The sequence below is a fragment of the Acetobacterium sp. K1/6 genome, assembly GCF_034438075.1.
GTDB classification, from domain to species: Bacteria; Bacillota; Clostridia; order Eubacteriales; family Eubacteriaceae; genus Acetobacterium; species Acetobacterium carbinolicum.
The window spans coordinates 1-230,686 of record NZ_JAXQGA010000001.1 but is presented as its reverse complement, the minus strand read 5'-3'; the positions used below and the strand labels follow the sequence as shown (position 1 = coordinate 230,686).

212 protein-coding genes, 1 other RNA gene and 1 pseudogene (1 of these 214 cut by a window edge) are annotated in these 230,686 nt (G+C 41.7%); 169 read left to right on the top strand and 45 right to left on the bottom strand.

The genetic code is table 11. The features are described from left to right. From U2P91_RS01070 to U2P91_RS01050, 5 genes are all read left to right on the top strand, one after another. Positions 1–273, top strand: the 3' portion of a protein-coding gene (locus U2P91_RS01070; protein ID WP_111887323.1) for a cupin domain-containing protein. 51 nt of this gene lie to the left of the window's left edge; only the last 273 of its 324 coding nucleotides appear in the window; its start codon lies off the left edge, out of view; the stop codon is at positions 271–273. A 189-nt stretch (positions 274–462) separates the two neighbouring features. Next, positions 463–993: a GNAT family N-acetyltransferase gene (locus tag U2P91_RS01065; RefSeq protein WP_322518800.1), complete on the top strand. Its 531-nt coding sequence runs from the start codon at positions 463–465 to the stop codon at positions 991–993. Between the two features lie 35 nt (positions 994–1,028). Continuing rightward, positions 1,029–1,622 carry a hypothetical protein gene (locus tag U2P91_RS01060; protein ID WP_322518799.1) on the top strand — a complete coding sequence of 198 codons (594 nt, stop codon included), beginning with the start codon at positions 1,029–1,031 and terminating at the stop codon, positions 1,620–1,622. Positions 1,623–1,784: 162 nt separating this feature from the next. Next, positions 1,785–3,341 (top strand): ABC-F family ATP-binding cassette domain-containing protein, encoded by a 1,557-nt coding sequence (locus tag U2P91_RS01055; RefSeq protein ID WP_111887321.1) that lies wholly within the window; start codon positions 1,785–1,787, stop codon positions 3,339–3,341. Between the two features lie 22 nt (positions 3,342–3,363). Then, positions 3,364–4,170 (top strand): MBL fold metallo-hydrolase, encoded by an 807-nt coding sequence (locus U2P91_RS01050; protein ID WP_322518798.1) that lies wholly within the window; start codon positions 3,364–3,366, stop codon positions 4,168–4,170. Positions 4,171–4,191: 21 nt separating this feature from the next. On the opposite strand, the gene U2P91_RS01045 is transcribed toward U2P91_RS01050, so the two are convergent. Beyond that, on the bottom strand, positions 4,192–4,563 hold the full coding sequence (locus U2P91_RS01045; protein ID WP_322518797.1) for a hypothetical protein: 372 nt from the start codon (positions 4,561–4,563) through the stop codon (positions 4,192–4,194). Positions 4,564–4,774: 211 nt separating this feature from the next. Between U2P91_RS01045 and U2P91_RS01040 the strand changes: the two genes are divergently transcribed. From U2P91_RS01040 to U2P91_RS01025, 4 genes are all read left to right on the top strand, one after another. Next, entirely contained in the window at positions 4,775–6,724 is a 1,950-nt protein-coding gene (locus U2P91_RS01040) for an FAD-dependent oxidoreductase (RefSeq protein WP_322518796.1), read from the top strand. A 315-nt stretch (positions 6,725–7,039) separates the two neighbouring features. Next, on the top strand, positions 7,040–8,326 hold the full coding sequence (locus U2P91_RS01035; RefSeq protein WP_322518795.1) for an LPXTG cell wall anchor domain-containing protein: 1,287 nt from the start codon (positions 7,040–7,042) through the stop codon (positions 8,324–8,326). Positions 8,327–8,438: 112 nt separating this feature from the next. Continuing rightward, the gene (locus U2P91_RS01030; protein WP_322518794.1) at positions 8,439–9,077 is read left to right on the top strand and encodes an MBL fold metallo-hydrolase; all 639 of its coding nucleotides are present in this window, start codon (positions 8,439–8,441) and stop codon (positions 9,075–9,077) included. 195 nt (positions 9,078–9,272) lie between these two features. Then, positions 9,273–10,019, top strand: a complete 747-nt coding sequence (locus U2P91_RS01025) for a thymidylate synthase (protein WP_322518793.1) — start codon at positions 9,273–9,275, stop codon at positions 10,017–10,019. 141 nt (positions 10,020–10,160) lie between these two features. On the opposite strand, the gene U2P91_RS01020 is transcribed toward U2P91_RS01025, so the two are convergent. Continuing rightward, entirely contained in the window at positions 10,161–10,760 is a 600-nt protein-coding gene (locus tag U2P91_RS01020) for a TetR/AcrR family transcriptional regulator (protein WP_322518792.1), read from the bottom strand. A gap of 161 nt (positions 10,761–10,921) precedes the next feature. Here U2P91_RS01020 and U2P91_RS01015 point away from each other — a divergent pair, with 161 nt between their 5' ends. The 4 genes from U2P91_RS01015 (at position 10,922) to U2P91_RS01000 (ending at position 13,237) form a co-directional block, all read left to right on the top strand. Continuing rightward, complete coding sequence (locus U2P91_RS01015) at positions 10,922–11,653, top strand: ABC transporter ATP-binding protein (protein WP_111887314.1); 732 nt, start codon at positions 10,922–10,924, stop codon at positions 11,651–11,653. After that, the gene (locus U2P91_RS01010; RefSeq protein WP_322518791.1) at positions 11,647–11,910 is read left to right on the top strand and encodes a hypothetical protein; all 264 of its coding nucleotides are present in this window, start codon (positions 11,647–11,649) and stop codon (positions 11,908–11,910) included. Before U2P91_RS01015 ends, U2P91_RS01010 begins: the two co-directional genes overlap by 7 nt. 21 nt (positions 11,911–11,931) lie before the next feature. Beyond that, positions 11,932–12,657: an ABC transporter permease gene (locus tag U2P91_RS01005; RefSeq protein ID WP_322518939.1), complete on the top strand. Its 726-nt coding sequence runs from the start codon at positions 11,932–11,934 to the stop codon at positions 12,655–12,657. 322 nt (positions 12,658–12,979) lie between these two features. Beyond that, the gene (locus U2P91_RS01000; protein WP_111887312.1) at positions 12,980–13,237 is read left to right on the top strand and encodes a hypothetical protein; all 258 of its coding nucleotides are present in this window, start codon (positions 12,980–12,982) and stop codon (positions 13,235–13,237) included. A 120-nt stretch (positions 13,238–13,357) separates the two neighbouring features. On the opposite strand, the gene U2P91_RS00995 is transcribed toward U2P91_RS01000, so the two are convergent. Beyond that, entirely contained in the window at positions 13,358–15,205 is a 1,848-nt protein-coding gene (locus U2P91_RS00995) for a glycerophosphodiester phosphodiesterase (RefSeq protein ID WP_322518790.1), read from the bottom strand. Between the two features lie 194 nt (positions 15,206–15,399). Between U2P91_RS00995 and U2P91_RS00990 the strand changes: the two genes are divergently transcribed. The 3 genes from U2P91_RS00990 to U2P91_RS00980 all read left to right on the top strand — a co-directional run bounded on the left by U2P91_RS00990 (position 15,400) and on the right by U2P91_RS00980 (position 16,783). Then, positions 15,400–15,549, top strand: coding sequence for a hypothetical protein (locus tag U2P91_RS00990; protein ID WP_322518789.1), 150 nt, complete (start codon positions 15,400–15,402; stop codon positions 15,547–15,549). A 123-nt stretch (positions 15,550–15,672) separates the two neighbouring features. Then, a complete protein-coding gene (locus U2P91_RS00985) occupies positions 15,673–16,317 on the top strand; it encodes a TetR/AcrR family transcriptional regulator (RefSeq protein WP_111887310.1) in 645 nt (214 codons plus the stop codon). Beyond that, positions 16,310–16,783, top strand: coding sequence for an FMN-binding protein (locus tag U2P91_RS00980; RefSeq protein ID WP_322518788.1), 474 nt, complete (start codon positions 16,310–16,312; stop codon positions 16,781–16,783). The genes U2P91_RS00985 and U2P91_RS00980 overlap by 8 nt, the downstream gene beginning before the upstream one ends. Here U2P91_RS00980 and U2P91_RS00975 read toward each other — a convergent pair. The 3 genes from U2P91_RS00975 to ablA form a co-directional block, all read right to left on the bottom strand. Further along, positions 16,770–17,759 carry a 2-hydroxyacid dehydrogenase gene (locus tag U2P91_RS00975; protein ID WP_111887307.1) on the bottom strand — a complete coding sequence of 330 codons (990 nt, stop codon included), beginning with the start codon at positions 17,757–17,759 and terminating at the stop codon, positions 16,770–16,772. The two genes, U2P91_RS00980 and U2P91_RS00975, sit on opposite strands and share 14 nt — an antisense overlap. Positions 17,760–17,860: 101 nt before the next feature. Then, complete coding sequence (gene ablB, locus U2P91_RS00970; protein ID WP_322518787.1) at positions 17,861–18,706, bottom strand: putative beta-lysine N-acetyltransferase; 846 nt, start codon at positions 18,704–18,706, stop codon at positions 17,861–17,863. Then, on the bottom strand, positions 18,706–20,034 hold the full coding sequence (ablA, locus tag U2P91_RS00965) for a lysine 2,3-aminomutase (protein ID WP_322518786.1): 1,329 nt from the start codon (positions 20,032–20,034) through the stop codon (positions 18,706–18,708). Before ablA ends, ablB begins: the two co-directional genes overlap by 1 nt. 689 nt (positions 20,035–20,723) lie before the next feature. Here ablA and U2P91_RS00960 point away from each other — a divergent pair. After that, positions 20,724–21,359, top strand: a complete 636-nt coding sequence (locus U2P91_RS00960; RefSeq protein ID WP_322518785.1) for a DUF2179 domain-containing protein — start codon at positions 20,724–20,726, stop codon at positions 21,357–21,359. A gap of 203 nt (positions 21,360–21,562) precedes the next feature. Here U2P91_RS00960 and U2P91_RS00955 read toward each other — a convergent pair whose 3' ends face one another. After that, positions 21,563–21,820, bottom strand: coding sequence for a hypothetical protein (locus tag U2P91_RS00955; RefSeq protein ID WP_322518784.1), 258 nt, complete (start codon positions 21,818–21,820; stop codon positions 21,563–21,565). Between the two features lie 521 nt (positions 21,821–22,341). Here U2P91_RS00955 and U2P91_RS00950 point away from each other — a divergent pair. After that, positions 22,342–25,419: a methyl-accepting chemotaxis protein gene (locus tag U2P91_RS00950; RefSeq protein WP_322518783.1), complete on the top strand. Its 3,078-nt coding sequence runs from the start codon at positions 22,342–22,344 to the stop codon at positions 25,417–25,419. Positions 25,420–25,546: 127 nt separating this feature from the next. Here U2P91_RS00950 and U2P91_RS00945 read toward each other — a convergent pair whose 3' ends face one another. Beyond that, positions 25,547–26,485 carry a CHAP domain-containing protein gene (locus U2P91_RS00945; RefSeq protein ID WP_322518782.1) on the bottom strand — a complete coding sequence of 313 codons (939 nt, stop codon included), beginning with the start codon at positions 26,483–26,485 and terminating at the stop codon, positions 25,547–25,549. Positions 26,486–27,147: 662 nt separating this feature from the next. On the opposite strand from U2P91_RS00945, the gene rsmA reads away from it, so the two are divergent. Genes rsmA through U2P91_RS00930 form a run of 3 tightly spaced genes read left to right on the top strand, consistent with a single transcriptional unit; the run spans position 27,148 to position 29,885 of the window. Further along, the gene (rsmA, locus tag U2P91_RS00940; protein WP_322518781.1) at positions 27,148–28,020 is read left to right on the top strand and encodes a 16S rRNA (adenine(1518)-N(6)/adenine(1519)-N(6))-dimethyltransferase RsmA; all 873 of its coding nucleotides are present in this window, start codon (positions 27,148–27,150) and stop codon (positions 28,018–28,020) included. 39 nt (positions 28,021–28,059) lie between these two features. Beyond that, on the top strand, positions 28,060–29,088 hold the full coding sequence (locus U2P91_RS00935) for an ABC transporter ATP-binding protein (RefSeq protein ID WP_322518780.1): 1,029 nt from the start codon (positions 28,060–28,062) through the stop codon (positions 29,086–29,088). Continuing rightward, positions 29,085–29,885 (top strand): hypothetical protein, encoded by an 801-nt coding sequence (locus U2P91_RS00930; RefSeq protein ID WP_322518779.1) that lies wholly within the window; start codon positions 29,085–29,087, stop codon positions 29,883–29,885. Before U2P91_RS00935 ends, U2P91_RS00930 begins: the two co-directional genes overlap by 4 nt. Positions 29,886–30,014: 129 nt before the next feature. Here U2P91_RS00930 and U2P91_RS00925 read toward each other — a convergent pair whose 3' ends face one another. Further along, positions 30,015–30,908 (bottom strand): fumarylacetoacetate hydrolase family protein, encoded by an 894-nt coding sequence (locus U2P91_RS00925; protein WP_322518778.1) that lies wholly within the window; start codon positions 30,906–30,908, stop codon positions 30,015–30,017. Positions 30,909–31,226: 318 nt separating this feature from the next. On the opposite strand from U2P91_RS00925, the gene pyrB reads away from it, so the two are divergent. Genes pyrB through U2P91_RS00885 form a run of 8 tightly spaced genes read left to right on the top strand, consistent with a single transcriptional unit; the run spans position 31,227 to position 37,344 of the window. Then, entirely contained in the window at positions 31,227–32,153 is a 927-nt protein-coding gene (gene pyrB / locus U2P91_RS00920; protein WP_322518777.1) for an aspartate carbamoyltransferase, read from the top strand. Continuing rightward, positions 32,150–32,584, top strand: a complete 435-nt coding sequence (locus tag U2P91_RS00915) for an aspartate carbamoyltransferase regulatory subunit (RefSeq protein ID WP_322518776.1) — start codon at positions 32,150–32,152, stop codon at positions 32,582–32,584. The genes pyrB and U2P91_RS00915 overlap by 4 nt, the downstream gene beginning before the upstream one ends. 13 nt (positions 32,585–32,597) lie before the next feature. Next, positions 32,598–33,773 (top strand): dihydroorotase, encoded by a 1,176-nt coding sequence (locus U2P91_RS00910; RefSeq protein WP_322518775.1) that lies wholly within the window; start codon positions 32,598–32,600, stop codon positions 33,771–33,773. Beyond that, positions 33,745–34,605, top strand: a complete 861-nt coding sequence (gene pyrF / locus U2P91_RS00905) for an orotidine-5'-phosphate decarboxylase (protein WP_322518774.1) — start codon at positions 33,745–33,747, stop codon at positions 34,603–34,605. The genes U2P91_RS00910 and pyrF overlap by 29 nt, the downstream gene beginning before the upstream one ends. Beyond that, a complete protein-coding gene (locus tag U2P91_RS00900; RefSeq protein ID WP_322518773.1) occupies positions 34,596–35,297 on the top strand; it encodes a dihydroorotate dehydrogenase electron transfer subunit in 702 nt (233 codons plus the stop codon). Before pyrF ends, U2P91_RS00900 begins: the two co-directional genes overlap by 10 nt. Further along, the gene (locus U2P91_RS00895) at positions 35,290–36,195 is read left to right on the top strand and encodes a dihydroorotate dehydrogenase (protein ID WP_322518772.1); all 906 of its coding nucleotides are present in this window, start codon (positions 35,290–35,292) and stop codon (positions 36,193–36,195) included. The genes U2P91_RS00900 and U2P91_RS00895 overlap by 8 nt, the downstream gene beginning before the upstream one ends. A gap of 26 nt (positions 36,196–36,221) precedes the next feature. After that, positions 36,222–36,797 (top strand): orotate phosphoribosyltransferase, encoded by a 576-nt coding sequence (gene pyrE, locus U2P91_RS00890; RefSeq protein WP_322518771.1) that lies wholly within the window; start codon positions 36,222–36,224, stop codon positions 36,795–36,797. A 25-nt stretch (positions 36,798–36,822) separates the two neighbouring features. After that, positions 36,823–37,344 carry a type 1 glutamine amidotransferase domain-containing protein gene (locus U2P91_RS00885; protein WP_204355473.1) on the top strand — a complete coding sequence of 174 codons (522 nt, stop codon included), beginning with the start codon at positions 36,823–36,825 and terminating at the stop codon, positions 37,342–37,344. A 265-nt stretch (positions 37,345–37,609) separates the two neighbouring features. Here the strand turns inward: U2P91_RS00885 and U2P91_RS00880 are convergent, their stop codons facing one another. Beyond that, positions 37,610–38,728 carry a hypothetical protein gene (locus U2P91_RS00880; protein ID WP_111887288.1) on the bottom strand — a complete coding sequence of 373 codons (1,119 nt, stop codon included), beginning with the start codon at positions 38,726–38,728 and terminating at the stop codon, positions 37,610–37,612. A 97-nt stretch (positions 38,729–38,825) separates the two neighbouring features. Further along, positions 38,826–39,857 (bottom strand): low-specificity L-threonine aldolase, encoded by a 1,032-nt coding sequence (gene ltaE / locus U2P91_RS00875; protein ID WP_322518770.1) that lies wholly within the window; start codon positions 39,855–39,857, stop codon positions 38,826–38,828. A gap of 283 nt (positions 39,858–40,140) precedes the next feature. Here ltaE and U2P91_RS00870 point away from each other — a divergent pair, with 283 nt between their 5' ends. Beyond that, positions 40,141–41,343: an HD-GYP domain-containing protein gene (locus U2P91_RS00870; protein WP_322518769.1), complete on the top strand. Its 1,203-nt coding sequence runs from the start codon at positions 40,141–40,143 to the stop codon at positions 41,341–41,343. A gap of 129 nt (positions 41,344–41,472) precedes the next feature. Here U2P91_RS00870 and U2P91_RS00865 read toward each other — a convergent pair whose 3' ends face one another. Next, positions 41,473–44,565 carry a methyl-accepting chemotaxis protein gene (locus tag U2P91_RS00865; RefSeq protein ID WP_322518768.1) on the bottom strand — a complete coding sequence of 1,031 codons (3,093 nt, stop codon included), beginning with the start codon at positions 44,563–44,565 and terminating at the stop codon, positions 41,473–41,475. Positions 44,566–44,990: 425 nt separating this feature from the next. Here U2P91_RS00865 and U2P91_RS00860 point away from each other — a divergent pair, with 425 nt between their 5' ends. Continuing rightward, positions 44,991–46,754, top strand: a complete 1,764-nt coding sequence (locus U2P91_RS00860; RefSeq protein WP_322518767.1) for a GGDEF domain-containing protein — start codon at positions 44,991–44,993, stop codon at positions 46,752–46,754. 24 nt (positions 46,755–46,778) lie between these two features. Here U2P91_RS00860 and U2P91_RS00855 read toward each other — a convergent pair whose 3' ends face one another. After that, on the bottom strand, positions 46,779–47,345 hold the full coding sequence (locus U2P91_RS00855; protein ID WP_322518766.1) for a diguanylate cyclase domain-containing protein: 567 nt from the start codon (positions 47,343–47,345) through the stop codon (positions 46,779–46,781). A 303-nt stretch (positions 47,346–47,648) separates the two neighbouring features. Between U2P91_RS00855 and U2P91_RS00850 the strand changes: the two genes are divergently transcribed. Next, positions 47,649–48,536, top strand: a complete 888-nt coding sequence (locus U2P91_RS00850) for an EFR1 family ferrodoxin (protein WP_322518765.1) — start codon at positions 47,649–47,651, stop codon at positions 48,534–48,536. A gap of 45 nt (positions 48,537–48,581) precedes the next feature. Here the strand turns inward: U2P91_RS00850 and U2P91_RS00845 are convergent, their stop codons facing one another. Next, a complete protein-coding gene (locus U2P91_RS00845) occupies positions 48,582–49,280 on the bottom strand; it encodes an MBL fold metallo-hydrolase (RefSeq protein WP_322518764.1) in 699 nt (232 codons plus the stop codon). Between the two features lie 229 nt (positions 49,281–49,509). Between U2P91_RS00845 and U2P91_RS00840 the strand changes: the two genes are divergently transcribed. The 17 genes from U2P91_RS00840 to groL all read left to right on the top strand — a co-directional run bounded on the left by U2P91_RS00840 (position 49,510) and on the right by groL (position 70,654). Then, entirely contained in the window at positions 49,510–53,259 is a 3,750-nt protein-coding gene (locus U2P91_RS00840; RefSeq protein ID WP_322518763.1) for a phosphoribosylformylglycinamidine synthase, read from the top strand. 53 nt (positions 53,260–53,312) lie between these two features. Continuing rightward, positions 53,313–53,807, top strand: coding sequence for a 5-(carboxyamino)imidazole ribonucleotide mutase (gene purE, locus U2P91_RS00835; protein ID WP_111887280.1), 495 nt, complete (start codon positions 53,313–53,315; stop codon positions 53,805–53,807). Between the two features lie 50 nt (positions 53,808–53,857). After that, positions 53,858–54,565, top strand: a complete 708-nt coding sequence (gene purC, locus U2P91_RS00830) for a phosphoribosylaminoimidazolesuccinocarboxamide synthase (protein WP_322518762.1) — start codon at positions 53,858–53,860, stop codon at positions 54,563–54,565. 76 nt (positions 54,566–54,641) lie between these two features. Further along, complete coding sequence (gene purF, locus U2P91_RS00825) at positions 54,642–56,030, top strand: amidophosphoribosyltransferase (protein ID WP_322518761.1); 1,389 nt, start codon at positions 54,642–54,644, stop codon at positions 56,028–56,030. Between the two features lie 46 nt (positions 56,031–56,076). Next, positions 56,077–57,123, top strand: a complete 1,047-nt coding sequence (gene purM / locus U2P91_RS00820; protein ID WP_322518760.1) for a phosphoribosylformylglycinamidine cyclo-ligase — start codon at positions 56,077–56,079, stop codon at positions 57,121–57,123. Further along, positions 57,114–57,770 carry a phosphoribosylglycinamide formyltransferase gene (gene purN, locus U2P91_RS00815; RefSeq protein ID WP_322518759.1) on the top strand — a complete coding sequence of 219 codons (657 nt, stop codon included), beginning with the start codon at positions 57,114–57,116 and terminating at the stop codon, positions 57,768–57,770. The genes purM and purN overlap by 10 nt, the downstream gene beginning before the upstream one ends. A 53-nt stretch (positions 57,771–57,823) precedes the next feature. Then, on the top strand, positions 57,824–59,353 hold the full coding sequence (gene purH, locus U2P91_RS00810) for a bifunctional phosphoribosylaminoimidazolecarboxamide formyltransferase/IMP cyclohydrolase (protein ID WP_322518758.1): 1,530 nt from the start codon (positions 57,824–57,826) through the stop codon (positions 59,351–59,353). A gap of 268 nt (positions 59,354–59,621) precedes the next feature. After that, the gene (purD, locus tag U2P91_RS00805; RefSeq protein WP_111887274.1) at positions 59,622–60,878 is read left to right on the top strand and encodes a phosphoribosylamine--glycine ligase; all 1,257 of its coding nucleotides are present in this window, start codon (positions 59,622–59,624) and stop codon (positions 60,876–60,878) included. Between the two features lie 40 nt (positions 60,879–60,918). Further along, positions 60,919–61,806 (top strand): EamA family transporter RarD, encoded by an 888-nt coding sequence (gene rarD, locus U2P91_RS00800; protein WP_322518757.1) that lies wholly within the window; start codon positions 60,919–60,921, stop codon positions 61,804–61,806. Between the two features lie 230 nt (positions 61,807–62,036). Next, complete coding sequence (gene proC, locus U2P91_RS00795; RefSeq protein ID WP_111887272.1) at positions 62,037–62,852, top strand: pyrroline-5-carboxylate reductase; 816 nt, start codon at positions 62,037–62,039, stop codon at positions 62,850–62,852. A gap of 42 nt (positions 62,853–62,894) precedes the next feature. After that, entirely contained in the window at positions 62,895–65,498 is a 2,604-nt protein-coding gene (locus tag U2P91_RS00790) for a glycoside hydrolase family 3 C-terminal domain-containing protein (protein ID WP_322518756.1), read from the top strand. 120 nt (positions 65,499–65,618) lie between these two features. After that, a complete protein-coding gene (gene tsaB, locus U2P91_RS00785; protein WP_322518755.1) occupies positions 65,619–66,305 on the top strand; it encodes a tRNA (adenosine(37)-N6)-threonylcarbamoyltransferase complex dimerization subunit type 1 TsaB in 687 nt (228 codons plus the stop codon). Beyond that, complete coding sequence (gene rimI, locus U2P91_RS00780; protein ID WP_111887269.1) at positions 66,302–66,745, top strand: ribosomal protein S18-alanine N-acetyltransferase; 444 nt, start codon at positions 66,302–66,304, stop codon at positions 66,743–66,745. The genes tsaB and rimI overlap by 4 nt, the downstream gene beginning before the upstream one ends. Further along, positions 66,738–67,442, top strand: a complete 705-nt coding sequence (locus tag U2P91_RS00775; RefSeq protein WP_322518754.1) for a TIGR01906 family membrane protein — start codon at positions 66,738–66,740, stop codon at positions 67,440–67,442. Before rimI ends, U2P91_RS00775 begins: the two co-directional genes overlap by 8 nt. A 17-nt stretch (positions 67,443–67,459) precedes the next feature. Beyond that, positions 67,460–68,470 (top strand): tRNA (adenosine(37)-N6)-threonylcarbamoyltransferase complex transferase subunit TsaD, encoded by a 1,011-nt coding sequence (gene tsaD / locus U2P91_RS00770; RefSeq protein WP_322518753.1) that lies wholly within the window; start codon positions 67,460–67,462, stop codon positions 68,468–68,470. Positions 68,471–68,707: 237 nt separating this feature from the next. Continuing rightward, positions 68,708–68,992 carry a co-chaperone GroES gene (gene groES, locus U2P91_RS00765; protein WP_026394612.1) on the top strand — a complete coding sequence of 95 codons (285 nt, stop codon included), beginning with the start codon at positions 68,708–68,710 and terminating at the stop codon, positions 68,990–68,992. Positions 68,993–69,022: 30 nt separating this feature from the next. After that, positions 69,023–70,654 (top strand): chaperonin GroEL, encoded by a 1,632-nt coding sequence (gene groL, locus U2P91_RS00760; RefSeq protein ID WP_111887266.1) that lies wholly within the window; start codon positions 69,023–69,025, stop codon positions 70,652–70,654. Positions 70,655–70,750: 96 nt separating this feature from the next. Here the strand turns inward: groL and U2P91_RS00755 are convergent, their stop codons facing one another. After that, positions 70,751–70,984, bottom strand: coding sequence for a hypothetical protein (locus tag U2P91_RS00755; protein ID WP_322518752.1), 234 nt, complete (start codon positions 70,982–70,984; stop codon positions 70,751–70,753). 56 nt (positions 70,985–71,040) lie between these two features. After that, the gene (gene abc-f, locus U2P91_RS00750; RefSeq protein ID WP_322518751.1) at positions 71,041–72,969 is read right to left on the bottom strand and encodes a ribosomal protection-like ABC-F family protein; all 1,929 of its coding nucleotides are present in this window, start codon (positions 72,967–72,969) and stop codon (positions 71,041–71,043) included. Between the two features lie 148 nt (positions 72,970–73,117). Between abc-f and U2P91_RS00745 the strand changes: the two genes are divergently transcribed. Next, entirely contained in the window at positions 73,118–73,747 is a 630-nt protein-coding gene (locus U2P91_RS00745; RefSeq protein ID WP_322518750.1) for a redox-sensing transcriptional repressor Rex, read from the top strand. 148 nt (positions 73,748–73,895) lie between these two features. Here U2P91_RS00745 and U2P91_RS00740 read toward each other — a convergent pair whose 3' ends face one another. The 4 genes from U2P91_RS00740 to U2P91_RS00725 all read right to left on the bottom strand — a co-directional run bounded on the left by U2P91_RS00740 (position 73,896) and on the right by U2P91_RS00725 (position 77,879). Beyond that, positions 73,896–74,276 (bottom strand): helix-turn-helix domain-containing protein, encoded by a 381-nt coding sequence (locus tag U2P91_RS00740; RefSeq protein ID WP_111887262.1) that lies wholly within the window; start codon positions 74,274–74,276, stop codon positions 73,896–73,898. A 130-nt stretch (positions 74,277–74,406) separates the two neighbouring features. Further along, on the bottom strand, positions 74,407–75,237 hold the full coding sequence (locus U2P91_RS00735; RefSeq protein ID WP_322518749.1) for an FMN-binding protein: 831 nt from the start codon (positions 75,235–75,237) through the stop codon (positions 74,407–74,409). A gap of 64 nt (positions 75,238–75,301) precedes the next feature. Beyond that, on the bottom strand, positions 75,302–76,924 hold the full coding sequence (locus U2P91_RS00730; RefSeq protein WP_322518748.1) for a putative manganese-dependent inorganic diphosphatase: 1,623 nt from the start codon (positions 76,922–76,924) through the stop codon (positions 75,302–75,304). Between the two features lie 31 nt (positions 76,925–76,955). After that, on the bottom strand, positions 76,956–77,879 hold the full coding sequence (locus U2P91_RS00725) for an alpha/beta hydrolase (protein WP_322518747.1): 924 nt from the start codon (positions 77,877–77,879) through the stop codon (positions 76,956–76,958). 184 nt (positions 77,880–78,063) lie between these two features. On the opposite strand from U2P91_RS00725, the gene U2P91_RS00720 reads away from it, so the two are divergent. After that, a complete protein-coding gene (locus U2P91_RS00720; protein WP_322518746.1) occupies positions 78,064–80,484 on the top strand; it encodes a DNA internalization-related competence protein ComEC/Rec2 in 2,421 nt (806 codons plus the stop codon). Positions 80,485–80,543: 59 nt separating this feature from the next. After that, the gene (gene holA / locus U2P91_RS00715) at positions 80,544–81,560 is read left to right on the top strand and encodes a DNA polymerase III subunit delta (RefSeq protein ID WP_111887257.1); all 1,017 of its coding nucleotides are present in this window, start codon (positions 80,544–80,546) and stop codon (positions 81,558–81,560) included. 181 nt (positions 81,561–81,741) lie between these two features. On the opposite strand, the gene rpsT is transcribed toward holA, so the two are convergent. Then, positions 81,742–82,008 (bottom strand): 30S ribosomal protein S20, encoded by a 267-nt coding sequence (rpsT, locus tag U2P91_RS00710; protein ID WP_111887256.1) that lies wholly within the window; start codon positions 82,006–82,008, stop codon positions 81,742–81,744. A 179-nt stretch (positions 82,009–82,187) separates the two neighbouring features. Between rpsT and lepA the strand changes: the two genes are divergently transcribed. Then, positions 82,188–83,993 (top strand): translation elongation factor 4, encoded by a 1,806-nt coding sequence (gene lepA / locus U2P91_RS00705; protein WP_111887255.1) that lies wholly within the window; start codon positions 82,188–82,190, stop codon positions 83,991–83,993. A gap of 65 nt (positions 83,994–84,058) precedes the next feature. On the opposite strand, the gene lsrF is transcribed toward lepA, so the two are convergent. Genes lsrF through U2P91_RS00680 form a run of 5 tightly spaced genes read right to left on the bottom strand, consistent with a single transcriptional unit; the run spans position 84,059 to position 86,953 of the window. After that, the gene (gene lsrF, locus U2P91_RS00700; protein WP_111887254.1) at positions 84,059–84,937 is read right to left on the bottom strand and encodes a 3-hydroxy-5-phosphonooxypentane-2,4-dione thiolase; all 879 of its coding nucleotides are present in this window, start codon (positions 84,935–84,937) and stop codon (positions 84,059–84,061) included. Between the two features lie 2 nt (positions 84,938–84,939). Continuing rightward, complete coding sequence (locus U2P91_RS00695) at positions 84,940–85,938, bottom strand: dihydroxyacetone kinase subunit DhaK (protein ID WP_322518745.1); 999 nt, start codon at positions 85,936–85,938, stop codon at positions 84,940–84,942. Between the two features lie 41 nt (positions 85,939–85,979). After that, entirely contained in the window at positions 85,980–86,174 is a 195-nt protein-coding gene (locus U2P91_RS00690) for a hypothetical protein (RefSeq protein WP_322518744.1), read from the bottom strand. After that, on the bottom strand, positions 86,146–86,301 hold the full coding sequence (locus U2P91_RS00685) for a hypothetical protein (protein ID WP_322518743.1): 156 nt from the start codon (positions 86,299–86,301) through the stop codon (positions 86,146–86,148). The genes U2P91_RS00690 and U2P91_RS00685 overlap by 29 nt, the downstream gene beginning before the upstream one ends. Before the next feature lie 25 nt (positions 86,302–86,326). After that, on the bottom strand, positions 86,327–86,953 hold the full coding sequence (locus U2P91_RS00680; protein WP_162624424.1) for a dihydroxyacetone kinase subunit L: 627 nt from the start codon (positions 86,951–86,953) through the stop codon (positions 86,327–86,329). A 205-nt stretch (positions 86,954–87,158) separates the two neighbouring features. On the opposite strand from U2P91_RS00680, the gene U2P91_RS00675 reads away from it, so the two are divergent. After that, positions 87,159–88,082 carry a sugar-binding transcriptional regulator gene (locus U2P91_RS00675; protein ID WP_322518742.1) on the top strand — a complete coding sequence of 308 codons (924 nt, stop codon included), beginning with the start codon at positions 87,159–87,161 and terminating at the stop codon, positions 88,080–88,082. A gap of 168 nt (positions 88,083–88,250) precedes the next feature. Continuing rightward, positions 88,251–89,018, top strand: coding sequence for a DeoR/GlpR family DNA-binding transcription regulator (locus U2P91_RS00670; protein WP_111887249.1), 768 nt, complete (start codon positions 88,251–88,253; stop codon positions 89,016–89,018). Positions 89,019–89,122: 104 nt separating this feature from the next. Here U2P91_RS00670 and U2P91_RS00665 read toward each other — a convergent pair whose 3' ends face one another. After that, positions 89,123–90,121: a dihydroxyacetone kinase subunit DhaK gene (locus U2P91_RS00665; RefSeq protein ID WP_111887248.1), complete on the bottom strand. Its 999-nt coding sequence runs from the start codon at positions 90,119–90,121 to the stop codon at positions 89,123–89,125. A 283-nt stretch (positions 90,122–90,404) separates the two neighbouring features. Between U2P91_RS00665 and U2P91_RS00660 the strand changes: the two genes are divergently transcribed. The 3 genes from U2P91_RS00660 to U2P91_RS00650 all read left to right on the top strand — a co-directional run bounded on the left by U2P91_RS00660 (position 90,405) and on the right by U2P91_RS00650 (position 92,991). Beyond that, positions 90,405–91,118 (top strand): LytR/AlgR family response regulator transcription factor, encoded by a 714-nt coding sequence (locus U2P91_RS00660; protein WP_111887247.1) that lies wholly within the window; start codon positions 90,405–90,407, stop codon positions 91,116–91,118. Further along, positions 91,115–91,975 carry a sensor histidine kinase gene (locus tag U2P91_RS00655; protein WP_111887246.1) on the top strand — a complete coding sequence of 287 codons (861 nt, stop codon included), beginning with the start codon at positions 91,115–91,117 and terminating at the stop codon, positions 91,973–91,975. Before U2P91_RS00660 ends, U2P91_RS00655 begins: the two co-directional genes overlap by 4 nt. A gap of 86 nt (positions 91,976–92,061) precedes the next feature. Beyond that, on the top strand, positions 92,062–92,991 hold the full coding sequence (locus U2P91_RS00650) for a sugar-binding domain-containing protein (protein ID WP_322518741.1): 930 nt from the start codon (positions 92,062–92,064) through the stop codon (positions 92,989–92,991). Between the two features lie 138 nt (positions 92,992–93,129). On the opposite strand, the gene U2P91_RS00645 is transcribed toward U2P91_RS00650, so the two are convergent. Together U2P91_RS00645 and U2P91_RS00640 are read right to left on the bottom strand one after the other, a co-directional pair. Beyond that, positions 93,130–95,046 carry a DUF2207 domain-containing protein gene (locus U2P91_RS00645; RefSeq protein WP_322518740.1) on the bottom strand — a complete coding sequence of 639 codons (1,917 nt, stop codon included), beginning with the start codon at positions 95,044–95,046 and terminating at the stop codon, positions 93,130–93,132. 92 nt (positions 95,047–95,138) lie between these two features. Beyond that, positions 95,139–95,696 carry a LemA family protein gene (locus U2P91_RS00640; protein WP_111887243.1) on the bottom strand — a complete coding sequence of 186 codons (558 nt, stop codon included), beginning with the start codon at positions 95,694–95,696 and terminating at the stop codon, positions 95,139–95,141. Positions 95,697–95,942: 246 nt separating this feature from the next. On the opposite strand from U2P91_RS00640, the gene U2P91_RS00635 reads away from it, so the two are divergent. From U2P91_RS00635 to rbr, 3 genes are all read left to right on the top strand, one after another. Next, complete coding sequence (locus U2P91_RS00635) at positions 95,943–96,593, top strand: HAD hydrolase-like protein (protein WP_162624422.1); 651 nt, start codon at positions 95,943–95,945, stop codon at positions 96,591–96,593. 9 nt (positions 96,594–96,602) lie between these two features. Continuing rightward, on the top strand, positions 96,603–98,384 hold the full coding sequence (locus U2P91_RS00630; protein ID WP_111887241.1) for a hypothetical protein: 1,782 nt from the start codon (positions 96,603–96,605) through the stop codon (positions 98,382–98,384). 74 nt (positions 98,385–98,458) lie between these two features. Next, a complete protein-coding gene (gene rbr, locus U2P91_RS00625; RefSeq protein ID WP_322518739.1) occupies positions 98,459–99,055 on the top strand; it encodes a rubrerythrin in 597 nt (198 codons plus the stop codon). Positions 99,056–99,211: 156 nt separating this feature from the next. Here the strand turns inward: rbr and U2P91_RS00620 are convergent, their stop codons facing one another. The 3 genes from U2P91_RS00620 to U2P91_RS00610 form a co-directional block, all read right to left on the bottom strand. Beyond that, positions 99,212–102,172, bottom strand: coding sequence for a type III restriction-modification system endonuclease (locus U2P91_RS00620; protein WP_322518738.1), 2,961 nt, complete (start codon positions 102,170–102,172; stop codon positions 99,212–99,214). Between the two features lie 13 nt (positions 102,173–102,185). Next, entirely contained in the window at positions 102,186–104,237 is a 2,052-nt protein-coding gene (locus U2P91_RS00615) for a site-specific DNA-methyltransferase (protein ID WP_322518737.1), read from the bottom strand. A gap of 121 nt (positions 104,238–104,358) precedes the next feature. Continuing rightward, a complete protein-coding gene (locus tag U2P91_RS00610) occupies positions 104,359–105,453 on the bottom strand; it encodes a hypothetical protein (RefSeq protein WP_322518736.1) in 1,095 nt (364 codons plus the stop codon). A gap of 300 nt (positions 105,454–105,753) precedes the next feature. Between U2P91_RS00610 and U2P91_RS00605 the strand changes: the two genes are divergently transcribed. The 6 genes from U2P91_RS00605 to U2P91_RS00580 all read left to right on the top strand — a co-directional run bounded on the left by U2P91_RS00605 (position 105,754) and on the right by U2P91_RS00580 (position 112,080). After that, positions 105,754–105,930 carry an excisionase family DNA-binding protein gene (locus U2P91_RS00605; RefSeq protein WP_322518735.1) on the top strand — a complete coding sequence of 59 codons (177 nt, stop codon included), beginning with the start codon at positions 105,754–105,756 and terminating at the stop codon, positions 105,928–105,930. 35 nt (positions 105,931–105,965) lie between these two features. After that, positions 105,966–108,254: a phage/plasmid primase, P4 family gene (locus U2P91_RS00600; RefSeq protein WP_322518734.1), complete on the top strand. Its 2,289-nt coding sequence runs from the start codon at positions 105,966–105,968 to the stop codon at positions 108,252–108,254. A gap of 400 nt (positions 108,255–108,654) precedes the next feature. Then, positions 108,655–108,966, top strand: a complete 312-nt coding sequence (locus U2P91_RS00595) for a hypothetical protein (RefSeq protein WP_322518733.1) — start codon at positions 108,655–108,657, stop codon at positions 108,964–108,966. A 13-nt stretch (positions 108,967–108,979) separates the two neighbouring features. Continuing rightward, the gene (locus U2P91_RS00590; protein WP_322518732.1) at positions 108,980–109,930 is read left to right on the top strand and encodes a phage major capsid protein; all 951 of its coding nucleotides are present in this window, start codon (positions 108,980–108,982) and stop codon (positions 109,928–109,930) included. A gap of 240 nt (positions 109,931–110,170) precedes the next feature. Beyond that, positions 110,171–110,332 (top strand): transposon-encoded TnpW family protein, encoded by a 162-nt coding sequence (locus U2P91_RS00585; protein ID WP_322518731.1) that lies wholly within the window; start codon positions 110,171–110,173, stop codon positions 110,330–110,332. A 77-nt stretch (positions 110,333–110,409) separates the two neighbouring features. Continuing rightward, positions 110,410–112,080, top strand: coding sequence for a recombinase family protein (locus U2P91_RS00580; protein WP_322518730.1), 1,671 nt, complete (start codon positions 110,410–110,412; stop codon positions 112,078–112,080). A gap of 102 nt (positions 112,081–112,182) precedes the next feature. Here U2P91_RS00580 and U2P91_RS00575 read toward each other — a convergent pair whose 3' ends face one another. Further along, on the bottom strand, positions 112,183–113,301 hold the full coding sequence (locus U2P91_RS00575) for an Ldh family oxidoreductase (protein ID WP_111887239.1): 1,119 nt from the start codon (positions 113,299–113,301) through the stop codon (positions 112,183–112,185). A gap of 26 nt (positions 113,302–113,327) precedes the next feature. Continuing rightward, a complete protein-coding gene (locus U2P91_RS00570) occupies positions 113,328–114,446 on the bottom strand; it encodes an alanine/ornithine racemase family PLP-dependent enzyme (protein WP_322518729.1) in 1,119 nt (372 codons plus the stop codon). A gap of 238 nt (positions 114,447–114,684) precedes the next feature. Between U2P91_RS00570 and leuS the strand changes: the two genes are divergently transcribed. Next, positions 114,685–117,096 (top strand): leucine--tRNA ligase, encoded by a 2,412-nt coding sequence (gene leuS / locus U2P91_RS00565; protein ID WP_322518728.1) that lies wholly within the window; start codon positions 114,685–114,687, stop codon positions 117,094–117,096. A gap of 7 nt (positions 117,097–117,103) precedes the next feature. Then, entirely contained in the window at positions 117,104–117,562 is a 459-nt protein-coding gene (locus U2P91_RS00560) for a ribonuclease H (protein WP_322518727.1), read from the top strand. Positions 117,563–117,655: 93 nt separating this feature from the next. Here U2P91_RS00560 and U2P91_RS00555 read toward each other — a convergent pair whose 3' ends face one another. The 3 genes from U2P91_RS00555 to U2P91_RS00545 all read right to left on the bottom strand — a co-directional run bounded on the left by U2P91_RS00555 (position 117,656) and on the right by U2P91_RS00545 (position 120,656). After that, on the bottom strand, positions 117,656–118,501 hold the full coding sequence (locus U2P91_RS00555; RefSeq protein WP_162624421.1) for a DegV family protein: 846 nt from the start codon (positions 118,499–118,501) through the stop codon (positions 117,656–117,658). Between the two features lie 141 nt (positions 118,502–118,642). Beyond that, positions 118,643–119,779 (bottom strand): MGDG synthase family glycosyltransferase, encoded by a 1,137-nt coding sequence (locus tag U2P91_RS00550; protein WP_111889680.1) that lies wholly within the window; start codon positions 119,777–119,779, stop codon positions 118,643–118,645. Between the two features lie 94 nt (positions 119,780–119,873). Next, on the bottom strand, positions 119,874–120,656 hold the full coding sequence (locus U2P91_RS00545; RefSeq protein ID WP_111887234.1) for a PP2C family protein-serine/threonine phosphatase: 783 nt from the start codon (positions 120,654–120,656) through the stop codon (positions 119,874–119,876). 140 nt (positions 120,657–120,796) lie between these two features. On the opposite strand from U2P91_RS00545, the gene U2P91_RS00540 reads away from it, so the two are divergent. The 35 genes from U2P91_RS00540 (at position 120,797) to U2P91_RS00370 (ending at position 159,040) form a co-directional block, all read left to right on the top strand. After that, positions 120,797–121,207, top strand: a complete 411-nt coding sequence (locus U2P91_RS00540) for a hypothetical protein (protein WP_322518726.1) — start codon at positions 120,797–120,799, stop codon at positions 121,205–121,207. Between the two features lie 74 nt (positions 121,208–121,281). Beyond that, positions 121,282–122,217 carry a TIGR01212 family radical SAM protein gene (locus U2P91_RS00535; RefSeq protein ID WP_322518725.1) on the top strand — a complete coding sequence of 312 codons (936 nt, stop codon included), beginning with the start codon at positions 121,282–121,284 and terminating at the stop codon, positions 122,215–122,217. A gap of 5 nt (positions 122,218–122,222) precedes the next feature. Further along, positions 122,223–123,026: a GTP pyrophosphokinase gene (locus U2P91_RS00530; RefSeq protein ID WP_111887231.1), complete on the top strand. Its 804-nt coding sequence runs from the start codon at positions 122,223–122,225 to the stop codon at positions 123,024–123,026. Positions 123,027–123,109: 83 nt separating this feature from the next. Then, entirely contained in the window at positions 123,110–123,847 is a 738-nt protein-coding gene (locus U2P91_RS00525) for a YebC/PmpR family DNA-binding transcriptional regulator (RefSeq protein ID WP_111887230.1), read from the top strand. Beyond that, positions 123,840–124,532, top strand: a complete 693-nt coding sequence (locus tag U2P91_RS00520) for a peptidoglycan-binding protein (protein WP_162624420.1) — start codon at positions 123,840–123,842, stop codon at positions 124,530–124,532. Before U2P91_RS00525 ends, U2P91_RS00520 begins: the two co-directional genes overlap by 8 nt. A gap of 135 nt (positions 124,533–124,667) precedes the next feature. Next, positions 124,668–126,161: an NAD(P)H-hydrate dehydratase gene (locus tag U2P91_RS00515; RefSeq protein ID WP_322518724.1), complete on the top strand. Its 1,494-nt coding sequence runs from the start codon at positions 124,668–124,670 to the stop codon at positions 126,159–126,161. 158 nt (positions 126,162–126,319) lie between these two features. After that, on the top strand, positions 126,320–127,513 hold the full coding sequence (locus U2P91_RS00510; RefSeq protein WP_322518723.1) for a cation diffusion facilitator family transporter: 1,194 nt from the start codon (positions 126,320–126,322) through the stop codon (positions 127,511–127,513). Between the two features lie 68 nt (positions 127,514–127,581). After that, positions 127,582–129,000 carry a tRNA (N6-isopentenyl adenosine(37)-C2)-methylthiotransferase MiaB gene (gene miaB / locus U2P91_RS00505; protein ID WP_322518722.1) on the top strand — a complete coding sequence of 473 codons (1,419 nt, stop codon included), beginning with the start codon at positions 127,582–127,584 and terminating at the stop codon, positions 128,998–129,000. Beyond that, complete coding sequence (gene mutS, locus U2P91_RS00500; protein WP_111887224.1) at positions 128,954–131,599, top strand: DNA mismatch repair protein MutS; 2,646 nt, start codon at positions 128,954–128,956, stop codon at positions 131,597–131,599. Before miaB ends, mutS begins: the two co-directional genes overlap by 47 nt. A 16-nt stretch (positions 131,600–131,615) precedes the next feature. Further along, a complete protein-coding gene (rnr, locus tag U2P91_RS00495; RefSeq protein WP_111889679.1) occupies positions 131,616–133,748 on the top strand; it encodes a ribonuclease R in 2,133 nt (710 codons plus the stop codon). 52 nt (positions 133,749–133,800) lie between these two features. After that, positions 133,801–134,259, top strand: coding sequence for an SsrA-binding protein SmpB (gene smpB / locus U2P91_RS00490; RefSeq protein WP_111887223.1), 459 nt, complete (start codon positions 133,801–133,803; stop codon positions 134,257–134,259). Between the two features lie 10 nt (positions 134,260–134,269). Beyond that, positions 134,270–134,668, top strand: a transfer-messenger RNA (tmRNA) gene (gene ssrA, locus U2P91_RS00485). Between the two features lie 471 nt (positions 134,669–135,139). Then, on the top strand, positions 135,140–135,730 hold the full coding sequence (locus tag U2P91_RS00480) for a restriction endonuclease subunit S (protein ID WP_322518938.1): 591 nt from the start codon (positions 135,140–135,142) through the stop codon (positions 135,728–135,730). Next, a complete protein-coding gene (locus U2P91_RS00475; protein ID WP_322518721.1) occupies positions 135,711–138,917 on the top strand; it encodes a type I restriction endonuclease subunit R in 3,207 nt (1,068 codons plus the stop codon). Before U2P91_RS00480 ends, U2P91_RS00475 begins: the two co-directional genes overlap by 20 nt. A 59-nt stretch (positions 138,918–138,976) precedes the next feature. Then, positions 138,977–139,981, top strand: coding sequence for a virulence RhuM family protein (locus tag U2P91_RS00470; protein WP_322518720.1), 1,005 nt, complete (start codon positions 138,977–138,979; stop codon positions 139,979–139,981). Then, complete coding sequence (locus tag U2P91_RS00465; protein ID WP_322518719.1) at positions 139,974–141,194, top strand: restriction endonuclease subunit S; 1,221 nt, start codon at positions 139,974–139,976, stop codon at positions 141,192–141,194. The genes U2P91_RS00470 and U2P91_RS00465 overlap by 8 nt, the downstream gene beginning before the upstream one ends. A 24-nt stretch (positions 141,195–141,218) precedes the next feature. Continuing rightward, positions 141,219–142,820 carry a type I restriction-modification system subunit M gene (locus U2P91_RS00460; protein ID WP_322518718.1) on the top strand — a complete coding sequence of 534 codons (1,602 nt, stop codon included), beginning with the start codon at positions 141,219–141,221 and terminating at the stop codon, positions 142,818–142,820. A gap of 416 nt (positions 142,821–143,236) precedes the next feature. Continuing rightward, positions 143,237–144,232 carry an ABC-three component system protein gene (locus U2P91_RS00455; RefSeq protein ID WP_322518717.1) on the top strand — a complete coding sequence of 332 codons (996 nt, stop codon included), beginning with the start codon at positions 143,237–143,239 and terminating at the stop codon, positions 144,230–144,232. Beyond that, a complete protein-coding gene (locus U2P91_RS00450) occupies positions 144,225–144,674 on the top strand; it encodes an ABC-three component system middle component 2 (RefSeq protein ID WP_322518716.1) in 450 nt (149 codons plus the stop codon). Before U2P91_RS00455 ends, U2P91_RS00450 begins: the two co-directional genes overlap by 8 nt. 2 nt (positions 144,675–144,676) lie before the next feature. Next, complete coding sequence (locus U2P91_RS00445; RefSeq protein ID WP_322518715.1) at positions 144,677–146,473, top strand: AAA family ATPase; 1,797 nt, start codon at positions 144,677–144,679, stop codon at positions 146,471–146,473. Positions 146,474–146,650: 177 nt separating this feature from the next. Further along, positions 146,651–146,791: a hypothetical protein gene (locus U2P91_RS00440; RefSeq protein ID WP_322518714.1), complete on the top strand. Its 141-nt coding sequence runs from the start codon at positions 146,651–146,653 to the stop codon at positions 146,789–146,791. A 293-nt stretch (positions 146,792–147,084) separates the two neighbouring features. Further along, entirely contained in the window at positions 147,085–147,648 is a 564-nt protein-coding gene (locus U2P91_RS00435; protein WP_322518713.1) for a sigma-70 region 4 domain-containing protein, read from the top strand. Between the two features lie 292 nt (positions 147,649–147,940). Then, positions 147,941–148,285, top strand: a complete 345-nt coding sequence (locus U2P91_RS00430; RefSeq protein ID WP_322518712.1) for an rRNA biogenesis protein rrp5 — start codon at positions 147,941–147,943, stop codon at positions 148,283–148,285. Further along, positions 148,278–149,408 carry a DUF2800 domain-containing protein gene (locus U2P91_RS00425; protein ID WP_322518711.1) on the top strand — a complete coding sequence of 377 codons (1,131 nt, stop codon included), beginning with the start codon at positions 148,278–148,280 and terminating at the stop codon, positions 149,406–149,408. The genes U2P91_RS00430 and U2P91_RS00425 overlap by 8 nt, the downstream gene beginning before the upstream one ends. A 5-nt stretch (positions 149,409–149,413) precedes the next feature. Next, entirely contained in the window at positions 149,414–149,965 is a 552-nt protein-coding gene (locus U2P91_RS00420) for a DUF2815 family protein (protein WP_322518710.1), read from the top strand. 76 nt (positions 149,966–150,041) lie between these two features. Further along, positions 150,042–150,221, top strand: coding sequence for a hypothetical protein (locus tag U2P91_RS00415; RefSeq protein ID WP_322518709.1), 180 nt, complete (start codon positions 150,042–150,044; stop codon positions 150,219–150,221). 62 nt (positions 150,222–150,283) lie between these two features. Then, positions 150,284–152,272 carry a DNA polymerase gene (locus U2P91_RS00410; protein ID WP_322518708.1) on the top strand — a complete coding sequence of 663 codons (1,989 nt, stop codon included), beginning with the start codon at positions 150,284–150,286 and terminating at the stop codon, positions 152,270–152,272. A gap of 93 nt (positions 152,273–152,365) precedes the next feature. Beyond that, on the top strand, positions 152,366–153,124 hold the full coding sequence (locus U2P91_RS00405) for a phage antirepressor KilAC domain-containing protein (protein WP_322518707.1): 759 nt from the start codon (positions 152,366–152,368) through the stop codon (positions 153,122–153,124). A gap of 3 nt (positions 153,125–153,127) precedes the next feature. Next, on the top strand, positions 153,128–153,568 hold the full coding sequence (locus U2P91_RS00400; RefSeq protein ID WP_322518706.1) for a DUF4406 domain-containing protein: 441 nt from the start codon (positions 153,128–153,130) through the stop codon (positions 153,566–153,568). After that, entirely contained in the window at positions 153,561–155,816 is a 2,256-nt protein-coding gene (locus U2P91_RS00395; protein WP_322518705.1) for a phage/plasmid primase, P4 family, read from the top strand. Before U2P91_RS00400 ends, U2P91_RS00395 begins: the two co-directional genes overlap by 8 nt. Positions 155,817–155,957: 141 nt before the next feature. Further along, positions 155,958–156,239, top strand: a complete 282-nt coding sequence (locus tag U2P91_RS00390) for a VRR-NUC domain-containing protein (protein ID WP_322518704.1) — start codon at positions 155,958–155,960, stop codon at positions 156,237–156,239. Next, a complete protein-coding gene (locus U2P91_RS00385) occupies positions 156,220–157,566 on the top strand; it encodes a DEAD/DEAH box helicase (protein WP_322518703.1) in 1,347 nt (448 codons plus the stop codon). The genes U2P91_RS00390 and U2P91_RS00385 overlap by 20 nt, the downstream gene beginning before the upstream one ends. Further along, positions 157,563–158,054, top strand: a complete 492-nt coding sequence (locus U2P91_RS00380) for a hypothetical protein (RefSeq protein WP_322518702.1) — start codon at positions 157,563–157,565, stop codon at positions 158,052–158,054. Before U2P91_RS00385 ends, U2P91_RS00380 begins: the two co-directional genes overlap by 4 nt. Before the next feature lie 8 nt (positions 158,055–158,062). Beyond that, a complete protein-coding gene (locus U2P91_RS00375) occupies positions 158,063–158,431 on the top strand; it encodes a type II toxin-antitoxin system PemK/MazF family toxin (protein ID WP_322518701.1) in 369 nt (122 codons plus the stop codon). Between the two features lie 255 nt (positions 158,432–158,686). Then, positions 158,687–159,040: an HNH endonuclease signature motif containing protein gene (locus tag U2P91_RS00370; protein ID WP_322518937.1), complete on the top strand. Its 354-nt coding sequence runs from the start codon at positions 158,687–158,689 to the stop codon at positions 159,038–159,040. A 4-nt stretch (positions 159,041–159,044) separates the two neighbouring features. Here U2P91_RS00370 and U2P91_RS00365 read toward each other — a convergent pair whose 3' ends face one another. Continuing rightward, a complete protein-coding gene (locus U2P91_RS00365) occupies positions 159,045–159,359 on the bottom strand; it encodes a type II toxin-antitoxin system RelE/ParE family toxin (protein WP_322518700.1) in 315 nt (104 codons plus the stop codon). Next, on the bottom strand, positions 159,346–159,618 hold the full coding sequence (locus U2P91_RS00360; protein WP_322518699.1) for a type II toxin-antitoxin system prevent-host-death family antitoxin: 273 nt from the start codon (positions 159,616–159,618) through the stop codon (positions 159,346–159,348). Before U2P91_RS00360 ends, U2P91_RS00365 begins: the two co-directional genes overlap by 14 nt. A gap of 298 nt (positions 159,619–159,916) precedes the next feature. Here U2P91_RS00360 and U2P91_RS00355 point away from each other — a divergent pair, with 298 nt between their 5' ends. From U2P91_RS00355 to U2P91_RS00085, 55 genes and pseudogenes are all read left to right on the top strand, one after another. Continuing rightward, the gene (locus tag U2P91_RS00355) at positions 159,917–160,459 is read left to right on the top strand and encodes a hypothetical protein (protein ID WP_322518698.1); all 543 of its coding nucleotides are present in this window, start codon (positions 159,917–159,919) and stop codon (positions 160,457–160,459) included. A 100-nt stretch (positions 160,460–160,559) separates the two neighbouring features. Continuing rightward, a complete protein-coding gene (locus U2P91_RS00350) occupies positions 160,560–161,102 on the top strand; it encodes a P27 family phage terminase small subunit (protein ID WP_322518697.1) in 543 nt (180 codons plus the stop codon). A 17-nt stretch (positions 161,103–161,119) separates the two neighbouring features. Beyond that, positions 161,120–162,358, top strand: coding sequence for a site-specific DNA-methyltransferase (locus U2P91_RS00345; RefSeq protein ID WP_322518696.1), 1,239 nt, complete (start codon positions 161,120–161,122; stop codon positions 162,356–162,358). A gap of 91 nt (positions 162,359–162,449) precedes the next feature. Continuing rightward, positions 162,450–162,761 (top strand): hypothetical protein, encoded by a 312-nt coding sequence (locus U2P91_RS00340; RefSeq protein WP_322518695.1) that lies wholly within the window; start codon positions 162,450–162,452, stop codon positions 162,759–162,761. Between the two features lie 200 nt (positions 162,762–162,961). Further along, a protein-coding gene (locus U2P91_RS00335; protein WP_296560871.1) for an IS3 family transposase occupies positions 162,962–164,058 on the top strand; the annotation gives its coding sequence in 2 pieces (ribosomal slippage) (positions 162,962–163,196 and positions 163,196–164,058; 1,098 coding nt in all). A gap of 82 nt (positions 164,059–164,140) precedes the next feature. Next, entirely contained in the window at positions 164,141–164,344 is a 204-nt protein-coding gene (locus U2P91_RS00330) for a hypothetical protein (RefSeq protein WP_322518694.1), read from the top strand. Beyond that, on the top strand, positions 164,341–164,580 hold the full coding sequence (locus tag U2P91_RS00325; protein WP_322518693.1) for a DUF4314 domain-containing protein: 240 nt from the start codon (positions 164,341–164,343) through the stop codon (positions 164,578–164,580). Before U2P91_RS00330 ends, U2P91_RS00325 begins: the two co-directional genes overlap by 4 nt. Further along, positions 164,577–165,299 (top strand): virulence protein, encoded by a 723-nt coding sequence (locus U2P91_RS00320; protein ID WP_322518692.1) that lies wholly within the window; start codon positions 164,577–164,579, stop codon positions 165,297–165,299. Before U2P91_RS00325 ends, U2P91_RS00320 begins: the two co-directional genes overlap by 4 nt. Positions 165,300–165,399: 100 nt before the next feature. Next, on the top strand, positions 165,400–166,299 hold the full coding sequence (locus U2P91_RS00315) for an amidoligase family protein (RefSeq protein ID WP_322518691.1): 900 nt from the start codon (positions 165,400–165,402) through the stop codon (positions 166,297–166,299). Positions 166,300–166,336: 37 nt separating this feature from the next. Continuing rightward, a complete protein-coding gene (locus U2P91_RS00310; protein ID WP_322518690.1) occupies positions 166,337–166,786 on the top strand; it encodes a gamma-glutamylcyclotransferase family protein in 450 nt (149 codons plus the stop codon). Between the two features lie 118 nt (positions 166,787–166,904). Further along, a complete protein-coding gene (locus U2P91_RS00305; RefSeq protein WP_322518689.1) occupies positions 166,905–167,876 on the top strand; it encodes an N-acetylmuramoyl-L-alanine amidase in 972 nt (323 codons plus the stop codon). Between the two features lie 35 nt (positions 167,877–167,911). Then, a complete protein-coding gene (locus tag U2P91_RS00300) occupies positions 167,912–170,545 on the top strand; it encodes a terminase TerL endonuclease subunit (protein WP_322518688.1) in 2,634 nt (877 codons plus the stop codon). An 84-nt stretch (positions 170,546–170,629) separates the two neighbouring features. Then, positions 170,630–171,523, top strand: coding sequence for a hypothetical protein (locus U2P91_RS00295; RefSeq protein ID WP_322518687.1), 894 nt, complete (start codon positions 170,630–170,632; stop codon positions 171,521–171,523). A 68-nt stretch (positions 171,524–171,591) separates the two neighbouring features. Next, entirely contained in the window at positions 171,592–172,845 is a 1,254-nt protein-coding gene (locus U2P91_RS00290) for a phage portal protein (protein ID WP_322518686.1), read from the top strand. After that, positions 172,820–173,506 (top strand): head maturation protease, ClpP-related, encoded by a 687-nt coding sequence (locus tag U2P91_RS00285; protein ID WP_070372620.1) that lies wholly within the window; start codon positions 172,820–172,822, stop codon positions 173,504–173,506. The genes U2P91_RS00290 and U2P91_RS00285 overlap by 26 nt, the downstream gene beginning before the upstream one ends. A gap of 15 nt (positions 173,507–173,521) precedes the next feature. Beyond that, the gene (locus U2P91_RS00280) at positions 173,522–174,718 is read left to right on the top strand and encodes a phage major capsid protein (protein ID WP_322518685.1); all 1,197 of its coding nucleotides are present in this window, start codon (positions 173,522–173,524) and stop codon (positions 174,716–174,718) included. An 8-nt stretch (positions 174,719–174,726) separates the two neighbouring features. Beyond that, the gene (locus tag U2P91_RS00275) at positions 174,727–174,939 is read left to right on the top strand and encodes a Head fiber protein (RefSeq protein ID WP_070372618.1); all 213 of its coding nucleotides are present in this window, start codon (positions 174,727–174,729) and stop codon (positions 174,937–174,939) included. 37 nt (positions 174,940–174,976) lie between these two features. Beyond that, a complete protein-coding gene (locus U2P91_RS00270; protein ID WP_070372617.1) occupies positions 174,977–175,288 on the top strand; it encodes a head-tail connector protein in 312 nt (103 codons plus the stop codon). A gap of 2 nt (positions 175,289–175,290) precedes the next feature. Then, positions 175,291–175,623, top strand: coding sequence for a head-tail adaptor protein (locus tag U2P91_RS00265; protein ID WP_322518684.1), 333 nt, complete (start codon positions 175,291–175,293; stop codon positions 175,621–175,623). Next, entirely contained in the window at positions 175,616–176,047 is a 432-nt protein-coding gene (locus tag U2P91_RS00260) for an HK97 gp10 family phage protein (RefSeq protein WP_322518683.1), read from the top strand. The genes U2P91_RS00265 and U2P91_RS00260 overlap by 8 nt, the downstream gene beginning before the upstream one ends. Next, a complete protein-coding gene (locus tag U2P91_RS00255) occupies positions 176,044–176,388 on the top strand; it encodes a hypothetical protein (protein ID WP_322518682.1) in 345 nt (114 codons plus the stop codon). The genes U2P91_RS00260 and U2P91_RS00255 overlap by 4 nt, the downstream gene beginning before the upstream one ends. Beyond that, on the top strand, positions 176,389–176,964 hold the full coding sequence (locus tag U2P91_RS00250; protein WP_070372613.1) for a major tail protein: 576 nt from the start codon (positions 176,389–176,391) through the stop codon (positions 176,962–176,964). After that, a complete protein-coding gene (locus U2P91_RS00245) occupies positions 176,964–177,365 on the top strand; it encodes a hypothetical protein (protein WP_322518936.1) in 402 nt (133 codons plus the stop codon). The genes U2P91_RS00250 and U2P91_RS00245 overlap by 1 nt, the downstream gene beginning before the upstream one ends. 440 nt (positions 177,366–177,805) lie before the next feature. After that, complete coding sequence (locus U2P91_RS00240) at positions 177,806–178,084, top strand: hypothetical protein (protein ID WP_286806629.1); 279 nt, start codon at positions 177,806–177,808, stop codon at positions 178,082–178,084. Between the two features lie 16 nt (positions 178,085–178,100). Then, positions 178,101–178,556, top strand: coding sequence for a hypothetical protein (locus U2P91_RS00235; protein ID WP_286806627.1), 456 nt, complete (start codon positions 178,101–178,103; stop codon positions 178,554–178,556). Between the two features lie 71 nt (positions 178,557–178,627). Continuing rightward, positions 178,628–180,934 carry a phage tail protein gene (locus tag U2P91_RS00230; protein WP_322518681.1) on the top strand — a complete coding sequence of 769 codons (2,307 nt, stop codon included), beginning with the start codon at positions 178,628–178,630 and terminating at the stop codon, positions 180,932–180,934. Then, positions 180,934–181,314 (top strand): hypothetical protein, encoded by a 381-nt coding sequence (locus U2P91_RS00225; protein WP_322518680.1) that lies wholly within the window; start codon positions 180,934–180,936, stop codon positions 181,312–181,314. Before U2P91_RS00230 ends, U2P91_RS00225 begins: the two co-directional genes overlap by 1 nt. 11 nt (positions 181,315–181,325) lie before the next feature. After that, entirely contained in the window at positions 181,326–182,477 is a 1,152-nt protein-coding gene (locus tag U2P91_RS00220) for a phage tail spike protein (protein ID WP_322518679.1), read from the top strand. Between the two features lie 12 nt (positions 182,478–182,489). Then, positions 182,490–183,461 carry a hypothetical protein gene (locus U2P91_RS00215; RefSeq protein ID WP_322518678.1) on the top strand — a complete coding sequence of 324 codons (972 nt, stop codon included), beginning with the start codon at positions 182,490–182,492 and terminating at the stop codon, positions 183,459–183,461. 19 nt (positions 183,462–183,480) lie between these two features. Next, positions 183,481–185,025, top strand: coding sequence for a hypothetical protein (locus tag U2P91_RS00210; RefSeq protein WP_322518677.1), 1,545 nt, complete (start codon positions 183,481–183,483; stop codon positions 185,023–185,025). Further along, positions 185,015–186,343: a hypothetical protein gene (locus U2P91_RS00205; protein WP_322518676.1), complete on the top strand. Its 1,329-nt coding sequence runs from the start codon at positions 185,015–185,017 to the stop codon at positions 186,341–186,343. Before U2P91_RS00210 ends, U2P91_RS00205 begins: the two co-directional genes overlap by 11 nt. 64 nt (positions 186,344–186,407) lie before the next feature. After that, a complete protein-coding gene (locus tag U2P91_RS00200) occupies positions 186,408–186,914 on the top strand; it encodes a phage holin family protein (RefSeq protein WP_322518675.1) in 507 nt (168 codons plus the stop codon). Between the two features lie 67 nt (positions 186,915–186,981). Beyond that, the gene (locus tag U2P91_RS00195) at positions 186,982–187,407 is read left to right on the top strand and encodes an RNA polymerase subunit sigma-70 (RefSeq protein WP_322518674.1); all 426 of its coding nucleotides are present in this window, start codon (positions 186,982–186,984) and stop codon (positions 187,405–187,407) included. Next, entirely contained in the window at positions 187,404–187,559 is a 156-nt protein-coding gene (locus tag U2P91_RS00190) for an SHOCT domain-containing protein (RefSeq protein WP_322518673.1), read from the top strand. The genes U2P91_RS00195 and U2P91_RS00190 overlap by 4 nt, the downstream gene beginning before the upstream one ends. Positions 187,560–187,623: 64 nt before the next feature. Beyond that, positions 187,624–188,931, top strand: coding sequence for a recombinase family protein (locus tag U2P91_RS00185; protein ID WP_322518672.1), 1,308 nt, complete (start codon positions 187,624–187,626; stop codon positions 188,929–188,931). A 56-nt stretch (positions 188,932–188,987) separates the two neighbouring features. Next, complete coding sequence (locus U2P91_RS00180; RefSeq protein WP_416173375.1) at positions 188,988–190,535, top strand: recombinase family protein; 1,548 nt, start codon at positions 188,988–188,990, stop codon at positions 190,533–190,535. Position 190,536: 1 nt separating this feature from the next. Next, the gene (locus tag U2P91_RS00175; protein WP_322518670.1) at positions 190,537–191,733 is read left to right on the top strand and encodes a recombinase family protein; all 1,197 of its coding nucleotides are present in this window, start codon (positions 190,537–190,539) and stop codon (positions 191,731–191,733) included. Further along, on the top strand, positions 191,666–193,162 hold the full coding sequence (locus U2P91_RS00170) for a recombinase family protein (protein WP_322518669.1): 1,497 nt from the start codon (positions 191,666–191,668) through the stop codon (positions 193,160–193,162). Before U2P91_RS00175 ends, U2P91_RS00170 begins: the two co-directional genes overlap by 68 nt. Positions 193,163–193,239: 77 nt before the next feature. After that, the gene (locus U2P91_RS00165) at positions 193,240–193,434 is read left to right on the top strand and encodes a helix-turn-helix domain-containing protein (protein ID WP_303871926.1); all 195 of its coding nucleotides are present in this window, start codon (positions 193,240–193,242) and stop codon (positions 193,432–193,434) included. A 39-nt stretch (positions 193,435–193,473) separates the two neighbouring features. After that, positions 193,474–194,478 carry an ATP-binding protein gene (locus tag U2P91_RS00160; protein ID WP_322518668.1) on the top strand — a complete coding sequence of 335 codons (1,005 nt, stop codon included), beginning with the start codon at positions 193,474–193,476 and terminating at the stop codon, positions 194,476–194,478. A 2-nt stretch (positions 194,479–194,480) separates the two neighbouring features. Next, positions 194,481–197,042 carry a S8 family peptidase gene (locus U2P91_RS00155; protein ID WP_322518667.1) on the top strand — a complete coding sequence of 854 codons (2,562 nt, stop codon included), beginning with the start codon at positions 194,481–194,483 and terminating at the stop codon, positions 197,040–197,042. 208 nt (positions 197,043–197,250) lie between these two features. Further along, positions 197,251–197,676, top strand: a complete 426-nt coding sequence (locus U2P91_RS00150) for an SMI1/KNR4 family protein (protein WP_322518666.1) — start codon at positions 197,251–197,253, stop codon at positions 197,674–197,676. Positions 197,677–197,680: 4 nt separating this feature from the next. Continuing rightward, positions 197,681–198,607, top strand: coding sequence for a teneurin-3 (locus U2P91_RS00145; RefSeq protein ID WP_322518665.1), 927 nt, complete (start codon positions 197,681–197,683; stop codon positions 198,605–198,607). A gap of 347 nt (positions 198,608–198,954) precedes the next feature. Beyond that, a complete protein-coding gene (locus U2P91_RS00140) occupies positions 198,955–200,478 on the top strand; it encodes a DNA methylase (protein ID WP_322518664.1) in 1,524 nt (507 codons plus the stop codon). Beyond that, positions 200,478–200,897, top strand: a complete 420-nt coding sequence (locus U2P91_RS00135) for a hypothetical protein (RefSeq protein ID WP_322518663.1) — start codon at positions 200,478–200,480, stop codon at positions 200,895–200,897. The genes U2P91_RS00140 and U2P91_RS00135 overlap by 1 nt, the downstream gene beginning before the upstream one ends. A 487-nt stretch (positions 200,898–201,384) precedes the next feature. After that, positions 201,385–202,395 (top strand): aminomethyltransferase family protein, encoded by a 1,011-nt coding sequence (locus U2P91_RS00130; protein ID WP_322518662.1) that lies wholly within the window; start codon positions 201,385–201,387, stop codon positions 202,393–202,395. Between the two features lie 209 nt (positions 202,396–202,604). After that, positions 202,605–203,015, top strand: coding sequence for a GlcG/HbpS family heme-binding protein (locus U2P91_RS00125; protein WP_322518661.1), 411 nt, complete (start codon positions 202,605–202,607; stop codon positions 203,013–203,015). Between the two features lie 830 nt (positions 203,016–203,845). Further along, positions 203,846–205,375 (top strand): PucR family transcriptional regulator, encoded by a 1,530-nt coding sequence (locus tag U2P91_RS00120; RefSeq protein ID WP_322518660.1) that lies wholly within the window; start codon positions 203,846–203,848, stop codon positions 205,373–205,375. A 694-nt stretch (positions 205,376–206,069) separates the two neighbouring features. Then, positions 206,070–206,699 (top strand): cobalamin B12-binding domain-containing protein, encoded by a 630-nt coding sequence (locus U2P91_RS00115; protein WP_322518659.1) that lies wholly within the window; start codon positions 206,070–206,072, stop codon positions 206,697–206,699. Positions 206,700–206,860: 161 nt separating this feature from the next. Continuing rightward, positions 206,861–207,736, top strand: a complete 876-nt coding sequence (locus U2P91_RS00110; RefSeq protein ID WP_322518658.1) for a methylenetetrahydrofolate reductase — start codon at positions 206,861–206,863, stop codon at positions 207,734–207,736. Between the two features lie 489 nt (positions 207,737–208,225). Then, positions 208,226–209,071, top strand: coding sequence for a methylenetetrahydrofolate reductase (locus tag U2P91_RS00105; protein WP_322518657.1), 846 nt, complete (start codon positions 208,226–208,228; stop codon positions 209,069–209,071). Between the two features lie 208 nt (positions 209,072–209,279). Continuing rightward, a complete protein-coding gene (locus tag U2P91_RS00100) occupies positions 209,280–210,452 on the top strand; it encodes a hypothetical protein (RefSeq protein WP_322518656.1) in 1,173 nt (390 codons plus the stop codon). After that, positions 210,427–210,780, top strand: coding sequence for a methyl-accepting chemotaxis protein (locus U2P91_RS00095; RefSeq protein ID WP_322518655.1), 354 nt, complete (start codon positions 210,427–210,429; stop codon positions 210,778–210,780). The genes U2P91_RS00100 and U2P91_RS00095 overlap by 26 nt, the downstream gene beginning before the upstream one ends. A gap of 157 nt (positions 210,781–210,937) precedes the next feature. Further along, positions 210,938–211,072 (top strand): hypothetical protein, encoded by a 135-nt coding sequence (locus tag U2P91_RS00090; protein WP_322518654.1) that lies wholly within the window; start codon positions 210,938–210,940, stop codon positions 211,070–211,072. 531 nt (positions 211,073–211,603) lie between these two features. Beyond that, a pseudogene (locus U2P91_RS00085) lies at positions 211,604–212,695 on the top strand (IS256 family transposase). Positions 212,696–212,823: 128 nt separating this feature from the next. On the opposite strand, the gene U2P91_RS00080 reads toward U2P91_RS00085, so the two are convergent. From U2P91_RS00080 to U2P91_RS00070, 3 genes are all read right to left on the bottom strand, one after another. Then, positions 212,824–213,213: a DDE-type integrase/transposase/recombinase gene (locus U2P91_RS00080; protein WP_322518653.1), complete on the bottom strand. Its 390-nt coding sequence runs from the start codon at positions 213,211–213,213 to the stop codon at positions 212,824–212,826. 201 nt (positions 213,214–213,414) lie between these two features. Next, positions 213,415–213,645 (bottom strand): hypothetical protein, encoded by a 231-nt coding sequence (locus U2P91_RS00075; RefSeq protein ID WP_322518652.1) that lies wholly within the window; start codon positions 213,643–213,645, stop codon positions 213,415–213,417. A gap of 96 nt (positions 213,646–213,741) precedes the next feature. Further along, entirely contained in the window at positions 213,742–214,029 is a 288-nt protein-coding gene (locus U2P91_RS00070; protein ID WP_322518651.1) for a hypothetical protein, read from the bottom strand. 104 nt (positions 214,030–214,133) lie between these two features. Here U2P91_RS00070 and U2P91_RS00065 point away from each other — a divergent pair, with 104 nt between their 5' ends. The 5 genes from U2P91_RS00065 to U2P91_RS00045 all read left to right on the top strand — a co-directional run bounded on the left by U2P91_RS00065 (position 214,134) and on the right by U2P91_RS00045 (position 221,563). Continuing rightward, positions 214,134–215,888: a diguanylate cyclase gene (locus U2P91_RS00065; RefSeq protein WP_322518935.1), complete on the top strand. Its 1,755-nt coding sequence runs from the start codon at positions 214,134–214,136 to the stop codon at positions 215,886–215,888. Positions 215,889–216,204: 316 nt separating this feature from the next. Continuing rightward, on the top strand, positions 216,205–217,728 hold the full coding sequence (locus tag U2P91_RS00060; RefSeq protein ID WP_322518650.1) for a DNA methylase: 1,524 nt from the start codon (positions 216,205–216,207) through the stop codon (positions 217,726–217,728). Continuing rightward, positions 217,728–218,147, top strand: coding sequence for a hypothetical protein (locus U2P91_RS00055; RefSeq protein WP_204355470.1), 420 nt, complete (start codon positions 217,728–217,730; stop codon positions 218,145–218,147). The genes U2P91_RS00060 and U2P91_RS00055 overlap by 1 nt, the downstream gene beginning before the upstream one ends. Positions 218,148–218,846: 699 nt before the next feature. Beyond that, positions 218,847–219,650: a MerR family DNA-binding transcriptional regulator gene (locus tag U2P91_RS00050; protein ID WP_111887161.1), complete on the top strand. Its 804-nt coding sequence runs from the start codon at positions 218,847–218,849 to the stop codon at positions 219,648–219,650. A gap of 164 nt (positions 219,651–219,814) precedes the next feature. After that, on the top strand, positions 219,815–221,563 hold the full coding sequence (locus U2P91_RS00045) for an IS1182 family transposase (RefSeq protein ID WP_111887160.1): 1,749 nt from the start codon (positions 219,815–219,817) through the stop codon (positions 221,561–221,563). 184 nt (positions 221,564–221,747) lie between these two features. Here the strand turns inward: U2P91_RS00045 and U2P91_RS00040 are convergent, their stop codons facing one another. Continuing rightward, on the bottom strand, positions 221,748–223,676 hold the full coding sequence (locus tag U2P91_RS00040; protein ID WP_111887159.1) for an FAD-dependent oxidoreductase: 1,929 nt from the start codon (positions 223,674–223,676) through the stop codon (positions 221,748–221,750). A gap of 1,304 nt (positions 223,677–224,980) precedes the next feature. Further along, positions 224,981–225,853, bottom strand: a complete 873-nt coding sequence (locus U2P91_RS00035; RefSeq protein WP_111887156.1) for a DegV family protein — start codon at positions 225,851–225,853, stop codon at positions 224,981–224,983. A gap of 485 nt (positions 225,854–226,338) precedes the next feature. On the opposite strand from U2P91_RS00035, the gene U2P91_RS00030 reads away from it, so the two are divergent. The 5 genes from U2P91_RS00030 to U2P91_RS00010 all read left to right on the top strand — a co-directional run bounded on the left by U2P91_RS00030 (position 226,339) and on the right by U2P91_RS00010 (position 230,161). Continuing rightward, a complete protein-coding gene (locus tag U2P91_RS00030) occupies positions 226,339–226,905 on the top strand; it encodes a TetR/AcrR family transcriptional regulator (RefSeq protein ID WP_111887155.1) in 567 nt (188 codons plus the stop codon). A gap of 271 nt (positions 226,906–227,176) precedes the next feature. After that, on the top strand, positions 227,177–228,523 hold the full coding sequence (locus U2P91_RS00025) for a radical SAM protein (RefSeq protein ID WP_111887154.1): 1,347 nt from the start codon (positions 227,177–227,179) through the stop codon (positions 228,521–228,523). Between the two features lie 175 nt (positions 228,524–228,698). Beyond that, the gene (locus U2P91_RS00020; protein WP_111887153.1) at positions 228,699–229,301 is read left to right on the top strand and encodes a putative ABC transporter permease; all 603 of its coding nucleotides are present in this window, start codon (positions 228,699–228,701) and stop codon (positions 229,299–229,301) included. Between the two features lie 193 nt (positions 229,302–229,494). After that, positions 229,495–229,863, top strand: a complete 369-nt coding sequence (locus U2P91_RS00015) for a phasin family protein (protein ID WP_111887152.1) — start codon at positions 229,495–229,497, stop codon at positions 229,861–229,863. 76 nt (positions 229,864–229,939) lie between these two features. Next, positions 229,940–230,161: a hypothetical protein gene (locus tag U2P91_RS00010; RefSeq protein WP_111887151.1), complete on the top strand. Its 222-nt coding sequence runs from the start codon at positions 229,940–229,942 to the stop codon at positions 230,159–230,161. On the opposite strand, the gene U2P91_RS00005 is transcribed toward U2P91_RS00010, so the two are convergent. After that, on the bottom strand, positions 230,158–230,355 hold the full coding sequence (locus U2P91_RS00005; RefSeq protein WP_162624414.1) for a TetR/AcrR family transcriptional regulator: 198 nt from the start codon (positions 230,353–230,355) through the stop codon (positions 230,158–230,160). The two genes, U2P91_RS00010 and U2P91_RS00005, sit on opposite strands and share 4 nt — an antisense overlap. Positions 230,356–230,686: the final 331 nt, after the last annotated feature.

The window sequence follows — 230,686 nt, the reverse complement described above, 5'->3', positions numbered from 1 at the left end:
AAAGTAATATTTGATGAGAACGTTCATTATCTGCATATGGTATTTAATAAAGAGGAAGGACTTCCTGAGCATTTTTCCAATTCCAACGTCTACATGACTGTGGTCAGAGGAACACTCTCAATTGGACTTGACGATCAGGAGGTTCATGAATACGAAGCAGGAACGCTATTAAAAATACCACTTCAAACCAAAATGAATGTCAAGAATATGCACACCGAAACATTAGAACTAATTGTTGTGAAAGCACCAGCACCAAACAATGCGAAACATTAACTAACGACTCAGAATTAATGATTATCTGCCATATTCATTTTATTATATGTAACAATGAAAATAGTCAAAGTGACATTGGCTTTGGTTGGTTTGTACGATGTTTTTTGAATAACGATGGATTTATGGTATAATATAAATAACGTTAAAACCATGATTAAGGTTAATTTTGACAGTTTGGGGAGGGTGATTATGCTGGGTGTAGCGATTGGGGACAGTGCCAGTTCCCGAAGGATGATGATTAGAGAAGCCACAAAACAGGAACGGGAATTTCTATTTCGCAAGGCATATCAAGTCTGGCATAAAAGCAGAACTCTGGAAGAGTACATCAAGGATAATTCAAAAGAAGATGCCTTTGGAACACGTTTTGTCATCGATCAAGACGGGCAGCTCGTCAGCTCATTGATTGTGTTGAAATTAGAACCGATTATGGGGAAAAAGGTTTACGGTATTGGTTCGGTTCTCACACCAAAACCCCACACTGGCAAAGGCTACGCGACCATTCTTTTAGAAAATCGCATTTCTGAGATCGAAAAAAATGAGGACGCATTTATTTTTCTTTACTCAGATATTGATCCGGATTTTTATCGTCGAATGGGATTTCGATTACTTCCACAAGAACTTCAGAAAAAAGTGCAAAGCCCATGTATGGTCAGGTGCGGGGAGATGTGTTGGGATAAACTGATCAGGGTTTCGATTGATCGGATTCCGGAATATTTTTAGTCATTGTCACACAATACGTCTTCAAGGGAGGAATCATGAGAATAAACAGAAAAACGGCCGGCAAGGGAATTATTGCCTTGAACATTTTCACAATGTTTGTCTTTCTGTTGGTGATACTAAAAATTCTGCCCTATGAATTCATCAGTGGCGGACTACTGGAAAGTTATGATGCGGCCGTTCAAGCAGCCTCCACCAGCATAATTATGTTGATCTATGGGATCCCGGTAATTGCCGCGGCATCCGGGCTGATCCGAGTAAAAGACTATAGAAACTTCTATAAAGGCTGGCTCTTTTTTGCATTGGTGTTAATTGTCGTTCTTATTTTTGAATCTTCGATCACGGGTGTGATTGTGGTGTGTTTCGGCATCCCCCTGATTGCTGTGGCAGCAGGTGCCATTGACGATAAAGAGTTTAACCTGTTTTCGAAAGTTTATCTTTGGTTATCCTTTATGTTTGCCTGTTTAAATACCCTGGGAAATCTGTTGGGGGGCACCTGGTTTGAGAAAATAATTATGGGGTTGGTAACCTTGATGCAGGCAATTCTCTACTTTAATATAGCTACAAGCAAACGAAAAAGAAGACCAAAGAGTAATGATCAAAGGGTCAAAAAGCGGACAAATAAAAAATAAATGGTTTAATAAGAAGCTATGAAACTGACCAGGCAGTCTGGTATAATCATCGGGCATATGGTATACTATAATGCAAGAATCATAGGATAAATAAAACACTTCCTGATCTGCACCACAAATCTGGAAGTGTTTTTAATTGAAAAAATAAGAAATGGAGAATAAATGAGTATTTTAAATGTCGAGAATCTTTCTCACGGTTTTGGTGATCGGGCGATTTTTAATCAGGTATCGTTTCGGTTATTAAAGGGAGAGCATATCGGTTTAATTGGACCAAACGGAGAAGGTAAGTCTACCTTTATGAATATTGTTACCGACAGGCTGATGCCAGATGAGGGCAAGGTGGAATGGGCCAAAAATGTGCGGATCGGTTATCTGGATCAGCATGCGGTTTTGCAATCGGGAATGACCGTCCGGGACGTGCTGACCTCAGCCTTTGATTTTCTACTGGATATTGAGAGCCGGATTGGTTATCTTTATGAAAAAATGGGTGAGGACAGTCCGGAAGAAGTGGAAAAGAGTTTAGAAGAAGTGGGTGACCTTCAGGAATTGCTGGAGTTTCATGACTTTTATCTGGTGGATTCAAAGGTCGAAGAAGTAGGCAATGCCCTGGGTCTCAACGACATTGGTATGGATAAGGACATCACCGAACTCAGCGGCGGCCAGCGTACCAAGGTGTTGTTGGGAAAACTGCTGCTGGAAAAACCGGACATCCTACTGTTGGATGAGCCCACTAACTATCTCGATGAGCAGCATATTGAGTGGTTAAAGCGCTATCTCAATGACTATGAAAATGCCTTTATTCTGATTTCCCATGATCTGCCCTTTGTCAATTCCGTGATTAATCTTATTTATCATATGGATAACCAAAAACTGACTCGTTATGTAGGGGATTATGCTAAGTTCCAGGAAGTGTTAGAAGCAAAGAAGGCTCAGGAACAGGCTGCTTATACTAAACAACAAAATGAAATTGCCGATCTTAAAGACTTTGTGGCCCGAAACAAGGCCCGGGTAGCTACCCGGAATATGGCTATGTCCCGACAAAAAAAACTGGATAAAATGGACATCATTGAGCTGGCATCCGAAAAGCCCAAACCGCGGTTTAATTTTAAGGAAGCCGGTACCACTGGGCGCCGGGTTTTTGAAACTGAAGATCTGATCATCGGTTATGATGAACCCCTGTCCAAACCACTAAATTTAGTCATGGAACGGAAAAAGAAAATCGTTTTAAAAGGTACGAATGGTATTGGAAAAACAACCCTGTTAAAAAGCCTGTTAGGATTGATTCCACCGATCACCGGCACCGTATTACAAGGGGAAAAACTGCAAGTCGGTTATTATGAACAGGAAATGGATCAGGATATCCGAACCAGTTGTATTGACGAGGTATGGAACGAGTTTCCGTCTCTGAATCAGAATGAGGTCCGTTCAGCCCTGGCTCAATGCGGTTTAACGCGTAAACATATTGAAAGTATGGTCAAGGTTTTAAGCGGTGGCGAACAGGCCAAGGTCCGACTATGCAAACTGATCAATCGGGAAACCAACATTCTGGTTCTGGATGAGCCCACTAATCATCTCGATGCCGATGCCAAAGCTGAACTGAAGCGGGCGTTAGAAGCCTATAATGGCGGCATTCTGATGGTCTGCCATGAACCGGAATTCTACGAAAGCTTTGTTAACGAAGTCTGGGATTGCTCCCAATGGACGACCAAGGTTTTTTAAATCATAACAAATGGAGGCTAGAATGCGGCTAAAAGTCATTGTTGATAACAACACCATTATCGACGAATATTACTGGGGTGAGCCCGGGGTGTGCTATTATATTGAGGACGGGGAAGAAGCCTTTCTTTTTGACGTGGGCTACTCGGATCTGTTCATTAAAAATGCCACAGCCATGAATATTGATTTGAATAAGATTAATACCCTTGTACTTTCTCACGGCCACGATGACCATACTCGAGGCTTAAAAAGCCTATTGGATATCAAGAGAAAGCAACCATTTCATATTATCGCCCATCCTGATGCCCTGAATTATAAAGAGTATAACGGTCTGAAAATATCAATCCCATTTACCCGAACAGAACTGGCAGAAAGTTGCCAGCTGAAACTCACTCGGACTCCGGTCAAGGTTACCGAGAACATCACCTTTCTGGGTGAAATTCCTCGGGTGATCGATTTTGAGAAAGCGGAACCGATTGGAAAACAGCAAGTAGATGACGAACTGACCGATGATTATCTATTGGATGATTCCGCTCTGGTCTATCAGGGCGAAGCGGGAATTTTCATTATCACTGGTTGCTCTCACAGCGGTATCTGTAATATTATAGAATACGCCAAAGCTGTCACCGGAGACCACCGAGTTCGCGGAGTTATCGGCGGATTCCATCTATTTGAGGTCAATGGCCGGGTAGTACAGACCATCGATTATTTTAAAAACCATCAAATCGAACAGATCTATCCCTGCCACTGCACCACCTTTGCCGTCAAAGCAGCCATTCACTCGCATATTCCTGTGGGTGAGGTGGGGGTCGGATTGGAGCTTTACTGGTAACGATCCAAGCATGCTGCTGTTTTAATTTAAGAATTTTGAACGGGAAAATGGTGGTTCAAGGTTAAAAACGGTATCGTCATCGGTTGTTTGTGGTCGGTCAGGTCTACAATGATAAAGTTTTCGAATCAGGTCATTATAAACCCATTCCAAATTATCCAGTTCTTCCAGCAGGGTAAGGGTGCTGGTGATAAGCTCGGCGGCCTCGGTATATTCAGGATTTTTTGAAAGCCGTTCATATTCTTTCTTACTGATGACATCAACCACTTGGCTAGTATGAGCTTTGGACTTATTAGCTGCGAAAATTTTTATGCCCTTATCAAAGTTCTCCTGGGTCAAACTATCTAGATCTTTGCAGAGCTTCCTGATTTCTTCAAGCAATTTTTCTGAGATCATAAGGTCCCTCTTTTCATGTTTTTTTTAATGATAACCATCTTTTAAATAAACGTCAAGGATAAAACGTTGTTGTTCTGCAAAATGTTGCATGTTTAAACATGTAAATATTTACATGATTTTATTGACATCACTAAAAGATCATGTTAAGATTTTATCAAATCGACCGCTTAATATTGACGGAACCAATCAAAATTCTAAAGGAGAATTGACGATGCAACGAAAATACCCAAATTTATGTAAACCGATTAAAATTGGTAATGTAACCTTCAGAAACAGAATGTTTGGCGCACCCATGGGAGGCACCGACATTACTGCTGATTGTACCATCGGTCCTAAATCGAAAGCTTTTTATGAACTCAGAGCCAAAGGTGGTGCCGCCTCTGTCACTGTTAGTGAATGTGTAGTTCATCCTGAAACAGAAGGCTCCCATATGTATCACCTTGATCTGCAAACGGTTGATTCACTGGCCAGCTTTACCTATACAGCCGATGCAATCCGTCGTCATGGCGCCATTCCCAGTGTTGAACTCTCTCATTCCGGACAATATGCCGGCACCTATCTAACCGACAAAGATAAAAAAGGTGGCATGGCTCAGTGGGGACCCAGCGCCGGAACCCGTCCTGATGGAAGACCGGTTAAAGAACTGACCCAGGAACTTATTGATGATATTGTCGCCGCTTATGGGCGGGTGGCTGGATTGGCAAAACGGGCAGGATTTGAAATGATCATGGTTCATGGCGGTCACGGCTGGCTACTGAACCAGTTTCTTTCACCATTTTTTAACCACCGAACCGACAAATACGGCGGTCCGCTAGAAAACCGGGCGCGTCTGGCCCTGGAAGTTCTGGACAGTGTTCGTGAAGCTGTGGGACCAGGTTTCCCGATTGAGTTTCGAATGAGTGGCTCTGAATTTTTTGAAGGTGGCTATACCCTTGAAGAGGGTGTTGAAATCGCCAAACTGGTCGAATCCAAGGTCGATCTACTCCATATTACTGCCGGTACTTACCAAAGTGGATTTGGTTTAACGCATCCATCGATGTTTGAACCTCATGGCCGAAATGTCTATTTAGCTGCAGAAATTAAAAAACATGTTTCAGTTCCGGTGGCTACTCTTGGCGGACTGAATGATCCTGCGATGATGGAAGAGATTATTGCTTCCGGGCAAGCTGATATTGTCGAAATGGCTCGGGCACTGTTGGCGGACCCCTTCCTGCCGCGAAAAGTTATGAGCAATCAGGATGCCGATATTGTTAAATGTCTGCGCTGCTTTACCTGTATGGCCGAACGGGCAGTCACATCCACGCGGCGCTGTACCGTTAATCCTTTAATTGGCCGGGAAATGGATGGAACTGAAATTATTCCCACAGCCAACCCGGTAAAAGTATTGGTAGCAGGCGGCGGACCAGCCGGACTGGAAGCGGCGTTAACGGCGGCCAAACGGGGGCATCAGGTTATTCTTTGTGAAAAAGGCGATACCTTAGGTGGAATCTTAAAAGGTGAACAGGCAATACCATTTAAATATGAAATGTACGAGCTGGGTGTTACTCTGGAAAAATTGGCCAGAGATGCCGGTGTAGAGATTCGCTTAAACACACCGGTAACAAAAGAATATGTCGATCAGGAAAACGTTGACGCCCTGATTGTAGCAGTCGGCTCGGAACCGATCGTTCCAGCAATTCCCGGTCTGGACGGCGACAATGTGATTGTCGTCAATGACTACTACAAGAAAAAAGATCAGGTCGGGGATACCGTGGTTGTATTAGGTGGCGGTTTGGCCGGTTGTGAAGCAGCCATCCATTTTGCCCGGGAAGGGAAGACCGTTAACCTCATCGAAATGAGAACGGAATTGGCACCAGACGCAAATCTGCGCCATCGTCCGCTGATGATGAATGAAATCGCAAAATGTGGTATTACCGTCCATACTGAATTAAAAGGATTGCAGGTTACCGATCAGGGGGTTGTCTGTGAAGATGCCAATGGCAAGGAAGTACTGGTTCCAGGAACGACAGTCATCTGTGCTCTGGGACAAAAGCCGCGTCGCAATATTGCCGAAACTTTGGTAGATTGTGCCCCATATGTTATCGAAATTGGGGATTGTGTTAAAGCATCCACCATTACGACTGCCATTTATCAGGGTTACCACGCAGCCCTGGATATCTGATTCGAATTAGAATCGAAAAAATCTGATTAAGCAATTTAAAAAGCCGTACTAAATAAATGAAATATGATAAATAAAACGCGTTCATAATTAACAAAAAACCGCCAGTGGGCGGTTTTTTGCATTTGTTCTGATAACTGGACAGTTGCCATGCAAGAAATATCGAACAATCCATCGACATTTTTCTGTGATTGTGGTATCTTAATCATATGCGATGATGTAAACGAGTAAAAACAGAATGGTACGATACTAAAGATTTTAAAGAATAGCTGCCAATCTCAACAATTCATCAAAATACGGTTTGAAATGGAGAAGAAAATGAAGCGAATATCAAAGTTTTTATCCCTGCTGATGGTTGCGGCGATGTTGTCAATGCTAATTCCGGTCTCAGCTTTTGCCGCTGGAGAAACGGTAAGTGAAAAAGAACCAACCAACGAATTAGGTCTGGCTTTAGTAACAACTGAAGCAGTCGATACAGAGACTGTAGTAACAGAAGAAACAGCAGAAACAGCAGGCAGTACCGAAATTGCCCCGCTGCCAGCGGTCGCAACAGCTCCTGCCGACAATAGTATGGAAGTCGAGGTCGTTTCGGAGCAACCGGTAATAGCAAATCTTGAACCAGAAAAGATAGAAGCCCAGACGGCCACATATTTGTGCTTAACCCAGAATGGCGTGATCATTGATGTCCTGGCCACCAATAGCGGATCCGATTATTCATATGATACAGCTGTCAACGAACTGACATTAAATAATTTTGTAGGAGAAAAGCTGGATGTCAAATCGACAGCAGTTCCTTTTAAACTCGTCCTACTTGGTACCAATGTTATTACAACCGATAATGGTTTTGCCGTCAAAGCGGAAGCTGATATGAATGCTAGCGGGACAGGTACGCTGATTGCGAAGGGACAGGCGACCCCTGATTTAATGGGTGGTGGAATCAATGTTGTTGGAAACCTGGTGATTGACAGCGGAACCTATGATATTGCAGCCGTTGGATATGAAAGTTCCAGCTCCGCCGTTGGAATTTTGGCAGGTAATAATGCTGAGGATATCACACCGGGAAATCTCACCATCAACGGGGGAAACATTGCTGTGACCGCTTATAATAGTGATTATGCCGGTGCTTTTGGTTTGTTTGCTTTTGGCGATCTAATTGTCAATGGCGGAAATATTGATGTTTTTACCGATAGTCCAACCAGTTACAGCCGCGGTATCGGAGCTTATGATGAACTGGTATTCAACGGCGGCTATACGGTCGTCGAATCGATTGCTGATCATGGCGATGCCGGCGCTTTATTCTCTTATAATAAAATTATCATTAACAATGGCATTCTTGATTTATGCACATCGGGAGCCGTCGCTAAGGATCTTGTGGCCGAAGGCAGCATTGATATCAGTCCGATTTATGGGGATGTCGACCGTGATGCGACCTGTTTGTATCTGGAACCGCTTTCGGCGCAAACATTCAAAAAACAGCATGCCAGTTCAGCCAATCCCAAAACTGGGGTGGACACTAGCACATCAGAAGCGGCTGTGGCGGGAGCAGTCCTGATTATGCTGATCGGACTTGCTGTTGCTGTCGGAAAACGAGAGGCGCAGGTCTGAAATTTTGCGAATAGAGGGCTGAATCGATAATTATCGACACTGTGTAGCGGCCGTTCTGGCCGCTTTTCTTTTATGGATCTGACAAAAAAATAACTTTTGGGAGCGTAACAAGATGGAAATTATCGAAAATGTTTATCAGCTTGATTGTGCCAGCCATGGGCATGTATTTTTTATTCGTTCGGATGAAGGGATACTCATTGATACCGGTATGCCGGGGTTGGCAGAGCAAATTCTGGCGGAACTGAAAAGTTTGGATGTAGCGATTCAAAGTATAACGAAAATACTGCTGACCCACCATGATATTGATCATATCGGCAATGCTAAAGCCTTGCAGGAAACAACTCAAGCTGAGGTTTGGGCACCCCAGCAAGATGTGCCCTATATTATGGGCGAAAAAAATCGACCGGGAATCAAACGAATCATGCAAGCAGTTGTGCACCCTCAAAAACCCAGTATTTCTGGCGTCTATCAGGAGAATCAAAGTTTTGGAGCGGTTCGCGTGATTCACGCTCCGGGTCATACTCCAGGACACTCGATTTTTCATTATAAGAATGTATTATTTATTGGCGATTTATTTCAGGAGTCTAAGGGAAAATTAAAACAATTGCCCCAGTTTTATATCTGGAATAAAGAGGAAGCGAACCGATCAATTTCAATCATCAAAGAGCTCCAATACGATTGGATTTGCCCCTCCCATGGAATGCCAATAAAAAGAGGCGTCGTGACGGAAGACTTTCTAAAAAAATTCTAGTTCAGCCGTAAAATATGATCAGCTATTTAAAATTGGAGACATTAAGGGATTTATTTTTGATTTTTACAAAGATGAAATCTACCGAAAGATATGGTATGATCATCAATGAAACAGATAAACGAATATGTATTATTATTTAGAAAGGATCTCGTATTAGCGGTTTGAGAGTTAGAGATCAGCTGATACGATGTGAAAATGATGGTTACTTACATTCACGAAACCGAACTGCATAAGGGCATTGAGGCGGCGATGAAGGCTTTAAACCAGGCTGATGTTGTTATGGGGAAGAATCAGGATCGGGAAGACAGTTTAAAAGAAATTCACCTGCTGATGGATATCGACAGCGTACAGGATATAAAAATTACCATGGCCATGCCAACCGGGCTGGAAACTCTGGTCGACTACGTCCTGGAAATTGTTGAAGGCACCAAGGATTTTGAAAAAGACATGTATGGGTATACCTATTACGATCTGTTTTCCAAAAACATTGATTTTGTTATCAATAAATTAAAAGAAGATCCCGGTACCAGACAGGCAACCCTACATGTGGCCAATCAGGAGGTCGCCAAACTAAATCATCCACCCTGCCTGCAGCTTATTCATTACACTGTTAAAGACGGCAAATTAAATACCGACGTGGTATTTAGAAGCAATGATGGGGTTAAGGCAGTCGCCATGAATGTTTTCGCTCTGATCGAACTGTCAAGAACGATTGCCCGGGAAGTCGGGATTAAAGAACTGGGCTCCTATACCCATCATGCTCTGAGTTTTCATGCCTACAGCCGTGATTGGAAAGCCCTGGAAGGCTATTGCAAATCTTTTGAAGATCGTGATTGCACCATCGATTATGAAGATTATCGGGAAGCCTATGAAGATTATGCGGATGAATGCCGAGAAAAAGCAATCAGCCTAAAAAACGCCCAGGAGAAAAAGAATCATTAATACAGCTTTAAAAATAGAACACTAAAACAGCCTTTAAGTAGTCGTCGACTATTTAAGGGCTGTTTTAGTTCCGGTTGTAGCAACAAAAAAACCGACCCTCAATTTTCAAGAGAATCGGTTTGGCTTGTTAAGTGATTCAATTTAGCCTCGGTATTTTGATAGCTCGCTTTGAACGCCGTTGGTTGTCACGGCCAGCAGCAACTCCAGGAATTGTTCGGTCGGCAGGTCTTTGTCATTGGCATACCACTTTGCAATCATGCTGAGCATCGCGGCACTCTGGTATTCCATTAAATAGCTTACTTCCATCAGTTCCTGAGGGGACAGTTTTTTATATATTGATAGCACTGTCGGGGTGAGCTTTTTCAAGACCTTTTGCCTGAAGTGGGGATCACCGTTTTCACCTAATAAAACCGGGAGATAAGTCTTGTTTTTCTCGAAAAATTCAAGAATTAATTTTAAAATGGCTTCCTTGCGATGATCATGAGAAAGATTACCATAAAAAAGGTTCTTAATAACAATGTTCTTAAAATCCTCCACTGTAATGGTCTGTTCTTCAATTTCTGCCAGAATTTCATAGGCATCTTTAAAATAAACATAAAAAGTTGAGCGATTATAGCCGGCTACGTCACAGATTTCCTTGACGGCGATCTTCTCAATGCTTTTTTTGCAATATAACAGCCAAAATGAATCAATTAAGTTTTGGCGGGTAACTTTGGCGGTGGTTGATAAAGTCGTCTTCATGTCAGTTTTACCTCATTCACGGGATCATTCATTTTGATTATAAACGAAGCTGCTGGGATAAACAAGAAAATCCAACAGCTTGAAAAAGACTGTTGGTTGAATTTAAAAAGGAACAGGGCTAAAATGGGGATAATCATAAAATAAAGAAGAGGGACTTAGAAATGAGAATTGAAATTTTAGAAGTTGATAAATCATTCAAAAAACAGCGTGTTTTAGAACAGATTAGTTTGACGATTGATTCGGGTCGGATCTTCTGTCTGCTGGGGGCATCCGGTTCAGGAAAAACAACCTTGCTGCGAATCATGATGGGTGCCATTCCAACGGATGGCGGAATGGTAACAATCGGCGGTATCGCCGTGCCAAACCGTCAGCTGCTTGCACAGATGGGTTATATGCCGCAGAATGAAGCCCTGTACGAAGAGTTGTCAGCCTGGGAGAATCTGAAGTTTTTTGCCGGTCTGCATCGGCAAAGTCGTAAAACATTTGAAGCAAATGCCGAAGAACTACTCCAGATTGTCGATATGGCAGCGTGTAAAAACAAGTTAGTCCGCGATTGTTCCGGTGGGATGAAAAAACGCATATCGTTGGCGGTAGCGTTAATTCACAAACCAAAGCTGCTGGTGCTGGATGAGCCAACAGTTGGGGTTGATCCGGTGCTGCGGCGCAAAATATGGCTATATCTCAGGCAGCTCCGAAATGAAGGAACAACCATTTTGGTTACCACCCATGTCATGGATGAGGTTACCCAATGTGATGATGCCGCCTTGCTTCGTAATGGTCATATCATTGCCAGGGATACGGTTAAAAATTTAATCGCCCAGACTTCAGACGGAAACATTGAAGAATTATTTTTTATCGACAATCAGTCAGAAGCGGAGGTCACATCGTGTTAAGCATTGTCAAACGGATCATTGGCCAAATGAAAAACGATCAGCGATCATTGGGGTTGCTTTTATTTGCACCGCTGCTGGTTTTAACGCTGTTATTTTTTATCCTCGGTGATTCCAATTATCTGCCGAAGATTGCTGTCTATGATATGAATGAAAAATTTGTCACTGAGCTTGAGAATCATGCCGCTGTCAGTGAAGAAACAGAACAACCCGAGGCCGTAGATTATTTGGAGATTAATGGAATCGATGCGCTGATCTGAAGCGATAGCGAGGGAACCCATATTGAATTACTGGAGAAAAATTCCAAGTCCGCGGCCGCCATAGAAGCCATTACGGATACCAATAAAGCCTTACAACCCGCACAAAACGAGCTGATCATGGATTATGTTTATGAAACATCGGGGGATAATCAACTGGATTCGCTTGCCTATGTTTTTCTGGGTGTGATCTCATTTTTCTTTGTCTTTATTCTTTCCGGGATGTCATTTGTTCGGGAGCGTTTCGGACAGACCTTAGAACGGATGCTGATGACCCCGATCAGCCGGATCGATGTCATCGGGGGTTATACCCTGGGGTATGGTTTACTGGCAGCGATTCAAAGTGTGGTGATTATTTTGTACGCCGTTTATGTACTGCAACTTCAGGTGGAAGGATCGGTCGCCTTATGTACGTTGGTGATGATTTTGATGGCGTTTTCGGCGGTTTCCGTTGGCGCGCTGGTATCCATCTTTGCCAACAATGAATTACAATTGGTTCAGTTTATTCCGGTAATCATCATTCCACAGATCTTTTTTTCCGGACTGATCCCGATTGATACCATTCCCTTTGGGCTGGGAAACCTGTGTTATCTAACGCCAATTTATTATGGCTGCACAGCCCTGGAAATGATTATGATTCAGGGCAAGGGATTTTTAGCGATATGGCCCTGGTTAGTTGGATCGGTCATCTTTATTGGGGTACTGTTTTTAGCGAATGTGACCGCATTAAAGAAATACCGTCGGCTCTAAACTTGTGATTGCGTATCAGACCTGAGTTTGATACGTTAGACTGTCAAAAGATAACCCAGTACCGACAATTGTTACATCATGTTGTACGCATCGGAGCGGACACGACATCGTCTGTCCGACTCCGCGGCGAACAACAGATTAACAATTGGTCGGTACGGTAGTTTAGCACAACCTCGCGTATCAAACCTAAGTTTGATACGCTTTTTTTAAGTGAGAGTTAGATTTAGTTCACAACCATCCTGGTTTTGTGATATTATTCATTTGTAATGTTTTAAAATAGAATATTATATCAGTACAAAATACAGTCAGAAAGAAGAATAATATGTTAAATCAGGAATACATCGATGCACAAACGATTATGAATCAAGCTAAAAAAGATCTGGAAAACATCTTCGACCAGGTAAAACCGCAAACACCAGAAGATCAGGAAGCGCATAACAGCTTATTAAAACTGATTGATCAATTAAAAAGTATGGATGCTTATTACAATCATTTAAAGACAGCTAAAATCGAAGCGTTGTCTTCAAATGAAAAATTATTTATCAATCTCATCAAGAAAAACAAAGAAAACTTAAAATAAGAGCGTCAACAAAAACAGCTTTAGTGCTCCATTTAAAACGACAGTATTTCAGGACAATCGCGGTCGTCACTTACTTGGCACATAAGAGAATTTGGTTGAAGTATTTTTGATCACAAACTATTATGACAGTAGATCTGCAAAAATATAATCATTGATGCGGTCAATCAATTCTCGTGGTTCAAGCATTTGTTCAATGGTCTTCCTGGTTTGGGTCACGTCGTCGGTAATAATGTTGTCAACACCAATTTTCACCATCTTTTCGGTCAATTCCTGAGATTCTACTGTCCAGGCTAAAACTTCTTTCTTCTCTCGATGGATGGCAGCAACGATCTCCGGGGTGATGAAGGATGACTCAATGCTGTAAATATCGACTGGCAGTTTTTGAATGTCCCCAATGGCCAAAGCGGTAATATAAGCCCGTTTCAAATCTGGATTTATGGAGGCGACTTTTTCTAAGGTTGGATAATCCAGGGAGGCAAGGACACACTGGTTAGAAAAATCATTTTGATCGATAATATCAACAGTCGACTCCACCAAACTTGCTTCATGCCCGGTAGGCTTAAGCTCAATGTTTAAACGTATTTCTCCTTTGCAAAGTTTAATCGCTTCATCTAGGGTGGGGATATGTTCATTTTTAAACTGCGGATCAAACCAACTACCGATGTCCAGATCTTTGATATCCACGTAGTTTGATGACCAGATATTCAAATCCTTTCCAGATATGCGCTTAAGATTATTATCGTGAGAGACAACAATTATTCCGTCTTTAGTTTGAGCCACATCAATTTCAGCATAATCAGCGCCTTGATCAATGGCTTTTTGTAAAGCGGCCAGCGTGTTTTCTGGGGCAAGATTAGAACCTCCACGGTGAGCAGTTATTTGTGGACCCGTTAAAAACTGGTCGTTGAAGGCTTCAGAAAAGGTGTTGAAAATTACAATGCTATTTATTGTTGTAAATAAGAAAACCATGATTATACTGATTGTCACAATTGTTTTTCGTTTTACTTTTGCTTTGTATTTATCTTTGACTAGCGATTCAGAATTAACCTTTAAGTGGGTCGATGCTGAATATGTATAGTAAAACTGGGAAACTACCGCCAAATTGATGGATGTGGTGAGCAATTGAAAGATGGTAAACAACCCAGACACCAAAAAACCGAAAGTAGCAATAAAAATGGATAAAGCCAGCGGGTGTTCCAGGATCTGACCTAAGATAAAGAAAGCGATGACTTCAAGAACAAGCACAACAATAACGAGCAATATCACAATCAGGAGATTAAAAAGTATTACAAAGAAAATAGTTTTCCAAAAATGTCCTTTTATTAGAATGCTGCTTTTTTTAATTGCCGGGAAGAAATCACTGTTTTCCAAAGTGAAATAGTGAAATGAAAAAATCCAGATGACTGAGAGCAAAAACAAAAACAACGACAGTACCGTAAAACCGATTGAGTACAATGGACTGGCGGCGATATAACTCATAATAAATTCAGGAATTGATATTTCCGAAATGAAATTAGAAGATAATGAAAACTCAGTTAAAGGAATAATGATAAGAATAAAAATCACGAATGGTAAATTTTTAGCCTTGACTATTTTGAGTGCTCGTTTAGTTCCCTCTATACATAATGGAATCAGTTGAACTTTTCGTCGGAAATGACTTTCATTAAAAAGAATGATTAATGTGGTGAATTCCAGCAGACCAAAAAAAGCGACGAGCAAAGCAAAGCAAATAAAAGTTAGCAGAAAAAGGGGGTTAGTTAAGGCTTGAGTAAAATTTGAACCGCTTAAATATGGAAAACCCAACAGTGTTATGGCTTTATTAAACAAAAAAAATCCACCGGGATAAATGATCATAGTGCCGGCAACGGTATAGATTGCTTCAAAAAAGAGCAGATGCAGTAAATTAAACTGAATAAGCGTGAGTATTTCTTTGGTTCGACTAAAAATACTAGATTCCTTTTTACCCATGATGATCAGTCCTTTCTCGTTAAATAAGTATTTTGCGGAAAAGTGCAATGAACTTTTCATTGTCGGAATTGATTTTAAACTGGAAGAATATCAGGCAGATACATGGAGTCATGCTTTTGTGATTGTATCATGATGAAAACCGTATAACAAGAAACAAAGCAGGGGTCTTCTTGAAAATTTGGCAAGAATAATCAATGGAATCAAAAATTATAAAAAAAAGTGAGGTTAGCATGAAAATTATTGCAATCATGGGAAGTCCCCACAAAGGGAAGGGTTTGGAGATCGTACAGAAGATCGAGGTTGAACTCTCTCGTTTGGCTGAGATCGAAATAGAGATACTATAAAAACTTCATCCCCGGATAATCTGGGGATTTTTTTGGATATTGTTTTTTGTAAACAGCTTGATTAATGATAGACGAGCAGGTATAATTAAACCCGGAGTATAATTAATGAAATGAGGGTTTGATATGGGAAGACGAAAAAAAGAACTAGCTGATTTCCACAGAGACAGCATTATAACAATTGCGGAAACACTCTTTAAAAAAAATGGCGTTGACAATACGACAATGAATGACATCGCAAGGGAAGCCGAATATAGTAAGGCAACCTTATACGTGTATTTTAAAAACAAAGAAGAAATTGTCAATTGCATTATATTTAAAAGCATGAAAATGCTTTATGATCGCATTCAAACTGCAACCCAACCGGGGAATGACCTATTTGCAAGATATTATGTAATTTGCAATGAACTTACCGCCTATTGTGATGACTATCCTTTGTATTTTCAAACCGTACTTCAAGAAATTAATGTGGATGTTAATAATGAAGATACGCCAATGGTGTTTCGAGAAATATTTGAATTGGGCGAGCAAATCAATGAACTGATCGGTACATTTTTTGTGGATGGGATTAAGCAGGGTGTTTTTCGTTCAGATATTAAAATCCCGGAGACCGTGTTTATGTTCTGGGCTAGTCTATCGGGGATCATTCTGATGGCCTGGAAAAAACAGCAATACATTGAACAGGCGATGAATACAACAAAAAAAGATTTCTTGAAATACAGTTTTGATACCTTGCTGAATTCGATTCTGAAGGAGAAACAAAATGTTTAAAATAAAAACGATTGTTTTACCACTAATCATTTCGATTCTGATTATCGGAATCTTTTCTGGTGCCTGTTATCTTAGTGATGTAAACAACTATAAAAAAGCGGTTGCCAGCATTACAATTGCCAACATTGATCTATCGCGAATTCCAGATGGTGTTTATGATGGCTCATATGATGTCGGTTATATATCGGCAAAAGCTGAAGTTGTTGTTGCTAATGGATTAATTAAGACCATCAACCTGATTGAGCATCAGAACGAACGGGGTTCTTCCGCTGAGGTGATTACGGACACCATTGTTAAGGAACAAACGATAGATGTGGATGCTGTTACTGGAGCGACTAATTCAAGTAAAGTGATTAAAAAGCGATTGAGAATGCTCTCCTTCAAAAATAACAAGATGTATCCTGCAACTAAAGCGCTTTTACTTTTTATTATAAAAGATCCTTTTTTAAGGATTATAATCCGTTAACAATATTTATAGGGCATTCACCTTTTGATACCGCCAGAATGTTTGTCCAGACCGTTTTATGCATTTTTTCAAAAGCCGGTTTGGTGGTACCGCCAATATGGGGGCTGAAAAGCAGTTTATAACGACAGCTTTCTGGTAGATTAAGGAGTGGATTATCGGTCATAACCGGTTCCGGGTACAGCGTGTCCAGACCAGCCCCGGCAATCAGTCCGGCTGATAATGCGGCGACCAGATCTTCCTGGACAACCAGCTCTCCGCGGGCAGTATTAATAAGTAGGGATGACGGTTTCATCAGTGACAGCAGTTCAGAATTGATTAGGCCGGTTGTTTCCAGGGTGACCGGTAAATGGAGGCTGATGATATCACACTGCTTGCAAAGGTCTTCCAGAGGCAGATAGCTAAGCCCCAATTTGTGCTCAGCCGCACTTTTTCTAGAACGGTTAAAATAACTGAGCCTCGAACCAAATGACTTCAAACGCTTAGCGGTTTCAAAGGCAATAGAACCCATGCCAACCAGCCCCACATGACAGGAGCCAAGCTCTGGAATACCATCTAGAATAAATGAACCTTTGGCCTGAATCTGCCGACCATCGCGAACCATCTGATCACCTTCCAGGAGTCGTCGCTGGAGGCCTAGCATCAGCAGGATGGTTTGCTCTGCTACCGCACTGGAGTTGGCGGCGGTATTGTTACAAACGTAAATTTTTTTTTCTTTAGCAGCAGCGCTATCAATTTTATTATAACCCACACCTTCGGAATGGATAAGTTTGAGATTGGGCATGCTATCAATCAGGTTTTTGCTGACTTCCCGAATGGCATCCGCAAAAATAAAATCAGCATCACCAGCAGCTTGTAGCACTGCCTGATCAGTATTTAGATCCTCGCCAAAAATTAATTCCCAGTCTTTTGGGATACCGGATAAATCTGAAAATTTGTCCACGCGTTTCGTCGAAGTTAGAATCAGAACCTTTGTCACAGGGATACCTCCATTATGTTAATTACTAGTATTATATAATGACGACGAATTAAGCACAACTAAATTTGCATACAGTTTGCAAAGACATCGGTGCTGCTTAATTATTTAGCTGCGCCGATGTCTTTATACCAGATATTCATGGATTCGATTGATCCTGAAATCTGGGTATTATTATTAAGGGTGCCACCATATTGATAATTTGCTCGGGCAAAGGTTCTATTCATTCCATAAGACGATGCTCTGGCGATGGTATAGAGCAGTCGAAATCCTGCGTTAATCATATGTTTTTCCATTTCATTAAGGAGATGGAGGGCCAGCTTATGACCCCGATACGCTGGTAATACTGCAAAATCGGTCATCTCAGAATTTAAATTGTCCAAATCAGTTTCGCTGGAAGAGACGGCGACTAGATGATTATTGTGAAATACACCAAAGTAGGTAACGTGATCAGACATGGTTTCGAGAAGATAGTCTGCATTAAAAATAGGAAAGGGATAGCTTTTAAAAACTGTGCCATAAATTTGTGCGAGTGTGGGTATATCTGATGGCCCTAATTCTCTAATTTTGAATTCTTCTGGCAGGGCTTGGGTTGCAGCTTCGGCACGCTTTTTTATTGCATCGTCAAGAATTTGTTTGATTTCCATGTCATTAGTTAGGCTTTCTCTTTTAGGACAAAGGTATTTGCTCAATAATTTACATGTTTCCTGACCCCGGTAAAAGCCGGGTATCGCGGCTTCTTCTTTGTAACCATCGGCTTTAAAAACGGGATCTTGGGATTCTGGAATCTTGGCAACTATTTTTGAGTAATTTTTATCATGTGCCAGTTGGTTCATGTGTGTGATGAGCGAGTCGGCCTCGGCAGCATCATATTTCATTAAGTAAATCCGATTGCTGTTTTTTCCGTGCTGAATCAGACTATGACCATAGGGTTCAATGATGTCAGTCATTATATTGCCTCGTCACTTTGATTTCTTTGGTCGCGTTCAAGGTTTTCAGGAACCAGTGTGATGGTTTCTTCATAATCGCAAAGCAATTTGGAAATGCCGATCGGTTTGCGATCACTTTCCTCGTTATTTAGTTTTAATTGGAGCTTGCAATTCGTACAGTTTAAATCACAGGCTGTGTGTTCATAGGTGTCTGGCATCTGATATGTGGTGATGACGCCTTCATAATTTCTTAAGATAACCTTGTTAGTCGACCAGGAAATGAGGTAGTTAGGCATCACCGGGATTTTACCACCGCCACCAGGGGCATCAATAACATAAGTTGGAATGGCGAAGCCACTGGTATGACCTCTTAAACTCTCCATTATTTCAATGCCTTTACCAACATTGGTTCTAAAATGCTCAAGCCCTTCAGATAAATCACATTGATATAAATAGTACGGGCGAACGCGGTTTGCTACTAATTTATGAACCAGTTTTTTCATGATTTGCGGGCAGTCATTGACGTCTTTTAATAACACTGATTGGTTGCCTAAAGGAATTCCCGCACCGGTTAGTTTTTTTAGCGCATTAATTGAGGTTTTGGTAATTTCCCGGGGATGATTGTAGTGAGTGTTGATCCAGAGATTATCATATTTACTGAGGACTTTTATGAGCTTGTCTGTGATCCGATAGGGAAGAACGACCGGCGTTCGTGTGCCAATACGAATTACTTCAACATGGGGAATTGCAGCAACAAGTCCGAGAATATGGTCTAGCTTTTCGTCGGACAAAAGAAATGGATCTCCACCGGAAAGAAGAACGTCCCGTACGGTGGGTGTATTCTTAATATAGTCGATACCCGCAGCAATCATTTCATCAGAAGGAACGGAGTCCACATCGCCAACTTTTCTTTTTCGGGTACAATGACGGCAATACATCGCGCACACATTACTGACGTGAAAAAGGACCCGGTCCGGATATCGATGGGTAATTCCACAGACAGGACTATCCTTGTCCTCATGGAGCGGATCTTCCATATCAATGGATGAGATGATCAATTCGTCAATACTTGGAAAACTCTGTTTGAAAACCGGATCCGTTTCAAAATCATCTTCGTCGATTAATGATAAGTAGTAAGGTGTAATCGCCATTGGAAATTTATCAATGGTTTCATTAATCTCTTTTTTCTTTTCATCAGAAAATTTAATTCCCATAATTTTTTCAAATGTTTCAACTTTTCGAATCGTATTTTTTAGTTGCCAGCGCCAGTCGGTCCATTTATCCATTAAGTAATCGGAAGATTGGCTGGTATTTAGATGTTCCTGTGTTAATTTAATTGCTTCTTGCATGTTTTGTTCCTTTCAGATTATGTATTATAAACTATATTTGGGTGAATGGGGGGTGTGAAATAGAGGCGCATCTTTCTATCGCTATGAATAAAATATAAAAAAATGCACTCTAACTCTGCGTTTACAGAGTTAGAGTGCATAGGTTTCGCTAAAAATAACTCACCTTACACCATTCATAATACCCAATAAATATCAGGCAGAATAGTATAGTATATGACCATGTTGATCCTATACAAGCCCCAGTTCTATCCAGGATGTTTTTCAATGTAAATTTCATTGGATTAATAATCGGCTTACTTATTTCCACATTTACTTAGACACGTAAATAAGCTCACAAATAGAATTACTCAATACATATACTTCACATAATGTTTGTTTGATAATATGTATCATAATAGCAAAGAAAATCAAGTTTGTCAAACAAAATTGACTTTCTTAAGCTTAACAGGTGGAGGGTTTTATCATTTTATTGTTAGTATTTGGTGCGGTTACGACAAAATTTAGTGCCTTAAACATCTGGAATTTTTATATTTTTCTTGAACCCTTCATATTATGATTCACATCTGTTACAATGAAAAGTAATAGCGATGTTAGCAAGAAAAATTCTGGGAGTTTTGTTTGATAAATCGGAGCAATCGAATCTAGACGGAATCAAATGATCCATTCTCGTTCTAAAAAAAGGAGTGGCGATGACGCGATTATTTTTAATTATTTTTATTCAGTTACTTTATGTTCCCATGTTGACACTACGCACCATTTGTATGGTTAAAAATTTGAAGGTGTTAACTGGCATTTTTGGATTCATGGAAGCACTGATTTATATTTTTGGCTTGGCGATTGTATTATCTGGAGATCAAAGTATTTTGGAGATGGTTGTTTATGCCATTGGTTTTGCAGCAGGCTTAACCTTGGGCATTTATATTGAACAAAAATTAGCGATTGGATTCACCAGTATTCAAGTTAATATCGAACAGGAAAACGCCACCTTGATTGAAGTGTTGAGAAAAGAAGGATTTGGTGTTACCGCCTACTATGGTCAAGGAAAATATGGAAAACGCACCAATTTAGATATTCTTACCAAGCGTAAGTGCGAGAAAAGGTTATTGCGGATTATTGATGAATACGAACCGAGAGCATTTATTATGTCTTTTGAACCTAAAATGTTTCGCGGCGGCTATCTAACTGAAATGATGAATATGCGGTTGAAAATGAAGATGCATAAAAAAAGTCGTGAGCAGGAAGAATTAAAGAGTGTGATCGAGAAAACAGTAGAAGAGATAAAAACCGAAACGGAGACGCTTAAAAATGATTGGTTTGAGGATTAGAAAAATACAGTTACAGAAATAAAAAAATAAATGTTTTAGAAAGATTAAGAAAATATAACCGTTTTATCAAAAAAGATAAACACCAATAAAAACAACGATGCGGTCACATCGTTGTTTTTTATTGGGATCGTTTTTAATTTAGATAGATTTGAATTTTATGGCTTTCATCTGGGTATCAAAGTAGAAATCGGCGGCACAAGAAATCATATCTGACCAGTCAAGAAACTTGCTGTTTTGTCGTACCCATGAATCCATTGCGGTAACTGGGATCGACTCAAAATCCTCCTGAGTGACAGCGGAAAATCCAGCGGATTGTAAAAAATCTTCAAGGCAGGAAAAAACAGTGTTTTTTTTAGAAATGCAGGGGTTAAGTAGTTTTTAATCAAATTAAGATCGTCTTGAATACGGATCACCGAATCGTCTGCTGTAGGTAAATCTAAATGGCTAGATGGCCCTTTCATTAGCTACCTCCTTAAAATTTGGTATGATTAATGATATACTCATTTTATAGTGTTTAATGGGGTGTGACAAGAAAAATATAATTTTTTTGATAGCGTATACCATATTTATGTTTATGCAACAAACCATTAACCGATAATGTTTTATTGAAGATGAAATATTACCCTTTAAAAGGTAGTGGTTTAGTCGATAGTTTAATAGGGATAAATTCATGTAAATATTATGAGTCAGTATTATAAAACTAGTTTTGTAATGGACTTAGCATTACAGTGTGACCAGCAAAACGTGCCTTTTAAAACTGATGAGTGAAATGGTTTGCTTTTTTAAGTTGGTGGCACTCACCGATGCGAGGTGTACTGTTTATTTATGTAGCCCTATTTTAGAAGTTATGATTTTAATGCTTTTATTAAGCGAGCAATGAGCAATAGCGATAAACGAAAATTTCCGGAAGAAAACAGCTAGTTTAAACGATCCGTTAGGAAAGGATTATCACGGTATTTTGTAAATTTTAAGGAGAACCAATATGGAGAAAACTCGAACTACACAAAAAAAACAAATGAATCTACTAACCCGGATACTTATTTACATCGGTATTCCGATTGTAATTATTTATGGTGTTTCATCATTCATTACCTTATACAATGTGAATACATCGATTACCGATCTAACTGAGAAACAGCTAGAAGCAGAATCTGACGCGGCCGCCAGTGAAATAGCAGGAGTGTTTAACAAATATCTCGAAATCACAAGACAAATGGCTGTTAACAGCCAATTTGAAGATGTGACAGATGAGATTACGCCAGGCATGGATGCAATGACAGCTCAGGGATTTGCAAAATCAGAAAAGTCGCTTTTCGGTATCAAGTCATCTGATCCAAATATTCTTGATGCCTGGGTAGGTGAACGCGATACGAATCAGCTACTTTTGTCAAAGGGCGTTCATTCTAGTCCCGATTGGATCATGGTTGAACGGCCGTGGTATATTCAAATGATGGACGTTGGTGGGACAACGATGACGTCGCCCTACGTGGATGCATTGACCGGAAAAATGGTGGTAACGGCAGTTTCACCAATTTATCGAACGGGTACAAAGGATGTCATTAGTGCCGCCGGGTTAGATTTCACTCTGGATAGTGTTTCAGCAATAATGAGTGAATACAAACTGGGTGAGACGGGATTTTTTATTCTGGCCAGCGCTGACGGACAGATGATCTATCATACCAACCAGGAGTATATCAATACCCATATCAATGATTCGGATATGTCGGATAACATTAAAGAAGCCGTCTTGAATCAAAACACTGGGGCCATCGAATATACCAGTGGTGGCTCACACAATCACGGCTATGTTGCGATGGTTGGCAATACTGGTTGGACGATAATTACTGGCCTGCCTGATAAAGAGTTTAACAGTGCCTACAATTTAATTCAGTTCATTACTTTTATCATTATGCTGATCGTTATTGCCGGGATGGTGTTACTCACCGTCTTTACATCCAGAAAAATCGCAAAACCAATCAATATGTTGGCGGGGATCGCCAAAAAGTTGGCGGTCGGCAATGTGGACGTGAATATCGATGGCATCGCAGCCATCAGCAGTGAAACGACAGAACTGACAGCGGCATTTAGTGAGATGGCGAAGAATACCAGGGAGCAGGCAATGGCTGCACAACGGATCGCAACAGGAGATTTGACAATGGACGTTATCCCAAGATCCGATCAAGACGTATTGGGAATCAGCATGGCTGATATGATCAAGTCGTTGCGGGAACTGATTCAGGAAACTGAAATGTTGACCGAAGCCGCAGTAGCAGGCAAGTTATCTGTTCGTGGGAATACTGAAGCGTTAAACGGAGGTTACCGGGATATCATCGAAGGTGTTAACGCAACATTAGACGCTGTAATTGGACCACTGAACATGGCATCGGGTTATATCGATAGAATCGGAAAAGGAGAAATCCCCGAAAAGATAAACTCAGAAGCCAAGGGTGATTTTGCCGATTTGATAAACAGCATTAATTCTTGTATTGATGGCTTAGGGGCTTTGATAGAAGGCAGGGAAGTTTTGGCTTTGATGAGCAAGAATGATCTAACCCAACGAATCGATGCGAATTACTCCGGAATTTATGGGGAAATTGCCCAATCCATCAATACGATTCAAGATTCTTTAATGATCGTGGTCAAAGCGGTGGATGATATCTCAAATGGAGATATGAAAATGCTGGATGGATTAAAGGCAACGGGACCACTTAGCGAAAATGATCGCTTAATACCGGGTTTTATCAAGCTGATGGAAAACATCATCATGTTACTTGAAGAATCGGACAGTATGGCTAAAGCCGCCGTGGCCGGGGATCTCGATAATCGGGCTCATGCATCCCGATTCCCGGGAGATTATGCCAAAGTAATCAACGGTTTTAATAACACTCTGGATGCCCTAACCGAACCGATGCAGGAAGCCTCCCAGGTGCTAAATGAGTTGGCTCAGGGTAATCTGAGTACGGCGATGACTGGCGATTACTTGGGACAAAACGGTCAGATCAAAGAGGACATGAATAAAACCATTACATTCCTGAAACAATATGTCCAGGAAATTTCAGAAAAACTGGAAAAGGTCAGCAATGGTGATTTTAACCAGGAAATTACCGCCAACTATCTGGGTGATTTTGTTAATATTAAATATGCCATTAATGATATTACCGGCCATCTTAGTGAAATCTTGACCGAGATTGGGAACTCGGCCAATCAGGTGGAAGCAGGCTCCCGCCAAATATCCGATGGTGGCCAGGCGCTGGCCCAGGGAACAACCGAGCAAGCCAGTGCAATCCAGCAATTGTCGGCTTCCATTGAGGAAGTGGCGGAAGAAACTAAGAAAAACGCCCAAAATGCCAATGCCGCTAATGAACGAACCCTTGAGGTTCGGACGACGGCCGAAGCAGGCAACAAACAGATGGGGGATATGGTTAACGCCATGGAAGAAATCAATGAATCCTCCAATAGTATTTCCAAGATTATTAAAGTCATTGATGACATTGCTTTCCAAACCAATATTCTGGCTCTGAATGCCGCGGTCGAAGCCGCCCGGGCTGGTCAACATGGGAAAGGTTTTGCTGTGGTCGCCGAAGAGGTTCGATCATTAGCGGCGCGGAGTGCCGAAGCCGCCCGTGAAACAACCGGTCTGATTGAAGGCTCCATTGATAAGGTAGAAACGGGTACAAAAATTGCCAATGACACCGCCGACAGTTTAGAAGGGATCTTAAAATCAGTGGCCAAAGTAACCGATCTGGTCAGCAACATCGCTGTCGCATCGAATGATCAGGCCACCAGCATTGCCCAGATCACCCAGGGGATTGAACAGGTTTCCCAAGTAGTACAGACTAATTCGGCAACGGCCGAAGAGAGTGCTGCCGCCAGCGAAGAGCTTTCTGGTCAGGCTGAACTGCTAAAGAATATGGTTTCTGAATTCAGGTTAAAGAGTAAAACAAGTAATGAAGCAAGCACGAGAAAAGCTGCTTCTGCAAATCCTCAAATAAGTAAAGAACAGGTCGCGCATCAACCAGCAGAACCACAAATTCAACTTGATGATATAGACAAATACTAAAAAGATCGGTGCTAATGACATTGATGTATCTTAAGCTTATTCTGAAAAATAGCTTATCCTAGAAAAAAGCCTTCCAGTGATGTTTGTAGACGTCATCTGAAAGGCTTTTTCTTTAAAAGTAAGTTACTTAGTTTGTGTGAACAACTTCACCCAGGCTGGTAAAGGTGTCGGCTTTTGTAATGGTTGTGGCGGTCATGGTGTAGTGACCGGCGTTGTCATAAGCATAAACATGGACATTGTAGTCACCAAGCTCGGTATTGTGATCACTGTATGGAATAAAACAACTGGCCACATTGTCAGAAACGCTTCCTTCATGCCAGATTAAATCATCCTGCCCACCGTTTTCGGTCCAGACGGGAAAGTAAACCTGGCTGATCCCGCTTAAGTCGTCAGAAACCAGAGCGGTGACTTTGATTCCTTCGCTTTGATAGTCAGTAACCAGTACATCTGATAAAGACGGTGGTGTTATGTCCGATGTGGCATCAATGTAGTCGCCGATGTAGATATAACCTTGAAAACCGCCCACGGAGGTAGCATCCTCAGCACCAATGGTATAGGTGTAATTCTGGAAGTATACGCCACTATAGGTTGATTCGGATAGGGTAACCGTATCGCCGTTGATCGCTTCAACAATTGCCACGTGTCCATCTGAACTGCCACCCCAACAGATCACGGCGCCCAGTTTTGGGGTGGATCCGGAGGGGTAATAACCATTGCTTTGATTATCGGCCCACCATGAATTCGCATTACCCATATGTAAATTTGGGGCGGTTCCTAAAATTTCATACGCCCGGCCAAAAGCGTAGGCGGTACAATTCGGCATACCGTAGCCACCCTGGGCATAAGGATTGTTGGTAAAGAAATAAGGATTATCAGCACTCGGTGCTGTTGTTCGCGCTACGAACAAGCTGGGCAGGGGAGCGGTGTTTTTCGCCGTCTCAACTGCCTGGGTGATTTGGGTTAAATCCACTGCGGCTTCTTCTGCCATAACAGTGCCTGGCGCTATACCCAGGCATAAAACAAAGGCAAGACTTACGCATGCGCTTTTTATTAAGTTTTTCTTCATTTGACCTCCAATGTCAAAACATGATGGTGTCACTATTTTTGTTGTGACTTAAATGCATCATTGATTGTTGCAATTTATTTACAAATTGGCAATGCGTATAATACATTATACATGGATATTTTGCAAGGCCATCGTTAAATACGTTTAAGAAAACACAGTATAAGGTTTAATAAGAGAGTTAGATAGTATGATGAAACGGCTTTAAAATGGTAAATATTTACGACACTGAAGAAAGGGAGTTATAAGATATCGGAATCATTTGTAAAAATGATTAATTTAGCTTTAAGTTAAAATGAAATAACTTGTCAAAAAGTAAAGAGTGGAGCTTTACATGAGTCATGGAGACGTTTACTTTTTTAACTAAATGACATCCGCTTTCAAATAAATCCGCTAAAAAATTTAATTATTCAGGAATGTTGCCTGTCAGTGGACCAATGAAGGGCTTTTGACAGATTTAAAATTGCAAATAAACATTTGACAGGATAATGTTTGAAGATCTCGTAAAGTATTGGTTAAATGTTTAAAAGGTTGATTCTTTCCGTATTGAATTGGTGATAAGGTCTTCCCGCAGGATTAAATAAAGTGTATAATAGTTAAGTTATGAATGAAGCCGCACAGGATCATAATAGCGTGTAAATATTTGTTAAACAGAAAGGAAATGAATGGAAAAATTAACATCACCAAGAGTCATTGAAGCATTGTTAAAAAAATACGATCTCCACTTCAATAAACGTTTTGGACAGAATTTTTTAATTGATGAAAATATTGTTCAAAAAATTGTAAAAGCTGGAGATGTAAATGAAAGGGATCTGGTATTGGAAATTGGTCCGGGGATTGGAACCATGACCCAGGCGCTTAGTGAACATGCGGGCAAGGTTATCACAGTTGAAATTGATAAAAAACTGATACCGGTACTCCGGGAGACATTAAAAGCGTGTGACAATGTCGAAATCGTTCAAGGCGATATTTTAAAAACCAACGTAAAAGAGATATTGGGAGAAGATCTTGCTACCATGCCTCTTAAGATCGTGGCAAATTTACCCTATTATATTACCACTCCCATTATTATGGGTTTTCTGGAATCGGACCTGCCTATAGAGAGCATGACCTTCTTGATTCAAAAAGAGGTGGGTGAGCGTTTGTGTGGGGTTCCCAGCACCAAAGCTTATGGATCTTTGAGCATTGTAGCACAGTTTTATGCCGATATTTCCATCGATTTTGATGTACCTTCCCAAGTGTTTATCCCTAAGCCCAAGGTTGATTCCATTGTTGTAACCCTGAAAAAACTGACGGTTCCCAGAATTGAACTGGAAAACAAGGAATTGTTTTTATCAATTGTCAAAGCCAGTTTTTTGAATCGGCGAAAAACTTTAATTAATGGGCTGACCATGAATACCCCATTTGAAAAAGACGTTTTGCTTGAGGTTCTGGAGGTCTGTAATATAGCACCGGGGATCCGGGGAGAAACCCTTACCGGATCAGATTTTGGTCGAATCGCTAATGAACTGAACAAACGGGTTGACAAATCGGCTTAACCTATAAAAAAGAAGAATAATGTTTGTAAGGAGAAAAAAATGATTGAATTAAAGGATGTTACCCTTAAATATTCAAGCTCTAGAGGCATTTTCAACTTGAATTTTAAAGTTGAAAAAGGTGAGGCGTTTGGATATGTTGGGCCTGACGACGCCGGAAAAACAACCACCATACGGATGCTCATGGGGTTGATCCGGGCGGGACGGGGCAGTGCCACCATCGATGGACTAAACTGCTTTTTTCGAGCTTCAGCGATTCAAAAAAATTTGGGATATGTGCCCGAAGATGTGGTTCTTTTCGAAAACATGCGGGTGAAAGAGTACCTCAATTTTATCTCCCAGATGCGTGGGATGTTTGGACAAAAAGATAACAGACACAGAGATTCACTGATTGAACGATTCGAGGTCGAAACGCGCGGGAAAATTGAAAACATGTCAATGGGCATGAAAAAAAGACTGTCCATTGTCACAGGTCTGATGCATGATCCTCAAACGTTGGTTTTGGATGAACCGACCATCAACTTAACCCCGCTGATGCAGTCGCGATTTTTAGACCTCGTGCTGGAAGAAAAACGCCGTGGGAAAACAGTGCTACTTTCGACCCATCGATTTGAAGAGGTGGAGCGAACCTGTGACCGGGTGGGGGTTCTCAAGGAAGGTCATCTGGTCGAAGACCGCGATATTGTCAGTCTGCGAGCCGACGAAACCAAGGCCTATCTGGTTAAATTTGCAGCTCCGCCAAATCTTGAGCAGATTAAGAAATACGGTTTCGGCTATCAGCAGTTTTCTCAAAGTGACTACGAAATATTTTCTCCTGGTGATCGGATTGACGTCTTGATGAAGGTTTTGTCTCATGAAAAGGTATTAGTATTTAATTCTAAAAACCAGTCCCTGGAAGAAATTTTCCAGCAACATTACCAGAAGGAAGTCCATCATGAAGCAATCAAAAAAGAAGTGCGGAACAAAGAAGAAAAACCGGAACAGAAGCGTAAATTGATTAAGGAAAAAGTGGCGAAAGGCAAAGCTCGGCCTGATCAGGAAGAAAAAGTCAGAGAGGGGAAAAAAGTATGAGTATTCCATTGTTTCTAAAAAATATCAAGAACAACACCCTGCTACTGCTGGTTTTTATTGCTCTGATGTCCATTTATCTGGCTGTTATTATCTATATCTATGATCCCAATGGGATAGGGGCAATGGTGGATATGATGTCCATCTTACCGACGACTCTGGTTAATGCCATGGGTTTTGGTACTATTGACAGTGGTCTGACCGGATTTATTGCCAGTTTGTTCTATGGCTTTCTGATTTATCTATTTCCCATGGTTTATTGCATTATTCTGGCCAACCGGCTGGTAGCAAAATGGGTTTATGAAGGTTCTTTTACGAGCTTGCTGTGCACCCCCAATAGCCGGATTAAAATCGTTGTGACCCAGGGTATTTATCTGCTGGCATCGATTGCAGTGTTGTTTACGGTGCTTTTTTTAGTCGGCTATGGTATGAGTGAACAGTTTTTTCCGGGAATGCTGGAAGTTAAAGTGTTTTTGAAATTAAATTTAGGCGCCTGTCTGATGACCATGACCATCGGCATGTTCTGTTTTTTCTTTTCCTGTTTATTTAACAGCACCAAACCGGCATTGTTCTTTGGTGCCCTGATTCCAATTGGATTCTTTGTCTTGAATACCCTCAGCAAGTTGTCAGAGCGAACCGCTTTTCTAGGGAAATTTTCCCTATACAATGCTTTTGATGGTCTGGCGATTGTTAATGGACAGGCAAACATCACCCTGATCATTGGCGGTTTTGCCATTTTTATTGGGGTATTGTTTGTCGCTGCTGTCGCGGTCTTCAGTTTGAAACGATTGCCTGTTTAAAATAACGAACAGCGCGAGTGGGTAGCGCCAAACCACATTGATCCGCAAAATAATCAAGTTCTATAAAAAAAACCAGCATTATCTCGGGGTCAGACCCCCCAGAGAATGCTGGTTTTTTAAAAATTTTTTTTATTCAATGATATTGCGCAGGATCCCGATTTTCTCAATTTCCGCTTCAATTTGATCCCCATGTTTGAGGAATTGCGGAGGATCCAGGGCAAAGCCGACACCGGCAGGTGTTCCGGTGAGAATGATATCGCCCGGCAGCAGGGTCATGCCTTGGGACAGGTCACTGATAATCGAAGGGATGTCAAAAATCATTCGAGCTGTGTTGGAATGCTGACGTATCTCGCCATTGATCCGACAGGTGATGTCCAGGTCAAAGGGAATTTTTAAATCGTTTTTGTGCAAAATTCGGGGGCCCAGGGGACAGAAGGTATCCAGTGATTTGCCCTTATACCATTGAGAGTGTTTTTTCTGAAGATCCCGGGCGGTGATGTCGTTGGCAATGGTGTAGCCAAAAATATAATCTTCGGCATCTTCCCTGGGAATATCGGCGCCTTCCTTGCCAATGACAATGGCCAGCTCCACTTCATAGTCGATTTGTTTGGTGGCCTTGGCATGAGACAGAATTACTGTATCTGGTCCAGTAACCGCGGTAGGCAGTTTGGAAAAATAAATCGGATTTTCCGGAACTTCTCCCATCGAGGGAATATTCCTGATTTCTTTGGCATGATCAGCATAGTTTTTGCCCAGACAGAAAATATTCCTTGGGGGTTTGGGAATCGGCGCCAGCAGTTTTACCAGACCCAGATTGATGCCCAGATTCTGATGCTCAGTCATGACTTTCTCCATATCAGTCAGTAGTTCGTCGGTAGCCATGGGAATAAAGTCGATCAGACGCTCCGGAAATTTGAGACCCATCAGTTTACCGATGGTTGTAATCGGTAAAACCTTGGTTTCATCGGCGGTCAGAATGCCACCTTCACTAAATGCGTTATATTGATAAGTTACGAAATACATAGAACCCTCCCTTTTTCTTCTTATCATACCATTATTTGCTCCGAAATTCCAGTCAAATCCTTACGCTTGCGCCTATTGAACCAGAAGTCCAAATATTATCTTAAGATAACGGTTTCTTTTAATCAAAGTCCATTGACAATTCTGCCTAATTAAATTATGATTATTGTAATTAAGTATGCAGGCTTTGTAAAGCGAGGCATATAGGTGCAAAAGGAACGATACATATAATGAGGGAATTGCCTGTTAGAAAGTATGCCGCTATTTTTATAAAGCGGCTTGTTTTTTGCCCATAATTGTGTTTATGATAGGAGGAACATTATGTTAAAAGGAAGACATTTAATCGAGCCTGGAGACTTTCAACTAAATGAAATTGAATCGATTATGCAGCTGGCTGATAATATTATTGCAGACCCCGAGGGTTATTCTTTGGTTTGCAAGGGGAAATTATTGGCCAGCCTTTTTTATGAGCCTTCCACCCGGACACGGTTCAGTTTTGAAGCTGCCATGCTTCGTTTAGGGGGAGAAATCATCGGGTTTGATGATCCAAATAATTCGTCGGTGTCCAAGGGAGAAAGTCTGGGGGATACCATCAGGACGATCGAGTGCTATTCCGATATCGCGGTGATTCGGCATCCCCGGGAAGGAACGGCTCGGCTGGTCTCTAAATTTGCCAACGAAATGCCGATTATCAATGCTGGCGATGGCGGCCATGAACATCCTACCCAGACCTTAACCGATCTACTGACGATCAGGAAATTCAAAGGCGGCTGCGACAACCATGTGGTAGGGGTTTGTGGCGATTTGCTTTTTGGCCGTACCATTCATTCTCTGGTTAAAATGCTGAATCGTTATAAGGGTGTTCGGTTTGTTTTTATTTCTCCGATAGAACTGAAAATGCCCGCTCATATTCTCAATCAGCTGGATCCACAAACCTATAAGGAAACGACCAGTCTCGATGAGGTCATCGGCGAGCTGGATATTCTCTATATGTCTCGGGTACAACGGGAGCGGTTTATCAGCGAGGAAGAATATCTGCGACTGAAAAATTATTATATTCTGGATAAAAAGAAGATGAAGGCGGCCAAGCCGGACATGATTGTGATGCATCCCTTGCCCCGGGTCAATGAAATTGCCCCGGAGGTAGATGAGGATCCTCGGGCGGTTTATTTTTCCCAGGCTAAGTATGGGATGTATGTGCGAATGGCATTGATTGCCAAACTTCTGGGCGTGGAGAAAAAAAAATGATCAACGTATCGAAACTGAAAAAAGGTATCATCATCGACCATATTGAAGCTGGACACGGTTTTGAGATTTACAAGCAACTCCATCTCAATGATATTGATGATGTGGTGGTACTGCTTAAAAAAATTCCCAGTAAAAAAATGAAACAGAAAGACTTAATTAAAATTGAAACCGATTTGCAGATTGATATGACGGTTCTGGGTCTGATTGATCCGAATGTGACCATTAACTTTGTCAAGAATGGTGAATTGTTCAAAAAAATAAACTTGACCCTGCCGAAGGTTGTCAACGGCATCATGACCTGCAAAAATCCCCGCTGTATTACTCAATACGAGGATGTGCAGGAGATTAAATTCTTTCTGGTCAATGAAGAGAAAAAAAAATACCGCTGTGAGTACTGCGACGCCTACACCACTTTTATTGACGAAGAATAACGAAGGAGGAAACATGAAAACCTTAATCAAGAACGTTGAAATGGTTGATGCTAACGGAAGACGGTTTGGCAAGGTATTGATTGAAGACGGAAAAATAAAAAAAGTGTATAAAGAAAAAGGGACTGTTAAAACAGCATATGACAAGGAAATCGACGGCCGGGGCTATCAGCTGATGCCGGGATTTATTGATATGCACTGTCATTTGCGAGACCCTGGCTATGAATATAAAGAAACCATGGAAACCGGTATGCAGGCGGCACTAAAAGGTGGGTATACGACACTGGTGGCGATGGCTAATACAAAGCCCATTATTGATGAAGCAGAAGCTCTGAAAACCAATCTGGATAAAGCCGAGGCACTAAACCTATGTAACCTGATCCAGGTGGCGGCCCTGACAAAGGGCTTTAATGATGCCGATTTAGTTGATTTAGAAGTACTGCGGCAATTGACGCCAGTATTTTCCAACGACGGAGTTTCGATTCTGAATTCGGACATCATGGTGGCAGGGCTGAAGGCTTCAAGTGAACAGGATTTTATTTTATTAACCCATTGTCAGCCGGAAACTGAACTGGTAAGTCGGGATGTCAAGTTGCTCGAAGAAATTGGCGGACATCTTCATGTTTGTCATATCAGTAAGAAAGATACTTTGGATCTGATTGTAGAAGCTAAGGAAAAAGGTCTGGATGTCACCTGCGAGGTCACCCCCCATCATATCTTTGCTTCGGCCATGGACTATAAGGTCAATCCGCCGTTTCGGACTTATCCTGATCGTCGTGCGTTAATTGAGGGGATAAAAGATGGCAGCATTGACATGTGTGGCACTGATCATGCCCCCCACTCGGAAGAGGATAAGCTAAAAGGGGCTCCGGGAATCAACAATTTCGAAATGGCTTTTGCGATGTATTTCACGGTCTTTGATCAGAACGGTATCGGTTTGGAGAAACTCAGTGAGATGCTCAGCGACGCCCCGGCCAAACGCTTAGGTCTTAAAACGGGGCTCATCAAAGAACGGTATCCAGCGGATCTGGTTCTGGTGGATTTAAACTGGGAAGGGAAATTAAACCCCAAAGAATTTGTCTCAAAAAGTAAAAATAATCCCTTTGGTGGTGAGACCCTAAAAGGAAAAATAATGATGACCATGGTGAAGGGAGAAATTAAATATGATGATAATGGACAGGCTCTATCATGAAGCTGTAAAAAAAGGACCGATCTGTGTGGGTCTGGACTCAACCTTAAAATTCTTACCCAAATATCTACTTAGTAAAGACTGCTCCGATGGTGAGAAAATAACCGAATTCAATAAAAAAATAATCGATGCGACTGCGGATCTGGCAGCCTGCTACAAGGTACAGATTGCCTGTTACGAGTCACTGGGACTAGACGGTATGAAGGCCTATAGCGAAACGGTTAAATATGCCCGGAGCAAAGGTATTGTCGTTATTGGTGATGTGAAACGAGGCGATATTTCGTCCACCGGCGATCAGTATGCCAAAGGTCATTTCACTGGTGATTTTGAGGTAGACATCATGACCGTTAACGCCTATATGGGCGTTGACGCGGTATCACCTTATTACAAGTATATTAAAGAAAACAACAAGGGGCTTTTTATCCTCCAACGAACATCCAACCCGTCAGCGGTGGATCTTCAGAACCTGAAGGTGGGTGATGATACCATCTACGAAATCATGGGAGACAAAATCGAAGCCTGGGGAAGCGCCTTCCGCGGAGAAAATGGCTTTTCAGCCATTGGTTCAGTGGTCGGACTGACCCGTCCGGAAGAATTCGAAGCGATTCGGGCCCGTTGTTCCCATACCTTCTTTTTAGTGCCGGGCTACGGCGCCCAGGGCGGAACCGGTGAGGACATTGCCAAGATCCTAAAAGCATCCCGTTGTGCGGTCGTAAACTCATCGCGGGGATTGATTACCGCTCATCAAAAGGCTGGCTGTGAAGATGAGGGCTTTGCAGAACAGATTAGAAATGCAACCCTGGCAATGCAGGAGGATATTCTTAAATGGCTTTAATCCGAAGTAATACGCTTGTGTCACCGGGAATTTATAAAATGACGGTTGCCTTTACCGGAGCAGTAAAACCGGGGCAATTCTTTATGCTGCGAGCCTGGGACAAGGACCCGCTACTATCCCGACCGATCAGCGTTCACGATTACGAACCCGGTCTGCTTACCTTTTTGTATCAGGTGGTGGGAAAAGGAACCGAAATCTTAGCCCGGCTTCAGACCGATGACGATGTGACCATTCAGGGTCCTTATGGCAATGGTTTTCCCGAAATAACCGGCGACTTGTGTGTGGTTGGCGGCGGTATCGGGACAGCACCCCTATATTATCTGGTACGCCATTACCGTAATCAAAACCCCCTTGGTAAATGTCGGGTTTATCTGGGCTTTCGGGATATCGCTTACGGGGTTAACGCCTTTAAAGTGCTGGCAGATGAAATGATTCTTGATGTTGGGGGGATTATCACCCACAAACTTGCGGTTTTACCCGGCGAAACCGTGGTGACCTGCGGCCCGGAAATTATGATGGAAGCGGTAGCTAAAGTCGTGCCAAAAGAGAATCGCGTCTATGTTTCGCTAGAAGCCCATATGGCCTGCGGGATCGGTGCCTGTCTGGGCTGTAGCTGTGAAACCCGATCCGGCAATAAAAAGGTCTGTAAGGACGGCCCTGTGTTTGTCCGCGAGGAGGTCTTTTATGTCTAAATGTCTGGAAACAAAATTTAGTGACATCCGCTTTAAAAATCCGGTGATCCCAGCTTCCGGAACCTTCGGTTTTGGCCGGGAGTATGAAGCCTTTTATGATCTGGCTAAGCTTGGCGGCCTCTGCTCTAAAGGGTTGACCTTAGAACCCAAATCCGGTAACTCGGGCATGCGACTCTGGGAAACCCCGGCCGGACTGATGAATAGTATTGGTCTGGAAAACCCCGGAATTGACGCCTTTATTGAAAATGAATGGCCCCACCTTAAAGAAATCGATACTGTTACCATTGTCAATGTTGGCGGAAAAGATGAAGAATCTTATCTAACTGCTATTGAGAAACTCAATGCCATTGATGTCCAGCTAATTGAACTGAATATTTCATGCCCCAATGTGAAAGCTGGGGGTATGGCTTATGGCATTAAGGCCCAAACCGCTGGCGACATTACCAGAAAGGTGGTGGAACTTTCCCGCCATCCGATTATGGTCAAATTATCGCCCAATGGCGAAGCGGTGGCTGACATTGCCCGGGCTTGTGAGGATGCCGGTGCCCAAGGGATTTCACTGATTAATACGCTACAGGGAATGGCTATTGATTACAAGAAAAAAGCCGTTGTTTTTGATAACCTTTATGCCGGCCTGTCCGGTCCGGCGGTGAAACCCATTGCCCTGCGGATGACCCATCAGGTCTGTCGGGCGGTGAAAGTTCCGGTGATGGCTATGGGTGGCATCAGCGATTGGAAAGACGCTCTGGAATTTATTATGGCCGGGGCAACCTGTGTTCAAATCGGCACCATCAATTTTAATAACCCGATGGCACCGATTGAGATCATTGAAGGGTTAGAAGCCTATTGTGTTAGCGAAGGCCTTGCCAATATCGACGCAGTCCGGGGAATCGTTTAATATAAAATACAGAAATGAGGAATAAGATGAGTCAAGAAATATTAGAAATACTTAAAGAAACCGATGCCTTTTTAGAAGGACATTTTTTACTGTCATCAGGGAAACACAGCGATCAGTATGTTCAATGTGCCAAGGTGTTGCGCTTCCCGGATGCCGCCGCCAAGGTCTTAGCGCCGGTTGTCGAGCAGTTAAAGGCACTCGAAATTGATAAGGTGGTGGGCCCGGCCATGGGCGGTGTCATTGTGTCCTACGAAATTGGCCGACAGTTGGGCAAAGAATCCATTTTTACCGAACGTAAAGATGGGCTGATGGAGTTACGACGCGGCTTTGAATTAAAACCCGGCGAACGGGTTATTATCACCGAAGACGTCGTCACCACCGGGAAATCCACCATTGAAACGAAAAAAGTGCTTGAAGAACTGGGTGCGGTCGTCCTCGGTGTCGCCTGCATCGCCGACCGTCGTGCCGCCGGCGTCGAAATCAACATGCCCATTTACTCAGCCATTAAACTGGAAATCACCGCCTGGGACCCGGATGACTGTCCCGTTTGTAAGGCTGGTAAAGTCGCACTGGTTAAGCCCGGTTCCAGAGGGAATGCCTAAAAATAAAAAATAGGAGGAAAACAAGATGAAAAACAAAAAGATTATCGCGTTGATTAGCAATGATTTTGAAGATCTTGAATTGTGGTACCCCGTGCTTCGCTTACGAGAAGAAGGGGTTACCGTTGATGTTGTCGGGGAGGAAGCCGGCAAAAAGTACATCGGTAAATACGGTGTGCCGTGTGTGTCCGACCTGGCTTATACTGACATCAATCCTGACGATTATGACGGGATTCTGGTTCCCGGCGGCTGGGCACCGGATGCGATCCGCCGTTTCCCGGTGGTTTTAGAGATGATCCGCAACCTGGATAGCCGCAAACGGGTCATTGGTGAAATCTGTCACGCCGGGTGGGTGCTGATTTCTGCTGGCATCCTCAAAGGTAAAAATGTTACCAGTACCCCCGGCATCAAAGATGACATGACCAATGCCGGTGCCATCTGGCATGATACGCCTTCGATTATCGACGGTCACATCGTCTCAAGCCGTCGGCCTCCGGATCTGCCAGAGTATATGATTGATTATATTAAGGTCCTGAAAGCTCAGGATTGATTAGACCTGTTAAATTAAAGATACCGACATTTGTCCTTCGATAGCCAATATGCATCGCAGCGGACTGATGTCGGTATTTTTGTATTAAAAAAAGCTGACCATAATTAAGCATTGGCTGTGGTCAGCTTTTACATCTGGCTGTTCGTGGCAAAAAAATCTTCCATGGGCAGTCATTTCAAACGTTAATTAATTTTTTTTATTACATGTAATTGCGCTTGAACGATATTTAAAAGATTGATATGACAATTAGATTGGGACAGGTTATTTATTGCTCCACAAAATCGACAATAATTTCGATCAGTTCCATGGCCAGTTTATTGAAATGATCCCCGGTGAGGTCATCGGTGCCTGAATAAATTAAGACAAAAGACTTGGCGTTAAGACCTACGCCAATTTTGATTCGCGGTTTATCTTTAAAGGCGATTGGAATATTGTCATTTCTCAGGGTGATGTACATTTTTTGCTTGTCGGCAAAAAGTTTCACGAGCGTTCGGCCGTCCTCGGCTTTAATACTATAAGATCCGTTAAAGGTAATGACCTTGCTGGTAGTGAGTCGATCGCCAAGAGAGACTAAAAATTCCTCCAAATTCAGCTTTAAATCCGGGTGCCATTGGTCCAGAACAATGGTCCGGATGGTCGGGTCGTTATTGCTGGAGCCGGTTTCTGCGGGCAGATGCAAAACGTTCTCTTTTGCCGTAGAATAATATCCCTTTCGGGCGTTAATAAGGTTTTGTTCTTCTAGCATGGCAAAGGAAATCAATCCAAAAAATTGCTTTTCGGCTCGCCAGCCACTGACACCAATGGGAGGGAGGAAGTTGGCGTTTTTAAAGGGCTGGATGTCGACGGGATCATTGGTTAGGGCGACAAATAAAAAATCCGGATTGTATCCGAATTTGTCAATACAAAGTTTGATCATGACAGGTTTTTTCAGAACCTTTGGCAGATCATGATAGAGCTTGTAGGCTTCATCCACATCTTCAATAAAACCGCCATCCTTCTGATGGTGATAAGCCTTGGCCAGACGATACATCAAAGCCAGACGAATATTGAGTTTATCGCCGATATCTTTGTACTTATTGGGAAAAAGTTTTATGTTCAGTTTCTCCGACGCATCATCATAGGCGGAAATTTTTGATTCGACAAAAATTACATGTCGCTGGAGGCTCTTTTCTTCGGCAATGATGATCAGATTAGGTTTGCCAAACTGCCCCAGTGACGGCTCAATGATAAAGCTTATTTTGACAATGTCCGGCAGCCATTCAGGCTTGAAGTCATCAGTGAATTTAATTGTCTTTAAAAATTTTAATTGTTTCTCGAAATCGGTTTCCATATCAAGTATGATGCTGTTCACAACACCTTGGTTACCGTAGAAAGTGGTTGTCATAAAGAATCCTCCATTTGTAGTGACTTTAGTATACCACGTCAAGCCTAACTATAAAAGGATTTTGATGTATCGACGCGATGAAAATGAAAGGTAAAAATCAAGAACATCGTGAAACAAGCGTCTTCATGCTTTCAATGACCCAGTCGATATCATCTGAGCTGACACCGTGATTGGTAACAAATCGGTACTCACCGTCTTCTTGTCCACTGATTTTTATGTTTTTTTCTAATAGCCCGGAAACCAGTGTCGATTCGGTAATCACCGATTCGGGTAGGGTGAAAAAAACCATATTAATGTCGAGACGATTCCACATGACCATACAGGATTCAATTTCTTCCAGTCGATTAGCCAGGTAACGAGCATTCTGATGATCTTCTTGCAGGCGGGGGACCATGTCAGTTAGGCTGATAATCCCGGCTGCAGCGAGGATGCCCGCCTGACGAAGCCCGCCGCCCATCAACTTTCTGTTTTTTCGGGCTTTTTTGATAAAACTGGTAGTTCCGAGTAGCAATGAGCCTACCGGTGCGCATAAGCCTTTGGAAAGACAGACATTAACAGAGTCTCCCTGCGCAGCTATTTCTTTCGCCTCAACACCCAGGGCAAGGGCGGCATTAAAAATTCTGGCCCCGTCAATATGAACGGGGATATCTCGAGACTTTGCCAGCGCATACACCGCCTCCATATTGGAGAGTGGAACAACTTTACCGGAAGACTGAGCATTTTCCATGCAGATCAGACCAGTATTCGGAAAATGGATATCATTGCCCCGAAGCATCAGCTTGAGTTTGTCCACATCGATGCCATCAGCAAGAACCGGAAAGGTTCTAATCTGAACGCCAGAAAGAACGGCGGCAGCACCGACCTCGTGCATCAGGATATGACAGGCATCACCGACTAAAACCTCATTTCCTCGTTGGGTATGGGTCATAATTGCCAGTTGATTTCCAAAAGTGCCGGATGGTACAAACAGTGCGGCTTCTTTACCCAGCAATTCGGCAGCCAGTTGTTCGAGCCGGTTGATCGTAGGGTCATCCCGATAGACATCGTCACCCACGGGTGCATTGGCCATGGCAATTCGCATGGCTTGGGTTGGCTGTGTGACGGTATCGCTTCTTAAATCAATAATCATAAATTTTTCACCTCATATAACTAAACTTAGATGCTACTGATATTATATATTTTTAAAACATTTTTTACCAGATTAAAATACAGATCAATAAAATACGAGTCAGCGTTCTGAATTATCTGAAAAAAAGTTAGTCCCATCAAAAAAATGATGGTGTTTTATGTTACAATCGTAACAAAGATATGCTATTATATCATGACACGATTAAAAACGGATGCGTTATCGGAAAGGAAAAAATATGGTCTCTTTATTAGAGTTAACACTTCAACTATCAAGAGCTACAGATATGGTAAGCCCGGAATTACATCATCATCAACGTCTTGTCGCCTATATTACCAATAATTTAGGGGAAGAGTTGAACTTTGAAGAAAAGAAACTAAATGAAGTCTGTGTTGCAGCCGTTTTACACGATATTGGCGGGTTAAGTATGCAAGAACGGATAAAGGTACTCAAATTTGAAGCCATCAATCCCCACCAACATGCCCGGATTGGATGGTTGCTCTTAAAAGACTACCGGGAGTTTTCAGAGATCGCTAAAATTATTAAATTTCACCATGTCGATTGGAACGATGGCGAGGGTTTAATGTTTTGTGGAGAAGCGGTGATGCCGGAAAGTCATCTTATTCATCTGGCTGATCGGATCGCCACTCTTATATCCAAAGATGAAAAAATCATTTACCAGAAGGATCGGATTTTTGAAAAAATTGCCGCTGCTTCGGGTCGAAAATTTAATCCGGACTATGTAAAAGCTTTTGAAAGGCTAAAAGAAAAGGAGTTTTTCTGGTACGATCTGGAATCAATTTCCAGCGCCCGACGGTATTATAAAAATATCCGATTTCAGGATCAACGACTGGATATTGATGAATTAATTGGTATAACCAAACTTTTTGCCCGGGTCATTGACTTTCGGAGCAGATTTACCGCAGTTCACAGCGAAGGGGTTTCATCTGTGGCGAAACGCTTGGCGCAGCACTTGAAATGTGATGAGTTAACCTGTAAGAAAATTCAGGCGGCCGGATATATCCATGATATTGGTAAATTGACGGTACCGACTGAAATTCTTGAAAAGCCGGCGGGACTCTCTCACGCTGAATTTGCGGTGATGAAAGAACATACTTATCATACCTACGTATTACTCTGTCAAGTTACGGGATTTGAAGAAATTAATGAATTTGCCTCCATGCATCATGAACGGCTGGACGGAACGGGCTATCCGTTTAAGAAAAAGGGATCAGAGCTTTCACTGGGAGCCCGAATCATGGCTGTCGCCGATATTTTTACAGCCGTTTCTGAAAACAGACCTTATCGTAAAGGCATGCAAAAAGAAAAGGTTGTTAATATTTTAAAGCAAATGGCAGAAGATAATAAAATTGATGCGGATATTGTGGCAACGCTTATTACTTACTATCATGACATTAACAATGCCCGAATTAAGGCTCAGAAGAAGGCCAGGATCCGCTACAATGATTTTGCTAAACTATTGACATGATCGGGAGAATCAACTGGAACGGAAAGCATTAAAAATAAGTATCAACTGCAATAAAAAATCCTGTCTGAGTGCTCAGACAGGATTTTTTAAGTACAAGATTTTTTCTGCTAAGATTTTTAGGTTGCTTATTTAATACTTATCAAAGTCCAGATCATCTAAGATTATTTCTGGCTGAGGGGAGGGCGCAGCAAGGATCGTTTCGGTTTGGGCTGTAATTGCTCCGATGGTTGTCTTTTTTGTGGTTTTTAATTTAAATGCATCAACCATTTGTTTTAGCATCTCAGCCTGACCGGAAAGTTCCTCGCTCGCAGCGGCACTTTGTTCAGCAGTGGCTGAGTTGGTTTGAACGACATTCGAGACTTGTTCGATCCCCTTCGTGATTTGGGCAATTTCTGATGCCTGATCATTGGAAGCGCGGGCAATTTTGCCGACCAGACCCGTTACTTTTTCAATTTCGCTGAGAATTTCAATCAGACTTTCAGCCGTTTCATCGGCTATTTTGGTGCCAACTTCCACTTTATCGATGGAGCCTTCAATGAGACCAGTGGTTTCTTTGGCGGCTTCAGCGCTGCGGGCAGCCAGGGTTCGCACTTCTTCAGCAACAACGGCAAAACCCTTGCCATGTTGTCCGGCCCGGGCAGCTTCCACGGCAGCATTTAGAGCTAGAATATTGGTTTGGAAAGCGATGTCGTCAATCACCTTAATAATTTTGGATATACTACTTGATGATTCATTGATTTCCACCATCGCGGTGACCATTTTTGACATCTGTGAATTGCCCACTTCGGCGTTGGTTCGAACTTCGATCGCCCGCTCATTCGCTTCATTGGCGTTTCTGGCATTTCGCTTCGTTTCTGCAGCAACTTCTTCAATCGAGGCGGTGAGTTCCTGGATGGCACTGGCCTGTTCAGTAGTACCTTGAGATAAGGCCTGACCGCCGTCAGAAATTTGAATGGCTCCAGCTTCGACTTGCCCGGCGGCATCATCGATTTCTTTCATCACTTCGCTTAAGTGGCTGGTTATACCGTTAATTGCAAGCTTGATCGCAACAAAATCGCCATGATAATAGGCTTTTATTTCCTGGCTAAGGTCACCATCGCCAACACGTTGAAGGACGGTTGTAATCTCATCGACATACTTCTTCAGGAAGCGGATAGTGCGGTTCATATCTTCTTTAATCTTCCCGTGTTGGCCTTTGAAATCACCGTTCATAGTAAAGTTTAGATTACCCTTTGACAATTCATTAAGAGCTGCGGAAGTAGCCTGGATTGGCTCAATTACCGCATCAAGGGTCTGGTTGAATCCTGAAATAACCTTCGCATATTCGCCCATGAATTTAGAGGGGTCACCCCGATGATCCAGATCGCCTTCGACAGCCAGCTTGGTCATTTCATCAGCTTCGCCAACCAGGGAGTGAATGTTCTCAATCATTTGAATCAGTGTTGGTATAAATTCGTCTACATCACTACGTTTTCCGATATTGACCAGTTCGTCGTAGTCGCTCATGATGCCATTTGAAACGTGACTGACGATGGCCTGAATATAGCTAAGCTTCCATTGGATTTCATTTACTGAGGTAGCTAAATCGCCAAACACACCAAGATAGGTTCCTTCCATTTTTGCAGAAAAATCATTAACAAAGAGACGATGGAGCACTTCGCCGGTTTCGGTTAAAGCCCCTAGCCCATCGATACAAGCGTTAATATTATTTTTAAGATCGTTGAAATCACCTTTATAAACAGTGGTTATTTTGGGCGGAATTACCCCGTTGCCGATGCGCTCAATGGCTTTGTTGGCAACCTTAAGGGGTTTAACAAAGGTATTAATGACTGTATTTAAGGATATAATCAAATCTTTGTAAGCGCCGGTGAAGTCATTGGTGTTACCCCGATAATTGAGTTGACCTTCCAAGGCAGCCGTTCCAATTTTCATAATTGCATCGTGAACCCGGTTCATTTCAGTTAGAACGGCAATCATTGAGTAGGTGATAACGTCATCTTCGGATCTTGGCGTGATGGCAAGCTTAAAATCACCCTGGGCCATACGGTGAGCGGCCTCGGCCATGCCCTTATTGTTCTGGATCATCGTTTCAAATGACTTCATCAAATCGCCAATTTCATCATGGGTTGTTATTTCAATTTCAACATCGACTTTACCAACGGCAACCTGATCAGCTATTTCTTTGAGCTTGATGATGGGCTTGGTGAGTTTTTGGGCCAAAACATAGGCAGCAACGCCACCAATTAAGAGAATAACCAATGAGATCAACAGGATCAGATTTTTCAAACTGGTGATTGGATCTAAAACATCATCTTCATACTGGGCAACAATCAGCGTCCAGTTTGTTCCGGGAATGGGTGCGGCGGAGCCAATTTTTGTTTCGCCATCAACAGTATAAGTAAGCATCCCGGCGGTCTGGTTATCGAGTCCTTTTAGAGCTAAGGCAAAACTCTTCCAGGTGCCATCTGTTTTTATGTCATCAAACACGTTAACTTGATCAAGAATCATCACAACGTTAGGGTGGGCCATGATGGCACCGTTTTCGTTGACAACAAAGCCATATTGGCGTTCACCATCGCCCATGGCATTGGTCGTATTGTTTAAGAAGGTCGGGTCCCGCCGACCAATTAGAAGACCTACAACCTGATTATTATTTTGAATCGGAGCGACATCAAGTACAACGGGTTCCTTGGTGACCTTACTGATGGCAACATCAGAAATAGAAAGATTGCCTTTAAAACCATCTTCGTACCAGAACTCACCAGCAGAATCAAATTCCCCGCCACCTTTAATGTATTTGCCGTGGCCTTCCAGGCTCATGACGGCAATATCCTGATAACCTAATTGCTCGATATTGCTACTAATGGCATCCACCTGGGTTTGCCAGTCCATCGTAGTTACATGGGCTCGGGAGGCTACTTCACTAAGGGTAGCCAGGTTTCCGCTAATAATGGCACCAACATGAGAGGCTCCTTCGGTGGTATATTTTTGGGCATCGGTATTAGCCTGACTCGTGAGTGCAGCGGCCCCCAAATTAACGGAGATGATCCCAAGGGAAAACACTGCCAGTGTAATTAGTGAGACAGTAAATACCAATAACTTCGTAGATATTCGCGATTTACGGTGAGTTTCGACTGGCATAGGTTCAGCTGGTTCTGGTGCGGCGCCTGTTAAATGGCTTGCTTCCGAAACCGGCATCGATTTTTCTTGGTTTTCGTTCATAATAACCCCTTTCAAATATAATCTTTTGTTTAGCCTGCAACAAACTTCTATAAAATTAGTAGAAGTACTGTTAATCAGGGTATAACTCGATTAAGTATAAGTGCGTACTTGCATCACAAACGATTGTGCGCTGTATTATTATAGCTTTTATTACAACAAATATCTACTGTTTAAAAATAAAAATTTATCAGCTTGTAGGGAATCTGATTAGTTGACGCTATGACTGCATAAATGTTATGCATTTTGTCTGGTATTTAATTTTAAGATGAAAACACTGGTTAAATGCAGCTAGTCTTGATACAATAGTTAAAATAGACGACGTTTTCTTATAAGGGAAACGAAATAACAAAAGAGTCAACGGCAGGCGTAATTATGGGTTGGCGGAAAAAAATAAAGTGTAAAACCAGTAAGTAGGAGTTAATTCAATGATCAGCAAGATAATTACGATTAATACGATAGAAATGTTACATGAATACGTGTTGACTGAAGAATGCAAGAATCATTTGAATTGCTCGGCTTCAGTATTTGTGCAAGTATTCTCCGCGGTGCGCGATCCCTGCTGGATGATGGCGATCGAATCGACTCTCCGCGAGTCGATGCCCGGTGGGGTGATTGTCGGTGCCACCACCATGGGTGAAATTGCAGTCGGCCGCCTGCTGATCAACACCACAGTAATTTCCTTCGCATTTTTAGAAAAAACTAAAATTATGGGTTTTTTAGTCAATGGTGATGACGGCAATGAAATAGATTTGGGAACTAACTTTGCTAAAAAGATTGAGCGGTCTTGCCGGGGAATTGCAGGAATTATGCTCTTAGCAACGCCTTTTACCATGGATGTTTCTGTTTTTTTAAACGGTTTTTCTGCCGCTCGAAGCGGTAGGTATCCGGTTTTTGGAGGCGGTGCTGGTGATTATGAAGCTGAACAGGAGCCACTAATCGCCCTAAATGGGAAGTGTACATCAAAAGGAGTACTGGCTGTTGTGTTTATGGGAAATGACATCCAGATCGATATGCATACTTATTTGGGGTGGCAACCTTTAAGTAAAGAAATGGTCATTACTGAAACCGACGGTCTTTGGGTAAAGAAGATTGATGATGAGCCAGCTTATGAAGTGTTTCATCGTTATCTGGATATACAGAATGATGAAGATTTTTTTCTCAATGTTTTGGAGTTTCCCCTGTTGCTAAAACGGAATGGGATTTTGTATGCCAAGGTTCCCATGAGAGTTAATGAGGAAAAAGCCATTAAATTTATCGCTGAGTTGAAAGAAGGTGAGAAAGTATGCATTGGTTATGGTAATCCATCCGTAATGATTGAAAAAGCCAATGATATTCAAAACCGTATTCAGGCATTTAAACCAGAAGCTATTTTTCTTTACTCCTGCATTTGTCGGCGTTATTTGTTGCAAAGCGAGGTGGATCTGGAAACCAGACCCTTTGAGTCCATTGCACCCACATCGGGTTTTTATACCTATGGCGAAATTTATTCGCAGGGTCACTACGTGATGTTGCTAAATGCCACCATGGTGGCGGTCAGCATGAAAGAGCGGAATGGGAATAAACTGATTAAAAAACAAGAGAAGCGGATTGAAAAGCCAAAACTATTGGATCCATTCTCCAGCCAACACTCTCAGATTATTTCTCGATTAGTTAATTTTATCAGAGTGGTAACAGAAGAATTGGAACAAGCCAACGCAGAAGCCAGACGTTTAGCAGAGCGTGATTATCTGACCCAGGCATATAATCGCATGAAGGCCCACGCGTTTATAAAAAATGAAATAGAAAGATGTGACCGCTATGATCATGTGTTTTCAATTATCATGCTGGATATGGATTTTTTTAAAAAGGTGAATGACACCTTTGGACATAATTTAGGGGACGAAATTCTCATTCATCTGGTAAATCTGCTCTCGCGGGAAATTCGAACAATCGATATGTTAAGCCGCTGGGGAGGGGAGGAGTTTTTGATCATCATGCCGATGACGGACAGCGATGGAGCCAAGATAACAGCTGAACGGATTCGGATTGTTGTGGAACAGACCCAGTTTACAAGAGGGCTCACTCAAACCTGCAGTTTTGGTGTTACTGCCTATAAAAAGGGTGAATCCATCGAGAGCATGATTGATCGGGTGGATAATGCTCTTTATGAAGCAAAATTAAGGGGCCGCAACTGCGTGGTAACAAAATAAAAAAACCAGGTGGTAAACCCGGTTTTAGCTGTTACTGATAGCAATTTTATTTCGACCCGTTTTTATGGCGATAGATAAGGCATGATCTGCTTTTTTGATAAGCTTGTCACTGGCGATTTCATCTGTAAGAATGGATGTTACTACGCCAACGGATATTGTGATAACATCTGCCGCAGAAGAGGCTGAATTGGGAATGGCTAAATCGATAATCGCATGGCTCATTTTCTGTGCCATCGTTGCAGCACCAGCAGGGTCGGTATCCGAGAGAATACAGACAAATTTTTCATGATCCCATCGGGCGACTAAATCCCCGGCTCTTTTCAGGGTGCCTTGTAGCGAAAAAGCTACCTGACGAAGGCAGTCATTGCCCGATAAAAGGCCATACTTATCAATGTATTCTTTAAAATAGTCAATGTCAATCAAGAGAATCGATAAGTAGCATACTGTATTATGCGATTTTTTGACTGCTTCATTCAGCATGATATTAAATTTCTGGCGGTTGGCAATCTGGGTGAGGCTGTCCAGATCGACGTTAGTTGAAACATCCTTTTTCATGTCATCTTCGCTGTAGGAATCGAAAAATTCATTCATGTTTGAGGGTTCCTTTCTGGTTTCGTCGAAATTGTTGCCTTTTCTTTATTTTATACTCGATTGTGGTTAGCTGTAAAGCTTTTTAATCATAATCTTATCTAAAAAGTGGTGTTTAAACAGAATGTTGATGGGTAAAAACTATGAGTATGATAATAATTGTGTTAATTGAAGTGTTATATTATTGGGGGAACAGAAAATAATTTTAAAACGTCTTAATAATGTGGGACAATGATTAATGATATCAATAAAGGCTGCTGGAAATTAACATGATAAATTAGCAGCACGATAGATAGTGAGGAAAAAATGGATTTTAAAAGCGCAAATCTTGTATATTTTACTGGTACGGGAGGGACTGCTCGGGTTGCTGATGCATTTGAACGTTCATTTGTTAAAAGATCAGTAACCGTTACGCGAATAGAATTAAAAGGCGCGGTAAACCCCGTTGTTTCAGGAGAATTATTAGTTTTGCTTTTCCCGGTTTATGCATTTAATGCCCCGAAACCCGTTGAAGAATGGCTAAAAAAAATCCAAACAGTTAAAAAGGGACAGCCGGCAGTAGTGGTTTCGGTATCGGGTGGCGGAGAAATTTCCCCCAACACTGCGTGTCGCCGGGCGACAATAAGGCAGCTTGAGAAAAAAGGTTATGATGTGATCTACGAAAAAATGGTGGTTATGCCGTCTAATTTTATGATCGGCTTTGATGAGAGTCTTTGTGCGATGATCCTTCATGCCACACCGGTAATAGTGGACCGGGTAGTTGAGGAATTGAAATCAGGGCAGCGGCATCGTTTGGCATCATATGGGATTGACCGTTTTGCTTCCAGATTGGGATACTTCGAAGTTTTCGGGGGAAGAATTTTTGGTCAACACCTTAAGGTAAATGAAAACTGTGTTGATTGCGGTTGGTGCGAAAAGCTGTGTCCGCGTGATAATATTAAGATTATCGACGGTCAACATATCTTCGGAAATAACTGCGTCATTTGTATGCGTTGTATTTATGGTTGTCCCCAAAGGGCGATTGAACCCGGAATCGGAAAGTTTATGGTGGTGCCGGAAGGGTTTAATCTGAATAAGGTGGAAAATCGCATGGATCATCTAACGGTTTATCCCAGAATCAGCCAGGCGACCAACCATTCTTCGCTCCGTGGAGTAAGAAATTATCTTATTGAGAGTAACTGTTTTGAGATATAAGGAGAACCCCTGATCCGATTCTGGAAATTAGGGGTTCTTCATTTTTTAGTTGTCTAAAGACCAAGTGTTTTTAATTCTTACATTTCGTTCTTTAAATTCAGGAATAACAGTTGCGGTGTTTCCGATTTTGGCTTTAAACTGTTTGATGATTCCAAACTCATCCCGAAAATGCATGGGAATCATGACCTTAGGATGGAAGGTTTCAATAAAGTATTGGCCGGCCTTGTAGAAGGAATCGCCGAGACGCGGGTCAACGGGAATAAAGGCAAATTCCATGGGTAGGCTCTTCATTTTTTCCAGTTCAGCCTTAAAGTCTTTTTCTTCCTGTATTGGATCGATGTTTGGCTTTTCGCTGGTGTCCCAGTCCCACCAGTTAAGGTCCCCCGCATGAAAAATACGGTGGGAATTAGTGGCAATATAAAAAGAGATGCCCTGGTCAGTAGACCCAAAGGTTTTGATGTCCATCCCGCCCAACGACATATGCTGGTAGGGACCAATGGCATGGGTTTTGTGGGTAGATGCCTTGGGAATGTCATCACTAATTATGTAGGTAGGGTGATAGATTCGGTCAGTCGAAAAAATATCGACGTTGTAGTGGTCACCATGCCCGTGTGATACAAAGAAAAAATGAGGAATCCCCTTGCGTAGTAAACTGGTGGGAATATGAGTAAAGCAATCAAAAATCAAGGTCTTATCCTCTAATTGGATTAAAAAGCCGCTATGATGCAAATGGAAAATTTTCATACTATTACCTCTCGTGTAACGTTATTTAGTTGGTTGGATAAAACTATATTACCCATTTTCTGAACAATTATACTTCGTATTATATCATACTCGTGAAAAACTTTAAAACTATCGTTGCAGACGAGAAAATAGCGGAGAATAAAAAAATAATCCGAACGTTTTAAAAAATCTTGATATTATTGTTCGGAAATAGTAAAATAAGTTTATCATTAAAAAAGGTGGAAAAATTGTGATAAAACGAATTTTTGTAGAAAAAAAAGACCAGTTTGAAGTTGAAGCTAAATCGCTGACACAAACCTTTCAACGAATTTTAAAGATCTCGAAGCTTAAGTCTATGCGTATCTTATACCGATATGACGTAGAAGGCGTGGCAGATGGTTTGTTCAATCAGATTATTGATACCATTTTATCCGAGCCCAATGTCGATCAGGTCTTTGAAGGAGTCCTTCAGATTAACGACGACGAGAACATTTTTGGGATTTCCTATTTACCTGGCCAATATGACCAACATGGTGATTCGGCGATTCAGTGTATTCAGATCGTGTCGGGGGAACGGGCGCTGATTAAGGTAGCTAAAATTGTTGTCCTTATAGGCGAATTGACACAAAATGAACTGAATAGCATCAAGCGCTATATGATCAATCCGGTGGATTCTCAGGAAGCCAGCCTGGAACCTTTTGCCACTTTGGTTGATGAGGTGCGGGAGCCAGCAGATATCAAGCCGTTAGATGCTTTTATTGCGCTGCAGGCAGATCAATTAGAAGCGTTTCGGGTGGACAATGGATTCGCTATGACGACCGAGGATATCTTGTTTGTGCAAAAATATTTTAATAAAGATGAAAAACGAAACCCGACCATTACGGAATTAAAGGTCATTGATACCTATTGGTCGGATCACTGTCGTCATACAACCTTTTTGACTCAAATTAAACAGGTACAGTTTCTGGGAGATGATCCCATTTCACAGGCGATGAAGCGGGCCTATGATGATTACTGTCAGGCCAGAACAGCGCTATACGGAGAAAACACTAAACGACCGATGAGCCTGATGGATCTGGCTGTGATTGGGACGAAAGCCCTAAAGAAACAGGGACGGATACCAGATCTGGATGAGTCAGAAGAAATCAACGCCTGCAGTATTAACATGGTCGTCGATCATGATGGTGTCGATGAAGAATGGCTGTTGATGTTTAAAAATGAAACGCATAATCATCCCACCGAAATTGAACCATTTGGGGGTGCTGCCACCTGTTTGGGTGGAGCCATCCGAGATCCTCTTTCAGGACGAAGCTACGTTTATCAGGCGATGCGGGTTACCGGCGCTTGGGATCCTCGGGCCGCGATTGAAGATACCCTGCCAGGCAAATTGCCGCAGCGTAAAATTTCGACTGAAGCCGCCCATGGCTACAGTTCCTACGGGAATCAAATCGGCCTGGCAACCGGTCAGGTTACTGAAGTTTACGATCCTGGTTTTCTGGCCAAGCGAATGGAAGTCGGCGCCGTGATTGCGGCAGCCCCCAAAGAAAATGTCATCCGCGAACGTCCCACCCCAGGCGATGTGGTGTTGTTAGTCGGTGGACGAACCGGACGGGATGGCTGCGGCGGCGCTACTGGTTCATCCAAGGTTCACACGGAAGAATCCATTTTAGAAAGCGGTGCTGAGGTTCAAAAAGGGAATCCGGTCGAAGAACGAAAAATCCAGCGGTTGTTTAGAAGCAAAGAACTGGCCAATTTAATCAAGCGTTGCAACGATTTTGGTGCCGGTGGTGTATCGGTAGCAATTGGTGAACTGGCGGACAGCCTGGAAATTGATTTAGACAAGGTACCAAAAAAATATGAAGGTTTGGATGGTACCGAGCTGGCTATCTCTGAATCTCAGGAACGTATGGCCGTGGTGGTTGATCCCAAGAATGTGGACGCTTTTATCACCATGGGAAACGCTGAAAATCTTGAGATTACCCCGGTTGCCACGGTTACTGATTCCGGCCGCCTGATCATGAAATGGCGGGGCGCAGAGGTTTTAAACATCTCACGCGCATTTCTTGAAACCAACGGTGCGCCGCAATTTATTGATGTGGTGATTGAACCGCCGATGGAAATAAAAAGTGATAAAAAAACAGCGGATCAAGATCCTAAAAAAGATGAAAACTTTAATTTTATCAATAAGATCACAGAAACTTTAAAAGATCTGAATGTAGCCAGCCAGCGGGGCATGGTGGAAATGTTTGACGCGACCATTGGTGCCGGTACTGTGGTCATGCCCTATGGCGGCAAAAACGCGCTCTCACCAATGGATGGTATGGTGGCTAAGATCCCGATGATTCATGGCGATACCACCACCTGCAGCATGATGACTTTTGGCTATAATCCGGCCATTGCCAAAAGCAGTCCTTTTCTAGGCGGGATGATGGGGGTTCTTGAATCTCTGTCTAAACTGGTCGCCATCGGTGGGGATTACAAAAAAGCCCGCCTCAGTTTCCAGGAATATTTTGAACGATTGGGTCAAGAACCACTTAAATGGGGCCGACCTTTTGCCGCCCTTTTAGGTGCCCATCAAGTCCAGACGGCGATGGGAACACCGGCCATCGGCGGTAAGGATAGTATGTCGGGTACCTTTGGTGAACTGACCGTTCCGCCAACCCTGATTTCCTTTGCGGTGGCGACAGCCCATGTCGATACGGTGATAACCAGCGAACTCAAGTCCACCGAATCATTAATCCAATTATTCGTACTACCGGTGGATGAAAATGGGGTGCCGGAATTAACGGTGGTTAAAGCCGTTTATGATATCATCATCAAAGCTAATCAGGAAGGTAAAATCTTAAGTGCAAAAACCATTGGTTGTGGTGGCCTGGTAGAAGCGATCACAAAAATGGCTTTCGGAAATAGTGTTGGAGTTACCCTTAATGACCGGATCGATCCAGCCTTTTTGTTTAAACCCCTGTATGGCAGTATTTTAGTCGAAAGCTTTGAGATCCTGGAAGGATCAACCCCGATCGGAAAAACAAATGGTGGCGGAGAAATTGTTTATGGCCGTGATGCGATCGCGATTAATGAACTCGTTGAAGTCTGGGAAGCGCCGTTGCGATCGGTGTACCCGGAAAAAATGGAAACCACTGGAGCAGTAAAAACCTTAAGTTTTAATGCCAAACCTTTTGTTTACAGTAAAGAAAAGCAGCCAAAACCGCAGGTGTTTATTCCGGTTTTTCCGGGAACCAACTGCGAATATGATTCGGTCAAAGCCTTTGAAAACGCCGGCGCAAAACCGCTCACCACCATTTTTAAAAATCAGTCGGCTCAGGATATAACCCACTCCATTGATGAAATGGCAGCGCATATCAGAGCCTCCCAGATAATTATGATTCCTGGTGGATTCAGTGCCGGGGATCAACCCAACGGTTCTGGTAAATTTATTGCCGCGGTTTTCAGAAATCCGAAAATGATGGATGCTGTCATGGATTTACTTAATAACCGGGACGGTTTGGTTCTGGGAATCTGTAACGGCTTCCAGGCGCTAATCAAGTTAGGGCTGGTACCCACTGGTGAAATCTGTCCGATTACCGCGGAGATGCCAACCTTAACCTTTAATACGATTGGTCGTCATGTTTCGACCATCCCGATGACCCGAATCAGTTCCAATTTGTCACCATGGCTTGCCAACACCAAGGTGGGAGACATCCATCGCATGCCCATGTCTCATGGGGAAGGCCGATTCGTGGCTAATGATGCGGTGTTAAGAACCCTTATCGAAAATGGTCAGATTGCTACCCAATATGTGGATTTTGAGGGTGAAGCCACCCTTTCGGGGTGTTTTAATCCGAACGGTTCAGTTTATGCAGTCGAAGGTATTACCAGCCGGGACGGGCGGGTGCTTGGAAAAATGGGTCACTCTGAACGGATCGGCAAGAATCTTTATAAAAACATACCTGGAAATATGGATCAGCAGATCTTTAAAGCGGGCGTTAATTATTTTAAATAAGTGCGGATGTTTATTAATAAGAAATAGTTTCAAACCATAAGGAGAATTTAAGAATGAGTAAACCAAAAGTCGCTGTTATTATGGGAAGTGATTCGGATTTTGACATCGTCAAAAAATGTCTGATCGCATTGGAAAAATTTGGTGTTGAATATGATGTTCAGGTTATTTCAGCCCACCGGAATCCGCACAAAATTTTCGAATACGCAACGACAGCTGAAGCCCGGGGTATTGAGTTGTTTATTGCAGCGGCCGGGAAAGCTGCGCACCTGCCGGGAGTCATCGCCGGGATCACACCACTGCCAGTCATCGGTATTCCCATTCAAACTTCTTTTCAGGGAGGACTGGATTCGCTTTTATCGATTGTCCAGATGCCATCAGGCGTACCGGTTGCGACCGTTGCGGTTAATGGTGCTGAAAATGCCGGGATTTTGGCAGCCCAGATGCTATCAATCAAGTATCCGGAGATTCGGGAGAAAATAAAGACCTTTAAAATTCAGTTAAATGATGAAGTTGTCGCTAAAAATGAAAAAGTTCAGGAAATTCTATAAAAATTTGAAACATACACCCTTGATTCAAATCAATTTTTAAGGAGATTAAGATGGAAAAGTTAGAACAATTATATGAAGGCAAGGCAAAAAAAGTATACAAAACCGATCGTCCCGATGAATTTATCATTGAGTATAAAGATGATGCTACAGCGTTCAACGGCGAAAAGAAGGGGAGTATCGGCGGTAAAGGCGTTATCAACAATAAGATGACCGGCGTTATTTTCACGATGCTTGAAGAAAAAGGCATTCCGACTCATTTTATCAAAATTCTCTCTGAAAAGGAACAATTGGTTAAAGCGGTTACGATTTTCCCGTTGGAAGTGATTATCCGAAACACCGCCGCCGGTTCTATTTGCAAACGCCTCGGTCTGGAAGAAGGCTTGAAACTAAAGTCACCAATTTTTGAATTCTGTTATAAAAACGATGATTTTGGCGACCCCGTCATCAATGATTATCACGCGATCGCCATGGAATTAGCTACCGCCGAAGAAATTGAAGTGATCCGCGAAATGACCTTTAAAATTAACGATATTTTAAAAGCTTATTTCCTGGAAAAAGGGATTAATCTGGTGGACTTCAAAATCGAGTTTGGTAAAACCAATGATGGACAAATCGTTTTAGCAGACGAAATCTCACCAGACACCTGTCGCTTTTGGGATGTGGAAACAAATGAAAAACTGGATAAAGACCGTTTCAGACGAAACCTTGGCCATATTGAAGAAGCCTATGAAGAGATGCTTAAACGCGTTCAGGCTTAAAACCAATCACAACTCACCTAAAAAATTAAGACATCAGGAAAATTAAAATCTAATACCTGGAGGGTACAACACACCAATGATAAATGACAAGTTTCGCGATGAATGTGGAATAATGGGGGCCTATCTCAAAAACAAAGAGAATAACTGTTCTTCCTATATCTATTATGGACTTTACGCGCTTCAACATCGAGGTCAGGAAAGCGCCGGTATATCGGTTAACAAAGAAGGTAAGATCTCAACCCATAAAGAGACGGGTTTAGTCAGTGATGCTTTTAAAGGCAACGTCCTAAAACAGCTTAAAGGAAATATTGGGATTGGTCACGTCCGTTACTCCACCTCAGGAGAAGATGGGGTTATGAATGCTCAACCACTGACGGTCAACCATAGTGTCGGTCAAATTGCTTTAGCCCACAACGGCAACCTCATCAATGACAGCGCGTTGCGAAACATGCTGGAAGACTCAGGGGTTGTTTTTCAAACCACCATTGATACCGAGGTAATGGTAAATATCCTGGCTAGAGGTCTTAGACATGGGATGATTGAAGCGATTCAGCGGATGGTAGAAATTATCAAGGGCGCTTATGCCCTGGTTATTACAGTTGGCGATAAGTTGGTAGGCGTCCGTGATCCCTATGGTTTACGGCCTCTTTGCATTGGCAAAAAGGATGAAGATTATTTTTTGGCTTCGGAAAGCTGTGCCTTGGATGCCATCGGGGCAGAACTGGTTCGGGACGTTGAACCTGGTGAAATTGTAGTTATTGATGAAAATGGTTTAAACAGTTACGGACAGAATAACTGGGTGAAAAAGAAAGCCTGTATCTTTGAGTTGATTTATTTTGCCCGACCAGATTCGGTGATGGATGAAACCTCGGTTTATGCGGCTCGTCATAAGGCTGGTGAAATTCTTGCTAAAGAGGCACCGGTTGAAGCTGATGTCGTCATCGGGGTGCCGGACTCAGGGATTGGTGCTGCGATTGGTTATGCGGAAGCATCCGGTATTCCTTATGGCGTTGGTTTAATAAAGAATAAATACATCGGCCGAACCTTTATTCAGCCCAATCAGAAGCTTCGAGAAGAAGGGGTGCGCATTAAGCTAAACCCATTAAAAGAAACCATTAAGGATAAACGGGTCATTATCATTGATGACTCCATCGTTCGGGGAACAACCTCCAAACGACTGGTTGCAATTTTAAGACAAGCCGGTGCCAAAGAAGTACATTTCCGGGTTACCAGCCCGCCGGTTGCGCATACTTGTCATTTTGGGATTGATACCCCCCGGAGAAAATACCTGATTGGTGCCAAGAAAACCGTCGAAGAAATCAGAGAAATTTTAGGTGCAGATTCGCTGGCCTATATTTCTCTGGATGGTTTAAATGAGTCAGTTGGTGGAAAGACAACCTTCTGCCGCGCCTGCTTTGATGGGGAATACCCCATGGAAGTGCCAATCTTAAATGCGAATGACTAAATCGTAAAAATAATTAATGGAACGTAATAAAATAGATGGAGGAAACATGTCAGAAAATCAGATGAAAACAGATGCATATCGACAGGCCGGAGTCGACGTGGAAGCAGGTTACGAATCGGTTAAATTGATGAAGGCCGATGTCAAGCGGACCTTTAATGATCGGGTCCTTTCGCACCTGGGGGGATTCGGCGGACTTTTCGAATTACCGGAAGGTTACCAGAAACCGGTCCTGGTTTCGGGTACGGATGGAGTTGGAACCAAACTGCGCCTGGCGTTTATGATGGATCGCCATGATACCATCGGCGTTGACTGCGTCGCGATGTGTGTCAATGATATCCTATGTCAGGGTGCCCAACCGATGTTCTTTTTGGACTACATTGCCTGCGGCAAAAACTATCCAAAAAAAATCGCTACCATTGTTAAAGGGATTGCTGAAGGCTGTATCCAGGGAAATATGGCTTTAATTGGTGGTGAAACCGCGGAAATGCCGGATATGTACGGCCTCGATGAATATGACCTGGCCGGTTTTGCGGTGGGCATCGTTGAAAAAGATGATATTGTCACGGGTGCAACTATTGCTGAAGGTGATGTTCTGGTAGGCCTGCCATCCTCCGGGGTTCATAGTAACGGTTTTTCGCTGGTGCGAAAGGTTTTATTTAAAGATCTATCCTTGGACGTCAACACCTATGTGGACGATTTGGGGATGACTTTGGGTGAAGCACTACTGACACCGACCCGAATTTATGTTAAAGCATTGGTTGATTTGATCAAGCCCTGCAAAATCAAAGGCATGAGCCATATCACTGGTGGCGGGTTCTATGAAAATATTCCCCGAATGATTCCTGACGGACTGTGCGCTAAGGTTGACCCCAGCGTGATCGAAACCCTACCGATTTTTAAATTTATCCAGGAAGCGGGAAAAATTCCCGCTGAAAGCATGTATGCCACCTTTAATATGGGAATTGGTCTGGTGGCAGTTCTGCCAGTTGATCAGGTTGAAGCCTTTGTGTCCGGTTTAACAGCCAAGGGCGAAAAGCCGGTTATTCTTGGTTCCATCGTTAAAGGAGAGGAAAAAATCAACTTATGTCTGTAAAAGCTTTAAAAAAAATCGGCGTGCTGGTTTCTGGCGGCGGGACCAATTTTCAATCCTTGATTGATACCATTCATCATAAATATGGTGTAATTGCGGTGGTGATTTCCAATAACCGCCAGGCTTTTGGTTTGGAACGGGGGGAAGCCGCTGGGATTCCGGCAGTGGCCATCAATCCCAAAGGTTATCCCAGCAACGAAGCCTTTGATGAAAAAATTGTCGAGATTTTAAGTGGCTATAACGTCGATCTGGTGGTGCTGGCCGGCTATATGAAAATCATTACCCCAGTTTTTGTGAAAGCTTATCCCAACGCCATTATCAATATTCATCCGGCCCTAATTCCATCTTTTTGCGGGGCTGGTTTTTACGGGATGCATGTTCATCAGGCCGTCATCGATTATGGCGTCAAGGTTACCGGGGCAACGGTTCACTTTGTTAACGAAGTGGCCGACGGCGGTCCGGTGATCTTTCAGGAAACCGTTATGGTCGCGGATGATGATACCCCTGAATCGATCCAGCAGAAAGTCCTTAAAATTGAACACGAGCTTTTACCAAAGGCGGTGAAGGCTTTTTGTCTTGACCAATTGACGGTGGATGGCCGAATCGTTAAATATTTAAAGAGTCAAAGTAATCATGAATCAAATTTTTGATTCAATCAAATAAATGTAGGGAACTTGTTAAGTAATAAATTTGGAGGAATACTATGAGAGCTTTATTAAGTGTATCGGATAAACATGGGATTGTCGAATTTGCAACAAAACTGACAGCAATGGGATGGGAAATCCTATCCACCGGGGGAACTGCCAAAACTCTGAGAGCAGCAGGTCTAACGATTACCGATGTTTCAGAGGTAACCGGCTTTCCGGAATGTCTGGACGGACGGGTCAAAACCTTACATCCTAAAATTCACGGTGGGATTTTGGGAATCCGCAACAATCCAGACCACCAGAAGCAAATGGCAGATCTTGACATTACCCCCATCGATTTGTTGGTCATTAACCTCTATCCATTTAAAAACACCATTTTAAAAGAAGGCGTCGCCTTTTCCGATGCGGTCGAAAATATTGATATTGGAGGACCAACGATGTTGCGCTCGGCGGCCAAAAACTTTAATGATGTAACGGTAGTTGTGGATCCGGAAGACTATGCTGTGGTGCTATCTGAGCTGGAAACAAACGGCAAAACAAGCGATCAAACTCGCTATAACCTGGCTCTAAAAGTGTTTGAAACAACCGCCAACTATGACACGATGATCGCCGACTATTTAAGAAAAAGGGTGAACGGGGAAGTCTTACAAGACACCATTACGATGACCTTTAATAAGGTTCAGGATCTGCGCTATGGCGAAAATCCGCACCAGAAAGCTGCTTTCTATGGTGAAGTGGTTCCCGTTAAAGGCGCCCTTACCGCAGCCAAACAACTCCAGGGTAAAGAACTTTCCTACAATAATATCAACGATACCAACGGGGCCCTGGAAATCTTAAAGGAATATGGGGACGAACCCACGATTGTCGCGGTTAAGCATGCTAATCCTTGTGGTATTGCCAGCGATGACGAAATTGCCGTGGCCTATATAAAAGCCCATGACAGTGATCCGGTTTCCATCTTTGGCGGCATTATCGCTTCTAATCGTCTGATTGACGAAGCCGCTGCCAAAGAAATGATTAAAACCTTCCTGGAAGTGATCGTCGCTCCAGGATTTACACCAGAGGCGTTGGCTGTTTTGGCAGCGAAGCCAAACCTGCGTTTATTAGAGCTTTCTGACATCACGTACAACGAACCGAGCTATGAAGTAAAAAAAGTCATCGGTGGACTGCTGGTACAGGAACGCGATACCAAGCTTTATAATGAGTTGAAAGTGGTCACGAAACTTAAGCCCAGTGAAGCTGAAATGGATGAATTACTGTTTGCCTGGAAGGCGGTTAAGAACACTAAATCCAACGCCATCAGCCTGACTAAAGATAAATGCCTGATCGCCAACGGACCGGGCCAGGTCAATCGGGTTGGTGCTCTGGAAAACGCCATCCGTCAGGCCGGCGAAAAGGTTAAAGGAGCAGTGATGGCGTCTGATGCCTTCTTCCCTTTTGACGACAGTGTCAAAGCTGCCGCTGCCGCTGGCATTATCGCCATTATTCAACCCGGTGGGGCGGGACGTGATGCGGATTCAATCAAAGCCTGTGATGAGGCAGGCATTGCGATGGTATTTACCGGCATGCGCCACTTCAAACACTAATTTTTACCACAGAATTGCTTAATCATTGTGTTGGAAATAGTTTTGTCCTTGGTCACGTATGTAAGATACGCTCCCTTCGGACATAACTATTTCCGCCTTGTGCTAAAGCAATTCTGAAGAAAAAATTGGGTTAACATGAATTATTTTGAATTGAACAATACTCTTAGCAAAACAGGGTTTTGATTCATTTTGTAGGGGTGATCCGTGATCGCCCGTTTCCCGTTCTTCACGAAGATTTGAAAAACAAATGCGAAACAAGGAGAGACAGATGAAAGTACTAATGATTGGGTCCGGTGGCCGGGAGCATGTTCTGACATGGAAGCTTGCCCAAAGTCCCCGGGTTGACAAAATATATGCCGCCCCGGGTAACGGCGGGATGGCAGAATTGGCCGAATGTGTCGATTTATCGGTTGAAGATATTGCGGGCTGTTTAGCTTTTGCCAAAGAACACCAGATTGACCTTACCGTTGTGGGTCCTGAAGTTCCACTGGTGATGGGGATGGTTGACGCGTTTGAAGCTGAGGGCTTAAAAGTCTTTGGTCCCAACAAGCATTGCGCCCAGTTTGAGGGCAGCAAAGCCTTTACCAAGGAGTTTTTATTCCGTCACAAAATTCCTACTGCGGCCTATAAAGAATATACCGATTTTGATGAAATCATCAAAGATTTAGGGGTTTACGGTTATCCCATGGTAATCAAGGCTGATGGCCTGGCCGCCGGCAAAGGTGTACTGATCCCTGAAAACGAAGCCGCTGCCCGAGAAGGCATGGAAATGATTATGAAAAAGCGAGAGTTCGGAGAAGCTGGCAATAAGGTGGTTATCGAAGAATTTCTAACCGGTCAGGAAGCCTCGATGCTTTGTTTTGTCGATGGTAAAACCATTGTTCCGATGGAAAGTGCTCAGGATTATAAACGGGCTTATGACAATGATGAAGGGTTAAACACCGGCGGTATGGGAACCTATTCTCCCAATGTGCTGTTTGCTGATGAAGCCTTAAATAAGCGCATTAAAGCAGAAATTCTCGATCCGATTATTGGCGGTTTTATTGCCGATGGTATGAACTTTAAAGGAATCCTCTTTATCGGACTGATGATCGAAAGCGGTGTGCCAAAGGTTCTGGAATTCAATGTCCGCTTCGGCGATCCCGAAGCCCAAAGCGTCCTGATGCGAATGGAATCTGATCTGGTCGACATCATGGAAGCCGTTATCGATGGCAAGCTGGCTGACTGTGAGATCAAATGGAGTCACAAAGAAGCCGTTTGCGTGGTGATCGCATCCGGCGGCTACCCCGGTACTTACAAAAAAGGCCAGGTCATCACCGGTATCGATGATGTGAAAGACTGTGTCGTCTTCCACGCTGGTACCAAACTGGTCAACGGTGAACTTAAGACCAATGGCGGCCGGGTTCTCTGTGTCACCGCCTTGGGCGAAACCCGTGAAGCAGCCAGAAAAACCGTCTACGCCAACATCGGCAAAATCCACTTCGAAGGCGCCCAATATCGAACCGATATTGCCAAATTTAGCTAAAATTAAATAACTCAACTTAGAATTTATATGGAGGGCTACCATGCAAAAGAGTATTATCAGCGCCATGATGGCATATGTTTTATGGGGAATCCTCCCGATTTATTGGAAGGCACTCAAAGAAGTGTCACCGCTTTATATCCTGGCTTCGCGCATTTTCTGGTCTTTTATATTTTGTGTAATTTTTGTTACCATCATTAAAAAATGGCCAGAAATAAAAACGGTACTATTAGATAGAAAAAGGTTCATTTATTGTATCCTCAGTGGGATCATGGTGTCGCTTAACTGGTATACCTATATCTGGGCTGTGAATGCCAATTTTATCATTGATGCCAGTCTGGGCTATTATATCAACCCACTGGTAGTGGTATTATTCAGTGCCCTATTCTTTGGGGAACGTTTTAACAAATGGGAAAGTCTGTCAGTCTTACTCGCATTGGTCGGAGTTGTCTTCATTACCCTAAAAATCGGCAAATTTCCAGTGGTAGCCATCGTTTTGGCACTTACCTTTGCCTTGTATGGCGTCTTTAAGAAGAAACTTAATGCCAGCCCGATTGTCTCACTAATTCTGGAAACGGCTGTCGTGGCACCGTTTGCCTTTGTTGCGATGATTTATATTGAAAGTCAGGGACAAGGTGTGATAGCGCTTGGCAGTCCGGTGGTGACGGCATTGGCTGTTTTGGCGGGGGTTGTTACCGCGATTCCGCTACTGCTTTATGCCAAAGGGGTCCAGGACATATCTTTTTCACTACTGGGCTTTTTTCAATATATCACACCTTCCATTATGCTGTTTCTGGGGGTATTTCTTTATGGAGAAGTTTTCACGATGGTGGATCTCATTGGTTTCGGATTTATTTGGGTGGCATTGATCATCTTTACCATCTCGAAGATCTATAACGGTAGCAAAGAAATTGTCGAAGCAGATTTATAAAAACAGATAAGCGAAAATTATCTGATCAACCCATTAATTTAAGAATTAGTGGGTTTTTCTATTTTAGGTTTGCACTGGGTTGAATTAAAGTCTAAAATAGAGGGTATAAAGATTATGTAAAAATTAATCGGCAAAACGGTTTATGATCAGTCGATGTGTGTAAAAGAATGATTTGATAACGAACGGTCGATTACAAACAGTACATTAGCATAAGATGATAAGGAGTTAAAGTGAAAAATAAAATTGGTTTTATTGGTTGCGGAAATATGGCAAAGGCCATGATTGGTGGTTTGGTGAGAGGGGAATTGTTTCTACCGGAAAATATTTTATGCTTTGATCCCTCTTCTGAAGCAAGGGATCAGGTAGCCAAAGAATATCGGGTTAACATTCAAAAATCCAATGTGGCAGTAGCGGAACAAGCTGATTATCTGGTTTTAGCAGTGAAGCCTTTTTTGTATTCTAAGGTGTTGGAGGAAATTGCCGGAAGTATCAAACCATCGGTGATTATCATCTCTATTGCAGTGGGCGTTGGTTTTGAAGACATTAAGGAGTTTTTGGGCCGGGATGTAAAAGTAATCAGAACCCAGCCCAGCACCCCGGCATTCGTAGGTGAATCCGATTCCACCCTCTGTCCGGATGGGCACATGACACCAGAAGATATCCAGGATGTTATCGCGATTTTTGAAAGTTTTGGCAAGACTGAAATCATTAGCGAAAAACTGATGGATGTGGTCCCCGGGATTGCCAGCTCAGCACCAGCTTATACGATGCTGCTCATCGAGGCCATGGCTGATGGGGGAGTACTTCATGGTTTCCCCCGTGATCAGGCCTATCGGCTGTCAGCTCAGGCAGTTTATGGTGCTGCTAAACTGGTTCTTGAGTCCGGCGAGCATCCGGGAAAATTAAAAGATCAGATCTGTACGCCTGGTGGAACTACCATTGAAGCCGTTCGGGTTCTGGAGGCTAAAGGTTTTAGAGATGCCATCATTTCGGCGGTTGATGCCTGTGCTAAAAAATCTTTGGCAATGCGTAAAAAGAAAGCATAACGTTAATAAATCTAGTTAATCCATTAAGGAGATGTTGTAATTATGGATGAAGGATTAATTAAAAAAATACGAAGAAATATGAGTCTGGAAGAAATGGTCTCGCTTTGTTCGGGCCGAACTGACTGGGAAACGATGAGTTACTCAAAGTACGGCATCGAGCCAGTGTTCATGGCTGATGGCCCCCATGGTATGCGCGTAGTTGAAACGGAGGGAACCTTGGGAATACCTCAGGGAAGACCTGCTACCTGTTTTCCTCCAGCAGTTCTTACCGCCTGTTCCTGGGATGAAGGGCTACTTGAGTTTGTGGCCAGAACCATCGCCCTGGAGGCCAGAGCAATGGGTGTCGATCTGATACTAGGACCAGGAATTAATATCAAACGATCGCCTCTTTGCGGTCGGAACTTTGAGTATTTTTCGGAAGACCCGTTATTGTCTGGTCGCTTGGGAAAAAGTTTTATTATTGGAGCTAAGGAGCATGGTGTGGGAACCACGGTCAAGCATTTTCTGGCCAACAATCAGGAAACCCGGCGTATGACGGTGGATGAAAAAATTGATATTCGGACGCTGCGGGAAATTTACTTAAAACCTTTTGAGATTGCTGTAAAAGAAGGTAAACCAATGGCGGTGATGTGTTCCTATAATAGTATCAATGGCAAGTTTGTCTCCCAGAGTAATTATTTTCTGACCCAACTGCTCAGGAAGGAGTGGGGGTTTGAAGGGATCGTCATGTCCGATTGGGGCGCTGTCTATGACCGGGTCAGAGGCGTGTTCGCCGGACTGGATCTGGAAATGCCTGGTAATGGTGGCGTCAATAACCAAAAAATATTTAATCGGGTTAAAGAAGGCAAGCTTAAGATTACGGTTTTAAATGAAATGGTGGAACGGTTGATTCGGTTTTCGTTTCTGGCTCAGGAAAATCGCAGGAACTATGCCACACCGACAGAAATTGAACCTCAAGGCCACCATAAAATTGCCCAGTTAGCGGCAGTTGAGAGCATCGTGTTACTAAAGAACGAGGATCACATTCTGCCGATTGACGGGACTAAGATAAAGAAACTGGCGATTATCGGTAGTATGGCATTTGATCCTCGGTATCAAGGTAGTGGTAGTTCGAAAATCAATCCTTATCATATCGATTCGCCTTACGAACACCTTAAAAAACTGGTAAAAGGTGAAATTCAATTATTTCCTCATCAGGGTTATATCCATGATGAGGTGGCAGAACAAAAACATCTGGCCGCACAGGCGGTGGAGGTGGCAAAAAATTCGGAAATGGCCCTGTTATTTGTGGGCTTGCCGGATCACGATGAGTCAGAAGGTTATGACCGTACTCACTTGAAGCTGCCTCAAAAACAGCTTGATCTGATTGGTGCGATCTGCAAGGTTCAGCCTAAAACAGTGGTAATTGTTCAAAATGGTGGCATTGTGGATATGAGCTGGGAACACCAACCCAAGGCCATCATTGAGATGTTTTTAGGCGGTCAGGGTGGTGGTGATGCGATTGCTAAACTCTTAGTTGGAGAAAATAATTTTTGTGGCAAACTAGCAGAAACCATTCCCATGCGTTTGGAGGATACCCCGGCTTACATTAATTTTCCCGGTATCCACGATGAGGTGGTGTACGGTGAGAGTATTTTTGTGGGGTACCGCTATTACGACTTTACAAAAAAGAAGGTCCGTTTTCCCTTTGGATTTGGGCTTAGCTATAGCCATTTTGACTATCAACCGATCGAAGAATCCGAGCTGACAATCGATGCCGAAAAAACGGTCACGGTTAAATGTCAGGTCACCAATACCGGCGTGATGAACGGCAAAGAGATCATACAGCTTTATACTGGAAAATCCGATACGGCCATCCTTCGTCCAATTCGGGAACTCCGTGGATTTAAGAAAGTCTTTATCCCCGGAGGGCGTTCGGCTGAGATAAGCTTTGAGCTGGGACTCAGTGACTTTACTTACTACAATCCCACCACCAAATCCTGGGAACATGAGTCAGGCAGTCACCAGATCTATATCGGGTCATCCAGTCGGGACTTACCAATTGTTTATTCGGTTCAGATTACCAAAGATCTGATCCATCCCATTAACCCGTTATCCTATCTCAGTGATTTTGAAAAAACGGATCGGGGACAAACCATTCTAAAACTATTGCTGTCTGGTTTTGAAGAGATTATGGGAAATGACCATAATAGAGAAGACGATTTTTTTATGACCATGTTAGCCAACACCCCGTTGCGTAAGTTAGTCGAGTTTTCTAATGGGATATTTACTGAGGAGTGTATTGATAAGATTATTGAACTGGTCAATTCAGATGAGTCCTTGGTGGGGATTACCTTTGAAAAATTGGTTAATTGCACTGAAAAGAAAAAGGGCTTTTTCAAAAGTCTGTTTGGCGGCCATGATGAAGAGTACCTCTGCATCCACTCTAAAGTACGGGAGCTGGTCGACGATGACGATGTCATGAAGATTTTAAGAAATTATTTTGGCGATGAAACTTTTGAAAGTGACTATCTGCAGATGGCTATCAAAATGGGGATCTGTTTTGATAAGGCTCAGAAATTACTTCCCGACGAGTTTTTCTCCGACGAAAAACTAAAACAAATTGATAAAGAGTTGACTGCACTCGCAAAGCTTAAAAAGAAATAAAGAAATTTAATGAGAAAGCGTGCCGATCACTAATAAGTGATGATCGGTACCTTCTCTTTGTAAAATAGAAGGATTTTCAAAAGTTTAATGATAATATAATTTGAGAAGGAAAGATAAAAAATGAATACACTCACCATTGATACATCGACCATTGTGGCATCGGTTGCCATATTAGATGAAGAAAAATTAGTTGGCGAAATGATTATTAATCATCAAAAAAAACACTCGGAGAAACTGATGATTGCTATTGATCATTTGCTCAGTGATGGGGGGCTTTCCATAGCGGATATTGATGTTTTCGGCATTGTTTCCGGTCCGGGTTCTTTTACCGGGCTGCGTATTGGCATGGCTACTGTTAAGGGATTTGCCCAGGCCCTCAATAAACCGGTGGTCGGGGTGTCCACCCTGGAAGCCCTGGCGATGAATATTCCCTTTGCCAAGGGTCTGATTTGTCCGCTCCTGGATGCCCAGAGAAACCAGACCTATACCGGGGTTTTCCATTTTGAGGACGACCAGCTGGTTCGGGATATGGCCGATGCGGTGATGGAAATTGATGATCTCATTGCTTTTTTAAAAGCGAGAAATGAGACCATCTATTTTTTGGGTGATGGCTTACCGCGGTTTTCACAAATCCTGCAAGAAGCCCTTCCAACCGCCCGGCTGGTACCTAATTATCTCAACATGAATCGGGCGTCATCAGCGGGTGCCCTGGTCTTGGAGCGAGCATTAAAAGGCGAAACCAGCCATTATCTGGAAGTGGAACCCTTTTACATCCGGCCTTCCTACGCCGAAGAGCATAAAAAATGATGGTCCGCTATCGTTTAATGAGGTCCCAGGATGTCCCTGGGGTTTTTAAGGTGGATCAGGCTTGTTTTTTACATAATTGGACCCAGGATTCCTATCATGCCGAAATAAAAAACTGTCTCTCAAATTATATTGTGGCCGAAGCGGACGGCGAAATTATAGGGTTTGGCGGTTTTTGGCAGGTAATTGACGAAGCGCACATAACTAATATTGCGGTGCTAGAAGCTTATCGACAGATCGGGGTTGGGCAAAGCATTATGAATGCGATGCTTGCTCTGGCACAAGAGAAAGGCTGTGTGGGAATGACCCTGGAAGTAAGAGGGGATAATCAGCCGGCCCTTAATTTTTATTTAAAAAATAAGTTTACCCGGGAGGGTCGACGTAAAGATTACTATGGCCTGGGAATGGACGCAATCATCATGTGGAGGTATGGACTTGAATAAAAGCATTAAAATATTTTCGGTGTTGCTGGGAATTTTGTTTCCAGTAATAATTTTTATCAGCGGCATTGAAGTGGCAGTCTTTGACAAAGCGTTTTATATGGACCAGATGGAAAAGAATCAGGTCACTAAAAACACTGGTGTTTATCCCCCGGATATGGAGTTGGTGGTCACAGAAATGATCAGCTACTTAAAAGGAAACCGGCAGGATTTTGACATCAAAGCCCGTTTGGCTCCGGAAAACGCCAAAAACGTAGTGGATTATGTGTCTGTTTTCAACGAGAAAGAAATCACCCATATGGATGATGTCAGAGATCTGCTGTTATTCTTTCTTGGCCTTCGAAACGCGGCGATGAGTCTGGCACTGATAGCCTTTGTGATTCTTTTAAAATACAACAAGAAGGCCATACTCAAGGCTTTATTTTATGGATCGACCATTTTTATGGTAATCTTTCTGATTATTGGCGCATGCTTTATTTTTAATTTTAGCGACACGTTCATTCTTTTTCATCAGTTGTTTTTTTCGAACGACTTATGGATTATGGATCCATCAACTGACCGACTCATCTGGATTGTACCCGAGCCTTTTTTCTTTACCATGATCGGTCGAATGGTCGCCTACATCCTGGTACCTCTGGGGCTGACGACCCTCACAACGGGGCTGGTGTTATTTAAACAAACACGAACAAATAAATTGTAAATTTAATCGAGGTAAACATGAAAATTCTTAGCATTGAGACGTCCTGTGATGAAACATCTGTGGCCATTGTAGAAGATGGTCGAAAAATACTGACCAATCGGATTTATTCCCAAATTGATATTCATCAAAAATATGGGGGCGTAGTGCCGGAGATTGCTTCTCGCAATCACGTGACCAAACTGCCTTATATCATCGATGAAGCCCTGGAAGAAAGCCGGCTGACCCTGGCTGAGATGGATGCCATTGCCGTGACCAACGGTCCAGGTTTGGTGGGGGCACTGCTAATTGGTCTCTCAACGGCAAAAGCGATGGCTTACAGTCTGGGAAAACCGCTGATTGGCGTACACCATATCGAAGGTCACATTGCGGCTAATTTTCTGCAGTATCCAGAGCTTACACCGCCCTTTCTGACATTGGTAGTATCTGGTGGCCACAGTCATCTGGTATTAGTGGAAGATTACCAGACCTTTAAGGTTTTGGGACGAACCATTGATGATGCCGCCGGGGAAGCCTTTGATAAAATTTCCCGAGTTTTGGGGCTGGGATATCCTGGCGGTCCGGCCATTGATGCGGCGGCAAAAAATGGCAACCCCGACGCGATCCCTTTTCCGCGGGTGATGCTCGATAAAACCCAGTATGATTTTAGCTTTAGTGGCTTAAAATCAGCGGTGCTTAATTATCTCAATGGCAAAAAAATGAAAACCGAAGCGATCAATCCCAATGATGTGGCGGCTTCTTTCCAGATGGCTGTTATCGAGGTGTTAGTGAGCAAAACCATCGCCTGCGCCAAAAGCATTGGTATGAAGACCATCTGTATGGCCGGAGGGGTATCCTGCAATTCGCTATTGCGTGAAATGATGGGGCAGGCAGCAGTAGCAGCAGGCATGACCCTGTTCTATCCTGATCCCATTCTCTGCACCGATAATGCCGCCATGATCGGTTCCATGGCTTATTATAATTATATCAATGGGAAAGAAAGTGACCTGAGTCTTAATGGCATTCCAGGTTTAAAAATTGGTACCCGGTAATGAAACGAGTCAGGGAAGAATGCTTAAGTTAAAAGGGTAAACGCATTTATATAAAGAGAACTGTATCCTCTTTAAAAATTAAAACAATCTTAAAAAAAATTAAGATCAACAAAAAGGGAAAAAACACTTGCAATCAATCTGCAAATCATTTAAAATACTATTAGCACTCAGGATGAATGAGTGCTAATAAAAGAAAAAAAGGTACAAGGTACCCAATATAATCAAATGGAGGAAAAAATGAGTTTAAGACCTTTAGGTGACAAAGTAGTTATTAAAGTTAAAGCTGAAGAAGTAAAAACTTTAGGTGGAATTGTTTTACCAGGATCTGCCCAGGAAAAACCACAGCAGGGTAAGGTAGTTGCAGTTGGAACTGGAGAAATTATTGATGGTAAAAAAGTGCCATTGGATGTTAAGGTAGATGATGAAGTTATCTATTCCAAATACTCCGGTAATGAAGTGAAAATTGGCGATGAAGAGTTTTTAATCATCCGTCAAGCTGATATTTTAGCAATCGTAGAATAATAAAATTTAGAAAAACAGGAGGAAAATAATATGGCTAAAGAAATAAAGTTTCGTGAAGATGCCAGAGAATCACTGATCGCTGGTGTAGACAAATTAGCAAACACCGTTAAGGTAACATTAGGACCAAAAGGAAGAAATGTTATTTTAGCAAAATCATATGGTTCACCAACCATCACCAATGATGGGGTAACCATTGCCAAAGAAATTGAACTGGAAGATGCCTTTGAAAACATGGGTGCTCAGCTGGTTAAAGAAGTCGCTACCAAAACGAATGACGTTGCTGGTGATGGAACAACCACAGCCACCTTATTGGCTCAGGCAATTGTTCGAGAAGGTAACCGTAATGTTGTTGCCGGTGCAAATCCAATGGTCCTCAAAAAAGGAATTGAAAAAGCAGTTGTGGCTGTTGTTGAAGAATTAAAAGCAAACAGCAAAAAAATCGAAAGCAAAGAAGCAATCGCTCAGGTTGCATCCATTTCGGCAGCTGATGCTGAAATTGGTAAACTGATTTCCGAAGCCATGGATAAAGTTGGTGATGACGGTGTTATCACAGTTGAAGAAGGCAAAGGCATGGGTACTGAACTGGAATTTACCGAAGGGATGCAATTTGACCGTGGTTACTTATCAGCCTACATGGCAACGGATACCGAAAAAATGGTTGCCATCCTTGATAATCCATATATCTTAATCACAGACAAAAAAATTACAAATATTCAAGAAATTTTACCGATTCTGGAACAAATCGTTCAATCTGGCAGCAAACTGTTAATCATTGCGGAAGATGTCGAGGGCGAAGCATTAGCAACATTGGTTGTTAATAAATTACGAGGAACCTTTAACTGTGTCGCTGTAAAAGCACCCGGCTTTGGCGACCGACGTAAAGCAATGTTGGCTGATATTGCGGCATTAACGGGTGGCGAAGTTATTTCGGATGAACTGGGTCTGGAACTTAAAACTACCACCATCGAACAATTAGGTCGTGCCCGTCAGGTTAAAGTTGATAAAGAAGATACTATTATTGTTGAAGGTAGCGGAAACAAAGACGCGGTGGCCGAACGAATTCGTCAGATCAAAGCGCAGATTCCAGAAACTTCTTCAGAATATGATAAAGAGAAATTACAGGAACGTTTGGCTAAATTATCTGGTGGCGTAGCGGTTATTCAGGTTGGTGCAGCCACCGAAACTGAACTTAAAGAAATCAAATATCGAATTGAAGACGCCTTGAATGCGACTCGAGCAGCGGTTGAAGAAGGCGTTGTATCCGGTGGTGGTACTGCTTATATCAATGCGATTCCAAAAGTTGATGCTTTAATTGAAACCCTCGAAGGCGACGAAAAAACTGGCGCTTACATTATCCGTCGGGCAATCGAAGAACCAATGCGTCAAATTGCTGATAATGCTGGTCTTGAAGGCTCTGTTATTGTTTCGCAAATGGCTGGTAAAAAAGTTGGCGTTGGTTATGACGCTGCTAAAGGTGAGTTTGTTGATATGTTCCAGGCTGGAATCATTGACCCAACCAAGGTAACCCGTTCTGCGATTCAAAACGCAGCCAGTGTTTCGGCAATGTTCTTGACGACTGAAGTAGCAGTTGCCGATCTTCCTAGCGAAGATGCCGGTATGGGCGGAATGCCAGGCGGTATGGGCGGAATGCCAATGATGTAAGCCTTAAGGCTACATCAATACGATTAATCGATTTAAATAAAATAAAAGGCAGTCTCATTTCGAGGCTGCCTTTTATTTTTAAGGATTTAGAACCGTTTAGTCAACATCGTAGGGGATACCAGCAAAAAGTACTTCCATTTCTGGTTGTTCCAATTCAGCCAGTTTGACAATCAGACCGTTAAGCAGGGTGATCATTGACTGGGCATCTGGGGATTCGTCATCAGTTGGTTTAGCGGCGTACAGGGCAATCAGCATAGTATTTCTGGTGGTGCCTTTAACATCTTTAAACAGGGTATTTAAGACTCTTTTTTCATTCGTTGTTAGTTTCATTGTTTCCTCCAAAATTTTTTAAAGTATTTTACAAAATCACAGTTGTACATTAAAGTTTACTCGTTTTCCAGAGCCATCAGGGCGATCTCCCAGGAATCAGTCAGTTCAGACAGCTGTTGCTTATGCGCTTCATAGGTGAGATTGATTTCTGCTGCCAGGGTGAGATTATCGTAGAAATCCGGGGCACACATCGCGGCTTCAATGGACTCGATTTTTTGTTCCGTTGTTAGAATGTCTTCTTCGATTTCTTTAACTTTTTTCTTTAAGAGCCGCATTCTGGCTTCTTCTTCTTTTTGTTTCTTGCGATCCGTTTTCTGTTGTGTTTTAGTTGGAACGGTTTTGTTTTCAGCCGCAATAACCGCTTCCCGTTCGGAAGCATCGGTCTTATGTTTTACATAGTCGTCATAGTTGCCCAGATGGATTTCCATACCATCGGCAGAAAATTGGTAGATCTGTGTTGAGATCCGGTTAAGAAAATATCGATCATGCGAGATAAATAGTAGGGTTCCTTCATATTGGCTCAAGGCACTTTCAAGAATTTCCTTGGTATCCATGTCGATATGATTGGTGGGCTCATCCATCAGCAGGAAGTTCGATTGGGAGATCATCAGACGGGCCAGTAGCAATCGTGCCTTTTCACCGCCAGATAGGGTGTTGATTGGTTTGAAGACCTCGTCACCCACAAATAAAAAGGCTGCCAGGATATTTCGCAGTTCGCCTTCAGTCAATTTTGAATCAACATCCCACAGCGCTTCTAAAAGATTTTCGTTGTAGAATTTCTTTAGATCCTGATGCTCCTGATCGAAATAGCCGATATGAACTTTTTGACCCCGGCGAATTTCACCAGCATCAGCGGCCAGTTTTTCTTGCAAGATGCGAAAGAGGGTCGTTTTACCAGCGCCATTGGGTCCGATAATACCGATTTTGTCGCCGCGATGAATTTCGAAATTCATATTTTGAAAAAGCAGACGATTATCAAAGGATTTCTTGAGCCCGGTTACCGCTAAAACATCATTGCCACTTTTAACCCGGGGAATAAAGCTAAAATGGCTGTTATGAGTAGTTTCGACTTTATCGAGTAGCTCAATTTTGTTTAAGGCCTTTTCCCGGCTGGAAGCCCGTTTAGAGCTTTTAATGGAGTTATAGGCCCGAAACCGATCAATGACTTCCTGCTGGTGTTTGATTTCTTTCATTTGTTGCTGATATTGGTGGTTTTGTTCCATCAGATCCTGACGTTTTTTAACGGCGTATTGGGTATAATTGCCATGATATTCCTTAACATTTTTCTGCGTCACTTCGATAATGGAGGTACATACCTTGTCAATGAAATAGCGGTCATGGGACACGATGATAAAGGTTCCGGGGTAATTCTTCAGGTATTGTTCCAGCCATTGCAGCGCATCGATGTCTAAGTAGTTGGTCGGTTCGTCGAGTAAGAGCAGTTGCGGTTCCTGAAGCAGAATCTGACCCAGAGTAGCCCGCGTTTTTTCACCGCCGCTGAGCATTGAGAAGGCTTTGTTCTGGTCTTCTGCCTTAAAGCCCAGGCCATTGATAACCCCGCGGATGCGACTGGGGTATTCGTAGCCATGATTTTTGGCAAAGCTTTCCTGAAGCTCCCCAAACTCCAGCATCAGTTTTTCCTGATCCTCACCAGAAGCGCGCGTAATGGCATCACCGATCTGTTTGATTCGCTTTTCCATCTCGATCAGCGGTTTAAAAACATCGGTAAGCATTTCAAGCAGCGTGGTATTTTCGGCGACATTGGATTCCTGGGATAAATAGCTGATCGATAGTCCGTTTTTTATACTGATTCGCCCGGTGTCAGGAATCAATTCTCCGGTAATCAGTTTTAAGAGGGTTGATTTCCCGGTGCCATTTCGGCCGACCAGACCGATTTGCTTTTTTTCGTTAATGGAAAGATTGAGTTTATTAAAAATTTCATGGATGCCATAACTAAAATGCAAATTTTCTATATTGATTAACATTATTTCACCTGTTTTCGTTTTAGTTCAGTTATTTTAGGTTCACTTTTACTATTCTATCAAAAAAATCCACAAATTAAAATGAATAATTTGACGTAATTGATACATATTGATATAATTAATCATTATCCGAAAGAAAGGAGAAGTTATCATGCATCGCTTCTCAAAAAAAGTTTCTATGACCGTTGTTAAACGGTTGCCAAAGTATTACCAATATTTAAGTGATTTACAGCTCAATGATATCGAAAAAATATCATCCCGAGAACTAGCAAGTTTAATGGGACTGACAGCTTCTCAAATCAGGCAGGATTTAAATTCCTTCGGAGGTTATGGTCAGCAAGGTTATGGCTATAACGTGGGAGAATTAAAGGAAGCGATCAAGGAGATTCTTGGTCTTGATAGTGAATATAACTGCATTATTATCGGTGCTGGAAATATGGGTCATGCCATAGCCAATTATGAACGCTTCAGGCGGGAAGGTGTCATCCTAAAGGGTGTCTTTGATGTTGATCCACTCATGGTTGGGACTGTCGTTGGTAGTGTTGTTGTAAAACATATGGAAGAACTTGATGCTTTTGTAAAGTCCAATGAAATCGATATTGCTATTTTGTGCGTACCCCGGGAGGTGGGCCAGAAGGTGGCGACTCAGGTAACCGAATTAGGGGTGAAAGGGATTCTTAATTTTAGTCCATTGGACTTGGATGTCCCCAGTGATGTTGTTGTCGAAAATGTAAATATTACAGATAGTTTGTTTACCTTAACCTATCTGCTGGGCGAGTAACGACGAGCTAAGAATAGTAAGAGTTTGATTGACGATCAGACTCTTTATATTTTTGCGTGAAATAAAAAAATAACTAAAAAAGAAACACGGATTCCGTGTTTCTTTTATTTATAACAAGCTATGTAAACATAATTTTCATCGTTTTTAATTACTTCCCGCTGGAACTCTTAAAATTAATAAAATCAAGAACTTCCTGCTTGTAGCTTTCAGGGAAAGAGAAGTAAGAAGAAAAAGAATCAACTTCTTCGTTGGAAAACACGTAAGATTTTAAAAATTCTTCACAGGTCATCGGTTTGGGATTGCTTGGTAAAAGTTTTGGCTGGTCGGTTCTGCATAATAAATAGTCAACAGAAACTTCAAAAAAATCAGCGATCTTAATCAGTAATTGGTTTTCCGGTAAATTCTTATCTTTTTCATATTTAGAGATAGAGCTTTTGTTAAGATAGAAAAGATTGGCAAAATTTTCCTGAGTAAGTCGTTTAGAAATTCGCAACGCCTTTAATCGAGTACCAAAAGTATTATTTTCCATTATTTTCACCTTCTTTCAGCTTAGAATTGTTGGCATAAATGCACTGGCCATTGCTTTATTATAACACAGCTTTAACATTTGTCAAGAATTTCAGTTGAATTTAAGTAATAAAATTTAAATTGGTAAGGCATCAAAAGGGCGATCTCGCTTCTCTTAGTAGTCGCAGACACTCCTCGTATTTGGCTTTCTCATGGATTGCATCATTGGCAGGAAATGCTGATTCCAAGGATTGATTATTGACTGCCGTTTGAGTTATTGTGTCAAATAAAGCATTAAAATCTGCGTTTTCCGGAGAATCAGTTGATTTGCGTTTTGATTTTCCGTCTTCGGTTATAATTTCATCGTAATTAAGAGCAGTCAAAGTTGAACCATTAAAAGTGGCTTCCAGGACCCCTTGATAGCCATCGTGATCGGGTGGGGTGATGATCGTGTAGGTATCAAGGGTATCAATTTTTATTGGTTCTTGATCACCTTTTTTAGCTTGAGCAAAAATTTTCTTTGCTAATTTTACATAGCGTTCAGATGTTTGGGTCGCCCCAGAGATAGCATCTATTTCATCAGGGTTTTGAGAAGATATCAGTTCGTTATAAAGCCGGAGGTAAAGGCTACTTAAATTCGTTACAACTAAATTTGGCCAGGTTTTATCGGGGCCATCCACAGCCAAGCGATCAGTTTTACTTCGATCAATTTCTTGAAAATTCACCTTGGTAATGAGGCCGTTCTTGATGAAAATATTTAATTGTTGAGCGTAACCTCTACCATCATAGTAGCTTGTCGTGGCTGTATACTGGCCGTCGATCAGGGCTTCTAAATTTTTAGTAGGCATAATTGCACCGGTTGTGGGATCGTTAATCAGCTCTTTTTCCACGCATCCGGTTAATAAAAGCGGTATCAAGGCAGCGGCCAGGATAAAATTGCCAAGGCGAAAAGCGCTACCAGTTTTAAATTTATTGTTTTGCATCATCATCACCAATTTTCATAGTATCTGTAGTCAGTGCCTATCCAGTGTTTGTTCAGTACTGGTACTAATAAGCTGAGGCGTTCATCAATGGCGGAACGATCTGTTTTTTTCTCGAAAAAACGCCATTCATGTATTTACTGAATTCCCCGGGTTGGAAACCGAACGCCAGCTGAGCAAGATTTTTAGCGTCCCCGGCGATGATCAACTCGGTTCCTCCTAAGATAATGTCGGTGACCATTAAAAGGGTCAGATCCAGGTGTTCTTCCTCACACAATTTATTCATTTCCAGTAGAACCCCATCCAATTTATTAAATATTCCCCGGAAATCCCCAGTGTTAATTTGAGATACCCCAATTTTATAGGATCCCATGGTAAAGAGTTTCCGGTCAGTGGATAGGATTTCAAAAGGGTGCATTTCTTTTAAATTACTACCGGCCACGAGCATTTTTTCACCGTAGCTTTTAATGTCAATCGCAAGCATTTTAGCCAATTTCCGGGCGATTGTCCGATCCTCTTTGGTGCAGGTGGGTGAATTAAACAGTAGCGTATCAGAGATAATGGCGCTGAGCATCAGACCCGCCATCACACGAGGGATCGGGATCTTATTTTCATGGTACATTTTTGCCACGATGGTTGCCGTACAGCCAACCGGTTCGATGCGAAGATAGAGAGGTGTGGCGGTTTGTATTTCTGCCACGCGATGGTGGTCGATGACTTCAATGATCTCAGCTTCTTCGACACCAATAATGGATTGATTCCGTTCATTGTGGTCTACCAGAATAACCTTCTTGCGGCTAAAGTCAATCAGGTTACTCCGGGAAATGGTTGAAATGACCTTTCCGTCTTCATCCACTACCGGGAAGCGATCATGATCAGAGGTCAGAATATTCTTTTTGACATCATCGATGGTTTCATAGGTCATAAAATACTCCAGATTATTTTTCTGGTAATATTTTTTTATCGGAATTCCCTGACATAGAAGACGGATAACTTCAAAGGGACCAAAGGCAACGGTTAGAATAGCCCCCTGATAGTCGTTGGGAATTGGCATGTCAAACTCCGGAGACGCGTTTGAAACAATAATGATGCCAGCACCGGTGGATAAAGCCCGGTTTAGATAAATATCCTGCTCAACGGTGACCAGAATGTCCTGGCTTCCCAGGGTTTGACCCGCCTTTATTTCGGTGATGGTGTACACATCCCCGTGCACCAATTCGGATTTGATTGATCCGTAAACACGGGCGCTTAGCAATTCAATAATGTTTTTCAGCGGGGTTTCGCTGTCCCGTAGCAGGGATTTTGAAAAAGCATCCGTGTAAGCTGGAATAATGTCTGACAGGGAAACCATACCGATCAGTTTGTTGTCATCGCTGACCACTGGCAGGGAGCGGCCGGGATGATCGATGATCTGCCCCATTGTTTTGGAGACGGAGTCCTTCTCATTGGCCATCGAAAAATCGGTGAGAACCAGATCGGAAACCTGGGGCTTGACATCTTTGATCAATTCGGGCAAATCTGCCCCAAAGGTATCCAGAACAAATTGGGTTTCTTTATTGATCGGCCCCAATCGGGCTGGGAAGACCTGGGGATGTCCCAGGGTTTGTTTTAAGTGGGCATAAGCAATGGCAGAACAGATGGAATCGGTATCTGGATTGCGGTGCCCGAAGACATATACTTTATGGGTCATCGAGGGACCTCCTTTTTGTTTAGATAGTTTATTAGGCATTCAAAAATCGTAGTACGTCCCGATAGACAAGATCTCGTTTATCTTCATTAAGAATTTCATGTCGCATCAGTGGATAGAGAATGAGATTAACCTCTAAAGCGCCAGCATTTTTTAATTTTCGGGTGATATGAACCACTTCTTTGCCCATCCCCCCGACAGGGTCATCCCGACCAGCTAAAAAAAGGAAGGGGAAATCGCTGGGGATTTTTTTAAGGTTGGACGCCTTTGCTGAGTAGTCAATACCATAAAATAAATCGCGGTAAAATCCGGCACTGCAGGTAAATCCACAAAGAGGATCCTCGATATAGGCATCGACATTGTTTTTGTTCATGGAAATCCAATCGTATTCGGTGCGGTTGGGTTTGAATTTTTTATTGTAGCTGCCAAAGGAAAGATCAGAAAGCAGTTTAGAAGGTGTTTTCTCACCCTTTTTTCGGATCTCCCAGCGGGCGATAAGGCTGGCCGTTTTACGCATAAATCTGTTGATGCCGATGGTGGTGCCAATAATAACAGCCCCGTCATAGAGTTCGGCGTGATCGATGACAGCTGTTCGGGTTACCACTGAACCCATGCTGTGTCCGACGATAAACAAGGGTAGATCCGGGTAGATCTCTTTAAGCATGCCGGAGATCTCTCTAACATCTGCGACAACGCGTTTCCAGCCATTACCGCTGTCAAAAAAACCGGGATTGCCAGAATCTATGCCAGTTTGACCATGCCCTCGCTGATCGTGAATGACAGCCAGGTAGGAGTGGCAATATAAAAAGTCCATAAATTCATGATAGCGTCTGGCATGTTCGGCCATGCCATGAACAATCACAACGACACCCTTTGGGTTGGCAGGGCAGGGTGTTTCATAATAAGTCAGCTTCACTTCATCGGAGGCATAAAAACGATTGGTCGTTAAATTAATCATTGGCTGTCCCTTCTTTCGGATTGTCTTTAATCTATTTTCATATTATAACAAAATATCTTAAAAAAAACAGGGTTACCCGTACTAAAAAGAAGATAATCGGTGTATAATTAAGATAAAATTGTTAGGAGTATTGAAAATGAAATTAACGGTACTTGGTAATAAGGGACCCTTTAAGGTTATTTAAATGAAGCGACCGTTATTATGGGGATTTATTACCCTAAGTATGGGTATCGCCGGAGTTTATTATCATTTACCGCCTTGGGTGATGCTTGGTTTCATCGGCTTTCTGGCAGGAGTGCCGTTCTTTCTCAAAAATATCAAAATCGCCCAGATGGTATTCGTCCTTGGGTTATTCGGGGCAGGTGTTATTTTGGGCTACGGAGCCTTTCCGGAGTCGGATGCGTTGGAAACCTTCTATGAAAAAGACGTTTCGCTTATCGGGATAGTCACCGATTATCCGATTCGCTTTGAAAATCGCTTAACCATCAATCTAACGACTAAAGAACTGGTCACGACTGCAGAGAAGAACAATCGTCTTGAGGACGCAAAGGGGATCCGAGCAACGCTCTACTATCAGGCAGATGCGAACGCGACCGACGAGAATGAAGCGTTAGCGACTGCCACAGATCAGCAATTAAACCTTGTACCTGGTGATGTGCTGTTATTACAGGGTAAACTGTCAAAGCCGGCCGGAAAAAGAAATCCTGGCGGTTTTGATTATGGCCTGTATCTAAAATCCCGGTCCATTGACGGGTTGCTGACGATCAAACCCGACAATCTTTTACACGTCGGTCAGGAAACGACAGTACTCTACCAGATATTGGGCATTAAAAGAGCCTTGGAAAATCAATTGGAGGCCAGCTTTTCACGGGATGTGTCAGATTTGCTCAAGGGTGTGGTTTTTGGTGAAAAAAATATCAATGAGAATCTGACGAAGCGCTTTCAAGATGCCGGCGTCACCCATGTTTTATCGGTTTCTGGACTCCATGTGGGGTATGTGTTCCTGGCGCTGTCCTTGCTGCTGATAATGGCAAAGATAAAAAAGCGTTATTGGATCATTTTTCTGACCCCGGTTTTACTGTGTTACATTGCCATCACCGGGTTCGCACCATCGGTGATCCGGGCGTCGATTATGCTCCTGTGCCTGACTTGGGGACAGGGAATTCATCGGGAACAGGATGCCTTGAATCAACTTAGTTTGGCCGGACTGGTGATTTTAGGGATCTGGCCGGCACAACTATTTCAAGCCGGTTTTCAACTATCGATGGGTGCGGTACTCGGGATTATCCTGTTTTATCGTCCATTGCTGTATTTGTATGAGAAACGGCGTAATAAAAAGCGGGTGCACAATAAAATAAAATCCGGCCCGGTGGTTCAGGGCCTGGTCCTGACTTTTTGTGCCACAGTGGGCACAATGCCGATTCTTTTATACCATTTTAAGAGCTTTACGTTGATAAGTTTCTTATCTAATTTGCTGGTAGTCCCCTTGATTGGCGTATTTTTGCTAGCCGGGATGGGTTTTCTGATGATCATTTCGATCGTGCCCGCTTTTGCTCCTGTTTTGTCCCTACCGGTGGCATTCTTAGGGGAGTCTATTATTGTCGTGCTGGATGGAATCAATGATCTGGGAAAGGTTGCAAATTTTTTGTGGATAAACCGTGGCGGATTATCCCTGGCTGAAACGGGACTGTTTTTACTGCTGGTCTTTCTGATTTCAGGCTATTTTTATCTCCGCCAGCCTTATGTTCGAAACACGGTAATGAGTTTGGGACTGGTGCTGGTGCTAATAGTGATGGCAACGCCGCTGTTTCCCAAAAATCTGGTAGTAACGGTTCTTGATGTCGGTCAGGGCGACAGTATTTTGATTGAGACCCCGGGCGGGCTGAACTATCTGGTCGATGGCGGCGGCTATCTCTTTGAACGATCCAATCGGGTTTCAGATCAGGTGCTGTATCCCGCCTTGTATTCAAAAAACATCCGAGCTCTGGATGCCATCTTTTTAACTCACAACCATGTGGATCATAGTCAGGGGGTTGAGGAACTGGTCTTTGATGGTTATCCGGTTAAAAATTTATTTATGAGTATTCATACGAATAATGAAGCGCTTCTTGATCAGCAGTTGGCTCCGGTTTCTTTGTTAAAAGAGGGATCAGTCATTGAAGGGAGTGACGGTGTGACCATTAAGGTATATAATCCCGAAGGGACAATCATCCCCAAAGAGGACGAACAACAGAATAATGCCTCGCTGGTGATGTCAGTTTCCTATCAAAAGTTCAATCTGCTTTTATGTGGCGATATTGAAGCCGAGGTTGAAGAAAAACTGGCAAAAGAATTTCGTGCCCTTAGCAGTCAACAAGATTTTCAAATCATCAAAATTCCTCATCATGGTAGCAAAACTTCATCCAGTCTGGCATTTCTTCAGGCGGTTGATCCGGAAATAGCAGTGATTTCGGTCGGGGCTAATAATTTTTTTAACCATCCCAGCGATGTGGTAATGGATCGTTTAGCCGCGCAAGAAATGATGACACTGCGAACCGATGAAAGAGGCGCTGTGGAAATTACCAGCAACGGAGAATTTATCCGTATCAATCACTATGTGAATTAAACTTCAACGAATCGTATCCGTCATTAATAAGACTCAACTTAAACTAATGGAGAAACGCTGTGAATTATAAAGAACTAAGTAAAAGTGTAAAAAATAAGGAAATAAGCCCGGTCTATTTATTCACCGGCCCAGAACAGTACATCGGTCATATGATGGAAAAAACGCTGATTGGTACTGAGATAGCAAAGGGTCTGGAACCCTTGAATCTAACCACCTACAGTGATAAAAACGTGGATGTGTCGGAACTACTGGCAACCTGTGAAACCTTGCCGATGATGAGTAATAAGCGAATGGTTATCATTCGGGAAGAGGCACAGCTCGATAAAATCACCGATAAAAAAGCTCTGGATCGGATTACCGCTTACCTGGAGAAACCCAGTCCATCGACACTTCTAATTATCTACTGGGAACAGCCGGACAAGCGCAAAAAACTGTACAAAAGTCTAACCAAGGCCGGTTCTCTGGTGGTGTTTGAAAAACTCGATGCCAGTGATCTGACAGCCTGGATTACCCGGCGGATTAAAAATGCCGGAAAAAAAATCAGCCGTTCCGAATTGGAACTTTTTATGCAGCGGTCGATGTATTTAATGAACGAGAAAAAAACCATGGAAATGGTGGATAATGAACTCAACAGCCTGATTGATTATACTGGGGACCGCAATGAGATAACCAGGGAAGACATTTTGTTGATTCTACCCCAGTCTACTGAAGAGGGGATTTTCAAGCTGATCGACTATGCGGTCAGCGGGCAAAAAGATCAGGCCCTGCTGATGCTCAACCATTTTTATCTTGAAGGGGAATCTCCCTTTGGGGTTTTTAGTCTACTGCTACGACAAATCCGGATGTTGCTGATGGTCAAAATTTACAACGCCCGGGGACTGTCGGCCAAAGCGGTAGCGACTGAAATGAAACTGGCTCCTTTTATTGTCAACAAGATCTTAAAAAACGGGAAAAATTATCCCATCAATAATTTATGGGAGGTTATGGTGATCGGGGCAGACCTGGATGCCCAGATGAAATTGGGGGAGATTGATCAAAATTTTGCCCTGGAATTGTTTTTGATGAAGATCAGATAAATCCTGATCACTTCGTACCGATGCAAAAAAACATCGGTACGATATGAGCGGGGTGTCGATATAATACAAGCAAGCTTGTGATGGGCTCGTTGCCTTCGCGCAAAAAAAAGATGTACCTGAGTAAGTACATCTTTGGATAGACCCTAGAGACACGGGTTTTGGGAATATATAAATGAGGTAATTAAGCAGTCATCTTGTTTAAGATTCTAGCCAAAGTACTTTTTTTACGTGCTGCAGTGTTTTTATGTAAAACACCTTTTGTAACAGCCATATCAATTTTCTTTGCTGCTAAACGAAAAGCTTCTTGCGCTGCTTCTACGTTACCTTCAGTAACTGCAAGATCAAAGGTTTTTACAGAAGTCTTAAGATTAGTTTTCACCATCTTATTTCGCAGACGACTGATTTCATTTGTTTTAGCTCGTTTCATAGCCGATTTAATGTTAGCCATGGGTTCACCCCCCTCATTTATTTATAACATAGCAATTCTAACACATTTAAAGCGGATTATCAAGAAAAAACGTGACAAAAAAAATATTTCTTGATAGAATATGAATCTAGGTATAAAAATTAGTGATATAAAGAACCGTTTAACCATTGATATAGATTTGAAAGTAGAGGATAATAAAATTGACAAATAAACAGCACCATACACGAAATTTTTCCATCATTGCCCATATTGATCACGGTAAGTCAACCCTGGCGGATCGACTCATTGAAGACACCGGGTTGATGAGCAAACGCGACATGGAAGAGCAGTTTTTGGATAATATGGATATTGAACGAGAACGGGGTATTACCATTAAGCTTCAGGCCGTCCGCTTGCTCTATACCGCTGATGATGGTGAAGAATATATCTTAAACCTAATTGATACTCCCGGTCATGTGGATTTTACCTATGAGGTTTCCCGCAGTCTGGCGGCCTGTGAAGGGGCACTGCTGATTGTGGACGGCTCCCAGGGGATTGAAGCCCAGACCATAGCCAATGTTTATTTGGCGATGGACAACAATCTGGAGGTTATTCCTGTCATTAACAAGATCGATCTGCTAAGTGCCGATCCCCAGCGGGTCAAGGATGAAATTGAACATGTCATCGGTATTGAAGCCCAGGATGCGCCGCTGATTTCGGCTAAAGCCGGGCTTAACATCCGTGAGGTACTGGAGGCAATTGTCAAAAAAGTGCCGCCACCAAAAGGCGATGTTGATGCACCATTACAGGCACTGATTTTTGATTCTTATTATGATCAGTATTTGGGGGTTATTGCCTCAGTTCGGGTGGTTCAGGGAAAAATTAGAAAAGGCATGAAAATTGATATGATGGCCGTGGGGAAAACCTTCGAGGTTAATGAGGTCGGCGTTTTTGGCAAAGGGTTGTTCCCAATCGACGAACTCTGTGCTGGCGATGTTGGTTATGTCAATGCTGGAATAAAAAATGTTCGGGATACCCGGGTTGGCGATACCATCACCGAAACCGGCAACCCAGCCAAAGAACCCTTGCCGGGTTATAAAAAAGTCACTTCCATGGTTTTTTGTGGTATCTATCCGGCTGACGGTTCCCGTTATGAAGATTTAAAAGAAGCTTTGGCTAAGTTACAACTTAATGATGCATCGCTGCTTTATGAGGCCGAAACATCGATGGCCCTTGGTTTTGGTTTCCGCTGCGGCTTCCTTGGTTTGCTCCACATGGAGATCATTCAGGAACGATTGGAACGGGAATTCAATCTTGATTTGGTCACTACGGCCCCAAGCGTTATTTACAAGGTCATCAAAACCGATGGCACTGAACTATGGGTGGATAATCCCGCCAATCTTCCCGGTCCGGTTGAGATTAAAACCATGGAAGAACCGATTGTCAATGCCGCCATCATGGTGCCGTCGGAATACCTGGGCGCCATTATGGAATTGTGTCAGGAACGTCGGGGTGTCTACCTGACAATGGATTACGTTGAAGAAAATCGCGTTATCCTGAAATATGAATTGCCCCTTAATGAGATTATTTATGATTTCTTTGATGCCCTTAAATCCCGGACTCGGGGTTACGCATCGTTTGATTATGATATCAAAGAATATCGGCCATCGGATCTGGTTAAATTGGATATTCTGCTCAATGGCGAACTGGTGGATGCCTTATCTTTTATTGTTCATCGGGACAAAGCGGCAAATCGGGGACGGTTGATTGCCAAAAAATTAAAAGAAGAAATTCCAAGGCAGATGTTTGAAATTCCCGTTCAAGCCGCGATTGGTACCAAGGTCGTTGCCCGAGAAACAATCCGGGCGATGCGTAAAGATGTTCTGGCCAAATGTTATGGCGGTGATATCAGCCGAAAACGAAAACTGCTGGAAAAACAGAAAGAAGGCAAGAAACGAATGCGCCAGGTTGGTAATGTTGAAGTACCGCAAGAAGCATTTATGGCCGTTCTAAAATTGGATTCCTGATTAAATAAAGGCTGTATTGGATGAATTGCTCATCCAATACAGCCTTTATTGTGATTAACGACAAATTAACGAGAAGAAAGATCAGTGTAAAACGCAAAGGCTTCGGCACCGGTAAAACCTTCATGAACTACCTTACGGATGCTCTGGATCATTGCCGTCGGATTACCCGCCTGGAAGACATTCCGCCCCATATCGACTCCGGCAGCACCTTTTTGAATCGCCTGATAGGTGATTTCCAGGGCGTCCTTTTCGGGAACTTTTTTACCACCGGCAATAACAATGGGGACCGGACAGGCCGCTGTAACTTCTTCAAAGTTATCGCAGTAATAGACCTTCACAATCTGGACCCCGAATTCAGCCAGCATCCGGGTGGCCAGAGAAAAGTATTTGGTGGTTCGCTCCATTTCCTTACCCACCGCCACCACGCCCAGGGTAGGGATGCCATATCGGTTGCCAGCATCCACGGTTTTGATGATATTTTCAATACTCTGGCATTCGTGTTCAGACCCGATAAAGGCCTGAATCGCCATGCAGGTTGCATTCATCCGGATCGCGTCTTCGACATTGACACCGATGATTTCCTTGCTCATATCCTCCTTTAGAACCGAACTTCCGGCAGAACAACGCAGGGCGATGGCTTTGTTATGATCCGGTCGGATACAGGTTCGCAGAGCGCCCCGGGTAGCCATGAGGACGTCCGCATAGTCTAAAAGCGGTGGGATGGCCAGATCCATGCGCTCCAATCCCTGGGTAGGCCCCATGATATAACCGTGATCAAAGGCCAGCATAATGGTATGACCACTGCGGGAGTCAAATATTTTTGACAATCGGGTCTTCATGCCCCAATCCACATCATCCATTCCTTTGACATGAAAATTCCGTTTCGCCATTGGACGGTCAAACCCAAAGTCCTTGGCTTTTTTGATTGAATCCTGATCTGCCATCGCTATCGACTCAAATACGGCGTTTTTGCCGGAGCTTCCCAATAGGCCAGTTTTTCCGGATCCATACGAGCAAAGAAAAGCTGGAAGCCGGCTTGTTCCTGGACTGTTAAAACTTCTTCGACCCAACTGGCGACAATTTTAATACCCTTTTCGCTGAGATAGTGGTGAACCCGACGGAAAACCAGTAGCATCTCCATAATGGTGGTGGCACCGGTACCATTGACAATGACCATCACCTCTTCGCCGGATTTCAGAGCCAGATCTTTAAGGAGTGCATCGGCCATAATCACAGCAGTTTCGTCGGCAGTAGCCATTTTTTGACGCCCGCCACCGCCTTCACCATGCTGGCCCATGCCAACCTCCATTTCATCTTCACCAAGTTCGGCAAAGGATGCACCATTCTGGGGATGGGTGGCAGTTTTGCAGGCAACGGCAATGGTAGCCATATTGTCGGCAAAATCCTGAGCAATCGCGGCCACTTCTGTCAACGATTTACCCTGCGCGGCAGCGGCACCACAGATTTTATAAAGCGGCACACAGCCAACCAGCCCACGGCGGTTGGCAGCGTCAGAGCGGGGCGCATTGGCGATGTCTTCCTGAGTGACCACCTTTATGACGTTTAATCCCAGTTTTTCGACTTCTTTCATGGTTCGGTCACCGGCTAACATATCTCCGGCATGGTTTAACACCACAAAAAGTACACCCTTGCCCTTATCAGCCAGTTTCAGCGCTTCCAGTACGGCTTTGTAACCGGGAGCCGCAAAAATGTCCCCAACAACGGAAATATCAATCATTCCTTCGCCGACAAAACCTTCTAAAGCCGGTTCATGACCGGCACCGCCGATGGTGACAATGGTAACCCGATCGGCAGTCGAAAGACCATTGTTGATGATCAAATTATGTTCGGTCACCTCAAGGATTTGTGGATTGGCCAGAGCCAGACCTTCTAATAATTCAGCCGTGATATTATCCGGATTGTTAATAAACTTTTTCATCGTCATTACATTTTCCCCCTTTAATAATTATTTAGAACAGTTTAAATTTATTTTATTTCCATCAATTCAATAACCGTGCCATCGACTTTGACAAAGGCAATGTCCAGATGTTCGTCAACCGTCATCCGTTCGTTTAAGACAAGGGCCTGATGATCCTTGATAAAGGTATCGATATTGGGAACCTTGTAGGCAATATGGTTAAAATTAACGACATCAGGATGAAGGGGGGGTGCCTTCTTCAAATCTCAGATACTCAAACTTGAAAGGGTTGTTGTTTGGCCCTGAAATATGAACCTTTAATCCCTCGGCGTAAAATTCTTCCAATACCGGTTCCGTAACGGGAACACCTACGTGCATAATTTCGTACATTTTTTTCTCCTTTTAAATTTTAGTTTTATGCTAAATATCCTTTGGCCAGCCCTTCGTAGAAAAAGGCAAAGGTAACCGAACCAGGATCCTTATGACCTAAACAGCGGTCGCCAATGTATCGGGCCCGCCCAAATTTTGCCAGCATCCCGGTCGTGTTATCAGATCCGGTTCGGGCTGCCTGAGCAGCTTTTTTAAGAGTCGTTTTCATGTCTGCGGTGGAACTGCGGATTACCTCGGTGGCCGGGTAGATGGCATCCATCATGGTTTTATCGCCAACAACCGCTTTGGAGGTGGCAAAGAATTCGTCATAGGCTCCGAGCAGAATACTTTTTATGAATGTATCGGTATTAGGTGCATCAGGATCGGCGGCTTCAGCCATACCATAAATAAAAGCGCCAAACAGGGGGCCAGCTGAACCACCACTGACGTCTTCCAAGGCATCAGTGAGGGATTCTAACCCTGTTTTCAGGTTGGTGGTTTGATTCCAGGTTTTTATTTCGTCAAACATGACATTTGTCAGTTTTTTCATGGTTGTACCATGATCCCCATCACCAAGAGCGCAATCCAGTTCAGTTAGGATTTCAACATGATCGGCAATTTCGCCGGCCGCGGCAAGGAGTAAGTCTTTGATTTTTAAGGGTTCCAGTGGCATTAAATCACCTCCACAATCGTTTACATATTTGCCATTAGTATAACAAGTGTCGATCAATAAGTCAAACAAAAATAGCATATGTTAGTCAAAAAAACAGTTAAATTTCGAAATGTTTTATTAATCAGACAAAAACTTGACATATGTAGAATATTGTTATATATTAAACAAATAAAGACTGACATATGTAAAGAAATGGAGTGAACAAATGAAAGAAAAAGAACTAATACGATTGATTCACATTTCAAAATTATATTATGAAGAGAACAAGACACAGGCAGAAATTGCCAGGATTTTGGATATTTCCAGACCCTCAGTGAGTAGTTTATTGAGTAAGGCCAGAAAAGAGGGGATCGTAAGAATTGAGATCCTTTCGTATCAACAATCCAACATCGGTTTGAGTCAGGGCCTATGTCGCCGTTTTGATCTAAAAACCTGTCATGTGGTGGCATCGGTAGAGGCTTTCCATCAGGAGGCGGCAACGGTCTTATTAAGTTTTCTTGAGAAAAGCAAGGTTTTAGGCCTGGGATGGGGATATAATATCAATAAAATCATTGACGCCTTGCCCCAGACAAATATTCGCGAAACGGCCCATGGCATTGTCTGTCCCCTAATTGGAACTGCGACTGTGCCCCATCGAGGATATCATCCCAATGAGTTGGCCACTGATTTATCACATAAAACGGGGTTTCAGGCAGAATATTTAATTAGTCCAGCTTTTCCAACTACCGAACAAGATCAGGAGTTATTCATGAATACCAATAATTATCTAAATATTCTTGAGCGCTGGCGGAAAATGGATACAGCAATTATGACGCTGGGCAGTTTTCCACTGGTTCCAGACCATGGGACGGCGCTGCGGTTTGGCAAGAAACTCATTCAGGAAAAAGCGGTCGGAAGTCTGCTATCTTATTTTTTTAATGTGCAGGGCGGACAGATTTCCGGAGATGATGATTATGCCATTCAAATTCCTTTAAGACTTTTGACACGGATCAAACATGTTATTGGTATTGTTCCTCCAGAATCCAACACCAATGCAGTTATCAGTTGTTTGCAGAGCGGTTATGTCAAACATCTGGTGATCACAGAACAAAATGCAAAGGACGTTTTGAATCAAATTGAAAGCAATTGACATGTGATTCTTTTGATTAACTTGATGCGGTTATGCTTGCTTTAAAAATGATTTGTAGGTACAATTTATATATCATTGTATACTCTGGTCTTTAGCAAAATATAGTATCCTTGATAATCTGTGAAACTTAGTTTGGGTAAATAACGATATTGAGTAAGGAGAAAACAGATGTTACATATTGACCGCAGAAAAGAAATATTAAACACAATTATGAGCAAAGGTTCGGTTAAAGTGGCCAGTCTTTCAGAAAAGTATGGTGTCGGCGAGGCGACAATCCGACGGGATTTAAAATATTTAGCTGAGGAGTATGGGATTACCTTGTCCTATGGGGGAGCTTTTCGAAAAGAAAAAATTAACTATCAGACGACGTCCGAAATGGATATTTATAAAAAAAGGACCCAGAATATTGAAGAGAAGCGGTTCATTGCACAAAAAGCCGCCAAGCTTATTAAAAACGGCGATACGATCGCATTGAATTCCGGTAGCACCGTCGAACTGATGCTTGACTATCTTGAAAACATCAAAGATATTAATTTAATTACGCTCTCTTTAAGTGCCGCATTAAAGGCATCCGCTATTTCTGGGATCACGGTTTATATGCCGGGCGGGAAGCTTCGCAGTTTTTCTGGTGCATTTTACGGTAAAAAGGCCAATGAATTTTTAAAAAGTTTCAATATTGATAAGGCATTCATAGGGGTGATGGCGGTGTCAATTGATAAAGGGATTACGCATGGTGCTTTTGAAGAGATAGAAATCAATCAGACAATTCATGAAATCAGTCGCAAGCGTTACCTCATGGCAGATTACTCGAAGTTTGATAAGGTCTCGCTGACAAAAATGATTGATTTGAATGTTTTCGACGGTTTTGTCTTGGATGATAAAGTCCCAGAGATATACAGGGAATACTGTAAAAGTAATGGTATTGAGATGATTTAAAGTTTAAAAATAAAGAACGTCGCGAATCTCGTTTTTGATTCGCGACGTTCTTATTTTGTTAATAAGCAGGTTAGGAGTGGCTAAAACTTAAAAGAATCAGGTCTTTATCGCACCAGATAAGGCGTACGTGCCGGTGCATTCCAATACCAGAGGTTTTGTGCATTCATGCGGGCAAAAAACAATTGAAATCCGGCTTGTTCCTGAACGGTTAGAACTTCTTCAACCCAATTTGCCACAATTCGGATCCCTTTCGCACTTAGATATTTATGAACGCATCTAAAAATGATCAACATCTCCATGATCGTAGTAGACCCCGTACCATTGACAATCACCATAATTTCTTCGCCAGCACAGAGGTTTAAATCGGTAATGAGCAAATCGGTCATCAGAATGGCCGTTTCATCGGCATTCTTCATTTTTTGACGGTCACCGCCACCTTCGCCATGCTGGCCCATGCCAATTTCCATTTCATCAGTCCCAAGGACCGAAAAAGCGGAACCGTTTTGAGGATGAGTAGCTGTTTTGCAGGCGACGGCTATGGTAGCCATATTATCGGCAAAGTCTTGAGCAATGGCAGTAACATCCTGAAGGGATTTCCCCTGGGCGGCGGCTGCGCCGACAATTTTATAAAGGGGGACACATCCCACCAGACCGCGGCGTCTGTCCGCAGCGGTACGGGGGGCGTAGGCAACATCCTCCCGGGTAACAACCATCGATACCGCGATTCCGGCACGACGTGCTTCTTCTAGGGTTTGGGTTCCAGCCAGCATATCACTGGCATGGTTTAAGACAATTAAAACAATACCCTTGCCCTTGTCGGCAAGACGAAGTGCTTCAAGAACAGCCTTATATCCAGGCGCAGCAAAGATATCACCAACAACAGCAACATCGATCATGCCTTCGCCAACAAATCCTTCAAAGGCAGGTTCATGACCAGATCCTCCCAGGGTTACAATCGTAACACGATTGGCCGTTTTAAGTCCTTTGTTGACGACAAGATTATGGGGTTTTACCTCGAGAAGAAATGGATTGGCCAGTGCCAAACCTTCTAGTAATTCGGAGGTTATGTTTTCCGGTTTATTAATGAATTTTCTCAGCGTCATGACGGGGTTCCTTTGTATTTTAACGTTTTGATTGAATAATTCCAACTGATGTTTTGAGGTAATATTATAATCACAATTTACCAAAAACTTAAATCGAATGGGAATAATTAATACTAGCAAATTTTGACGTTTAAAACAATAATGATGTCACGAAAACAAAGTTTGATGTCATCAAAAATAACAGAAAGAGGAGAAATGAGAGTAAAAGATTGTAACAAGAACATTTATACGATATAATAATTCATTGAAAAGTTCAGTTTCGGCTGGAATAAAAGGTGAAAAGATGTTAAAAATTGCAGTCTGCGAAGATGAGGAACAACATAAAAAAATACTGGTAGATCTGATTAGTCGATATCCATTTAAAACCGATTATTGTTTAACCACATTTCAGTATGGCTATGAACTTATTGCAGCAAGTAACCGTGGTAGTGCGTTTGATGTTATTTTTCTAGACATGCGCTTAGATCAGGAAGATGGGATTGATATCGCAAATGAAATCAGAAAATCGGGTAATACTGCCCGTATTATTATTACAACATCCTTAATTGAATATGCTGTTTTGGGTTATTCAGTTAGCGCCAGCGATTTTTTATTAAAACCATTCCCGCAAGAAAAATTATTTCAAGTTTTAGAAAAACTGGAAAATGACATAAAAAACGCAAGATCTAATTTTTATGAAATTGATATAAACAATGAAAAAATATTTTTAAAAAGTGATGAAATACTATACTTTGAGAGTCTTGGCAGAAAAATGAAAGTCGTTACCTTTGATGAGGCGTATGAATACTACGATAAGATCACAGCACTACAAAAAGAGCTTGATCCAGTTCGCTTTGTTTTATGTCATCGATCTTATATTGTTAATCTCAAGAATGTAAAAAGCATCAAGATGAAAATGGCAGTATTAAAAAATGGTGTGATGATTCCAATCAGTCCCAAAAGAAATCAGAAAGTTTACGATGCCTTCACGCGGTATATGGCGGGATCGATGGAATGAAGAATTCTTCAATCATTCGAAATATTATACTGATTAGTATTCCGGTTATCAGTTTAATTGTCGGCATGAACCTTTATCTTATTGATGTTCATGTTGAAGGTCGGCATTTGGTAGGATTCGCTTCACTGGGTGCCCTGGTCTATATCAATGTGGTTATTTTCATAATCTTTAAAGTATGGGATCATGAGTCTAAAAAGACAAATGAATATAAGACGGCAAATGTTCAGTTGGAACTCCAACAAAAACACTATAAAGAAATGCTGGAAAAGAACTATGAGGTAAGAGGATTATGGCATGATATGAACAACCATATCATTACCATGCAGTATTTAATCAAGAATCAGGCTTTTGATGAAATCGAAGATTACCTGAAGCAGTTTCACGAATTGCTTCAGAATGCGGTGGATCATAATCGTTCTGGAAATTATGTGGTCGATGCATTGCTAAACTATAAAATCAAGGTTGCATCTGATCATCAGATAAATTTTGATCATTACATTGCGATTCCGGAAAACCTGAAAATGAACAGTATCGATCTGTCGATTATACTGGGGAATGTTCTGGACAATGCCATTGAGGGATGCCTGCGGGATGCCCGGCAGAATCATGACAAAATTATCAAGTTTAATATGTACTACAAGCGGGAGAGCTTGCTCATTGACATTGAAAACACCATTGATCGGACAACGATTCAAAAAGCGGGGAATAACATGGTCAGTAGCAAACGGATTGAGGACAATCAAAGTGGTTATGGTATTTCTAATGTTAAACAGGTTTTGAAAAATTACGAAGGAAACATGGTGACTCAAATCCTCGATGATCGCTTTAAATGCACGATTTTGATTCCTCTGGACTAAATTGTAAGGAAATCCGTAAAATTGACAAAAGCTGATGAATGGGTTATATTATATCTGCATTTAAAGCGTCAAGGTGAGGTGATTTGTTGAAAGAAAAAGAATTGTGCCGTTTAATACATGTTTCTCAATTATATTATGAGGAAAACAAAACCCAGTCTGAAATTGCCAGAGATCTAGATATATCACGTCCTGCGGTCAGTTACCTTTTAAATAAGGCCAGAAAAGCGGGGATCGTAAAAATTGATGTACTTTCCTACCATCGTACGATCAGAGGAATCAGACATGAATTGTGTCACATTTTTAACTTAAAAAGCTGTCGTGTGGTGACGTTGCCGGACGATCTTTATCAAATTGGGGCAGATGTGCTCGTGGAATTCTTGCCCAAAACAAAGATACTCGGTTTGGGTTGGGGTTATAATATTGATAAGATTATTGCCAAATTTAAAAAAAGTCCGGGAGAACTTAATAGCGGTGTAATCTGTCCGCTTATTGGCGCAATAACGGCGCCCCAGCGTGGTTATCACCCAGATGATCTGGTCAAGGCGCTCGCTCAAAAAACTGATCGCCTGGGTCAAGTTCTTAATTGCCCAGCCATTCCCGCCACCGCCAAAGAGCAGGTTCAGGTGATGGCGACTGAAGATTATAAACGCATCGAAGACTATTGGAAAAAGACGACAACAGCACTGATAACCCTGGGAAGCTTTCCCTCAGTACCGGACCATGGTTCAGCAATGCGGTTTGGCAGAAAACTAATCAAAGAAAAGGCTGTCGGTTGCCTGCTCACATATTTTTTTAATCCTCAGGGGGAATTAATTCCGAGTGAGGATGACTTCGCCATTCAAATTCCGTTAGAGCAGTTAGCCCGGGTCAGAGATGTCATCGGATTTGTGCCTCAGGAAGCTAATGTTGCTTCGATTATCAGTGGGCTGAAAACCGGTTATTTTAAGCATCTGATTATTACCGAAACACTGGCAAGTGAAATAATTAACCAAATGGATGAAAACAAAAGTGTTTAGTAAGGAAACAAAAAAGAGGAAACTAAAAAAACGTCGGATCATCAAAATGATTCGACGTTTTTTTATTGGTAAAATATTGTTTCAAAACGGAATGGTCATCGGTATCTTCAGCCGGTTTAGATTTTAGAGAAAGGGTGATTACCAGCCACCGACGCCACCGCCACCGCCACCACCGCCGGAGAAACCGCCACCGCCGGAGAAACCACCACCGCCGAATCCACCGGATCCGGAGTTGGGCGGAACAATAATATCAGATGCGATACTGTTCATACTCCGTGTTAAACTTGAAACGAACAATAACGAGGTGAAATTATTGCCATATGTGGTACCATAATACCAACTGGGTTGTTCAATAGCAATGGACTCAAAATTCTTGGCCCACTTATCAGTGACTCCCAATACATAGGCATAGGGTAGAATATTGAAAAAATACTGGGGATTTTCATTGACTAAAGCAAGAATCCGATCCTTTTCGGCTTTTTCGATGAAATTTTTAAAGCCCAGAACCTGTCCCAGCCATAGTCGTCCCGTTTCCGTCCGCCTGGTTGCAATTATCTGGAAAAAGGCGGTGCCATAAGTAGTCAGTAGTGCCAGCAAAGCCGGGAGCAGGGAATTGTATTCCAGCAGGATGTTAATAACGATCAAAATCAATGCCGCTACGATCAAGATAACGATGCCCAGAATCATCTGGCCCACTGTTTTTTTTCTGGCCACTCCGTTGCGGTTTCGGAGTGCTGATGTAATGATATTAGCACCCAAAACGGTGGGAGCAACGGCAAAGCAGGAGACAATGCCGACAAAGATTAATCCTTCAAAAAAGGGCGTAAACATGCCGATTTTATAAGCGCTATTGATAACATAAGCCAGTAGTGGCAGGGACATAATGATACTGATAATTGCCAGACCAACCTTTGAAGCCAGGGTAAAGATCTGATTGTTCGGGATATCAAAATAGCCTTTGATTTGTTCCTTGGTTGCTACGATGGTATCGTAGAAGCTGTCGGGAACACTAGCAGTTGAAAAACTGTCTTTCTGATCAAAAATGCCGTTAAAAAAGGTGTGCTCAAAATCCTCGGATGTTTCCGGCAGGTTTTTTACCTTATGAAAGATGAACTTTTTCTTATCCACCTGTTCAATGGTCATATAGCCCTTATCGGCCCAATACATGAGTAAGGACATTACTTCAGGTTTATCTAAGGCACCATCGACAATAAAACCGATTTGTGAGGGGGTAAAATTCTGCGGTGGATAAAATTCCACTGTTTCCACCGGTCTCTTATCGCGGCCGGCGAAAAACCAGATTAGGGCACCGCCAAGCAGTGATAGACCAAAAATGATATACATAAATGGTAAGAATTCGTCACCAGTGAAAGCGCCGACAAAATAACCTTCGGGTAAATTTATTTTTAGTGTAACACCTTCATTAGGTAAGAGTGGACGGTTTAATGTTCCTTCGATGGTTGTACCATTAACTGAAAAATCAACGGCAGTTGTGTCGAGACTTCCATAAGTACCGGTTAAAAATTCTACATTATTTGCATCGAAAGCTTTAGGCATATTAATTACGAAATGTCCACCAAGAATATTGGTGTTTGTTTGATGTCCGATAATGTCATAATAAACATCGTCCATAGAATCAATTTTATCATCACCAGGGTTCCAATTAAATGAGAGCGGATAAATCTGAGTCCCACTAACATATTCATCGCCGGAACCTATTTTTATTACATAACTGTCATTTTCAGTATAAGTTTCGTAAGTCCATCCCGGAACGGTTATGTTGGTTACGCGGGCGTTGTAAGGAGTTTCAATAGATTGACCATCAATTTCCCGATAAAATGTACCTTTATAATTGATAAACTGATAAATTCCATGAAGGGGCTGAGAAAAAGTAACGGTTAGACGTTCATCGATATCATAGGCGTGGTTTTCTTGAACGTTCATGGTGACATCATATTGGTTGATATCAAAAGACTCCTTCGCAAAGGTGCTTCCGGGAAAAAGAATTCCTAAAAGAAGAAGGCTTAGAAGTATCAAGGTGCTTTGCTTTTTCACATGGTTTACCTCCCATAAATTTTAACTGACAGCGCTTTAACGCGCCGTCAGTTTTGCTGTAATAAACAAACTTTTAAATGCATTCGACTTGCTTAGTTAAATTTAACCTGAACGTTTTCGCGTTCTTCGGCAGAACCAACCTCAAAGAAGGGTTGTTTTTTGAATCCGAACATACTGGCAACCAGATTGCTGGGGAAAGATTCAACCTTGGTATTCATGGTACGTACAACCGCATTATAATATTTGCGAGAGTTGGCAATTTCATCCTCCAACATTTTTAACTGTTGTTGCAGATCCAGAAAATTTGTATTCGCCTGAAGTTGGGGATAAGCTTCCGCCACTGCAAAAAGACTTTTCAGGGTGCCGGATAAAGCATTTTCATTGGCGATTTTTTCGTCAATGCTGGTTGAATTCATGGCCGCTGTTCGGGCAGCCGTTACCTTGGTGAAGGTTTCAGATTCATGGGTAGCATAACCCTTGACTGTTTCAACTAGGTTGGGAATCAGATCGTATCTCTTTTTAAGATAAACATCCATGGTGGAAAAAGCTTCTTCAACCTGATTTTTAATACTGACAAAGCTATTTCGAGATAAAATAAGCCACAGACCGATGATCACAATAAGACCGAGAATAATTGGTATAGCAATCATTTTTATAATCCTCCTTAAATAATTTTGGTGTTGATATTATATCACGTCCCCATACTGGCTACAATATAATAAAGGGATACTTTTAGATAGGAACATTTAACCAATTTTCTAAGAAAATGTCGGTGTTAAACGATTTAATCCAGTTAAGTGTAATATTTTGTCTTGTTGGAGAGGCCTATCTATATTATAATTAATCAAATAACACAGTCTGATGTTTTAAGAAGAATGTTTGCAAAAGGAGATGTAATGTACTACTCACACATATTATTTGACCTGGACGGAACCCTTGTTAATTCAAAGGAAACAATACATAATTCTTTTGAATATGCGCTAAAAAAAATGAAGGTTTCCAATCCGAAAATCCTGGATATCGAACCGCTGATTGGGCCACCGATTCTTAAAACCTTTCAGGAAGTTTATGGGTTTTCTCTCGATGACGCCAGAAAAGGTTATGAATTTTATCTGGAGCAGTATGTTGGTAATGGCGAAATGTTTCGGGCCAAGCTTTACGAAGGTGTCGAAGAGACGGTTCGTACCCTCTATCAAGAAGGCTGTTTTCTGGGTGTGGCGACAACTAAAAATGAAACCAATGCCCGGAAAATTATTGATACGCTCAATCTTGATATCCAGATCGACCGGGTATATGGTACCTATAATGACGGTACCCGTAGCAATAAAAAAGAAATCATCACTGATCTATTAGAAGATAATGATGTGCAAAGTTTAGAGCATGTCCTGATGGTGGGAGATCGGCACTATGATATTATTGGTGCCAAAGAAGTTGGCATTGACTCGGTTGGCGTAACCTATGGTTTTGGAAGTGAAGATGAACTAAGGCAGGCTGGGGCGACCCACCTGATTACCAGCATTAACGAATTAATAGCGATAATAAAATAGGAGGCCATCATGGAATCGAAAAACATTAATTTGGAACGAACGGCTTTGATCAAAGGCGATTTAAAATTTACAAGCTTTGGGCAACTGATTAAGTCAACTCTTTTTAAGAAATTAGTTAGAACCTTTATCGACGAACTCACTGTAAAAAAATCCTATCTGATCAAGACCTTAGAACCCTTTGAAAATGAGAAAGGCGAATTTAACGAAACGGCATTCGTCGATTTTATTTATCTACTTAATATTAATCCCTTAGAAGAGATCATCAAATCAGGCTATTTTGATATTCAAGTCACACATGAAGAGTATTCGCAGCTATTCTTAGGATTTTTGGAAGGATTTTATAACTATTGGCGAACGATCAAGCGGTTCATGATTAAAACCGATGAGTATAGTGCTGACGAGAATACTAAACGTTCCAAGGCGTATTCATTGGCGTCTAATAATGATGCCTTCAAAAAGATGGTCTTGGATTTATATCGAAACATTCATTTCAATGTTACCGGAAAAAGCGTCAGTATCTACCGGCAACTGCCCAGCGGGGCTCAGGTGGCGTTTTTAACGGATAAATTTAAATTTGATCGTGAAGTAAAAAGTAAAAATGATTCATTGTATAAGGTGCCCTATATCTGGGAGGCGATTTTTGAACCACCCGTTATTTTCTATACCCAATCCAGTAAACGCGATGGGGTCTTTCCGGTAAAAGACAAACGGATCTTGCAGAAATTCTATCTGGACTGTGACGAATGGTTTGCCATTCCCGTGAAGGTGGGTCGTTTGCTTTCTATTGTCTATGTTCAAAAAGAATATCTGGCTCTAGGGGCTGGCTTGTTTAATCTCTTTGAAATGGCGACGCCGGAAGAATTTACCAAACAAAAGCCGGATGCGGTAGTTTTCTTTGGCCTGGATGAGTCGATTTTTGAAGACGATGAAAAACTGGGATTTGTTGCCAAAGAAGACGAGGTATATTATGGACTTTTACCAGATAGCCCTCAAATTGACTATTTTGGTTATATGAAAAAAATGATGCTTACCCTTCATAATATCATCCAAATCGAAAAGAAAGCCATGCCAGTTCACGGCGCCTTTGCCAAAATTCGGCTTGGTGGAAAGAAATCAGCAAATATCATGCTAATTGGCGATAGTGGCGCTGGCAAATCAGAAACCTTGGAAGCCATCAATAAACTCCCCAAGGAGTTGGCTTGCGATTTTGATATTCTAATTGATGATATGGGTTCTCTCCACTTTAATAAGGAAGGGGAGTTAATGGCTGTAGGAACTGAAATTGGCGCCTTTGTTCGGTTAGATGATCTTCAGCCCGGATATGCCTACAGTACCATGGATCGTAGTATTTTTATGAACCCGAATATTGTTAATGCACGGGTTATTGTACCGCAAATGTCTTATGAAGAAATATCAAAATCGACTCGGGTTGATTTTGTCTTCTATATTAATAACTACGAAGAAATTAGCGACACGACACCGCCCATCGAAATGTTTGATGATTTGGATGAGGCCTACGCAGTATTTTGTGAAGGTAAGCGGATGGCCAAGGGTACTACCGGAGAAGTGGGAATAACAACCACCTATTTTGCCAATCCCTTTGGCGCAGTACAGTTTAAAGAGGAACATGAAAAGATCGCCAAAAAGACCTTCAAGAAAATGCGCGAAACCGGCGTTGAAATTGGGATGATTAGAACCCAGTTGGGGATTCCCGGTTATGAACAGAATGGTCCTTTTTTGGCGGCCCAGGCGCTTATTCAGTTTATTGACCAGTTAAATAAACCCGAATGATCAAGAATGTTTAAATTTTGTGAAATCGGGTATATATTGAAAGTAAGTTTATAATCATTATAAAGGAGAAAAAAATGGGTAAATTAAAAGGAACAAAAACGTTAGATAATTTGATGGCATCTTTTGTTGGCGAGTGCCAGGCAAGAATGCGGTATACGTATTTTGCATCAATCGCCAAAAAAGAGGGCTATGTTCAAATCAGTGAATTCTTCACAGAAACCGCAGGTAATGAAAAAGAGCATGGTGAATTATTTTATAAACATATTACAGATAACGAGTATACCATGGGCAACGCGATTGAACTTTCAGTAAACGCCACTTATCCAGTTGCTCTTGGAGACACGAAAAACAATTTGCTGCATGCCGCTTCAGGAGAAAATGAAGAATGGAATGAGCTTTATCCAAAATTTGCTGAAATCGCAAAACAAGAAGGCTTTGATGAGATTGCCGAGACCTGGCTGGAAGTATGTATTGCTGAAAAAGCCCATGAAACCCGCTATTTAAAATTAGCGGCTAACATTGAGCTGGGTCGAACCTTCAAACGGTTTAGCGATGTGAAATGGAAATGCGGTAATTGCGGTTATATTTACGAAGGTTCCGAAGCACCAGCTGTATGTCCGGCCTGTAAACATGCCCAGGCTTATTTTGAACTATTTGCTGAAACCTATTAGAAAAATTTAGCTAAGATAAACAAAAAAGAAACGGCTTTGAGGGCGTTCAACTTAGGGATTTAAGAAAACAAATAAATTTTTGACCGACTCTCTTCAAGCGGAGGGCACAAGTAAAGACCACACCGAAGGATAATACCTTTTGTGTGGTCTTTCGCATTATGTATTTATTACTTCTTCGATTATTTGTTTAACTTTTTTATTACTTAACTGTGTATGGAATGAGACCATATAACCATCAATGGTTAACTGCTTAAAGAATGCCTCAGCACATTTAATTTTGGCATTTTCTATACCTCGTAGAGTAGATTTGTTTTCTACAAGTTTAGTCTCAACTACAATATTTAATTCTTTAGTACCATCGCTTTTTTTCACCACGTACATAAAATCAGGGCTGTAGTTTTCTCCAACAATTGTAGGAATGGAAATACTCGATTTTGGAATTTTACCGTATACCACGACCTCATCAATTCCTGTTCCTGTCATCAAAATATTGTCTTTTTCCAATGGTGAATCAAAAGCGATCTTGTCATATAGATATTTCTCTGAAGGAGTGCCCTCAACAAACATAGTGCCGATAGTTCCCTGTTTTATCATTTCTCTAGGAGACCCATCTTTATAAGTTAATGCAGTTCCATTAACAGGTTGTGTCGAACGAGCATAGCGAAATCTAGTCTGTGTTTCTTGAATTCGCCAATCTGTAAAACTCCGAATAATATTAGCAGCTGAATAATCATTTATATGTTCTGGAAGTACTGTTTTTTCTGCAGCCAATTTGCACATGGCATCATGAATGACCGTAATCGGAATACTTGTTTGACTATTGATTCTTTTGATAAATTCATGATACGCTAACGGTTTCTTTAAAGAATAGGAAACTCCAGAAACTTCCTGCAAGCACATCTTTTTACCATCAGTGGTCATTTCATCCCGTTGGCTATAAACAGTTATATTTCCAAATACATCATTTTTCCTAAGTATGTCATGCAACGCTTGTGTTATTTCATATTCCAAATCCGATTCATAAAAAAGATAGTATTTTTGATTAATTGTTTCCCAAAGTTCTTTAAGCTCAGGATATACAGCTTTTCTGATTTTAATTTGCTGTGATTTGTTCTTATTATTATCGGTTACCTTGTTGCTATTTACACCGCTTGTAAACTCTGGATACTCAGCAAAGAAAGCATCTCTATTCTCAGAACGAATTTCGTAATTCCTGTTTATATACTTTTTGAGTAACAACTCAGTAAACAAGTCATCTGGATCAACATCTCTTGCTTTTGCAACTTTATCCAAATCATCAGTGTTCAATACTAATGTTATTGGTAATTCACCGTTGATTTCGTCAACTAATTTTTGTGCAAAATCAGCTTCTGTAAAATCCACGATATAATTTAGCTTAAACTCTTCATTGGATATACGGTTTCCGTTTTCATCAACTGGAAGGCGCAATCCTCGTCCTACTTCTTGTAGCTTACTGTTTTCACTGCCACTTGAACGCAATTTTGCAATGGTAAACACATTAGGATTATCCCATCCTTCTTTCAACGTCCACTTAGAAAATAAGAATCTCCTTGTGTTGTATGTTCCGTCTTCATTATAAAGAGATATTAGCCCCTTCTTATTATGAAGAATCTCATCAACTTCCTGGGCTATTGCCTCATCAGAATCATTATTGTCCTGTGAAAAATATCCTGCATGGCAGGCACTTATATTTGCAGCACTGGCTTTTAAATATTCTCTGTATTCATTCTCGCTGTCCGGCAATTCCCCTATCAATGAATTCAGCCTTTCAAGTAGCAAGCGTTCAAACATTTCTTTGAGGTACGGCATCTTGCCGTCATCAGATTCTCTATAGGAGGCAATATCATCAATAAAGAATAACACCAGTGTTTTTATCTTGAACTGCCGGCCGGAGAAATTCTGACGTTCCGTTTCGAAGTGACGCTGAATTGCCAATTTTACCATCTGCTCCTGATATGAAGAAGAGTAAATATCAGTATTGAATTCTTCACCCATAAATTTCACCTGCCCGTTGGTAAGCTCAATAAAATTCTTTCCAATAGCTGAGATAGTAATTCCTTCGAATACCGGGTCTATGATAGATAAGGAATCACCACTTGAAAGCGTGAATGTTTTTGTATCTACGTCACGTTTTTTGAAATGAAAAGTGGCCGAAGTCTTGGATACAACGGTTGTTAATTTTACTTTTTCTTCTTTCTGTGAAAGTGGCTCGAAATGTTCCTTTGCCACCCCCTTTATTAAGTTCTGATTAAAAGAGTCACAGGCACTTAATTCATACACTAGATTATTTAAATCTTTGTAGGTGACCTTATTGCGCCCACGACCCTCCGACACTTCTGGAAATGTTGCACCGAAGCGAATAATCATCTGAGGCTGTAATTCTTCAGCAATAGCTTTATAAGCTTTTTGGTCTCTTGCAAACCTATGTGGTTCATCAATAATGACAATTGATTTTGTAGCCTTGAGGGCATCAAATGGTCTATAAAAACCCTCTACAAGATAATCATAATCGGAACGAGTGAGCATATTACCATTGGTCAGTAAGTGCATATTAACGAGTAACACGTAAATTTTATTTGCATTCTGGCAAGAACCGGTTACGAAATCACGAATTGGGGAAGGCATAGCAAGAAAGCCTTTTTTCCTTTGCTTTGCGCTTTCCAATAGACCTAATTCAATATCACAGTTGTACCCGCAAGCATCGGAAAAATGATGTTTTACATAGCTATCAGATATAAATTGCTTTGTGCCTGCCTTTATTGCTAAAGAGGGAACAGCAATAATAAACTTATTAAAGCCATATTGTTTATGCATCTCATAGATCGTTTGAGTATACACATAGGTCTTTCCCGTTCCAGTCTCCATTTTTACATCAAGATTAAGGTATTCACCTTCATCACGACGACCACGGTAATCGCCACGGATATTATTTTGTATTTCCATAATATTATGGATCAAGCGAAGGTCTTTATTGTCAAAGGTAGGATTCTCATATGCAAGAAGCGGTTTTGTGATTCCCACGCCTTCAAATGCAGAAACCAAAGTATCAACAGCTTTCTGCTGATGTGCTAATTCTCTTTCTAGTATTAGTTCCAAAATCCGTACCTCCTTAGTATCTGATGTCGAGATTGATTTTTAAGTTTTTCTCTGAATCACGGAGTATTTTGACATTCGTCTTTAAATTCTCCATCTCAACATAGTTAAAACTGTATCCGAAAAGAATTAAATTTTGCGGATTAAAGCTCCCCTGTGAATTATATTTTTCTACGAGAGCCTTAATTGCATCTTCAGTCAAGCCAGGATTTATGAAATACAAATGATTACGGCACCAATATGCAGCATAACCTGCAAAGTCAACCCTCTCCATATCATTGTTAAATCCGTATCCATCACGCACAAGCCATGTTGTCAAAACAGTTTTGGCCCCAAATTCGTCGTACACCGTTGTATCGGTAACAAATCCGCTGTTATCAAAGGTCTCCATCTTATCTAATGTTGCCGGGTTCACTTCTTGTAATGTGTAGTGTTTAAAACCGAGGTCAGCAGTAGTGTCAGGGTATTTTTCTTTAATGTTCTTTGAAGCTCGAAGAATTCGTTCCTGTCCAACTTCATCAAGAGAATGCCTTTTACCTATTGAATCTAAAAAATCAAGAACCTTCTGTACTTTTGGCTTTTCTGTTTTTGCGGTCAGTTCTAATTTATGATCAAGGTCTTCTGGTAATTGAATAGCTATTATTTTTCGATTGCCATTATCTACTGCATTCAGTGTCATTAGAGCCTCTGTTGAAGTTGCAGAACCAGAGAAAAAGTCAACAAAAATCGCATTACTATCTCCACCGATTTGCATTACTTTCTTTAGCAAATAAGTTGGCTTTGGAAAATCAAATGCATCTGCCATTTCATAAACACCCAGTTCCTTAGAACCTTGCTCCGTAATAACACCTGTTTCTTCCCAAATATCATCATCTTCATCAGCCAAATCACCGACTAAATTATCTTCATACCAAATGGTTTTTGCCTTATAAGTTCCTTTTCTATATTTTTCATAGCATCCATATTCTCCAGTTGATTTCAATTTTGCAACAACATCACTATCCATTGAGGATTCCGGGATATTATTGTTATTGAATTTAGTTTGACCCCAACGCCAACAACTTTCTCCGCCTTCGCTGTTATATGGTAATATTTCTACGTTAAAATCCTCATTCTTTTCGAGTGATACTGGGTAATATCCGCAATTATCTTTTTTATTAGGATTCGCATATATTGGATAGAATAAATTCGCACGATTGAAACGACCAAATTTAGGATTCCTATTTCTAAGTTCTCGTTCTTCAAATTCACCAATATTATCTTGTTTGTTAAATGAACCAGCACCCTTTTGTAGCTCATTAAGGATGACATTTTCGTTTTTTATATAAACTAGCAAATACTCATGGGTTTTTGCTAATTGCTTGTATGTTTGACCTCTCTTATTAGACTGTACTATGATGCAAGCGATAAAATTATTTTCGCCAAAAATATCATCACACAAAAGCTTTAAATTATCCTTCTCATTATCATCAATTGAAATAAATATTACACCATTATCATTCATCAAATCCCTTGCCAACTGCAATCGAGGATACATAAACATGAGCCATGCCGAATGAGAAGCACTACCTCTTTGTGTTAAGTCAAGAATACGCTGTGCTTGATCTTCATCAATGCTTAATTTAGTAACAAGATCATCGACCGTAAAATTAAATTTATCATTATATATAAAGCCGTCTGAACCAGTGTTGTACGGTGGGTCAATATAGATACACTTAACCTGTCCTGCATAGGATTTTAGCAGGTGTTTCAAACCATCAAGGTTGTCACCACTAATATAAATATTTTCACTATTTAAATTTTCCGGAAGTGAATTATGGGCATCATCAGGCACTACAACTGTTTCAGTATCCAGTGACGCAAGCATTTTTGCGTAGCTTTTTCCGAGGAATTTCAATTCATATCCCTCATGTGAAATATCAATTTTATCTTTCAAATATTCTGAAAAGCGAACCATATCAAACGATCCATCTGCTCTAAAGCATGATGGAAAGGTTTCTTTTAAAACCGTTATTTCTTTTTGGTTAAGGGTCACCCTTTCATTAGCGGCTATTACATCTTTTATCATTATCTTTCCCTCCATCTTGCATCCCATCGGGTACAAATTCTAAAATATCATCAACCTTGCTTGTCTAAGACTCTGCAAATGGTTTCTATGCTCTCCAAAGACACATAGCTTTTGGTCTATTTTAATTCTTATTCTTAATTTTTGTTTCTGCCAACCTTTTATTAGCACGATATTTCCGCTGCCTTGCTGCATTATGTGCCCTTTGGCATTCGACTTTTTTACAGTAAAGTTGACGATTGTTATCACGAATGAAAGCTTCTGCACAGTGCAAGCAGGTAATGAGCGCACCTTCTTTTAGTTCCCTTGTTCGTCCGCCTTCTTCCGGTGGGCCGAAGTCAACAATCATACGAGCAAGAGTGTACCAACAAATATCAAAGACAGAATGAACATCGGCAGCAAAGACTACTTGATTATTCCTCGGATTGATTTTCAATCTCATGTGAAAATCCGGTATCATATCCATCAACTGATCCCGTAGTTCCTCATAATAGTCGAATGGCTCACGAGCAAACCAAGTAACCTCTTTATGCTCTTGATGTTTTGACTTTTTCCGCTCAGCAATCATTTCATCAAGCAATTGCTGAGAAGTGATATCTGCTTTTTTTAACGTGTGTTCTTGAAAGCATTCTTCACGCTTATATTTTTCAAAATACGGCAGACCTTCAAAGAACTTGCCTTCTTGTGCTAATTCAAAAGCGTCGTCACCGTCACCTGCACATACCTTTTTTAACGCAAAATAAAACTGTGTGGCTATATAGAAGCTTTCAAGGTCACGCATAAAATTGGCGAGACTGAACAAAGACTCCCTCTCAATCATTTCACCATCATCTGCAATGTCAAACTGTTTATCTGCCATCAAGGAATAGACCGTATCGATATAGTACGGATGGGCAACACCCTTACAGAATTCAATAACCAAATCAACATACGACGTTTTTTCCGAAAAGTCGTTTATTTTCCTGCCCAAATTATATAATTCCCGGAACAATTCCTTTCCGGAGAATCCGTTTGTCTTATCTAAATCCGGTTCCAGACCTTTATAGACGATCGGTTTTAGGTACGATGATTCGCCGGCACCTTCTTCAAATTCATAATCTTTAAATCTGAATGTATGGTATATCAACTGACCGATACCGCCAACATCCCCAAAGCCGATGACATCAGAAGTGTTGTCAGCTTTTGATTCGATATAATTTCCCATCCCATCGTATGGCATAAGTGACACCTCCGTAACATTAAGAGTAACATTTGGTTTTTTGCTTTCTGTTATATCATACAGTACAATGACATTAAATACAAGAGCAAATTGTAAAACGCCTTGTTTTGGGGTTCATTGACAACTAAATAGTCCGCCCGCAAATAATACTTTTGCAGTACTGCCGCCACGATGGTAAAAACCGGAGCGCACCAACTGACATTGCATACGAGGAGACCACGAACAGGTGGCTACCTTAGGAATGATAGCGAATGGTGGATGTAGAAACCAAAACAAATATCAGATCAGGAGGAAAGAGCAATGGAAAAAACAACCATGAGTGTGCAGGAGTTGTCGGCCCAGATGGGCATAAGTTTACCGAAAGCCTACGAACTCGCAAAATCGCCGGGATTCCCAACTATACGAATTGGCACGAGGATTTTAATTCCGGTTGATGCCTATAAGGAATGGCTACTCAAAAACGCAGCACACAGATAATGAAACAAAAATTTTATGGGGAGGAGGTGAACGAGATGAAAAATGCAATGCTGGAACTGATGGACAAGAAGATATGGTTTCTCTGGCGTAAGGAAATGGACGGTGACCGTATCAATAAAATTCCCTTTTCTGCCAGTGGCGGTGCGACTGGTACAAATGAAAAGTACCGGCATACGTGGGTAACTTACGACGAAGCCGACACCGCGATGAAAAAACTAAGTGCTGCCGGTGTCGGCTTTGTAATACCGCTGGGTTACTTCTTTCTTGACATTGACCACAAGCCTATCACAGACCCATTCGTGCAGGTGTTGCTTGAACGTTTTAATGCCTATACCGAGCGTTCCGTCAGCGGCGGCGGTATCCATATTTACGGCAAATGCAATTTGGACAAATTGCCAACATATAAAGATAAAAACAGCAATCTCAGACTGGATAAAGCCTTTTATATGAAAAATCCAAATAATCACTTGGAATTGTATGTCGGTGGTCTGACAAATCGCTTCGCAGCTTTTACTGGTGATGTGATTTTAAATGAGCCGCTTAGAGAAAGCACTGCTGCGGTTCTACTTACTCTCGATAAAAATATGCGAAAAGCGGAGAAAACAAAATACAGTGAAAAACGTGACGGTGACCGCGCCAGCTTTGATATTGTCTGTAATCTCCGCAAACAGAAAAACGGCGAGAAGTTCAAAAAACTATATGATGATGGCGATATCTCCGGGTATGGCTCGCCGTCAGAAGCAGATGCTGCGTTATGTGCCTTGATCGCCTTTCGCACCGGGCCTGATCCTGCCGCTATTGATGATATTTTCCGCAGCTCTGCTCTTTATCGCGAAAAATGGGAGCGCGATGATTACAGAGAGGCTACCATCGCTACCGGGATTGAAGCCTGTCATGGCACTTTCCATCAATCCAAGATGGATCATCCGCATTTTATCAAGTTTAACGAGCCGACCGGCGAAGCTTATGTCAGTGTACCGCTCCTTGCAAAGTACGTGCGAGAACACCTCTGCTATGCGCTTGTAAGGGATAACGGCAAGCAGGGTCTTATGAAATATGTCTATGAAAATGGCTGCTATCGGCTTTATGCCGACAATATGCTGATGGGCATTATCAAACAGTACATTGCCGATTATGATGAAGAACTTGTCAAAATGGGAAAGGTCAATGAAACCCTGCAGCATATCACCACCGATCTGAATTATGTCAGTCAGGAGGATTTGAATGCCGATGAGGATTTGATTAATTTCAGCAATGGTTTACTCCGCATCACTGAGAATGATGTCATTCTTGTGCCACATAGCCCGGAAATCCTCTCTACGATACAAATCCCATGTAATTGGACGGGAACAGAAATGCCCACACTGGTGTTTGACCGCTATATGCATACCCTCACGGGCGGCGATAGGGCCATTGAGCAACTGCTCCTTGAGTTTATCGGTGTATGCATTTCCAACATCAAAGGGTGGAGGCTGAAAAAGGCACTTTTTCTTGTTGGCGATGGTGATACCGGCAAATCTCAGTTAAAGAGCCTTGTCGAACGCTTGCTGGGTAAAGGAAATTTTATCGGCATTGACCTTAAAGAAATGGAAGCCCGATTCGGCACCGGCGCAGTTTACGGCACCCGCCTTGCTGGTAGCTCAGATATGAGCTTTCTGTCAGTAGATGAACTGAAAACCTTTAAGAAAATTACTGGCGGCGACAGCCTGTATGCCGAATTCAAAGGGCAACAAGCTTTTGAGTTTACCTATAACGGTCTACTCTGGTTTTGCATGAACAGACTGCCCAAATTTGGCGGTGATGATGGCAAATGGGTCTATGACCGCATTATGGTAGTCCGTTGTCTTAACGTCATTCCAAAAAACAAGCAGGATAAAACGCTCCTTGACAAAATGTATGCCGAGCGTGATGGTATCGTCTATAAGGCGATTAAGGCTCTGCAACAGGTTATTGTCAACGGCTACCGGTTCTCCGAACCAGGCATCGTCAGCCTCGCACGAGAAAAATATATGATGGAAAACAATACGGTCATCTCCTTTTATGAGGAGTGTTTGGGTGAATGGCCAGATGGAAAAATAAACAGGCACTGCACCACTGGCCGCATCTACAAGGTTTATCAAGGCTGGTGCCGCGAAAACAATAACGGCTTTTCAAAAACAGCAAAGGAGTTTCGGGAGGCTCTTGCTTCATACCTGGGAGCAGATTACGCCACAATCACCACCCGGCAGAATGGCAATACCTACTACCGGGATTATTCGCTCACATTCGAAGCAAAAGCGCAGTTTTCAAGGGAATATGGTTATGACGAGACTGAATTCTTATAAAAATGGTAGCAGTAGTAGCAGTACCGGTAGCAGTAAAAAACACAACTGCTACCACGTGAAATGCCCACAGAACTGGCTTTCAAGGTTATTGGTAGCAGTTGTAGCAGTTCTTTTCACTTCTTGGCAAAATTTCTTAAAAGTTGGTAAAGAAGAATAAAAGGATGTAAAGATTATCTGGTGTGTGGATATTAAAACGCCCAGTACTGCTACTTCTGCTACCAACCCCTCGAAAACGGTGATATAACAAGCTTTTTTGCAGTAGCAGCAGCCAAAAACACTGCTACCAGTTCTGCTACCACTGCTACTAAATTTAAATGCGAAGGAGGATCGGAAAAAGACGGTTCATAAAAAATGTTTCAGAAAAAGACCCCACAACAATAATTCTAGGAGGAATTCAAACATGGCAAACTATCCACTTATAAAAATGAACAAAGAAGGAACGCTCCTTCGACCGCAACACTCATATTACTCTGATGAATATGCAGCGAATTGGTGTGATTTATTCCTTGCTGATTGCATCACAGCGGATCGGCAAGGAAAACTGCACAAGTATTATCGTCTTCATGCAAAACAGGATCATACTATGGAAATGGCTTTTGCTTACGATATTCATTGCCCGGATTGCAAAAGTGCTATGCTTAAGCCAATCAGTGCACCAATCAATTATAACGAACTGGGGCTTTACCGATGCCCTGTTTGTGACAAGAAATAAGGAGGAACAACTTATGAGCACTTACACTGAAAGATTACCTTTTACCGGTTCTCCGGAATATGACAAACATTTTTGGAATGCAATGCGTGGCCATGACAGCAGTTACGATAAACTCGCAAAGGGTCTCAGCGCCGGAACCAGTCTGTATACAATGCCCAATACATCGGATAATAAATATATGGCTGCCCTTGAAAAAGAAAGCCTGTTTCGTACTATCGGTACGGTCATAAAGGCTTACGGCTCCGGCTACCGTATCTTTGCAAAGGACAGTAGTGATCTTGCCCAATGGGTAGCGGAAAATGAAGCCATCCCTATTTATGACGGCCTTGAAGATTTCACTATCAGTACCGTAAACAGTTGGAAACTGGCTGCTCTGGTAAAAATGGATGATGCCTTTATCCGTGATGTCAGCTTCAATCTTGAAAACCATCTAATAAATCGTTTTGCCAGAAACTTCGGCAGGGCCGAGGATAATGCCTTTATCAACGGCAACGGAAATGAAATGCCCACAGGGATTCTAAATGCCACCGGTGGAGCGGAAGTCGCTGCGACTATTGATGCAATCAGCTATGACAGTGTTATTGACTTGTACTTCTCGGTAAAGCCGGAGTATCGTAAAAACGGCCTATGGCTCATGAATGATAAAACGGCTCTAGTTCTACGCACCCTTAAGGACAGTGCCGGGAACTACCTCTGGCGCGACAGTGACGATACCATTTTGGGCAAGAAAGTAATCTTCTCCGAATTTATGCCGGATACAGATTCAGGTTCAAAGCCTATCGCTTTCGGTGACTTCAGTTATTACTGGATTATCGGTAGAAGGCCTATCGGTGTTCGCACCCTGTCCGAAAAGTTCGCAACACTCGATCAGCTTGGGTATTTGGCCTATGAGTTCCTTGATGGAAAACTTGTCCGCCCGGAAACCATAAAGGTAATTCAGATGAATACCGAAACCAACGGTTAAAAAAAGTGAAAAGGCACAGTGGAATAGTCTGCTGTGCTTATTTTCTTTAAAAATATGCTTTTTCAAGATACAATTCACACAGCATTTAGCACCATTATATCCATTTTATCGGGATTAAATTTTTAATACCCCCTTTGAAACCGCGAACTTTTACGCGTTACCCCCAACCCGTTGACCAGGTAAAAAGGTACAGAGATCAGACCACCCCCACACCCCCAAAGGCAGAAAGGAGGAATCCCTATGGATGAAAAAACAATCTGTGTTACCCAAAAAGTAATTGGTGACACGCTCTACATTATCGAATCGGCTGTCAGCAGCACTGCCAAAGAAACGGCTTACGACAAGCTAAAACGTATGATCCTAAATGCTCCGGCAAACCTTGTAATAAAAAAAGCTTCTTAGCCCAATTTCAGTTGACTTCTTCGCAGTAGTACGGGAATATAGGGTACCGCTTGAAGACTGTCGGAGAGGAGGTAAACATGAAAAACAGACAGTCATCTACTGCTGTGAAGAATAATGATAAAATAACCGCTCTGTACTGTCGCCTTTCTCGTGATGACGAGTCTCAGGGTGATTCTAACAGCATTAAAAACCAAAAGACTATTTTACAGAAGTACGCCGATGACAACGGTTTTGGAAACACAAAGTTCTTTGTTGATGATGGCTACAGTGGTACGAATTTTGACCGCCCGGACTGGCAGCACCTTATTTCCCAGTTAGAAGAAGGTTCCGTCAGCACCGTCATTGTAAAGGACATGAGCCGTCTCGGTAGAGATTACCTTAAAGTCGGCTACTACACTGAAGTGTTATTTCCCGGTGCTGATATTCGCTTTATCGCCATTAACAACAACGTGGACAGTGCCAATCAGCAGGACAGCGATTTTACGCCGTTCCTTAATATCATCAACGAGTGGTATGCCAAGGATACGAGCAAAAAAATCCGCTCGGTTTTTAAGTCAAAAGGTCAGTCCGGCAAGTCACTGTGCACGAATCTGCCTTATGGTTATATCAAACACCCTGAAGACAAGACCCATTGGATTGTCGATGAAAATGCCGCCAAAGTGGTAAAAGAAGCTTTTCAACTGTGTATACAAGGCTATGGCCCGACACAGATAGCGAAAGAGTTCAGCAAACGCCGGATAATGAATCCGACGGCTCATGCCAAGGCAAATGGAATCAATATTCCAGACAACAGAGGTCATGATGATGATTATATCTGGCGAAGTGCCACTGTTGTTACTATTCTCTCAAGGCAGGAGTATTTAGGACACACGGTTAATTTTAAAACTTATAATAAGTCCTATAAGAATAAAAAGAAAATGAAGAATGACCCCTCAGATTGGCAGATTTTTGAGAATACCCACGAAGCGATTATTGATGCGCCAATATTCGACATCGTGCAAAAAATTCGCGATGGCAGACGCAGGTTTACACCGATGGGTGAAATGCCAATACTTTCCGGTATGCTTTTCTGTGCCGACTGCGGTGCCAAGCTGTACCAAGTGCGTCATCGAGGTTGGGAGCATGACAAGGAGCATTTTGTGTGTGCTACCTACCGAAAGATTAAAGGCGGTTGTAGTTCTCACCAGATACGCAATGTGATCGTTGAGGAATTGCTCCTTGAAGGCATTCGCCGGATAACCGCTTATGCCAGAGACCACGAGGATGAATTTGTGCAGATGGTTACCATGAAAACGAGGAAAGACCTCGATAAAAGTTTGCGTGACGACAAACGGGAATTAGAGCAGTCACTGGCTCGCGTCAGCAAGCTGGATGATATTATTCAAAGGCTCTATGAAGACAATATTGAGGGTAAAATTTCTGATGAGCGTTTTGCCAAGATGACCTTAAACTATGAAGCTGAGCAGCAGACCCTCGAAAGCCGCGTGGCAGAACTGAAATCTACCATGACTGTCAAAAAGGACAGTGCATTGGGTGTTGACCACTTCCTCACTTTGGTGAGAAAGTACACCGATATAAAAGAACTCACAGCCGCAATTATCCGCGAGTTCATTGAAAAAATCTATGTTTACAAAGCAGAGCACGTTGATGGCAGACGAGTCCAGCGTATCAAAATCGTTTATAACTGTATTGGTGGGTTTGAGCCACCGGTTTCTACATCCACCACCGAACAAGAAAAATCGGCATAGCCGGTAATACATACCAAACTATGCCGATATTTTTCCGGGATTAAAAATCCCTAAGACACACCCACTTGACGCCGTTTCTTTTTTGTTATCATCGTTATCTAATTATTTTTCAAATGGGAAGTGGTACTGATCTAAACCCAGCTCCGCCTTGATGTCGAGGATATCTTTAATTAAAGCATCATTGACCGGTGTCCCCTTATCTTTGCGATCCAGCCAGGCATCGTATTCTTTTTCACCAGCAGTGTAGATTCGTTCCTGCCCGGGCATTTTTTCAGAGGCTCGCAGGTCTCTTAAGATATCGCCAGTAATTTTCTTAAAAGATTCTGGCTCGGTAAAGTTCTCAATGTTGATGGCGATAAAGAAATGACCCAGGTGGTAGGGCTGGGCCTTACCGTTGGCATCAAAACCCAGCAGTCCTTTTAAGAAAGAACCACTTTGGAGAGCTGCCGAGAGGATTTCGACAAAGGTGGCATACCCATAACCCTTATAGCCGCCGGTATCTTCGCCGATGCCACCAAGTGGTGTTAAGGCCGCCTCGCCTTTGACTAAATCGATGAGGATCTGTTTGGTATCAGTTCGGCTGTTTCCCTGGCGATCGATGACCCAGCCATCAGGTAGGTCCTTGTTTTCGCGGTCATAGACTTCTATTTTACCCCGTTGGGAAACTGAGGTAGCGCAGTCCAGAACGAAGGGAAAGGGTTCATCACTGGGTACACCAACAGTGATCGGGTTGGTTCCTAACATGTTTTCGACGCCAAAGGTCGGGGCAATAGACGGACGGGCATTGGTGCCGGTCATCCCGATCATGTTGTTTTCGATGGCCATCAGCGGATAGTAGCCAGCGAAACCATAATGAGTGGAATTTCGGACCACGGTCATCCCCATGCCGTAAACCTTGGCTTTATCAATGGCCATTTGCATCGCTTTTTTGGCGATCACATGGCCCATGCCATCGTGGCCATCAATGACGGCAGTGGTGAAGGTGTCTTTGACCACTTCAAATTCAGTTACGGGCTTTTGAATGCCTTGCTTGATCCGGTCATAGTAGATCGGTTTTAAACGGCCGATGCCGTGAGAATCAATACCACGTTTATCGGAACTGATCAATATATCCGCACAGATTTTGGCATCTTCTTCGGGAACCCCGATGCCTTTTAAGGCGTCAGTCATGAATGCTTCTAAAACGTCAAAGGGGATACGATAGTTGGTTTCGTCTTTCATCAATAATTCTCCTTGTTTAATTCTTTTTATTGGGTGATTATAATTTTGTCAACATAGGATGAGGTAGCGGCGTGAAGAGCACCGACGTAGTCGCAGCGTAAGCTGATGATGTCGCCAACCGCATAGGTGGCTTTAGCATCGGTGACGTCGATAACCAGATGGTCGGAACTGGAGCCAACGATGGTTAGTCCGGGAACCACAGGAAAGATGTGGTCGGTGTCAGTGTCCTGACGACCCAGACCACAGATGGCCCGGCGCCGGATTCCCTTGTCCTCAAAGGTGGGGATTTCGCCAAAAGCGTTGCGGCCGATTTCGCCAACCGGATAGGTGGGTTTATCTTGCAGCTCGAGGATTTCCACATCCAGAATAAAAGCATCCTGATGGAGATAATCATAGCAATGATAATAGGCGGATTCCCGGCCAAAGAGAATCACATCTCCCAGCCTGAGATTATTAATTTCGGCGGGCAGGGTTTCATTATCGACCAGATAATAAGCGCTGGAATTACCACCGGAGACGATCTCACAGGGAAGCTGATATTTTTCTTCAAGTATTTTTTTAACCTTGAAAAAAGCCCCGAAAGTCAGGGGAGTAGGAATTGTGGCACCAACGCAGGTGGCGTTGGTGGCGATGCCTCGAAGGTGGATGTTTCCCATGGCCTTAATTTCGCCAAGATCCTGATCGAGCTTTGTAAAAGAGGCTGAAATTAACGCCTCGATTTCAGGACTTACCGAATTGCCATCACCGATAAAGAGTCCTTCACGCAGATCGCCAAGGTCAAGCATATAGAGGATGCCATGGATTTTGCCCTGGGCTTTTGCCGCCTGGTTTAATAGCCGGATGGTTTTTATTTCACTGTTTACTGATAGGGTAGCATAGGCAACAGTAGGATTGACCTCGCTGGGCATGGGGACCCGGATTAGCCATTTTTCACAGGCTAACGGGGCTAGATTTTTAAGATTTTTAATACGGGAATCACCAATCGAAGTGGCACCCCCATCAAGGAAGGCCTGGGCAACTTCTAAGTTTCCGCCACTACATTTGGTGACGGCGGTGACCGCAACATTCATTTTTTTGGTCCGTTTTATTATGGCTTTAGTATTGTCTAATATCTTTTTCTTATTGATTTTAAGTAAGGGATACATAAATGCTCCTTTGTAAGTTTTCTGTGGTACAGTATACCATAAGCGAAAAAAAAGCACAAATCATTGACAGCGGTTCCGCCCTTATTTATAATGAGGAATGAAGATCATTAGGAGACAGGAAAAGTTCGTCCCTTATCGGGGGAGCGGATTTTTTTTTCGCAGTTGGTTAAGGTGTGCGAATTATAAAAAACAGCGAAAACTGGTAAATTATAAATAGAAACGAGTAAATGGAGGAAATATGTCAACGTATGAGCATAAACGAATAGAGGAACAGTGGCAAAAGTATTGGGAAGAGAATGAAACGTTTCGGACCGAAGAAAACTCAAGCAAAGAAAAATTTTATGGGTTGGTTGAATTTCCTTATCCTTCCGGGGTGGGGCTCCACGTTGGTCATGTTCGAGCTTATACATCGCTAGAGGTGATTGCCAGAAAACGTCGTATGGAAGGATTTAATGTCCTCTTTCCGATTGGTTGGGATGCCTTTGGTTTACCAACTGAAAACTACGCCATTCAAACTGGTCGTCATCCCCGGGAAGTGACCGATGAAAACATTGCCGTATTCACTAATCAACTAAAACGGATTGGTTATGCCTTTGACTGGGATAAAGAAATTGATACCACCGATCCGAAATACTATAAATGGACGCAATGGATCTTTTTACAGTTGTTTAAGCATGGCCTGGCGTTTCGAGACCGGACCTATGTCAATTTTTGCAACGGCTGCAAAGTGGTGCTGTCCAACGAGGATTTCCGGGACGGGAAGTGTGACCGTTGTGGTAGCGAAGTGGTGCAAATGGAAAAAGATGTATGGTTCCTGAAAATCAAGAACTATGCCGAAGAGCTGTTAAAAGGTCTGGATGACGTTAACTATCTGCCTCGGATCCGTCTGGAACAGGAAAACTGGATTGGCAAGTCAGTGGGGGCGGAAGTCGATTTTACCATTGCTGGCTATGACAAAGCCCTGCGCGTATTTACGACTCGACCGGATACCTTATTTGGGGCGACTTTTATGGTTATTGCTCCCGAACATCCGCTGATTAGTGATCTTTCTGAATCGATTACCAATTTGACTGAACTGGTCGCGTACCAGGAACAGGCCAAGCGCAAAACAGAATTTGAACGGGTTCAGCTGGCTAAGGATAAAACTGGGGTGCGGATTTTAGGCATCCAGGCTATTAATCCGGTGACCAATACCGAAATTCCGATTTTTATCGCCGACTATGTCATGATGGGATATGGCACCGGGGCCATTATGGCCGTTCCCGGCCATGATACAAGAGATTGGGATTTTGCCAAAAAATTTGACTTACCCATCATTGAAGTTATCAAAGGCGGGGATGTAACCGAAGCGGCTTATACCAATACTGATTCGGGTGAAATGGTCAATTCCGGCTTTTTAAATGGAATGGAAGTCAAGGATGCGATCCAGAAAACAATTGACTTTTTAGAACAGGAAAAATTGGGCAAACGGACCATTAATTATAAAATGAAGGATTGGGCTTTTAATCGTCAGCGTTATTGGGGTGAACCAATTCCGATTGTTCACTGTCCAAAATGTGGGATGGTACCGGTGCCGGAGGATCAATTGCCGCTGGAATTGCCGGTGGTCGAAAGCTACACCCCCACGGATACCGGCAAATCCCCGTTATCCAACATCCCGGAATGGTATGAAACGACCTGCCCGGAGTGTGGTGGTCCGGCGGAACGGGAAACCGATACGATGCCCCAGTGGGCGGGTTCCAGCTGGTACTTCCTGCGCTATTTTGATAACAAAAACGACGAAGCCTTTGCTTCCCCCGAAAAACTGAAATACTGGATGCCGGTAGATTGGTACAACGGCGGGATGGAACACGTCACGCGGCATCTACTCTATTCCCGGTTCTGGCATCAGTTTTTATTTGATATTGGTTGTGTGCCAGTACGTGAGCCCTATGCCAAACGAACCGCGCAGGGATTGATTCTTGGAAACGACGGCGAAAAAATGTCGAAATCTAAAGGAAATGTGGTCAATCCCAACGTGATCATTGAGGAATATGGGGCCGATACCTTAAGAACCTATATTATGTTTATCGGCGACTATGAAAAATCTGCTCCCTGGTCGGATAACGGCGCTAAGGGCTGTCGACGGTTTCTGGATCGGGTCTGGAAACTTCAGGAGATTGTCAGTGATGAAACCGGCTATGGCAAGGACCTCGAATCGACCATTCATAAAACCATTAAGAAAGTTAATGATGATTATGAAGAAATGAAATACAATACCGCGATTGCTGCCTTGATGACGCTATTAAATGAATTCAACCGCATTGGTTCCATCACTAAAGATGCCTTTAGGACCTTTTTGCAATTACTTTACCCGGTAGCCCCCCATATCAGTTCAGAAATCTGGCAGAATCTAAAGATGGGTGGAACGCTTGATGATGCGGCCTGGCCTCAATATGAAGACGCCAAAACCGTCGATGATGTCATCGAAATGGCAGTTCAGATTAACGGCAAGGTCCGGGGAACCATTACCATTCCGGTTGCCGCCGATAAGGATGAAGCCAAGGCGATTGCTCTGGCTCAGGAGAACATCGTCGCCTATACCCAGGGTAAAACCATTATCAAAGAGATCTATGTCCCGGGAAAAATTTTCAATATCGTGGTAAAATAGGAAGATCATGAAAGTAATTCATCTCTATACCGATGGTGGTTGCCGCGGCAATGGCAAAGAAGGTGAAAATCTGGGTGCCATTGGTGGCGTACTGATTTACCCTGAAAAAAATGTCATCAAAGAGTACAAACGGGCCTATGAAAACACCACCAACAACCAGATGGAGTTGTTGGCGGTGATTGAAGGCTTAAAGTTGCTAAAGGAACCTTGTGAAGTTCATATCTACAGCGATTCTGCCTATGTTGTTAATGCCTATCTGCAGAATTGGATTGGTGGATGGAAGGCAAAAAACTGGACCCGGGGAAAAGCCGGGGCGCTAAAAAACCGGGAAATCTGGATGGAACTTGATCAACTGGTTAATCAACATAAGGTGACCTTTCATAAGGTCAAGGGTCATGCCGATAACCCCTATAATAATCAGGCGGATTTATTAGTAAACCAGGCCATGGATGCATACGCGCTTTAAATTGAAGCAATAATCTAAAAAGACTTAAACCAGATTTCTGGTTTAAGTCTTTTTAGATGCGCTTTATATTTTGTGATAAACTTAATGAGTTGATTAAAAGGCTAGTAACAGCCCTTTGTCGTTGGAATAGTAAGTGGTTAAGCCGTGCATCGGAAAAATATAAATCTCTTTGAGTTCAAAGCGTTTCTCCAGTAAATCTTTGAGGATTTCAGCCTGACTAAGATTATTGCAATGAGTAATGACCACAGGAAACTGAGGCTGCGCTTTGGCCTTATCCTCAACCATATTGGCAAGGCTTGACAAGGCTTTTTTGATGCCGCGGGCTTTGGTGACCAATTGAATTTCACCCTTTTCATCAGATTTGAAAATCGGCATAATCGAGAGCACTGAGGCAACGGCGCCGGCTACCCGATTCATTCGTCCGCTTTTAACCAGGTTGGATAGGTCCTGAAGCAAGAAACGCAGATTTAAGGTCTCAAGATAGGTTGCCAGCTTATCACTGATGGTGTCAAAATCCATCTCACCAGCTTTTATGAGATCGCGGAGCTTCATCACCATCAAAATCATCACCGGCGAGGTTGAGTGGGTATCAAAGAGACTTATTTTCAGAGAATCATCTTCCTCAAGGACCATGTTTCTGGCAACCCGGGCACTGTTATAGGTACCGCTTAGGCCGGAAGTCATCGTGATTACATAACTTTCTTTATTTTTTCGAAGTTCGGCGGCAAAATCTTCGGGGGATGGGCATGAAGAAGAGGTTGCTGTTTTTTCAGCCTTCATGGCGGCAATCAGTTCCTTGGTATTTAGAGTCTCATCATCTATAAATTCATGATCGCCAACAATTATTTTCAGCGGGACAAGTGAAAAATCGATACCGTCCTTTTCCAGAAAATCCTTGGGCAAATCACATGAGCTGTCGCTGATAATTCGTGGTTTCACATTAATTTCCTCATTTCAATCATTTGTCTCTTAAGATTTTTCTTTATTAGGCTGATCAGATGATCAGCCAACAGCACTCTTCATCTGTTGTGATAACAATAAAATGGTAAACTAAAATGCTTAAAAAGATCTTTTGCTGTCTTAAATGGATTCGGTCAGATAGGGTATGGCATCAGGGATATTTAACTGAGTTAAAACGTCCTGGGTGATCAGGTTGGTTGCATGACCATTGTAAATCCGGCCAAGATTGTTCTTAATCGAAAACCGTTTGATGTCATTTTCTTTGAGCGCATCAATGGCCAGGACCAGTTCATTAAAGTTATGAGCAACGACAGCGGCACCCTGGCTTTTAAACCACTGGGCATTTTCGCCTTCCTGACCGGGAGTGGGATTGTATAAAATGACCGGAATTTTTTTAGTCACCACTTCACTCAGGGTAATGCCCCCAGGCTTAGTTACCATTAAATCACCAACAGAATAAAATTCGTGAATATCCGGAACAAAACCAAAAATTCTTGTGTTGGTCAAGTTTTCCTGCTCTAGCTCCTGTTGGAGATGCAGGTTTTTGCCACAGATTACAACGGTCTGGAGGTTATCCATTTTATCTGCCTGCTGACAGATCTCTTTGATATTCTTAAGAACTCCGTAGGTGCCGGCAAAAATAATCAGTATTTTTTTATGAGAATCCAGATTATATTTACTGAAGATACGATTACGGTTTTCCCGGGCATAAAAAGCGTCTCGCACAGGAATACCAGTTTTCAAGATTTTTTCCTGGGGAATTTCTTCCTTGATCAGGGTTTCTTCAACGTTTTCACAGGCCACATAGTAGCGGTCGATATCCTGATGGATCCAGGGTTTAGGAATACAAAAATCAGTGACCACAGTAAAAAGCTTAATATGCGGATAGTTTTCTTTTTTCAGGATCGCTGAAATAGTATAGCCGTAGGTGTTGATGATACAATCTGGCTTAAACTGCTCAATCATTTTTAATAAGGCTTTGCTGGTTAAGTGCCAAAGGTTGTACATAAATTTATTATGGGCATACTCTTCCACATCATAATAAACGCGTTCGTAAAAACTACTCCCAATGGAATAGGAAAGTAGGTAGGATTTTTCGATCATCCGGTTGAGCGTGGGGTTGGTTTTGTCAAACAGATCCTCAACACAGACAAGATGTCCCCGAGCCTCAAAGCTCTCTTTAAGGGTTTGGGCTACCATTTTATGGCCAGACCCGTGGGAACAGGTTAATATGAGTATTTTTTTGGGTTTTAACATGGTAATCCGTCCTTTCCGGAGATTATTTGCAAAGATCTCCAAATAACATCATGCCAATAGTTTATCCATAAATGATTAGATTTCCATTAGAAAGCTAATCATCAACTTCAATGCCCAAAATACAGATATCATCAGACGGAGCCTGGTCCTGCTTAAAATCGACGCAGGCGTCAATGATATGACTGCCGATAAGATTAATCGGGGAATCCGCGTTTTTATTAATGACAGATATCACCCGTTCCATCGAAAATTCTTCTCGGTTGGGGTTTTTGGCGTCAATGAGACCATCCGTAAAGAGCAGCAGTTTATCACCCTTTGAAAAATTAATTCGCATATCAAAATAATGCATAGTCGTCATAAATTGCTGCAATCCCAACATCGGAAGGTTGGGTTTTAGTAATTCGACCTGGCGGTTGGACTTAAGAAGAATCGCATCAGGGTGACCGGCATTGGCAAAGTACAAGACTCCCGCTTTAGGATCGAGTACGATAGCGATGGCAGTAAAAAAGGTATTATCCATTTGCTGACAAATATCGGATTCAATTTGCTTTAATATAAGGCTGGGGGATTGATTAATGCGGCTGTCTTTCATGGTGTAGGAATAACTCAGTTTAACCATACTGGTGATCATGGCAGCATCAATCCCATGGCCGGTCGCATCAGTGATGATTAGACTGATTTTTTCGTTGTCCAAAAAATGAAAATCGAAAAAATCACCGCCAACTTTTCGAAAAGGTCTCAAATAACTATAAAAATGATAATGATTTGAAACAAACGACCCAGGGGAAGGAATAATTTTGCGTTGAAGGTTTTGGGCGAATTCTAATTGTTTATCAAAAAGAGAGACAAGGGATTCGTAGTGATCCGAACTATTCAAACATGGACCTCCTTAGTCGGTTGATTTTTTTTATTATAGCATACTATTTTGAAATGTTATGCCAATTTCTTTAAAAATGATTGAAATTATTGATACTTACCCTTATAATGAAATTATCAATATGAAATGAGGTGTCTAAAATGATTGAATTTGTATACGGTTCAAAAGGAAGCGGCAAAACAAAGAAAATGATTGACATGGCAAACAACGCACTGGAGACCTGTGAAGGGGATATCATTTTTCTTAACGACAGAGACAAATATCGAGTAAAAGTAGATACTAAAATCAGATTTACAAACTTGGAGGAGTTTGGCATTGTCGGAACAGATCAACTTTTTGGTTTTATCAGCGGGGTTATTGCAGAGAATTATGATGTAAAGATTGTCTTTATTGATAACACATTAAGACTGATTAACTATCAAACATCAGAAGACATTTGTGCAATCGTCAGTAAAATACAACAGCTTAATGAAAAACATGACATAAGATTCGTGCTCAGTTTAAGTTGCGAAAAAGAAGAACTACCAGAATGTGTTACAAAATTAATATAATAAATTTCAGACGAACCTGATTAAAAATCAAGAAGGTTCGTCTGTTTAATCTTGTTAAGGAAAATTGTAAAAAAATGACAGAAAATCTGTATAATATCTATTCAGTCTGGCTAAAAGAACGATATGGTGAAAAAGTCTATAAAATTCCGGTTAATATTCCAGTTACCTGTCCCAACCGGGATGGTTCTAAAGGCAGCGGTGGCTGTGTCTATTGCGGGGCCAAAGGTGGGGGAAACGAAACCCTGTCCGACTTGCTATCCGTTACTGAACAAATTGAAAGAAATACGGCGTATATCGGAAAACGATATCATGCAAAAAAGTTTATCCCCTATTTCCAGAGTTTTTCTAATACTTATTGTGAATTTTCAGATTTTAAAAAATGGATTATTGAAGCGATCCGCCCGGATGTGGTCGAAATTTCTATTTCAACCAGGCCGGACTGCATCACCGACGAACAACTGAAATTTCTAGAAAAAGTAAAAAAAGATGACGCCGTCGAAGTGACCATTGAATTGGGGTTGCAAAGTGTTAATGAAGAAACCCTGAAAATTATTAATCGTGGACACACTTTGGCTGACTATAATCAGGCTATTGATCGGATCAAGGCGGCAGGTCTGTTAAGCTGCACCCATATGATTCTGGATTTACCCTGGGACAGTGAGGAAGACGTTATTAAAGGTGCCCAAGTCCTATCCGATAAAGGAACCGATTTCGTTAAATGTCACAGTCTGTATATTGAAAAAAACACCCTTCTAAAGCATTGGTATGATCAAAAGCAAGTGACGCTTTTAACAAAAGAAGATTACATTACCCGGGCCATTCTATTTCTGGAATATTTAAATCCGGAAATTGTCATTCAACGGCTGATTGGTCGGGTACCAAAAGAAGATTCGGTCATTACCAATTGGAACACAAGTTGGTGGAAAATTAAAGATGAGCTTGAGGCTCATATGAAGTATGAAAATAATTACCAGGGAAGAAAATTTTCTGGGATGAATAATAAGAGGTAAAGTCCTTGGGAACAAAATATTGGCAGGAATTTCTGATTCCATATCATCAGGCTGTGGATGAGATCGTCTTAAAATTTTCAAGTTTAAAAGAGCAGTACGAAAAAATCGGAGAATATTCACCCATCGAGTCCGTTTACGGCCGGGTGAAGAGTGTAGCTAGTATTCTGGAAAAAATTAATAAATATGGTGTCGATATCGAGGCCCTAGAAGAAACCATTCAGGATATCGCCGGGATTCGGATCATGTGTCAGTTTGAAGCTGATATTTACGAAGTTGTCGAACTGATCAGAAAAAGAACTAATTGTGATATGGAAGTCGTTAAGGTAAAGGATTATCTCAGTGAAGCCAAGGCCAGCGGATATAAGAGCTATCACTTGATTATCCGGTACCCTGTTTTTTGCATGTCAGGAAGTCAATCGGTTTTAGTTGAGATTCAGATTCGCACCCTGGCTATGAATTTTTGGTCTGTTATTGAACATTCCTTAAATTATAAATACAAGGAAAACATTCCGGAAGAAATTAAAGAGAGACTAATCAATGCCGCCAATGCGGTGAACGAGGTGGATCGGGAAATGGCATCAATTCGCGAAGAAATTCAAAGCGCTCAGCGGTTGTTTGGCCTGAAATCGAGCTTAGTTACCAGTATTCTTGACAACATTGGGCATTTATATAAATTGAATCATGGGGAGAAAGCATCTCGTTACGAGAAGATTTTTGATGATCTTTTTGCTCAGGAAGATCTGATTCAATTGATACTTTTAAGAAAAGAACTGGAATCGGAAGTGAATTTGATTGAGTCTGAGGTTTAAGAAATAAAAAACATGTTTGTTAAAAAAGGACAATATGTTATAATAGCACATTGTAAATGTTATAATTATCAAGGAGGTTGTCGATGTCAGGACATTCGAAATGGTCGACTATTAAACACAAAAAAGGAAAAGCAGATGCGAAACGTGGTCAAATCTTTACCAAGTTAGCGAAATATATTGCGGTTGCATCCCGAGAGGGCGGCAGCGATCCGGATATGAATGCAAAATTGAAAGAAGCCATCGTAAAAGCGAAGGCTGCCAATATGCCCAACGAGAACATTGACCGGGCAGTTAAAAAGGGCGCCGGGGAATTACAAGGTAGTGTCTATGAAGAAATAAGCTACGAAGGCTATGGACCGGGCGGCGTTGCGGTGATTGTCGAGACGTTGACCGATAATAAAAATCGGACGGCTGGGGATGTACGTCATGCTTTTGATAAAAATGGCGGAAATTTGGGAACCAGTGGTTGCGTGGGGTTCCTGTTTACCAAAAAAGGGCAGATCTTTATTGAAAAAACAGATCGCTTTGATGAAGAATCGCTGATGATGCTAGCCCTGGATGCGGGAGCAGAAGATATTGAAAGTTCTGAAGAAGGTTATGAAATCAGCACTGAACCGATCGATTTTGGCCAGGTATGTGATGCTTTGAAGCAAGAAGGATACGAACTGGCTTCGGCAGAAATTGCCATGATTCCATCGACTGAAGTAGAACTCACAGATGCCAGCGAAATCAAAAAGATGTTGAAAATGATCGACATGTTTGATGACAACGAAGATGTTCAGGCAGTATGGCACAACTGGACAGGTGAGGCAGATGAATAAACGAACCCCATTCAAACGGTTTAAAGATGTGATTCTTTACATTGTCTTTACAATTTTTCTCATTTTTTTAACCTCATCCTTTGTTATTGAGGATGTATATTCGGCCGCTGACCAGCTTTCGATGGAAGAAAAAGGGATTTCTGATGTTTATTCCATCGCTGTTGGTATGAAGCCGGCAAAACTGACCGTCAATAAGGATAAAACGGATGAGGATCAGAAAACAACTGAAATAAAAACTGATGACGGAACAACCATTGTTATTACCGAGTATAAGCTCGGGGATACCAATGATGAAATCCAGGAATATCAGCAAATTTTGTATTCGCTTGGTTTCTTAATCAGTCAGCCGTCAAATCAATTAACTGAAGACGTACAGACTGCGTTAAAAACGTATCAGGCCATGAAGGGTCTGGAACAAACCGGTAATTTGGATCGGTCTACCATTATTTCTCTGGTAGCAGAAGATATTAAATTCGAAAAAGGTGATAGCGGCAAAGTGCTACAAACCTATCAGCAGATTTTAGTAGCGCAAAACTATCTGGCGGCCGAGTCGGCAACCGGAACCTTTGATGATGCCACAGAAACGGCAGTAAAGGCTTTTCAAAAAGCCAATGGTCTTACTGAAAACGGAAAAATGGATGCCAAAACGGTCAAAGCATTGGACGCATTAAGACAAAAAAATTAGTTAAAATTAAATTTAAACATTTAGCCGTCAATTAATTGGCGGCTTTTTTCGTCTTACGGTTTACAAAAGGTTTCTATTTGATATAATGACAATTAATCATTCGATTATTTTCACACATGGGAAAAGAGGAAGGAAATGAAAGTTGTAACACCAAAAGAAATGGCCGTTATGGATCGCCATACTATTGCAGCTGGTACACCTGGCGTTGAGTTAATGGAACGAGCAGGTCACGGATGTGCCGAAATTATCAAGACAGAGCTCGACGCTGATGCTCAAGTTATTGTTCTTTGCGGACCAGGTAACAACGGTGGTGACGGTTTGGTTATTGGCCGGTTACTGATTGAAGAGGGCTTCGCGGTGCATCTTTTTTTAACAGAAACCGAAGCAAAGTTGTCTGAAGACAGTCTGATCTGCCTGAAACAGCTGGACGATAAGAATATACCAATCCGATTGATTCAAAATAATTCGGATTTAGAGGATCTCAGTCTAATATTAAAACGTGCCACCCTGGTTGTCGATGCGATTTTCGGAACCGGTTTGGCAGAAAAAGAAATGCCAGAGAAGTATCACAAAATATTTGACCTGATTAATGGTTTCGAGAAAAAAATTGTAGCCATTGATATCCCGTCGGGTTTACGAGGGGATATTGGCCTGACGATTGGCAACGCAATTTTTGCGGACAAAACCATTGTCATTCAAAATTATAAAACGGGATGTCTGTTAAATGACGGTCCTGACTATGCTGGGGAAACGGTTCTGATTGACATCGGAATTGATGAAAACAGCATCCCCAATGAAAAATACTATACCCAGGAAAATGATCTGAAATTTCCCCAAAAGCGAAAAAAGAATACCCATAAATATGACTATGGCTCGGTTGTTGTGATTGCCGGATCAAAGGGTATGAGTGGCGCTGGTATTCTTTCGGTGGAAGGCGCTTTAAAAAGCGGCGGCGGACTGGTTACCTGTTATGTTCCTCATGATATCTATATCCCGGTAGTGGCTCGGGCACCGGCAGAAGCTTTGGTTAAAACCTATGACTGTAATATTACATCCGAAGATATTAAAAATGACCGAAAAAAGGTGATCTTAATCGGACCGGGAATTGGCCGGGCAAAAAATTATAGTTTTATTTTGGAGCATTTACTGGAAGGCAGTCTGCCAGTGGTGATTGACGCCGATGGTCTTCATCATCTGGCTGTGATAGTGGATACTTTAAAAGAATCCCGAACCCCGGTGGTTATTACCCCCCATTTTGCCGAGTTCTCCAAGCTCATCGATGTGCCCCGGGAAGAGATACTAAAAGACCCCGTTGGATATGGTCAGAAATTCGCCATGGAATACCATGTCGTGGTGGTTTTAAAAGGCTATCGGACCATGGTGTTTGGAACCAATGGCGAAATATGGTTTAATTCTACCGGTAATCCGGGGATGGCCACTGGCGGTAGCGGCGATGTACTGGCTGGGATGATCGCCGGTATTGCCGGGCAAAACGTGGATCTGTTTGAAGCTGCCCGGGCCGGGGTGTTTTATCACGGTAAGGCCGGAGATTATTATGCCAAACACTATGGTCAAAGTACCCTGACCGCTCACAGCATCATTGAATCCTTAAAGTATGTTTTGAAATAAGTGACGAAATAAAAAAAATCCTGGTCAGACCAGGATTTTTTTCGCTTTGGTTTGTGATTTGATGATTTTAGGTTATAATGATTAAATAGTTAATTAAGTAAATTTTGATGGTTCCGGTGACCGGATGGAAATAAACTAAACCAGAAAGGTAATGGCTTGTGACAAACATATTAATACGAAAACTGATAAAAAACTTTGAAAATACCAGCAATTCCAGGGTCCGGGAAAATTACGGCAAATTGGCTAGCATCATGGGCATTGGGTCAAATCTACTCCTGTTCATCATTAAAATAGCAGTGGGCCTGCTGTTTAACAGCATTTCGATCACCGCTGATGCAGTCAACAATTTGTCAGATTCCGGATCTTCACTGGTAACCTTGCTGGGATTTAAACTGTCCGGCAAACCGGCGGATGCCGACCATCCTTTTGGTCACCAGCGAATGGAGTATATTTCCGGTCTGGTAGTTTCGTTTATTATTCTTTTTTTAGGGCTTCAGCTGATTCAGAGCTCGTTTGATAAAATTATCCATCCGGAACTCCCTCAATTTAATATCATTAGCGTGGTCGTTTTGATCGTGGCGATTTTAATCAAGGTCTGGCAATGTTTGTTTTATCGAAAAATCGGGAAAACCATTAATTCACTGACCCTGATGGCCACTGCAATTGATAGTCGCAATGATATTATGGCGACCTCCGCCGTCTTGGTAGCGACCATTGTCACTTACTTAACCGGCTTTGATTTGGATGGCTATATGGGGTTGGTGGTGGCCGTGTTTATTATTATCAGCGGCATCAATCTGATTAAAGAAACCATCAGCCCGCTACTGGGAACGGCCCCATCCAATGAACTGGTGGATCAGATCTACAAAAAGATTCTTAGCTATGAGCATATCATTGGGCTGCATGATTTGATTATCCATAGCTACGGCGAAAGTAAAACCTATGCCTCGGTTCATTGCGAGGTACCGGCAGAATTGGACTGTCTGATTAGCCACAGTGTGATTGATAAAATTGAGCGGGACGTTCTAAAGGATATGGACATCAATCTGATTATTCATCTAGATCCGGTAGTGATCACCGATGAAAGAACTAATGCGTTAAAAGAACAGGTGGAACAGACCATTGAAACACTTTTACCAGACATTCACATCCACGATTTTCGGGTGGTTTGGGGATTTGATCACTCGAATCTTATTTTTGACGTAGTGGTACCCTTTGATGTTGAGTGGAGCGATGAAGAATTGATCTTGATGATCTCCAATGAAATTTACAAAATAAATCCGACTTATCATGCCGTTGTTACCATTGATCATAATCACTATGTTCCCAATGAGGATGAATTAGATGTCTAAACAGTGCCATGGAAATTTAAACAGTAATAATTATTAATTTAGTCAGATCTTAGGAGAAACAAAATAGCATGAGCAAAAAAAAACCTGCAAAACGAATCATAAACAACCCCTCCCGTACTTTTCGCATTTTTACCTTCGGATGCCAGATGAATGAAAACGACTCGGAAAAAATATCCGGGATGTTAAAAGCTCTAGGCTACATGGAAGAAATGGATGTCAATAAAGCTGGCCTGGTAATCCTTAATACCTGTTCGATTCGGGAGAACGCCGATGAACGGGTCTTTGGCAATATCGGCGCCTATAAAACCGTCAAAAAAACCAATCCGGATTTAATTCTGGCCGTCTGTGGTTGTATGATGCAGCAGCCGGAAATCGTTAATCAGATAGTCACCAAGTATCCCCAGGTAGATCTGGTTTTCGGTACCCATAATCTCCACCAGTTTCCGGAGTTACTTAATAACTACATGGTCAACGGTAAACGGCTAGTAGAAGTCTGGGATGATTCAGACACCATTGTGGAAGATCTGCCGGTCGACCGTAAATATCCCTTTAAGGGTTTTGTGACGATCATGAACGGCTGCAACAATTTCTGCACCTATTGTATTGTGCCTTACACCCGGGGCCGGGAAGTAAGCCGCAAGCCCGATAAAATTTTTGATGAGGTTAAAGCTCTGGTGGCCGACGGTTGTGTTGAGGTAACCTTGTTAGGACAAAATGTCAATTCTTATGGCAATGATCTTGGAGAAGCGGTAAATTTCGCCAGTCTGCTTAGGCAACTCAATACCATTGAAAACCTCAAGCGAATTCGCTTTATGACTTCTCATCCCAAAGATCTTACTGACGCGGTTATTGATGCCATTGCCGCCAGCGATAAGGTCTGCAATTATATTCATCTGCCGATCCAATCCGGCAGCACTCGAATCTTAAAGGCGATGAACCGCAAATATAGTCAGGCCGATATACTAAATCGGGTTAAGGCAGTACGGGAAAAAATCCCCGGCGTAGCGATTACGACCGATCTGATTGTCGGCTTTCCCGGTGAAACCGAAGCGGACTTTTTGGAAACTCTCAAAGTCATTGAGCTTTGTCAATTTGATTCGGCTTTTACCTTTTTATATTCGATTCGCACCGGTACTCCGGCGGCTACGATGGGAAACCAGATTGCCGATGCGGTTAAACATGACCGAATCAACCGCTGTTTGGAAGTGCTTCATCAGATCAGTCACGATATCAATCAGACCTATCTTGATCAGGTGGTGGAAGTGCTGGTCGAAGAACCTAGCCGCAACAACCCCGAGCGGATGACCGGCCGAACCCGGACTGGCAAACTGGTCAATTTTCCCGGTGATCCAGCAGATATCGGCAAGCAGGTGATGGTCAAGATCACTGCTGCCAAAACCTTTAGTCTCGATGGCAAAAAAACGACACAGGAGGACACCGATGGCGCAGCTCACACCGATGATGACCCAATACCTGCAAATTCATGAGGAGGTTCCTGATGCCCTCCTTTTCTTTCGTATGGGCGACTTTTATGAAATGTTTTTTGACGATGCTCTAACAGCTTCCCGGGAGTTAGAAATAGCTCTTACTGGTCGGGATTGCGGGCTGGAAGAACGGGCTCCGATGTGTGGGGTACCCCATCATGCCGCCCAGAATTATATTACCCGGCTGGTGGAAAAAGGCTACAAGGTCGCTATCTGCGAGCAGATGGAAGACCCCAAGGAAGCCAAAGGGATCGTCCGTCGGGAAATTATTCGGGTCATTTCTCCGGGTACCATTTCCGAAGGAAAATTACTGGAATCAAAGAAAAACAATTATCTGATGGCTCTCTTTCTGGAAAACAATACCCTGGGACTGGCCAGTCTGGATGTCTCGACCGGGGATTTTTATGTTACCCAGATCGAGGCTAAAACCCGGGAACAATGGCTGTCTCAGCTGTCCGACGAAATCGGTCGATTATTACCGGCCGAGGTGATTCTTAATCCGGCTTTGTTTAAAGATTCCCAAGCACTGGCGATGATCGAAAACAGTTTTGGGATTCTAGCCAGTCTTTATCCGGAAAAATACTTTTCGGTCAAAAACGGCAGTACACGGATTATCGATCAGTTTGAGGTCTTTGCCCTCGGTGCCCTGGATCTGGAACGCCGGGATCATGCCATCGCCGCTGCCGGGGCCTTGTTGCTCTATCTGGATGAAACCCAGAAACGGGCCCTGACTCATATTAAAACCATTCGTTATTACAACAGTAAGGATTATATGGTGCTGGATTTATCCACTCGGCGCAATTTGGAGCTGACCCAGACGCTTAGAACTCTGGAAAAAAAAGGTAGCCTGTTAGGGGTGCTGGATAAAACCGTCACTGCCATGGGGGGGCGAACCCTGCGGCGCTGGGTCGAAGCGCCGCTTTTAAATCGTGACAGTATTCTTGCCCGACAGGGTGGCGTGTCGGCTTTTTACAATAATGCAGCCCATTTGCCTGCCTTTAAAAGCATGATGACCAAGGTTTATGATCTGGAACGGCTCTGCGGCAAGCTATCCTTTGGGACCATCAACCCACGGGATCTATTGGCACTTAAACAATCACTGGGGGCGCTGCCTCTGATTCGCGATTTTGTGGAGCTGTTGGGCTCACAGCAATTGCGCAGTCTGTTTGACACGAATGACTTGCTCAATGATGTCTGGGAGCACATTGAAAAAGCCATCGATGACCAGGCCCCGCTGGTTCTTAAGGATGGTCATGTGATCAAAACTGGTTATCATCAGGAAATTGACGAATTTCGGGAAGCTGCTGAAAAGGGTCAGGACTGGATTCGCGATCTGGAATGTCGGGAACGGGAGCGCACCGGAATTAAAAATCTGAAGGTGAAATATAATCGGATTTTTGGGTATTTTATTGAGGTAACCAAAAGTAATTTTGATCAGGTGCCGGAAGACTATATTCGCAAACAGACCCTGGCTAATGCCGAGCGGTACTTTACCCCGGAGCTAAAAGAGATGGAAAACAAAATTCTCGGTGCCCAGGAGGGCTTACTCCGCTGTGAAACCCAAGTGTTTTCGGAAATCCGGGACGGTCTGCTTGCAGAGATCCCCAGAATTCAACAGAAAGCTAGAGAAGTAGCGGAGTTGGACGCTATTTATTCGCTAGCCACCGTGGCTTTGCAGAATCGCTACGTTTGCCCGGAAATTACTGAAGACAACACCCTGCTGATCCAAAACGGTCGACATCCAGTGGTGGAGGATATGATTGGGACCAATTTTTTTATCGGCAATGATTGCACCCTCAATCAGGATGATCAGCGGATGCTGATCATCACCGGGCCGAATATGGCCGGGAAGTCCACCTTTATCCGCCAGGTGGCGATCATTACCCTGATGGCCCAGATTGGCTCCTTTGTCCCGGCGGATGCCGCCGCTATTGGGGTGGTCGACCGGATTTTCACTCGGGTCGGCGCCAGTGATGATCTGGCCAGCGGTCAGAGTACCTTTATGGTAGAAATGACTGAGGTGGCCAATATTTTGAAAAATGCCACCAGTCGCAGTCTGGTGATTCTGGATGAAATCGGCCGGGGTACCTCCACCTTTGATGGCATCAGCATTGCTTGGGCGGTGGTGGAATATCTCCATAACCAGGACAGCATTGGGGCTAAAACCCTGTTTGCCACTCATTATCATGAACTCACTGAACTGGAGACCCTAAAGCCCGGGATTAAAAATTTCAGCATCCGGCTCAAGGATACCCCGGATGGGGTGATCTTCTTACGAAAAATAATCCCTGGACCAGCCGACCAGAGCTATGGTATTGAGGTGGCCAAGCTGGCCGGTTTTCCGGTGGGGGTAACCAGGCGGGCCCAGGAAATTCTGGGTCACCTGGAATCGGGGGAAGATACCTACCGGCAGGAGCTGCTGGTGAAAGAACCTACTGTTTTAGAGGGTGGAAAAGGTGCCCAACTAAACTTTTTTGATGTGACCAAGGGCATGACTGCGGAAGAAGAAGCGGCCCTGGGGGTAATCAGGGAAATGAAAATCGACGAAATGAGCCCTATGGAAGTCATGATTGTGATTGATCAATTGCGAAAAAAAATTTAAGGTGATCGGAGAAAATATGAAAACCAAAGAATTAAAACGGATTGTTAGACGTTTAATGAATGACAAAAAATATCGGAATATGACCTTTGATCAATTGTCGGACTTTATCGGTCTTTCAAAAAAGAAGGATCGACAGATGCTGTCTCATGTCCTGAAAGAGCTTGAAATAAAAGCTAAAGTTGAAAAAGATAGTAACGGGTGCTATCAGAAAACCGATGATTGCCCCAAAATTGTAGGAGTCCTTCGCGGCAATCAGCGTGGTTTTGGTTTTGTTATTCCTGACTATACTATTTTTTCTGAAGATGTGTTTATTCCTGAAAAGTATCTCCATGGTGCTCTGGATATGGACACGGTCTGGGTGCGACTTACCTCCAAACCGGGGGATAAAAGACCAGAAGGGGAAGTGGTGGAAATCATTGACCGGGGTCATAAAAAAATTATTGGACGTTATGAAAAGGGCAAGGGCTTCGGTTTTGTAGTACCGGATAATGATCGCCTTTGTAAGGACATTTTTATTCCCGAACGCCGGGGTAAGAAGGCGATTAACGGTGATAAGGTGGTTGCCCAGATTGTCTCGTGGTCGGATGTGGGAAAAAATCCGGAAGGAGAAATCCTGGAAATTTTGGGAAATGAAGATGAACCGGGTATTGACATTCTTTCTGTATTGAAAGGATATGATATCCCCATGGATTTTACAACGGATGTGGAGCGGGAAACGAATCAGATAAATGACCGGATTGGCTCTGAAGAACTAAAAAAGCGAAAAGATCTCCGGGACGAGCAGATCTTTACCATTGATGGTGATGATGCCAAGGACTATGATGACGCGGTATCGATCCGGAAAAAGAAAAATGGTAACTTTGTACTAAGCGTTCATATTGCCGATGTCAGCCATTATGTCCGACAGGGCAGTGAGATTGATAAATCTGCATTGGATCGTGGTACCAGCGTCTATGTGGTCGATCGGGTGGTCCCGATGTTGCCTTTTAAACTTTCTAATGACGTCTGTAGTCTGGTGCCAAACAAGGACCGGCTAACCTTCAGTTGTGAAATGGAAATCGACAAAAACGGTCAGGTGGTGGATTATGATATTTTTAAATCAGTAATCTGTTCCAAAGCCCGGATGACTTATAAAAAAGTCGATGCCTTACTGGAAGATCGAATCGATAAGGCGGCTGATCTAAAACCGTTTCGATCGGATCTGGTCTTAATGGAGGAACTCCACGAAATTCTGCGTGTGAAACGCCGGCTAAATCGGGGCGCCATCAATTTTGACTTTCCTGAAGCCAAGATTATATTGGATAAACTCGGTTTTCCGGAGGAGGTCATCATTGATGAACGACTAATATCGCATCGTATTATTGAAGAGTTTATGCTGGTCTGTAATGAAACCATTGCTGAACATGTATCCAAACTGGATGCCCCTTTTATTTTTAGAAACCATCCCGAGCCGCATCCGGAAAAACTGGCAGCTTTTCGAACCTTTATCAATCGATATGGGTTTAAACTGGGAAAAAACGATGATCAGGTCCCATCGGGCCACGATTTCCAGCAACTGGTTACCAATATTGCCGGTAAAAATGAAGAGCGGGTCATCACCTTGCTGATGCTCCGAACCATGCAACAGGCTGTTTATGAGGGACACAATCTGGGCCATTATGCCCTGGGAGCAAGCTTCTATACTCACTTTACTTCACCGATAAGGCGCTACCCGGATTTGTTTGTCCATCGCTATTTAGCGAAGGCAATTGCCGGTAAAATTAACAAAAAGTCCCTGGATTATCTGGAAGCGAACATTGAATCTGTTGCTAAACAAGCCTCGGAAACAGAGCGTCGCTCCGAAAACATTGAACGGGAAATTACCAAGCTCAAGATGACCGAATATATGACGCGGCACCTGGAGGAAGAATTTACCGGTCGAATCAGTGGCGTTACCTCCTTCGGTTTTTTTGTTGAACTGGAAAATACCATCGAAGGGTTAGTCCGGCTCCAGGATCTAAAAGATGATTTCTACAACTATGACCCTGAACTCCATCAGCATATTGGAGAGCATCGGGGAAAAATATTCAGACTAGGCCAGGAAATCAGAATAAAAGTGGCAAAGGCCGACGTGAGTTCCAAACAAATCGATTTTGAACCTGTTGAATAATTAAGAAAACTATGCTATAATAAAAAACTAGCTAAGAACAGAGGAGTTGCACATGGGAGAAAATATTAAAATTGTGGCCAAAAATAGAAAAGCACGTCATGATTTTGCCATTGAAGATACCTATGAGGTGGGTCTGGTTTTGGCCGGGACGGAAGTGAAATCCATCCGAGGCGGAAAAGTCAGCCTGAAGGAAAGTTTTGCCGATATCTATAATGGCGAGATTTTCGTTTATCAGATGCATATTGATCCTTATGAGCAGGGGAATATTTATAATAAAGATCCTTTGCGCATTCGTAAGCTCCTGATGCATAAACAGCAGATTAGAAAACTGGTTGGGCTGAAGCAACGGGAAGGCTACACTCTGGTGCCACTGACGCTTTACTTTAAAGATGGTCGGGTTAAAATGGAACTGGCTTTGGCCAAAGGCAAGAAGCTTTATGATAAGCGACACGCCATTGCCGAGCGGGATTCTGACCGACGGATTCAAAAAAGTATGCGGCATAATGGCTAGTTAATTATTTGGGGGCGTACTGGTTTCGACGGGGGTTTTGAAGCTTGAGTAGCGAGTCGATGTTGCCAATCATCGTTAAAAATGGCGCATAAATATAAACGCAAAAACAGAAAAAAGTTACGGGTTAGCTTTAGCAGCGTAATACGCTCTAAAGTTTAATACTAAGACTTCGCAGCATAATTAATGCTGCACGCCTCCCATCTCAACCTGTGGTTTTGGCTTAAGGCGTTCATTGAAGCAGGGAACCGTTTTTGGTAGTGTCTCGCACCATTAACGATCAAGAGGCTGGTTCCTCTTTTTCTATGTCATTGGAGAATGAGGGGAATGAGAAAATAAACAATGACTGCACTCGGAGAAGCTCCTGTGAATGGATTTTCGGACAGGGGTTCGACTCCCCTCGCCTCCACCAAATTTGTACGTAAAAATTGATACAATTAAGGCCGCCTTATGATGAGGTGGCTTTTGTATTTTTTGAAATAAATGGCTTTGTGAAGCGGTTTGAAAACTAATGATGATTAGATAATAAAAAAACAGTTGGCAGTCGAAATTTTGATTCAACGCATAGGTGTGGAAAATTTTTTTAGCAGAATAGGGGTGTGCAAAAGGGTGCATTTTTTGGCAGGGGTGTGCATTTTTATGATTGAGAATGGTGACACAAATTCTGGCACCATTGGCACCAATAAAAACGCTGAAAATGAGGAACAACAGATTCTTGGAATCTAAAAAATAAATCATTCTCTATTGAGGCTGTCTTTTGACGAGGTGACTTTTTATAACACAAGTATTTGTAATTATAATAAATTACAAATACTTGTGTTGTAATCCGATCTCAATTCTGATATAATCCTAAATATAAAAGTAATTTATGAAAGGCACAAAAATGAAAAAGTTAAGTATGCTTGTTGATTTTGTCAGTGGAACACCTCAATTTAGAATTACCGAGAGCATTGATAAACAGTCGCCGATCTACAACTTGTATAGTCAGACCGATTTATTGGAGGATTTAGTTGGTATCCCAGCTGAAGATGATGGTAAAAAACGCCTTCGTACGAGGGATGATGTAAACACACTTTTTACAGGTGATGTTCTTTTCAGTTTGATTTCTGGGAGTGCCTCAGTCATCAGGGAAGAACATAGAGGCTATCTATATACTCAAAACTATGTCAAATTGGTTCCAAAAGAGAAACTCAACGGACAATTTCTTGTTTATTTATTAAATGAAAACAGCGCCATCAAAAAACAATTGCTTAACGGTTTACAAGGGTCGAAAGTTCTAAAATACACACTTAAACAAATAAAAGATCTCGAAATCCCAACATTACCCTTTATAGAGAAGCAAAAAATAATTGGCGAAATATATTTTAAACAATTGCGGTTGCAGGCATTAAAAAATAGGGCAGCTAAGCAGGAAACGATGATACGATTGCACCAACTGGGGGAGGTAATGAAGCATGACAGAGAATCAGTTTGAAACAGAATTAATCGAGTATATCACCAGCGGAACAATCACCAATCCTGAAAAAAACAGTACCATTGATGCAAATGGGGTGGAAGAAAAGCCGGCTCATTATGTGGTGAAAACGAAACTGTGGAAATACGAACAAGATATCAAAACGACCGAAGCATTGTGGGATAATTTCAAAACAATTCTTGAGCAGCACAATCAGAAAACCCTGAATCTGCCCCTCAGTGCGGTGGAATTTGGTCAGGTCAAGAAAATCATTTCGGAGCTTCGGACTCCCTACGAAGGCGGTCAATTTTTATACGGATTAAACGGGGTCTCACAAATTGAAATTGATTTAGACGATGGCCGTCATGTTTTTCTAACAGTTTTTGACCAAAAGCAAATCGGTGCCGGCGATACGGTTTATCAGGTGGTCAATCAGATTGAGCGTCCAGCTGTGATCACCGGCAAGCAGAAGCGGCGTTTTGATACAACCCTACTGATCAATGGGCTGCCGATTATTCAAATTGAAGAAAAATGTGATACCCATGATGTCAATGAAGCCTTAAACCAGATGCATCAATATGCGGACGAAAATCAGTTTCGAGATATCTTCTCCACATTACAAATTTTGGTGGCGATAACGCCCAACAACGTTAAGTATATGGCCAATACCACCGCCGATAAGTTTAATAAGGATTTTGCCTTTAACTGGCAGCGCAAAGAAGATAATACTATTGTCCGCAACTGGAAAGAGTTTGCCGATGCGATGCTGAGCATCCCCATGGCGCATCAAATGGCCACCAACTATATGATTTTAGATGGCACCAGGAACAAACAGATGCTTAAAGTGATGCGCCCTTATCAGGTCTATGCTACCCAAAAGGTGATTGATGGCATCAAGCAGATTGATTTTGATGCCGGCAATAAAAAAGTGGGTTATATTTGGCATACCACCGGCTCCGGTAAAACCATCACCAGTTTTAAGACGGCCTGGCTGGCTTCCCGGATGCCGAAGGTCGATAAAGTCGTCTTTGTAGTCGACCGGATTGCTCTGACTAAACAGACCGATGAAAATTATCAGGCCTATGATCCGGATGGCGATGTCAGCGATGTCACTCGATCAGGAACGGTACAGGGCACCGAAAATACTAACGATCTTAGCCGTAAATTAAAAAGCAAAGACAATCATATTATTGTCACCTCGGTTCAAAAACTGGGGACTCTGGTTAATCGTAAGACCTTCAAGGCACCTGATAAAAACATCGTCTTTATTGTTGATGAAGCACATCGTAGTACCGGGGGCGAGAATTTTGCGACGATTCAAAAGGCCTTTAAGCGATCCGCCTGGGTCGGTTATACCGGGACACCGATGTTTGATGAAACCACGACGGGTCTCAGGTCCGAGGATATTTTCGGGCCGCTGCTGCATGCCTACACCATCCGGGAAGCGATAGCCGATCGTAATGTACTCGGCTTTAAAGTCGATTTTGAAACGACTATCAATGAAACGCAAATGAAGACGGAGTATTTACCGGCCTTTTATCAAAACCTTTATCCCCACTGGACCGATGCCCAGATTCAGTTGAAAATTGACAATCTGACTGACGAAGATATTGATGATACCATCAAACCCAGCTTTTATGATGAGAATCCCGAGCACATTGCTTTAGTCGTTGAGGATATTTTTAAAAACTGGCGCAACCGCTCCAATGAAGGCAAATATAACGCCATCTTCACCACCCATGTCGGCGGCGGCAAAGCCAGCACCCCGATGGCAATGCTCTATTTCCATGAGTTCCAGCGGGTTAATTTAGTAAACAAGGAAAAAGGCAAACAAACCCTCAAAGTCGCTGTAACCTTCAGCCTGAACACCTCAAATAATGAAACCCAATTGGCCACCAACAAAGGCTTATGTGAAGCGATAACGGCCTACAATCAGGAATTCGGTACCAGCTTCGGGATGGATGATGTGGCCAGTTATACCCAGGATGTTACCAGCCGCTTAAACCGCACCGCCACCGACAAGAACTATCTCGACCTGGTGATTGTGGTTGATCAGCTGCTGACCGGTTTTGACGCCCCAGAGTTAAATACCCTTTATGTCGACCGGACCTTAAGAGGGGCCGCCTTGATTCAAGCTTATTCACGCACCAATCGGATTGCCGATATGCAGGAAAAACCCTGGGGCCGGATTGTCAATTACCGCTGGCCAGCCCAGAACGAACAACTGATGAACAAGGCCCTGGCCATCTATGCCAATAAAGATTCAGCCAATTTGTCTGAAGATGAACGTAAAAAAACCATCGAAGATGATGGGATCATCGCCAAGCCTTTTGAAACCGTGTTTACAGAGGTCAAAGATGTGGTGGGACAATTAAAAGAGCTGACCGACGCCTTTCAGGCGCTACCTCCCAGCGAAAAGCAGAAAGAGCAAATGCTTACGCTATTAAGACAGTATAATATGGGGATGTCCAAGCTGAAACAATATGATCCGGAAACCGTAGACGGTGAAAAAATCGGCTTTAATTACGATGCGCCGGATGATTTAATCGCAGCCCTGGGGATGACCTCGACCGAAGAAACGATGTTGACCACGGTGTTAAGCAATGAGTTGCGGCAACAAATCGCCAAAGAAAAAAAAGTTTCCTTCTATCAGATCGAGCTGCGGATGACCCATGTCAAGGATGTTAAGATCGACTATGATTATTTGACTGAACTATTAGAAAAATTACTCAACCAGGTCCATGACAAAGAGCACCAGGCAGCGGTTGATACCAAAGCAAAAATCGATCAGTTTGCCAATGGTCTGGATGACCGAAACTATGCCAGCAAGATTAAAAATGCCGCCAAAACCATTTTTAACGGCCATTACACCGTTGAAAACTATCCGGCCCGATTAAGTGAGAGTGATCCCGTCATTCAAGCCGCCAATGCGGTTAGTCTCGATCGCCAGTTTCAGGATTTTCGCATTAAATGGGGCATCATTGACGTCATCACCAGCGCTCAGATGCGGGAACTATTCAGCCGTCACCGCTATGGCCAGCAGGATCTCGATGATAATGGACAGATTCGGGACATCATTGCCAATGCCAGCGGCGATTATCAGACCCTGGCCCACGATGAAAAAGTCCAGGGTTTGTCCAAGATCAAGTACCGCAATGGCTTGCGGGAAGCTCTGTATGAATTAGCGGATGAGCTGACAGAAAGCTAGGGAAAAACATTGGAATTTTCGAATGACTGGATCAGGACGATTATGAAAAGGAAGGTACAATGAACGAGATACAATTTTTACTATATGAATCCGATGAGAAAATTGAAGTCGTAATGAAAGATGAAACGATCTGGGCGACCCAAAAAGCGATTGCTGGTTTATTCGATGTTGGTGTTCCGGCAATAAGTAAGCACCTTAAGAATATCTTTGAGTCTGGCGAACTAGACGAAAAAGTGGTTGTTTCCATTTTGGAAAATACCACGCAGCATGGCGCAATTGCAGGAAAAACTCAGACCAAAGACGTTAAATTTTATAATCTTGATGCAATTATTTCGGTGGGCTATCGTGTTAACTCCCAAAAGGCCACGAAATTTCGAATCTGGGCGACCGATGTCTTAAAGGACTATATAAAAAAAGGTTTTAAGATCGATGTCGAGCGAATGAAACAAGGTGAAGCGGTCTTTGGCAAAGATTATTTCCGTGAGTTGCTGGAAACGGTTCGCTCCATCAGAGCCAGCGAACGCAGAATTTGGCAACAAATCACCGATGTGTTTGCCGAGATTTCTTACGACTATGATAAGAAATCAGATATTACCAAAAATTTCTATGCAACCGTTCAAAACAAATTTCATTTTGCCATAACCGGTAAAACAGCCGCTGAAATTATTTATGACAGCGCTGATCAGGATAAAGAACACATGGGACTGACGACCTGGAAAAACGCCCCGGATGGTCGAATTTTACAGTCCGATGTGACGGTTGCTAAAAACTATTTATCAGAAAAAGAAATCAGAAGTTTGGAGCGTAATGTTTCGGCGTATTTTGACTATGTGGAACGGCTTCTTGAAGATGAAACCCTCTTATCGATGCAGGATTTTGCGACGAGTATTGATGAATTCCTTAAATTCAACCGGTATGAAATTCTAAAAAGACACGGCCATATCTCACACAATACGGCCAAGCAAAAGGCGATCGGTGAATACAAAGAATTTAATCAACATCAAAAGATTGTTTCTGATTTTGATGAGGAAATCAGAAAGATCCAAGGGGGCGGCAATGAGTAAAAAAAAGAAGATGGTGCCGCAGTTACGGTTCCCGGGGTTTAGCGGGGAGTGGGAAGAGCGGAAATTGGGGGAAGTTTACACTCAGAGAAATGAACGCGGTTTTGATTCGTTACAGATTCTTTCCGTCTCGATTCACCATGGTGTATCAAACGAAGAATTGGACAGTGACACTTTAGGAAAAAAAGTGCGAAGAAGTGAGGATAAGTCACTCTATAAACATGTATATGCTGGAGATCTTGTTCTAAACATGATGCGTGCATGGCAAGGGGCGATCGGCGTTGTACAGACAGAAGGGATGGTAAGTCCTGCATATATTACAGCGATTCCCAGTGCGCAACTTTATCCTCCATTTATGGATTATTGTTTGCGACGTGATGAAACGATTGGTCAGATTGACAATTTGTCTTATGGGGTTACGGACTTCAGGAAACGATTATATTGGGATTCGTTTACTGACGTTTTGTGCTGCATACCTTCGGTAGCTGAACAGGAGAAAATCACTAATTTCTTTAAACAACTCGATCGCTTAATCACCCTTCATCAGCGTAAGCTTACCCATTTGCAAGTCCGAAAAAAAGGGCTGCTGCAAAAAATGTTCCCCAAAGCTGGCGAGCTTTTTCCGGAGCTGCGTTTTCCGGGATTTACGGATGCCTGGGAACAGCGTAAGTTAACTGATGAAGTAGAATTATATAGTGGATTAACATACTCTCCTAACGATGTTATTAAAGGAGGAGGTACACTTGTACTTCGTTCATCCAATGTAAAAAATGGAGAGGTTATTAATGCAGATAATATCTATGTAAAATCAGAGGTTGTTAATGTGGACAATGTACATGAGGGAGATGTTATTGTCGTTGTAAGAAATGGCTCGCGTTCATTAATAGGAAAACACGGTCAAATCAAGGCTAAAATGGACAATACTGTTATAGGAGCATTTATGATGGGAATGAGATCATCAAACACTGCTTTCACAAATGCATTATTAAGTACACCAGTTTTTGATAAAGAAGTGGAAAAAAATCTTGGGGCAACAATTAATCAAATCACAAACGGTATGTTTAAAAATATGCATTTTATGTTTCCAAATGAAGAAGAACAAATCAAAATTGGGGACTACTTTAGTAACCTCGACAACCTTATCACCCTCCACCAACGCAAACTGGACCATCTCCAAAACCGAAAAAAAGCCTTATTGCAACAAATGTTTGTTTAAATACCCAAACGAAAGGATCAACTTATGTCAAATAACACTTTACAATCCATCACCAGTAAACTCTGGGCCATGGCCAACGAGCTGCGGGGCAATATGGACGCCGGCGAATTTAAAAACTATATCCTGGCCTTCATGTTCTACCGCTATTTATCGGAACACCAGGAAGACTATCTGGTTTCCAACCATGTCATTGATGTCATGGCGGGGCAAACCGTTAACGAAGCCTTTAAGGAACAGGCCAGCGAAGCGGATCTGGCTGATTACCTCGATGATATCTCGGCAAGCCTAGGCTATGCCATTGCCCCGGATGACACCTGGGTCTCGTTGACCGAAAAAATTGCCGACAGTCAGGTGATACCCAGCGATTATCAGACGATTTTTGACAACTTTAACCGCAATACCGAGTTAAATAAAGAAGCGGCTCAGGATTTTAGCGGCGTTTTCAATGATATCAACCTCGGCGATTCCCGGCTGGGAGCATCCACTACCGCCCGGGCCAAATCGCTGAATAATATCGTCAAGCTGGTTGATGCGATTGATTATCATGGCGCTGACGGAAAAGATGTACTGGGCGAAATCTACGAATACCTAATCGGTCAATTTGCCGCTTCAGCTGGAAAAAAAGGGGGCGAATTCTACACCCCCCATCAGGTCAGTCAGATTCTGGCCAAGCTGGTGACAGCAGATGTGACGGCCTCCGATACAGCCTTTACCCTGTATGACCCGACCATGGGCTCCGGGTCGCTGCTCTTAACCGTCCGCAGTGAATTGCCAGGCGGCGATCACACCGGGGCCATCAAATTTTACGGCCAGGAATTAAACACCACCACCTACAACCTGGCTCGGATGAATCTGATGATGCATGGGGTTTCGTTTAATAACATGACCCTGCATAATGCTGATACCTTAGAAAGTGACTGGCCCGATGGCCCGGATGCCAAAGGGATTGATCAGCCCCGCAGCTTTGATGCGGTGGTGGCGAATCCGCCCTACTCGGCCAAATGGGATAATCCGGAAAGCAAATTAAAAGACCCCCGTTTTAGCGAATATGGCAAACTGGCTCCAGCTTCAAAGGCCGACTTTGCCTTTATCCTACATAGTCTTTATCACCTTAACAGCACCGGCACGATGGCGATTGTCTTACCCCATGGGGTCTTGTTCCGGGGGGCGGCTGAGGGTAAAATCCGACAGACCCTGATTGAAAAGAACGTTCTCGATACGGTAATCGGTCTGCCAGCTAATTTATTCTACGGCACCAGCATCCCGACGACGATTCTGGTCTTTAAGAAAAACCGCCAAACCAAAGATATTCTCTTCATTGATGCCAGCAATGACTATGAAAAAGGCAAAAATCAGAATAATCTCAGTGACGACCATATCAATAAGATTATCGAGACCTTTAAAACCCGCCAGGATATTGAAAAATATGCTCATGTTGCCTCAATTGACGAAATCCAAGCCAATGATTATAACTTGAATATTCCCCGGTACGTCGATACCTTTGAAGAAGAAGCACCGATTGATCTGGATGAAGTGAATCGTCTACTTCAGCAGGACAATGCCGAAATTGAGCAGTTGGAAAAAGAAATCAATGAGCAGCTTAAACTTCTAGGGGTTGAAATCTAGGATGAAAAATAGAAATGGAGAAAAAACTTGGCACAAAACAAAATAAATACGAGCTAAAAAGAGAATTAGTTCAATGCTCAGGAGGAAATTGATTCCTATATTTTCATAATATATCGACATATATATTCAGATATATACGTATATTTTATACAAATATTTGCATATCCAACGCAAATACTTGTAGGATTGTGCTGATTTAAGGTAGAATAAATTTATAAATAATCATGATTTTTTGAATTAAAAAGTTTCGTTTAATATGAAGTGTAGAAGCATAAAAGCATCATGTTATATTAAAATGAAACATGTGAAAAACCAAATTAAATTTTTATTCACAAGCAATTTACTGGAAAAAGAAATTAATATATTAACAGAATAGTGGTCCTATTAAGAATTTGAATTGAGGGAGGAACGCGGTTATGCATGTATTCAACTACGCTTCATATGCCCAGACTCTTGAACTAGGAATTTCAAAACCGAATATGACAAAAATTGCTATAGCATTGTTCGAGCCAATAATTAACTTAGAGGGGGTTTTAAATCGGAATGGAAATCCATATACAATTACCTCGACGATGGCTAAAGCGTTGTGGGAACAGAAAAAAGATATACCTGAGAATTTAAAAATAGCAACCGGAAGTCTAGAGTTAATTAACAACATAGGAGAATACTTTTATAATCATATAATTGATGATTTAGTTAATCCATTACAAGAATCACAAATGTACTCTGCAATGGTTACACTGATTAGAAATTCTGATTTGCAAAAAGATCAAATTGAAGAACTGATGCAATATTATGAATCGAATGAAAAAGATGAATTTCTCGGACGAGCTTTCCTCTATGCTGTCTCAAAAGATAATTTGCAAAAGGACGCGATTCCTTTTGAAACGCCTGTAGATGCGGATATTCGAACCTTTAAAGAAATGATTAAAAAAAATCATAAAAAACCGATCAGCATTATCCCCCCAGATGATATTGAAGATCACGAGCTTGGATATGTACAAGAGTTATATCGTGTTTATCATGAGGAGACAGGTGAATACTATGTACGTCCGGAAGATTTAGATTCACAGCCAAAGTTGAAGAAAAATTTTAATCGTCAACGTAAAGATTATTATTGTGCTGAAACGATTCATCGAGAATTGCGAGACACGATTAGACTGGACGAAACTGATGGATTTAACATTTTGAAGGATGAAATGTACGATGGCGTTATAACAACTTGTGAGAAGGATTATGATTGTAGTTATAAACGCCTAACCGCTGTTATGGAGCATGCTACAGCTGTTCCCATTTCTCACAATTTACAAGATCGTATGTTAGATTGGGTAAGCCCTGGAGAAAAAAAAGGTGTTTGCCATATGTTGGTGAATGACATGCGACTTACGTGGTTGGAGGATGAAGATGAATAATAATGGATTATTTAATTCTTTGTTTGAGATGGAATTAAGAACACTATTACTTCTTTCAGTAGATGTGAAAAATCCATATGCAATAGAAAGAATTGTAGCGCTTGATTTTATTTCTTGTTATGCGGCGGATTTTAGTTTGCCCCACGGAAATTTACACGGGGAAAACAACTATAAGTACGGTGAAATATCGAACAGGCGTTTGCTCGTTCAGCAAGCAGTTAAGGCTTTAGTTCTTAAGGGTTTGGTCAATGTAGTCATCGGTAGGGGATATCTATTTTCAATTTCAGAACAAGGGAAAATGTTTATAAAAAAATTAGAAAACACCTATGCGAAAGATTATAAGACTATTGCAAAAGCTGCTGTAAAAAAATACAGAAAGGACAGTGACGAGGAAGTGTTGGCTTTAATTCAATATTTTTCCTTAAAGTCACTCAAGGGATAAAAGTGTTTTATATTAAAAAAATATCCTTGCTTACCGGAAACAATGAGATTTCGGTATTGGAGCTTGATTCAGGGCTAAACATCATATATGGAGAATCAAATACCGGGAAAAGTCTAATTGTAGACTGTATTGATTATATGTTTGGGGCGAAGGATCATCGATTTGATTCTAAACTTCAGATAAAACAAATAACATTAGTTTTAGATGTTGACGGCCAAAACTTGACTATGAGAAGAGAAATAGATAGTAATGATTTTGCTGTTTCTAGTTCAGTTAACTATATAAATAGCGGCACATATAAAATCGGAAATACTAAAAATTGTATCAACACTGTATGGCTTCGACTAATGGGAATTGAGGACAAAGTTAAGATTGTCCAAACTACAACAGGACAACCACAGAGGTTAACTTTAAGAACTTTTTATCATATTTTACTTGTTGATGAACAACGCGTACAGTCTATCAGTAGTATTTTATCATCTGGTATTGGTTTTAATAAAAAAGTTGAAACACCAGTTATGTCATCTCTGGTATTTTTTGCCACCGGAAAGAATTTTCTTCCAGAAAAAGCAGAAAAAAATAAACGAACTAAAAATGAACGCAAGGATGCTGTCAAAAAATTTGTTGATAGGAGTATGTCAAAATTAGCGGAACAAAAAGTGAAAGAACTCCAAAACTTTTCAAAAGAAACACCAGCTCAATTAGAAAAAATGATAACTTCTGTAATTGATGAAATCGGGGCAGCAGAAGGAGCCTTAGATGCGGCAACAGACAAAAGTCGAGATATTGCTGATAAAATAATCAGTATTGATGAGCAAAGCGCTGAATGTCGTGTATTACGAAATCGAAATATTTCTCTTATGACACAGTATGAATCGGATATTAAACGATTAACATTTATTGTTGATGGTGATATTCACAGCGACAGTATTGTAAAATTAGATCATTGTCCTTTCTGCAATGGAGAACTACCAAAAGAAAAGACAGAATCTTGTATAGATGCTGCAGTCACTGAGGTTGAAAAAATCGAAGTACAAATTAGGGATTTGCAATCTGTTCAAGAATCTATAACTGAGGAGATAGAAGAACTTGAATCAACAAGGCTTTCGCTTATCGATGAGAGGCGACAAGTTGATTCCATGATTAGAGGAGAGCTTAGACCACAGATTTTGCAGTTGCGTTCACACCTTGCAGATTATACAATGGCTTTAAATCAATATAAAGCGAAAGAAATGATAGACGTGTTTAGCAATGTTTTAGTTGGAGAATTAAAGATTACGGAAAAAGAAGAATCATCAACCCTTAACATAAATATGCCTGGAAAGTTTAACGAAGTTTTTCATGATAAATTAGATCGTATATTAAAGGATTTGTTAGAAGTCTGTAATTATCAACGTTTTGCAGGGGTAAGATTTGATACCGATGATTGTGATATTGTTGTAAATGGTCATTTGAAAAAAAGTCAGGGAAAAGGCTTTAGAGCTTATCTTAATACAATACTGGCAATTGCAATTCAGATATGTCTTGATGAATATAATCTTTACAGGCCTCAAATTTTAGTTGTAGATTCCCCAATTCTTTCATTAAAAGAGAAAGAAGATCATATTGGAGAAGAACACACTTCAGATACAATGAAAAGTGGTCTTTTTAGTTATTTATTAGATAACCAAAATACACGCCAAACGATTATTATTGAAAATGAGATTCCAAATCTAGATTATACATCGGCCCATCTCATCAAATTTACTAAAGATGAAAATATCGGACGGTATGGTCTAATAAAAGATTATAGAGATTAATAAGGTTTATTGTGGAGTCACTCACATTATGTGAGTGGCTCTTTTTTTATTGTCATGAAATATATTTCAACTGTATTTCAGCTATATTTCAAGTTGATTACAGATTTCTTATTTTGAAGTAAATTAAGTACAGGCATTAAATAAGCCTGAAATTTTGGATGAATGGAGGTGATTAGTATGGCAAAGAATTCAAAACAAACATCAAAATCAGTAGCTTCTAAAGCAAGTAAGATTTTGAGAGATGCACGTTATAGTTTAAAAGCCAAGTCTGTAGCTGGAAGTGCTTTAGCGCAGACGAGAAAAAGCAAGAAAAAATAATGTTACATAACGATAGGTGCTAACGTGTTAGAAAGCGAATTGCCTATCCCACCTTTATGGGGGAAAGAAAAATTATTTAATACCCAAAATTAATATTCGAGAGCCTGATTTAGCTATAAGGGCATGGATACAAATATTGACCGTCACTGTGAAAAAAGTGATGGGTGCAATATGAAGTACCCTTATTTCCTTATGCTTAATTTTCAGGCAAATGGTCGGTGTACTTCATAGGCACCGACTTTATTTGATTTCCTTGCCCTTCTGCTAAATAGGCAGAAAGGTAAGGAAATTTAATGAAATTTCGTAAAACAAGACAGGAAGACCGTAACGTGTATCGTTACCCAATTAGTGTACCAGAGGGAAAGGGTGGTTACAGAACCGAGTATATCATAATCCATCCTGGAGAAGATGGCGTTACTGAGACGAACATTAAAACACTGCATTCATTGGATGACAGTGAAGTTTATTATAATTGTAAAAATGGACATCCGCCATTTACAGAAGAAGAAAAGATCGCTAATAAAATCTGGGAGGATGAGCACCTCGATGAAAATGCTCCAAAGAACTGGAATCTTTCGCTAGAGGGACTTTGCGAAAATGATGACGGTGAAGATTTCACTGATAAAAGTAAAATTTTAGCAGATGCATATTGTGAAATGCATCAGGATATTCCTAGCGATGTTGAACGGTTGCGAGAGATCGTTGAGACAATGCCGCAAAAAAGAAAAGAAGCCTATCTGCTTGTCGTAATCGAAGGGTACAACAAGACCGAAGCAGCGAAAATAATGGAAACTAGTCCAGCAAATATTACTATTCATATTAACAAGGCAAAAGAATACATAAAAGAAAATTTTTAAAAAATATTTTTCAGCGGGACTTAAAAATTCCGCTGATTTTTTTGACTAAGACTTGTAAGGGAGAATACCTTACAGAAAGCGAGGTTGTCGATATGGCATTAAAACATAAGATCATTATTAATGTCTCGGACCCAAGCGGAAAAAAATCGACTGTATTGAGAGGTGCGAATATGCGATTGCCATCGAGAATCATAAAATTTCTATTTGGCGATTTCACACAAGTGTATCTGCTTGCACCTGGTCAGACGGTTGAATCCGTTGATGTTAAAGAGCTTAAGGAAGGAGGGACGATATGAGCAGGGTAAAACTTTTACTTGATGTAATTTCCGATGTTCGTACATTGGCTGACAGTTTGCAGGCGATAGCAGATGCAATGATTGAGGATAAATCTGAACCAGCTGAAGTAAATAAGAAAAAGGAAACTGCGCAGGAAGATAAACTGCATAATAAAAATTCCACTACTAAAAGCGAATTCTCATTGGAAGATGTTCGGGTGATCCTGGCTCAAAAAAGCCAGAATGGATTTACGACTGAAGTCAGGGATTTAATTCAGAAATATGGCGGTAGTCGGTTATCCGAGATAGACCCGGTTAATTATGGAAATATCATCACAGAGGCGGAGGTCTTAGGTGAGTAAACATGCGTTGCTTTCGCCGTCAAGTTCATTCAGATGGTTGAATTGTGCACCCAGTGCTTTGCTGGAATCGGAATTCGAGAATAGGACAAGTCAAGCTGCGGAAGAAGGTACTGCAGCTCATGCATTATGTGAGTATAAGCTGAAGGCGATGTTACATCGGGAAAGTAAAAAGCCAACTTTGGATTACGATAATGATGAAATGCAGGAACATACAGATGCCTATGTGGCTTTTGTTATGGAACAGTATGAAATTGAAAAGCAAAATTGTAAGGATCCATTAGTATTAATTGAACAGCGTGTTGATTTTTCAGATTATGTACCTGGCGGCTATGGTACCGCTGATTGTATCATTGTTTCAGATAATAAGTTGCATGTCATTGATTTCAAATTTGGCATGACAATGATAGAAGCCTTCGATAATCCGCAGCTGAAATGTTATGCGATTGGGGCCCTTGTTTATAGCATTTTGTTTGACTTTGAAGAGGTGGCAATGACAATTTTTCAACCACGAAGAGAGAATGTCAGTACATGGATGATCTCTGTTTCTGATCTAATGGAATGGGCTGAAAATGAACTGAAACCGAAAGCTCAAATGGCAAAAAATAGTGAAGGTAATTATTGTCCTGGTAAGTGGTGTACCTTCTGTCGTGCGGCAGTCAGGTGTAGAGCAAGAGCCGAAGAAAAGCTGAAACTGGCTCAGGATGAATTCAAATCTCCATCACTTTTAACAGACGAAGAGATTGAAGAATTTTTATCTGTTATTCCGGATCTGACAAAATGGGCTAATGAAATTATGGCATATGCCACAGATTCAGCAATTAATCATGGTAAAAAATGGAATGGGTTCAAGATTGTATCAGGTCGCTCTGTTCGTAAATATAAGGATGAAGATCTGGTTGCAAAAACAGCTATAGCACACGGTTATACTGAGATTTACCAACAGAACTTAATTTCCTTAACGGTAATGCAAAAATTAATGGGCAAAAAACAATTTGAAAATATCCTTGGGGATCTTATTTTCAAACCGGTTGGAAAACCTGTCTTGGTTCCAGGTACGGATAAAAGACCGGCAATAAACGTATCAAATGCAAAAAACGAATTTAACGAAATAATGGAGGATTAATTAATATGGCAAACGTAAATAAAACAAAGGTTATCACAGGCAAAAACACAAGGCTCTCTTATTTTCATGGATGGGAACCCGTATCTATAAATAATGATTCTCAACCAAAATTTAGTGTATGTGTTCTTATTCCCAAAGAAGATACAGAAACGGTCGATGCGATCAATCAGGCGATTGATGCTGCGATTGAAGAAGGTGTTGCTAAATTTGGTGGTAAGAAGCCAAATAAAGCCGCGATCAAATTGCCATTAAGAGATGGCGATGTTGAACGTGATGATGAGGCATATCAGGGACACTGGTTTATCAATGCAAATAGCAAAACAGCACCACAAATTGTTGACAAAGATGTGAAACCAATTCTTGACCGGGATGAAGTTTATAGCGGATGTTATGCAAGAGTATCATTAAATTTTTATGCTTTTAATTCAAACGGAAATAAGGGTGTGGCATGTGGACTTGGAAATATTCAAAAAATAAAAAATGGGGAAGTGATGGGAAATCGGACTAATGCTGCTGATGATTTTTCAACTGTTGAAGATAACGATTTTCTAGCATAGGAAAAGAAAATATGATTTTGGCTACGGTGTGAAATACCACCGTCAGCCTTAAAACGAAAATATGAGGTGAAACGATATGAACGAATTATATGAATTTGCTAAACAGGTTGATGTTTTCTTTATTTTCGCCATTATTTATGTACTGGTTGTTAATACGATCGGATCTCTAATAATGGGGATTATTCACTGGATCAAGAAGCAAAGAAAGAAACTTAAAGAAAAGAAAACCGAAAAAAATAATATTACTGAAGAATAAATGTAGCTGACGGTGAAGGTTTATCCTCCACCGTTTTTCTTTAAGAAAGGACGAGTTTTATTATGACATCAATATCAATCGATATAGAAACATTTTCAAGTGTTAATCTTCAAAAATCTGGAGTTTATCGTTATGCTGAAAGCGATGATTTTGAAATTTTGCTGTTTGGATACTCGATAGATGGCGGCGATGTAAAGGTAATTGACATCGCATGTGGTGAAAAGATACCGCAACAAATTATTGAGGCTATTATTGACGAATCTGTTATTAAGTGGGCATTTAATGCGCAGTTTGAGCGAATATGCTTGTCCAGATATTTATCAGATCTTGGTATAAGCTTTGATCCGTTCTATGATAATCATCCATTATCTGATCATTGTGCAAGATACTTAAATCCATCATCATGGTGCTGCACGATGGTATGGGCAGCAACGCTTGGTCTCCCTTTATCACTGGAAGGGGTTGGGGCGGTTTTAAACTTAGAAAAGCAGAAATTGCAGGAGGGCAAAAAACTCATAAAATATTTTTGTATTCCCTGTTCAAAAACCAATGCAAATGATGGTCGAACCCGAAATATGCCTGATCATGATATCGATAAGTGGCGGCAGTTCGTGGCCTATAATGTCAGAGATATTGAAACTGAGATGGGAATTCAGAATAAATTATCACGTTTTCCGGCTCCAGAAAGCATTTGGAATGAATATCATCTTGATCAGGAGATAAATGATCGGGGCGTTGGTATGGATATGCAGTTAGTCAGTCATGCAATTGCTTTTGATGAAGAAATCAGGCGTAAGTGCCTTGCAAGGGCGCAGAAGCTTACAGGTCTTGAAAATCCAAATTCACCAATACAGCTTAAGGAATGGTTAACGTCTCAGGGAGTTAGGGTGAATAGCCTGACAAAGGCAGAGGTAGCCAATCTTATGAAGAAAGCAACTGGGAAACCATTGGAAGTTTTACAGCTCAGAGTGCTTCTTTCAAAATCATCTGTTCGTAAATATACTGCTATGGAAAATGTAGTTTGCAAAAATAGCCGTGCCCGAGGAATGTTCCAGTTTTATGGTGCAAATCGAACCGGTAGATTTTCGGGACGTCTTATACAACTTCAAAATTTACCACAAAATCATATGTCTGATCTTGCTGAAGCTCGTGGATTAGTACGTAGCGGTAATTATAATGCACTGGAATTTTTGTATGATGATATCCCGGATACACTTTCACAGCTAATTCGAACTGCGTTTGTACCACAAGGAGATAAGAAATTTATCGTAGCTGACATGGCATCAATTGAAGCTCGTCTTCTTGCTTGGCTTGCAGGTGAACAATGGCGGATGAAGGTATTTGAGGAAGGCAAAGATATTTATTGTAGTTCAGCAAGTCAGATGTTTGGAGTTCCAGTTGAAAAATACGGCATCAATGGACATCTTCGCCAGAAGGGCAAAATTGCAGAACTGGCACTTGGTTACGGCGGATCAGTAGGGGCATTGAAAGCGATGGGGGCACTGGATATGGGTCTTACCGAAGAAGAATTAAAACCGCTTGTTAATATATGGAGAAACTCCAATCCGATGATTACAGCTTTATGGTGGGATGTAGACAGTGCTGTTAAAACCTGTGTAAAGCAAAGAATTTCAACTGAAACGCATGGCATAAGATTTACGTATCAGAGTGGATTTCTGTTTATTATTCTTCCGTCTGGACGAAGACTGGCTTATGTAAAACCGCGCTTAGGAGTGAACCAATTTGGAGGTGAGTCTGTAACTTATGAGGGTATTGGCTCTACAAAAAAGTGGGAACGCCTGGAAAGCTATGGCCCTAAATTTGTGGAGAACGTCATACAGGCAATTGCCAGAGATATTTTAATGTTTGCTATGCAAACATTAAGGAATTGTTCAATTGTGGCTCATGTCCACGATGAAATAATAATAGAATGCGATAAAGAGATGTCGCTTGATGCTGTATGTGAGCAAATGGGTCAAACTCCACCATGGGCACAAGGATTACTGCTTCGTGCTGACGGTTATGAATGTGACTTTTACAAAAAAGATTAAATATTTTTAGCAGGACTTAAAAATCCTGCTATTTTTTTTGACTGAGATTTAGGAGGCAAGGGTCTCTAAATAAATTTCAGGAGGTAATTCGTAGTGAACGAATTAATCAACATCAATTTTGACAGTGAACGTCCGACGGTGAATGGACGAGAATTACACGCGGCTTTAGGAATCAGCACAAAGTATGCAGATTGGTTTCCAAGAATGTGTGAATATGGTTTCTCAGAGGATATCGACTATTTCTCAAAAATGAGAAATAGGTCTGATGGACTTCCAGGCAAACGATCAATACATCATCAATTGACGATTGCGATGGCAAAAGAACTTTGTATGCTTCAACGTTCTGAAATTGGCAGAGAATTTCGGCAGTATTTCATCAAAATCGAAGAAGCGTGGAATTCTCCGGAATCAGTAATGGCGAGAGCCTTGCAGTTTGCAAATAATCAGCTTGTCTTAATGAAAAATCAGAATACTGAGTTGGTAGGGACGATTGCAATACAGAATCAGCAAATTGCTGAAATGAAGCCAAAGGTATCCTACTATGATGTAGTACTTAACTGTAAAGATCTTGTCGCTATTTCGATTATTTCAAAGGATTATGGCTGGAGTCCGAATCGGATGAACATTTACCTGCATGAAAAAGGTGTGCAGTACAAACAGGGGAAAATCTGGTTACTCTATCAACAATACGCCCAAAAAGGATACACCAGCACAAAGACCTTTAGTACTTCCGGTAAGGATGGCAAACAGCATAACCATGTTCACACTTACTGGACACAGGCCGGAAGATTATTTATTTACGATTTGCTGAAATCAGAAAGCATTGTTCCTTTAATTGAACAGGAGGGATGATTGATGGAGATTAAAAAGTTAAACCATGAAAGAAATAATGGCTTGGTTTCAGATGTAGAGATTTCCAATATTAATTGCGTGGAGATTGCAGCCGATCTGAAGGCTGTCTACCGCCCTTTAGTGTATGTTTGTAGTCCCTATGCTGGTGATATTTCAAACAACGTCAAGAATGCATGTAAATATAGTCGCTTTACATTTGAACAAAGCGGGATTCCAATAACGACCCATCTTTTGTATCCACAGTTTATGGATGATACCAATCCGGAAGAATGTGAAATGGCGAAGCATTTTAATTATGTACTTCTTGGAAAATGTCAAGAGTTATGGGTGTTTGGTGGAGTCATTACGAAAAGGATGGCCCATGAAATTGGTATTGCAAAAAAACGAAGAATGAAAATAAGGTGGTTCAACTGGGAAATGAAGGAGGTTGAAGCTTATGATTAAATTTACTTTGTATACGGCAGATTGCGTTGGAAACAGCGCAAACTGCCTGTATCCCAATAAAGCGTTAATTGTCGATAAAGAGTCTTTTCTAGAAGCAATCAAAAATGATCATGTGACGGCAAGATACAAAAATAATTACCGGAGTGCAGATAATTTTGAAGAAGCTGATAATATTCCATTTGATTGCGATAATGATCACTCAGACAATCCAAAAGATTGGGTGACGCCTCTTGATGTCGCACTGTCTATGCCAAATGTAGCATTCGTGGCGTCTTACAGCAGAAATAATATGAAACAAAAAGGTGCTAAATCGCCGCGACCGAGATTTCATATATTTTTTGCTATTCCACCTATGACGGATTCAGTAGCATACGTAGCTCTTAAAAAAAGAATTACAACTTTTTTTCCATTCTTTGATAAAAAAGCCCTCGACAGTGCACGATTTCTTTTCGGTAACGATTCAAAAGAAGTGGAATTTTATGCAGGTGATAAGAATATTGTAGATTTTCTTGAGGTAGAGGATTTTGCTGAATTTGACGCTCAAATGGAAACAGTAGAGGAAGGGCAGAGAAACAGCACCATGAGCCATATTGCAGGGAAACTCATCAAGCGATATGGCAATAACGACGAAGCCTATGAGTTGTTTATAAAACAAGCTGAAAAATGTAATCCACCATTACCTGAAGGTGAGTTAAAAGTGATCTGGAACAGCGCAGTAAAATTTGGAGGTAAGGTATTTTCCCAGGAGGGGTATATTTCCCCAGAAAAATATAACGCGGATTATAAATTGAAACCTGATGATTTTTCTGACGTCGGTCAGGCAATTGTTCTGGCAAAAGAATATAAAGAGGTTCTTCGTTATTCTCCTGCAACGGATTATATTGTCTATAATGATAGTTTTTGGGAAGAATCAAAACCAAAATCTCAGGGCATATCGCAGAATTTAACAGAACGTCAGCTCGGTGAGGCTGAAGTTGAAATGAAAAAAGCGATGGATGAGCTGGTGAAAAATGGTGGCATGGAAATTCTGGCATCAGTTGGACCCAAAAAAGCTGAGCAGATGTTTAATAAACAGCAAGCACATGCCTTTGATTTGTATCAAGCAGCATTTGATTATAAGAAATATGCCATCAAACGTCGGGATTCAAAGTACATTGGCGCAACATTAAAAGAGGCGAGGCCAATGCTTGAAGTTGAACAGTGCAATCTTGATTCGGATGAATTTTTATTAAATACACCAACATATACTTTCGATCTTCGAATAGGCGTAAATTTCCCATTGGAGCACAACCCTGAAAACTTCATTACAAAACAGACTACCGTTGATCCGGATTTTAATGGGAGTGATATTTGGCAGTCTGCACTTGATACCTTTTTTCTAACTGATAAAGATCTTATTGAATATGTACAGAGAATGGTCGGTCTCTCTGCAATTGGAAAGGTGTACGTTGAAGCATTAATAATTGCATACGGTGATGGGCGAAACGGAAAATCTACATTCTGGAATGCTATTTCTAGAGTACTTGGAACATATAGTGGGAATATTTCTGCCGATATGCTTACTGTTGGTTGTCGTAGAAATGTGAAACCCGAACTTGCGGAGGCAAAAGGAAAAAGAATGCTGATTGCCGCGGAGCTGGAAGAAGGGATGAGACTGAATACATCTAATGTCAAGCAGCTTTGTTCGACCGATGAAATTTATGCAGAGAAAAAATATAAAGATCCATTCAGTTATATTCCTTCACATACACTCGTTCTGTATACCAATCACCTGCCAAAGGTTGGGGCAATCGATAAAGGAATTTGGCGACGATTGATTGTAATTCCGTTTGACGCAAAGATTGAAGGCAGTGTGGATATCAAAAATTATGCGGATTATTTGTATGAAAATGCGGGGGGAGCGATCCTTGCTTGGGTTATTGAAGGCGCAATGAAAGTAATTGACGATGAGTACAAAGTTGCACCACCCCAAAAAGTCCGTGATGCCATCGAACATTATAAAGATGCTAATGATTGGTTGTCGCATTTTTTAATGGAGTGTTGTGATGTTGATGATTCATACACTGAAAAATCGGGCGAGGTCTATAATGCATATCGTACTTTCTGTATGCAGGTAGGGGAGTTTATCAGGAGTACAGCTGATTTCTATACTGCTTTGGAATCGGCTGAATTTGAACGATTCAGAAACACGAAAGGCAGATATATCAAGGGTTTAAGACTCAAAACGGAATTTTTTCCAGCCGATTGATTCTGTCTTTATGACACTTTATGACAGTTTTTTACTACTCTTTTTATAAGAAGAAAAAAATAACTACCTATATATAAAGTATATAGATACATGGCATAAGGTGTCATACACGTGAAATTATACCTGATGGAGGTGCAAAAAATGAGAGAAAAAGAAGTAGAACAAAAACTTGTAAAAATAGTTAAGTCGGTAGGTGGTTGCTGCATAAAGTTTATATCCCCCGGGATGAATGGAGTACCAGACAGACTGGTGCTTCTTCCAGAAAAGAAAATGGCTTTCGTGGAAATAAAAGCACCAGGTGAAAAACTAAGACCTTTGCAAATAAAAAGAATGAAACAATTGTCTGCACTTGGCTTCATATGTTTTGTGCTCGACAACGAAGAGGAAATTGGGGTGATTCTGAATGAAATACAAACCTCATAATTATCAGGTGTATGCAAAAGACTTTATTCTTGAACATCCGGCTTGTTGCCTTATGTTAGATATGGGGCTTGGCAAGACGATCATTACTTTATCCGCACTCTGGGTTTTATCACTGGATACCTTTGAATCTGGGAAAATTCTGGTAATCGCACCGAAGCGTGTGGCTGAAGATACCTGGCCAAAAGAACTAACGAAATGGGAGCATTTGACCGGTCTTACCTATTCATTGGTTCTAGGTAGCAAGACTCAAAGGGAAGAAGCATTAAGAAAAAGAGCTATGATCTATATTATCAATCGGGAAAATGTTAAATGGTTAGTTGACAACCATGAATGGGATTTTGATACCTTAGTCATTGATGAACTCTCCAGCTTTAAATCCAATCAAGCCCAACGGTTCAAAGCGTTAAAAAAAGTTAGGCCAAAAGTAAAACGAATCATCGGTTTAACCGGGACACCAGCCCCGAACTCACTCTTGGATCTTTGGTCCCAATTGTATTTGATCGATATGGGAAAAAGATTGGGCCGATTTATCGGTGGTTACCGGGAACGCTTTTTTATGCCAGATCGCCGCAATCGCGAAATCATCTACTCTTACAAGCCCAGAGATGGTGCTGAAGCAGCCATTTATGATCTGATCTCAGATGTTTGCATCTCCATGAAGGCCGTTGATTTCCTTGATATGCCAGAAAAAATCTCCAACGTGATTGAGGTTTCGATGAGTGAAAAAGAAAAGAAGCAATACGGCCAGTTGCAAAAGGAGATGGTCCTTACCCTGGAATCTGGTGAAGTGGATGCGATGAATGCAGCGGGTTTATCAAACAAGCTTTTGCAGATGGCCAACGGTGCGGTTTATGGTGATGAGCATAAAGTTCATTACGTGCACGATAAAAAACTGGATGCCTTGGAAGACTTAATCGAAGCTGCTAATGGCAAACCATTGTTGGTCGCCTATTGGTACAAGCATGACCTTTCTCGAATCAGCGAACGCTTCAGTACCCGATGCATCGATTCAGCAAAAGATATAGAAGATTGGAATGCTGGGAAAATATCAGTGGCTTTGATCCATCCGGCATCCGCCGGTCATGGTTTGAATTTACAGGATGGTGGGTCCACGATTATTTGGTTTGGACTCACCTGGTCATTAGAACTATATCTTCAACTTAATTCCAGGCTCTGGCGCCAAGGACAGAAAAATACTGTTGTGATCCAGCATCTGGTTACCAAAGGAACCCACGACGAAGATGTGATAAAGGCTTTGGAAAATAAGGATATCCAGCAGGCATCGCTGATTGAGGCGGTGAAAGCCAGAATTGAGTGTGAACCATGAGTAAAAGAATTGAGAAAATAATGAAAGAATATCCGCAGCGAACCTTAGAATTGAGATGCCTGAAAAACCAGATCAAGACATTTACAGGTATCTCAGACAAAGAATTCATTGAAACTATGCAGTTTGCGAAGCCTGAAGGGGAAAGGGTGCAAACCAGTAATATATCTGATAAAACAGCTGGAATTGCGCTCTCCTATGAAAACAAAATGAATCGCATAAATGATGGCTGGTACAGACATTTGATCAGAAAACACGACTCATTGCAGGAGGAATTAAATTTTTTTGAATTATCCATGCAATCGCTAAGTGGCAGACTACCCGAAATAATCACTGACATGATCATAAATGATCTGACATGGGATGAGATTGCTGATAAATATGATATCAGTCGGAACATGATTGCTAAACATCGTAAAAAAGCCATTTGCGAATTAGAAGAATTATATAACCTTCGTGATCAGCAACTGGCTGATTATATGTTAAGTTGAGGGTGGTCATGGATTGTAAAAGAGGAGACATTTATTCTGTTGATTTTGGTCATGATCCGAAGAGCAAGAAACAGTGTGGGATTCGACCAGTAATTGTTGTTAGTAATAATAAAGCCAATACCCATTCACCGGTGATTACAATTGTGCCACTGACCTCAAGAACAAGTAAAAAACGTTTTCAACCAACCCATGTTTTTATTCAAGCATCGGTTGAAAGCGGTTTAAGATTAAACAGCGTGGCACTTGCTGAGCAGGTCGAAGCGATTGATAAAGAAAAACTCATGTGTAAGATCGGCCAGATTACCGATGATCACGTGATGGAGAAAATAACCAAAGCTATTCAGATCCAGATCGGCGTTTTTGAACAGTATAATTAAACTTGCAGTCAGAAAAAATCTGGCTGTTTTTTTATTATTTGAACACCTTAACGCTAAATGGTTTACTAAAGGTGTACTAAGAGTGTACTAAGAGTGTACTAATGGTGTACTGCTTTTTCATTTTAGATGTGGTAATATTATAATTGCCAAAATAGAATAAATTGTCAAAACAAATAAAAACATATATGAAATGATTGATGCCTTTACAGGAAAACCTGTGAGGGCTTTTTTAATGCTGGAAATGAGGTGAGAGATATTCCAAAGAAACCCCTACGGCCGTGCTCACACCAAGCATGTCCAAATCTAACATCTGAACGGTACTGTGACGAGCATGCCAAGCAAGAAGCAAAACGCTATGAAAAGTATCAGCGTGATCCGGAGACCCGGAAACGCTACGGATGGGCATGGAAACGCATCCGCGATCGTTACATCAAAGCCCACCCGCTTTGTGAGATGTGTCAGGAGAGTGGCAAGTTGACCCCGGCTCAGGAAGTTCATCACATTAAACCTCTGTCTATGGGCGGGAATCATGATGAAGAAAACCTCATGGCCCTGTGCAGTAGCTGCCACTCCACCATTACCGCTCGTGAAGGTGGCCGGTGGAAATGAACGGCTACAAGATGCGAAGCCAATCACGACGGGCGTAAAGGATTCGTTCAACGTTGACAACTTTGGATTGTTCATCGATGGTAAAGAAAGCGACATAGTTCTTAATCAAGAGTTTTCGGTACCCCATTGAAGCCAGCCGGTCATCACGAACTGCCGGACATTTCTGCGGCATTTCGGATAACCCAAGCAGTGCTTCTTCAATCGTGTCCATCATATTCATGGCCGTCATTGGCGATGACAATTGTGAAGATATGTACAGGATAATATCACGAAGGTCGTGTTCGGCTGGCTCTGAGACCTCAATGCTATACGTTGCCATTGGTTATCTCTTGTCGCAGGTCCTTCATGACATCAGCCAGTGGACGTTTTTTTCCGGCTTTGATGGCGGCACGACCTTCATCAAGAGCACGATAAAGTTCAACCTTGCCGTTTAACATTTCGTATGCCTCGATGCTCATGACAGCCAAGTCCCCCTGACCATTCTTAGTGATGAAGATGGGTTCTTCGTGTTCGTGACAGAATTTAGAGATTTCATTGTAATTATTTCTTAGATCCGTACTGGATTTAATATTAGGCATTTGATTGTCCCCCTTTGTTAATCTAAAGATATTATACCAGAATATCTTTAGATTAACAATAAAAATAGCCGGTGGGGGTAGTCAAATCGCTAAAACGTGTTGCAAATGCAACGGGTAGGGGGCAACGCGTTAAAAGTCGCGATTTCAAGAGGTCGTATAGGGAAGCATAACTGCTCAGAAAAAGTAATTAGAAAAAATCACATCTCAGTTGCATGAAATAGTTGCTCTTTTAATCCAATGCCGTTATGATAGAAATAAAAGAAACGCCCATAATTCTGATAGAAAATTGAGGATGAAAATGGATAATGCTAGATTTGAAAAAGCAATTTCAGATTTACAGCAGGGGTTGGCAAAGTATCAAAAAATCATGAGAAGGTTTCATGAAGTTAATGTAAAAGAAGATGAAGAATTTCAAAATGACTATAAAAAGTTCTATGGCTTTAGACATCCGAACGTTAAGGATTTTTCTAATGGCTTTTTTAATCTGCTTGAGGATAATAAAAACAAAGCTCTTGAATATCCTGATGTATTAAAGTATCTTGAAACCTTTGGACGACTAGAAGCTTCTTTTGCCAGTAAACTAATAGCGACAATCGATCCAAATAAACCAATAATAGACCAGTATGTTTTGAAGAATATTGGACTGAAATTACCGTACACATATGCGAAGGACCGATTTAATAAAACCGTGAAGTTGTATGACGATGTTTCTGATTGGTACTCGACGTATTTAAAAACAGATGATGCAAAAAAAATGATTCAATGTTTCGATCAAGTCTATCCTAATGCAGAAATCACAAAAATAAAAAAAATCGATTTGATCTTGTGGCAAACACGGTAGGAGCTGATATATCTATAAGCAAAATTCTATCAAAGCAACTGCAAATTATGTGGTTGTTTTTTTATTGTAAAAAATGATTAAAGAAAGGACGGTGTGTTTTATGGCCAACGGTCACGGCGGTTCCCGAGTCGGAGCCGGAAAAAAGAAGAAAGCTCTTGTTGATAAACTGATGGATGGTAACCCCGGTAAACGTAAGCTGACGGTATTGGAATTTTCTGACACCGCCAAGCTGGAAGGTCAGGACATGCCCCCGCCAAAAGACTATCTCAGCGCCACACAGAAAAACGGCAAACCGCTGATGGCAGCGGATGTTTATGAAATCACCTGGCAATGGCTGGCCGAACGGGGTTGTGCTCAACATGTCTCAACACAACTCATCGAGCAGTATGCCATGGCGGTATCCCGATGGATTCAGTGTGAAGAATCAATTACTGAGTTTGGCTTTCTGGCCAAACACCCTACCACAGGCAATGCAATCCCATCACCCTTTGTGGCCATGTCCCAAAGCTTTATGAAATTGTCAAATAACCTTTGGTATCAGATATACCAGGTAGTCAAAGAGAACTGCGCCCAGGAATTTAAAGGCAGCAATCCCCACGATGACGTGATGGAACGGCTGCTGACGGCCCGGCGCGGCGAATAGAATTAGGAGGAATCTGATTGGAAATTCAAAAGATACCCGTAAAGAAAATTAAACACGCTAAATACAATCCCCGGAAAAACCTTAAGCCCGGCGATGCCGAGTATGAGAAACTCAAGCGCTCGATTAAAGAGTTTGGCTACGTGGAACCAGTCATCTGGAACCAGCGCACCGGCAACATCGTCGGTGGTCATCAGCGGTTTAAGGTACTGACCCAGCTGGGCGAAAAAGAAGTGGATTGCGTTATAGTGAATATGAATGAAGAAAAAGAGAAATCATTGAATATTGCTCTAAATAAGGTCTCCGGAGATTGGGATATGCCGCTGTTAACGGATCTGCTAAAGGATCTTGATGATAGCGGCTTTGATCTTTCCCTGACCGGTTTTGATCTGGCAGAAATCAATGAGCTCTTTGGTGAACCCGATGCCCAGGAGGATGACTTTGATCCGGACCAGGCTTTGGATGAGATCACCACCCCGATGACCCAAACCGGCGATGTCTGGCTGTTGGGAAAACACCGGTTGATCTGTGGTGATTCCACCCTCAAAGACGATATGGATACTCTGATGGATGGTCAGCTGGCTGATCTCATTTTAACCGACCCGCCTTATAACGTCGATTATCAGGGTGGCACCAAAGAAAAACTTAAAATTCAAAATGACAAACTCAGTGACGCTTCTTTCCTGGCGTTTCTAACCGCCGCTTTTGAGCGGATGTTTGAACAGTCGAAAAAAGGTGCCCCGATCTATGTTTTCCATGCCGACAGTGAAGGCTACAACTTCCGGACCGCCTTTAAAGAAGCTGGCTATGTGTTGCGGCAATGCCTGGTCTGGGTGAAGAACTCCCTGGTCATGGGGCGCCAAGATTACCAATGGCAGCATGAACCGATCCTCTATGGTTGGAAGGATGGCGCTGGCCACGCCTGGTATGGCGATCGAAAGCAAACCACCCTGGTGCGGTTTGACAAGCCCCTGCGAAACGGCGAGCACCCCACCATGAAGCCGGTGGGACTCTGTGGCTATTTCATCGGCAACTCCAGCAAAGAAGGCGACATTGTGTTGGATTCTTTCGGCGGTAGCGGCAGCACCCTGATTGCCTGCGAGCAGATGGGCCGGGTCTGTTATACCTCGGAACTGGATCCCAAATACTGCGATGTGATTGTTAAGCGTTACGCTGAAACAACTGGTTCAAACGACGGGATTTCAGTTATTCGTAACGGTAAAACAAGTGGTTATTCTGAGCTTTCGGCTAAAGAATAAATACACATAAACACGAAGAATTCATTAAATAACACTTGCTATTATGTTGCTTTAGAGTGATATATGTACTAACAAAAAAGGAGGTGCTTTTATGAAAGCAATATTTGCAAGGAAGTTAATGAACATGGAAGAACTTAGGGAGGTCACAGAAAGCGCTAAAAAAGAAGGCAGCGTTGGAACCGAATACACGGTCATCCGAGAAGTTGGATTAAGCGATTTAGAATTTGAAAAGCTGGGCCAGGATTTGTTAGAAGACCAACCCTGGATTAAAGAATCGGATGGCGGCAACGACAAAGACGGAAAAATAAGGTGCATAAGGGTTCAGAACTTAGCAACAAACGAACGCATTTTGATAAACAGCGAAGGATACGATTACCCCCGCTACACAGCGATCGAAAATTAAAAAAGCAAAAAGCGAGTTTGGCAAGACCAGGAACTCGCTTTTTTAATTGGTTCTCAAAGCTCAAAATATACACCCTTCGATAATGATATTATCTTTGTCAAATACTACTTGCTAATTAGCACCTTGGATAGGTTATACTAAATAAGACAGTTTTTATTCGGACATGTTATAATAAAAAAATATAGAAACGAGGAAATAACATGTCACAGTATACCGATGAATTTAAAAAGCAAATCGTTAATCTTTATAATAATGAGAAGTCGCCTTCTGAGATTATGAAAGAATACAAAATTGCAAGGTCAACCTTACACAAGTGGGTAAAAGATTATAATGGTACTCAATCATTTAAGGCCAAGGATAATCGAAGTCTTGAAGAAATTGAACTTCTAGCACTCAAAAAAGAACTGACTCAATTACGAATGGAAAATGATATTTTAAAGCAGGCAGCACTGATAATGGGACGAAGATAGCGATTATTAAGGCAAATCGTGACAAGTACAGTATCAGTGCAATGTGCCAATTTTTACAGATAGCCAGAAGTACCTATTACAATGAAAGCAGCCCTAAATCTCACTGCTGTGCAAATGAGAATCTCATTATTTCAATTTTCAGAAAGAGCCGTAATAATTATGGCACCCGGAAGATTAAAATAGAATTAGCTAAAAAAGGGCATCAACTTTCAAGACGCAAAATCGGTAAAATTATGAAGAAATACGCCCTGGTATCGAAGTATACAGTCAAGCATTTTAAAGTTCATAAAGCGACTTGCAATGAAGAAAAAACAGCCAATCTTGTCGCTCGAAAATTTGATGAACGTCCATTATTAGAAGTCGTCGTCAGCGATTTAACTTATGTTAATGTGAACGGCAAGTGGCAGTATATTTGCATTCTTCTTGATATTTTCAACCGTGAAATTATTGGTTATGCTGCGGGCAAAAACAAAGATGCGACACTCGTTTATAAAGCCTTTTCCACTGTTAAGTCAAATCTGGCTGAGATTGCTATTTTTCATACTGATCGTGGGAATGAATTCAAAAATAAACTGATTGACGAACTGCTGAGCACTTTTAATATTCAACGATCATTAAGCAAAAAAGGATGCCCTTATGATAATGCCGTAGCCGAAGCCACATTTAAAATTATCAAAACAGAATTTGTGTTTAACGAAACTTTCAGCGACCTGGCAACATTGGAATATCAATTATTTGACTATGTCCATTGGTTTAATAATGATCGGATTCATGGCTCATTGGGCTATCTTTCACCAGTCGATTATAAGTGTATGATGTCCGCGTAATTTTTGTCCAAAAAAGGGTTGCCTATCCACCTTTTGAGTGATATATGGACACAACAAAACTACATTTAAAGGAGAAAAAATCATGAAAAAAGGTACATTGCTCGTTTCAGGAAATAAAACCTACCAGATTGTTGGACTCAACGGTAGAGACTTGGTCCTTGTGGAGACAAGCGGGAATTATGACCAAGTGCTAATCTACGGCCCCCAAGAACTGTGGTTACTGATCGAAGAAAATCGCTTTGAACTGGTTGTCGAAGGTAAAAAGAAAAGTAGTGGCAAGAAATGAAACCTCAAAATTTAACAGCTGTCAAAAAAGGTGATCGGGTTAGACTGATTTACATGTATGATCCCTACTCGACTCTGCCTAAAGGGGCAACTGGTACCGTGGACTGTATTGACGACATCGGCACCATTCACGTTTCATGGGACTGTGGTAGTCGCCTTGGGTTAATCGCTGGGGTGGATCGTTGGGTGATGATTGAAAACAGCAGCAAAAATGAAAAGCAAGGTGAAAGACCATGACGATGCAATACCAATTTACAGACTGTGATCGAAAAGCCATGGTGACTGCCATCGGTGAAATCCTTGAGATTCAGCCCGTCTACCAAGGAGTACCATCCTTTGCCTACACCATTGGCGGCTTTGAGGTGGATAAGCAAGGGACCCTGATTGTTGCTGAAGCGACTCCCGAAACGGTGGTTGATACCTTACTGGAAAGCCTGAAGTTGAGAGGATTCACTTTTGAACAAGAAGCAAGCCACACAGAACCCGAAACAGAACCCGAAACAGAAACCGAAAACCAAATCCAAACAGAAACCAAAAACGAGGACATCCTCACCATTGAAATGCCCAAGGAAGGCTTCACTGATAAAGCTGTGACCAACCTTGAAAACCTGTTAAAAGGCAAAGGTGAGCTGATTAAAAAAGCCCTTGGCGTTGAAGACCTACCGGTTGAGATGTCCGAGGGCTGCATTTCCTTCCCCTGGTTTAAAGCCGATGCTGATCCCGAAGCCATCCAGGCCTACACCCAGTTCATTGCCGCCATTTGTGAAATGGCCAAAACGCAAAAGCGCATCTCGGCTACAGTAAAGACCGTCAACAATGAAAAGTATGCCTTCCGGTGTTTCCTGCTGCGGCTTGGCTTTATCGGCGATGACTACAAAATCACCCGCAAGATTTTGCTATCGAAGCTGTCAGGCAGTGCGGCCTTTAAAAGTGGAAAAAAGACAGACGCTGAGTAATTCTTTTGTGTTTATTGCGAATTGACTTGCTATTAATGTCGTTTAGAGTGATATATGTACATGCAAACGGAACAAATACACTTTAAAGGAGTACGAAACGATGTTAACAGCAAACTTCGGAATTGAAATTGAGTTCACCGGGATTACCAGAGAAAAGGCTGCTGCGATTGCTGCCAGCTTCCTAAACGGAACCTACGCAGAAGGCGGGACCTACTACGACACCAAAAAGGTCACCGCCCCGGATGGCCGGGTCTGGAAGTTCATGAGCGATGGCAGCATCAATTGCCAACGCAAATCACAGGGTCGCAGGGTCGCCGCTGGCAGAGACTACAGCGTCGAGCTGGTCAGCCCGATCCTTTCCTACCGGGAGGACATTGCTACCCTGCAGGAGCTAGTGCGGCTGCTCAGACGCGCCGGAGCCTTTACCAACAGCTCCTGCGGCATCCACATCCATCTGGATGGCAAAGACCACTCACCCCGCAGCATTAAAAACTTCATCAACATCATCGCCAGCAAGAACGACCTTTTTTACAAAGCCCTGGAGATTGCGCCTCAGCGAATGATCTACTGCAAAAAGATGGACAGCATCTTGATTGAAAAACTGAAAAAGCAGAAGCCAACCACCATGGCTGAACTTGAAGATATCTGGTATGACGGCTACAACGACAGCCGCCGGACTCACTACCACAACAGCCGCTACCATTTCCTGAACCTGCACAGCTTTTTTACCGGCCACCACACGGTCGAGTTACGAGGCTTCAACAGCATTCTCCACGCCGGAAAAATCAGAAGCTACATTGTTTTGGCCCTGGCCATCAACAACCAGGCCTTAACCCAAAAATGCGCTTCTGCCAAGAAGCCCCAGGTTGAAAATGAAAAGTTTGCCATGCGCACCTACTTAAACCGCATCGGCTTTATTGGCAGCGAGTATGCCAACTGCCGCGAGCATTTAACCACGGCCCTTACCGGCTCGGCAGCATGGCGGTACGGGGTGGCATGAGCTGCCCCTGGTTCAAAAGGAAAGAAGGAGAATGCCCATGAAGACTAAACTGTATCTGGCCTATGGCTCAAACTTGAATCTGGCCCAAATGGCCAAACGTTGCCCCACGGCTCGGGTTGTCGAAACACTCACTCTCGATGGCTACCAACTGCTGTTTAAAGGCCCCCACGATGGCGCGGTGGCCACCATCAAACCCCAACAAGGCAGCCGGGTGCCAGTGCTGGTCTGGGAAATCACCCCGGTAGATGAAGCTGCCCTGGACCACTACGAAGGCTGGCCGATTCTTTATCGAAAAGAAACCCTCACCATCCCCATCGGCAAGCGGCTTAGCAAAGCCATGTTTTACCTGATGAACGAGAACCGACCCTTGGGGTTACCAAGCTGTTACTACTACAGCATCATTCTGGAAGGCTACAAAGCCGCCGGGTTTGATGTTGGCATCCTTAGGCAGGCGGTCAGTGATTCAACCGAAGCCGCGATTGGATAAAAGTCACTAAAAAGAAGATGAAAATTTAAAAACTTATCAAAGCATCTCTTGCGGGGTGCTTTTTTGCTGGCCATTTTTGCATCGAAATCTGCCAATGGCCAGCAAGGAAAGGATTATTATGTATCTTGAGATAGGAACCATGGGCACTGATGTGGCCCAATTACAAGAGGATTTAAATTTCTGTGCTTATGACGCCGGACCGGTTGATGGTGACTTTGGAAGCCAAACCCAGGAAGCTGTACTGGCCTTGCAAGCCTATCATGGTCTGGAGCCGGATGGTATTTATGGCAATCTCACCGATGCTGCCTTAATGGGAGAAATCAAGACCATTCAGGAAGCCTTGACAAAGAACGGCTACTGCATAGCTGTCGATGGCGCTATTGGCTCAGAAACTCTGGCAGCTACCACTGGTTTTCAGAAAAAGAACGGGTTGTCTGTCGACGGGATTGTTGGCAATGCAACGCTGAAAGCACTGGGTATTGAGATACCACCGGCGGCTAACCAGACCGGAACGACTGAAACTCCGTCAATCGTTAAACCTTTACCAGCCGGAAACGGCAATGGCCAGCTGGTGTGCATCAACCCCGGTCACGGTGGATCCGATCCCGGAGCTTGCGGCAACCTGCAGGAAAAGGACATGAACCTGGTGGTGAGTATGAGACTGGGCCAACTACTTAAGGAACGCGGTTTCAGCGTCGCTTATACACGAACCGATGACCGCTGGATGGCTTTAAGTGACCGTCCGGCCATTGCCAATGAAAGCAATGCCGATATTTTTGTCAGCATCCATCACAACGGATCAGCCAATCCGGAATCCAGCGGTACCCTGGTCATTTGTTATCCCGGGAGTACCAACGGTTTAAGACTGGCACAGCTGGTGCTCTATGGGATGTGCAATTGTATGGGTTTAGCTAACCGGGGGATTATCCAGCGTGATGATTCCGATGTCACTTACTCCAACATGCCAGCCATTATCACCGAAGGGCTGTTTGCTACTTCCCCCAGCGACTGTCATTTCTTTAATAATGGCGGTGCTGAACTGGAAGCCCAGGGCATTCTGGAAGGAATCCTGGCCTATTTTAACAGTTAAAAACAGCACCAGTTCTCAGAAAGGAGCGGACGGCCATGCGCTATCTGGAAAATTATCAACCAACCCCATTTAAACAAAAGACGTCCATCTTTGATCAAAACCGTGCCGATCTGGCGGTTTCATTTATCAATTGCCTCAAACATACCAAAGGCCAATGGCATGGCCAGCCCTTTGAACTGATCGACTGGCAGGAGCAGATCATCCGGGATGTGTTTGGAATCCTAAAGCCAAACCAGGCCCGGCAGTTTAACACCGCCTACATCGAGATCGCTAAGAAGCAGGGGAAGCAGTTGGCGCTTGATACGATTATTCCAACGCCAAACGGTTATACAACAATGGGCGATATTGCCGTTGGTGATACTGTTTTCGATGAGAAGGGCCAGCTTTGCCGTGTTGTTGCAAAAAGTAAGATCGATTTTTCCGAACAAGCTTATCGTATTACATTTAAAGATGGTGAAGTTATTGAAGCAGGGGAAAACCATCAATGGGTAGGGGAATACACTTATGGCAAACGCAAGAAGCGGATGATGACAACCGGTGAAATTTTTCGCATGCCCAAAGATAAAGGGTGTACTCGTTTTAGAATTCCGGTTGCCGATTGCATCAAAAACGACACGGCTGACTTGCCAATAGAGCCATATTTGATGGGTTATTGGCTTGGTAACGGCAATGCCGTCAAACCTGAAATCACGATAAAAACCGAAGACGTCGCCGGTGTGCTAAAGCATATCATCCTCTTTTACGAAGTCGTCAGTACGTGGAAAAATGTCGGTGATAGTCTGGTTTTTCGGATACCCGCACTCAGGCCAATACTATTAAAAAGCTATCACGAAAAGGTAATACCGATTGATTATTTACGTTCTTCGAAAGAGCAACGAATACGATTGCTTTGGGGACTGATGGATTCCGATGGTTCGATCAATGTTAAAGGCCAGGCTATTTATACATCAACCGAAAAAGCCTTATCAGAAAGCGTCAGCGAGTTGTTATGGAGTTTGGGAATTAAAAACGCGATCACTGTTGCACCCTCAACGCAAAGAAAAGAATGGAGCCAAAAAAGCAAAGAATGTGGCAGAATTGCCACGGGAGAAACCCTGTACTATGTAAAATTTACCGCTTTTAGTGACATTTCAATCAGTGGATTGTATCGGAAACAAACCAGATCTGTAAAGCGAAACCCTGAAACACGAAGCCACTACCGCTATATTGATACAATTGAGCCCATAACCAATAAGGGAATGCAGTGCATACAAGTGGATAGCCCGTCTCATCAATACTTAGTGGGGCACTCTTTTTTGCCAACTCATAACAGCGAGTTAGCAGCCGCAGTGGCACTGCTCTTAACCTGTGGAGATTATGAGCACGGGGGAGAGATTTACGGCTGTGCTTCTGACAGACAACAGGCCTCGATTGTGTTTGATGTGGCGGTGGATATGGTGGACCAATGCCCAGCCCTTAAATCCCGAATTAAACCAATCTTATCCCAGAAGCGACTGGTCTATAAACCGCTGGGTAGCTTCTACCAGGTATTGTCTGCGGAAGCATATACCAAGCATGGACTTAACGTCCACGGCGTTGTCTTTGACGAATTGCATGCCCAACCCAATCGAAACCTCTATGATGTTATGCTTCACGGTTCCGGGGATGCCCGAAAGCAACCCCTTTATTTTTTAATCACCACTGCCGGAACCGATCGTCACTCCATTTGTTGGGAGGTCCATCAGAAAGCCGAGGATATCCTGGCTGGACGGAAGATTGATCAGACCTTTTATCCGGTTATCTATGGTGCTGAAGAAAACGAGGATTGGACCGATCCCAAGATTTGGCAGAAAGCCAATCCTTCCATGGGCATCACCGTTGACATCGAAAAGATCCAGGTCGCCTGTGAAAACGCCAAGGAAAACCCTGCTGAAGAGAACCTTTTCCGGCAATTGCGGCTCAACCAATGGGTTAAACAATCCGTTCGATGGATGCCGATGGAAAAGTGGGATCAGTGCGATCAAACGATCGACCCGGATGAGCTGCTTGGTCGAGAATGCTATGGTGGCCTCGATCTTTCCAGTTCGATTGACATTACAGCCTTTGTGATGGTCTTTCCACCAAAGTTTGATGATGAAAAGTATGTCATTATGCCTTTTTTCTGGATTCCCGAAGAAAACATCGAACAGCGAGTCCGACGGGATCATGTCCCTTACGACGTCTGGGAAAAGCAAGGCCACATGCAGACCACCGAAGGAAATGTGGTTCATTATGGTTTTATCGAAAGCTTTATTGACGAATTGGGCGCCAAGTATAATATCCGAGAAATCGCCTTTGACCGCTGGGGTGCTGTTCAAATGGTGCAAAACCTGGAAGGGTTAGGCTTTACCGTTGTCCCTTTCGGGCAAGGTTTCAAGGATATGTCGCCACCAACCAAAGAGCTGATGAAGCTGACGCTGGAGGAGAAAATAGCTCATGGCGGCCATCCGGTGCTCAGATGGATGATGGACAACATCTTTGTCCGGACAGACCCGGCTGGAAATATCAAACCGGATAAGGAGAAATCCACCGAGCGGATTGATGGGGCCGTGGCCACTATTATGGCGCTCGATCGGGCAATTCGCTGCGGTGGGAATATGGGTGGGAGTGTCTATGATGAAAGGGGGATATTGTCCTTTAGTTATTTCTAAATAATGTAAATTACAAATTTGCAATTATGCATTTACAAATAATAATATGTGCTATATAATAAATCAAAAAGGAGGATTTACGATATGGCAAAACTTGAACTGATTATCCCCGATAGTTTATATGAACAATTTCAGATTGCTCTTACCCTAAACAAAAATAGTTTGGATGAAGTAGGTGAACAGATTATTACTGCATATGTAAGTGATAGCTTTATGCAAGCAGCTAAAAATCTGTCAGCTAATACCACTCCTAAACCCGTCACCCCGGTTATACATTACGACCAAAATTATGCCAAAGCGAATCGAAAGATTCCAGCTTGGGTACATCGTCCGAAGCAAAACAATCATAGAATCATCAAAGCATTTTTGCAGATTGAAAGCGAAAAAGGGGTTGTGCTTCTAGATGAGTTGGTCAAGAGGTGTTCTAACAAAGTCGAATACCCGGAAACTTATGTCACTGACTTTAGAGGTAATTTTGCTCAAATGAAAACTGATTCAAGCAACTCACACGGCAAAGTCTTTATTACTAATGGTGATATCGTTGAAATTTGGAGTGAAGTTTATGAAAGCGTTGATCGTTATCGATATGAGTTTTTAAATTCTGTAGAGGAGGATAACATGAGAAAAACTATCACAGATGAGATGGTAATAAGTTCTTATGAAATTGCAAAGAAGGTCTATGAAGGAAAAATTGGCAGAACCGAAGGGAAATTGGAGATTGCGCAAAAAACTGGAATGAATGAGGGATCAGCTGGCGATTTCATTACCAACTTCATGGCAATGATTGATGGTCAAAAGTACACAAGGACACTTAATACTTTTGCCACAAGATTCTATCTTGAGAGTATCAAAAAAGATTACGGTGAAGCTGTTTTCAAAAATGCTATACGTGCGGTTACTGAGCACGTAAAATATTATAACGCATTAGGCCATGGAAATCTCAACAGTATTCAAGCAGTTATTGATGACCTAATATAGATTAGAGAAATATTAAAATGCATCTCACTCGAGGTGCTTTTTTTACGCCCGTTTTTAAGGAGGAACCCATGAGTCGATTAAGAGACATATTCCATTCCCGCGACAAACCCAAAAACTATCTTGATAATAACCCCTTCAGTTTTTTCTTCGGTGGCACCACCGCCGGGAAAACGGTCAATGAACGAACGGCAATGCAGACAACGGCAGTCTATTCCTGCGTGCGGATCCTGGCCGAAACCATTGCCAGTCTGCCGCTTCACACCTATGCGTACACCGAAAATGGCAAAGAAAAAGCCGAAGAGCATTCTTTATATCAGCTCCTCCATCATGAACCCAATCCGGAGATGACTTCTTTTGTGTTTCGTGAAACACTGATGAGTCATCTTTTGCTTTGGGGGAATGCTTATGCCCAGGTTATTCGGGATGGCCGAGGACAGGTGTTGGCGCTATATCCCTTAATGCCAGACAAAATGACGGTGGATCGGGCTTCAAATGGAGAGCTTTTCTACAAATATCAGAGCGATAAAGGCGAAGTGGTGATGCGCAAAGAAATGGTGCTGCACATCCCGGGCCTTGGTTTTGATGGCTTAATTGGTTATTCACCGATTGCAATGGCCAAAAATGCTATCGGGATGGCGATTGCTACCGAAGAGTATGGCTCCAAGTTTTTTAGCAACGGCGCCAATCCCGGTGGTGTGCTCGAACATCCCGGCGTAGTTAAAGATCCCAAACGGGTCCGGGAAAGTTGGAATGCTGTTTATCAAGGCAGCAGCAACGCACATCGGATTGCCGTTTTAGAAGAAGGGATGCGTTTCACTTCCATCGGTATTCCTCCGGAACAGGCCCAGTTTCTGGAAACCCGGAAATTTCAGATCAACGAAATCGCCCGGATTTTCAGGATCCCACCCCATATGATTGGAGATCTGGAGAAGTCCAGCTTTTCAAACATTGAACAACAGTCATTGGAATTTGTCAAATATACCCTGGATCCCTGGGTGATTCGCTGGGAGCAATCGATGCAAAAGGCCCTGCTTAGTGATAGTGAAAAATCCCAATACTTTATCCGCTTTTCGGTGGATGGTCTGCTGCGTGGTGACTATGCTTCCCGAATGGCCGGGTATGCCACTGGCAGGCAAAACGGCTGGCTTTGCGCTAATGATATCCGGGAACTGGAAAACTTAAACCGTATCCCTGAAGAACTGGGTGGAGATTTATTTTTGATAAATGGCGCAATGACAAAACTTCAAGATGCTGGCGCCTTTGCAAATATCAACACGAATGAAAGTGAGGAAACGAATGAAGAAATTTTGGAATTGGATTAAGAACGAAGATGGTTCACGAACCCTTTATCTCAACGGGGCAATTGCGGAGGAAAGCTGGTTCGGTGACGAAATAACCCCCAAGCAGTTTAAATCAGAACTTGTCTCCGGTGAAGGCGACATTGATATCTGGATTAACAGTCCCGGTGGCGATTGTATTGCGGCCAGTCAAATTTATAACATGCTGATGGACTATAAAGGAAACGTCACGGTCAAGATTGATGGGATTGCGGCCAGTGCTGCCTCTGTCATTGCCATGGCCGGAACAACGGTCAAAGTCTCACCGACAAGTTTGATGATGATTCACAACCCCTTGACGGTGGCGATTGGCGACAGCACGGAAATGAAAAAAGCCATTCAAATGCTCGATGAAGTGAAGGAAAGCATTATCAATGCCTATGAGCTTAAAACCGGACAACCCCGGGCGAAACTGTCAAAGCTGATGGATGGTGAGACATGGCTTAATGCCAATAAAGCGTTGGAACTTGGTTTTGCCGATGAGATGCTCTTCGATGAGCGAGAAACTTGCGATGGTGCCCAGAACTACAGCTTTTCCCGGCAGGCGGTGACCAACTCCCTGCTGGATAAGCTAATCCCTAAGCCAACAACCCCTGTAGGAATACCGGTCGACGTGTTTGAGACACGATTAAATTTGATTAAATAAGTGGAGGAAACGACTATGAAAAGAATTTTAGAATTACGTGAAAAACGGGCCAAAGTCTGGGAAGATGCAAAAAAATTCCTGGATGAAAAAAGAAATCAGGATGGTTTGCTTGCAGCTGTCGATATTGAAGTCTACGAAAAAATGGAAACCGATGTGGTAAATCTGGGAAAAGAGATTGATCGCCTGGAGCGTCAGCAGACCCTGGATCTGGAGTTTTCAAAACCGATCAATACTCCGATTACCGGAAAACCTGATGGGATGACCGAGTCCAAAAGCGGTCGGGGCAGTGATGAGTATGCCGATTCCTTCTGGAACGCCATGCGCAACAAGTCCCTAAGCTTTGAAATCACCAATGCGCTGCAAATCGGCAGCGACAGCGAAGGTGGCTATCTGGTCCCCGATGAGTTTGAGCGCACCCTGGTGGAAGGCTTGGAAGAAGAAAATATCTTTAGAATCCTGGCTAAGGTTATTACCACGGCTAGCGGCGATCGTAAAATTCCCGTGGTGGCTACGAAAGGATCAGCATCTTGGATAGAAGAAGAAGGGGCAGCTCAGGAGAGTGATGATTCTTTTGGACAGGTTTCAATCAGTGCTTACAAACTGGGAACCCTGCTTAAAGTATCTGAAGAACTATTAAATGATTCCATCTTTAACCTGGAAGCCTATATTGCAAAGGAGTTTGCCCGTCGAATCGGAGCTAAAGAGGAAGAAGCGTTTTTTATCGGTGATGGTGTCGGTAAACCAACCGGGATCTTTAATACCACCGGCGGCGCCCAGGATGGGATTACCACAGCCAGTGCTACAGCCATTACGGTAGATGAGATCATGGATCTCTATTATTCTCTTAAATCCCCGTATCGAAAAAACGCTACCTTTGTTCTTAACGATGCCACCGTCAAAGCTATCCGGAAATTAAAAGATGGCAATGGGAACTACATCTGGCAACCATCCATTACCGCTGGAACACCCGATACAATTCTCAATAGTCCGGTTAAAACATCTTCCTATGTTCCAACGATTGCGGCCGGGGCAAAAACTGTTGCTTTTGGAGATTTTAGTTATTACTGGATAGCTGATCGTCAGGGTCGTTCTTTTAAACGCTTAAACGAACTCTATGCCACAACCGGTCAGGTAGGTTTTATGGCCACTCAGCGGGTTGATGGCAAGCTGATCCTGCCAGAAGCCATTAAGACCCTGAAACAAAAAGCGTAGGTAGGACTGTGAGTTATACGACAAAGAATTATACAACTGAGGGCGGCGATAAAACGGTCATTGGCGGCACCCTTGATATTAAAGAGGGTGCTATTTTGTTGGGCCTACCCCAAGCTGGATATCAAGCCGATAGTGCTGCGACAACTGTACCAGGGCTGGTTGCGGATTTTAATTCACTGCTGGCAAAGCTTAAAGCAGCGGGTTTAATGAAGTCAGAATAATCAATCAAAAACATACCAATGAAATGAGGTGGCAGTGATGCAGACGCTCCTGGAAAAAGTCAAAGCCAATCTGATTCTCGAGCATGACCAAGACGATGAGCTCTTACAAAATCTAATCTTTACTGCCACATCTTATGCGGAAAGCTATCAAAAAAAAGAAGATGGTTTTTATTTAAAGCATGATATGCACCCCACCACCGAACAGGCAGTGATTATGCTGTCATCCCATTTCTATGAAAGCCGGGATGGCAGCACCGGGGGCTTTTTTGCCGACAATGTTCAGGCCAGCAATCAGGTCTGGACGGTGGTCAATCGGCTTCTGCAAATGAATAAGGATTTTAAGGTGTGATCATGAGTTTTGGAAAAATGAATACCACGATCGATCTGATCACTACCCAACCGGTTAAAGATACTGAAGGGTTTATAAGCACCGGCGATACCATCATCGCTTCAGTACGAGCCTATAAAGAGGATCGCCATGGCAATGAAAGCTGGAAAAACAGAGCGATTTTTACCAATGCCTCGGCACTTTTTAGATTTAGAGCCATTCCCGGCATTGTTGTTAAAACCAACATGGTAATCGTCTGTGATACCGGACGCTACAACATCGTTTCAGTTGAGGATGTGAAAGGTCGAGGGATGTACACCGAAGTGCTCTGTGAAAGGATGGAAACCAGTGGCTAAAATTACGATCAAAATGCCGGACGATTTTCTGCTCAAAATTTCAACCCTTGCTGAAAAGTCCGATGACATCATTCCCAGAGTTTTGGAAGCAGGTGGCGATGTGGTCCTTGAAAAAGTCAAAAGCAATCTCAGCGCTGTCATTGGTAGCGAAACCAAACTTAAGAGTCGCTCCACCGGCGAGCTGGAAGCGGCCTTGGGGATATCCCCGGTGAAAAAAGACAGTGCTGGTAATTACAATCTCAAGATCGGTTTCTCCGAACCCCGCTCCGGTGGCGAAAGCAATGCCAAGATTGCCAATATTCTGGAATACGGCAAAAGCGGCCAACTGCCGAAACCGTTTCTCAAACCAGCCCGGGCCAAGTCCCGGAAGGCTTGTATTGAAGCGATGAAGAATAAACTGGAAAGCGAGATTGAAAGTCTATGAACAGCTTAATCGAACTCAATCAGATCATTAGCGGACTCAATGTTTTGGTGGAAACTGGGAAATTTTCTGAAGAACCATCATACGAGTATATGGTGGTGACCCCGCTGACAGATACATTTGCACTCTACGGCGACGATCTGCCCCTGCGAACGGTTGAGGAGGTGCGGATTTCGATCTTTTGTAAGAATAATTACATTGCTTTAAAAAACAGACTCATTAAAAGTCTGCTCAATTCAGGCTTTGTCATTACCGATCGGCGCTATGTCGGTCATGAGGATGACACCGGCTATTATCATTATGCCATCGATGTGGCAAAAGACTATGAAGTGGAGGAAGTATAAATGGCACAAATAGGACTTAAATATCTCATCTGTTCAAAACTGACAGAAACCGAAACCGACACCAGCTACGCAGAAGGCCGAATCATGGCCTACGCGATCAAAGCTGATATGAATATCGAAGTCAATGAAGGGGTGCTGCGCGGCGATGACCGGATCATTGAAAATGTCAAAGAATTCAAATCCGGAAAGCTCACCCTCAATGGCGACCATTTGGACTATGAAACTCGGGCATTGATTCTTGGGCATACCCTGACCACTATTGATCCTGGAACCAATAAGAAAATGACGGCTAAAGGCTCGGACGATGGGGCGTTCGTGGGGGTCGGCTTTTATGCCACCAGCATTAAGAATAACATCCGCGGTTTTCGAGCGATCTGGCTCACCAAGGTAAAGTTCGGCGTCCCATCTGAAAGCATGGAAACCCGTGGTGAAGCCATCAACTTCCAGACCCCGACCATTGAAGGCACCATCCTAACCGATGTGCTGGATGTCTGGAAAGAAGAAGCCACCTTCCCAACCGAAGCAGAAGCTAAGACCTGGTTAAATACCATGGCCAGTATTGGAGGTACACCATGATGATGGATACTGATCGAATGGCCGTCGTTGCAATCGGTGGCGTGGAGTATCCGCTGATTTTTACCACCAAAGCCACCAAGGAAATTGCCAAGCGTTATGGCGGTCTCGCCAACCTGGGTGAAACCTTAATGAAGAATGAAAACTTTGAAATGGCTCTGGACGAGGTAACTTGGCTGATTGCCCTGCTGGCCAACCAAAGCATCCTGATTCATAATCTTCAGAATGAAGAAAAGAAACCCCTACTCACCGAAGAAGCCGTCGAGCTTTTAACGACCCCGATGGAACTGGCAGATTATAAAAATGCCATCACCGAAGCCATGATGCGTGGCACCAAGCGTCATGTCGAAAGTGAGGAGAATACCTCTGATGGTGAACCCCTAAAAAACGTGAGAGTCGAGTAGATGATGAAGCATTGTTTACTCGACTTTTATATTATGGAACGGTTCATTTAAATCGGTCAGAAGAACAGGTCTGGCTCATGCCCTTAGGCCTACTGCTTGATCTTTGGACTTGTCATAAGCAGTTTCTGGGGATGGAGAAACCGAAACGGGAATGGACGATTGATGATCTTATTCCATAAAAAGCGCATCAGAATATTTATAAATTTACTTAAAAAAACTTAAGCATTCTGATGATACTAATATTTTACGTTTTCGTTGCATTTTAGATGTAAAATAAAAAGCAGATCCAAACAACCCCATGAAATGGCCATTTTTTAAAAAAAATTGTACAAATCACAACTCAATCACACACCAGTTACTTCCAATTACAATCCAATACTATGACTTGAATTACTATATGGTGTCTGTGTTATAATGCAGAAAAAAACGGAGGTAATGAAATGGCTATTCCAAATGTTCAAGATTTTATGACGGAAATCGAATTATTGAAACGGGATGTAAAAGAGGATGGAGAAGACCACGTTGATATTTGTGCAAAAACACTGCATGAGATGCTTGGAGATCCAAAGGGAAAAGATGCTCGAATGAAAAGTTGCTGTCAGGCCATGTATAATTGCATGAAAACCGGGGATAAAGTTTTAGAACTCCCGCGACCTGTTGCTGGAAAAACAGAAAGTAGTGGATTTGGTTCAAGATTGGTTGTTCGGTATTATGTTTAATCAAGATGAGGGTCAAATGGACTATGTTGTAGAATTTGAAAAATTGTTAAAAAGCGCTTTTAAAGCTGTTGAATATCAAATTGATAGCGAAAGAATCGACGTAATCGATTTGGGCTGTCCACATTGCGCACGTACTTTGCCTAGAGGAAAAATGGGCATCTATTCTTTTGCTCTAAATGACCGATTTCTAAAAATCGGAAAAGCGGGTTCAAACAGCGGACCACGTTTTACTTATCAGCATTATAAACCTGGAAGTGCTCAAAGTACGCTGGCTTCGTCAATCTTATCAGATCCCGAAATGAAAAAATACAGCTTGTCCACTGATAATATTGAATCGTGGATGAAAAAGAATTTAAGAAGAATTGATATTCTTTTTGACGCAAATTTCGGACCCTTAGTATTAAGTTTTGCTGAAACAAGTCTCCATTTAAAATACCAGCCTAAATATGAAGGGTTCAGTTCTCAAAGATAATAATGAAGTAGCATATCAGGCACTCGATTCTGAGTGTCTTTTTTCATGCCCAAAAGCAGGAGGTGATGCATATGGCTAATGGAAATTTCGGCTTAAAAATTGGGGTTGAAGGCGAAAAAGAGTTTAAGAACGCCCTCCGGGATATCAATCAATCCTTTAAGGTGCTGGGCAGCGAAATGAAGCTGGTCGAGTCCCAGTTTGATAAGCAGGATAAAAGCATCGAAGCAGTCACCGCCCGGAACCAGCTGTTAAATAAAGAAATGGATGCCCAGAAGGATAAGATCAAAGCCCTGGAAAAAGCCCTGGACAATGCTGCCACCTCCTTTGGCGAGAATGACCGCCGTACCCAAAACTGGGCGATCCAACTCAACAATGCCAAGGCGCATCTCAATGGCCTGGAGCATGAAATCAGGCAAAATGAAAAAGCCCTGACTGAAATCGGAGATGAGTTTGATGATGCCGAAAAACAGGCCGAACAGTTCGGCAAGTCCCTTCATGACACCGCGATTAAAGCAGAAAGCTCTGGCGGTAAATTTAGTGCGTTAGGTGGGACGCTAAAAGGGATCGGCATTGCCATGGGAACCGCCTTTGTCGCCGTTGGTGCCGCAGCCGTTTCTTCAGCCAAATCTTTAACCGATATGACGGTAGGAGCTGCTGCCTATGCCGATGAAATCCTGACAACGGCTACGGTAGCCGGAGTATCGGCTGAAAGTCTTCAAGCTTATAAATATGCGGCAGAGTTAGTCGATGTTTCCATGGAAACACTCACTGGCTCGATGGCCAAACAGATCCGATCGATGTCCTCAGCCCGAGATGGTTCAGCGGATATGATTGAAGCCTATGGTCGTTTGGGAGTGGCCGTCTCCAATGCCGATGGTTCTCTGCGCAGTGGCGAAGATGTTTATTGGGAAACCATCGATGCCCTAGGCAAAATGGAAGAAGGCGCTGAGCGGGATGCCCTGGCTATGCAGATTTTTGGGAAATCGGCCCAGGAATTAAATCCGCTGATTGCTCAGGGATCAGCAGGAATTGCTGAACTCACCGACGAAGCCAAACGGATGGGTGCGGTGCTCAGTGATGAAACCCTGGCCCAGCTGGGGAAATTTGACGACAGTGTCCAACGATTAAAATCTGGCAGTGATGCAGCTAAAAATGCCCTTGGCACGGTACTGCTGCCACAGCTCCAGATTATGGCCGATGAGGGCGTTTCTCTGCTTGGCGATTTTACCAAAGGCTTGCAAGATGCCGGCGGTGATTTTATCAAAATATCCCAGGTCATTGGTAGCACCGTTGGCGGCATTGCCGATATGGTCCTGAGTAACATGCCGGCAGTGGTCCAGGTTGGGATGGACATCGTTGGTGCTGTCGGTAGTTCACTGCTTGCTAATCTGCCGATGCTGATTGATACTGCCAATCAATTGATCTTCACCCTCCTGGAAGGTTTGATCTCAGCCCTGCCGCAATTAACCGATGGCGCCCTGCAGCTGGTGTTGGCTTTAACTCAGGGGATTCTCGATAATCTTCCGGCTATTTTAGAAAGTGCCATGGTGATGGTAACCACCCTGATTACCGGGATTGCTGAGGGGCTGCCGGAGCTGGTGCCCAAGATCGTCGAGTGTGTCATCCTGATGGCCCAAACCCTGATGGATAATGCCGGACTGTTAATTGAAGCGGCTCTCGCCTTGATCACAGGATTAGCCCAAGGACTGATTAACGCGCTCCCGGTTTTCATCGAAGCCCTGCCGCAATTGATCAATTCGTTTATCAACTACTTTGTTAATAACCTACCGCTGATTATTGAAACCGGGATCAACTTAATCATATCCCTGGTCACCGGACTGATTGCCGCCATTCCCACATTGATTGCTGCGCTGCCTGAAATTATCATCGCTCTCGTGAGCGGTCTGGGACAGGCAGCTGAGGCGATTTATGATGTGGGGATCAACATCGTCAAAGGCTTATGGGACGGGATCGTATCCATGGGACAGTGGCTTTCAGATAAGGTCACCGGTTTCTTTGGTGGCGTTACGGAGGGTGTCAGAAATCTCTTAGGGATGCACTCACCATCGACAGTGTATGCGGATATTGGAGAAAACATGGGTGCTGGCGTTGGGATTGGTTTTGTCAGAAAAATGGCGACGGTCACCCGGGATATGCTCAGTGCCATTCCCACCACCTTGGATGTGAACACCCAATCAAACGGGTTAACCGGGAGAACTTCAGCTGGAAACAGCTCAAACGGCATGCTGGAAGGTGGCAGTGCTGCACCGATTTATATCTACACCACTGTCGAGCTGGATAAAAAGGCAGTGGGCCATTCCATCACCCCGATTGTTTCTCGGGATCTGGCCTTTAGTTTGAGAGGAGGTAAAATCTAATGGCAGTTTGTGAAATAACTAATAGTAACGGCGCAGTTTTGTTATCAAATTTCAATGCGACCTATGCCAACAGTCTCTATACGCCGGGTGATTACAGTCCTTCTTATTTCTGGCCGGAAAACGCGGTGAAACCGATCTATTTTAAAACCAAAGAACGGTTCAGCAAGCTGGCAGTGGAATGCTATTTTAAAAACGGCAAGCTCTCTGATATTGAAGCGTTAAAACAGGCTTTGAAAAAATGTGTGGTGATCATTAACAATCGCTTTATCCAAGGCCAGAGCTTTGACTGCATGCTGGTAAGCACCCAGATCAATCAAATCTCAAGCCGCCATTACAGTGCTGTTTTTGTTTTTGACTGTGTGATTCTAGCCACAGGATAGAAAAAGGTGAAATGATGATATTAAGCTTACTTAACCAAAACAAAACATTTATTGGTGAACTGGATCATATGGATAATTGCTATGTTACGGAACTGCTGGAAACCGGTGAAGACACCCTATCTTTTGAAATCTATGTCAAACACCCGCTGTATAAAGATCTGGTCGAAGAAAACCTGATTTTGACCGATCATAATCGATACGTCATAAAAAGCATTGATGAACGGGGCCAAACCACCATCATTGGGTGTGTTTTGGACTTATCGGACTTTATGGTGGCGGGGTATCATCAGCTTCTATTAGAAGATATCACACTGACTGGACTTTTGACCCAGCAACTTTCGGGAACAGGCTGGAACTTCACTGGTGCTGAAAGTATCACATCGACAAAAACAGTCTCCCTGAAATCCGGAAATACCCTGGATCTGCTGCGACTGGCTGAAAAAACCTATGGGGTGATTTTTCGCTATGATTGCATCGGAAAGATTATCCGCGTCACCACCACCCAAGGTTACACCAACAAAGGCGTTCATTTTTCCGATGAACTCAACATCAAAGAATGCGAACTCCGGGGTGATAGCTTTGATCTGGTTACCCGGTTGTATGCCTTTGGTAAAGACGGGCTTTCTTTTGCTGAGATCAACGGCGGCAAGGTCTATGTCGAAAATTTTGAGTACACCAGCAAGGTGATCACTCAGGTCTGGGTTGATGAACGCTATCAGCTAAAAGAAGAACTCCTGGCGGCAGCTCAGAAAAAAGTAGCTGGTTTATCCATCCCCAATCGGGTCTATACTGCATCGGTGGTGGATCTGGCCAGCTTGTTGCCGGATGACTATGGAAACCTGGCCATTGCCATTGGCGATAAGGTCACTTTGATTGATCGCATCCGCGGCCTTGAAGTGGAACATCAGATTGTTAAGCTGGTCAGCTATCCGGATACTCCGGAAAAGAACATCGCGGAGTTGGGCCGGGTGGCTACCGATTTTGAATCCACCATCACCAAGCTAAAAACGGAGGATATCAAAGAAGCGATTGATAAAAATGTCCCGCCAGCAGTGAATGACTACATGAATGAATACTTTGGCGGTCAAAAATGGCTTTGTGTTGAAGCATATCCGGAAGTGATGGATGCGAACACCTTGTACCTGAAGTATGTTTCCGGATAGATGAGGCAAGCGATGGGAATTAAATTTAAAGGTCGTGAGATTGAAAGTCTTAAAGCAAATGGCTTTATGATTATTGAAGCGATGATTAATGGCCGGATTGTCTGGCCGGAAGAATCTGACTTCCACTGGCAGCCCAATCCCGACATGGTCTGGGCCAGAAGTCAGTGGGAAGCCCTATCACAAGGACGAATCGGCTATCTGCGGATGCACTATGCCAAAGACCTGGTCAATGATTTCTTCTTCGAAGAAGGCACTGTTGTCACCTCTGATGGACAGACCTATCATAATTCAGCGGCAACATACGGCGTTGAACATATCTGGAATTATTCCAACAGCCGGGTCAGTGCAGTATATCCGACCACCAAGGTCGTTTGGACCATGTATTTTCCCAATAATCCAACGGTTTATCCTGCTACAATTGAATACGGCGAGACCTATTACTGCTTTGATGGCGTATCAGTGGATTGGTATCCCTGTCTCTGGACGGATATCGCCTACTTTGATCTGTTAAACCAGACAACAGTCTTCATTGATGATAACAGTGTGGCCCTTTATCTCGGGTTTTTTAACGGCTGTCGAAAACTTCAAGCCGTCCCTCAAGAATTTACGATGAAACTTAGCGCCTGCCGCTTGCAGGGGATTTTTTCTGGTTGTGCCGCCTTAGTGTCGGTGCCGTATCTGGATATGACCAACGCCATATACGGAATGGGAATGTTTGATGGATCGGTTAATCTAAAAGAACTTAAACTGTTAAATATCAATATTGCCATTGACCTATCCCCGTGTACCAATCTAACCAAAAGCAGTCTGCGAAATGTGCTGGCGGGGCTGACCGATCGTACCGGTCAGGAAAAGCTGGCCATTGGTTTGGGCGCCGCCAATATCGCTAAGCTTTCTCAAAGCGAACTGAGTGTGGCACTGAATAAAAACTGGGATGTGGTTGAGACCATCACCGACTGGCCAGTATTTCCAGAGGATGAATAATACCTGAAGGGAGAATTTTATGAAGAATTATAAGGTGACCGTCAGAGAAAAGCAGCTTTTTTATGATGAGATGATCGTGAATCAATATGATCATTTGGTTCAGTGTTTGGTATTTGAGATTCCCAGAATAAATGATGGCCTTAACGTGACCGATTTTAATATTCATGTCGAAACGGAACTGGGTCGTTTGACGGATCGGATTCAGATGATACCGGTAAACGATGGTGATTTTGTTCGTTTTATCTGGATTCTGACCGCTACGACAACCCAGGCTGCCGGGCTTTTGGCTTTTGAAGTGCAGTTGGAAGGTAAATCAGATCCCAGCATCCCGGTCTGGCAAAGTGAAAAAGGGTTGATCCGCATCAACCAATCGATTAAGGCTGATACACCCCAACCGCCCATCGAACCATCAATCCTTTTGCAATGGGAGCAGCAAATGATAAAACTGGGTGAAGACGCCCAATCGATAATGGAAAAAGCCGATCATGTCAGCAGTGAAGCACTAATTGTTGTGGAGCGAGCCAGTGCCGGTGAGTTTATTGGGGCAAGAGGCGATCCCGGGATTCCTGGGCCTCAAGGCAGTACTGGTGAAGTTGGGGCGCAAGGTCCGCCCGGCATTCAAGGCCCCAAAGGTGATCCGGGTGATGCTGGCCCCCAGGGCGTTCCGGGAAATCAAGGACCAAAAGGCGATAAGGGCGACAGTGGCCTTCAAGGTCCGGCTGGCGATAAAGGTGATCCTGGGTCACAAGGCCCTCAAGGGCTACCGGGAGAAACTGGTGCCCAAGGAGAACCCGGCTTGCAAGGGCCAAAAGGCGATCCCGGCATTGATGGACAACCAGGAGAACAAGGCCTGAAGGGTGACAAAGGCGACCCTGGAATCCAAGGACCACCCGGTGAAAAAGGAGATCAAGGACTTCAAGGGTTGCCGGGTCTGACCGGTGAAGCTGGTCCTCATGGCGATCAAGGCATTCCAGGTATCCAAGGACCTCCCGGCGCAAAAGGGGATCAAGGGATTCAAGGCTTGCAGGGTTTGACAGGTGAAACGGGACCTCAGGGTGAGCCAGGTCTTCAAGGTCCCAAGGGTGATAAAGGTGATCCTGGAATTCAAGGACTACAGGGTCTGACGGGAGAAACGGGTCCTCAAGGTCCGAAAGGTGATCAGGGCGTTCAGGGAATCCAAGGTCTGCCCGGCGCAAAAGGTGATCAAGGGATCCAAGGACTGCAGGGTTTGACCGGTGAAGCCGGCCCAAAAGGGGAGCCAGGCGTTCAGGGTCCTAAAGGCGATCCGGGTGATCCCGGAATTCAGGGTCCGATTGGTGAACAAGGGATTCAAGGGATTCCAGGCGAAAAGGGCGATACCGGTGATGTGGGTCCGATTGGTCCAGCGGGTGCTGCCGGTTATTCCCCGGTCAAGGGGGTGGACTATTTCACTGAAGCTGATAAAGCCGCCTGGTTTGATCCTTTGGGAACACGGCTGGACGCAGCTGAATCTGCGATTGACTCCATCACAACCCAATTGGGTACCCTCAATGATCAATTGGAAGGAGCGTTAAATGGCTACTAAAACCTTAAGTGAAAACATTCAAACGGCCATCACTGATCTTTCCAATATTAAAACCTCGCTGATCGGCAAAGGCGTCGCCATTCCATCCGGGACCCCCACTAATAGCTATTCAGGACTGGTTGATAGTCTGCTAATCGGTACCCCGGCCAGTGCGGAGTTTAATATTCATTTTGGCGATACCGCCCCGGAAGATACCACCAAGCTATGGGTCAAAACCACTCCGGTTACAAACATCAAACTGGACTGTGAAATATCCAGTGTCCTCAATGCGACCACCAGGGTGAATGATATCCTTGATGCGGCCACCAATGAAATTGTCAGTGGCGTCGGTGGTTGTGCTGAGCGGGTTGGTAATCTGGTTTATCTCTTAGGAGCCTATACCATGAGTCCGAAGATCCTGACTTATAACCTGGACACCCTCGTAACCGTATCCACGGGTGTGGCGATGCCATCCAATTACTTTAGATATGCAGCCACGGGGCTGGTTGGCGATTTCATCTATTTATTGGGCGGACTAAAGTATTCAACCATGTCACTGGACATCTACAAATATGATATCCTTGAAAAAACGATGACAAAGCTTGCGATTGCCATTACTAATGATGGCAATCATGGCTGGCAGTCATTTGCCTATGCGACAGTTGGAACGCGGATCTATCTATTTGGTGGCTATAATTCAAGCAGTTTTTCCAACTCCTATATTGTTACGAAAGCGTATTACTTTGATACGGTATCACAGACATTTACCATGATTGCGGCGCCATCCAATCATTTTATTGAAGCGGGTACCGCGGTTATTGGGACGGACATTTATCTGATCGGCGGTCGCAATTCAAGCGGCACTGCAACAACACGGATTACTAAATATGATACCCTTCTTGATACCTATACGATCGTGGCATATTTACCTGCAGCATACACGAATTGTCGAGCCGCAGCTGTTGGGACGGATATTTACATTTACTGGGATAAAAGCATTTTTAAGCTGGATACCCTGACGAATACCCTTTCAACGGTTTCAAGCGTACTGGCTTGGGAGTTTAATGGCGGCACCATTATTTCTTATGGCACCGACATTTTTTATTTCTGCGGCAGTGGTGCTGCCAACCGGGTGATAAAAACCACTGCTGATGTCACTTTGGAATCGAACCATCTGCTGATTTCCAGTCTCACATCCGGTCATCGGGTTGCACTTTTTAACCAGCATGGCATTGATATAAAATTGCCAGTGTCAAATGTGTTTATGGGAGATGTAAACAACAAAGCTCAAAAAGTCAATGCCTACTATTATAATAACGCCCAGTGGAATCTGATTTAAAACAATTGTAAAGCCTTCGGGCTTTTTTTATAGAGAAAAATACATTTAAAGGAGAACAAGAAAAATGGAATATCTTGATAAGATTAAATTAGTCGTCGCCGTGGCCTTCACGGCCCTTTCCGGTTGGTTAGGGATGTTGGCCGTGCCGGTCATCTTGCTTTTTGTCCTGGCTACCTTTGATTATATCACCGGACTGGCAGCAGCCAAGTACCGGGGCAATAAGATTTCAAGCTACAAAGGCTTTCAGGGCATCATGAAAAAAGTCTGCCTGTTTTATCTGATTGCCGTGGGTGCGATTCTCGATTACACCTTACTCTATGCCAGTCAGTATATTGGCGTCGATGCAAAAGTCAATTTTGTCATCGCATCCTTTGTCTCCGTTTGGTTGATATGTAATGAGATTATTAGTATTCTGGAAAACATGAAAGATATGAATGTCAATTTTCCACCATTCTTAGAAAAGTTGACCCAGAATATCCGTACCCAGATGGAGAATGAATCTGAAGGTAAAATTCAATCTGATACAGAAGATAAAAAGTCGGGCAATGAAACCGGAAGTAGTAACAGCTAAGATTTAAAAACAAAAACAGAGGAAATGGTCAGTGATCATCGCCTCTGTTTTTTTATTGGAGGAAAGAATGACGACTGCAGAAAAAGATCGAATCCATGAAATGCGGCTTTTGGGTCTTAGCTATTCACAAATTTCTAATGAGCTCAATATTTCAGAAAACACCATCAAATCCTATTGTCGGCGCCATAATCTCGGAAAGACTATGACAAAGAAATCCACCGGTATTATTGATGAAAAAGATGTCTGCAAACAATGTGGGAAACCCATCAAGCAAAGTTCAAAAGGGAAGCATAAAAAGTTTTGTACTGAAGAATGCCGCCGACTCTGGTGGAAAGCCAATGATGCCTACATCCAGAGAAAAGCATATTATGCCCTAGTTTGCCATGGCTGCGGTAAAACATTTAAGAGCTATGGCAATTCAAAGCGAAAATTTTGCAGCCATTCCTGTTATATCAAATATCGGTTTAAAGAAAAAGCTGAGGAGACACCATGACAAAAGAACAATTTGACCAGGAAAAGAGTTATCGCATTTCAGTCATTTTATCAAAAGAACTGATGAGTAAAGGTCTTATCACAAAGGAAGAATATGACCACATCGATACGATGCTGCTAGAAAAATATAAGCCCATCATTTCGAGCTTATAATGGCTTAATGACTTGCTTTGTATCAAAATCAGAGCTAACATCACAGGTAGAAAGGAGTGACAAAATGATGCGAAAAGTTATTAAAATTGATCCTGTCGCAATCAAGCTACCGGCCAAAAAGCGGGTAGCAGCGTATGCCAGAGTTAGTAGTGGAAAAGATGTTATGCTTCATTCGTTATCTGCTCAGATTAGCCATTACAGTGAAACCATTCAGAGTCGCCCGGATTGGCAGTATGCCGGTGTTTATGCCGATGAAGCAGTAACGGGAACCAAGGATAATCGAGCGGAGTTTCAAAAAATGCTGACAGCGTGTCGGAATAAAAAAATCGATCTGATTATCACTAAGTCCATCTCACGGTTTGCACGAAATACCGTGACCTTACTGGAAGTGGTCCGGGAACTAAGTAGCCTTAATATTGAAGTTTATTTTGAAAAAGAAAATATTTACAGCCTAAGCGGGGATGGTGAGTTGATGCTCACTATCCTCGCTTCTTTTGCGCAGGCGGAAAGTTTGTCAGTGAGTGAAAACTGTAAGTGGCGCATTAGAAAGGGATTTCAGGAAGGCGAGCTGGTTAACCTTCGGTTTATGTTTGGTTATCGGATTTCTAGGGGTCTGATAGAGATTAATGAAGAACAGGCCCAGATAGTTCGAATGATTTTTGATGACTACCTTGGTGGAATGGGATGTACTCAGATTGCTAAAAAGCTCAGAGAACTTGATGTTAAAAGAATCAGAGACGGAATCTGGACGGCTGAACGGGTCGGTGAAATATTAAAAAATGAGAAATATGCTGGAAACTCGCTTGCACAGAAAAAATTTATTTGTGACCATTTATCAAAAAAACTCGTCACCAATTGGGGGCAGCTTCCAAAGTATTACGCAGAAAATACCCACCCGGCCATAATCGATCAAGAGACCTTTGACAAAGTACAGATTTTATTAGCGAAAAAGCGAAAAACATCGGGGAAGAAAGAGAAGGCTGTTTATGCTTTTACTGAAAAAATAGTATGTGACAAATGCGGGAAGCATTACAACCGGAAACCCACCCATGGATATGTGTATTGGAACTGCCGAACCTATTTGCATTTTGGAAAATCAGTCTGTCATACTAAGCAGATACCTGAAGAAATACTCCTACAGGTTTCAGCTGAGGTCTTAGAACTGGACCATTTTGATGAAGAAATTTTTCATCAGCAGATCAAAGAGATCCGGGTGCCGGAGGATTTTAAATTGAACTTTGTTCTTCACAACGGACATACAGTCGAAAAAGAATGGCAGAATAAATCAAGAAAAAACAGCTGGGATGATAAAAAGCGGCAGGAAGCCAGAGAACGACAAAGTCTGATAATGGAAAGGGGGATGGCAAATTGAATGGTGCAAGAAATGTAAGATCCGTTACGGTTATTCCGGCAACTCCTGAATTATTTATGCAGATCGATGAAAATCCTTCCAGAAAAAAGCGGGTGGCTGCATATGCCAGAGTATCAACTAATTTAGAAGAACAGCAAAGCAGTTTTGAGGCTCAGCTGGATTATTACACGAAGTATATAAAAGGTAAAGAAGAATGGGATTTTGTAGAGGTTTATACGGATGAGGGAATCTCAGCAACGAGTACCAAAAAGCGTGATGGCTTCAACCGCATGATTAAGGATGCGCTGGATGGAAAGATCGATTTAATTGTTACGAAGTCAGTTTCTCGATTTGCCAGAAATACAGTTGATACGCTGACAAATGTTCGATTACTAAAAGAAAAAAACATCGAAATCTACTTTGAGAAAGAAAATATTTACACTCTCGATAGCAAAGGGGAGCTATTAATCGCCATAATGTCAAGTTTGGCTCAAGACGAAAGCCGCTCAATTTCAGAAAATGTGACGTGGGGGAAACGAAAAAGTTTTTCTGACGGAAATATTTCCCTACCTTACAAGAGCTTCTTAGGATATGTAAAAGGGGAGAATGGATTGCCGCAGATAGTTGAAGATGAAGCAATGACAATTCGACTTATTTATAAGCTCTTTCTGGAAGGTCACACGCCATCATCCATTGCCAAACAGTTGATGTCATTAAACATTTTAAGCCCAACGAAAAGACAAAAATGGCCGGTGTCAACGGTGATCAGCATTCTTAAAAACGAAAAATACAAGGGCGATGCAATACTGCAAAAACGCTACACGACGGACTTCTTGACTAAAAAAACAAAAACAAATGAAGGGGAAGTTCCTCAATATTATGTTGAAAACAGTCACCCAGCTATCATTCCACCAGAAACCTTTGGCCTGGTGCAGGAAGAGTTTGCGAGAAGAAAATCAAAAGGCGGATATACAGCTTGTCAAAGTTGTTTCTCCAGCCGGATTATTTGCGGCGATTGTGGTAGTGCCTATGGTAGCAAAGTCTGGCATGCGGGCAGCAAATATCAGCATACTGTCTGGCAGTGTAATAACAAGTTTAAGGAAAAAGACAAATGCAGCACACCGCACTTATATGATGAAACCATTAAAAAAATATTCGTGGAAGTCATGAATCACCTTATTAAAAATAAAGCAGAGATTTTTGAGAATTACCGCCTTATGATTGAGAAGCTAACAGATTGTCAGAATTTAGAGGAAGAACTGAAGAAAGTCAATGAGGAATGCAGCTCCATTGAAATGATGGTTGATGCCTTTGTCAGTGAAAACACCCGGGTAGCGATGGACCAGGAGGAATACCAGCGCCGGTACAACACCTATGCTGAGAGCTATGATAAACTTCGCAATCGCCATATGGCCTTAACCGAAGAAATCAGAAAACGGGAGGCCCAGAAGAATCAGATTCATGACTTTCTGGATATTCTTGAAAAACGCGACCAGCTACTCACAGAGTTTGATGAAACCCTCTGGCGTCGGACTATTTTAGAGATGGTTGTTTTCTCCAAGGATGAAGTCAACTTTCGGTTTAAAGATGGAGCGGAGATAAAATGGCCAATGAAAGGAATATGAGATGGCTGAAAATCGAGAAATCAAAACGATCACTAAAAGAAAGGGGATTTCACATCATCAACTCAAACGGGTCTGTGCCTATATTCGGGTATCAACTGGTCACGATCTGCAACTAAATTCACTGGAGAACCAGGAACAGTATTTTAAGCGTCTAATCACGTCACATCCGGATTATGAGTTTTGTGGGATCTATTCGGATGTCGGGGTATCCGGGGCAAAGAATGATCGCCCTGGTTTTAATGCCATGATGGAGGCAACAAGAAATCAGGAAATTGATCTGATCATTACAAAAACTATTTCAAGGTTTGCCAGAAATACCATGTTTTTGCTTGAAACAATCCGGGAATTAAAACAGTTAAACGTTGGTGTGATTTTTGAAGAAAACCACATAAATACCCTTCATGCTGAAGGGGAGTTAATGCTGACAGTTCTTGGGTCTCTTGCCGAAGCAGAACGAAAATCAGTAAGCCAGAACATCAAATGGTCCATTCAAAAGAACTACCAGGCCGGAAAGACGTTACATAGTCCGGATCGCGTCTTTGGCTACACGACCGATAAGAATCGCAATCCTGTGATAAAGCCCGACGAAGCTGACATTGTCAGATTAATCTTTAAACGCTATCTGTCGGGAATCACTGGTAATCAGATTGCAAAAGATTTTAATGAAGAAAAAGTACCGATTGAATTTAAAAGGGTTTGGACCTCGGAAAGAATCCTTCGGGTTATCTCAAATGAAAAGTATATGGGGGATTGCCTTCTTCAAAAATCGTATGTTGATGAAAAAGGCAGACAGCTGCGAAATAAAGGACAGCAAAATAAATATTATGTGAGCGGTTGTTTTCCGCCAATTATCGATCAGGCGGACTGGTTTAAAGCACAGGAATTAAGAAAAACTCGTTCAAAAAAGACCTACCCATTTTCCGGCCGATTCATTTGCCCATACTGTCACCAGACTTTGATACGTGTCACAGGTTTTAAGAAACAAATCTTTTGGATTTGCAAAACTTATATGCAACAAGGAAAATCGGTTTGTAAGGGCGTTCGGCCAAAGGAAAAGATTCTAAGAGAACTTTTGGAAGAACAAAATTTATTAAATACTGAAATGCAAATAATTGTAGAGGAGCAGTGTCATGGAAAAAACCATCACCCAAAAACCAAGAATGATTTTTCGCTTAGACCCGTCAGCAAAGAGCAATGAAGCAGTTGAGGCTTGTGCAGATGTAGCAGAGAAGAAGCTTCACGTCGCCGCTTATTGTCGGGTTTCCAGCGGAAGCAATGAGCAGGCAACAAGCTATGCTGCCCAGGTTGATTATTATAGTCGACTGCTGCAGGAAAATGAGGATTATATCTTTTCAGGGATTTATGCGGATGAAGGCATCTCTGGTACTAGCCTTAAGAAAAGAGAAGCCTTCAACCAAATGATGGCCGATGCCAGGGAGCACAAGTTCGAGATGATCATCACAAAGTCGGTTTCCCGGTTTGGACGAAATACCCTGGATTGCCTTAACTGCATTCGGGAACTTAGTGAACTGGGGATTGATGTATATTTTGAAAAAGAAAACATCCATACCATCAAAAGCGAGGGGGAGGTGCTACTCACCCTGATTTTAGCGGTTGCTCAAAATGAAAGCCAGACCCAATCGGACAATGTGAAATGGGGGATTCATAAGCAGTATGAGCGGGGCAACATCAAAAGTATTCCCAGTGGAAAGTTTCTGGGTTACGATAAAGATGATGAAGGCAATCTGGTAATAAATCAAGAGCAGGCGGTCATTGTCCGGCGCATTTATGAGGAATTTCTGGACGGCTATGGTGGGTATCAAATCGCAAAACGACTGACAGATGAAAAAGTACCAATGGCTTATGGTGGAAAAGGCTGGTGTCCAAGCCATATTAAAAAAGTATTGATCAATGAGAAATATAAAGGCGACACGCAGTTTCAAAAAACCTACAATACCTGCTGTTTGACCAAGAAACGAGCCAAGAATCAGGGCGAATTACCGAAACCTTATGTTGAAGATACCCATCCAGCGATTATTGAAAAACCAATATGGGACCTGGTCCAGCTTGAATTTATGCGGCAGAAACAATACTGTAAGGATCATCACATCACAAATGGTCGATACCATAATCAGAGTGATCGATTTCCTTTTGCCGGCAGAATTATTTGTGAAACCTGCGGCAGTACTTATATGCAGTTGACCGATAATGAGGGGAAGAAATACTGGCGTTGTAAAACCTTTCAAGGGAAAAAGGGAACGCTGATTGAAGGAAAGATGTATAATCCACCTCCGAGAAAGCTATGGGCCGATCGTTCCAAAAATATCTACTGGCTAAGCGATCAGTCTCCTAGAGAAATGTATTGTACCGATGTTAAAGTAAAAGCCGAATTTATCGAAACACTATTCATAAACGCATGGAACCACCTGGTGGACCATCCGGAAGAAATCAAGCTAAGCGGGGATGCTTTGAAAGATTATCGGGCCGGGGAGCTTAAACGCCTGTTATTGGAGTATGGCAATATTGATGAAATCAAGCCGGAGCTGGTCAAACAGACCTTGGATCACATCTGCGTTGATAAAAATGGGGAAGCGGTTGTGATTTTTTTATGTTGGGTAAGGATTTGAACTAATATTATATTTTATTATATTTACATATAACATCTGCTATAGTATTATAACATATGTTATATGGAGGTGCTGATATGGAATTTTCTGAGGTCGTAAGAAAAGTTAGAGAAATTCTTGATTTGAGTCAATCTGAATTAGCTGACGCCCTATGCGTTAGTTATGCAACCGTTAATAGATGGGAAAACAAAAGGGCAATTCCGAGTAAACTTGCACAAAAAGCTTTTTATGAATTTTGCGAAAATAGCTTTATTGACATCAACAATATTTAAAGAAATTATTTTTTAAAGTGGATAAACGGGGGTAAAAACATGGCTAGAGCAGATTTGCTTTGTGATTTAATCAAATATGGATTGACGAATGACACTATGAATTTTAAAAGAGCTGCAGAGGCTATTTGTGCAGAAGAATATTCTAAACAGCACAAAGTATTAGGTAAAAAAATAGAAGACTTATTAAAAACAACGAAACCTGGAATAAAAGAAGTGAATGGGCCAGTAATTATTAACAATGGTACAAATGAACAAAATTTAATTTGGGAAAAATATCCACAAAAAAGAATTTCTGAACTTCTATTGCCGAAAAATGTTTTAGAGAGTTGTAACGAAATAATTGAAGAACAGATGCGTGTGGATATTTTAAGATCATATGGTATAGAGCCAAGAAATAAAATTCTACTAGTTGGTCCTCCTGGCAATGGTAAAACATCTTTAGCTGAAGCTATTGCAGAATCATTATCTGTTCCATTATTAACGGTGAGATATGAGAGTATTATTGGTTCATACCTAGGAGAAACAGCGACTAAGCTATCAAAATTGATTGAATACGCAAAATCCAGACAATGTGTTTTATTCTTTGATGAATTTGAGACTCTAGGTAAAGAGCGAGGGGATATGCATGAAACTGGTGAAATAAAAAGAGTCGTTAGTTCGCTATTGTTGCATATTGATTCTTTACCTAGTTATGTTGTAGTAATTGGTGCGACTAATCATGAAGGACTATTAGACAAAGCTGCATGGAGAAGATTTCAAGTAAAGCTATTTTTACCAAAACCGGAACAAAACGATTTAGAAAAATGGTATACTATGTTTGAAAAGAAAAAAAATTTCAAGTTTGGAATATCTCCTCTAAATTTGGCTAAAAGATCACTAGGTTTAAGTTTTGCGGAATGTGAGGAGTTAGGACTTTCCATATATAGACAATATATTCTAAATTTACCAAATGCAAATAACAAAAAAATAACTGAAAAAGAATTAGAACTTTGGGATACTCAAATTAAAAAACCTGAAATAAGTAACTTGGAAGTGAGTGAATAATTATGAGCGAAAGACCATTACTATTATTTCCAGAACCACAGATAGCAGATAAAACCAAGGGCCATCCATTTCCACCAGGAAAAATATTTAAACCAACTGCTCAAAGACAGTATAAAAGACTTGAACCGGTTTTTACTGAGCTTAAAAAAGCGTTTGACTCTAAAAGCATTAATTTACAAAAATCAACTATTGGAATTAATCCAGAATACGCGTTAGTTTTTGAGGTGATCGGAAGTGTAGATAATTTTTACAAAGCTGTAAAAAAAGTCGATGGTCTTGAATGGATGTTTGATCACGTAACTAATGATATTGAGCCAGATGAAGATTTCTATAAAAAAAATGATTTAGGTGAAAAAGATGACCATTGCTTAAACGGCAGAGTGTATTGTGTTATGACCAATCAAGTAGCAATGAAACAGTTGATCTCGATGTGGAAAAAATTCAGTGCCGGTGAAGAAAATGTTTTTCCACGTGGCACCACACCTTTAAGAGATGTATTTCAATTACTGAAAACGATTAGAGTATGGGGCGCACAAGATCGAATTTATGAAACAAATGCACTTGAGTACTGGAAAGAAAATCTAGAATTTGATGGGGAAAAGCCAGTTCCATTTGAAGTGGAACTTTTTTGTCGTAACGAAGAAAGAAAACGAGATTTAGCTGTTGAAGAAGTTAAAAATGCAATTACTTCAATGGGTGGGAAAATTTTACAAATATGTTATATTGAAGACATACTTTACCATTCTTTGCTTGTTAATTTGCCTAAGAAGGAAATTGAGCACCTTGTTAAAAATTATGAAAATATTTCCCTTGTTAATATTGATGGTATAATGTTTTTTAGACCCACATGCCAATCTTTTTTTCATAATGAAGATTCCAATAATTTATATGAATGCGAAAAGGAAATAAAGGAAACTAATAACTCGTTAGATCCAATTATCGCGATTTTTGATGGAATGCCAATGCAAAATCATGGACTATTAAAAGGGAGACTTGTTATTGACGATCCTGACGAATATGAAACTCAATATCAAGTTAAAGATAGGAAACACGGGACATCGATGGCCTCTTACGTAATACACGGAGATTTAAATAATAATTGTCCATCTCTGCATAGACAAATATACTTTAGACCTATCCTAAAACCATATGAACAACTTGATGGATCAATAGAAATGGTTCCTGATGATGTCTTGATAGTAGATTTAATTCATCGTTCAGTAAAAAGGATGATTGATGGCGATGGCAACGAAAGTGGTGTAGCGCCAACAGTTAGAATTGTTAATTTTTCTATAGGTGATTCTTGCAGGCAGTTCGCAACAACAATGAGCCCTCTCTCGAGACTACTTGATTGGCTAAGTTATAAATATGGTATTCTATTCATAATCAGTGCTGGAAATCAAAGCCGTTTTGAAGATGTCTTCACGGAGACCTTCACTAATTTTAAAGCCTTAACTATTGAAGAACGAACAAATAAGGTATTTGAGACTTTATCTGATAACAAAGGTTATTTAAAGGTTCTTTCACCAGCAGAATCGATTAATAATTTAACGATAGGTGCAACGTATTCAGATTTCTGTGACCTTGATGAAAACCAAAGACAAGCATTTGCTGTTCAAAAAGGGTTTCCGAGTCCAATATCAGGATTTGGATTTGGATATAATAATATAATTACACCTGATCTTTTTTTCTGTGGTGGTAGAAAATTTTTAAGAGAAGATATCGTGAAACAAAAAACTAAATGGGTTAAAAATGTAAATGAACCTGGATGTAAATCAGCAGCTCCTTATTTAGATGGAACGTCTGATGGTTGTAGCTTCACTTTTGGAACGAGCGATGCAACAGCTCAACTCACACATGAAGCTGGTATTTGTTATGAAGTTTTATATGACATTTTTGTTAACGAAAATGATATAGCAATGCCTCCTAGTCATATAGCAACGCTAATTAAAGGGATGTTGACGCATGGTGCATCTTGGGATAATGTCGGAGAAAAACTATCATGCTGTGTTTCCGAATCACAAAAAAAGCTTAGTAGATGGCTAGGAAATGGAATACCAAATATTCAAAAAGTTCAAGAAGGCGCTAAAAACAGAGTAACTCTGATTGGCTTAGGGGAATTATGTCCTGATGAAGCACATGTTTTTAGATTGCCGTTACCTTTTAATTTTTCAAAATCGAAAATAAGTCGAAAATTAACAGTTACATTATCATATTTAGCACCAACAAATCCTTCGAAACAAAAATATAGGTCTACACAACTTTGGTTTGAAATTGAAGACTTAGAAAAATTGAAATTAGAGCGTTGTAACAGTGATTGGCAAAATGTAAGAAAAGGAACTCTTCAGCATGAAATATTCTTTGGTGAAAGTGCAGTTGTTTGGGATGAAAACAATGTTTTATTAATAAAGATAAACTGTAAAGATGATGCTGAAAAGTTAAAAGAAAAAGTAAATTACAGTTTATTTGTTACTTTTGAAACAGCTGAGGCTATTGGCTTAGAAGTGTATGAAAAAATTGCTAATAAAATTAAAGCTGCTGTTAAAGTACAGAATAAAGTATAATAAAAAGCCAGTTTTCTTTCATATTAATAGTTTTTATAAAGTTCGATCTGTTTAGTAGTGATCTAGAGGGGCATTAATATATGGGTTACCTGTCTTGAACAGGAGATTGCAACTAACCATCAATTAATGGGATCATACAGCGTAAAAGATATTCCTACTCGTTTAATAAAATCATGAAAGAAATTATTCTGTGTGGAAGGTGAATTATATGATTTCAGATGAATTAAAGAAAATAGTTGATAAATTAAATGATCAAGGGAAGATGGCATTCCTCCCAGAAACAACAGACGATAAAATATCGGGCTTTGAAAATAAAAATAACATTACGCTGCCACTTCAGTATAAAAAGTGGTTGCGCTTTTCGGATGGTGGAGAATTCTTCTTACCTGCCGGAATTCAGTTATACGGGGTAGATCATATGCCAATAATTGATATTGATGATAGCGACAGACCCAGTGATAATTACATTGTAATTGGTGCCTTAGCATCTGGTGATCCTATTCTTTTTGAAAAAGAAACCGAAAAAATTGCTATCTACAATCACAAGGCTGGTAGAATAGAAGATGACGAAGTATACTCTGACTTTTTTTCTTTCCTGATGGATTTATATGATTTATTAGGTATAGGAGGCTGATTCTATGTCTAGAAGAACCTCCGAAGCCAATAAAGCTATTTGTAAAGCATGGAATGATGAGCAACAATTAGTCCAAGAAGGAAAAGGTACTAGAGACTGGACTCCTGAACAACAGAAGGATATCCTTGAAAAAGGAAAAGCCTATGATGAAAAAGGAAAAGCTTTCGAAGGCCATCATATGCTAAATGTTGAGAGATTTCCTGAACACCAAGGCAATCCTCAGAATGTAGAGTTTTTATCAAGGTCGGAGCACTTACAAGCGCATGATGGAAATTATCAAAACCCTACTTGTGGATATTTTGATTATATCACCGGGGAAACAGAATTCTTTGAAAATGGCAATTTAGAGCCATGTGTTGTAATTGAATTGAGTAATCCAATTACCAATATTAGTGATTTACCGTTAGGAACAGTCTCTAATAAGAAAGTTGTTTCTGATGAAGAAAAAGTTATAGATGATAAAACCAAAGACAATTCAGAGATAGACGATAAAACTGATAATAAAATAATATTTATAAATAGTGCAGAGCCAATTACTCCTAAAAGCAAAGTAGAATTAAAGAAAAAGTCAAGTTTTGGAGATAAAATTCTGCGGGCGACAGTGACCATTTCAAAGTTTTCAGAACAACACCCAGTTGCCACAAAAATAATAATGGTTGGTGTTCCGATAGTTATTGGAGTAGCTTCCGACGTTGCATCAAAAAAAGTGAGCAGTAATAGTAAAAAAAATCAACTAAAAGTGCCGACAAAACAGAAGCCAGTTATTAGTTCACAAAGTAATACATTAGAAAAAGCAAGTGAATTTGTTGCACAAGTTGAAAATGTATGTGAACGAAAATCTCCACTTGCCCACATGGTTGGTTCTCATGAACAGCGATACCATGGTGTAATGAAAAAAAAGGCAGCATACTCACGAGGTGGCAAAGAATAAGAGCATTATACTTTGTAATATTTGATCAAGACTGTCACAAATGGTTCCTGGACCAGTTTCCAAATACAGATAGGCATATATGACTTGCTTTATGTCGTGTCGAGCAAAGATTACCTCATTTCTAAGATCCAATTCTTAACCTCTTCAAAAAATTAGAAGTCAAGTCTATCGATACTTTTTTAAATTCAGCTCTTTTTTGTTGTACCATTGGTAGAAAAAACAGAGTTGCTTCTGTGGGGATGTCATCAAGAAGATGACCAATTGTATCCCTCATGACAGTATAATTTAGAAGCAGCATGTGGTATAATATGTAACCTAAAAAAGTAAAAAAAAAAGGGGCTGTGAGTGTGAAAAACAGAATATATATTGCCATAGATCTGAAAAGTTTTTACGCTTCGGTGGAGTGTATCGAACGTCAGCTCGATCCACTGACCACAAACTTGGTGGTGGCTGACGCTGCTCGAACAGAAAAAACCATTTGCCTTGCGGTGTCGCCGCCCCTGAAAACCCACGGTATTTCCGGTAGAGCAAGGTTGTTTGAGGTGGTGCAGAAGGTGAAAGAAGCCAATGCTCAGCGACAGCAAAAGGCACCAAATCGCATTTTTACCGGTTCCTCTTATGATGATGCTCAACTTAAATCATCACCGGAACTGGAACTGGATTACATCGTAGCCCCGCCTCGCATGGAGCTGTATGTTGATTATAGCACACGTATTTACAATGTATATCTCAAATATATCGCTCCTGAAGATATTCATGTGTATTCCATCGATGAGGTTTTCATGGATGTGACAAATTATCTGAATACCTACAAGCTGACTGCTCGTGAACTGACCATGAAAATCATTCGGGATGTACTGAAAACCACGGGCATCACAGCTGCAGCGGGCATCGGTACAAATTTGTATCTCGCCAAGATTGCTATGGACATCGGAGCCAAGCATGTCAAACCGGATAAAAACGGTGTACGTATTGCAGAGCTTACCGAGATGAGTTATCGTCAATCCCTATGGGGTCATCGACCGCTTACCGATTTCTGGCGAGTAGGCAAGGCTACCGCCAAAAAGCTCGAGGCTCACGGCCTTTTAACGATGGGCGATGTGGCCAGGTGTTCCCTCGGGAAAATAGGTGATTTCTATAATGAGTCCCTGCTCTACAAGCTGTTTGGCGTAAATGCGGAGCTGCTCATCGATCATGCTTGGGGCTGGGAACCATGCACCATTGCAGATGTTAAAGCCTATAAGCCAACCACCAACAGTATTAGCTCCGGCCAGGTCTTACAGTACCCTTATCCCGTCGATAAAGCCAGACTCATCGTACGGGAAATGGCCGATCTACTGGCCTTGAATTTGGTCGACAAACAAATGGTAACGGATCAGTTGGTACTAACAGTTGGTTATGACATCCGAAATTTGCAGGACCCAGAGCTCCGGCAATCTTATAAGGGTGAAGTCACCACAGACCACTATGGCCGGCAGTTGCCTAAACATGCCCACGGCACCGAGAATTTTGGCAGGCATACGGCCTCGTCCAAGTGCATAATTGATGCGGTTACAATGCTCTTCGACCGCATTATAGATAAGCGACTGCTGGTGCGCCGAGTGAATATAACCGCAAACCATGTCATCCCCGAAGCATCAGCGCCCAAAGCTGCTTCATATGAACAACTCGACCTTTTTACCGATTATGCTGCCTTGGAAAAGCAGCAGGCAGCGGAAGAAGCAGAGCTTGAAAGAGAGAAAGAGATGCAAAAATCCATCCTGGTCATTAAGAAAAAATTTGGCAAGAACGCAATCCTCAAGGGTATGAATCTGCAAGAAGGGGCCACCACCAGGGATCGTAATGATCAGATCGGAGGACATAAAGCATAATGGGTTCATATGATGACATTATCCACTTGCCTCATCACGTTTCATCTTCCCGCACCCCTATGCCAATTACCGATCGAGCGGCGCAGTTTTCGCCCTTTGCAGCGCTTACCAAACATGGGGAAGCTATCGTGGAAACAGCTCGGCTCACAGGGGAGCGAAAAGATCTGACAGAGGATGCCAAAGCAGATATCGAACTGCGGTTGAATCTGCTGGCCAAGCAGATTGCCAGCCAACCCCAAGTCTCCATCACATACTTCCAGCCGGACGAGATAAAAGACGGTGGCAGCTATATCACCGTCGCTGGTATAGTCATAAAGATTGATGTTTATGATCATATAGTTGTGATGCTGGACAAAACCAAAATTCCTATAGAGAATATCTTTGAAATAAATGGGGAATTGTTTGCGGGGCTGGACTGAGTTATATACGTTGCAGATCTGGCTGATTCCAGTAACTTATAGAAATGAATCACGACCACACTGATTGAGATTTTAGCCAAACCCGATTACAAATCATTAATACCGCTAAAGCAAAAATAACCACTGAAATATTAATTTGTAAAGATATCATCTGCGGAACATGCGGCAGTACTTTTGTGCAGCTGACTGATAAATGCTCATTAGTGTGTAAAGAAAAATAGAAAAATAGATATAGATAATCTAACTATTCACAGCGTATCATCTATATAATTTGACAGCTGTTGCGTCGCTTGGCGCAATTTTTTTATGAATAAACACATTGCACAATAATTTAAGAAAATTATATACAGTGTGAAAATTGTAAAAATTGAATTATTTGTGTAATATATTGATTAAGTACTTGACTTCACATTCCCGGGAATAATAAAAGAAAGTTTTGTCAAATGTTACTTTAATCTAAAAGTAATATGAGTGATAAGGAGAAAATATGAGAAAAAACGAAGCTGGAATTAGAAAAGAGCATGAAACAATTAGAAATGCAGTGGGATACTACGATTTCACGCATCAGCTACTAGAAGTAACGGGAAAAGATGCTAAAGCATTTCTAGACTATATTTTTGTAAGTTCTATTGCGAAAGCAAAAGTGGGCGAAGCGAAATATACAACAATGCTTAATGAAGACGGTGTCATCATTGATGATGTCATTGTATTCCGTATTGATGACGAATTATATTGGGTTTCGACGCTATATATTAGCGATATGATCAGATGGTTTGACGCGCATAAAGAAAAAATGGATGTCAGTTATAAGGATATCACACCTGTTACTACCATGTACGCAGTGCAGGGGCCGAAATCAGGTGCAGTACTGAACGATTTTCTCAAAGAAAAAATTGATGATATGAAACTTTTTACGATTAAAGATAATATGATTGATAATGTGCCAGTCAAAATCGCACGTAGCGGATATACCGGTGAACTGGGTTATGAAATCTACTGCAAACCTGATGACAAGGCATTGGTCGAATCAAAGCTTGAAGATTATGGCTTCAAGCACGGTATTTCAATAATTGCAACTGATGTTATCATCACAAGTTTGCCGAGAGAAAAAGGATATGTTCTTATGAGCGATCTTGCAGGAACAAATCCTTTGGAAGTTGGTTTTGATTGGACAGTATCCTGGGATAAAAAGTTTCTAGGGAAAGCTGCTTTGGAAATTGTTAAAACACACGGACCGAAACATGCTTTGCTTGGTTTTACAGTTGACGATGATGCTGCTGTTATCGAACCCAAAGAACAGGTTATGATTAACGGCGAAGTTGTTGGTAATGTCACTACATTTACATATGGATATACCATTGAAAAGAATATTGGGTTTGCTTTGATTGAAAATGCAAAAGCAAAAGTAGGAGATCGAGTCACTATTGGTAAATATACGGCAATTCTTACTGATCGTATCTTCTATGATGTTGATAATGCAAGAGTTAGAAACAAATAATTAAGCTGATTGCATTTTTATAATATCAATAATTCAATGGGAACCCCCTGTGCTTGGATAGTTGTTAGGTGATCATTTTTGCTATTTAAATGCAATAGTCGAATTATCGGTGAAATTGGAGACAATAGAAGAAGTGTTGACGAAGTTATGTTTATAACCAAAAGTGTTTTAGATGTTTAATAAAATAATATTTAAATTTGGAGGATACGATGACTACAACAGGAAAATTATTGGATAAGGCAAAGAAAATGGCAGATGCGGCAGCAGTAAAAGCGATCGAAATCAATGTCCCGATGGTCATAGCGGTTTGTGATAATGCAGGAAAACAGGTTCTTTTAAACCGCATGGAAGACTCACTGTTGGCCAGCATTGATATTGCAACGAATAAAGCCTATACATCCGTTGCTCTAAAAATGAGTACCGATGCAGCTGCTGACCTCTGCAAGGAATCAGGCTCACTATTTGGCTTAGCTACTTGTGACAAAGGTCGGATGGTTGTTTTCGGTGGCGGTTTTCCAATCAAATGCGATGGTCAGATTATCGGCGGCATCGGCGTTAGTGGTGGAACAGTTGAAGAAGATATGATAGTTGCTAATGCAGGACTGGCCGCAATCGAATAAAAAAAGACATAAATTAAAGAACTTGATTCAGGAGATGCCATATATGAATGTGGAAAAGAGAGGCAAAGGCTTCTAGAGTGGCAACACCATTGGGTAGCGGTACATCAGAAACTTGATGCAGCGAAAATAAATTTCTGAATGCACAGGAAACCACTCGAATGAAATCAGGCAGAGCTGGCTGAATACTGCCGGGAAAAATGTCTTTATATTGAAAACAGATTGAAGCCTGAAGGGATGCATGCGTCAATGCCAATAGGCAGTGTTACAAAGGAATCTCAAAGACTAAAAAAGGATCTGAATAAAACCCTAAGGCAGGGCAGCTCAATCGTTAACTAAAAAGAAAGTTAGCAGCTCTGGTAAAAACGACAGCATTACTTACGCTCTGAAAAAGGGCCCAAGCGGTCTGAGGGAATCCGAGGACAAATGATCTCAGCCTCAGACCGCAAGCTGTCTGTTGAATTAATTGAAGAAGTCACGGAGCATGGCGCACGACAATTTCTGGCCTGAGATGAACTTCAGATCAGTGAACATACATTTCAGTGATGGAAAAATCCGTCAACACCCCTTGGAGATCAGCGCTCTTTAGCCATTCTTCCGGCGCCTTCCTATAAACTGTCCCCCGAAGAACGGAATGAGATTATTGGACTCGTGACTTCAGAAAAATATCAGAGGCAGCCACCGTCAGATCGTTCCCAGGCTGGTAGATGAGGAACATCGCTATATCGCATATGAATCGTCCTTGTAACAAGTTGGAAAGTATACTTTAACTTAAGCTGTAGATGTTATATAATTAAAATTATTACTAATAAGCATTGATTGGAGTGAGGTTGGTGTTTCTTAATCCTGATATTTTATATGATAATTTATCCGAATCCTTTCAGAATGTTCAATTCTATGGACTTAATAGTCAAAAACTTAAGTTGAAAAGACCATTGTTATATAAGTTTGGAATGGAATTTGAACCTGATAGACTTTATGTGGCAAAGGCGGATGATCTCTCAGATCACCCTAATTTTACTAAGTCGGTAGTATTAGTTTGTATCGGAACTCCGGAACATAAAATTTATTATTCTGCTAGTATTACTCTTATATGTATGGATTCTAAATATGACATTGGTTTTGTGATGAATTTCCTGCAATGCTTATTTGATAGATATGAAGAATGGAATAATAGCTTAAGGCAGATAGTCGATAAAAAAAAGGATTTGTTTGAGTTGATTGATAAGGTTGTAGAGGTTTTCAATAATCCTATGAGCCTTATTGATATTGATTTGAAATTCATTGCGTACTCCAAAGACTATAAAGATTTTGCCGCTCAATTTCCAGAATTACACTGTCAAGACGATGGTCAAATGAAAGTTTCATACGAAATATTTCTAGAATGTAAAGATAGAATCGACCATAATCGAAAAAAGAAGAGGGTTTTTCATAGTTCATGCAGTAAAATAAACAAAGATGCCATATGTGTAAACGTTTACGATAATGATCGATATGTATGCGGTTGTTATTTAGTGGAGTCAAATAGAAAATTCCGCCCTTCAGATGAAGCACTTTTGGAGTATGCAAGTTCGTATATTACAAAATGTGTAAATGAGTATGTCTATATACAAAGTAGCCGGACTGATTGGTTGAAGGCTTATTTTATTATGAACTTAAATGGTGAGAACATTGATTCTGGATTTTTACGGAATGAAGAGTATCTCAGTATAAAAGAGGATTATATATGTGTGAAGTGCAAATTAGTGGATGCTTCTAAAATGTTATTTGGCAAGTATTTGTGTGAGCATTTAGAGACAGTAATTCCAAATTCCGTTGTATTTGTGCATGATGATGTGCTTGTAATTTTTATATATTCTAACTTTATCGATGAAAATAGCAACTTCTTGATCAATTTAGAATATCAATTAAAAAATTTGGGTTACAAGGCTGGAATCAGTAATAGTTTCTGTAATATTAAAAATGCGTCCACGTACTTTAAACAAGCTTGTACCGCAATTGATATTGGTAGTAAATTTAATCCTGATATGACGCTGTTTAAGTTTGAAGATTACGTTTTAAATTATGTAGCTTTACAAGCTTGTAAAGAGTTTCCACCAGATACCCTATGTGCAAAAGGTGTACTAAGACTTTTAGAGTATGATCAAGAAAACGCTACTTCTTATTTTAAGGAATTGAGAACATATTTAGATTGTCAAATGAATGCAGTTAAATCTTCACAGGAATTGTTTATTCACCGGGGTACTTTTATCAAGCATATGGAAAAAATCAACGAGATAATAAAAATGGATCTTAGTGATGTCAATGATCTTTTATATGTTTTACTATCATATAAAATTATAGAGTGTCAGGGTATTAATTAATGTAATGTTTGTATGTTGATTTGCGCCGCTAGGCGCTTTTTTTATGAATAAACACATTGCACATTAATTTTAGAAAATTATATACAGCATGAAAATTGAAAAACTTGAATTACTTGTGTAATATATTGATTAGATACTTGACTTCTCATTCCTGGGAAGAATAAAAGAAATTTTTGCCTAATCTTACTTTAGTCTAATGAAAAAGTGGAGGTTGGTAATCTGATTGCTGATTAGACGGAGAAAAGTCTGACAGAAATATCACTGTGGAAACAAATAACCTCTTTTAGAGACAAGATGATAATATCTACCTTTAGGTTGATCGAGTAGGGCTGGCTAATATAGGGCTAATATCAAACCACCGCTTGAAGTGGTGGTTTGTGACTTTCCTGACTCCAAATCAGAGGCACTCTGGAAAGAATAAAAAGATTTTTTCATCTGTACAGCTGTTTATGAGGAAACACGCCAAAAGAGTCCTAACCGCTGGGCTAAAAATATTCGCAACTGGTCACTGAAAGAAGAGCATTGACTAAATGTAAAAAAAGATGAAGAATGTACAATCGATAAATTCGTTGGGGAATTAAACAAAACAAAAAACGACAAATATCTTGACAAGCACCGAAGGAAAGAATTTATTAATAAAATACGGATACAGAAAACTGTAAGAGGTAAAAAAATTATACGAGGAGCAAACGAAGTGTTAAATTTCAAAGTATTAAAACAGGCAATGGGAGAATTGGAAGAAAATCAGGTTATGTACCTGCTAAAGGAATTTGTAGCAACAAGTCCATCGGAAACAGAAGCACTGGAAGCGATAGCTGCCTGTCAGGCTGGAATATCTAACGTTAGGGATCGTTTTGAATCAGGTAATTATTTTTTAGGGGATCTAATTTTTGCGAGTAAGCTTTTAACAGAAGCAATTAATATATTAAAACCTATACTTGGAAGTGACGAAGAAACAGCAGCCGGTACCATTGTTCTTGGAACTGTACATGGTGATTTGCATGATCTTGGCAAAACCATTTTCAAAAGCATGTCGGAAGCAGCGGGTTTTAAGGTGATTGATCTTGGAATCGATATAGAAGTTGCTGATTTTGTAGCCAAATCAAAAGAACTCAATCCGCAGGTTATTGGAATGAGCGGCGTACTGACACGGGCAATTGACGTCATGAAGGAAACAACTGAAGCATTAAAGGTAGAAGGGATTACATCAAACATTATTATTGGAGGCAATCCGCTTACAAAAGAAGTTTGTGAGTTTGTAGGTGCCGATGCATTTACGATCAATGCTGCGGAAGGAGTAAAAATCTATCAGGGATGGATATAAGATTTTGGAAATCAAATGTCTGAATGACAATTGAATAAATTAAACAGGAGATTTTTTATTATAATTGTAGAGAAAATTAGCTGAACAATACCAGTATCGGCATTTCGCAAATGCCTAACTGACAGAATAAAAAAGGAGAGGTATGATGTTTGAGATCGTACATGAAAAATATGAAAGTAACAGATTGTTTTAAAGAAAAAATGACCCTATCCTTCGAGGTGTTTCCGTTAAAACCGGAGCAGGACATAGCTGAAATGAAGAGCCTGCTTGATGCTTTGTACCGTTACTCGCCGGATTTTATTAATTGTACTTATGGCGCAGGTGGTTCAGCGCCGGGTAGAAGCAAGGAAACCGTCGAGATTATTGCAAAAGACAAGGCTACCATTCCAGTAACCCATTACAACTGTATTAATCACTCAAAAGCTGAAATAAAAAAAGATTTGCAGGATTTTGAAAACATGGGTGTCAAAGATGTGTTGGCTTTACGTGGTGATTTTCCTAAAGAGCAGACTTCAACCGGAGGGGTATTTAATTATGCTTCGGAATTAGTTGCGTATATAAAAAAAGAATTTACAGAGTTTTCAATTGCCATTAGCGGGAATCCGGAAGGCCATATCGATTGCTCAAATGGTGCACTTGATGTTACCCGGCTTAAAATCAAACAGGACTTGGGAGCCGATTATATTATGGCTCAGGCCTGTCATGATGTTGATATTTTTAAAAAGTGGCTCGAGCAGATTCGTAAGGCTGGTATTACGATCCCTGTTGTAGCCGGAGTGTTGCCAATCCTTTCTAAAAATACGACGGTCTTTGCTTCCTATATCAATGGTATTGCCATTCCCACCGAGCTATCAAAAATAATCGGGTTATATGGAAACAATCCGGAAGAATTTAAAAAGGCGGGGATGGAGTATTCAAAAAAACAGATCAGCCGATTTATGAATGCCGGAATGGAGGGGCTTCATCTTTATACAATGAACAAAGCCCAGGAAACCAATGAAATATTATTAGATGTTGGTTTTTTAAACAAGATCTAATACAAGAAACAACCAATTTTGATGAAAAAAGCTTCAAGAATGACTGTTTTTATGAGGAAATTGAGAGTAAAAAAACTAGTAGTATCATGATTACCATCTGAATTCTGGCTTGGGTATAATGTTCTTGGAAATGTTGTGATATTTTTCTGAAATAATTAGGGAAAGTGATAAACATGGCTTCTACAGCAAGCTTTCTATGGAACATCTTTTGGATGTATAGCTAAATATGTTGCTTCAAAAGCGGTGTTATTGGAATTTCTCAGTCATTGTTACGAAAACTGAAGCCACACGGAAAAAATAATCAACTGTGTAGTTCCGGGTGGAATGCTGACACCATGTGCAATGGTAATGCAGACTCCCCCAGCAATTGAAGAATTAAGAAATACCAGCCCAACTGCACCGATTTCAGATCCGGATGAAGTTGCTCGTGTAGTATTCATGTTAGGGAATGAAATAGGTGATTATAAACTGGAGTTGAAATGAGCATTATTGAAAGAGGTTAAAAAAATAGTGGAAGTATCATTTGAAATTAGTCCTATGCAAAATCAGCAAAAAGTGCTGAACCAAAAGAAAATGCTTACTAATCTTTATGAATTAGTGCCTGATTACATAAGTTGCAATATCAACGGCATAAAAGATGCTAATTTTAAGCGTAATTTTGAATTGTGTAAAACTATTAAGATGGATAATCGAACTGTGTCAATGACGAACTTTTCAATTGGTGGTAAGAACAAAACAGAATTAATTGATCGATTAAATGCATATCTTTCGATTGGGATCGAGCATTATTTTGTGATAAGGGGTGATTTCCAATATCATCAACTAAGAAATGATTTATTTCCACAATTATTTAGTTTTATTGAGACTATCAAAACAAAAAAAGCAACTGCAAGAGTAGCGATTGCAGGATATCCGGAAACTCATCTTTATGCATCTTCTCAAGAGTCAGATATTAGTCAGCTAAAACTTAAGCAGGATTTTGGAGCTGATAAGATCATTACTCAGATTTGTTTTGATCCATCAGCGATCGCAAAATGGTTGGTTTATTGTGAGAAGAAAGGGATGCATTTACCGGTTGATATTGGTATTCTACCTGTAATTAATAAAAAGAGTGTTCTTCAAGTTTGTCTTTTAAATGGAATTTCAATCCCTCAGGAATTATCAAAAATTATTGGTCGTTACGGAGATGATTCACAAGAATTTAAAAAGGCAGGTATAGAGTATACCATTAAACAGATTGAAAGTTTAAAAAATCTTGGAATAAAGAGTTTTCATTTTTTCTGTGGAAATAACACCAAAACAATCTCAGAAATAGTTAATGCAACGGGATTGTGAACAAATTTTAGGTATCTTTATGGGAAAAAAGCAAGGTGAGTTTTTAAATTATAAGCAGTATGTAAATTAGTTGCTTCATTGTATTGTCAGTAATTATTCATAAATAATCTGCTGGAACAAATCCTGACAAACAATTATGACAACTGCTTCATAAAAAACGATAATAATATGGAAATGTTTGTTGTAGTGGAATTAAGCCGAAAAATTGTTGAAAACAGAAAAAACAGTTGCGTTTGCAGAGCTTTTAGCAGCGGGTGTTTTATCAGCCGAGCTAGAGAACGGATTGGAAAGTGATCTGCTGACAGATAATTTAAAAAAATTACAGAATGAGTTAAGAGGTGTTAGGGGAGAGCGAAATGCGGTATATTCTACTATTGTAACAGGTGAACATGATTTTAGAGGCAATCAGAATAATTTGAAGGGCAGTTTCAGCGAATTTATTGAAAAAGAAAATACTATTCTGGATTCAATCGTGATGCCGTATAAAATGAATGTGAATCATTTTAATGTGATTGCCAATGGTCAAATACTGGAAAAGAGTTTGGATGAAGTGTCGAAGGATTATAAGACAATGCAGGAAGACCTGAATGCATGTATCGATGGGTTGGAAGGGCTGCAGGAAGGGAAGAGGGTTTTAGGTTTAATGGCTTTAAACGATTTTTCACAAAAGATGGAAATTGAATCCAAAGGTATCTATAAAGACACTGCTGATACTATTAATGTCCTTTATAATGCTTTTAATTTTATAGTTGATACGATAAATCTGGTTGTTGATGGTGATATAAATAATCTGGTATATCTTTATGAGGCAGGAAAACAAAGTGAGAATGATCAGCTTGTCCCGAGCCTGATTACTTTAATGGAAAATATTTCAAATCTTGTCAAGGAAACTGAAAATCTGACCCACTCAGCGATGAGTGGAAATTTGGATATTCGTGGACAGGTTGATCAGTATCAGAGAGAATATGAAAAAATTATGGCTGGTTTCAATTCAACTCTAAATGCTATTACGAAACCGATAAAAGAAGCTTCTGCGGTATTAACGGATCTAGCTAATGGAAATCTCAGTGTTCAGATGACAGGAAACTATCAGGGACAAAATGACAGAATTAATCGGGATATGAATAGTCTTGTCTTTATACTCAATCAGTATATTAATGAAATCACCAGGTCTCTGGAAGAAATAAGCAAGGGGAACCTGGATTTTGTAATTACCTCTGATTATCTTGGAGATTTTCAGTCAATCAAGATATCGATCAATAAAATATTTGATTCATTAAATGTAATGATGTCAGAAATTGATTTATCAGCCGGGCAGGTTAAGATTGGGGCTACACAAATTTCACAAGGTAGGTATGTCCTTATCAATCGGCGCAAATGAGCAGAACGATGCGATCCAGGAGCTGTCAACATATATGAATGAAATCGCTGCTGAAACTGATCGCAATGCTCTGGATGCTAAAGAGGCAAGTAATCTGGCAAATAAAGCCAGAAAGAACGCCGAAGAGAGCAATCAGCAAATAAGTGCCATGATTGACACTATGTCAGAAGTTGATGAATCGTCAAGCAATATTTCGAAAATTATCAAAGTTATATATGAGATCGCGTTTCAAACAAATATACTGGCCTTGAATGCCGATGTTGAAGCAGCACGTGCCGGAGAGCTTGGTAAGGGTTTTGCGGTAGCTGCCGAAGGGTCAGGGTATTAGCGTCTAAAAGTGCTCAAGCTGCAAGGGAAACCACAGCACTTATCGAAGGATATGTAGAAAAAACTAATGGTTGGTAATCTGATTCCTAATCAGACAGAGAAAAGTCTGGCAGAAATCTCAGAACAGATCGAAAAAGTTAACACAATTGCTGGGAAAATTGCTAAAACACAAGAATGATTATCAGATGATTGTTAAAGAAGTACAAATATTTATTGACGAAAATGCCAGTATCGCCGAAAACCAGAAGCAATACAATCTTCTGGTAGAAAAAGTTTGTGCGCACAAAAAATAGAATGGTTGAGTTCGAAGATGAAATAAAGGATAAAGCAGTGAGACAGAAAGTACCATCAGCTTCAGTGATAAAGATTTTATTCATGTCCGGGAAATAGCCCAGCAAAACGGCAGTCCACTTCGTATTCCACCTGATCGATGGTGATGACGCTGTCTATGGAAACTCGCCGTTCGATCTCCAGAAGAAAATGCTTTTCGATTTCCGAATCGGAAAGTTGGCGAATGTGTTAGGGTTCCGAAAGGAAGTGATCCTGAGGTGACAGGCCTTTAAGCGATTAATGCGGGATCTGATTATAGCGCAGTACATAAGCCGCAGGTGGTCACGTAGCTCCAAAAGCGCAGTGAAATCGCGGGTATCCAGACTGGCCAGCCACTGATCTTTCATAGTACGAAACGAGAATGTGAAAGTTTTTCTGTAAATAACACAAAAGAAGTCTGCTGTGATAAACTAAAAATCAAATAGAGGCTTTTATTATGACAAAAAGGAAAAATCCTGTACATGAAGTCACAATGACGGAAGGAAAACGAAAACATCCTACGGCAGCTTCAGGAGGAATACGATATTGAATCCGCCAGTGATATTCAGGATGCACTAAAGGATCTGCTGGGGGCAGCACAACAAAGAGATGATGGAAGCGGAAATGGATGCCCATCTTGGCTATGAAAAATCTGAACGATCAGATAACGAAGATTCCCAAAATGGATATAAGGCAAAACAGATCAACAGCAGTTATGGAAGCATGAAAATCCGCGTTCCAGACGACCCGTCAGATTTCCGAAACGCTGATGGATATCTATGGTTTCGAGGCTTCAGAAGGGTTCATTTCCGATGTTACGGATAAATAAAATCATGCCGGAAATTGAAGCCTGGCAGAACCGGCCGTTATCAGCAGTTTATCCTGTAATTTATATTGATGCGATTCATTACTCAGTAAGGGATAACGGTATTATCCGAAAAATTGCAGCTTACGTTATTCTTGAGATCAATACTGACGGACACAAGGAAGTTCTGACGATTCGGATCGATGAAAACGAAAGCTCAAAATACTGGCTCAGTGTTTTTTATGAGCTGAAAAACCGTGGTGTAAAAGATATTCTGATCATATGTACGGACGGTCTTACCGGCATAAAGGAAGCCATTTCAGCGGCCTTTCCGAATACCGAATATCAGCGCTGTATTGTTTATCAAATCCGTAATACCCTCAAATATGTTTCTTACAAAGACCGAAAAAATTTCGCAGCGGATCTGAAATCCATTTATCAGGCAGCATCCGAGGACTGAGCGCTGGAAGCCCTCAACCAGGTTTTTTAAAAAAATGGTCTGACAGATACCCGAACAGCATGAACAGCTGGTCGCAGAACTGGGATGCTATTTCACCAATTTTCAAATTTTCAACCAATGTACGAAAAGTGATCTATACGACCAATGCCATTGAGAGCCTGAATGCCACGTATCGTAAACTGAACCGGCTGAGAAGTGTTTTTCTCCAGTGATAAGGCGCTTTTGAAAGCCCTTTATCTGGCAACTTTTGAGGCAACAAAAAAATGGTCGATGCCGATACAGAAATGGGGCAAAATTTATGGCGAACTCAGTATTGTGTATGAAGGTCGTCTTTCAGAATAGCTCTAAATAACAGGTGCGTTACCACCTGTTTCTTGACATGCTCATTTTTATTGGGTATAACATTCTTAAAATATTAGTAAATTTCTCTAAAAATTTTTACCCCATTTCATTTTAAATCATAGGAGATTTCAATTTACAGACTTTCCTTCATACACTCTGCGAAACCACCGTTCAATTTTTGCCTTTCGCGTCGGCGTGTATGGCTGGTCATAGTGAAGAACCGAACTGGTTCGGGCTGCCAGCAGCTCTATCTGCCTGTTTTTAAAAGCGCTGCCGTTATCAAAGTTGTAGATCTGCGGTCGACCATACCTGGCGACAGCTGATTTCATGACCGACATCAGGTTTACAAAATTATCATTGAAAAAGACATCAATCCCCACAATCAGACAGCTGGCGTCATCAATCAGGGCGATAATGAAAACCTTGTGCTTCTTTCCGTCCGGCGTTTTAAGATAGGAGCCGACACTGCTGTCCCTGCACCAGACTTCATTGATGTGCGGGCGTTCATAGCGCCGCATATCATGATTGGTGGTGGTCTTCTGCTCAAGCGCAAGATGTTTGATAAAACGGTTGACGGTCGACTCGGACAGTTCACCGCTTTGACGGTGCCGTTCTCACGAAGCTGGCGGAAAATGGCGGCAGCCGACATGCGCGGATAGCTTAGTTTCAGATACCAGATCTGGGTCTCAAGATCCTCATCCAGCTTGTGCGGCTTACCGCTATCCGATCGGGGAGGAAGGGATCAGGCCATCAAAGCCGTCTCTAAGATAATTGCGGTACCAGTACTTGATGGTTTGCGGAGCAAAGTGCCGGGTTGATCCGTTGGCCAGCAGAACCCCTTTAAGCGAAGCCTCACGAAAGAAAGCCTCGTTGGATGGATACTGATCGGAAAGGCCTGAAATGTAAGCGTAGCGCATCAGCGCGATTGCCTGGGCTGCATTCTGGTTCATAATAACCTCCTTGGTTTTTTCTCCATTTTATGGAAAAATGGCGGGAGGGTCATGTCAGCTTATGTGGGTTTGTGAAATAAAATATTCGGTGTCCGTTTATCTGCATGAACTGCCGGCTGAAGCCTGAAAAGCACTGGTTGATGAAGTGACGGGTTGACGGTCATCGAAAGTTTCAGCCCGATGGCAAGCACGATACTGGCGAATCGCATGACAGATATTGCTTTCAATAATTGCTGGATGACCGTTCATAATCGCAGCGAAGTCACCAGAAGATTCATAATAGGAAAGAATTTGGATCTGCTCGGAAAGACCAATCTGAGAATGATGGACAATCGCCGACAGCTGCAGGGCATGGGTTCTTTTGCAAACAGCACATTTCACCATTATTATGACAGTACCGCAGAAGTTTATAGAAACGCAAAAGGGGTATCATTAATTAAATTACTGAAAAATCAAATAGTTGTGAAGGAGGAAGAATTTTGAAGCAGATGTCATTTATGATTGAGTCACAAACAGAATTAAAATCAATAAGAGATGAACTCAATGGGAATGAAGCTTTTTTAAAAGCTCAAAGTGTTTTGCTCCACATCTTTAGTCCGTATGCTGAAAATGAATTGTTGGAAAATTGGATTATGAAAATTAATTATTTCTTTGGAGATATAAAGATTGTAGGTACTACAGCGGGAGGTATGATTTCTAATAATGAAATATCATTTGAAGCAATTGAATTGGTATTCTTCATATTTGAAAAATCAGATTTTGAAATTAAGACATATGATTTAAATGTCCTCTCGGTAGAAGAAGTAAGAAACGATTTGATAGATTTATTTTCAAATATTGATCATATTGCTGGTGTTGAGTTTTTAACGACCCTTAAAACAAATAAATACATTTCACTTTTGGATTTGATTTCAGAAAATATTAATTTCCCATTGTTTGGTGCTGGTGCATGGTGTGTTGTTTATGATGAAAATACTTTACCTAAAATATTTAATGATGATATATATGATGATTCAATTGTGATCATTGTTTATTATGGGGAAGAATTGCATATTAAATCTGATTATTGCCTTGGCTGGGTTCCGTTAGGAAAAGAAATGACAGTAACAAGTATGGATGGTGATTATTGTATCAATGAAATTGATGGGAAACCAGCTGTTTCAATATATGAAAAATATTTAAAAGTCAAGCCTGACAGTCATTTTTTTGAGCATATCAGCATCTTCCCAATGGCTATAATAAGAGAAGGAAGATTAATTGCTAGAACCCCTATTAATTATGATAAGCAGGGTCGCCTATTCTTTAATGCAGACGTACATATAGATGATCGTATACGTCTGTCATATGGGAACTTTTCATATATTCTTAAGGATTCAAGAGAGATGAGTGAAAAATTCTCAGAATTTAATGCACAATCCATTTTGCTTTTTTCATGTAGAAATCGCTTGAATTTTTTTGGTGAGAAAGCAATGCGCGAGGTGGAGATATATAATGAAAATTCGCTTGTTGTATCAGGATATTATTCTGCGTCAGAAATCATATCAAAAGACAATAAAATCAATGTGCTAAATTCTTCATTGGTGGCAGTCGCTATGCGTGAAGGTGATATAAATCTAACATATAACTGTGATCAGGAGAAAATTGTATCAAATCAAAGTAGAGAACAAATACCCTATTTAGATCGATTGTTGAACTTTCTTGAAGTTACAACCCAAGAATTGGAGGAGAGTAATAGAAAACTGGAGAAGTTGGCGACTTCAGATGGTTTAACAGGGCTATATAATAGACGCGGGTTGGAACAGATATTCACATATGAAATGAACAAAAGAACAGATACTCAAAATTTAGCAGTAATTATGTGTGATGTGGATTTTTTTAAGCAAGTTAATGATAACTATGGTCATGATATAGGCGATAGGGTATTAAAAGGCATTGGACATGCTATCGGAAAATGTATAAGGAAACAAGATTCAGCCGGACGCTGGGGTGGAGAAGAATTCATGGTTATATTACCGAATACTAAGCTAAAGAGCGCAAAATCTGTTGCGCAACGAATACGTAAAACAATTGCAGAACTAAATTTTGAAATTGTCGGATCGGTAACAGTTAGTGCTGGGGTCGCTATAAGCGATGATGAAACTTTGATGGAGAATGTTTATCATAAAGCAGATACAGCTTTATATATAGCCAAGAAAAATGGAAGAAACAGAGTTGAGGTTTTCAGAGATGATACTGATTTATAATAATTTTACAGTATTATTGAAGAAAATGAAATAAATTCAGCATATGTAATACTTTTCAGCGAAATAATACAATTTAGCGTAATAGCCAATTACGCTAAATTGTATTATTTTTTGCGTCCTTAGACAATATGAAATAAAAGCAACATGCTTAACAGCTGATTAGCAATAATCAGCTGTTTTTTTGTAGGATAAGGTGTTGAATTAATATTTTCATATGGGATGGCATTAAGAAAATGCCCCCTCTTATCAGTGTAAGTTAGAATCAGAATGTGATATAATATATAACCTAAAATAAGTGAAAAAAGGGGCTGTGAGTGTGAAAAACAGAACATATATTGCCTTAGATCTGAAAAGTTTTTACGCTTCAGTGGAGTGTATCGAACGTCAGCTTGATCCACTGACCACAAACTTGGTGGTGGCCGACGCTGCGCGAACAGAAAAAACCATTTGCCTTGCGGTATCGCCGCCCCTGAAAACCCACGGTATTTCCGGTAGAGCAAGGCTGTTCGAGGTAGTGCAGAAGGTGAAAGAAGCCAATGCCCAGCGACAGCGATATGCACCAAATCGCATTTTTACCGGTTCCTCTTATGATGATTCAGAACTTAAATCATCGCCGGAACTTGAACTTGATTATATAATTGCCCCGCCTCGCATGGAGCTGTATGTTGATTATAGCACACGTATTTACAATGTATATCTCAAATATATCGCTCCTGAAGATATTCATGTGTATTCCATCGATGAGGTTTTCATGGATGTGACAAATTATCTGAATACCTACAAGCTGACTGCTCGTGAACTGACCATGAAAATCATTCGGGATGTACTGAAAACCACGGGCATCACAGCTGCAGCGGGCATCGGTACAAATTTGTATCTCGCCAAGATTGCTATGGACATCGGAGCCAAGCATGTCAAACCAGATAAAAACGGTGTACGTATTTCAGAGCTTACCGAGATGAGCTATCGTCAATCCCTATGGGGCCATCGACCGCTTACCGATTTCTGGCGAGTAGGCAAGGCCACCGCCAAAAAGCTTGAGGCTCACGGCCTTTTAACTATGGGCGATGTGGCCAGGTGTTCCCTCGGGGAAATGGGGGATTTCTATAATGAAGCCCTGCTCTACAAGCTGTTTGGCGTAAATGCGGAGCTACTCATCGATCATGCCTGGGGCTGGGAACCATGCACGATTGCAGATGTTAAAGCCTATAAGCCAACCACTAACAGCATTAGCTCCGGCCAGGTCTTACAGTACCCTTATCCCGTCGATAAAGCCAGGCTCATCGTACGGGAGATGGCCGATCTTCTGGCCTTGAATTTAGTCGACAAGCAAATGGTAACGGATCAGTTGGTGTTAACAGTCGGTTATGACATCCAAAATTTGCAGGACCCAGAGCTCAGGCAATCTTATAAGGGTGAAGTCACCTCAGACCACTATGGCCGGCAGTTGCCTAAACATGCCCACGGCACCGAGAATCTTGGCAGGTACACGGCCTCGTCCAAGTACATAATTGATGCGGTTACAATGCTCTTCGACCGCATTATAGATAAGCGACTGCTGGTGCGCCGAGTGAATATAACCGCAAACCATGTCATCCCCGAAGCATCAGCGCCCAAAGCTGCTTCATATGAACAACTCGACCTTTTTACCGATTATGCTGCCTTGGAAAAGCAGCAGGCAGCGGAAGAAGCAGAGCTTGAAAGAGAGAAAGAGATGCAAAAATCCATCCTGGACATTAAGAAAAAATTTGGCAAGAACGCAATCCTCAAGGGTATGAATCTGGAAGAAGGGGCCACCACCAGGGATCGAAATGATCAGATCGGAGGACATAAAGCATAATGAGTTCATATGATGACATTATCCACCTGCCTCATCACGTTTCGCTTACCCGCACCCCGATGCCAATTACCGATCGAGCGGCGCAGTTTTCGCCCTTTGCAGCACTTACCAAATATGGGGATGCTATCATGGAAACAGCTCGGCTCACACGGGAGCGCAAGGAGCTTACTGAGGATGCCAAGAAAGAGATTGAATTGCGGTTGAATCTGCTGATCGAACAGATTGCCAGCCGGCCCCAAGTCTCCATCACCTACTTTCAGCCGGACGAGATGAAAGACGGTGGCAGCTATATCACCGTCGCTGGTATAGTCATAAAGATTGATGTTTATGATCATATAGTTGTGATGCTGGACAAAACCAAAATTCCTACAGAGAATATTTTTGAAATAAATGGGGAATTGTTTGCGGGGCTGGACTGAGTTATATGCGTTGCAGCTCTGGCTGATTCAAGTAACTTATAGAAATGAATCACGACCACACAGATTGAGACTTTAGTCAAACCCGATTACAAATCATTAATACCGCTAAAGGAAAAATAACCCCTGCAAAATTAATTTGTAAAGATATCATATGTGGAATCTGCGGCAGTACCTTTGTGCAGTTGACTGATAATGAAAGCAAAAAATATTTGCGATGAAAAACCTTTCAAGGGAAAAAAGAAACGCTGATTGAAGGGACGATGTATACTCCACCTCTGAGAAAGGTATGGGCCGATCGTTCCCAAAATATCCGCTGGCTAAGTGATCGGGCTCCTAGAGAAATATAATGTACTTATATCAAAGTTACGGCTAATTTTATCGAAACACTATTTATATACTTCTGGTACTTGCTGATAGACTATCCAGAAGAAACAAAACCGGAGCTGGTCAGATAAACTTTGGAACACATCTGTGTTGATGAAAATGGTGAAGCAGATGTGATTTTTTTATGTGGGGTGGGGGGTGAAAAAATAAACCTGAAAATGTTCAATCGCAGATGTCAGCAAAAAAATTGACATGACTTGAAATCGAATATCTGTAACGTTAGAATAAAGTAAAAAATTAGAAGAAATCTATTGACGGATAACACAGATACAACATTTTTATAAGATTAGGGATATTTGAACAAAGGAGATATGAATGGAATATAAAATTGGTGATGTTTCAAAATTTTTAAATATATCTGATCAGATGATTCGATATTATGAAAAACATGGTGTCATAAAGCCAAAACGTAAGGGTGACGGGAAATATCGCTATTATGATGCGATGGATATTTTTTGGCTTTATGAAGCAATGAAATATAAGGAATGGGATATCAATATTGCCGACGTAAAAGATATTATTTCTGATGGTTACTTTGATAAGTTAGGTGTTAAATTAAGGGATTTTTCTAAACAACTGAAGGATCAGATTAAAAATGAGGAGCTTCTTCTTGGAAGAATTATAGAAATCGAAAAGAGGCTGGCAGTCGGTCAATATAATATCGAAAATTTCTGGGTTGAACAAGTCCCCAGTATGTATAGATTTAATTCCAATATTGGCAGTACTGGCGATAACTATACATTTGAAGAGAAAGATTTTCCAATGAAATCATATATTTTCACGAAAGACTATATTTCTTTTTTCGATGTTTTAGTAGAGTTTAATGACAACGATGAAAATTGGAGTTATGCAATTGATAAATACACTTTAGATCAATTAGAAATTGAAATCGCTGAGAAAACTGAATTATTGCCCGACCAATTATGTGTTTGTACAATAATTGATATGGGAGAATTTGGAGATTTCAACTCTGACTGCCTAAATAATCTAATGAATTATCTCAAGGAAAGAGATCATCAACTGGTTTCAAAAATATTTGGCATTATTGTGGGCAGAGGAAGCGTGGCGGGAAAGTTAAATAGAATCATGAAAATATACGCACCAATTAAAACTTTGTAATGATTATAAGGTGATAAGGCAGGGGCTGTCGGGAAATGGCCTCAGCTAAAAAGGGAGTTTGATGGACAACATCAGACTCCCTTTTGATTTTTTGGCAAAGAAAAAAGACGGTTAAAAAAACCATCTTCCCTCCGTTACATATACAGAATATAATGTAACTACACATGAATACTTATTATACAGAATTTTTCGAAAAAGGACAACAAAAAATAAATTTCAATCTGTATCAGATCGGTTTGCCATCCGACGATCCCGTCTTTACCCTGAAAAAAGTTATGGAGGACTTGAACTATGCCAGCCTGCTGGAAAAATATTCACATCAGGGAAGAAAAGGATACAATCCGATTATGCTGTTCGCAGTGCTGGTTTATGCCAACATGCGGGGTGTTAAGGCAATTGACCGGATCGTAGAATTATGTCGACGCGATATTGCCTTCATCTGGCTGACGGGTGGTCTTAAACCAGGACGGGATGTATTTTATGAGTTCATAAAATACCGTCTGACTGGTGAGATCCTTTCCGGGCTGCATTGTCAGTTCATGCGTCGACTGCAGAAAGAAGGATTGGTGTCCCTGAAAGCCCTTTTTATTGACGGCACAAAGATTGAAGCGAATGCCAACCGTTATACCTTTGTCTGGCGGGGAAGCATCAACTATCATCTGGCCAATCTTCTGGATCAGATCAAAACACTGTATGCGTCCTATAATGCATTGCTCAAATCCGGCGGATATGGCGACAAATATGGTTTTTGCAAAGAAGAGATGCTGGTGATCGAAGGCATTGAGCGGGTAAAAACTGTCATTGAAAAAAACCGTAACCGTAAACTTCACGGGGAAAAGAAAGTTCCGAACAAGGCCATCATCACCATTGAAAACTGCTCACCCCTTGAACTGCTGAAGCTACAGACAAATCTGACCACGATCGCAAAAGGTGAAGACATTTTGTTTACCGTTTTGAAGGGACAACGGAAATCCGAGCTTCAGAAACTTTACGAAGCCATTGAAAGCTGCGGCGAACGCCTGATGAAATACAAAAACCATTTTGAAATCATGGGCGCTGATCGCAACAGCTATTCAAAAACAGATTTCGAGGCAACCTTCATGCGAATGAAAGACGACCATATGCGAAACGGACAGCTCAAACCGGCTTATAATGTCCAGATCGCCGTGGAGAATTACTTTATTATCCACAGCTATATAAGCAATGATCGTACTGATTATGATACCATGATTCCGGTTCTTGACAGACACCGGAAGGCTTTCGGATGCTATCCGGAAGAAGTGACGGCAGACAGTGGCTACAGCAGCGAAAAAAATCTTGATTTTCTGAAAGAAAATCATATCAGCAGTTACATCAAGCTGCAGGCTCATGAAAAAATGAAAACAAAAGCCTGGAATAACGATATCGGGAAGCATTACAATATGTCCGTGATAATGCATGGTGGTCTCCGCTGTTACCGCTGTCACGATGGACGGCTCTTGTCCCATATCCGGACAGAAACCGGAATAACAAAAGGGTATGAACGAAAATTTGAGGTCTACGCCTGTGACGACTGCAGCGGATGCCATTTTAAAGCGGAGTGCTTCTATCGCTACGACCCGATAAAGGATACGGATAAAAATAAAGTGATGAAGGTTAATCAGAAATGGGAGGACCTCAAGGCCCAATCGGATGAAAATATTCGTTCTGAAAAAGGCATCATTAATCGACAGATCCGTTCCATTCAGACCGAAGGTCATTTTGGTGATATCAAGGAAAATAATAACTTCAGGCGCTTCAACTACCGCTCCCGTGAAAAAGTTGAAAAGGAATTTCAGCTGTACGTTTTTGGACGTAATCTTAATAAATATCATCGTTTTATCCATCGGGAGATTGAGAAATTCGTTGGTAAAAAGAAACAGAACGCCGCCTAGAAAAAAGTTTAACTCAAAAAGTCAGACTTTCTTTTTGTGCTGCCTCAAAATAAAAACAATTCTGCAAAAAACAATAACCCGCATGATTCCGGATAAGCCTATCCCATTTTATCATGCGGGTTTCGTTAAATTTTTTAATCAGGGGCTAAAATCGTCATTTCCCGACAGCCCCCTGCCTCATTTCCTAAAGCTTTAAAGCAGCTTCGTAACCTTCTCTTGTTGCAGTCAGGGCGTTGCCTGCTTTGATAGCACTGCCCACGACATACACTTCATGACAGAGTGATTTAGCAATATCTCCCAGTGGGTTGTAGGCTTTATAGCCAAAAGCTGAGATAACAGATGCTGCTGGTAAAGTAATTTCGTCACCATTACTATTTTTGTAAGATACACTATCATTGGCAATTGCTGAGACTGTTGCCTTTGTAAGAATCTTAATTTGCTGCTGTGTGATTCTTTGTAAGAGCGGATACATGTTCGGCTCAACCATGTCACTTAAAATCTGCGCTTGCATTTCCAGTATTGTGACATCGTGATTGGTTTGAGCAATAAATTCAGCCGTTTCACCGCCGACCTCACCGCCGCCGCAAACAATCACTGGACCTGCCGGTAATTGGATATTGCCATATAAAACGTCTTCTGCAGTGTATACGTTTAGGCCATCAATGCCAGGAATTGGCGGTGCTAAAGGAACAGAGCCGGTAGCAACAATTATTGTATCAGCTTTTACGTCAGTAATAAGTGCCTGGTCAACTTCGATGCCCATTTTAAAAGCAACGCCTAAATTAATACATTCTTCCCGGTATGCGGAAATGACGGTTGATAAAATTCCCTTACCCATTGGATAAGCGGCTGATCTGAAAGCGCCACCAAAATGTGTGTCCTTATCATAGACTGTAACTGTATGTCCTTTCTGAGCTGCGGTTCTGGCGGCCATTAAACCGGCGGGACCAGCGCCAATGATCATCACATTTTTGGGTTTTGAAACAGGGTTTAGATCATTCTTGTATTCCTGTGAAACATGCGGATTAACCAGACAAGTAAATCCTAGTGGGGATAAAATACCATACTCACAGCCCTGTAAACAACCGATACAGTAATTTATTTCTTTTGTTTTTCCGTTCTGAGCTTTTTCAGGTAAGTGTGGATCGGCAATGGAACCTCTCCCCATATCAATAAAATCAGTTTTTTCCATTTTAATTAAGGTATCGGCCATCATTGGGTCATTGATTTTATTGACCAGCATAACAGGACAGGAGACCAGGTTCTTTATTTCTTCGCAGGTATCTCGGTTGAAGGCGAAATCTGCAAACATTGAAGAAATGACATGATGGTTTGGATCTGCTGCATAAGCGCCATTTGATACATTGATGGCATCTACACCCAATTTGTCAAGATGTCTTGCCAAAACAAGTGATTCTGCTTCCGTTCGACCACCGATGACATATTCATTGACGGATATTCGGACAATTACCGGAAATTCTGGGCCGACAGCTTTTCGGATACTGTAATAAATCTCGTCTAAAAGTCGCACCCGATTTTCAAAACATCCACCATATTCATCTGTTCTTTTATTGACAAAGTGTGATAAAAACTGGGCAATAAAATAACCATGAGCAGCATGAATTTCCACCCCGTCAAAACCAGCTTTCTTGGCTCTCAATGCTGCGCTACCAAAGGCCTCAACAATTTCATTGATTTCCTCAATACTTGCTTCCTTCGGGTCTGACATGGCTAAAGGATCTTTAATCGCGGATGGTGCTAAAACAGGGCCTGGAACATTGGGCATTTTTTGTTTGCCGGCGTAATAGATCTGGCAAAAAATTTTTGTTCCGTACTGGTGAACCGCATCGGTTAATTCGACGTTTCTGGCAATTTGGCTATCATCCCAAAAACCAGGAATCTGATCATAGCCTCTTGCTTCTGGGGTAACACCATAGTCTTCAGTAATAATTAATCCCCAGCCACCTTTGGCTTTTTCTTCATGGTATTTAATATACCGGTCACTGATGATGCCATCATAACCACAGGTTTGGGTAACCATAGCGGGTACAACCAGACGATTTTTAATCTCGCAATTGCCAATTTTCTTTGGACTGAATAAGTTTTCGTACATATCAATATCTCCATTTCTTTTGGTTTGATATTATTATCAAGTATGTAACGATTACAGAGTCAAGTGAATTGTTAAGAAAAAGTCAATATAATGATCAGTGACATGATCCTGGATATTCAATTGCATTCAAGGTACAGTTTCGCAGTATCTGTGCGAGGGTAACTTTATTTTGTGAAAAATAAGAGCACCAAAAGAATTATTCCAACGATTCATGAAACTAGTACTATTAGTGACATTTCTGATTATCTGGTCAATCACTCATTAAAGATACTGGAATAGATTTCACTATTGAGGCTAGGATGGATTAACAGTAATGGATCCTTTAGGGATCTGATGGAGACAGTGGTAGTGTCAATAATTTTTCGCGAAAATGGAAACAGCCATTAGGTAAATAAAAATCACCCAACAATTGAATCATTTTCCTGAAGCATAAGCCCGAAATCGCTCTTGTTGCCAAACCCCGAACCTGTCACAATCGCGCCCGAAAAGACTATCTGTCCATCGAAAAGCAGCGCAGAAAGCGCAGTAAAACAGTCCGCAAAGCAATTCGAAAATAGCTTCGGTATGTTAAGCGGGATCTGGAATACGTCGAGACTTATCTGAAAGACACTGCCAGAGCGGAACTTCGGACAAAATGCCAGCACAGCGAACTTGATACCATCTGAAAGCTTTATGAACAACAGAACACCATGTATGAGACGAAAACGCATTCTTTCCCAAACCGGATTGTGAGCATCTCACAGTCCCACATCCGGCCAATTGTCAGAGAAAAAGCCTTGAGTTCGGGTGCAAGGTAATGACAAGCGCTGTGGGTGGCTACACCTTCATTGAGAAGCTTGACTTTGAAAGTTTTAATGAAGGGACTTTATTGTAGGAAGCGCTTCTACAATACCTGATGCGCTTTGGCTGCTATCTGGAGGAGGTGCTGGCAGATTCAATCTTTCGTAACCGTGAGAACCTTGCCTGGCTGGAGCTTTGAGGCATCCGCATCAGTGGCCCGAGGCTGGGTCGCAAACCGAAAGTGGTATCGGCTGAAGTTAAACAGGTGGAACGTGCCGATAATGGCGAGCGCAACGCAATCGAATCGAATACAGGCGTTATCTCGGATCTGCTGCATAAAAAGACCGCCAACCATAAATCCATATGATTGGCGGCATCATTTTTATTTTTTATTCTGTCTACTTGACAGGGAGCGGTTCAAGTTCTGATCGGGTTTTATATTTATAATGAATTAATTTTGATACCTCGAAATACCAAAAAATTGGCTTTTTATTAATGTTTCATATCATAAATAATGCAATGAATTATGCATCGCGAGGTTGCCCGATAAAAGCTGCACTTAGAGTACCAGGTCCTGAATGAGCTCCGATTACCGGTCCAATGAAATTCACGATTACATCTTTAACATTATTTTGCTCGTTTATGATTGATTTCAAAAGGTAGGCATCTTCTGCACAGTCACCATGGTTGATAAAGACGACCTGGTTGTGGGGTTCAATAATGCGTTCTTTGATTTCGGCGGCCAATGTTTTGATGGCTTTTTTTCTCCGTCTAACTTTTTTCACGGCAACTAATTTGCCATTTTTATTCACCATTAAGATCGGCTTTACGTCGATGAGCGATCCCAGAGCAGCACTCGTTGGGGATATTCTACCACCTCTTTTTAAATGATCCAAACTATCAACTGTAAACCAGATATTCACGTTTAATTTGTTTTTTTCGATCCAATGAACAATGTCTTGTTTGGTCCAGCCTTGTTTTAGCATATTGCAAGCAGTATGGACAAGTAAACCTTGACCAGAAGTGGCTCCTTTTGTATCGATAACAGTAATATCTGCGGATTTATGCCTCTCTAGGATGGCTTTTTTAGCAAGAAGCGCACTATTATAAGTATCACTTAAACCAGATGAGAAACCAATATAAATAATGGCATATCCGAGGGCGACATATTTTGAAAAGACTTTTTCAAAACGATAGGGATTGATTTGAGTTGATGTAGCCCGATCCCCTAAACGAAGGGAATGGTAAAAATTTTGATGGGTTATGGACTGACCAAAAATATCTTCATAGTCTTTATCGTTAAGTTGAAAACGAAAGGGTATGGAAATAATATTATTATATTCAAGATATTCTTGGCTAAGGTCGCAGTTAGAATCAGTAATAATGATCGGTTTCATAAACAATTTTCTCCATAATTCATTAGTTTGTTTGATTTTTAAAGAATAGATAAAAACGGACGACTGTACTAATAATTTGGCAAAAAAAAACAAAATTAACAATCATGAGGAATAGTCTTGTCATTAAATATAATTTAATTTAGTCGCTTGAAGTACTCCAATCAGTTAAAGCTGAATAATCATTGCGATGACTCTGCTTTTCTAAATGTAAATGTACAATGGAATCGATTTAATAATTGTTTAATGTTCTTTGTTCTCGCAGCTCCAATATTTTGGATGTGAAAAAAAATAATACAGACGTCCGAATTACGTTAAATTATAGGAGTAAAAGAATTTATTGTCAACAGATAACAATAAAGTATTAAATAAATAAAGATTCTCCTCAAATGCAAAGAATGACTTGACAAAGGTTGACAAAATAATATAATAGTATTTGTCGGACGCTTGTACGAAGTATGGATGGGAGCAACGTTATGAGGAATGAAATGAAAAGAACAAATCAATCAGAGCGAATCTTACAAACTGCATTTGAGTGTATTTCGTCAAAAGGCTATGCATCCGTTTCAATGCGTGATATTGCAGATGAGGCAGGGGTTGCGCTGAGCCAACTGACCTATCATTATAAAAATAAAGATGGGTTGCTGACAGAAGTAATAAAAATGATGATTCAGGAATACCTGCTTGAAGTAGAAGAGCATTTAAAAAAAGGATCGACACCAAAAGAAAAATTATCTGAACTGATTGCATATTTCCAGGGAATGTTAGAGGAAAATCCCAAATTGTTTAAAATGTTTTTTGATTTTACGAGTATGTCACTGTGGTCAGCTCAATTTAGCCAGTTGCTTCAAAATCTTTTTGATAATTTGGTAAATCTGATTGAAAAATATATTCTAAATGACATACCATTAAAAAGCAATCTGCGCAAATATTCACCGAAATCTATTGCAAGAATGCTACTGGGAGCTATGTTTGGAACGGCAATACAGGTTATTTTAGATCCTCAGGAAAAAGAACTTCCAGAAGCTTTAAATGCAATTGAATTATTATTTTAGCGTTTGATAGCGTGAACGAGTGGTGATATTCTTTTCCAGATCTTTCAGCTTAAAGTAGTGAAACGAGGGGGACGAGGTGAAAACTGAAATGGTTCCCCCAAAATAGCCAATCAAATTTGCTGAGAACTGAAGCATCAAAAAATAGATTGTATACAAAAAAATCATTTTGTTTAGCAGGTAAATTTTTTTTACAATCGAATTAATACGGACGTACGAATTATAAAGTACATCAACAAGAAAATTAAAATATTTTGAAATGGAGTGATAAACGATGAATAAAAAGACAGTTGTTGAAAATGCGAAAGTATATGGATTAAAAAAGGTAATTACCTATCTTGATTCTGATCCTGATAGGAATATTCCCAAGATTATAAACTGGGCTGAAAAATATGATAAAAATGGCATGTTGGATAATCAGATAAAAAAAACGCGCGAGGTGTTGTCAGATAAAAATAGCAATTGGTATCAGCTGACAAAAAGTCTTTGGAACGATATCGATGACGGTGTACGTAAAAAATTATTTGAGAATTTTATTGTTAATGCTTCAATTATTGCAGGTCAAAGGCAGGAAAAATCTCGGATAGAAAATAATTGCAACGTGCCTTGGGCAATTTTAATGGATCCTACTTCGGCATGTAACCTTAAATGTACAGGTTGCTGGGCTGCAGACTATGGCAATAAAATGAATATGAGTTATGAAACACTCGATAATATAATTGAACAGGGTAAAGCTTTAGGGACATATATGTACTTATATTCCGGCGGTGAACCTTTGGTTCGCAAAGATGATCTGCTAAAACTTTGTAAAAAACACAATGATTGTGTATTTTTGGCCTTTACCAATGCAACCTTAATTGATGAATCCTTTGCTGAGGAACTTCTAAGAGTAAAGAATTTTGTTCCTGCAATTAGTGTCGAGGGATTTGAAGAAGAAACAGATTTTCGTCGTGGTAAGGGCACCTATGCTGCTGTAACGGAAGCAATGGAACTGCTGAAACGAAAAAAACTGCCATTTGGTATTTCATGTTGTTATACCAATAAGAATACAGAAATTATTGGCAGTGAAATTTATTTTGACGATATGATTGACAAGGGGGCAAAATTCGCATGGTTTTTTACCTATATGCCGGTTGGTGTAGATGCAGCGCCAGAGTTAATGGCAACAGCTGAACAACGTGAATTTATGTATCATCAAATACGCAAATTTAGGGATAGTAAGCCCATTTTCACATTAGATTTCTGGAACGATGGTGAATATGTAAATGGATGTATAGCAGGCGGAAGAAATTATTTACACATCAATGCAAACGGAGATATTGAACCCTGTGCATTTATTCATTATTCAGATTCCAATATCCACGAGCATTCTTTAATTGAGGCATTTAAAAATCCTTTATTTATGCAGTACAAAGAAAACCAACCGTTTAATACTAACCATTTGAGACCGTGTCCGTTATTGGATAATCCCGAAAAACTTGAAAAAATGCTGCTTGTTTCAGGTGCGAAATCAACTGAAATGCTGCACCCGGAAAATGTTCATCACTTATGTGGTAAATGTAAAACCGCTTCAGAAAAGTGGGCAGCTAAAGCAGAAAAACTCTGGAAGGTTTCAATATAGATAAAAATAAGACCCATAGTCAAATTGCGGGCGGGTTAAATTTGACATTATCGAACTCTAAAACTTAATAGAGAGAAGGGCAAAGCAAAGATGAATTCAGTAATGATTTGCTTAATAATCGTCATACTTATGTTATTGCGACTGGAATCAAAATAAATAAGCAAGGTGAAAATAAATGGAGTTTATTGATTTAATATTATACTTTGTAGTGTATTCTTTTATGGGATGGCTGATGGAAACCGCTTTTGCTGGCGTTATTGAGAGAGAATTTGTAAATAGAGGTTTTTTGATTGGTCCATTTTGTCCGATTTATGGATTTGGGGCAGTGCTGATTATCCTTTGTTCTGCATGGTTAAGGGGGTTTTTTGAAAATAATCTAACATTTTTGATTATCAGTATCATCATGGCAATTGTTCTGACGACGTTACTGGAAATGATTGTAGGAGCAATGCTGGAGAAATTAATGAACCGTAAATGGTGGGATTATGGCGATAAGTTGTTAAATTTTCATGGTTATATTTGCTTGCAATATTCATTGCTCTGGGGAGTGTTAGCGTTTCTGACGATTGAGGTAATTCATCCATCAATTTTAATATTAGCTCTAGCTATACCACTAAAGATGAAGATATTGGCAACAATTATTGTTCTCTTATATTTTTTCATCGATACAACAAAATCAGTCATGAGTTTGGTCGACTTGAAAAAGGCTGTTTTAAAGAACTCAAGCATTTGGGATAATAAATATTTTGAAAAGGTTGCGAACTATTTAAATTTGTAGTGAACTAAGGGGAACTGTTTACTATCTATTGCACCTATTGCACAAATTTCAAGAAATTATATGTAAATTGGAGATGTAAAAATTTTAAAAATGACGATAAAATGGGGGTTTATATAAAAATTTCAAAGATCTCAATGAATTAAGATGTACCAATGATGCAGAAGCATTTTGGAATAAAGAAAGGAGAATCAAGATGAAGTCAGATTTAAGTAATGCTTTCAAAAACATTTTTTTAGGAGGTGTTGGTGCGCTTGCCATAACCGCTGAAAAATCAAAAGAATTAGTTGATCAATTGGTAGAAAAGGGGGAAATAACCATAGAGCAGGGAAAAGTATTAAATGAAGAGCTGAAAAGAGAGTTAAGAGAAAAGGTAAACGATGCAGCTTCGGTAATAAAGACAAAAAAATCTGCGGAAACAATTTCAGGATACATTGATCAGATGAGCCCTGAAGAAATTCAATTATTAAGAGATGAACTTGATGCATTAAAAGAACAGAACGTAGAACAAATATTTGAGACACCGTTAGAAGGCGAGGGGTGTGAAGATAAAAGTCCAAACTGATAGGGGAAGAAAGAGTCAGATTGAGATAAGTCTAACAGAATTGCTATAAATTGATTGTCTTGGGATGGAGATAACAATGGAATCTGAAAATGAGAAGCAAAGCTATCGAGTTTTGCAGATTGCAAAGATTTTAAAAAGAAACGATTTTTTGCATGATATGGCACCGCAAAAGCTTCGCATTATATTAGAGGAATTAGGTCCTACTTATATAAAATTAGGACAAATAATGTCGATGCGACCAGATTTAATTCCAAATGATTACTGCGAGGAATTAATTTATTTGCGTTCAGAAGTTTAATCGATATATATGACTTCAAGAAGTTCAACCTTATTCTCATAATGAAAATAAAACGTTGATCGATTGATTAGTGCTTTTTGGCATATTTGACTTACTGTAATATCTTCGAATCGTTTAGTACTTAGCAATTCTAAAAAAGCACTTTTGATTAATTGTTTATTTTTTAATACGCGCAAGTCAGTTTGTTTTTTCATACTAAAATTCTCCCTGCTATGGATGCTTTTTAATGAGATATCCAACATTTTGAATAAAGTTGTTGAATATCCATCAAAATGAAATGTGTTTATTGTAAAATAAAAATGTAGAAAGTTGCAAAGCAAAAATCCATAGTATTGCAAGTTGGAAAATGCACAATATTGCAAAAATCCATTGCGGGCAAAACTCAAGTCAATTATCCTTGTATCTGACCAAAGAACAAGGAGGAAATGGAGAATGCTCACAATGGATCAGATACATGATATCAGAAATCGTTTTTATGAGAAAGGGGAAAATATTTCCCAGATTGCGGAAGCGTTGCACCTGGAT

Coding starts and splice junctions, on each gene's coding strand:
- U2P91_RS01065 (WP_322518800.1), top strand. CDS start 463: ATGCTGGGTGTAGCGATTGGGGACAGTGCCAGTTCCCGAAGGATGATG.
- U2P91_RS01060 (WP_322518799.1), top strand. CDS start 1,029: ATGAGAATAAACAGAAAAACGGCCGGCAAGGGAATTATTGCCTTGAAC.
- U2P91_RS01055 (WP_111887321.1), top strand. CDS start 1,785: ATGAGTATTTTAAATGTCGAGAATCTTTCTCACGGTTTTGGTGATCGG.
- U2P91_RS01050 (WP_322518798.1), top strand. CDS start 3,364: ATGCGGCTAAAAGTCATTGTTGATAACAACACCATTATCGACGAATAT.
- U2P91_RS01045 (WP_322518797.1), bottom strand. CDS start 4,563: ATGATCTCAGAAAAATTGCTTGAAGAAATCAGGAAGCTCTGCAAAGAT.
- U2P91_RS01040 (WP_322518796.1), top strand. CDS start 4,775: ATGCAACGAAAATACCCAAATTTATGTAAACCGATTAAAATTGGTAAT.
- U2P91_RS01035 (WP_322518795.1), top strand. CDS start 7,040: ATGAAGCGAATATCAAAGTTTTTATCCCTGCTGATGGTTGCGGCGATG.
- U2P91_RS01030 (WP_322518794.1), top strand. CDS start 8,439: ATGGAAATTATCGAAAATGTTTATCAGCTTGATTGTGCCAGCCATGGG.
- U2P91_RS01025 (WP_322518793.1), top strand. CDS start 9,273: ATGATGGTTACTTACATTCACGAAACCGAACTGCATAAGGGCATTGAG.
- U2P91_RS01020 (WP_322518792.1), bottom strand. CDS start 10,760: ATGAAGACGACTTTATCAACCACCGCCAAAGTTACCCGCCAAAACTTA.
- U2P91_RS01015 (WP_111887314.1), top strand. CDS start 10,922: ATGAGAATTGAAATTTTAGAAGTTGATAAATCATTCAAAAAACAGCGT.
- U2P91_RS01000 (WP_111887312.1), top strand. CDS start 12,980: ATGTTAAATCAGGAATACATCGATGCACAAACGATTATGAATCAAGCT.
- U2P91_RS00995 (WP_322518790.1), bottom strand. CDS start 15,205: ATGGGTAAAAAGGAATCTAGTATTTTTAGTCGAACCAAAGAAATACTC.
- U2P91_RS00990 (WP_322518789.1), top strand. CDS start 15,400: ATGGAATCAAAAATTATAAAAAAAAGTGAGGTTAGCATGAAAATTATT.
- U2P91_RS00985 (WP_111887310.1), top strand. CDS start 15,673: ATGGGAAGACGAAAAAAAGAACTAGCTGATTTCCACAGAGACAGCATT.
- U2P91_RS00980 (WP_322518788.1), top strand. CDS start 16,310: ATGTTTAAAATAAAAACGATTGTTTTACCACTAATCATTTCGATTCTG.
- ablB (WP_322518787.1), bottom strand. CDS start 18,706: ATGACTGACATCATTGAACCCTATGGTCATAGTCTGATTCAGCACGGA.
- ablA (WP_322518786.1), bottom strand. CDS start 20,034: ATGCAAGAAGCAATTAAATTAACACAGGAACATCTAAATACCAGCCAA.
- U2P91_RS00960 (WP_322518785.1), top strand. CDS start 20,724: ATGACGCGATTATTTTTAATTATTTTTATTCAGTTACTTTATGTTCCC.
- U2P91_RS00955 (WP_322518784.1), bottom strand. CDS start 21,820: ATGAAAGGGCCATCTAGCCATTTAGATTTACCTACAGCAGACGATTCG.
- U2P91_RS00950 (WP_322518783.1), top strand. CDS start 22,342: ATGGAGAAAACTCGAACTACACAAAAAAAACAAATGAATCTACTAACC.
- U2P91_RS00945 (WP_322518782.1), bottom strand. CDS start 26,485: ATGAAGAAAAACTTAATAAAAAGCGCATGCGTAAGTCTTGCCTTTGTT.
- rsmA (WP_322518781.1), top strand. CDS start 27,148: ATGGAAAAATTAACATCACCAAGAGTCATTGAAGCATTGTTAAAAAAA.
- U2P91_RS00935 (WP_322518780.1), top strand. CDS start 28,060: ATGATTGAATTAAAGGATGTTACCCTTAAATATTCAAGCTCTAGAGGC.
- U2P91_RS00930 (WP_322518779.1), top strand. CDS start 29,085: ATGAGTATTCCATTGTTTCTAAAAAATATCAAGAACAACACCCTGCTA.
- U2P91_RS00925 (WP_322518778.1), bottom strand. CDS start 30,908: ATGTATTTCGTAACTTATCAATATAACGCATTTAGTGAAGGTGGCATT.
- pyrB (WP_322518777.1), top strand. CDS start 31,227: ATGTTAAAAGGAAGACATTTAATCGAGCCTGGAGACTTTCAACTAAAT.
- U2P91_RS00915 (WP_322518776.1), top strand. CDS start 32,150: ATGATCAACGTATCGAAACTGAAAAAAGGTATCATCATCGACCATATT.
- U2P91_RS00910 (WP_322518775.1), top strand. CDS start 32,598: ATGAAAACCTTAATCAAGAACGTTGAAATGGTTGATGCTAACGGAAGA.
- pyrF (WP_322518774.1), top strand. CDS start 33,745: ATGATGATAATGGACAGGCTCTATCATGAAGCTGTAAAAAAAGGACCG.
- U2P91_RS00900 (WP_322518773.1), top strand. CDS start 34,596: ATGGCTTTAATCCGAAGTAATACGCTTGTGTCACCGGGAATTTATAAA.
- U2P91_RS00895 (WP_322518772.1), top strand. CDS start 35,290: ATGTCTAAATGTCTGGAAACAAAATTTAGTGACATCCGCTTTAAAAAT.
- pyrE (WP_322518771.1), top strand. CDS start 36,222: ATGAGTCAAGAAATATTAGAAATACTTAAAGAAACCGATGCCTTTTTA.
- U2P91_RS00885 (WP_204355473.1), top strand. CDS start 36,823: ATGAAAAACAAAAAGATTATCGCGTTGATTAGCAATGATTTTGAAGAT.
- U2P91_RS00880 (WP_111887288.1), bottom strand. CDS start 38,728: ATGACAACCACTTTCTACGGTAACCAAGGTGTTGTGAACAGCATCATA.
- ltaE (WP_322518770.1), bottom strand. CDS start 39,857: ATGATTATTGATTTAAGAAGCGATACCGTCACACAGCCAACCCAAGCC.
- U2P91_RS00870 (WP_322518769.1), top strand. CDS start 40,141: ATGGTAAGCCCGGAATTACATCATCATCAACGTCTTGTCGCCTATATT.
- U2P91_RS00865 (WP_322518768.1), bottom strand. CDS start 44,565: ATGAACGAAAACCAAGAAAAATCGATGCCGGTTTCGGAAGCAAGCCAT.
- U2P91_RS00860 (WP_322518767.1), top strand. CDS start 44,991: ATGATCAGCAAGATAATTACGATTAATACGATAGAAATGTTACATGAA.
- U2P91_RS00855 (WP_322518766.1), bottom strand. CDS start 47,345: ATGAATGAATTTTTCGATTCCTACAGCGAAGATGACATGAAAAAGGAT.
- U2P91_RS00850 (WP_322518765.1), top strand. CDS start 47,649: ATGGATTTTAAAAGCGCAAATCTTGTATATTTTACTGGTACGGGAGGG.
- U2P91_RS00845 (WP_322518764.1), bottom strand. CDS start 49,280: ATGAAAATTTTCCATTTGCATCATAGCGGCTTTTTAATCCAATTAGAG.
- purE (WP_111887280.1), top strand. CDS start 53,313: ATGAGTAAACCAAAAGTCGCTGTTATTATGGGAAGTGATTCGGATTTT.
- purC (WP_322518762.1), top strand. CDS start 53,858: ATGGAAAAGTTAGAACAATTATATGAAGGCAAGGCAAAAAAAGTATAC.
- purF (WP_322518761.1), top strand. CDS start 54,642: ATGATAAATGACAAGTTTCGCGATGAATGTGGAATAATGGGGGCCTAT.
- purM (WP_322518760.1), top strand. CDS start 56,077: ATGTCAGAAAATCAGATGAAAACAGATGCATATCGACAGGCCGGAGTC.
- purN (WP_322518759.1), top strand. CDS start 57,114: ATGTCTGTAAAAGCTTTAAAAAAAATCGGCGTGCTGGTTTCTGGCGGC.
- purH (WP_322518758.1), top strand. CDS start 57,824: ATGAGAGCTTTATTAAGTGTATCGGATAAACATGGGATTGTCGAATTT.
- purD (WP_111887274.1), top strand. CDS start 59,622: ATGAAAGTACTAATGATTGGGTCCGGTGGCCGGGAGCATGTTCTGACA.
- rarD (WP_322518757.1), top strand. CDS start 60,919: ATGCAAAAGAGTATTATCAGCGCCATGATGGCATATGTTTTATGGGGA.
- U2P91_RS00790 (WP_322518756.1), top strand. CDS start 62,895: ATGGATGAAGGATTAATTAAAAAAATACGAAGAAATATGAGTCTGGAA.
- tsaB (WP_322518755.1), top strand. CDS start 65,619: ATGAATACACTCACCATTGATACATCGACCATTGTGGCATCGGTTGCC.
- rimI (WP_111887269.1), top strand. CDS start 66,302: ATGATGGTCCGCTATCGTTTAATGAGGTCCCAGGATGTCCCTGGGGTT.
- tsaD (WP_322518753.1), top strand. CDS start 67,460: ATGAAAATTCTTAGCATTGAGACGTCCTGTGATGAAACATCTGTGGCC.
- groES (WP_026394612.1), top strand. CDS start 68,708: ATGAGTTTAAGACCTTTAGGTGACAAAGTAGTTATTAAAGTTAAAGCT.
- groL (WP_111887266.1), top strand. CDS start 69,023: ATGGCTAAAGAAATAAAGTTTCGTGAAGATGCCAGAGAATCACTGATC.
- U2P91_RS00755 (WP_322518752.1), bottom strand. CDS start 70,984: ATGAAACTAACAACGAATGAAAAAAGAGTCTTAAATACCCTGTTTAAA.
- abc-f (WP_322518751.1), bottom strand. CDS start 72,969: ATGTTAATCAATATAGAAAATTTGCATTTTAGTTATGGCATCCATGAA.
- U2P91_RS00745 (WP_322518750.1), top strand. CDS start 73,118: ATGCATCGCTTCTCAAAAAAAGTTTCTATGACCGTTGTTAAACGGTTG.
- U2P91_RS00740 (WP_111887262.1), bottom strand. CDS start 74,276: ATGGAAAATAATACTTTTGGTACTCGATTAAAGGCGTTGCGAATTTCT.
- U2P91_RS00735 (WP_322518749.1), bottom strand. CDS start 75,237: ATGCAAAACAATAAATTTAAAACTGGTAGCGCTTTTCGCCTTGGCAAT.
- U2P91_RS00730 (WP_322518748.1), bottom strand. CDS start 76,924: ATGACCCATAAAGTATATGTCTTCGGGCACCGCAATCCAGATACCGAT.
- U2P91_RS00725 (WP_322518747.1), bottom strand. CDS start 77,879: ATGATTAATTTAACGACCAATCGTTTTTATGCCTCCGATGAAGTGAAG.
- U2P91_RS00720 (WP_322518746.1), top strand. CDS start 78,064: ATGAAGCGACCGTTATTATGGGGATTTATTACCCTAAGTATGGGTATC.
- rpsT (WP_111887256.1), bottom strand. CDS start 82,008: ATGGCTAACATTAAATCGGCTATGAAACGAGCTAAAACAAATGAAATC.
- lsrF (WP_111887254.1), bottom strand. CDS start 84,937: ATGGCAGATCAGGATTCAATCAAAAAAGCCAAGGACTTTGGGTTTGAC.
- U2P91_RS00695 (WP_322518745.1), bottom strand. CDS start 85,938: ATGACGATGAAAAAGTTTATTAACAATCCGGATAATATCACGGCTGAA.
- U2P91_RS00685 (WP_322518743.1), bottom strand. CDS start 86,301: ATGTACGAAATTATGCACGTAGGTGTTCCCGTTACGGAACCGGTATTG.
- U2P91_RS00680 (WP_162624424.1), bottom strand. CDS start 86,953: ATGCCACTGGAACCCTTAAAAATCAAAGACTTACTCCTTGCCGCGGCC.
- U2P91_RS00675 (WP_322518742.1), top strand. CDS start 87,159: ATGAAAGAAAAAGAACTAATACGATTGATTCACATTTCAAAATTATAT.
- U2P91_RS00670 (WP_111887249.1), top strand. CDS start 88,251: ATGTTACATATTGACCGCAGAAAAGAAATATTAAACACAATTATGAGC.
- U2P91_RS00665 (WP_111887248.1), bottom strand. CDS start 90,121: ATGACGCTGAGAAAATTCATTAATAAACCGGAAAACATAACCTCCGAA.
- U2P91_RS00660 (WP_111887247.1), top strand. CDS start 90,405: ATGTTAAAAATTGCAGTCTGCGAAGATGAGGAACAACATAAAAAAATA.
- U2P91_RS00655 (WP_111887246.1), top strand. CDS start 91,115: ATGAAGAATTCTTCAATCATTCGAAATATTATACTGATTAGTATTCCG.
- U2P91_RS00640 (WP_111887243.1), bottom strand. CDS start 95,696: ATGATTGCTATACCAATTATTCTCGGTCTTATTGTGATCATCGGTCTG.
- U2P91_RS00635 (WP_162624422.1), top strand. CDS start 95,943: ATGTACTACTCACACATATTATTTGACCTGGACGGAACCCTTGTTAAT.
- U2P91_RS00630 (WP_111887241.1), top strand. CDS start 96,603: ATGGAATCGAAAAACATTAATTTGGAACGAACGGCTTTGATCAAAGGC.
- rbr (WP_322518739.1), top strand. CDS start 98,459: ATGGGTAAATTAAAAGGAACAAAAACGTTAGATAATTTGATGGCATCT.
- U2P91_RS00615 (WP_322518737.1), bottom strand. CDS start 104,237: ATGATAAAAGATGTAATAGCCGCTAATGAAAGGGTGACCCTTAACCAA.
- U2P91_RS00610 (WP_322518736.1), bottom strand. CDS start 105,453: ATGCCATACGATGGGATGGGAAATTATATCGAATCAAAAGCTGACAAC.
- U2P91_RS00605 (WP_322518735.1), top strand. CDS start 105,754: ATGGAAAAAACAACCATGAGTGTGCAGGAGTTGTCGGCCCAGATGGGC.
- U2P91_RS00600 (WP_322518734.1), top strand. CDS start 105,966: ATGAAAAATGCAATGCTGGAACTGATGGACAAGAAGATATGGTTTCTC.
- U2P91_RS00595 (WP_322518733.1), top strand. CDS start 108,655: ATGGCAAACTATCCACTTATAAAAATGAACAAAGAAGGAACGCTCCTT.
- U2P91_RS00590 (WP_322518732.1), top strand. CDS start 108,980: ATGAGCACTTACACTGAAAGATTACCTTTTACCGGTTCTCCGGAATAT.
- U2P91_RS00585 (WP_322518731.1), top strand. CDS start 110,171: ATGGATGAAAAAACAATCTGTGTTACCCAAAAAGTAATTGGTGACACG.
- U2P91_RS00580 (WP_322518730.1), top strand. CDS start 110,410: ATGAAAAACAGACAGTCATCTACTGCTGTGAAGAATAATGATAAAATA.
- U2P91_RS00575 (WP_111887239.1), bottom strand. CDS start 113,301: ATGAAAGACGAAACCAACTATCGTATCCCCTTTGACGTTTTAGAAGCA.
- U2P91_RS00570 (WP_322518729.1), bottom strand. CDS start 114,446: ATGTATCCCTTACTTAAAATCAATAAGAAAAAGATATTAGACAATACT.
- leuS (WP_322518728.1), top strand. CDS start 114,685: ATGTCAACGTATGAGCATAAACGAATAGAGGAACAGTGGCAAAAGTAT.
- U2P91_RS00560 (WP_322518727.1), top strand. CDS start 117,104: ATGAAAGTAATTCATCTCTATACCGATGGTGGTTGCCGCGGCAATGGC.
- U2P91_RS00550 (WP_111889680.1), bottom strand. CDS start 119,779: ATGTTAAAACCCAAAAAAATACTCATATTAACCTGTTCCCACGGGTCT.
- U2P91_RS00540 (WP_322518726.1), top strand. CDS start 120,797: ATGATTGAATTTGTATACGGTTCAAAAGGAAGCGGCAAAACAAAGAAA.
- U2P91_RS00535 (WP_322518725.1), top strand. CDS start 121,282: ATGACAGAAAATCTGTATAATATCTATTCAGTCTGGCTAAAAGAACGA.
- U2P91_RS00525 (WP_111887230.1), top strand. CDS start 123,110: ATGTCAGGACATTCGAAATGGTCGACTATTAAACACAAAAAAGGAAAA.
- U2P91_RS00520 (WP_162624420.1), top strand. CDS start 123,840: ATGAATAAACGAACCCCATTCAAACGGTTTAAAGATGTGATTCTTTAC.
- U2P91_RS00515 (WP_322518724.1), top strand. CDS start 124,668: ATGAAAGTTGTAACACCAAAAGAAATGGCCGTTATGGATCGCCATACT.
- miaB (WP_322518722.1), top strand. CDS start 127,582: ATGAGCAAAAAAAAACCTGCAAAACGAATCATAAACAACCCCTCCCGT.
- mutS (WP_111887224.1), top strand. CDS start 128,954: ATGGCGCAGCTCACACCGATGATGACCCAATACCTGCAAATTCATGAG.
- rnr (WP_111889679.1), top strand. CDS start 131,616: ATGAAAACCAAAGAATTAAAACGGATTGTTAGACGTTTAATGAATGAC.
- smpB (WP_111887223.1), top strand. CDS start 133,801: ATGGGAGAAAATATTAAAATTGTGGCCAAAAATAGAAAAGCACGTCAT.
- U2P91_RS00480 (WP_322518938.1), top strand. CDS start 135,140: ATGAAAAAGTTAAGTATGCTTGTTGATTTTGTCAGTGGAACACCTCAA.
- U2P91_RS00475 (WP_322518721.1), top strand. CDS start 135,711: ATGACAGAGAATCAGTTTGAAACAGAATTAATCGAGTATATCACCAGC.
- U2P91_RS00470 (WP_322518720.1), top strand. CDS start 138,977: ATGAACGAGATACAATTTTTACTATATGAATCCGATGAGAAAATTGAA.
- U2P91_RS00465 (WP_322518719.1), top strand. CDS start 139,974: ATGAGTAAAAAAAAGAAGATGGTGCCGCAGTTACGGTTCCCGGGGTTT.
- U2P91_RS00460 (WP_322518718.1), top strand. CDS start 141,219: ATGTCAAATAACACTTTACAATCCATCACCAGTAAACTCTGGGCCATG.
- U2P91_RS00455 (WP_322518717.1), top strand. CDS start 143,237: ATGCATGTATTCAACTACGCTTCATATGCCCAGACTCTTGAACTAGGA.
- U2P91_RS00450 (WP_322518716.1), top strand. CDS start 144,225: ATGAATAATAATGGATTATTTAATTCTTTGTTTGAGATGGAATTAAGA.
- U2P91_RS00440 (WP_322518714.1), top strand. CDS start 146,651: ATGGCAAAGAATTCAAAACAAACATCAAAATCAGTAGCTTCTAAAGCA.
- U2P91_RS00435 (WP_322518713.1), top strand. CDS start 147,085: ATGAAATTTCGTAAAACAAGACAGGAAGACCGTAACGTGTATCGTTAC.
- U2P91_RS00430 (WP_322518712.1), top strand. CDS start 147,941: ATGAGCAGGGTAAAACTTTTACTTGATGTAATTTCCGATGTTCGTACA.
- U2P91_RS00420 (WP_322518710.1), top strand. CDS start 149,414: ATGGCAAACGTAAATAAAACAAAGGTTATCACAGGCAAAAACACAAGG.
- U2P91_RS00415 (WP_322518709.1), top strand. CDS start 150,042: ATGAACGAATTATATGAATTTGCTAAACAGGTTGATGTTTTCTTTATT.
- U2P91_RS00410 (WP_322518708.1), top strand. CDS start 150,284: ATGACATCAATATCAATCGATATAGAAACATTTTCAAGTGTTAATCTT.
- U2P91_RS00400 (WP_322518706.1), top strand. CDS start 153,128: ATGGAGATTAAAAAGTTAAACCATGAAAGAAATAATGGCTTGGTTTCA.
- U2P91_RS00395 (WP_322518705.1), top strand. CDS start 153,561: ATGATTAAATTTACTTTGTATACGGCAGATTGCGTTGGAAACAGCGCA.
- U2P91_RS00390 (WP_322518704.1), top strand. CDS start 155,958: ATGAGAGAAAAAGAAGTAGAACAAAAACTTGTAAAAATAGTTAAGTCG.
- U2P91_RS00385 (WP_322518703.1), top strand. CDS start 156,220: ATGAAATACAAACCTCATAATTATCAGGTGTATGCAAAAGACTTTATT.
- U2P91_RS00380 (WP_322518702.1), top strand. CDS start 157,563: ATGAGTAAAAGAATTGAGAAAATAATGAAAGAATATCCGCAGCGAACC.
- U2P91_RS00375 (WP_322518701.1), top strand. CDS start 158,063: ATGGATTGTAAAAGAGGAGACATTTATTCTGTTGATTTTGGTCATGAT.
- U2P91_RS00365 (WP_322518700.1), bottom strand. CDS start 159,359: ATGGCAACGTATAGCATTGAGGTCTCAGAGCCAGCCGAACACGACCTT.
- U2P91_RS00360 (WP_322518699.1), bottom strand. CDS start 159,618: ATGCCTAATATTAAATCCAGTACGGATCTAAGAAATAATTACAATGAA.
- U2P91_RS00355 (WP_322518698.1), top strand. CDS start 159,917: ATGGATAATGCTAGATTTGAAAAAGCAATTTCAGATTTACAGCAGGGG.
- U2P91_RS00350 (WP_322518697.1), top strand. CDS start 160,560: ATGGCCAACGGTCACGGCGGTTCCCGAGTCGGAGCCGGAAAAAAGAAG.
- U2P91_RS00340 (WP_322518695.1), top strand. CDS start 162,450: ATGAAAGCAATATTTGCAAGGAAGTTAATGAACATGGAAGAACTTAGG.
- U2P91_RS00330 (WP_322518694.1), top strand. CDS start 164,141: ATGAAAAAAGGTACATTGCTCGTTTCAGGAAATAAAACCTACCAGATT.
- U2P91_RS00325 (WP_322518693.1), top strand. CDS start 164,341: ATGAAACCTCAAAATTTAACAGCTGTCAAAAAAGGTGATCGGGTTAGA.
- U2P91_RS00320 (WP_322518692.1), top strand. CDS start 164,577: ATGACGATGCAATACCAATTTACAGACTGTGATCGAAAAGCCATGGTG.
- U2P91_RS00315 (WP_322518691.1), top strand. CDS start 165,400: ATGTTAACAGCAAACTTCGGAATTGAAATTGAGTTCACCGGGATTACC.
- U2P91_RS00310 (WP_322518690.1), top strand. CDS start 166,337: ATGAAGACTAAACTGTATCTGGCCTATGGCTCAAACTTGAATCTGGCC.
- U2P91_RS00305 (WP_322518689.1), top strand. CDS start 166,905: ATGTATCTTGAGATAGGAACCATGGGCACTGATGTGGCCCAATTACAA.
- U2P91_RS00300 (WP_322518688.1), top strand. CDS start 167,912: ATGCGCTATCTGGAAAATTATCAACCAACCCCATTTAAACAAAAGACG.
- U2P91_RS00295 (WP_322518687.1), top strand. CDS start 170,630: ATGGCAAAACTTGAACTGATTATCCCCGATAGTTTATATGAACAATTT.
- U2P91_RS00290 (WP_322518686.1), top strand. CDS start 171,592: ATGAGTCGATTAAGAGACATATTCCATTCCCGCGACAAACCCAAAAAC.
- U2P91_RS00285 (WP_070372620.1), top strand. CDS start 172,820: ATGAAGAAATTTTGGAATTGGATTAAGAACGAAGATGGTTCACGAACC.
- U2P91_RS00280 (WP_322518685.1), top strand. CDS start 173,522: ATGAAAAGAATTTTAGAATTACGTGAAAAACGGGCCAAAGTCTGGGAA.
- U2P91_RS00270 (WP_070372617.1), top strand. CDS start 174,977: ATGCAGACGCTCCTGGAAAAAGTCAAAGCCAATCTGATTCTCGAGCAT.
- U2P91_RS00265 (WP_322518684.1), top strand. CDS start 175,291: ATGAGTTTTGGAAAAATGAATACCACGATCGATCTGATCACTACCCAA.
- U2P91_RS00255 (WP_322518682.1), top strand. CDS start 176,044: ATGAACAGCTTAATCGAACTCAATCAGATCATTAGCGGACTCAATGTT.
- U2P91_RS00250 (WP_070372613.1), top strand. CDS start 176,389: ATGGCACAAATAGGACTTAAATATCTCATCTGTTCAAAACTGACAGAA.
- U2P91_RS00245 (WP_322518936.1), top strand. CDS start 176,964: ATGATGGATACTGATCGAATGGCCGTCGTTGCAATCGGTGGCGTGGAG.
- U2P91_RS00240 (WP_286806629.1), top strand. CDS start 177,806: ATGGCTATTCCAAATGTTCAAGATTTTATGACGGAAATCGAATTATTG.
- U2P91_RS00235 (WP_286806627.1), top strand. CDS start 178,101: ATGGACTATGTTGTAGAATTTGAAAAATTGTTAAAAAGCGCTTTTAAA.
- U2P91_RS00230 (WP_322518681.1), top strand. CDS start 178,628: ATGGCTAATGGAAATTTCGGCTTAAAAATTGGGGTTGAAGGCGAAAAA.
- U2P91_RS00225 (WP_322518680.1), top strand. CDS start 180,934: ATGGCAGTTTGTGAAATAACTAATAGTAACGGCGCAGTTTTGTTATCA.
- U2P91_RS00220 (WP_322518679.1), top strand. CDS start 181,326: ATGATGATATTAAGCTTACTTAACCAAAACAAAACATTTATTGGTGAA.
- U2P91_RS00215 (WP_322518678.1), top strand. CDS start 182,490: ATGGGAATTAAATTTAAAGGTCGTGAGATTGAAAGTCTTAAAGCAAAT.
- U2P91_RS00210 (WP_322518677.1), top strand. CDS start 183,481: ATGAAGAATTATAAGGTGACCGTCAGAGAAAAGCAGCTTTTTTATGAT.
- U2P91_RS00205 (WP_322518676.1), top strand. CDS start 185,015: ATGGCTACTAAAACCTTAAGTGAAAACATTCAAACGGCCATCACTGAT.
- U2P91_RS00200 (WP_322518675.1), top strand. CDS start 186,408: ATGGAATATCTTGATAAGATTAAATTAGTCGTCGCCGTGGCCTTCACG.
- U2P91_RS00195 (WP_322518674.1), top strand. CDS start 186,982: ATGACGACTGCAGAAAAAGATCGAATCCATGAAATGCGGCTTTTGGGT.
- U2P91_RS00190 (WP_322518673.1), top strand. CDS start 187,404: ATGACAAAAGAACAATTTGACCAGGAAAAGAGTTATCGCATTTCAGTC.
- U2P91_RS00185 (WP_322518672.1), top strand. CDS start 187,624: ATGATGCGAAAAGTTATTAAAATTGATCCTGTCGCAATCAAGCTACCG.
- U2P91_RS00180 (WP_416173375.1), top strand. CDS start 188,988: ATGCAGATCGATGAAAATCCTTCCAGAAAAAAGCGGGTGGCTGCATAT.
- U2P91_RS00175 (WP_322518670.1), top strand. CDS start 190,537: ATGGCTGAAAATCGAGAAATCAAAACGATCACTAAAAGAAAGGGGATT.
- U2P91_RS00170 (WP_322518669.1), top strand. CDS start 191,666: ATGGAAAAAACCATCACCCAAAAACCAAGAATGATTTTTCGCTTAGAC.
- U2P91_RS00165 (WP_303871926.1), top strand. CDS start 193,240: ATGGAATTTTCTGAGGTCGTAAGAAAAGTTAGAGAAATTCTTGATTTG.
- U2P91_RS00160 (WP_322518668.1), top strand. CDS start 193,474: ATGGCTAGAGCAGATTTGCTTTGTGATTTAATCAAATATGGATTGACG.
- U2P91_RS00155 (WP_322518667.1), top strand. CDS start 194,481: ATGAGCGAAAGACCATTACTATTATTTCCAGAACCACAGATAGCAGAT.
- U2P91_RS00150 (WP_322518666.1), top strand. CDS start 197,251: ATGATTTCAGATGAATTAAAGAAAATAGTTGATAAATTAAATGATCAA.
- U2P91_RS00145 (WP_322518665.1), top strand. CDS start 197,681: ATGTCTAGAAGAACCTCCGAAGCCAATAAAGCTATTTGTAAAGCATGG.
- U2P91_RS00135 (WP_322518663.1), top strand. CDS start 200,478: ATGGGTTCATATGATGACATTATCCACTTGCCTCATCACGTTTCATCT.
- U2P91_RS00130 (WP_322518662.1), top strand. CDS start 201,385: ATGAGAAAAAACGAAGCTGGAATTAGAAAAGAGCATGAAACAATTAGA.
- U2P91_RS00125 (WP_322518661.1), top strand. CDS start 202,605: ATGACTACAACAGGAAAATTATTGGATAAGGCAAAGAAAATGGCAGAT.
- U2P91_RS00110 (WP_322518658.1), top strand. CDS start 206,861: ATGAAAAATATGAAAGTAACAGATTGTTTTAAAGAAAAAATGACCCTA.
- U2P91_RS00095 (WP_322518655.1), top strand. CDS start 210,427: ATGTCCTTATCAATCGGCGCAAATGAGCAGAACGATGCGATCCAGGAG.
- U2P91_RS00080 (WP_322518653.1), bottom strand. CDS start 213,213: ATGCGGCGCTATGAACGCCCGCACATCAATGAAGTCTGGTGCAGGGAC.
- U2P91_RS00075 (WP_322518652.1), bottom strand. CDS start 213,645: ATGAACCAGAATGCAGCCCAGGCAATCGCGCTGATGCGCTACGCTTAC.
- U2P91_RS00070 (WP_322518651.1), bottom strand. CDS start 214,029: ATGGTGAAATGTGCTGTTTGCAAAAGAACCCATGCCCTGCAGCTGTCG.
- U2P91_RS00065 (WP_322518935.1), top strand. CDS start 214,134: ATGTCATTTATGATTGAGTCACAAACAGAATTAAAATCAATAAGAGAT.
- U2P91_RS00055 (WP_204355470.1), top strand. CDS start 217,728: ATGAGTTCATATGATGACATTATCCACCTGCCTCATCACGTTTCGCTT.
- U2P91_RS00050 (WP_111887161.1), top strand. CDS start 218,847: ATGGAATATAAAATTGGTGATGTTTCAAAATTTTTAAATATATCTGAT.
- U2P91_RS00045 (WP_111887160.1), top strand. CDS start 219,815: ATGAATACTTATTATACAGAATTTTTCGAAAAAGGACAACAAAAAATA.
- U2P91_RS00040 (WP_111887159.1), bottom strand. CDS start 223,676: ATGTACGAAAACTTATTCAGTCCAAAGAAAATTGGCAATTGCGAGATT.
- U2P91_RS00035 (WP_111887156.1), bottom strand. CDS start 225,853: ATGAAACCGATCATTATTACTGATTCTAACTGCGACCTTAGCCAAGAA.
- U2P91_RS00030 (WP_111887155.1), top strand. CDS start 226,339: ATGAAAAGAACAAATCAATCAGAGCGAATCTTACAAACTGCATTTGAG.
- U2P91_RS00025 (WP_111887154.1), top strand. CDS start 227,177: ATGAATAAAAAGACAGTTGTTGAAAATGCGAAAGTATATGGATTAAAA.
- U2P91_RS00020 (WP_111887153.1), top strand. CDS start 228,699: ATGGAGTTTATTGATTTAATATTATACTTTGTAGTGTATTCTTTTATG.
- U2P91_RS00015 (WP_111887152.1), top strand. CDS start 229,495: ATGAAGTCAGATTTAAGTAATGCTTTCAAAAACATTTTTTTAGGAGGT.
- U2P91_RS00010 (WP_111887151.1), top strand. CDS start 229,940: ATGGAATCTGAAAATGAGAAGCAAAGCTATCGAGTTTTGCAGATTGCA.
- U2P91_RS00005 (WP_162624414.1), bottom strand. CDS start 230,355: ATGAAAAAACAAACTGACTTGCGCGTATTAAAAAATAAACAATTAATC.